The sequence below is a fragment of the Bradyrhizobium sp. NDS-1 genome (assembly GCF_032918005.1).
GTDB classification, from domain to species: domain Bacteria; phylum Pseudomonadota; class Alphaproteobacteria; order Rhizobiales; family Xanthobacteraceae; genus Bradyrhizobium; species Bradyrhizobium tunisiense.
The window spans coordinates 5,280,200-5,510,885 of the sequence record NZ_CP136628.1; the positions used below are offsets into that span (position 1 = coordinate 5,280,200).

Sequence of the window (230,686 nt, forward strand, 5' to 3'; positions counted from 1 at the left end):
CTTCGCGGTCTCGGCGCCTTTGTGCGTCTCTACGCCATGACGATGGACGGCGAAGTGATCGCCGCGGTGCTCGGACTGTGCCACCGGGACAGCTTCCTCGTCATCATGAGCGCCTTCGACATTGCCGGGTACAAGAGCCAGTCCTTGGGCGCGCTGATGTTCGAGCAGGTGGCGCGGGATTGTATCGAGCGCGGGGACCAGATGCTCGATTTCACCATCGGTGACGAGCCATACAAGAAATTGTTCGGCGGACAGCCTTCGCCAATGTGGGCCGTCACGAAGGCCGGCAGCACCGTAGGCGCCGCCGCCCTTTTCGCGCTGAAGCAGGCTCCCTGGCTCAAGCTGGCGGCCAAGCGGCTATCGGATCTGAGGCTGCTGCCCGCCCGCACCCCGACGCCCACGCGCTGACGGGCGGCAGGCAAAGCGACGCAGACGTCAGGCGCGCAGCGCGCCGCGAACACGTCCAAGCCAGCCCGGATGCATCTGATCGACGCGATGGGCGAGGCTGCGCCGCAGGAAGTGCAGCCGCCGCCGGACATCCCAGCCGATATCGTTGCGGGACGTCAGGGCCTCACGAAAGCGTGCCATCTTCAGGGACTGCTGGTCCGCCGCGATCTTGTCGCGATCGGAATAGAACTGGGCAATCTTCTCCCGGCCCATGCCTGGCGTCATGAGCCATCGCGGCGCATGTTCGGTGCAAAGACGATCGACGTCCACCAGCAGGCGCGCGACGCCCGTGCCGGCGGCGGGACAATTGGTCTGGTATGCATCGCCGATGAGCACGATTCCGGGTTGGAGATGTCCCTCGACGACGGTCAGATCCATCACCCAGTTCCGGACCCGGTCGATGACGCGGAAATCGCCGAGATAGGGCCGCAATCCCGGCAGCAGGCGCAACAATGTCGCTTCCGGTTCGCGGCGCAGCTCGCGCATGATCGGATCGGTCGGGTCGCGGAACATAAAGAGATTGGCCCGCATGCCGGCGCGGACGGGAAACAGGCTGAGATAGTCGATGCCGTCAGCCGTGCGCTCGCCATAGCAGGTCAGGGCCTCGAAATCGAACGGGCTACCGTCCTGCCGGGCAATCGTGAAGCCGAACGAAACCGAATGGCGCTCGGCCAGCACGCGCCGCCTGATCCCGAGTTTGTAGCCGAGAGCTCCCGCCATGCCCGTGGCCAGAACGACAAGGCGCGCGGTCACGCGCCGTCCGGAGGCCAGTTCGAGATGCTGGACGTCGTCGCTGCTGCTGATCGCGATGACCTCGTCGACGATCAGGCCGGATGGATCCGGTAGCTGGCTGCGCGCCATGGCAACGAGGTCGGCATAGGGAAATCCATAGGCCTGGCCGACGCTGACATCCACAACCTTGCCTTCCCGGATATTGAGCACCCGATCATATCGACAAGCGATAGTCTCCAGCGCATTGAGGAAGCCCAGCTTGCGGAGCATCGCCAACTGGGGGCCGCCGATCTTTTCGACGCGGAACTCGTCCGGATAGACCGCCCGCTTGTCGATCAGGGCGATGCGATGCCCTACCCGCGCCAGCACGGCCGCCGCAAGCGATCCCGCAAGGCCGCCGCCGACGATCGCGATGTCTGCAGCGATCGGCTCGGTCACAGTTCTGTCCGCCGTCATGATCCAGGCTCCCACGGTCAACCAAAGTCGCACGTGCAATTCTCCGGCCTGATGTCGCATTGCAGGTCCAAACGCGATCACTTCTCGATATCGAGGTTAACGGAGCGGAGAGCCGAACGTCCCGACGATGGCCGGCACGCCTCTTGCTCGGGATTCCCCGCAGAGTCCCGTTCCTTGCAGCTCGACGGCCGGTCCCGGCGAGCCAACCCGCATTCAAACGGCTGATCTCGCCTGTCTCGGCCCTCGATGCGGCGCTACGCCGTCATTCGATCCGGGCCAGACCTTGCTTGATTTGAGACAATGAGGACGACGATGTTCCACAGTGAAGCAACCGGAACGACCGCGATGTCGTCGCCGTCGGCAAGATCCTGCTCGGTGCCCATTAACACTCGCGATTTTTCGGCATGCTAGGTTGTCGGCGATATCGGAACATGTCTCTTCAGGAGAGAGCAGCTCCTTAAACTTCCATGATCGGATCCATCCTCCAGTTCCTGCGGCGTGACGTCACGCGTGGTGTCGTCGGCACCATCCTCCTCAAGGTTGGCAGCGGCGTGCTGGCGTTTGCGTTGTTTTCGCTGGCGGCACGGACGATGTCGCCAGATGGCTTCGGCATCTTCGCGACCTGGCTTTCGGTTGCCCAGATCGCCGCCGTCGTGGGACTGGTCGGCCAGGAATCGCTGCTGGTGCGCTTCCTGAACGAGTATCAGGTCGGCGACAGGCCGGACCTCACCAAAGGTGTCCTGCTGTCGAGCTTCAAGATTGCCTCGGTCGCCATGCTGATCGTGATCGCCGGGATTGCCATCGTGGCGAACATGAGAGGCGACTGGTGGCTGCTCATCCTTGCGGTGTCGGCCTACACCGCCGTGAATGCCGGAGTGATGCTCGGCAGCCAGGTCGCACGTTCGCTGGTCAGCATCCTCATGGGCGAAGGAAATCGCGAGTTCTTCTGGCGGGTCATCGTCGTCCTGTTTCTGCTCGCCGTGCTGCTCGCGCACCGGCAACTCGATCCCGCCGAGTTGTTCGCGGTGATGGCCATTGCCATGTCGATCAGCCTGACTGCGCAGATCATATCGGTCGCCCGCGTGCTGCCGAATCTGCGCGGCACGGCGGCGCGTTCCGAAACGTCGCGCTGGCGGTCGAGCGCCCTTCACTTCTGGCTCGCATCCATCCTGGAGGTCGCAAACCAGTATTTCGACGTCATCCTGGTCTACTGGCTGCTGGATCCGGCGACCGCCGGAATCTACTTTGCCGCCTCCCGCCTCGCCAACATCTTCGCGATGGTGTCCGCGGCGCTTTACACGTTCGGCGCACGCCGGCTCCCCTCGCTCTATTTCAGCAAGAACCATCGGGAGTTCGAGCGAACCCTGCGGTTGATGGCGGAAGTGACCGCGCTTTGCGTGGCCGCCGGGCTCGCCACGGTCTGGATCGGCGGTCCTTATCTCCTCAACCTGTTCGGGCCCCATTTCACCGAGCAGCATTCGGTCTTGATCGTGCTTGCGATCGGAACGGCCATCCAGGCCGCCGGCGGCCCGGCCGCTGCGATCCTGCAGCTGACCGGCCATGAACGAATCTATGTTCCCGTCGTTGCCGCCAACGTCGCGCTGCGCTTCGCGGGATTTCTCATCCTCATTCCCTGGCTCGGCGTGCTCGGCGCGGCGGTTTCGGCCACAGTGTCGCTGGCGCTCGCCACCATTGCCCTGAACGTCCTCTGCCGCCGGCGCACGGGGGTGGATCCTTCGATCCTCGTGCTGTTGCGCTTCAGCGCCATGAAACGCGGCAATTATGCAGTCGGCGGCGCCGACACCCGTGACTAGGCATCAAGCGCAGTCATCGATCGCGCCGTGGCGGTGCGCAGAACCGATTGGTTAACGCGCTTCCCGCGCGCCATGGGGGAACCAGCGAAATGACGCGCGAATGACGTCGATCGTCGAGCCTCGCATTAACTCCGTTTGCTGCTAGTCGGTGTCCGCGCCATGGGTGCATGATAGGTACGGTGAAGATTTCGTTTCTCTAGCGGGTCGGGATCCGTGCTCCACTATCAGCCGAACAAGGAATTGGGCGAGACGACCGCAACGGCACCCGCGCAGCCGGACGGCGGCGGACCAAAGCTGCACGTACTTCTCGCGCAAACCCAGGCCGAGAACGCCGGTGCGCAGGAGATCTCCAGGTTGCTCGGCGCCGGGCTGACCGCGCGCGGCTACCGCGTCACCAATCTGTTCTTCTTCCGCAAATCGGACTCCTTCGACGAGCCGCCGGATACGCTCTATTGCGCCCCGAGCCGGCCCGGCAATCCGGTGGCACTGCTGCGCATGCTGTGGACGCTCGGCCGTCATATCAGCACCGTCAGACCCGACGCCGTCCTGACGTTCCAGCATTTCGGCAACGTCATCGGCGCCAGCGTGACGCGCCTCGTCAGCCGCGCGCCTGTCATCGCCAATCAGGTTTCATCCGCGTTGGCGATGAGCCGACCGGTCCGCACCGCCGACATCGTCATGGGCAGTGTCGGCTTCTTCGACCGCATCACGCTCAATTCGCACGACATGGAGCGCGAATATTCGCGTTACCCCGCGGCCTACCGGTCGCGCATGGTGCATGTGCCGCACGGCTTCGACGACAAGGCCCTCACCCTGTCGAAGGAGACTGCACGAGAGAAATTCAATCTGCCGCCGGATCGCGTCCTGCTCGGCTGCGCGGCACGGCTGCATCCGCACAAGCGGCTCGACATGGCGATACGTCTGCTGCCGGATCAACCGTCATGGCACCTCGCTCTCGCCGGCCAGGGCGCCGACGAGGCCCGGCTGAGGCTGCTGGCGAACGAATTGAAGGTATCGGACAGGCTGCATTTTCTCGGGGAAATTCCCCCCAGCCGAATGGCGGATTTTCTGGCCTGCCTGGACGTGTTTGTATTCCCGACCCAGGCGGAAACCTTCGGCCTGGCCGCAGTCGAGGCTGCAAACGCCGGCGTTCCCTCCGTCGTGACGGATCTTCCCGTCCTGCGCGAAGTGTTGTCCTACGAAGGAAGACCGACTGCACTCTTCGTCGACGCCTCCGATCATGCCAAGCTCGCGGCAGCCGTCTCCAGGCTGCTGACGGACCAGCATCTGAGCGATGAACTGCGACAAAATGCCAAAGGCCTCAGGTTGCGCTATTCGGTAGATGCCATGGTGGAGGAATACGTTCGAATTCTCAGCCGGGTTACTTGACCTGATAGGTTGGAGTAGATGGGCTCGACATGATCATCGAGTTTCGCTGTGAACGTGAGCATGCACGGCGCTGGATGGGCCGCGAGACGCTGTCGATCGACGGCCGTGACGTTCCGGTTCAGATCGCGTGGGTGGCAGCGACCGAGCCACGGCCCGCAGGTCTCGAAATCCTGTTCGAGCTCGAACGCATGGTGCTGCACAAGGGCAAGCACAGCGGCGCCAACAGGCTGAACATCGTTCCGGAACGGACCCAGGTTCGCAACCAGACGGCCGACGTGATCGTCGATTTCACCGGCGGCGCGCGCGATCCGAACAGCTCCGCACCGTTGTATCTCCGTCCGCTGTTCAACGGGGTCGCAGGCGAAAACGCCGCGCTCGCCGCCATTCTGGCCGGCGACCTGCCGGTGATCGACATCGTCAACGAGCTAGACGGTTCAGTCCTCGATCGCGGCCAGCCATCCGGAGAAATTGCCGCAGGCCTCAGCGGCGCACTCGAAACCGTCATGGCGCGAACCCTGACCATGGTGGCGGCGATCCTGTCGGGACGGCCGCGCATCGTGCCGCAACTGGCGCGCCGCGCTGGAAACGGCTCGCACCGCGGCCCCCTGGGCTTCGTCGCGCGCGGCCTCGCCGTCTCGATCGCCAAGGAGATCTATCGCCTCTGCTGCTATGCCCCGCATTGGCATGTCGGATGGCGTTTCAATGACGGCGCGGGCGTCTGGCAGACCGGAGATCTATCGGGTCCGAGCTGGAACGTTCTGGGTGATCCGGGCAACCACTTCTACGCCGATCCTTTCCCCATCACGTGGCAGGGGCGAACATTCGTCTTCTTTGAGGACCTCGATCACCGTGTCGGAAAAGGCATCATCTCGGCGATCGAGTTCAACGACGCAGGCCCGGTGGGAGAAGCCTTGCCGGTGCTGGAGGAGCCCTGGCACCTCTCCTATCCGTTTCTGATCGAGGACGGTGGCGCGTTGTGGATGATCCCGGAGAGTTCGACCAACGGGGACGTCGCCCTCTACAAATGCGTCCGGTTCCCGGACAGATGGGAGCGACACGCGACGCTCCTGTCCGGCCTCGAGCTGGCCGACGTCACGATCACACAGCACAACGGCCTGCACTATCTGTTCGGAGCCTGGCGCGACGGAACAGGCGGCTATTCGGATTCGCTGGCGATCTATTATGCCGATCGCCTGTTGGGCCCCTGGTTGCCGCATGCCAGCAATCCGGTCCTGATCGACCGCGCAAGCACGCGGCCGGCCGGGAATTTCGTCACGCTCAATGACAAATTGTGGCGCCCGATCCAGAACTGCACCGACGGATACGGCGCAGCGCTCGCGCTGGCGGAAGTGGTCGAACTGTCGCCGACCGCCTTCAAGCAGATCGTGCGCCATTCCTTGAGGCCCGGACCGCCATGGCCCGGCAGGAAGCTCCACACACTGAATCGCTACGGCCGGCTCGAGGTGATCGACGGATCGCGTGTCCAGCCCAAGACCCGCGCCTTCGCGAGCAGACTTCCATCGGCCATTCAATCTCCGCGCACCAGTTCATTCACGGCCAGCTGAAGCCGCCGGCGAGGTACAAAGTACGGCCGCGCTGTCGCTCGCATGGCGTCCGAGCGCGCGGGCGAGGACTTGGCCGATTGCTCCCGCCTGCGACGCGGCACCGCGCCAGGCCACGATCTGGTCGGGACGTATCAAGGCGAGATCGGCATCGTAGAGATCGCGCAAGGCCGCCGGCAGCGTGACGAGCTTCAAATCCACCCCGAGGGCGTGAGCGGCGCCAGCGACGCCCGCGTGGGCCGACGCAGCCTCGCCGAACTGGAGCAGCGTCCATTCGAACCCGAACAGGTCATACAAGGACACGCCGTCGTCCAGCCACGCATGCGGCGCGCGGCCGCCGGGACAGGCGCTGGGCACGTAGACGTTCGCGGCATCGGGCGGCGGCCGGCTGCCATCGGAGACGATGATCGGCGAGCCGTCGTAGCGGCCGCCGAAGGTCACACCGGGGATGTTGAACTCCGCACGGGCGTGCTGCTCGAGGTAAATGCCTGCCGTCCGCCGCGCTTCGTTGCCCGCGTCCGTGGCGTCCTCGATGTCGGGCGCCGGCGCGAACAGGCCGAGCGAATCGGCAAAGCGCCGGGCGTAGTCGGTGTTGCGGAGCGCCACCGGACGCCGCTCGATGTCGTAGCTGTCGAGCAGCGCTGCCGGGCTCAGACCCCTGACGACGCTTGCGAGCTTCCAGCCGAGGTTGACCGCGTCCTCGATCGCGGTGTTGTAGCCGAGCCCGCCGGTCGGCGTGAACAGATGCGCCGCGTCGCCACCGAGAAAGACCCTGCCCCGTTGCATGCCGTCCGCGACCAGCGCGTGACCGGCGGTCCAGGTCAGGAAGGACAGCACCTCACAGTCGATCGGCGCACCGCAGGCTCGCTGGAACGCAGCCTTCGCCTCGTTGATCGTGATTGCACGCTCGTCCTCGCCCGGCCGAAGCTGCGTGTGAAACGCGAATTCGTCGCGTCCGTTCACCGATGCCATGAACGCGCGGCGATCACCGTTGAAACAATTGTACATCCACGCCCTGGCGTGCGGGATGCTCGCGTAGAAGTCCGGCGAGCGGAGATAGACCGCCAGCATACGGCCACCCATGAAGTCGCGTTGCGTTCCGGTCTGGCCGCCATAGACGATCCCGAGGGATTGGCGCACCATCGAGCGCGGCCCGTCGGCGCCGACGAGGAAGTCCGCGCGAACCTGAAAACGGCTGCCGTCATCGAGGCATTCGACTTCGCCCACGATGCCGTCAACGGTTTCGGCGAAACTGACGAGTCGGTGGCCATAGTTGAGTTCGATGCCGGGAAGCCGTTCGGCATGGCGGCGCAGGACCGCCTCGACATATTTCTGCGAGACCCGGTGCGGCAACTCCGCCGCGCTCCAGGAACCCGACATGCCCCTGATGAGCTCGCTCGCGCGCGCCGAAGAGGGCAACGCGAAGCGCGCGAGTTCGTAGCCGGCATAGCGGGTAAAGTACGCAACATCGGTGGGATAGTCGGCGGGCAGACCTTCGCGCCTGATCTCGTCGGCAAAACCCAGCCGCCGGTAGTGCTCCATCGAGCGCGCCTGCGTCGCATTGGCTTGCGGATTGAACGCGGTGCCCGGCTTGTCGTCGATCAGGATCGCGGACACGCCGCGCCGGCCGAGCTCATTGGCCAGCATCAGCCCGCAAGGCCCCCCGCCCGCGATCAGCACAGAGGCTGTGAGACCTGTTTCCAAGACGCTTCTCCCTACCAGCATTCTGCATGGTAAGGACGCTTGACGATATCGTCAAGTTACCTGACTAATTGGCATCGTCGAGCGTGTCGAACTTCGCGCCATAGAGCGCCAGCCCCTTCAGGATGGCCTCCATCGTGGCCTTGCCGAGCTCCGCACGCATCTCGCCCTCGGCGATATCGACGGCATCGCGGAACGCATTGAGCCATTTGTGACCGGCCGGCGTGAACATGACGATGCGCGCGCGCCGGTCGGTCGGGTCCGCGATACGATCGACGAGGCCGAGTTCTGCGCATTGATCGACTAGCTCGCCCATCGCCTGCTTGCTCATCGAGGCGCGGCGGGCGAGTTCCGTGAGCCTCGTCCCCTCGACGTCGAGATTGCGGGTCAGGCTGACATGCGCAATGCGCGTCTCGTCGTGACCGCGCTCGCTCATCAGTTCGAGCACGCGGCCCTCGAAGCGCCGCACGGCGTTGTTGAGCAGGCGACCGATATTGGCATGCCGCCACGCCGTGCCGGATGCGGTGCCGGCTGTCTTGGCTTTCACGAGATCTGCTTCCGATTCGATCGATCGAGGTTGCACGAAGCTAACACAAGCGCGGCCTGACGCGTTCGGAGGGGCGATCGGCACGGATGTCGGCGCCGGGCGGCGTGGATCAAGACGCCGCCCGGCATTCACGACTCAGAGCGCTCCCGGCACGGCCAGCGCTTACTGGGAGCGATCCGAGGTCCACCCCTTGTACTGGGCGACGTTGTCCCTGGTCACGAGCTTGGACGGCAGCAGCTCGACGGTCGAGGCCGGCTTCTGGCCGTTGAGAATGCCGACACCGACCTGCACGGCCCGCCGCGCCATGAAGAACGGGTCCTGCGAAGCCGAGGCCTGGATCTGCGGCGATTGCGGATCTTTCAGCGCGGCTTCGATATCGGGGGCGCCGTCGACCGCCGTGATGATGATGCCGCTGCGGTTCTGCTGGCGCGCCGCAAGGTCGGTGCCGATCGCCTGCGGATCGTTGATGGCGAAGATGGCGTCGATCTTGGGAAAGCGGGTCAGATAGCCCTGCGCGACGGTGAGGCCGCCCTCGCGCGAGCCTTTGCCGTCCTGGTCGTTGGACAACACCTTGATGCCGGGATTCTTCGAGAACACGTTCTTGCAGCCGACGACACGATCGATCACGGCGGAGACCTGCGGCCCGTTCTCGATGATGACGTCGCCCTTGCCGCCCAGTTTGTCGACGATGTACTGGCACGAGATCTCGCCGGCCTGCACGTTGTTCGTGGTCACCGTGGCATCGGCGCCTTCGGCCGCGGTATCGACCGCGACGACGACGATGCCCGCCGCTTGCGCCTTCCTGATCGCCGGCCCGATCGCCTTGGGATCGCCGGGGTTCAACAGGATCAGGTCGACACCGGCAGCGATGAAATTGTCGATCTGGGTCACCTGCTTGCCGAGATCGTATTCGAAGCCGACCGTCGTGATCTTCACATTGGGATTGGTCTTCTTGGCCTCGAACTCCGCGCCCTTCGACAGCGCGACGAAGAACGGGTTGCCCATCGACCCCAGCGAGACGCCGATCGACTTGAGCTCCTTGGCGAAGGACGGCGCGGTGCTTAAGACCAGCGCCGTCGCGGCGCCGGCGAGCATGATTGTCTTCAACATAGACTTCCTCCCTGGTCTGTCTTCATCCCCGGCACGGCAGACTAGTTGCCGTAGCGGAATCCCGTATCACGCGCGCCGAACCTCACGTTCTGGCGGAGCCTCTCATGTTCTGGCGGAGCCTTTCATGTTCTGGCGGAGCCTTGCAGCCGGTAGCGATCGAGCGCCACGGCGCCGATGATGACCAGGCCCTTGATCACATATTGCCAGATGTCGGAGACGCCGACGAGGATCAGGCCATTCGACAGCACGGCGATGATCAACGCACCGACCAGCGTGCCCCAGATCGAGCCGATACCGCCGACGAAGGAGGTGCCGCCCAGGATCACGGCGGTGATTGCGTCGAGCTCGTAGGACTGGCCGAGCTGCAGGCCGTTGGCCGCATAGAGCCGCGCCGCCTGCATCGCACCGCCGAGCCCGGCGAAAAGCCCGGAGATACCGTAGACGAAAATAAGCACGGCCCAGACCTTGATGCCGGCAAGCCGCGCCGCGCTTTCATTGCCGCCCACCGCATAGATGTGCACACCGAGTACGGTGCGGCGCAGCACCAGCCACGAGAGGAGGATGACGAGCAAGGCGATCACCGAGAGCCACGGGATCGACGCGACGCCGGGGATGAGCGTGAGCGAGCCGTTGCCGATGAAGGCATAGGGAATGGAGGGATTGAAAACGGTGGTGTCGGCCCCGAGCAGCCGCGCCAGGCCGCGCACGGCGGTGAGAGAGCCGAGCGTGACGATGAAAGGCGGCAGGCGAAGCAGCGCAATCAGCGCGCCGTTGACGACCCCGAAGCCAAGGCCGGTGAGAAGCGAGGCCGGCAGCCACAGCATGCCGAGCTCCGGCATCTTGGAGAGCGTCAAGCCGGCCATCGCGGAGGCCGCCAGGATCGAGCCGACCGAGAGGTCGATGCCGCCGGTGAGGATGACGAAGGTCATGCCTGCGGCGAGCACGGTGTTCACCGCGGCCTGCTGCAACACGATGCCGAGATTCTGTCCGGTGAAGAAGCGCCCCTCCGACAGGAAATGGAAGCCGATGCAGAGAATCAGCAGCACCGGCAGCATGCCGAGTGCGCTGATCAGCATCCTCACGCGCTGGCGCTTTGTCTCGGCGGCTGCGCCGTTGGTCGTCGTGGTCGGAGCTGGCTGCGCCTGCGAGCTATTGTCAGGCATCGAGATGCTCCATCCCCGTGGCAAGCGCCATGATGTCCTCTTGTGTCAGCGGCGAATGAGGGCCGCGCGTCACCTCGCCGGCGATGCGCCCGGAACGCATGACGACGACCCGGTCGCAGATGCCGATGATCTCAGGCAGATCGGACGAGATGACGAGGATCGCGGTGCCGGCCTTGGCCAGATTGTCGATGATCGAATAGATCTCCGACTTGGCGCCGACATCGACGCCACGCGTCGGCTCGTCGAGGATCAACGCTTTTGGCGCGATGGCGAGAAGCCGCGACAGGAGCAGCTTCTGCTGATTGCCGCCGGAGAGCCCGCCTGCGGGCACGCTGACATTGGCGGCGCGGATGCTCAGCCCCGCGAAGGCCCTGTCGGCGCGCTCGCGCGCCTTGTCGCGATCCAGGAACCAGCCGAGCTTCGCATCGCGCGCGAGCACGGCGAGGTTGATGTTATCAAGACATGACATGTCCAGGAACAGGCCGAGCGCCTTGCGGTCCTCGGTCAGATAGGCGATCCCGGACTCGAGCGCCTCGCCGGGGCTGCGGATCTCGACCGGCCGTCCCTCCAGCTCGAGCCGGCCGGAGATCTTGGGCAACGCGCCGATGATGAGATGCGCAAGCTCGGTGCGGCCGGCGCCGATCAGACCGGCAAGACCGACCACCTCGCCCGCATGCACGGTGAGCGAACAACCCTTGACGCGGTGGCCATCGGCCATGTCGATCGCCGCGAGCACGGGATGTCCCCGCCCCGCCTCCGGATCGTGGTCCTTCTTGTAGAACGATGAGACCTCGCGCCCGACCATCAGCCGCACGATGGTGTCGGCGCGGATCTCGGGCTTGTCGAGCGAGCCGACCAGCCGGCCGTCGCGCAGCACGGTGACGCGGTCGCCGAGCGCGTAGACCTCGTCCATGCGATGCGAGATGTAGATGATGGCGAGCCCCTCGGAGCGAAGCTGGCGGATCAGCGCGAACAGCCGCGCGCTCTCGCCCGCCGACAACGCGGTGGTCGGCTCGTCCATGATCAGGATCTTCGATCTCGCGTGCAGCGCACGCGCGATCTCGACCAATTGCCGCTGGCCCATCGACAGATGCGCCGCCAGCGTCGATGGCAGGAAGTCAGCGCCCAGCCGCTTCAGGATGGGGCCGACGCTCTCGCGCATGACACCGCGCGCCAGCATTCCCGAACGAGAGATCTCGCGTCCCAGATAAATGTTCTCGGCGACACTGAGATTGGGGGCGAGCGACAGCTCCTGATAGATGATGGAGATGCCTGCGTTGCGGCCGCCGAGCGGGCCTTCGATCCGCACCAAGTGTCCTTCGATGCGGATCTCGCCGCCGGGATCAGGCCTGTAGGCGCCGGACAGAATCTTCATCAGCGTCGACTTGCCGGCGCCGTTCTCGCCCATCAAGGCATGCACTTCGCCGGCATAGACGGTGAGATCGACGGCGCGCAGTGCCTTGATGCCGAAGAAGGTCTTGGAGACCCCGCGCATCTCGAGGATCGGATCGTTCATCGTGCCTCCCGGCGCACAATGCGTTTCCCACCCGCGTCTCGATCTTTTTGTCAGCGCGGTTCACGCATTAAACAAAAGGCCGAAGGCCAGAGCAATACCGAACACACGACAATGCAACGTCGAGGCGATGCTAGTGGCGCGGCCGATACAGTTCGCGCCACGCGGGAAGCAGCCCGGCATAAGCTTCCGTCAGCCCGGCGTCAGGTTCGAACGTCTCGATGCGCTGCGGCCGTGTGCATACGACATCGATTGCCTCACCGGTGACAGCAAGCCGCCCCAATCTCGCCGCACCGAACGCCGCGCCGGTCTCGCCTCCGGCAAAGCGATGGATTGGAACATTCAGCACATTCGCCAGCACCGAGAGCCAGAACGGGGATCGCGATCCCCCGCCAATGACATCGGCTTCCGCGATCGCAATGCCGGCACTCGCGAGCGCGTCCCGGCAATCGGCAAGCGCGAAAGCAACGCCTTCGAGCACCGCCTGCACGATCGCTGCGCGATCCGTGCCATGGCTCAAACCATCGAGCATGCCGCGCACGACGGGATCGTCGTGCGGCGTCCGCTCACCCGCGAGATAAGGCAGGAAGCTCACCGGCGATGGCGCCTGCGGGCGCGATCCGAGCGGCGCCAGCAGCTCGGCCTCGGTGACGCCGAACAAGCGCGCGGCCCAGGCCAAACAGGAGGCGGCCGAGAGGATCGCGCCAGCCTGAATCCACATGCCGGGAACGGCATGGCAGAACGTGTGGACGAGGCGATCGGGGTTCGCGGCGATCCGGTCGGCCGGTGCGAGCAAGGCACCCGAAGTTCCCAGCGACACGAAGGCGGTTCCCGGCCGGATTGCGCCGATGCCGACGGCACCTGCCGGATTGTCCCCCGCGCCGCCCGCAATGATCGGCTGCCGGGTCATACCCCAACGCCGCGCCAGCTCGCCGCGCAAGGTCGTTGCGGCCGCGCATCCCTCGACCAGACGCGCCATGTGATCGCGCGACAGGCCGGTCGCGGCCAGTGCCGCGTCCGACCAGTCCCGGCGCGCGGCGTCGAGCCAAAGCGATCCCGACGCATCCGAGACATCCTCGATGGCCTCGCCTGATAGCACCAGGCGCAAATAGGCCTTTGGCAACAGAACGAGCTTCGTCGCCGCGAAGATGTCGGGCTCATGCGTCGCGATCCAAAGCAGTTTTGGCGCGGTGAATCCCGGCATGGCCTTGTTGCCTGTTGTCGCACGCAAGGCGGGCCAACGCTGCTCCAGGACACGGCATTCGGCGGCTGCGCGTCCGTCGTTCCAGAGGATGCAGGGCCGCAAGGGTCTCGAGCTCGCATCGAGCAGCGTGGCGCCGTGCATCTGGCCGGACAGCCCAATGCCTTTGACGGCCGACAGCGCGCCGGGATGCGTCGCCTTCAGGGCATCCAGCGTGGCGAAGGTCGCATCGATCCACTGCGCGGGATCCTGCTCATAATATCCCGCCTGCGGCGAGGCGGTCGTCAGCGGCCGGCTCTCGCTTGCGATCACGCGCTGGGCATCATCGACGAGAACGGTCTTGACTGCGGAGGTGCCGAGATCGATGCCGAGATACATGGATGCTCTCCGCTCACTTCGCCGCGTCGATCCAGATCCCCGGCTGCGAATGCTCGCGGATGTGGCTGACCAGGAAGTCGGAAAAGACCCTGATCTTGGCGGGCAGCCTGACGCGGTTTTGATAGGCGATGTTCATGGTGAGTAGCGGCAGTTCCCAGCCCATCAGGACCGGTACCAGCCGGCCGGCGGCGATGTCGGCCTGCACGATATAAAGCGGCTGGATCAGGATGCCGAGCCCTGCGCGCGCTGCACCACAGATGATCTGGCCGTCATTGCTGTCGAGCGTCGGCGCGATCCGCACGGTCTGCGTCGTGCTGCCCTTGCTCAGCCGCAGCGAATAGGGATCGTTGGCGAGATTGTAGATCAGCATGTTGTGGCGGGCGAGATCCGTGGGATGCTCCGGCCGGCCGTGCTTCTCGAGGTAGGCGGGAGCCGCCGCGAGCACACGATGCATCTGGCCGATGCGGCGGACGATGATGTTGGAATCCGGTTCGTGCTCCCGCGTGCGGATCGCGACGTCGATACCGGCTTCGATGAAGTCCAGATAGCGGTTGGCACTGATGATCTGCACGCTGAGATCCGGGTAGAGCGCGCGAAAAGCCGGCAGCATCGGCGCGAGATAGATCATTGCGAAGGACAGTGAGCTCGTCACGCGCAGCATGCCCTTCGGCGACAGCGCGCGGTCGGAGACGGCGTCCTCGGCTTCGGCGAGCTCGTTCAAGAGCGTGCTGCAACGCTGCAGCAGTTCCTGCCCGGCTTCGGTCAGCCATTGCCGCCGCGTGTTGCGCTCGATCAGCCGCACCGCAAGCCGCTCCTCCAGCGCGCTGAGGTGTCGGCTCGCGGCCGCGTTCGACATCCGCAGGATCTCGGCGGCTTTGGAAAGGCTGCCGAGTTCAGCGGTCTTGGAGAAGACTTCGAGTTGGAGCAGCCGGTCCATTTTTGCTGAAACAGGAAAAGAGACTTACAAATTTTGGCCTTTATTTCCGCTTTCCGCAAGGCAAAATGGCGCCAACAAAGCAAGTGGCAGGCGAGGAAATCAGGAAATGTCAGGCCCGATCAGGCACATCGTGATGTGGCGGCTGCGCGGGGAGACCCAAGAGGAGCGTTCCGCCGCCCGGGTCAAGGTCAAGACCCTGTTCGAGGGCCTCAAGGGACGGATCGAGGGCCTCACCCACATCGAAGTCGGGCTGGACGTCAGCGCGGTCGACTACGCCTGCGACGTGGTCCTGTTCTCCGAATTCACTGACCAGGCCGCGCTCAGCGCCTATGCCAACCACCCGGAACATCTGCGCGTGCGCGAGGCGCTGGGTGACTTGCGGATCGGACGCTTCCAGGTCGATTATCCCATCAAAGAGACCGGCGCATGATCGGTTCGTTCACCTTTGAAAACCTGCCCTGCCGCGTCGTGTTCGGCAGCGGAGCGCTTGCGTCGGCCAAGGCCGAGGTGGAGCGGCTGGGCGGCACGCGCGCCCTGGTGCTGACGACGCCGCAGCAGGAAGCACAAGGCAAGAGCCTGGGGACCGCGCTCGGCCCGCTCTATGCCGGACTGTTTTCCGGCGCCACCATGCATACGCCGGTCGACGTCACCAAGCGGGCGCTCGCAGCGATGAAGGCGTGCGAGGCCGACTGCGTCGTCTCGCTCGGCGGCGGCTCCACCACGGGCCTCGGCAAGGCTTTGGCCTTGCGTACCGGAATCAATCAGCTCTGCATCCCCACCACCTATGCCGGCTCGGAGATGACGCCGATCGTCGGCCAGACCGAGAACGGCCTGAAGACCACGGTGCGCGATGCCGCGATCCTGCCCGAGACCGTGATCTACGATGTCGATCTGACCCTGACGCTGCCCGCGAATCTGGCCGCAACATCCGGCATCAACGCCATCGCCCATGCCGTCGAGGCGCTCTATGCGCGCGACGCCAATCCCGTGACGTCCTTGATGGCGGAAGAAGGCATCCGGGCGCTGGCCCGCGCCCTGCCCGCGATCGCCGCCAGAAGCGACGATCGCGAGGCCCGCACCGAAGCGCTCTATGGCGCCTGGCTGTGCGGCGTCTGCCTCGGCACCGTCGGCATGGCGCTGCATCACAAGCTCTGCCACACGCTCGGCGGCAGCTTCGACCTGCCGCATGCCGAGACACACACCATCGTGCTGCCGCATGCGCTGGCCTACAACGCACCGGCGGTGCCCGACGCGATGGCGCGGATCTCGCGCGCGATCGGCGCGGCCGATGCCTCGCAGGGACTCTATGATCTCGCCAAGCGGCTGGGTGCGAAGCTGGCGCTGCGAGACGTCGGCATGCCCGAAAGCGGCATCGACAAAGCCGCTGATCTCGCGGTGACGAACGCCTACTGGAATCCGCGTCCGCTCGAGCGCGACGCCATCCGTGACCTGATCGCACGTGCCTGGGCCGGCGAGCCGCCGGCCGCGATCAAAGCGGCGGCTTGAGGCGATGCGGCGCACGCTCATCAGATCCGCTGTTGTCATCACCATGGATGACACGATCGGCGATCTCGCAACCGGCGACGTCCTGGTCGAGGGCAGCCGCATCGCAGAGGTGCGGCCGTCGATCGACCTCGGCAGCGGTGATGCAGAGATCATTGACGGCGCCGGGCGCATCGTCATCCCGGGCCTGATCAACGCACACATGCACACCTGGCAGACGGGCTTGCGCGGCTACGCCGCCAACTGGACGCTGATGGAATATTTCCGCCGCATGCATGCGGGCCTTGCGACCGTGTTCCGGCCCGAAGACATCTATATCGCCACCCTCGTCGGCGCGCTGAACCAGATCAATTGCGGCACGACCACGCTGGTCGATTGGTGCCACAACAATCCGACCCCTGAACATACTGACGCTGCCGTGCGCGGGCTGATCCAGAGCGGCATCCGGGCCGCGTTCTTCCACGGCTCGCCAAAACCCGAGCCGAAGCCGGGCGAGCCGCATTTCTCGGAGGTGCCGCATCCGCGTCGCGAGGTCGAGCGGCTGCTCGCAGGTCCCCTCGCCGATCGCGACGGCCTCGTCACGCTGGGACTCGCCATCCTCGGCCCGCATTACTCGACGCTCGACGTCGCCATGCACGACTTCCGCATGGCGCGGGAGCTGAAGCTGATCGCCTCCATGCATCAGGGCGGCGGACCGGCCAAGACATCAGGCGGCTGGGAGCAGCTGATTGCGGCCGACCTCGTCGGCACCGACGTCAACATCGTTCATGGCAACGATCTGCCCGATGATCTCCTCGACCGCCTCGTCGGTCTCGGCGTGTCCTTCTCGGTGACGCCGGAGAATGAGATGATCCAGGGCCACGGCTTTCCGATCACCGGGCGGTTGCTGAAGCGCGGCGTTCGCCCGACGATCGGCATCGATCTGGAATCCATCCTGGCCGGCGACCTCCTCTCCGCCGCCCGCATTGCGCTATCGATGCAGCGGTCCCTCGACAACGCGGAGTCGCGCAAGGCGAGCGGCGCCATTCCGGCAACGACCACGATCCCCGTCGGCGAGGCCCTGCGCTGGATCACGACGGAAGGCGCGCGCATGCTCGGCCGCGAACACCAGATCGGCTCGCTGACGCCGGGCAAGCTCGCGGACCTCGTCATCATCAACGCCTCCGACCTGAATCTCTGTCCGGTGCACGATCCCGTCGCAACCGTCGTGATGCAGACGAGCCTCGCAAATATCGAGTCCGTCATGATCGGTGGCGTCTGGAAGAAGCGGAACGGACGACTGCTGGTCGAAGGGCTGGACGCCAAGAAGGACCTGCTGGCGCAATCGGGCCGGCGGCTGGTGCAGGACATCGAACGACAGGGACGCGCCGCCTGAGGCGCCAACGGACGACAACAAATGACAGATGCTTCGAAAAACATCGCTTTCATCGGAATCGGCAAGATGGGCCTGCCGATGTCGATGCTCGTTGCCAAGGCCGGCTACACCGTCACCGCCTTCGATCGGAGCATGGCGCGGCTCGGCGAAGCCCGCGCGCAGGGCATTTCGATAGCGGCATCGCCGGCCGAGGCCGTGAGCGGCAAGGCCGCTGTCGTCACGTCGCTGCCCGATGACGCGGCGTTACGCGGCGCGCTGCTCGGCCCGGCCGGCCTCATCGCGGCGATGTCGCCCGGAGCTGTTCTGGTCGAGACCAGCACCGTGAGCGTCGACGCGTCCAACGAGGTCGCGACCGCCGCGCAGGCGCGCGGCATCGCCTATCTGCGTGCGCCGGTCTCCGGCAATGCCAGCATCGTTCACACCGGCGGGCTGTCCTGCTTCGTCTCGGGACCGAAGGACGCCTTCGAGAACGCGATGCCGCTGCTCGCTGCTTTCACCCGCGCGCAGACCTATCTCGGGCCAGCCGAGGAAGCGCGCTACGCCAAACTCTCGGTCAATCTGATGATTGCCGTGTCGGCGGCGATGATGGCCGAGAGCCTGGCACTGGCGCGCAAGGGCGGCATCGCCTGGCAGGACATCTTGAAGGTGCTCGATGACAGCGCCGTCGCTTCGCCGATGGTGAAGTACAAGACCGCGCCGCTGCGCAGCCGGGATTTCGAGTCCACCTTCTCCTGCAAGCAGATGGCCAAGGATCTCGACCTCATTCTCGGCGCCGGTCACGCCGTCGGCGTACCGCTTCAGCTCGCCGCGCAAGTGCGCGAGACCTACGGCGCGCTGGTCGCGCAAGGCGACGGCGAGGCGGACTTCATCGCGACCGTCAAGCACCTCGAACGACTGTCCGGCCTCGGCGAGCCGAAACTCTGATCGACGGAGATACGCATGCGCAATTTCAACGAGACCACGATTACCGACGCGGTGCTGGAGCGGATCGCGGGCGCAACCGATCCGCGCATCAAAGAGGTTAGCGAGGCGCTGGTTCGTCACCTGCACGCCTTCGTCCGCGAAGTGCGGCCGACCCAGAAGGAGTGGGAATACGGCATCGATTTCCTGACCCGGACGGGACACATGTGCGACGACAAGCGCCAGGAGTTCATCCTGCTGTCGGATACGCTCGGCGTCTCCATGCTGGTCGATGCTATCAACCATCCGGTGCCGGAGGGCGCAACCGAGACCACGGTGCTCGGGCCGTTCTTCGTTCAGGCCGCGCCGGAGAAGGACAGCGGCGCTGACATCTCCGGCCCGATGGAAGGTGATCCGATGCTGGTCACCGGCTCGGTCTCGGCCGTGGACGGAAAGCCGCTGGCGGGGGCCATCGTCGACGTCTGGCATTCCGACGACGACGGCTATTACGACGTGCAGCAGCTCGACGCCATCGGCGATCTCGCGATGCGCGCGCGCTTCCACACCGATGCCAGCGGCAGATTCCATTTCTGGTCGATCAAGCCCGCCGCCTATCCCATTCCGCACGACGGCCCGGTCGGCGACATGCTGGAGGCGCAGGGGCGCCATCCCTGGCGTCCCGCTCATGTGCATTTCATGATCTCGGCGCCCGGTTACGAGCAGCTCGTGACGCACGTGTTCGTTGCCGGCGACCAGTATCTCGACAGCGACGTGGTGTTCGGCGTCAAGGACAGCCTGATCCGGGAGTTTGTCCGTCAGCCCGCCGGCCGTGCGCCGGATGGTCGCATGGTGGACACCGAGTATTTTCATCTCAACTACGATTTCGGCCTGAAGCAGGTCGCGAGCGAGGCGAGAGCCGCTTAAGCTGGACGACGGACCAACAAGAATCCGGCAACAGGGAGCAGACGGAGCTGAGGATGGGACCGCGGGTCAGCACGGCAGCATTGGCCGATCGCCTCACAGGCATGATCGGTTCGCGCGCGAGCGTTGCGCGGGGCGTGCTCGATCAGCACGGGCAGAGCGAGTCGCATTATCGCAATTTGCCGCCCGACATCGTCGTCTTTCCTGACACCACGCAGGAGGTCGCCGAGATCGTCAAGCTGTGCGCCGGCGCGGGCGTGCCGATCGTGCCATTCGGCGCCGGCACTTCGCTCGAAGGCAATGCGGCGGCGATCGCCGGCGGCGTCTGCTTCGACCTTGCGCGCATGAACAAGATGCTGGCCGTGCACGATAGCGACATGGATGTCGTCGTGCAGCCCGGCATCACGCGCAAGCAGCTCAATGCCGAGCTGCGCAACACCGGCCTGTTCTTCCCGATCGACCCCGGCGCCGACGCCTCGATCGGCGGCATGACGTCCACGCGCGCCTCCGGCACCATGGCGGTTCGCTACGGCACCATGAAGGACAACGTCATGGCACTCGAGGTCGTCCTGGCCGACGGCCGTATCATCCGCACTGCCAAGCGCGCGCGAAAATCAGCCGCCGGTTATGACCTGACGCGCATGTTCGTCGGCGCGGAGGGCACGCTCGGAATCATCACCGAGATCACGCTGAAGGTCCACCCGGTGCCGCAGGCGATCTCGGCCGCCGTCTGCAGCTTCGACACGCTTCGCGACGCCGTCGATACCGCGATCTCCGTGATCCAATCCGCGATCCCCGTCGCGCGCATCGAGCTGCTCGATGACGTCATGATGCGCGGCATCAATGCCTACGCCAAGCTCGGCTATCGCGAGGCCCCTACCCTGTTCTTCGAATTCCACGGCTCCGAAAGCTCCGTCGCGGAACAGGCCGAGGCTGCGCAGGCGATCGCGGCCGACCATGGCGGCCATGGCTTTGCCTGGGCCAAGGCGCAGGAAGACCGCAGCCGGCTCTGGCACGCCCGCGACAACACGCTCTATGCCGGCCTCGGCCTGCGGCCCGGCGCACGCGCCGTGATCACCGATGTCTGCGTGCCGATCTCGCGGCTGGCCGAATGCCTGACCGAGACGCGGCGCGATGCGGACGAGCACGGTTTCACCGCGCCGATCGTCGGCCATGTCGGCGACGGCAATTTCCACATGCTGATCCTGATCGACCCGGCAAGACCGGAGGAGACCGAAGGCGCCAAGGCGCTGCAGGCCCGCATGGTCGCCCGCGCCATCGCCATGGACGGCACCTGCACCGGCGAGCATGGCATCGGACTCGGCAAGATCGACTATCTCACCGACGAGCTCGGCGAGGCCGTCGATGTGATGCGCTCCATCAAGACCGCGCTCGATCCGAATGGTTTGATGAACCCCGGAAAGATCTTTGCAGGCGGAGCCAAGACATGAGCGACAAGGCATGAACGACGCGCTCCCCATCGAGGTCACCTCACCGACGCCGCTGCTGGAGCTGCGCGGCATCAGCAAGGAATTTCCCGGCGTCAAGGCGCTGGACGACGTGTCCTTTGCCGTCTACCCCGGCGAGGTCCACATGCTTCTCGGCGAAAACGGCGCCGGCAAATCGAGCCTGATGAAGGTGCTGTGCGGCGCCTACAGCGCCGATGCCGGCGAGTTCTACTACCAAGGCGAGAAGGTCGCGATCTCATCGACCGCGGACGCGCAGAAGCTCGGCATCGCCGTGATCTTCCAGGAATTCTCGCTGGTCCCCTATCTCGACATCGCCCAGAACATCTTCCTCGGCCGCGAGCCCGGCGGACGCATCCCCGGCACCATCGACCGCCGCAAGATCCTCGCCGATGCGAAGCGCGTGCTCGGCACCATCGGCTTCGACATCGATCCTTCCACGACCGTCGACAAACTCGGCGTGGCACAGCAGCAGATGGTCGAGATCGCGAAGGCGATCAGCCAGAACGCGCGCATCCTCGTCATGGACGAGCCGACCGCCGCGTTGTCCGATCGCGAAACCGAGCTGCTGTTCGAACTGATCGCGCGGTTGAAGGCCGACGGCGTTTCCATCGTCTACATCTCCCACCGCATGGCCGAGGTGTTCGCGATCGGCGATCGCATCACCGTGCTTCGCGACGGCCGCCGCATCGACGGTGTCCGGCCCGCCGATGTCACGCCGGACCAGCTCGTGCGCATGATGGTCGGCCGCAACGTCGACATGACCTACCCGCGCAGTTTTGCCGACAAGCCGGGAGAACTGCTGCTCGAGGTCAAGGGCCTGACCACCTCGACCGGCATCTCCGATATCAACATCGAGGTGCGGCGGGGCGAGATCGTCGGCCTGTGCGGCCTGGTCGGCTCCGGCCGCAGCGAAGTCGCGCGCGCCATCTTCGGCGCCGATCCCGTGACATCGGGCGAGATCATCTTCGACGGCAAGAGCATATCCGGCGAGCCGGATCTCGCCGCGCGCCGCGGCATCGCGCTGATCCCGGAGAGCCGCAAGAGCGAGGGCCTCGCGCTGCTGCGCTCGGTGAGCGACAACCTCGTGGTGTCGGCGCTGCGAAAGCTGTTTCCGAGCGGCCTGTTCGACCAGCGCAGCGCACAGCGCACCGCCGACGGCCTGATCCGGCAGCTGCGCATCGCAACGCCGAGTGCGCGCCAGACCGTCGGCCTGCTCTCGGGCGGCAACCAGCAGAAGGTCGTGATCGGCAAGTGGCTGGCGGCCGGCTCGAAGCTCTTCATCTTCGACGAGCCGACCCGCGGCATCGACATCGGCGCCAAATCGGAGATCTTTGCCCTGATCGACCGCCTTGTCGCGGAGGGCGCGGCCGCGCTGATGATCTCGTCCGAGCAGATCGAGATCTGCCACGTCTGCGACCGCGCCTATGTGATGCGCGAAGGGCGCATCGCCGGGCACCTGACCCGCAACGAACTGACCGAGGAGAACATCGTGCGACTGGGGATGCATCATGCGTGAAGCCGTGGTCGTATCACAGCCTAATCCGCTGCAGCGCATTCCCGGCGTTGCCATGGTGCTGGTGCTGCTGATCGCGCTGTTCAGCGTGATCGCACCCGGCTTCCTGTCCGTCGCCAACCTCTCCAATGTGCTGGTGCAGTCGACCATTCTGACCATGCTCGCGTTGCCGATGACGCTGATCATCATGACGGAGGGACTTGACCTGTCGATGGGTGCGGTGCTGACGCTGACCTCGCTGTGCGTCGCAATCGTGTCGCTCGCAACCAATTCGATGCTGCTGGGCCTGGGTGCCGGCCTGCTGGTCGGTACGGCGTTCGGCATCGCCAACGGCTGGCTGGTCGCAATTCTCGGCATTCCGCCTTTCGTCGCAACGCTGGGCACGCTCGGCATGGCGCAGGGTCTGTCACTGATCGTCAGCGACGGCCAGAGCGTTGTCGGCATTCCCCACAGCGTGCGCGACATCTACTCGGCGACGCTTCTCGGCGTGCCCGTCCCGATCGTGATGGCGCTGGTAACGTACGCCGCGTTCCACGGCCTGCTCTACCACACCCGTTTCGGCACCTACATTTTCGCACTCGGCGGCAACCGCGAGGCGCTGCGCTATGCCGGTCTGTCGCCGAACAAGCTGCTGATCGCGGTCTATGCGATCGGTGGCGCCATGGCCGGCATCGCCGGCCTGTTGATGACGGCGCGGATGAACTCCGGCCACCCCACCGCCGGCCTCGGCCTCGAGTTCGATGCCATCGCGGCCGTCGCCGTCGGTGGCACCTCGTTCGAGCGCGGCAATGGCTGGCTGCTCGGCACCCTGCTCGGCGTCCTCTCGGTTGGCGTGCTGCGCAACGGGTTGAACCTGATCTCACTGCCGTCCTCGGTGCAGGTCGCAAGCGTCGGCGTCCTCGTCATCCTCGCTCTGTTCCTCGACGGCCTCAGGAGCCGGGCATGACCGACATCAGCAAGGACACAATCACGCCGCCACACTCCCTCCTCTCGCAAGACGCCATCCAGGTGTTCTATCGCCTGCTGGCGGCACTGCTGATCTGCGCGGTGCTTGCCGTGCTCAGCGACTCTTTCCTGAGCCTTGGCAACATCCTCAACGTGCTCAGGCAGGCGAGCCTGACCTTCTTCATCGCTTCCGGCCTGACGCTGGTGGTGCTGACCGCCGGCCTCGATCTCTCGGTCGGCGCCAATGTCGCGCTGTCCGCCTGCATCGCCGGCACGGTGATCCACAAGACCGGCTCGCCGGCGCTCGGCATCCTCACCGGGCTTGCCTGCGGCGGCATCGTCGGCCTGCTCAACGGCATCATGGTCACCGCGCTGCGCATCCCCTCCTTCATCGCCACCTACGGCATGCTGTGGGTGCTGAACGGTCTCACCTATTGGTACATGGCAGGTGAAACCCTGCACGGCTTCCCCGCGGGCTTCCGCCAGATCGGCAGCGGGTATCTGTTCGGCCTGCCCATCCCGGTCTATCTGCTGCTGGTGTTCCTCGGCATCGGGACATTCTTCGCGCAGCGCACAGTCTGGGGACAGGAGATCTATGCGATCGGCGCCAATCCGGTCGCCGCCCGCCTCTCCGGCATCCCTGTCGCGCGCCGCCTGCTGCTGGTCTATGCGGTCTCGGGCACCATGGCGGGACTGGCCTCGATCATCTTCCTGTCGCGGCTCAATTCGGCCGAGGCCGATATCGGCGAGAGCCTGACCTTGCCGGCGATCGCCGCCGTGCTGATCGGCGGCACCTCGCTCTTCGGCGGCGTCGGCACGGTGTTCGGCACCTTCATCGGCGCGCTGATCCTGACTTTGGTGCTGAACGGCATGAACCTGCTGTCGGTCAGCGCCAACTGGCAGCCGCTGGTGACAGGCATCATCGTCATTCTCGCGGTCTGGCTCGACATGAAGACCCGCCGCCGCGCGCAATGAGTTTCTGAACTACCAACAAGCAAAACGAGGGATGGAGGCAACATGAAACGTAAACTGGGTTACCTGACGCTGCCGCTGCTGATGGCCGCGGCATTCACCACGCAAGCGCGCGCCGACGGCGAGACCATCGCGGTCTTCACCAAGAACCAGACCAATCCGTTCTTCCAGACGGTGCGGGTCGGTGCCGACAACATGGCGAAGGTACTGAACGCCAAGACGCTGCAATACATCCCGACCAAGCCGGACTCGATCCCCGAGCAGCTCAGCCAGATCGAGGACGTCGTGGTGAAGAAGCCGAGCGCGATCGTGTTCACGCCGGTCGACTACAAGGCGATGGTGCCCGGCGTCGAGAAGATCAACGAGGCCAAGATCCCGGTCGTCAACATCACCGACCGTTCGGCGGGCGGCAAGTTTCTGTCCTTCGTCGGCGCCGACGATTACAGCCTTGGCCTCGAGACCGCGCGCTTCCTGCTCAAGGCGCTCGGTGGCAAGGGCAACATCGTCATCATCGAGGGCGTCAAGGGCTCGCTGACCAATGTCGACCGCGTCCGCGGCTTCAACGATGCGCTGAAGGAGGCGCCTGGCGTCAAGCTGCTCGCCTCGCAGCCCGGCAACTACCAGCGGCTGCAGGCGCTCCAGGTCATGGAAAACCTGATGCAGTCGAATTCGCAGATCGACGGCGTGCTGGCTGCCAACGACGCCATGGCGGTCGGCGCGATCGAGGCGCTCGACGGTGCGAACCGGAAGGCGCAGGTTATCGGCATCAACGGCACCAAGGAAGCCATCGACGCGATCAAGTCCGGCAAGCTGCTCGCGAGCGGCGACTACAACGGCTTTGCTCAAGGCTGTCTCGGCACCATGATGGCGATCCGCTCCTTGCGCAACCAGCCTGTCATCAACGAGATCGTGCTGAAGCCGACCGTGATCACCAAGGACAATTACCAGCCGTTCGACGTGCCGCTGGAGCAGCGGACCTGCCCGACCTTCGAAGACGCGAGCAAGCTCAGCGCCAAGTAAATCCACCCATCACGCCCGGACGGCCGCCTCGGCGGCCGTCCCAAGAACCGAGCCAAGACACGGAGACACCATGCTGTTCGCCATTCACGCCGTCGACCGCGCCGGCGCGCTGCCGACCCGGCTCGCCAATTACGATGCCCACAAGGCCTTCCTGAGTGACACTTCGCGCTTCGGCGTCAAGATCGTGATGTCGGGGCCGCTCGTCTCCGACGATGGTCAAACGATGATCGGCAGCCTGTTCCTGATCGAGGCGCCCGGCCGCGGCGAGGTCGAGGCCTTCAACCGCGCCGATCCCTTTGCCGCCGCCGGCATCTGGGAAAAAGTGACGATCACGGGCTTCCTGCGCCGGCAGGGTTGAGGCCGGCCCCATCAAAACTGCGAAAACAACCCCATGCACAGTAGAATGGGGCTTGTTTTCATTGACGAATTTCTGACGCGGATCTCACCCTTCAGCCGCTCATCGCCGCAGCGCCGTCCTCGAGATGACAGGCCACCCACTGCTCGTCTCCGGCCGCGCGGAGCACCGGCTCTTCGACCCGGCAGCGATCGAACACGAGCGGACAGCGGGTATGGAAGCGGCAGCCCTTTGGCGGATTGATCGGGCTCGGAACGTCGCCCTTGAGGATGATGGGATTGCGCTCGGCACCGGGCTCGGGCAGCGGCACCGCGGAGAGCAGCGCCCTGGTGTAGGGATGTTTCGGTGCGGCAAATATCTCGCGGCGCGGGGCGACCTCGACGATCTTGCCGAGATACATCACGGCGACGCGGTGGGTCATGTGCTCGACGATCGCAAGATCGTGGCTGATAAACAGCAGCGCGAGGCCGAACTCGCGCTGGAGATCCTGCAGCAGATTGACGATCTGCGCCTTGACCGAGACGTCGAGCGCCGAAACCGCCTCGTCGCAGACGATCAGCTCGGGCTCGGCCGCGAGCGCCCGCGCAATGCCAATGCGCTGGCGTTGGCCGCCGGAGAATTCGTGCGGCCTGCGGTTCAGCGCCTCGCGCGGCAGACGCACGGTGTCCATCAGTGAGGTGACGCGCAGCTCGAGATCTTCCGCCGATTTGGCGAGGCCGAAATTGCGGATCGGCTCGGCCAGGATGTCGCGCACGCGCATGCGCGGATTGAGGCTCGAGAACGGATCCTGGAACACCACCTGCACACGGCGGCGCATCTGCCGCATCGTGCCTGGTGCGGCGTCGTCGATGCGCTGGCCATCGAGGATCACCTGGCCTGCGGTGATGTCGAACAGTCGCAGAATGGCGCGGCCGACCGTCGACTTGCCGCAGCCGGACTCGCCGACCAGCGACAGCGTCTCGCCGCGTGCGATCTCGAAGGAGACGCCGTCGACCGCATAGACCCATTCGGACTTGCGCTGGAAGAGGCCCTTCTTGACCGGAAAGTGTTTCTTGAGGTCGTTGACCTGGAGCAACGGAATACTCATGCCGCGACGGCCCCCTTGGCCGCATAATGGCAGGCGGCGATGTGACGAGGTCCCTTCTCTTCGAGCCCCGGCGCATATTGCCGGCACAGATCGGTCGCAAGCGCGCAGCGGCCCGCGAAGACGCAGCCGGTGATGGGCTTTCGCAGGTCAGGCACCTGCCCGGGAATCTCGGCAAGCCGTCGTGCCGTGCCTGTTAGCGACGAGCCGAGCCGCGGCACCGCGCCGAGCAAGCCTTGCGTATAGGGGTGCCGCGGCGAGCGGAACAGCTCGGCCACAGGGGCTTCCTCGACCTTGCGGCCGGCATACATCACCATGACACGTTCGGCGATCTCGGCGACGACGCCGAGATCGTGGGTGATGAGAATGATCGCAGCGCCGACCCGGCTCTTCAGGTCCAGCATCAGCTTGAGGATCTGCGCCTGGATGGTCACATCGAGCGCGGTGGTCGGCTCGTCGGCGATCAGAAGCTTGGGATTGCAGGCGAGCGCGATCGCGATCATGACGCGCTGGCGCATGCCGCCGGAGAGCTGATGCGGATATTCGCGCACGCGGCGCTTGGGCTCGGGAATGCCGACCAGCGTCAGCATCTCGATCGCGTGCGCCTCGGCGGCCTGCTTGTCGAGACCCTGATGGATCATCAAGGTCTCGCGGATCTGACGGCCGACGGTGAGCACCGGGTTCAGGCTCGTCATCGGCTCCTGGAAGATCATCGAGATGTCGTTGCCGCGGATGGCGCGCATCTCGCGATCAGACAGTTGCAGCAGATCCCTGCCCGCAAAGCGGATGGTCCCTGCGATCCTGCCCGGCGGCTCCGGGATCAATCGCATCAGCGACATCGAGGTCACGGACTTGCCGCAGCCGGACTCGCCGACGATGGCGAGCGTCTCGCCCTCGTTGACATGGAAGGACACGCCGTCGACCGCGCGGTTGATGCCGCCGGGGGTGCGGAAATGGGTCTGGAGGTTTTCGACTTCGAGCAAAGCCATCGCGATCAGCCTCGGCGCATCAGAGGCGACATCACAGACTCTTCGCCATGCGCGGATCGAGCGCATCGCGAAGGCCGTCGCCAAGCAAATTCACGGCGAGAACCGTGACGGAGAGGAAGGCCGCCGGGAAGAATACGATGTAGGGCTTGACCTGCCACAGCGCGCGGCCCTCGGCCATGATGTTGCCCCAGGACGGAATGGTCGGCGGCGTCCCGGCGCCGATGAACGACAGGATCGCCTCGGTGATCATGGCGCTGGCACAGATGTAGGTCGCCTGCACCAGCATCGGTGCCACCGTGTTGGGCAGGATATGCCGGAGAATGATCATCGGCGTGCGCGTGCCGCAGGCGACGGCTGCGTCCACGTAGGGCTGCTCACGCAGCGACAGCACCACGCTGCGGACGAGGCGCGAGACGCGCGGAATCTCGGCGACGGTGATGGCGAGGATGACGTTGCCGACGCTGCCGCGCGTCAGCGCCATCAGCGCGATCGCGAGCAGGATCGGCGGGATCGACATCAAACCATCCATGAAGCGCATCAGAATGCCGTCGGCCCAGCGGATGAAGCCGGAGACCATGCCGATGGCGAGACCGGCGGCGGACGCGAAGATGGCGACTGACAGGCCGACCGTGAGCGAGACGCGGGCGCCATAGAGCACGCGCGAATAGATGTCGCGGCCGAGCACGTCGGTGCCGAACCAGAAATCGGCCGACGGTGCGCGGGTGCGTTTTGCCGGCGCGAGCGCGGTCGGATCGACCGTCCCGAGATAGGGCGCGAAGATCGCGATCAGGACCAGCGTCAGCAGCAGCGCGCCGCCGATCGCAACGGTGGGGTGGCCGCGCAACAACCCGATCAAGCCTCGCCGGATCGCGACCGGCCGGAGGATCTCGGGCAATTGCGGGGCAAGGACGAGGCCGGCCGGGAGCGATTGCGGATTGACGGTCGTATCGGTCAATAGCGGATCCTCGGGTCAACGAGCGTGTAGATGACGTCGATCATCAGATTGACGAGGACGTAGACGAAGCTGAACAGCAGCACGATGCCCTGGATGACGGGATAGTCCCGGCGCAGGATGGCATCGATCGTGAGCCGGCCGAGGCCGGGGATTGCGAACACGCTTTCGGTGACCACCGCGCCGCCGATCAGGAGCGCGATGCCGATGCCGATCACGGTCACGATCGGCACCGCCGCGTTCTTCAGCGCGTGAATGAACAGGATGCCGCCCTGCCCGAGGCCCTTGGCCTTGGCCGTGCGGATATAGTCCTGTTGCAACACTTCGAGCATGGCGGCACGGGTGATGCGCGCGACCAGCGCGATATAGACGCAGCCGAGCGCGATCGCCGGCAGGATCAGGTTCTCCAGCCACGGCCAGAAACCTTGCGTGAGCGGCGTATAGCCCTGCACCGGCAGCCATTCCAGCTCGAGCGCGAAGACGTAGGCGAGCATGTAGCCGACCACGAAGACCGGCAGCGAGAAGCCGAACACGGCAAAGCCCATGATGACGCGGTCGATCAGGCTGCCGGCCTTCCACGCCGCCACCACGCCGAGCGGCACCGCCACCACGATGGTGAGCAGCAGCGTGACGATCATCAGCGACAGCGTCGGCCCCAAGCGCTGTCCGATCATCGCCGACACCGGCAGGTTGGTGAAGATCGAGGTGCCGAGATCGCCGTGCAGGATGCGCCAGACCCAGCTTCCAAACTGGATCAGGAAGGGTCGGTCGAGGCCGAGACTCTGGCGGATGCGCTCCACATCCTCCGGGCTTGCCTGATCGCCCGCGATCACCACGGCCGGATCACCCGGCGCGATGTAGAGCAGGCTGAACACGAACAGCGCGACGATTGCCATGACCGGCAAGGTCGCGACGATGCGACGGAGGATGTAAGAGAGCATCTGGCCTCAGCGCGCGATCATGCGGACTTCGACACGCCCCAGAAGAACGGCAGCGGCCCCTTGGTGATGCCGGAGACGTTCTTGCGCCAGGCCGTGTAGGTCAGGAAGAAGCCGGTCGGCGCGTAGACGACATCCTCGATCGCCGCCTTGTTGACCCGTCCGATCGCCGCCTTCTCCTCGTCGACACTCTTGGCGTCGAACCAGCCAGCGATCTCCTTCTCGGTGTTCGGGCTGTTCGGCCAGCCGAACCAGGCCTTGTCGCCGTTGGCGCGGATGGCCGTGTAGGCGGCGGGCGTGATGCAATCGGCGCCGGCATGCCAGCTGTGGAACATGTTCCAGCCGCCCTGTCCCGGCGGTGTCTTTGCGGCGCGACGGGAGCCGACCGTGCCCCAATCGGTCGCGACGAAGTCGACATTCATGCCCAGCTTCTTCAGGAGGTCCGCGGTGACGTCGCCTTGCGCCTTCGTGATCGGCTGATCCTGCGCGACCAGACACGTCACCGGCTGGCCGGAATAGCCGCTCTCGGCCAGAAGCTTCTTGGCGGCATCGAGGTCGCGCTTGCCCTTCAGGATATCGCCGCCCATCTCGTTGTAAACAGGCGTGTCCGGCGTGAAGAAGCCGGGCAACGACTTCCACAATGCGTTGTCGTCGCCGACGATGGCGCGCATGTAGTCTTCCTGGCTGAGCGCCATCAGCACCGCACGCCGCGCCCGCACGTCGTTGAACGGCGCGAACAGATGGTTCATGCGGAACGAGCCGATATTGCCGAGGGGATCGCCGATGTCGACGCTGATGTTCTTGTTCTTCTTCAGCACGGGCACGAGATCGGCGATGGGGTTCTCCCACCAGTCGACCTCGCCGTTCTGCAATGCGGCCGCGGCGGTGGCCGGATCCGGCATCACGATCCATTCGATACGATCGACCATGATCTGCTTGCCGCCGGCCAGCCACGACGCCTTCTCCTGCCGCGGCACGTAATCGGTGAACTTCTCGAACACCGACTTGGCGCCGGGGACCCATTCGCTCTTGGCGAACTTCATCGGGCCCGAGCCGATATATTCGGTGATCTGCTTGAAGGGATCGGTCTTGGCGATGCGCTCGGGCATGATGAAGGAGCATGGCGCGTTGTTCTTGGCGAGCGCATAGAGCATTTTCGGGAAGGGCTGCTTCAAGACCCATTTGAAGGTGCGGTCGTCGACGGCGGTCAATTCCTGCTGGATCGCGACGATCATCAGCCCCATCGGATCGCGTGCAGCCCAGCGCGACAGGCTCGCAACGACGTCCTTGGCCAGCACCGGCTCGCCGTCGTGGAACTTGAGGCCCGAGCGCAGCTTGAAGGTCCAGATCTTGCCGTCGTCGGAGGTCTCCTCGGATTCGACCATTTGCCGCTGCGGCTGCAGTTGCGCATCGATGCCGTAAAGCGTGTCCCACACCATCGCCGCGGCATTGCGCACGACATATTGCGTGCCCCAGATCGGATCGAAATTGGCGAGATTGGCCTGCGGCACGAAGCGGAGCGTGCGAGCTGAGGCGCCTTGCGCGATGGCCGGGGCCGAGAGTCCAGTCAATGCCAGACCGCCCGCGCCCGCCAGTCCCTTCAATACGGTCCTGCGATCCATGAAGTCCTCCCAGTAATGCCAGTGATCCGGCCATCGTTGGCCAAGGGCAGGTGAAACCAGAGCCCATTCGCTTGCAAATGGTATGCCACTAACCGGCCCTTCGCCAGCAGGATCTCACCGCTATTTGGACCCTCCCAAGCCTCGAAGAGCCGCCGCGCGTTGCGATCGTCGCTGGTTCGCCTGAGGTCAGCCTGTCAGGGAGAGCCGCAAGCGCCGCAAGCCGATGACGACGCCGGTCATGGAGAACACGAAACCTAGCGCACAGAGGCCGACGATCATGATATCGCGCAAACGCGGATGTGCCATGAAAATCGGAAAATCGAGTGTGTGGAGTGCGCCATACAGCCAACGATAGGCGCGGCGCGAGGCATCCAGCCGTTGCAGCATGCGGCCGTCCGCGCCGTCGATGTCGAACCAGAGCTCGCCGCAGCGCGAGCGAAAGACCGGAGCAGCCGGGAGAGCCGATCGCATGAGGTAGACATCGTCATCGGCGACGACGACCGGCGCCTTGCAGTCCGGGGAGAGGCGCGCCGTCAGTGTCGATACCTCGCGCGCGCTGAGAAAGGCCGTCCGCTGCTGGTTCGGCAGATCCCCTGCCCCGATCAATCTCTGATCATCGAGCGCGACGCGGTCGCGCCGATAGACAGTGCCATTGAAGCCGAACCATTCGACCTCGCGGGCCGAGGAGGATATTGGCTGGCGATCGAGCGATGCGGCCTCCCGCCAATCCGGCGCACCGTTGATCACGCCGGCCTCTGGAGGCGTCAACTGCCCGGGCGAGAACAACCGCCCGTGATCCATCGAGAGCCAGCCGCTGAAGATCCAGGTGAGCACGAACACCATCGCCGCCAGGCCGAGAAGGTGATGCAACGCGTGCCAGCCGCGGTAAGGCGTTGCGAGTTGACCGTCCCTCATCCGCAGCCGGATGATCCCGAGCGCCGCGCCAAGCGCGGCCGCGATCAGGGCCAGCAGCGACAATGTCCAGACGACGCCGTCCCATAGCGCCCAATTTCGCCTCAGCACGGTCGGATAGATCCAGTGCAACACGCTGCCCACGAGGTTCCACCCCCGTTCGCTCCGTATCGTGTCGAGGACCACTTCGCCGGTGCGCGAGGAGACGTATATTTCCGTGCCGTCGCGATCTGCGAGCACGATGCGAAACAGCGGGCGATGTCGATCGAAGCCGTTCGGCACGGTCCATTGATCGTGGTCCGCCTGCGCCTGCACTGTTGCTTGCGCGGGGTCGAGCCCGCGACGGCTGGCATGATCGCGCGCGATCGCGAGAGAGATGTCGGCCGACCTCACCAAGGCGTCGCCACCGTCGGACGCGTGCAACGCGCGCAGCCCCGATGCTCCCGCGACAACGTAAGCGAGTCCATCGCTGCGCCGGATCAACCTGACCCGTGTCGCGTCCCTCATTCCACTCGCGACCACGGCGTCCGCAACCGAGATCCGCGGCTCCGCGCGCTCCAGCGGCGCGAGCCCTGCAAAGCGTTCCGCTTCCGTCAGCGACGGAAACGGAACGAAGTGCATGACGATGCCGGTCGCGAACCACATCGCGAACAGCAGGCAGAACGCGATCCCGAGCCAGCGGTGCAGCAGGACGGTCGCGTGCATCATGCGGTCAGCGTCCTACCATTTGAAGGACGCCGAGAGTTCGTAGGTTCGGGGCGCGCCCAGGAGAATCTGGTCCGGATAGAACGGATCGCCCCAGATCGCGTAGCGCTTGTCCGTGATGTTGCGAACGCGGAAAGTCAGCCTGGCCTTCTCCACCGCGTTGAACACCGTCCTGGGGATGTCGACGAAGGCGTAGACGTCCGCGACGGTATACGCCTTCATTGTCACCGTGTTGGCGTCGGTGTTGTAGCGGTCGCCGACATGGCGGCCGGTGATGCCGAGCTCCACCGGCCAGGGCGCGAAGAACCGGTAGGACGCGCCGGCGTTCGCGACGATGCGCGGCACGTTTGGCGGCGTGTTGCCGGAGAACGAGCCGCCGGTGAAATTGTAATCGGCATAGCGCGCGTCGACATAGGCGATGTTGCCCCATAGCCTCAACGGTTCGATCGGCCGAACGGACGCGGCGAGCTCGACGCCCTTGGATTCCTGTCGTCCCGCGATGTTGAGTTGCATCCCGCCGGCCGCTGCATAGACGTTCTTGCGCTGGATGTCGTATGCCGAAAACGACCATTCGGCCCTGTTGTCCCAGAACAGGTGTTTGACGCCGGTCTCGTAAGTGCGCGCGGTGGTCAGGTCGAGCGGCTGGGTGGGTGCGAGCAGGAAGATGTTATTGGCTGCGACGTCGGCGCCGGTGGCGTATTGGCTGTAGAAGGTCAGGCCGGGAACGGCCTCCCAGGTGTAGCCGATGCGGCCGGTCACCGGCGCCCAGTCTTTGGTGTACGGAAAACCTGCCTTTACGAGGCCGTTGACGTCGGTCGAGTTGCGGTCGAGCCCGATATGTTCGACGCGCAGGCCACCGACCAGCGCGAAGCTGCGCGTCAGCTTCAGCCGGTCTTCGAACGACAGCGCCTCGTTGTCGATGCGCGCGGTCTGTTGCTGCGTCGTGAGCAGGCCGTAAAAGCCACGGTTGGGATCGACCAGCGAAACGGAATCGCCCGGAAAGTTCGCCGCGCCGGGCCTGACGAAATCGAGATAGCTCGACGAGAGCGTCGTGACCAGCCGGTTGTCGAAACCGGCGATATCGGTATCCCAGATCAGGTCGGTGACGTTGCCGACCAGGCGCTGGCTGTGCGCGACGTAGAAGCGCTCGCGATCGACCATGTTCGTGGTGGAATTGAACGCCTCGATCTCATTGTTGAACCATTTACGCTCGGCGCCGTAACCATAGGCCTGGCTTTTCAACGTCAGGTCAGGCGCCAGCTTCAGCTCGAAACCGCCGCGCAGCCATACTTCCTGCGCCACGTTCTTGTTGTCGAGCACGTTGTAATTGGTGTTGAAGGTCCGGTCGTCGATGGTGACGGCACCGAGATTGGTTCCGTTGTAGTTCGAGACGTAATTGCCGGAGACGATGCCGCTCGTCGCGTGCGAGCCGCTGAAGGCGATCGGCACCAGCGGTGCGCCCCAGTAAGCTTTCGAGCGATCCTCGCGGTACTCGATCGCGCCCCAGATCTTGAGACTGTCCGAGATGCGGTAATTGAGCTGGCCGGACGTGCCGAACGTCTTGACGTTGGTGTCGTCGGCAAAGCCGTTGAGCGTGGAACGGCTGATGTCGAAGCGGTAATCGAGGCCTTGCACATTGGTGCTGCCGCCCGAACCGTAATGAGTGCGGAACGAGTTCAGCGAATCCCAGGAGAAATCAGCTTCGTTCCGGATAGCTCCGGTGTGCGGCTGCTTGGTGACGAAGTTGATGGCGCCGCCGGCGGCGCCCTCGCCCGACATCAGCGAGGCCGGACCTTTGAGGAATTCCACCGCCTCCAGATTGGCGGTGTCGGTGATCCGCGAGGTCATGTTCTGCGGACCGATCTTGATGCCGTTGTAGAGCGTGTTGATCTGGCTGTTGGTGAAGCCGCGCACGGAAAAGCCCGCAGGCTCGGCTGGATTGTCGCCGGCGGTGACGCCGACGGCGCCCTGCGCCACCTCGGACACGGTGCGATAGCCCTGCTCGCGCATCGTCTCGGCCGAGATCACCTCGACGGTTGCGGGCGTCTGCCGCACCGTCAGGCCGAGCCGCGAGGCGCTTTCGGCCACGGCATTGGAGTTGAGCGGCGTCGGTGCGGTCGCGGCCGGCAAGGCGGGCTTGGGCGCCGTTACTGCGCTCGCCGGCCTGCGCGCGGCCGCGCGGCGCGGGCTTTGCGCGTCCCGGCCGGCTGGTCTCGCCTGCTTGCGGGCTTCGGCCGGCGATACCTCGACAGGCGGCAGGGGTTCGCGCGGCTGCTGCGCCAGCGCAGCGGGCAGATCGAGAACGGCAAAGAATGTGAGGGCGGTGGAGGCGAGCAGGAATTCTCGCGATCGGACGATGCGGATGGACAACACGGTTTCGGACCTCGGTATGACGTCAGTGGCACGTCACAGCGAACGAGGTCTCACCTTTGGCCTTGCAGCCGTCCGATGAAGCCGAATGCCTGTACTCCCCGACCGACATCTTCGCGTGTGACCACGGCTGACGGCAGGTCTCCTGGCTCGCGGGTCAGTACCTTGCATCGCCTTCCCGGGACCGAGATACCCAGTGGCTCGTGAGGCAAGATTCGCCGCTCACAGTTGCGGGGGCAGCCACGGCATTGGGGACAACGTCCCCGCACCGCATTCCCTTTTCATCCCCTCTCGGGGAAACCGTCGCGAGCATCTAGGATTACCATCAAGACAGAGTCAATGTGCCAGTTGCGGCGTTATGGTCACAACGGCCAACTTCCTTGGAGATGAGCATGGAAGGCGAGACCTTCCTCTGGCTGATACGGCACGCACCCGTCGAGGGCGTGAAGGGGACGATCCACGCGACCGACGCGCCGGCCGATCTCGGCGACCGCGCGCAACTGGAGGCGCTGCGGCGGCGTCTGCCTGGGAACGCCGTCAGCTATGCCAGCCCCTCGCGGCGCACAGTCGAGACTGCGCGCGCACTGGGGCTCGAACCGGAGTTGATCGGTGAATTCCGCGAGCAGGATTTCGGCGACTGGACAGGCCATCGGCACGACGAGCTTTCCGCAACCGGCGGCGAGACTTACGCGCAGTTCTGGAGTGATCCGGCTGGCGGACGTCCGCCGGGCGGCGAGAGCTTTGCGGATCAGGTCGCGCGCGTCCGGCTGGGTCTGTCGCGGATCGGGACCGGATCGGCCACGCTCGTCGTGCATTCCGGCACCATCCGCGCCGCGCTCTGCATCGCGCTGGACCTCACGCCACAAGCCGCCCTGCGCTTCGTGATCGATCCGCTGTCGCTGACGCGGATCGATCGCCTGGCGGCCGGCTGGCGCGTCGTCGCTGTCAATCAGCGGATCAGCTAGGTCTGTCAGGCACGTTGGCCTGTGCGAATGTTGCCATGCCGTTGTGGAGCGCGCAGGCGAGGCGCACCAGCGGCAGCGCGATGGCAGCCCCCGATCCCTCGCCGAGCCTGAGATCGAGGCTGATCAGTGGCTGCGCGTTCAGTGCCCGCAACACCAGACGATGCCCCTGCTCGGCCGATTGATGCGAGGCAAGCAGGAACGGCTGGCACGACGGATTCAGCCGCACTGCTGCGAGCGCTGCCACCGACACGATGAAACCGTCGATCAAGACCGGGATGCGGGCTTGCGCGGCCGCGATGATCGCCCCTGAGATCGCCGCGATCTCGAGGCCGCCGACGGCGCACAGGACTTTGTCGGTCGACTCCTCCGCAACGCCATGCAGCGCGATCGCGGCATCGATCACGCGTGCCTTGTGCGCGCGGCCGGCCGCATCGACACCGGTGCCGCTGCCTGCAATCTCCCCGGCACTCACGCCGAGCAGGCCCGCCGCAATCGCCGCCGACGCCGTGGTGTTGCCGATCCCCATCTCGCCGAAGATCAGCAGATCGGGCTGATTGGTCGCCGCACGCGCAACCGCGCGCCGGCCGGCTTCAAAAGCAAACGCCAGCTCCTCAGGCTGGAGCGCGGCCTCGACGCTGAAATCGCGGGTGCCGCCGCGCGGCTTGTCGGTGATGATGCCGCCCATCTCGCCTGGCGCCAGCGTCCCGCAGTCGACCACCTCCAGGCTCGAAGCAAGCTCCTGCGCCAGCACCGAGATCGCGGCGCCGCCGGCGGCAAAGTTCGCCATCATCGCGATGGTCACTTCTTGCGGATAGGCCGAGACGCCTTGCGCGACGATGCCGTGATCGCCGGCGAAGACGATGATCGGCACGCGCGCCGCGCGCGGCTGCTCCGTGGCCTGCAGACCGGCAAGCTCGATCGCAAGCTGCTCGAGCCGGCCGAGCGCACCGGTGGGTTTTGTGAGTTGCGCCTGACGCGCGATCGCCGCCTCGCGATGGAGCGCGGAGATGTCGGGGCACTGTCGATAGACCCATTCGGGGAGCATGCTGCCTCGCTTAACCCGCGCGCTTGAGGATGTAGCTGTCCATGATCCAGCCGTGCCGCGCGCGCGCGTCCTGCCGCGCCGCGACGATGCGCGGGCCGATCTCGGGCAGCGCGCCGGATAGGATGATCTGGTCGGGCATGCCGAGATAGGCGCCCCAATAGATGTGGAGGCCTGCCGGATCCAGCGACTGAAACGCCGTGTCGCCGTCGAGCATCACCACCACCGTGTCGACACCCCGCGGCCAGCCGCCTTCGCGCAGGCGCCGTCCCGTCGTGACCAGAAAAGGCTCGCCGATATCATTGAGCGGCAACGCATGTGCCGCGCAGAGCGCCTGGATCGAGGTGATGCCGGGCACGACCTCGATGTCAGGCGCCGGATTGAGCCGACGCGCAATGCGCAGCGAGGAATCGTAGAGCGAGGGATCGCCCCAGATCAGCAGCGCAACCTTGCCCTCGCCTGCAAGGTGTCTTGCGATCGTCCGCGACCAGGTCGCGGCCACCGCATCGTGCCAATCGTCCACGCCCTTGCGGTAATCCGTTTCACCGGCGTCGCGCACGGGAAGATCGAACTCGGCGATTTCAGTCTTGTCGCTTGTGAGCACGCCCGCGCAGATCGTCCGACGGAGATCGGCAAGATCGGACTTCGCCGTTCCCTTGCGCGGGATCAGGACGAGATCGGCCGCGTTGATGGCGCGGATCGCGGCGCGCGTGAGCTGGTCGGGATCGCCGCAGCCGATGCCTATCAGGGAGAGCGTGAGCATCGCGAGCGCGAGGGGCGGCGTACCGCCCCTCGCTGATCTCTCAGGCCGCGTTGTGCAGGCGCGGGGTAACGAGGCCGGGCGCGGTGACCCCACGCAGCGACTTCGCCAGCGCCAGCACGGCGAGATCGGCGAGCGGCTCGATCACGATGACGAGCGCGTAGGACGCCGCGAACGTCGCAATGCTCGCGAGGTTGCTCATCGCAAAACCGGAGCCATAGAGAGCCCAGAACGCCACCCAGGCGATCACGCCGGCCTGGTAGGTCGTCGAGAGCGCCAGCGCCTGCCGGTACTTGAGATCGACATAGGCGGTGTTGCGCGGAATGATCCGCGTGGCGATCGCCTGGATCGCGAACAGCGGCACCAGCAGTGTGGTGACGTTCATGCCGTATTGCGGCAGGTCGGGTGGCTCAAAGAAGATGCCCTGGAACAGCAGGCCGAAGGCGAGGCCAAAGGCGGCAGGCGCAGGGCCGAACAGCAAGAACAAGGTCGAGCCGAGAATGAAGTGGACTTCGGAGACGCCGACCGGGAAGTGCGGCAGGATCTCGAAGAAGATGAAGACGAGCGCCGTCGTGGCCAGCGTCCGCACGGCGAACGAGACGACGCCCTGCTCGCGCACGGTCTCGGCCGCGAGCTTCAAGGCAACGCCACCTGCGGCGATGCCGGTTGCGTAACTCAACATGAGCTTGGCGTCGGATACCAGTCCGGGTTCGATATGCATGGCTCAATTCCTTCCTGCCGTCACACCCGACGGCCTTGGCCTCAAAACGTGCAGGGCCGGTCTCCTGGCTCGCGGTTCACTGGGGTTCTTCGGCCTTCCCGAGCCTTGCGGCCCAGTGGCTGATCGAAGTCCCTCACCGCTTACAGTCGCGGGGGCGGCTGGGGTTTTGGGCGCCGCAACTTGGTCCGCCCACCCCCATTCCCGATTATGCTCCGGCGCTTTGCGCCGCGTTGAGCACCATGCCTCTCCTGTGTGCCCCTTTCGGCGAGCCTGCGTCAAGGGGCGAAGGGTGGCCGCTTCCGTCACGACGGTTGATCCCCCGCCAGCGCGCCGAACAGGATTACCGCGGCCGTCGAGGCGGCGCCGCCGCGGGCAAGCTGCTCGGCAAGCTCGGCAATGGTGGTGCGGACCAGCCGCTCGTCGGAGCGGCCGAGGGATTCGGCAAACAGCGCCGGCGTATCCGCGGCGAGACCGTGCGCGATCAATTTTGCGGCAAGCGCCGGAAAGGTGCGCCGGCCCATATAGACAACCGTCGTCGCTTCGGGGTCGGCCAGCGCGGCCCAGTTCAGATTGGGCGGCAGCTCGCCGGTGACGTCGGCTCCGGTTACGAACTGTACGCGCCGCGAGGTGTGGCGACGGGTCAGGGGAATGCCGGCTTGCGCGGCGGCCACACAGGCCGAGGTGACGCCGGGGATGATCTCATAGCCGATGCCCGCCTCGCGCAGCGTCTCCAACTCTTCTTCGAGCCGGCCGAAAATGCCGGCATCGCCCGACTTGAGCCGTGCCACGCGCACGCCTGTTGCGGCATAGTCGACCAGGAGACGGTTGACATGATGCTGCCTGGTCGAGGGTCGCCCGGCCCGCTTCCCGACCGCGACGAGATTGGCGCCGGGCCGGGCGAGATCGAGGATCGCGCCCGAGGCAAGATCGTCGTAGAGCACGACGTCGGCCTCGCGCAGCCGCGCAGCGCCCTTGAGCGTGAGCAGTTCGGGATCGCCGGGGCCGGCGGAGATGAAGGAGACAAAACCGCTCACCGGTCCTCCGCGATCAGATGGAAGAACGTGCCGGTGGCCTGCCCTCGCCGCGAGCCCGTTTCGGCAATGACAGCGCCCGTTGCATCGTGCACGACGGCCAGCGCCGTGTCGGGCTGGGCGATGATGGTCGAGTAGTGAAACTCGTGGCCGCGCAGACGCGCGCCGGCCCGATGGCCCGGCATCGGTGTGGCGAGTTCGGCGAGGCGGTAGCCCAGATGCATGCGGCGTTTCGCAAAGCTCGTCTCGAGGCCAAGCAGGCCTGTCATCTCATGGCGGATACCGTCCGCATCGGTCAATGCGGTTCCCAGCACCATATAGCCCCCGCATTCGCCATGCACCGGCCGCGTTTCGGCGAAGGCGCGCAAGGAACCGTGAAAGCTCGCGTTGGCGGCAATCCTGCCGGCATGAAGCTCCGGATAGCCGCCGGGCAGCCAGCAGACGTCGGCGCTCGCGTCAGGCGCTTCATCGGCCAGCGGCGAGAACGGCAATATCTCGGCGCCCGCCGCGCGCCAGGCTTCCAGCATATGCGGATAGACGAAGGAGAACGCGGCATCGCGCGCGAGCGCAATGCGCTGGCCGGGCGGCGTCACATTCAGGCCGTTCGCGGCAGGCGGCGGCGACCAGGAACCTGCCGACCGCAGCACCGCGTCGAGATCGACATGCTCGGCAACGAAGCGCGCGGCCTCGTCGATTAGCTTGCCGATCTCCGCCTGCTCTTCGGCCTGGACGAGGCCGAGATGCCGCTTCGGCAGGCTGATCTCGGCATGACGCGGCAGTGCGCCGAAGACGGCGATGCCCACATCGTTGAGCGCGCGCCGTACGAGATCTTCGTGACGCGGGCTGGCGACACGATTGAGCACGACGCCCGCGAGTCTCACGCCGGGTCGATAATCGCGAAGGCCCGCGGCGATCGCCGCCGCGGTCTGCGCCTGACCCGAGGGATCGATCACCAGCACCACCGGCCAGCCCAGCATCTCCGCGATATCCGCGGTGGCACCGGTGCCGGAGACACCGCGCGCGGCGACGCCGTCGAAGAGGCCCATCGACCCCTCGGCGAGGACGATATCTGCGTCCGCACCGCGGCGGACGAGATGCGCTATTCCTCCGCGGTCCATCGCCCAACTGTCGACGTTGACGGAAGCGCGCCCCGTGGCGGCGGCGTGGAAGGCGGGATCGATGTAGTCAGGCCCACTCTTGAAGCACTGCACGTTCAGGCCGCGATTGCGCCAGGCGCGCGCGAGCGCCAGCGTCAGCGTGGTCTTGCCGACGCCCGACGCAGGTGCGGAGATGACGAGGCCTGCTGCCATCACGTCGCCTCCGGAAAGCGCGGCTCGGTTCCAACAGGCCGATAACGGCGGTCGTAGTCGGCGGCATAGAGGCGGCTCTCGCCGAAATCCGCAGCGCCAAGCGTCTTGCCGACCAGGATCAGCGCGGTGCGCTCCATCTCCGTGCCGACTGCGGCATCGAGCGTGCCGAGCGTCGCGCGGACGATGCGCTGGTCCGGCCAGCTCGCGCGCCAGACGATGGCGACCGGACAGTCCGCGCCGTAATGCGGCGTGAGCTCGGCGACGACGTTGTCGAGCAGATGGATCGACAGATGAATGGCGAGCACCGCGCCGGTCGCGGCGAATGCGGCCATCTTTTCGCCTTCAGGCATAGCGCTGGCGCGGCCCGGCGTGCGCGTGAGCACTACCGTCTGGGCGAGACCGGGCAGCGTCAGCTCTGCCTCCAGCGCCGCTGCCGCAGCGGAGAAAGATGGCACACCTGGCGTCACCGAATAGGGAATGCCAAGCGCGCGCAGACGGCGGAGCTGCTCGCCCATCGCGGACCAGATCGAGAGATCGCCGGAATGCAGCCGCGCGACGTCCTTGCCGTCCGCATGCGCGGCGACGATCTCCGCGACGATCTCGTCGAGCGACAGCGGCGCGGTGTTGACGATGCGCGCTCCACGCGGGCAATGCGCCAGCACGCCTTCAGGCACCAGCGAGCCGGCATAGAGACAGACCGGACAGGCCGCGATCAGGTCGCGGCCGCGCAAGGTCAACAAGTCAGGCGCGCCCGGTCCTGCGCCGATGAAATGCACCGTCATGCGCCGTCTCCTTCGGCGATGGCCGCGGTCGCGGTGCGATCCTGCGAGATCACGCGCCTCGCAATCAGCCGCGCGCCTGGGCCAACCGCAGCGAGCGCTGCGGCTTCGGCAATCGAACCCGTCCCGAATTTCTCGGCGACGAGCTTCGACTGCGTCGGCGTGTCGATGCCCGCCAGTACATCGGCCGGAACAGCCTTGATCGGCACACCGCACTCACGCGCGAGCTGCTTCAACGATTCTGTGTCGGCCTTGTCGCTGACAGTCGCCATGGCTGCGAGACCTTCGGCACCACCCGCCGCCAGCAGCGCTTCGCGCAACGAGGCCAGCGTGACGTCCTTCCTGAAACCCAGTCCGGCGACCTTCATCGGACCGTACTCCATTGCACCAATGGACGTGCCGCGTCCCAGGACCGATAGCGGCCGAGCGGCGCGGCATGCGCAATCTCCACCCGCATCAGTTCGCCGCCATGGCGCTGATGCAGTTCGCCAAGCAGCGCGTCCGTCTCCAGCGTCACCGCGTGCGCAACCAGCCGCGTCCCCGGCGCAAGCGGCGACCAGATCGCGTCGAACATCGCATGATCGAGACCGCCGCCGACGAAGACGGCATCTGGCGCTTCCAGCCCAGCAAGAGCTTCCGGTGCCCTCCCCGAGACGACCATGATCCGATGCGAAAGTCCGAATGCGGCTGCATTCTTGCGGATGTTCGCGACACGATCCTCACGCGCCTCGATTGCGGTCGCCGTCCCGCCGCACAGTGCCCACTCGACCGAGATCGAGCCCGAGCCGGCGCCGATGTCCCACAGCCGCTCGCCGGGCCGCGGCGCCAGCGCCGAAAGCGCGAGCGCGCGCACCGGCCGCTTTGTGATCTGTCCGTCGTGGACGAACAGATCGTCTGACAGGCCCGAACTCCGCGGCATGCCTTGTCCGCCATTTGCCTCGATGGCGACTGTGACAAGGGCTCCAGCGAGATCACCTGCAAAGCTGTCGGCGCGACATTCTCCGATGCTTTCTTGCGGCCCGCCAAGGGCAGCGAGCGTCCAAAAGGTCGAGGCGCCCCATCCGCGCTCGCTCAACCATCTTGCGAGATCGCTAGCCGCTTTCCCGCCGCGTACGAGGCAGATGATGCGTGCGCCTTGCGCCAGATGCGGAACGAGACGTTCGAACGGTGCGGCGTGGAGTCCGAAGCAGGCGACGATTTCGAGGCGCCAGCCAAGTCGCGCAGCGGCGAGCGAGAAGGTCGACGGCGCGGAATGCGCAATCCACTCGCCAGCCTGAAGCGTCTCGGCGAGAACAGCGCCCGCACCGTGCCAGAACGGATCGCCGGAGGCCAGTACCACCGTCGGCCGGTCGCGACGGTTCAGCACGACATTGGCATCGAACGGCACCGGCCATGAACGGCCACGGCTCCCGACGCCGGCAAGTGCGAGGTGCCGCTCGCCGCCGAAGACGGTTTCGGCATCGTCGAGCGCCTTTCGGCTTGCCTCCGACAGCCCGGCAAGGCCATCCTCGCCGATACCGATAATGGTCAGCCAGGGATCAGCCATGATGCGCGCCCTCATACTGGGCGGAACTGCCGATGCGAGCCTGCTCGCCGGAGAGATGGCGCGCGCGCGCTTCGATGCCATCTATTCGTACGCCGGTCGCACTCACGTGCCGGCCGATCAGCCGCTGCCGACCCGCATCGGCGGTTTCGGCGGTGTGAGCGGGCTTGCGGGTTACATCAGCGACGAGCGCATCACGCATGTGATCGACGCGACGCATCCGTTCGCAGCTGAGATGAGCCGCAACGCTGTCGAAGCGTGCACGGACACTGGAACGCCGCTGATCGCGCTGGAGCGCGCGCCCTGGGGTAGCATGTCCGGAGACAATTGGATCGAGGTTGCAGATATCAGTGCCGCGGCCGCCGCGCTGCCCGAGGCGCCCGCAAAAGTATTCCTCGCCATCGGCCGCCAGCACATCGCGCCGTTCGCGATGAAGCCGCAGCACGCCTATACGCTGCGCTTCGTCGATCCGCCCGAAGCGCCCCTTCCCTTTGCGGCCGACGTCATCGTATCGCGTGGACCATTCTCCCTTGGCGGCGAACTGGAGATGATGCGGGCGCGCGGCATCGCCTGGATCGTCGCCCGCAATTCCGGCGGCGACGGCGCGCGCGCCAAGATCGACGCGGCGCGCATGCTCGGCCTTCCCGTGGTCATGATCTCGCGGCCGGAGCTGCCCGAGCGCCGACGGGTTGAGAGCGTCACCGAGGTGATGCAGTGGCTCGGTCATTCGACCCGCCTCGGTGCATAGACCCAGCGGCCGACGCGGCGCGTCTGCGAATTGCCGACGATGACCAGCGTGCGCATATCGGCCATCTCGGGCGTCGCTTCGTTCAGCGTCACCGTCTCGATCTTCTCGTCAGCCGCACTGACCGCGCGCGCAAAGATCACGAGGCGCTCGCCGCAGCCTGCTTCTCGAAGCACAGAAAGCGTACGGCCAAATCCTTCCGGCCGGCTTGCCGAGCGCGGATTGTACATCGCGATGGCGAAGTCAGCTGCGGCGGCAAGCCTCAAGCGCTTCTCGATCACTGCCCACGGCTTGAGGTTGTCGGAGAGATTGATCGCGCAGAAATCATGGCCGAGCGGCGCACCGGCTCGGGCGGCAGCCGCCAGCATCGCGGTGACGCCCGGCAGCACGCGGATCGGCAGCTCGCGCCATTGCGGCACCTGTTCCAGCGCCTCGAACACGGCGGAAGCCATCGCGAAGACGCCGGGATCGCCGGAGGACACGATGACGACCTGCCCGCCTTCGGCGGCGAGCCGCAAGGCTTCGCGCGCGCGTTGCAGCTCTTCGCGGTTGTCGGAGGGGTGCAGGGTAAGCCCGGCTCGCGGCGGCACCCGCGCGACATAGGGCGCATAACCCAGAATGTCGGTCGCGGCCGCGAGCGCGGCGGAGACTTCCGGCGTCACTAGCGCGTCGCTGCCGGGCCCGAGGCCCGCGATGGTCAAGGTACCAGTCATTCGGCGGCGTCCAGATGCCGGCCCTTGCCGTGCACCAGCACGATCGCGAAATAGGGACAGTCGGCGCCGTCGATCTCGGCGAGCCGCACCACGCGCTCGCCCGGCATGGTGCCACGCTCGACCAGCCAGGCATCGTCCAGCCGGCCGGCGGCGCTGAGCGCGCGGCGCACCTTTGCGAGATTGCGACCGGTCTTCATGACGACGAGCGCATCGGAATCGCGCATGCGCCGCTCGAGTTCGTCTTCAGCAAGCGTGCCCATCAGCACGGTCGTCACGTCATCGCCGAGCGCGATCGGCTGTCCGACGCCATTCCAGCAGCCGACCATGCCGGGAATGCCGGCGATCACCTCGATCTCGGCCCGTCCCTGCAGGCGCGTGTGCAGATGCATGAAGGAGCCGTAGAAGTAGGGATCGCCCTCGCAGAGCACGACGACATCGACCGCGCGCGCAAGCCGCGCCAGGCGCTCGGCCCATTCGTCGTAGAAGCCGGCGAGCAGCTGCACATATTCGGCGCTGTCGAAGGCGATCTCGGTCGTGACAGGATATTCCATGGGATATTCGGCCACATCCGCCGCCAGCATGCCGTCGACGATGCGTCGCGCCTGGCCCGGCCGGCCCATCTTGCGGAAATAGGCGACATGCCTGGCGCCGCGCACGGTGCGGTCGGCGCGCACACTCATCAGATCAGGATCGCCGGGGCCGAGACCGCAGCAGATGATGCGTCCCATCGCTATTCGCTCCGGCTCGCCAATGCATTCACGGCGGCGACCGTGATCGCGGAGCCGCCGAGGCGGCCCTCGACCGTCAGCGCCGGCACAGGCGGATCGGCCATCAGCGCAGCCTTGGATTCGGCCGCACCAACGAATCCCACCGGGCAGCCGATGATCGCCGCAGGCCGCGGACAGTCGCGGTCCTCCAGCATGTTGAGAAGGTGAAACAGCGCGGTCGGTGCATTGCCGATTGCAACGATCGCACCGTCGAGATGCGGCCGCCACAGCTCCAGCGCCGCGGCCGAGCGCGTGTTGCGCATCGATTGCGCCAGTGCGGGAACCGCGGCGTCGCCAAGCGTACAGATCACGGCATTGGCCGCGGGCAATCTCGCGCGCGTAATCCCTTCCGAGACCATGCGCGCGTCGCACAGGATCGGCGCGCCCTTCTGCAAGGCCGCGCGCGCGGCGGTCGCCATCCCAGGCGTGAAGCGGATATGCGCCTCGAGGCCGACCATGCCGGCGGCGTGGATCATCCGCACCACGACCTGCTCTTCGTCGGGCGAAAAGCGCGCGAGGTCCGCCTCGGCGCGGATCGTCGCAAAGGACTGACGGTAGATCGCCGCGCCGTCGGTTTCATAGGTGTGCGGCATCAGTGCCCTCCGACCAGGATGGAGGGATCGCTGACGATGTCGGCGCCGTTGAGCCCGCGCAGAACCGGCTCATCACGCGTCGAGCCGCCGCGGACGAGATCGAAGCCGGCACCTGTCGCAACCAGCGTGACGGCGGCCGTGCCGGAATGCGCGCAACCCTTGCCACAACCGGAAACGTGGAGACGCGTATCCGCGGCGATGCGCGGCGCGAGCGCCGCAGCCAGTGCGCGCGTATCGGCGTGGGCTTCGCGGCAGCGCGGCGCTCCGCTGCAGGCGATGACGCGCAGCGCGGGATCGAACGGCTCGGTAATGAGGCCCGCCGCGCTCGGCATTTCGCGCTTGCCCTCGCTCAGCACCATCCGCCACGGCGTCATGCGCAGCGCATGACCGCAACCGGCGAATTGATGCAGTGTCGTGTGCAGCATCTGCCCGAATGCGACGCCGACCATCGCGCCTTGCGGATAGTGCCCCGGCCGCGACGCCGCCATCACGGGCGCCGGCTCGATCTCGCCGCGCAGCGATTGAGGCAATGCCGCGCCGGAGGCGATGTGGGCCGCCATGCGCCCTCGCCCGCCCCTCGCGCCGCCGGAGACCAGGAACCAGCTTGCGAGCGCGAGCGCCGTGCTGACGGCCTCGCCGCGTGCGACGGAGCGGCCGAGCCTTGCACCATCGGCCCGCACCAGGAGGCGGCCCGACCGATCGCGCTCGATGCGTATGTCGGCGGAATCGCCGGCGAGCACCCGCGATCTTCCGTCATCGACGGCGAAGCCGAACTTGGTGGGAAGCGCGAGGCCGCTGTCGGCCAGCGCCTCCTCCAGCTCGGCGGCGAGCGACTGGGTTTGGTCGGCGCCGCTCCAGAACGGCATCACCAGAATGTTGCGCCGGGCTTCGATATCGGCGTCGGGATCGAGCAGTGCCAGTTGCGCGAGGCCGTCGAGCAGCGGCCGATGGCTCTGCTCGCTGACGCCGCGGATCTGCAGATTGGCGCGGCTCGTCACGTCGATCAGACCATTGCCGTGTTGCCCGGCGAGTTCGGCAAGGCCTGAGATTTGCGGGGCTTCAAGACGCCCACCGAACGGACGGACGCGCACCACGAGCCCGTCGCCTGATTGCATCGGCCGCAGCGCGCCGGGACACCAGCCCTTGACCGCAGACGCGCTCATGATGCCTCCCGCAACGCCGCCGCGATCGAATTGCGGCGCGTTTGCCAGAGCGCGGCATCGTGCAGGCGCGCGAAACAGGTTTCCATCGCGGCGAGCGCTCGCGGATTTTCGCTCGCCATGAAGGCGCGGACGTCATCATTGCCGAGCGTCGCATCGTAGTAGAGATCGAACAGATGCGGCGGCACGGCCCCGGCGAGATGGGCGAACGCGGCCATATGCTCCAGCGTCGCAGTGATCTCGGCGGCCCCGCGAAAACCGTGACGCATCATGCCGGCGATCCAAGCCGGATTGGCGGCGCGCGCCCGGACGACACGGGAGATCTCCTCGGTCAGCGTACGCGCGCGCGGCTGTTCGGGACGCGTGGTGTCGAGGTGATAGAGCGATGGTCCTGCCGCGCCGAGATGCGCCGCAGCCGCCGCAACGCCGGCTTCATGCGCGGCGTAATCGGCGGCGAGAAGCAGATCGGTTTCCGGCAAGTCCTGGACGTGGACGAAGGCATCGGCCGAGCCGAGCCGCGCCTCGATGCCGGCGCGATCGTGCTGCATCTCTCCATCGGACGAGAACGCCCAGGACGATGCCGACAGCCAGGCCTCGCCCGCGGCATCGCGCGTCTCCGGCGTGAAGGCATCAGGGATCGCCGAGAGACCGACGCCGTATTGTCCAGGCCGCGGAGCAAACACGCGGGAGACGCGGTGGCGATACGGATTCTCCTCGCCCTCGTCCTCACGCGCCGCAAGCGTTTCGGAAGCGGCCTCGAACAATTGCGCGAGACCCGCGAAGACATCGCGGAACAGGCCGGAGACCCGCAGCGTGACATCGATGCGGGGGCGGCCGAGCTCGGCCGGCGCGATGATGTCGTAGCCGGTGACGCGGCCGGAGGCGTGATCCCAGCGCGGCGCGAGGCCGGCCAGATGCAGCGCCATGGCGAATTCCTCGCCGGCGGTGCGCATTGTCGCCGAGCCCCAGAGATCGATCACGAGCCCTTTCGGCCAGTCGCCGTGGTCCTGCAAGTGACGGCGCAGCAGCTCTTCGGCGAGCTTGATGCCTTGCGCATGCGCGGACGGCGTCGGCACCGCGCGCGGGTCGACGGCAAAGAGATTGCGCCCGGTCGGCAGCACGTCCTGGCGTCCGCGATAGGGCGAGCCCGACGGCCCTGGCGCGACACGCCGGCCGGCAAGCGCTGCCCGCAGCGCTTCACGCTCCGCTTCGCCGCAGGCGCCGCGGCCGAATACGTGCAGGCCGTCGCCGAACTGGCTTTCCTTGAGGTCACAGACGAAGCGGTCGATTCGCGGGATGGCTTCGGCCGGTGCGGCCGATGCATCGAGGCCGAGATCGTCTTCGAGGCCGGCGGCGCGCGCTTCCTCGCGGATCGCAGCGATGAGCCGCTGACGGCGCGCAGGATCGAGACCGTCGGCGGTCGAATATTCGTCGAGGAGACGTTCGAGCCGGCGCAGCCCTTCCGGTACCGCGGAGGCTTCCAGCGGTGGCGGCAGATGACCGATCGTCACCGCGCCGATGCGACGCTTGGCCTGCGCGGCCTCGCCGGGGTCGTTGACGATGAAAGGATAGATGATGGGAAGATCGCCGATCAGCGCTTCCGGCCAGCAGCGCGATGACAGCGCCACGGATTTGCCGGGCAGCCATTCCAGCGTTCCATGCGCGCCCATGTGCACGACGGCATCGATCCCCTGCTCGCGGAGCCAGAGATGGAACGCGACATAAGCGTGGCGCGGCGTGCGGGCGAGATCGTGATAATCGGCATCGCGCATGGCCGCATCGCCGCGCTCGGGCTGGACCGCGATGATCGAGCGGCCGCATTGGATCGCGGCGAAGTGGAACGCGCCGTTGCGGCAACTCGGATCTTCCTCCGGCGCGCCCCAGGCTTGCGCGAGATCGTCCTGCAAGGACTGCGGCAGACACAAGACTGCCGCGCGATAATCGGCGACGCTCCAGGTCAAACTTTGCTCGAGCAGCGCTTCACCGAGCGCATGGACCGGCGCAACATCGAAACCGACCTCGACGAGATCGGACAGCAAGGCCTCGACAGACGCCAGCGCGTCGAGACCGACGGCATGCGCGATCTGGTGCGGGCGTCCCGGATAGTTCGAGAGCACGAGTGCCAGCCGTTTCTCACCAACGGGCTTTTCCGCAAAGCGCCTCCAGGCTGCGACGCGTGCGGTGACGGCCTTCACGCGCTCCTCATCGGGCCTATGGGCCAGATGCGAGAACTGCAGATCGGAGTCGCGCTCCCCGGCGGATTTGAAGCTCACCACGCCCGCGAACAGGCGGCCGTCGACCTCGGGCAGCACCACGTGCATTGCGAGATCACCGGGCGAGAGGCCGCGTAGCGACTCCGCCCAGTCCTCGCGCCGCGCCGTCGAGAGCGCGACCTGGAACACAGGGCACGATGCGACGTCGAACGGCGTCGTGCCGTCGTCACCCAGGGCCGAGAATGCCGTCGCGTTGACGATCACCGCCGGAGGATTTTGCGCGAGATAGCCGCACAGCCAGTCGGCAACGCCCGCCGCCTTCAGCGAGGTGACGAACACGCCGCAGGCGTCAAACCCCTTCTCGCGCAGCGCCGCGATCAAGGCATCGACCGGGCCGGTGTCCGCGGCGGTGAGATAGGAGCGATAGAACGTCACGAGCGCGCGCGGCTTCCCTCCACCGCCCACGGGGGCCGCAATGACGCCGCGGGCGGGATCGTAGAAGCCCATCTCGGGCACGCTCATCTCGCCGACAACAGGACCGGCATAGAGGCCCGAGGCCAACGCCAGTTGCGCGATCGCAGCTTGCGCGGCGACCGTGCCGCCGGTGTCGCAGAGCACCTTGAGCCGGCGCAGCGTCGAGACTGGCAAGGTCGAGTACGCGTCGAGCCGCGCATCGTCATGGCCATCGGCCGGCAGCACGGCGAGGACGATGTCACGATCCCTGGCCAGTCGTTGAAGGGCCGCCAATCCATACGCCCAATAGGACTCCCCGCCGATCAGGCGCACGAGGATGCCGCGCGCCTGCGACAGCGTGCGGTCGATGTAGGTGTCGACCGATAGCGGATGACGCAGCTCCGCGAGATTGGCGAGCCGCAGCGACGGCAGGCTGTTCCGGCCGCGCCGCCAACCGGCCGCGAAAGCGGCGAGATCGGAATCCGAATACGAGAGCACCACGAGATCGGCCGGGTCCTGGCCGATGTCCCTTGGCGTCGCGGTCTCTTCGAGACCGCGGCTCTCGCGGAAAACGACGTGCATCAGATACCTAGTCCTGACCTGATCGCGGCCTCGTCGATATCGCCGTGCTCACCGATCACGACGAGCCTGGACTGCCTGACACCTGCACCCCAGGGCTTGTCGAACTGGTGACGCACGCGCTCGCCGACCGCCTGCAGCAACAGGCGCATCGGCTTTCCCGCGACCGCGATATAGCCTTTGGCGCGCAGCACGTTCTGCTCGCGCGCCAGGCGCTGGACGGAGGCAACCAGCGCGTCGACGTCGGTGACTTCGGGCAGATCGATCACGACCGAGGCGAAATCATCATGCTCATGCTCCTCCTCGCCATCGTGATGCGAGGGGCGTGCGGCGAGATCGTTCTCGGCGGCGGCACCGAGTCCGAGGATGAGGCGCGCATCGATGGCGCCGTCGGTGACGGCCAGCATCGGCACGCGCCGCGGCATCTCGGCGGTGATCGCCGCCTTGGCAGCTTCGATGCCGGCGGCGCCCGCGAGATCAGCCTTGGTCAGCAGCACGATGTCGGCGCAGGCGATCTGATCCTCGAACACTTCCGACAGCGGCGTCTCGTGATCGAGATTTTCGTCCGCCGCGCGCTGCGCTTCCACCGCAGCCGGATCCGGTGCGAAGCGGCCGGCCGCGACAGCCTCGGCATCGGCGAGAGCGATCACGCCGTCGACCGTGATGCGCGAGCGGATCTGTGGCCAGTCGAACGCTTTGAGCAGCGGCTTCGGCAGCGCGAGGCCCGAGGTCTCGATCAGGATGTGATCGGGCCGCACCGGGCGCGCCAAAAGCTGCTCCATGGTCGGAATGAAATCGTCGGCAACCGTGCAGCAGATGCAGCCATTGGCGAGCTCGACGATGTTCTCTTCCGGGCAATTGGCATCGGCGCAGGACTTCAGGATTTCGCCATCGACGCCCTCGCTGCCGAACTCGTTGACGAGCACCGCGAGCTTCTTGCCGTTTGCATTGGTCAGCAGATGCTGGATCAGCGTGGTCTTGCCGGAGCCGAGAAAACCCGTGACCACCGTCACCGGGACTTTTGCGAGCGAATTCATTCGGCGGCCTCCGGCAACGCGGCAATGGGGGGAATACGGGCAAGCGACTGCTTGCGGAAGATCTCCGGGCGGCTGCGCCAGGGCACCAAGCCGTCGGGCGCCGCGGCATAGGCCGCTGCGCCCGCGACCACGTCCCGCGCGTTGGCATCCGAGAGGCGGCCATAGACATAGGACCAGCGGCCGGGCGCGCTCAGCGCGACCGAGCAGCCCTGGCTGCAGGCCGACAGGCATTCGACGGGAACCACATTGACGCCCTCGGGCACGCCGGCCTCGAGGATCGCGCCATGCAGGCGCTTGCCGGGCGTCGTCTCGCCCTCGCCAGGCGTCTCGCCGGCACGGCAGGTGATGCAGACGTGAAGTGTGACGGTCATCGCCTCTTCCAGATAACAGCGGGAGGCGATGAGGCACACGGACCATTCTTCACAAGGCCCGTTTCCCCGTCGCGGAACACCCCGTCCGCCGGTCCAAAACTCGTCCGCGCTGGCAGGTCTCCCGGCTTGCGGAGCAGGGTTTTGCCCTTCGATCCCCGCCTTCCCGATTCCGCAAGGAATCAGTGGCTTTGGGCATCTCTCCGGTCACGGTCGCGGGGGCGGCTGCAGTTTGGACCCAAATCTTGCCGATTCGGACCCTATCGCATTCCCTCTTCGCCTGTCATAGGACAGGAACCAACGCCGGGCCACCATTTGCCGGTGGCCGCCTCTTGTCAAGCCGAAGGACCGGGACCGATGACGCCTGAACCGGAGACCCCAACGACCGAGGAAACCGACGCCCGGCACGCCCAGAAAATGGCGAAGAAGAAGGCCGCCCGCGACAAGATCATGGCGACCAAGAGCGGCGAAAAGGGACTGATCATCGTCCACACCGGCGCCGGCAAGGGCAAATCCTCCTCGGCCTTCGGCATGATCGTCCGCTGCGTCGCCCATGGCTTCCCCTGCGCAGTCGTGCAGTTCATCAAGGGCGCCTGGGACACCGGCGAAAGACGCCTGCTCACCGGCCATTTCGGCGACCTCTGCCAGTTCCACGCGATGGGCGAAGGTTTCACCTGGGAGACGCAGGACCGCGCCCGCGACATCGCCGCCGCCCGCGCCGGCTGGGAGAAGGCCAAGCAGCTGATCCTCGATGGGAACTTGCGCATGGTCGTGCTCGACGAGATCAACATCGCGCTGCGCTACGATTATCTCGATATCGCCGAAGTCGTTGAATTCCTGACGACGCAAAAGCCCGAGATGACCCATGTCGTCCTCACCGGGCGCAACGCCAAAGACGAGCTGATCGAGATCGCCGATCTCGTCACCGAGATGACGCTGGTCAAGCATCCCTTCCGCTCCGGCATCAAGGCGCAGGCCGGCGTCGAGTTCTGAATTCGATGGCGCGCACATTGATGATCCAGGGGGCCGGCTCTGACGTGGGCAAATCGCTCATCGTCGCCGGCCTCGCGCGCGCCTTCACGCAGCGCGGCCTGCGCGTGCTTCCGTTCAAGCCGCAGAACATGTCGAACAACGCGGCCGTCACCGTCGATGGCGGCGAGATCGGCCGCGCCCAGGCGCTGCAGGCGCTCGCCGCCGGCGTCGAGCCGCACACCGACATGAACCCGGTGCTGCTGAAGCCCGAGACCGATGTCGGCGCGCAGGTCATCGTGCACGGCAAGCGCATTGCGACCGCGCGGGCACGCGACTACGCCGCGATGAAGCCGTCGCTGATGGGCGCTGTGCTGGAGAGTTTTGAGCGGCTGAAGGCGCGCGCCGACCTCGTCCTCGTCGAAGGCGCCGGCAGCCCGGCAGAAGTGAACCTGCGGAAGTCCGACATCGCCAATATGGGCTTTGCCCGCAAGGCCGACGTACCGGTCGTGCTGGTCGGCGACATCGACCGAGGCGGCGTCATTGCCCAGCTCGTCGGCATCAAGACGGTGATCGCCCCCGACGATGCCGCGATGATCCAGGGTTTCGTCATCAACAAGTTCCGCGGCGATCCCACGTTATTCGAGGACGGCTATGGGCTAATCAAAACGAAAACCGGCTGGCGCGGCCTTGGCGTGCTACCCTGGTTCGCGCGTGCCGGCGAGCTGCCGGCCGAGGACGCGCTGGGCCTGACCGACTCGCGAAGACCCGGTCAATGCAAGATCGCGTGCCTCGCGCTGTCGCGGATCGCCAATTTCGACGACCTCGATCCGCTCAAGCTCGAGCCGGGCGTCGATCTCGTGATGGTGCGTCCCGGCGAAGCCATTCCCGGCGACGTCCGCCTCGTCGTCATCCCGGGGTCCAAATCGACTCGTGGCGACCTCGGGTTCCTGCGCGCGCAAGGCTGGGACATCGATCTGCTCGCGCATCACCGCAGGGGCGGCCACGTGCTCGGTCTCTGCGGCGGCTATCAGATGCTGGGCCGAAGCGTCGCCGACCCCGAGGGTATCGAAGGTCCCGCGGGCGACACGCCAGGACTTGGGCTGCTGGATGTGGCGACGGCAATGAGCCCGCAGAAGACGCTGACACGTGTCGCGGCCGTACATGCCGCCACGGGGCAGCCGATCGAAGCGTACGAAATCCACATCGGCCGCACCGACGGGCCGGATCGCGCACGTCCCTTCGCAACGTTGAACGGCGCGCCGGAAGGCGCGATCTCGCGCGACGGACGCGTGCAGGGCAGCTATTTGCACGGCCTGTTCACGTCGGACGATTTTCGCAGGGCATTCCTGGCAAAGCTCGACATTCCCGCGGGCAACGAGCCCTATCACACCAGGGTCGAAAGCGCGCTGGATGCCCTCGCCGACCACATCGAGAAGCATCTCGACGTCGAAGGCCTGCTGGCGCTAGCGCGCTAGGACCTCGGCGAGGCGCAACCAGTCGGATTCGCTGCCGGGAAGGCCGAGGCGCAACCATGTCGGCTTTTGTGCGAACACGCGCGACCAGATATAGCCATGCGCCAGCTTCTCCTGCGCAGCACGTGCGTCGGGCATCTCGTAGAGACGAAACAGCGACGCTCCGCCGACGAACCGCCATCCCTGCGCGCGCGCCATCTCGTCGAGACGAACGCAGTCGCGCGCAAGCCGCGCGATCGTGGCCTCGGCCCAGGCATCGTCGTGCAGCGCGCGACAACCGATCGCGATCGCTGCACCTGAGACCGGCCATGGCCCCGAAGCCGCCGCGAGCTTGGCCACATCAGCCCCACCGCCAAGCGCGAAGCCGAGCCGCAGTCCGGCAAGGCCATAGAACTTACCGAACGAGCGCAGGATCAGCAGCCCCTGCCGATCCGCTTCCGGCGCGAGCGACAGCTGCGGAGTGGCATCGACAAAGCTCTCGTCGATCACGAGACGGCCGACGCGCGGCAGCAGTGTCAGCAAACCCTCCGGCGAATGACACCGGCCATCGGGATTGTTGGGATTGACGACGATGGCGAGATCCGCGCCCGCCAGCGCGTCGAGCTCCCCGACCTCCTGGACGTCCCAGCCTGCAGCCGACAATACGCCTGCATATTCATTATAGGTCGGCGCGAGAATGCGCGCGCGGCCGGGGGCCGCGAGTTGCGGCAGCAACTGGATGGCCGCCTGCGCGCCGCCAAGTGAGACGATCGGCGCGCTCGTGCGGTACGCGTGCCGCGCGGCCTGATGCAAGGCGTCGATCTCGTCGCGCGAGGGCAGCGCACTCCAGGCGCGCGAACCCACCTCTCCCACAGGATAAGGCAACCGGTTGATTCCGGTCGAGAGGTCGATCCAATCCTCCGCGCGTCCGCCAAAACGCTGCTGGGCCTGATCCAGATTTCCACCGTGCTCGCGCATGCCTCGTTGTTTCACGCGAAGGCCAGGATCGCAAGCAGGCCTGCGAGCAGCAGCATGGCGCGGCGGTAGACCGTCAGTGCCTCGCCGATGTCGGCAGCACGCGGATCGCGCGCGCCCTCGTTCAGCCAGGGCTCGTCGGTGACGCTGCCGTGATAGATCCGGGGGCCGCTGAGCCGCACACCGAGCCCGCCTGCCATGGCCGCTTCCGGCCAGCCGGCGTTGGGCGAACGATGACGGCGCGCATCGCGCGTCATGCAGGACAGCGCATCGGATCGCCGCGGTGCCAGCAGCACGAACAGAAATCCGGTCAGCCGCGCCGGAATGAAGTTTGCGACATCGTCGATGCGCGCCGCGGCCCAGCCGAAGGCTTCATGACGTTCGCTGCGATGGCCGATCATGGAGTCCAGCGTGTTGATCGCCTTGTAACCCAGAATCCCGGGCAATCCGAACAGCGCACCCCAGAACACGGGCGCCACGATGCCGTCGGAGGCGTTCTCGGCGAGACTCTCGATCGCCGCACGCGCGATGCCGGCTTCATCGAGCGCCGCGGGATCGCGGCCGACGATGCGCGAGACCGCCTCGCGCGCGGCAGCGATATCGCCAGCCATCAGGGGATGCGCGACGGCGGCGACGTGATCATGGAGCGAGCGCGACGCGACCAGGGGCCAGGCCAGGATGCCGATCACCACGATCTGGATCCAGCCCAAGGGCAGCAAGGATTGAAGCATCCAGCCGAGTGCGACGGAGAGCGCGATCACGAGAAGCGCGCCGGCAACGCCCGCGCCCCGGCGAAGAGCCGGCGGATCGGCCGCGCGATTCCAGCCGGTATCGACAGCGCCGATCAGCCGCCCCAGCCAGGTCACGGGATGCCCGATCCGCGCGAACAGCCACGACGGCCAGCCCAGCAGGGCATCCACCGCCATCGCCACCACCATCGCGCCCGCAAAGTCCACACCCGCCTCCTGTCCCGCCCCTGTTGCGCAAAGCGAGGCGCGAGCGCAAGCCCCCAGCCGCCTGATTTCGGCTTTGTCTTTGGCTGCGTTTGGTGATTAGTCAGGCCCACAGGAGAGTTTGATGGCCGTCATCTTGATCACGGGCGGAGCGCGATCGGGCAAGAGCAAGCGTGCGGAAATGCGCACGCGCGCCTTTCCCGGCCAGCCCGTCTATGTGGCGACGGCTGAGGCGCTCGACACCGAGATGGAGGAGCGTATCGCCAGGCATCGCGCGCGTCGCGGAAGCGACTGGATCGAGCGCGAGGTGCCGCTCGATCTCGTCGATGTCCTGGTCGCAACCGATGGCGGCGGCGCGAGGCTGGTGGATTGCCTGACGCTGTGGCTCTCCAACCTGATGCATGAACAACGTGATTGGGAACATGAGGTGAGCGAGCTCGCCGGCACCCTGCCCCGTCTGAAAAGTCCCGTCGTCTTCGTCACCAACGAAGTCGGCCTCGGGATCGTTCCCGACAACGCGCTGGCCCGCAGCTTCCGTGACGCCGCCGGGATCATGAACCAGATGATAGCGGCCGTTGCCGATGAGGTCGAGTTCGTCGTTGCCGGCCTGCCGATGAAGCTGAAATGACACCGGGTATCGAGTTTCTCAAACACATCATTGCCGATCTCAGGATGGCCGCATCGTTCGTGACAATCCTCCCTGTGGGATCGTCGAAGCCTGCGGGCGACGGCGCCGTTGCGCGGGCCACATGGGCCCTTCCCGTCGCGGGGCTGCTGGTCGGCCTTGCCGGCGCACTGGTCTACACGATCGCCAGCCGTTTCGGACTGACGCCGAACGTTGCCGCCCTGCTCGCGTTGGCCACGACCGCCCTCATCACCGGCGCGCTCCATGAAGATGGGCTTGCCGACACCGCCGATGGGCTCGGCGGCGGGCGGACACGCGAGCGCAAGCTCGAGATCATGCGCGACAGCCGGATCGGCACCTATGGCGTCTGCGCGCTGATCCTGTCGATCGGCCTGCGCTGGAGCGCGCTTGCGACGATCGCCGATCCATTCGCCGTCATGCTGGCGCTGTGCGCCGCGCATGCTGCTGCTCGCGCGGGCGTGCCGGCCTTCATGTCGCTGGTACCTCCGGCGCGGCCGGACGGGCTTTCGGCGAGTGCGGGAGCGCCGCCGGGTCGCAGCGTTGCGCTTGCGCTCGCACTTGGAACGCTCACGCTCGCTCTCGCGTTAGGGCCGAGCAAGGCGCTGGGCAGCCTGATCCTGCTGACGCTTGCAGGCCTGATGCTGGCGTGGCTTGCCATCCGTCAAATCGGCGGACAGACCGGCGACATCCTCGGCGCGTTCGAGCAGCTAGGTGAGATCCTGATCCTGCTGGTGGCGGCCGCCTTCCAGATGGGACGCTAGCTCATGGTCGAGTTCGACGATACCTTCCGCCGGCAGTTGCGCGAGCTGTTCGTGTGGCGGCGCGACGTGCGCCGCTTCCGAGCTGACCCGCTTCCGGCCGGCGCGATCGATCGCCTGATCGAGACCGCGTGCCTGTCGCCCTCGGTCGGCCTGAGCCAGCCCTGGCGCTTCGTCGTCGTCGACGACCCTGCACGGCGCCGCGCCGTGGCCGACGATTTCAGGGCGTGCAACGCCGACGCTCTGGGTTCTTATGCGGGCGAACGCGCCGCGCGCTACGCCACGCTGAAACTGTCGGGCCTCGAGCAAGCGCCCGGCCACCTCGCGGTGTTCGCCGACAAGGCCAGCGACATCGGTCACGGCCTCGGCCGCGCCACCATGCCGGAGACCACGGAGTATTCCGTGGTCGCCGCAATCACCGCGATGTGGCTCGCCGCGCGCGCCGAGAGCATCGGCGTCGGCTGGGTGTCGATCCTCAATCCCGATCGCATCCAGGTCATTCTCGACGTGCCCGATACCTGGAAGTTCGTCGCCTATCTCTGCGTCGGCTATCCGGAAATCGAATGCGACCAGCCCGAGCTGGAGCAGGCGAAATGGGAACACCGGCGCGGGGCGGCGGAGTTCACGTTGAAGCGCTGATTGAGCGGCGCCTCAAGCTCGAACATCAGACGCCAGCGGCACTCCATCCTCCGTCATTGCGAGCGAAGCGAAGCAATCCAGAATCCTTCCGCGGAAAGACTCTGGATTGCTTCGTCGCAAGGGCTCCTCGCAATGACGGCGAGAGAGTTGCGCTCGCAACGCCGACGGCGAGTGCGACGCAGCCTCCCCCTACGACTTGCTCCTGCCGGCCACCGCGGCGACGGGCGCAGGTGGCTCCGGCTTCTGGAACATCAGCAGCGGTCGTAAGATGACGCGGCCATAGGCTTCGTAACGGTTCTGGGTCGACACCGCCATCTTCAGCGGTGTCGCGTAGTTCGCCTCGAACGTCATGAACGGCGCATAGGTCCAGGAGAAGCCGACGCCGACAGAGGCCATTTCGGTGACGCCCGGGAAGGTCGAATACACCGCACCCCAGTCGGTGAAGACGTAGGTGTCGAAACCCCTGAGCCATTGAGACCAATTGTAATGCAGCTCGGCGTTGAAATAATAACCGCTGTCGCCGGACGCCGCGTTGGAGGGATAGCCGCGTACCGTGGTGGGACCGCCGATCGAAAAGATCTGGCTGCCGGGCAGCAGCTTCTCCTGCGTGTACTGCCAGCTCGCCAGTAAATTGGCACTGAAATTGGCCGGGCCCGCGGCGCTGGTCGCGATCAGCGAACCGGTATAGGTGTGGAACGCGCGGTTGTTGCCGAGCACGTAGTCGTGCCATGCGATGTAATTCACCGCCGGCGAGACCGTGATCGAATAGGTATTGCCGGACTTGGTCACCGAGACGCCCGCCGTGGTCTTGTCGTAATGGTCGTCGGTGACGGCAACCGTGGAGAAGCGGCTGACCGTCTTGCCCTCGGTCAAGGCGGCGTTGAGCAGCACCAGCCAGTCCTGCGTCACCCAGACCGGCTGGCTGAAATTGACCGCGGCCTGGCTCGAGCGTCCGGTCACGTCGAGCGCGACGAACGGACCCTGGATGATCTTGATCTTGCCCTCGGTATAGCTGACGCCGGCGCGGCCTCCCCAGGGATTGACCGGGATGCTGTAGGCGACATTGCCGTTGAGATTGCCGTCGGAGCGGACGCCGTAGAAGGTCAGCCGGTCGTCGACGCCGAACAGGCCGTGGCGCTTGTAGAAGGCCCCGCCTTCCCAGCGCCCGGTGTTCTCGGGGCCCTGGTTGTCGGTGAAGAGCTGCAAGGTGTCAGCCGGCGGCTCGATCACCGCGAGCTGGAGGTCGGTGAGGCCGAAGCTCGTGCCGGGCTGCAGCAGCGCCTTGATCTGCACGTCGTTGGTCCGGTTGAACCAGATCACGTCGCGGTTGAGCTTGGGAACGTCGAGGACCTCGCCTTCGGGCTCCTTCACGCGCTGAAGGATGTAGTCGGTGCGGGTCTGCTTGTTGCCCTCGACGGTCGTCTTCTGCAGCCGGCCTTCGGTCAGCTTGACGCGGACGACGCCGCCCTTGGCGTCCTGCTCGGGCAGCGTCGCGATGCCCGTGACGATGCCGCGCGCGGCATAGACCGCATTGATGTCGGCAACGAGCTGCAACAGCGAGGCGATGTCGACGTCCTTGCCGACATACTTCTTCGCGATCTCATCCAGCTCCGCCGGAGTGATGAACTTGGACTCGTCGAACGTAATCTTGCGCAGGCGGAATTTCGGCCCGCCCGGCTTCAGAAGCTGGGATTTTTCCCGCTCACCGCCGACCACCGCCGGCCCTGTGAGCTTGGGCGGCGCGCTCTGCTGCTCGAGCTGCCGGCGCTGCCGGTCAATGTCGTTCTGGATCACGCCGGGATTGATCGACTGGGCGCGCGCAGAGACGATGCAGGACGCTGCCAGCCCGACCGCCAATGCTGCCCCGCGAATCCGCATCCTGAATCCGGTTACCATGCCTCTGCGAGACGGCCCATCGCCGGCCTCGCCGTCTGGATCGCAGCGTCCTTCCAGCCCGTGCGTCCCGCACGCTGACCCTTCTGGAGCAGCTTGCGCATGTCGCTGAGCCCCTCGGTGTTGACGGCGGGACCGGAGCCGATGGCCTCGACCGGCCGCGGCGTCAGCAACGCATCGAGCCGCGCCTGGCCGGAGAGACCGAGCAGGTAGAACGTCCCCCCGTCCCTCTTCGCGAGCCAGGTCTCGATGTTCTCTTTACCCTGGCCGTCGACCGCGATGTTGCGCGCCATGCTGGCGCCGGTGAAGTCGTAGCAGCAGGTATGGGTCGGGCCGTAATTGGTCACTGTCGCCGAGACGTTGCCGGTGTAGAACACCACATAGGCGTTGCTGACATTGGCGTTACCGACCTGGCTCATCGTGAATACGCCGCCCGGCTGGTAGAGCTGAAGCGACGGCCAGTTGGACGGCGCCGGCGTGCGGTTGTTGAGCAGCACTTGCGCGTTGGCCGTAGTGAGCATCAGCTGGCCCGGGACATAGCCGTTCAGGATCGAGACGGCCGGTGCGTCCGTCCAGAAGGTCGCGTCCACCACCCTGAACTGATTGACGATGATGAGATCGGGGTCGATCCAGATGTTGGCGGACTTCGCGACGCCGCCGTTATAGCCGGTGACGTTGAGAACGAGCGGGACCGCCGGGTTCGAGCGAATCTGCTCGCCCTTGACGTCGATCGTATCAGCCGCGAGATCGAGCTCTCGCACGACGCTGACCCAGTTGATGGTCAGGTCGCCCGACGAGGTCATCTTGACGACGTTGCCGCTGACCCGGTCGAGCGAGATCGAGCCGGCCACCTCGAAATGCGTTTCGCCGTTCGCGGAGATCGATCCGCCGCGGAGCGAGCCGGTGTCGGACTTGACGTCGAGGTCGCCGGCATCGCCAGGGATACCCGTCGTGGTGAGCTGGCTGAAGACGATGTCGTTCACGGCATGCAGGGTCTGCGTGCCACCGCTGACGGCGGTTCCGAGGGTCATTCCTCCCGTCGTCGCGGTAACGTCGAGCGTGCCGCCAACGTTGAGATTATCCCAATGAACGACCGTGCCGCTGAGGACTGCGTTGCCGGTCGCGGCCGTGAGGTTGTGACCGGTGTTGGTGCCCGCGGCGATCAGCTTCGCCGAGCCTTGGGCGGAGACCGAGCCGAGTGTCGGGACGCCGCCGGACATCACCGTCTGCGCCAGGATGAAGCCGTTGTCCGCGTTGACGTTGATGCTGCCGGCATCGCCGCTGATGCCGCTCGCCGTCAGCGCGTTGAAGGTGACGTTGTCGCGGGCACGGATGGTTTGTGTGCCGCCGCTCTGCGCGGTCTGAAGGGTGATGCTGCCCTGGCTCGCGGTCACGCCCAGCGTCGTGCCCACGTTGAGGGCGTTCCAGTTGACCGGACCGCCGTTGGCCGTCAGCAGCCCGGAGCCGGTCGTGGCGGCGAGCGCGTTGCCGGTGATGGTCGTGGCGGCCAGCAACGTCGCGGAGCCATGGGCCGAGACCGAGCCCAGCGTGACGACGCCGCCCGACATCACCGCCTGCGCCAGGATGAAGCCGGTGTCGGCGGTGACGTTGATGTTGCCGGCATCGCCGGTGATGCCGCTCGCCGTCAGCGCGCTGAAGGTGACGTTGTCGCGGGCGCGGATGGTCTGCGTGCCACCGCTCTGCGCGGTCTGGAGGGTGATGCTGCCCTGGCTCGCGGTCACGCCCAGCGTCGTGCCGACGTCGAGGGCGTTCCAGTTGACCGGACCGCCGTTGGACGTCAGCAGCCCGGAGCCGGTCGTGGCGGCGAGCGCGTTGCCGGTGATGGTCGTGGCGGCCTGCAGCGTCGCGGAGCCATGGGCCGAGACCGAGCCCAGCGTGACGACGCCGCCCGACATCACCGTCTGCGCCAGGATAAAGCCGGTGTCGGCGGTGACGTTGATGTTGCCGGCGTCGCCGGTGATGCCGCTCGCCGTCAGCGCATTGAAGGTGACGTTGTCGCGGGCGCGGATGGTCTGCGTGCCGCCGCTCTGCGCGGTCTGGAGGGTGATGCTGCCCTGGATCGCGGTCGCGCCCAGCGTCGTGCCGACGTTGAGGGCGTTCCAGTTGACCGAACCGCCGTTGGCCGTCAGCAGCCCGGAGCCGGTCGTGGCGGCGAACGTGTTGCCGCTGATGGTCGTGGCGGCCTGCAGCGTCGCGGAGCCATGGGCCGAGACCGAGCCCAGCGTGACGACGCCGCCCGACATCACCGTCTGCGCCAGGATGAAGCCGGTGTCGGCGGTGACGTTGATGTTGCCGGCGTCGCCGGCATGTCCCGCGGCCGTGAGCGACTTGAACGTCACATTCTCAGTCGCATGGACCGTCTGCGAGCCGCTGCTGTCGGCAGTGCCGATGACGATGCTGCCGTTGTTCGCGATTGCGCTGAAGCTGCCGTTCGCGCCGGTCGCCGTGCCCGCCAGCACCTGGTCGAGCGTCAGCCCACCTGTGCCGACGATGTCCACGCTGCCGTTCACCGCGGACAGCAGGCTGACCTCGGTGTCGGTCAGCGCCTTAAGATAGATGCTGCCGGCGCTCGCGGAGGCCGACAGCCGCGCGGCGTTGGTGGTGAACCGGCTCGCCGCGTTGCCGACGCCGTTCGATGCGCTGAGCGACACTTCGGCGCCTGCGCCGGACGCGATGAACTTGGTCTGGCCGTCGCCATTGTCGATGATCGCGCCGAGCGAGGCGACGCCGCCGGCGGTGACGATGATCGAGGGCGTGCTCGAGGCGGCGGCGTAGGACAGCGACGAATTGAGCTGGCCGATGGTCCCATCGCCCGTGGTCGTCACCGAGATCAAGCCAGCCGCGTTGATGGCCGAATGGGCGCCCATCGACAGCGTCGCGGCCACCAGCGTCACGCCGTCCGTGCTGCTGGTCGCAACCACGGGCGCCGCACTGGTGCCGGCCACGAAGGTCATGCCGCGATTGGCAAGCAGCTGCATCAGGCCGTCGCTGCTGATGCTGGTATTGATGGTGAGCGCGCCGCGCGCAACGTTCAGCGTCAGCGCGCCGCCGGCCGACAGCGTCCCGTAGGAACCGCTCGTGCCGACCCCGAGATCGCCGGTGACGGCAAGGAGGCTGAGATCGCCGACCGCCGAGCCGGTCACCGCACCCGAGATGTTCACCTGCAGCGGCTGGAAGGCCCCGCCGTTGAAGCCGATGTCGCCGCCGGCGCGCAGATCGAGGTCGGTGCCGAGAATATGGATCGCCGTACGATCCGTGAAGCCGGCCTCGGCGTAGATGCTGCCGGCCGCGGCCAGCTGGATCGCGTTGCCGGCGGAGATGTTGCCGAGGATGAGATCGCCGGTGGTCTGCTTCACATAGATGCCCTGCGCCGACGAGACCTGGTCGAGCTGATCGTTGCCCGGGTCGGCAAAGGCGATCTGAAGCGCGTTCGAATTGTTGGCGGGATTGCTTCCGGCCGCACCGGGAGCCCCGACATTGCCGCGCTCGGCGATCAGGGTCAGGTTGGCGATATCGCCCGAGATCACGGCATCGCCCACATTGGCGAAGATGCTGGTGACGGCGTCGAGCTTGACGTCGCCGCGGCCGGTCACCTGGATGCCGTTGGCCTGCGCGGCCGCGATCGGGCCGTAATTGGCGGTGACGCCACCGAGCGCGAGGCTGTTCTTGCTGCCGAGATAGATGTTGGTCAGCGCCTTGGCCGAGATCGCGATCGGGTTGTCGACGACGACGAGGTTCTGCTGCGACAGGCTGACCGTATAGGTCGTGACATGGGTGGCCGGATCCGTCACCGCACCGACGGTGAGCTGGCCGGGACCGGCCGTGGCGAGCAAGCCCCTCTGCTCCGGCGTCAGCGACGAGGAATCGACGCTGGTGAAGGTAAAGGTCTGGGGCGCGGCCGAATTGCCGACCGAGCCGCGCGGCGCGTAGAGCATGATCTGGTTGGCGCTGACATTGGCCACGACGTTGTCGTCGATGGGCGGCGGCGCGGCACCCACGGCCGACGACGACACCGTGTAGGCGAGCTGGCTCTGCGTCCACTGCGAGCCCGCGGTGATGATGCCGTAGACCCGCTCGGTCGACGCGAGCGTGTAACTGTAACTCGCATTGTAGGCATTGAGCGCGGTCTGCAGCGCAGCGTTGCTCGGCAGGCGCTGATTGGCCGTCGAGACGCCATCGAAAAGCTTGGTGAACAGGGTCGACGACAGCGAGCTGCCGAACACCGTCCCCAGCGGATCGGTGGGTGCGCTGCCGAGCAAGGTCGTCAGCGAGGTCTTGAGCTGGTCGGTGGTGATCTGGCCGAGCAGGAACTGATCCCGCAGGAACCGCGTCGTGGCTTCGGTCTTCATCTGCGTCGCGGTGACGTTGGCGGGATCGATGCCGAGCTTGGCCGCGACCTGCGCCCGCAGCACCGTCAGGCCGACCGATGTCGGAGCGTAGGTGCTGCCGTTCGGGAACGCGATGTTCTTGAGCTGGAAGTAGTCGTTATAGGCCGACGTCACCATGGATTGGTAACTGTTGACGGCGTTGGTGGCGGCGTTGCCGCTCAGCAGGTCGAGGCTCGCCCAGACATCCTGGAGATGCTGGCTCTGCGCTGGCGTGAGACCGACCGCCGCCCGGCCGTTGAGGATGCTGGCCGGGTTGCCGTCGGATCCGGCGGCTTCCAGGAAGACCGGGCCGCCGGTGGACTGGATCGTGCCGAGACGCAAATCGCCCTTGGACTGAACGATGTAGGTGCCGTTGGCGGAAGCGCTGTCGAGAACGCCGCCGTCGACGGTGCCGTTGGTCTGCGTGGTGCCCGTCGCCTGGATCACCAGAGGATTGATGTTGGTGAGCGTGGACGCGCCGTTGACCACGGCGCTCGTCGCGCCGATCGCGCCGGCAGAGGAGTTGATCTCGACATTCTTGCCAATCACGACGGGCGTGGCGACGTTGTAAGGGGCCGCCGAGTTGATGTCGCCGGTCGCCGAGATGAAGACGCTGCCCTGCGGCGCGCGGCCGGAGACACCCGAATTGACGGCGACCTGATTGATCGAGAGCGAGCCGACGGCCGCGATCGCGATGTCGCGATCGATCGAGGTGGCGGTCAGACTGCCACCGTAGACCTGCACCTGGACCGGAGCACCGTTCGTGCCCAGTGTGCCGATGCCACCATTGGCCGACAGGGTCACGTTCCTGCCCGAGATCATCGGATTGTTGGCGCTCGCACCGGACGTGATGGCCGAATTGGCGCCGGTGGCGATGACCGTCGTATCACCCGAGAGGTTGTTGATCGGCCCGTTGATAACGATTCCGGAATTCGAACTGACATTGACCGTGCTCGCGCCGCCGCCGCTGAACTGGATGTTGATCGGGTTCGACGCCTTGACCGTGTTGGTCAGCGTGAGCGTCAGGTGATCGTAGATCTGCTGGTACCAATTGAACTGGGCGTCCGCACCGCAACATTTGTCGGCGGTCGTGTTGTAGCCACCGTTATGATAGCTGCCGGTCGCCGTGATCACTTCCTGGAAGTTGGCGGTCTGCAATTGGCCGGTGTTGCCGCCCCCGCCCGTGGCCTGCATCACGTTCTCAACCAGGCTGATGCTGCGGGTCCAGTTCTCTCCGGTCGCCGCATTCGGCGTGTAATGCCAGCCATAATCGAATTGCGGGCTCGTCACCGGGCGATCGAGCGTCGCCGTGTCGACCCACTGGTAGTACATGTTGGGCTTCACGGCGTACTGGATGCCCGCCGTTCCGCTCATGCCGGTCAACATCGCACCGGTGTACGCGCTCGCATTGACGCCGGCGGTCCTGTACGTCGACACCTGCTGTCCGCCCGACGCGGACGGATTGTAGACGTACCACGTCGTCTGCTGCTGAAGCTGATCGACGATCTGGATGACGCTGGGCGCGCTGACGCCGGAGTTGATGGTGTTGGTGACGAGCTGGAGCCCGGTCGAGTTGTTGACCGTGATCGTGCCCGCACCACCCTTGACCGCGATCGTGCCCTGTGAGGTGCCGTCGGTGGACGTCGAGATGATCTTGCCGTTCAGATAGACGTAGCCGCCGGAGCCCTGCACCACGCCGTTCACGAGGATCTGGTCGGTGAGCGCGTTGTACCGCACTCCGATCTTGATATCGCTGCCGACCAGCGGCGCGGCAGCGGCCGTGATGTCGTAATAGCTGCCGTTCCGCGCGTTGGCCTGGGCCTGGGCGAAGGCCGCGCTGTTGCTCTTGAGGTCGTTGATGGCGGACAACGCGTCGCTGCCGATGTCGACCGAGTAATTGCTGCTCGTGCCGCTCTGGATCAGGCCGTTGACGTTGATGACGCCCGCCGAAATGATGATCGCCTGGCCGAGGATGAAGGGCGCGTTCGCGGGATTCTGGTGGCCAGAGGGCGTGGTCGAACTCCAGTTCGACTGCGCGTTCGTGTTCGCAGTCCTCGGCGTGATCACGTCGTTCTGGACATTGACAACCTGGAAATAGGCCCCGCAGCCCGAGCAATTGAACGGCGAGTAATACGTGTAGGTGCGGGTCGAGGTCGAGCCGTCGGGATTTGTGATCGTCTCATCGCGAGTCGTGTTGCTGAAGACGCCCTGGCCGGCATAGGTGTTGCGTTCCCACGGCGCGGTGACGATCGGCTGTACCGTCGGTCCTTCCATCGCCGCGAGCGTCGCGGGGCTACCCACGCTGCCGCCGCCCCCGTTGGGTGTGCCGTTGCCCATCGGCAGGAAGATCGCCGAATAGAGCGACAGGCCATCGTAATAGGTCATCAGCATGCGCGCGGTGAAGACCGTGCTGTTGGCGGCCGTTTGCTGAACGCCGGTATTCCCGTCGACGCAGCAGTAATAGAAATACGGGTGATTACCGCCGGCGCCGATATGCGGACTGTACTCGTACGCGCCATAGGCGCCGAGGAAGGTTGCCGCCGCCATCACCGCCGTCAGCGTGTCGTTGTCGGCCGGCTTGTACTGGACACCGGCCCATTGCGCGGTGACATCGTGGTTGGAGTTGTAGAAGCTGCCGATGCCGCCGAGGAAGATGAACGAACCGTTGGGCGCCACCATCTGGATGGTCGCGGCATTGAGCGACTGCGACGCCACGACGCTGCCGAGCTGGCTGGTGATCTTGAGCAGACCGTTCTCGTTGGTGACGATGCCGTCGAAGTAGATGTCCGGCTTGCGGGTCAGCTGGTTGCCATTGTCGTCGACGCCGAGCCCGGTGCTGGGATCGACGCGGTTGTAGGTCGCCGAGATATCGATGATCGGCGTCGCGCTCGGCATGGCGGTGAAGGTCACGTTGGAATGCGAATCCGGGTCGACATGGTCGATCTGGCGGTAGGTGATGTTGCCGCCGGTCACATTGGTGACGGTGAGGTTCGCGAAATCCATGAAGTCGAGGCCGCGGTTCTCGACCTTGATCATGGGCGAGCCGCGCGCGATGACCGCCGGCGCCGAATGACCGGCAAGGCTGTTTCCGGTCAGCCTCTGCGCCAGGATCGAGACATTGCCTGCGGACACCAGCATGTCGCCGAAGGCGAAGGCGTTGCCGCCGGCATCGGAGGTATAAGGCGCCTGCTGGATCAACGCGTTGATCTGGCGCTGGATGTCGCCGGTCGGATCTGCCCCCGACGGCGTCATCGCGGCGGGATGTGTGGACGTCGAGGCCGCCAGCGCGCTTCGGATTTGCGCATCGGTCAGGCCGGTCAGCGTGCCGAGCTGGTTCACGATGTTCTGGTAGGGATTGAAGCCGCCGACGATCGTGTACTGGACCGTCTGGTGGTTCCAGCTCTTCACCGGGCTGAAGTGGTCGACGTCGGCGACGTATTCGAGCGTGGAGGACAGCGACGAGTACGGGCTCGTCGTGCTCAGGGTGGGCGCGGCTGCACCGAGATCGATTGTGATGAGCACGTCGTTGTTGATGCCCGCCACCACCAGGCCGTTGAGCGCGACATCGCCGGTTCCGCTGGTGTGGCTGTGGTTGTCGCTGTTCTTGGCGCTGAAGATGTCGAGGTACGGATTGTAATTGCTGCCGTTGCCGGTCGCGGTCACCTGCCCCTGCGTCGCGCCCAGATAGATGTCGCGGACGCCGAGCACGCGGGAGCCGTCGACCAGCGTCAAGCTGCTGTCGCCACCCGCATTGGCCGTGCCGCGGTACAGGGTGGAGATCGGAATCGCGGTATTGTTGTAAACGACCGTCGTCGCCGTCGCCTGGATGCTGCTGAAGGTGATGGTGTCGCCAGACATGCCGGCAAAGATGTTGATGTCGCGCCAGGCCTGGATGGTCGTGCCGCTGTCGACGGTGACGTCCTGGTTGGCGTGGACCCAGGTGTTTGTGCTGGCACCGACGCCGGCGATCGCGCCGTAGAGACTGGCATTGGCGTTGTTGGATGCTGCCATCTTCGCAGCCGTGCCGATGAAGATCTTGCCGACGCTGAACAGCTCACGGGCATTGATGTTGACCGCGAGCGTGGCGTTCGCCGTCATGTTGGATTCGGCGCCGCCGCCGGCGAAGAAGCTGGCCGTAGCGAGGCTCGCCGTGTCCCTGGTGTTCAGCGTGTTGTAGGCCTCGATATCGATCACGCCTGCCGAGGTTCGCGGATCACCGTTGAGACTCAGGATCGTCCCGGCGCCGATATTGGTGGTGACGATCTGGGTGACCGTGGAGTCGCTCAGCGCAGCGGCACCCGAGAACGAGCCGCCGGAGCCCGAACGCGCCCCGCCACCGGCCTGGTTCACGTTATCTTTGGAGGTGACGATCATGTCGCCGCCATCGGAGTTGATGATCAGATGGGTTCCGATCTCGGCCGTGGTGGTCGAGGTGACGTCGTTCTGCGCCTTGCCGGCAGAGACGCCGGCCGTGGACGCCTGGTAGGCGTCGCCGCTCGCGGCATAGTTGGTGGTGTGCTCTGCCGCTACTTTGATGCCGCCGAAATAGAGCGTGTCATCCGTCGTGCCGCCGTCGAACCGCGCGTTGGTCACGGCGGTGGAGCTGGTCGTGGCGACCGCCGCTGCGCCGGCATAGGTGCCGCCCGCGCCGACCGTCGCATTGGAGACATTGGCATCCGTGCCCGTCGCCGTGATCTCGAGGATGCCCGTGTAGTTGGCACGATTGAGGGTATCCATGTCCGCGGGCGCACCCAGATAGGCGTAGGTGTGCGCGCTCGACGAAGTCTGGGCGACGGTCGCGCCCAAGGCCAGAAAACCGGTCGAGAGGCCGGTCGCCTCGGCATATTGAGCGCTGTCGTTCTGAGCCGCGATGAGCACATCGGCGTTCGGAAGCTCGATCCCCGTTCCGCCATACGCGCTGACGGTCGCGTTCTGGGAAGCTTTGGCGTAGCTGCCCTGCGCGCCGATCAGCGAACCGCCGCCGCCCGCAAGCGATTTGGCGTAGGTCGTCGTGCCGTAGATGGTCGTCGTGCTTCCGTCAGTATTGGTCTGCATCCCGATGATCGGGACGAGCGCCATCGCGGTCACGGCGAGCGCGCCGCCCGAGAAGATGGCGTCGTCGCCGACATCGGCCGTAACAGTGGCTCCGACCGTCGATTGGGCAATGGCGACACCGACCGCACCACCACCCACCGAGACGCCGATCGCCTCGCTCGACAGATTGGGCGTGATCGATGCCGTCACCAGCGTGCCGACACCGGTCGCGGACGTGGTGATCGAGGAACCGGCGCCGATCTCGGCGACCACGCTCGAATTTTCGTGCGCCTCCGCATCCGCGCCGACGCCGGCGAGGATGCCGCCGCCCAGCGCCGTTGCGGTCGTCGACAGCTTGCCGGCTCCAGCCGCGCCCACCGCCAGCGTCGAGGTATTGACGGTGGCGTCGTCCAGGACCTTCGCCGCGGCCGAGCTCGACCGTCCGGCTGTCGCGACCGACGCGCCGACCGCCGCGGCACCGGCGGTGACGCCGCCCGTGAAGACGACTTGGGTCGAGGTGTCCTGCGCCATGACGGCGACACCCGTGCCGCCCGTGCCGGTGACCTGGCCGCCGAGCTGGGCCGTCACGGTGTTGGTGACATTGCCGAACGCCACGGCTGCCTGCGCGCCGAAGTAAAGCGCCGCCCCGCCCGCGATCGCCTCGGTGTCGATAGTCTTGCCGGCATAAGGCCCGGTGCTGGCGTCCTTCACGATCGCTGCAACCGTCACGGACGGCGCGGACACGATCGCGCTCAGATTGGCCAGCACGCTGCTGTTGACGCTGGTGTAACCGATGCCGGCGCCGATGCCGACGTTCTTCGCAAAGCCGGCACCGAGCAGGTACATCTTGGCCGCATTGGCGCTGGTGGCACCGACATTGACCTGCGTACCCGTGACGTTGCCGCCCGCGATCTGCGCGGTCACGCCGTCATCGCCGCCCGTGAGCACGCTGCTGACGTTGTAGGTCGAGGTCACGTTGGCATTGTTGGGATTGCCGGCCGTCCCGCTCGCGACCGCATTGCCGCCCTGCGCGGTGCTGGTCCTCGCGTTCACCGCCGCGATCGTTCCGTTGCCATTCTGGTTGAGCTGACCGGTCTGCTGCCCCTGCGTATCCGGATCGGCGGTGTTGGTGCCGATGATGATGACGCCGACCGTCGCACCGATGCCGACGCTGCCGCCGATGCCCGCCGTTACCGCATAGGACAGCACCTCCTTGGTGCTGAGCGCGCCCACGTTGATCGCGCCGGACGAATTCAGGTTGCTGTTGCGGCTTTCCGCGATGGTCTGGCTCTTGAAGACAATGACGTTGGCCGCAGCTCCGACGCCGACACCGGCCCCGCTGGCGCCGACCGCGAGCGCACCGGCGATCTCCTTGATCGCCACGTCCTCGTTGGCGTTGATGGTGACCGCGCCGGCCGCACCGCCCGTCACCCCTTGCAGCGTGGTGTCGTAGACGCCTGCGATGGTGGTGTTGTTGGCGATCTCAATGTTCGCCATGCCCGCGATCGCCGCTGTCCCGGTCGAGAGCGCGCCGCCGATCGCATAGGCTTCGAAGCGGTTCTTGGTCTTGGCCTGGACGTCGAGCGCGCCGCTCAGATTGAGCGCGGTCGTGTGTGGCGTCGTGCCGCCATGATAGGCGAATTCGTCGCCGACATAGGCCTCGGTTCGGTTCGAGGAGACCTGGACCAGGAAGGCCGCGCCGATCGCGGCCTGGCTGCCATAGGCCCCCGAGCCGTTCGCGGAGAAGATGCCAGTGTTGTTGTTGGCGTTGACCGTCAGCGACGTCGCCGTCAGCGCGCCGCCGTCGACATAGGCCTCCGTGGTTGCCTGGAACACGTTCAACCCGACCGAGCCGGTGTTGAACCCGACGGCGATCGAGGACGCATCCTGCTCGGCATTGGCCTTGACGGTGACGGCACCGACCGTCGGGCTCGACGACTGCACCCCGCCGACCGTGGCGTTGGTAATGGTGGCGAAAGTGCTGCGCGACATCGTCGTGCTGATGACGGTGGCGCCGCCGCCACCTGTGCCGGTGGGCGGAACGATGCCGGCGCCGAACGCGCCGGAATAGGAGAAGCTCGACGCGGCGACCACGATCTGCGGCGCCAGCGTGGACGAGGTCAGGCGCGTGGCGACGGCGGCGCCGTCGATATACGCTCTCGTCGCCCCGCTCATCACATTGGTGATCGGGTTGATCATGATGGCGATCCCGCTGCTCGCCGCGAGCGAGGCAACGTTGGTCACGACCGCCTGGTGCGAGCTTGCGACGACCGCAAGGCCGCGCACGGTGTCCTGGTTCTCGGTGAGATCGGGTGTCGTGTCGGTCGGTGCATGGGCCGTGCCGAGATCGAAGGCATGGACGAGCGTGCCGTTGTTGACCGACAGCGTATCGGTCGAGCTGGTGCCGAGCGCATCGACCTTGGTGTTCGCCCCGCTGATATAGGCCGCCGTAGTTCCGGTGATCTGATTGGTCACCAGCGAACCCGCGCCGCCGGCCGCGCCCTTGCTGATCGCCACGGCGCCGGCGAATACGCCCGCCTTGTCGTTGTTGCCCGCGATCACGCCGACATTGTTGGTGGCGGTGACGTCGGCGCCGTTGATGCCGTTGGTATCGGCGGCGGTGATGCTGGCGGTGACGTTGGTTCCCATCAGATTGGTGGCGACCGAGCCCGCAAGGCCCACCTGAGAGGACATCGCGATACCAACGGCGACGGTCGAGATACTGGCGTTGGAGTTCGCGCCGACCGCGACGTTGCCCGAGGCGGTCAGCTTGGAGCCGGTCACGCCGGCGCTGACATTGTTGGCGATGCTGCTGTTGACCAGGGCCAGGCCCGCGGCGCTGCCCTGCGTCGAGGCACCCGCGACCGCAGCGGTTCCGGTGATGCTGGAATTGTCGGTCGCGGTGACCGAGATGTTGCGGCCCGTGACGGACGATTGCGTCGTGCTGGACTGGCTGTTGCCGATAGAAGCCGAAACAGTATTGGAGATGCTGCTGATCGTGGTGCCGCCGACGCCCGCGAATTGTCCGGTCGCAAGTCCGAAGCCGATCGTGACCGCCTGGATCTTCGCCGAGTCGACCGCGCTCACGCTGACATTGCCGCTGCTGCCGGCCGACATGAGGACGTTGGCGATATAGGCCGAATGCGTGGTCGCGACGGTGTTGTAGACGATCGAGGCGCCGACATTGTTCTTGCCGGCCTGGATCAGGCCCGCAACGGAGACGATGCTGGCGCCCGGCCCGTTGCCCGTCCCGTCGTTGAGCGCGGCCGCGCTGAAGTCGATGCAGTTCTGCCCGCCCGTGCCGCCGGCGACGGTGCAGGTATCCGAGGCGAGAAGATTGTTGTTCGACTTCTTGACGAGGTTTTCCAGCGCGGTATCCAGCGCCGACACGGCGCCGCTGTCCGCCAGCACGGTCACGCGGCCGACATTGATGTTCACCGTCGCGCCGCTGTTGATGTAGGCGGTCGTGGTGGGCGTGATCTCGCTGACGACGATCGCGCCGGCAAGTCCGTTGGATCCGGCGCCGCCCGAGGCCGCACCGGCCGCGATCACGCTGGCGCTGTCGGCCATCACCAGCAGGGTGTCGTAGTTGGAGATCGACGTGCCGCGGATATGCGCATCGGTAGCGTTGCCGCCGGTGGGATCGGCGATCGAGGCATAGGTCAGCCCGATGCCGACGCCGGCCTGCCCGCCCGAGATGTAGAGCGAGCCGCCGCCGATCGCGACGTTCGTGGTCTGGTAGGCATCGACCTCCAGCGCGCGATTGACGCCTGAGGACTGACCCGTGATCGTCGAGCTCTCGATATAGGCGTTGGCACTGTCCGTGATGATGCCGACGGAAGCCGACAGCGCCGCCGCGTTGGATTTCGATCCCGCCACGCCGATGGCGACGACGGTTTCCGAGCCGCCGTTGAGCGCCTGCACTGTCAGCGAACTCTGGTTGTTCACTGTGGTGCCGTAGACATAGGCGAGCGTCACGTTATTGGACATCGCCGCCGCGATGGCGCCGCCGATCGCAGCGCCCTGGGCGGATGCGCCGGCCAGATTGAGCGCCGCAGAACCGGAACCATTGTTGAGCATGGTGTCGTTGAGCGCCTGGACGATCGTGTTCGTCACCACGGTTCCGGTCGTGGTGTACTTGTTGACCGTCGTATTCCTGATGTAGGCGCTGGTGCCGAGTGAGACGTCGCTCACTGAGGAGCTTCCGGCCAGATCGATGCTGAAGCCGTCGGTGCTCGATCCCGAACTTGAGCCGATCTTGCTCACGGCCGTCGTAATGCCCGCGGTTCCCCCGGTCGCGCCGGCTCCGGCAGCGCCCGCCTTGTCGGAGAAGCTCGATGCGGCCGGCTCGGAGATCGACGCCGCGACGGCGGCCGCGGTGATGCGGCCCGACGTGGTCGCGCTGATCGTGAGATTGTCGACATTGACCGCGCCGCTCCCGCCGCTCGTGCCAGCAAACGGATCGTTGGCGCTGAACGGGCTCGGGCGGATGTCGGAATGGTTGTCGCCAATATAGGCGGAGGTGTCGGCATTTGCACCGAGATAGGCGACCGCCAAGCCAACCGCCGAACCTCCGCTCGTGTTGCGGCTCATCGCGCCGGCAAGCGTCACGACCGACAGATCCTGCTGCGCCAGGATGCCAACGGTCGGAGCATAGACGGTGGCCTGGCTCGAGATCGACGCATGCGTCGTGTTGTTCAGGAAGCCGAGCGAGGTGATGCCGTTCAGCGCCAGCGCGCCCGCGGCCTTGCCGGACGACGGCGCGACGGCGACGAACTGGTCCGACGTGATCGCGTTGACGGCGATGTCGTCCGCCGCCCGGAGCGTCGCGCGGTCCGAAACGCCGGCAATGGTGTTGGTGTTGAACTGGACGAGATTGAGCGCGCCGCCGACCGAAGAGCCGCCCGACGTATTGCCGGTCAGGAAACCGAGCGTGCCGACATTGCCGGCGGCGTCGATCGACGCGGTGGTCGTGGTCGCCGCGATCAGAATGGTGGCGTCGTAGGTGTGGACGTCGCCATTGTCCATTCCGGCCGCCCAGCTGCTGCCGCAAGCCGCGGTCGTGCATGTCGCCGTCAGGCTCGCGCTACCCGCGACCCACGCCGTCGTGTTGTTGTTCACGACGAAATGGTTGAGCGAACCGGAGATGCCGATCGTGTCGCCGGCGTCGGCCGTGGCATTGGCATAGCTGGTCAGGATGTTGCCGCCGACGCCGAAACTGCCGTTGAGATGGCTCAGCGTCGCACCCAACCCGTCCCATTTCAGCCAGGTGTTGGTGATCGGCAATTCCGTGGTGGCATCGACGGCGATGTTTGCCGCGTTGATCAGCGTGCCGCTGCCGACATAGGCGTTCGAATTGTGGGTGAAATTGCCCCAGGCGACGGCCGCGCTGATCGCCGTGCTCTCGCCGGATACCACGTCCTTGGTAATCGCACTGGCCGTCGCATTGCTGCGAACGCCGCGATCGATGACGTTGCTGGCGACGGCGACGTTGCCGCTGGCATAGATGCTCGGCGCGCCGCCGCTCGGATTCTGGGCGATCGCGGCGGTCGCACTCTGAGTGCTGCTGGCCAGGGCAAGCGCGCCCGCGGCCTTGAAATTGAAGTTCAGCGGCACCAGCGAGGACATGTGGTCCTGGATGATCGACGTCGGCGCGGTGACGGCGCGCAGTCCTCTCTCGATCGCCGCAATCAGCGCCGGCAAGCCGGCGATGGACGAGGCCATCGTGGAATTGCTCGTGGTGTCGGAGGTGGCCTCGACCAGAACGGAGCCGTTCATCCGGTTGGCGGCATCGGTTCCGAGCGATGCGCCGAGCGTTGCGGTCACGGACGTCGTGATGTCGCTGATGGCGAGCGCACCTCCGACGGCGCCGCTCGCCCCTAGTCCGGGTGCCGCAACCGACGTCGCGCTGGTCGAGAACGAATTGTTATTGATCGCGCGTACCTTCAGCGTGCTCCCACTCGTGTTCACGGTCCCCGCCGCAATATGCGCGCCGCTCTCGACGTTGGCGATCGTGGTCACCGACCCCTTGGAATAGGCCACCGTCGGGACGATCTGCGCGCTCGTCGATGCCGCGAGGGCGGAGACGGCAATGGTCGCATCGTTGAGCGCCTTGATCTCGAGGTTGCCCCCGGCATTGATCGTCGCCCCCGAGGCCACGTTGGTCGTGGCGATGCCGTCGATCTTGCCGACAACGACGCCGGCGGCGACCGGCGTGAGGCTGCCGAGCAAGGTGGACGCGATGGCCGGATCCGAGGCGGTTTCCGATGCATGGGCGGAAATGGTGACATCGCCGCGGCCGTTGATGTCGGCATGGCTGTTGATGTTGATGGTCGCCGTGGCGCTGGCCGCAACATAGCCGCCATTGAGGCCCAGCAGCGAGCCGGCGAGCGTCGAGCCGACGAGCGCCAACGCCCCGACCGGCGAACCGTCGAGGAAACTGGATACAGCCGTCGAGGTCGCGGTGATCGATACGGTGCCGCCCGCGATCCTGCCGTCAACGGTGATCGCCGTCGCTGCGGTGGCCTGGCCGGACAGCTTGATGTCGCTTGCCGTAGCTCTCAGCGTGACGTTGCCGTCGGCGTAGTTGGTTCCGCCGAAATTGACCGTCTGCGCCAGGATCTGCGCGCCATTCTTGATATCGATGTTCGGCGCGTCGATGATGACGTTGTTGGCGTTGCCGGTCGAATGGCCGGCGCCATCGAGACGGCGGGCATCGATCATCGCATGCGCGGCGAGCGTGATGGAGTTGTCCGCCTGAACGAGGTAATCGGCACCGGCGCTGAGCCCCGCGAGCGCATTCGCGATCGAGCTGTTCGACAAGGTCACGCCGGTGTCGCCCTGGGTGGCGTCGCCGATCACCAGATCGATCGGATCGAACAGCAACGTGCCCGCCTTGCCGTTGGGCGCGGCAACATTGACAGAGACGCCGCGGCCGACGTCGATGACCCCGTTCGCGCTGAAATCGACCAGGCCGGCATTGCCGGCCTTCGAGCTGGCGTTGAACTTGGCTCCGCCCGCCACGGTGAGGTTCTGCGTCGCCTTCAGGCGGATCTCGCCGCTATTGCCGGTCGTGCTCGCGATATTCAGCCCGGCATTCTGGCCGATCTCGATATTGTTGCCGGCCTGAACGGTGATGCTGCTCGGCGCCGTGGTCTTGCTGCGCGCCGTCAGCCGTCCGTTGACCCTGGCGTTGTTGACGGCGCCGATATGGATCGAGCCGTTGCTCACGGTGATCGCGCTGGCGCTGCGCAGGCCCTTCGAATTGACCGAGGCTGCGAACTTGGCGGCATGGTCGAGATTGGCGATGTCGCGCTGGCTGGCACCGCCGACGTAGACGTTCTGCCCGGTCAGCCGCACCCCGTCCTGGGCGTTGACGCGGCCATAGATGCGGATGTTGCCGTCCGGCGAGACCGGGAACGAGCCCGCCATCAGATTGCCGACCGCCGACTGGTTGATCTGCCCGCCCGCGCCGATCAGGCTGTCGGTGAATTCGCGCGTCGGCGTCGAGACGTTGAGGCTGCCGACATTGACCACGCCGCTGCGGCCGACCACGAAACCCTTGGGATCGGCGAAATAGACGTTACCGCCGATCGCGCCGTTCATGTAGGAGTTCAAGGTGCCGTTGACGTAGACCGGCGCGTCGCGCACGATGTTGACGAGATTTTGCGTCCCGGTCGGCAGTTGCAGGTTGACGGTGTTGCCCTGCCCGACGCTGAACTGCGAGAACGAGTTGAAGGCGTTGTTGCCCGAGACCGTCGACGTCGTGACGTTGGTCACGCTGCCGGAGGTCTGCAAGGACGTCCCGGTGCGGCCGTCGGGAATGATGACGTTCGGCGTCTGCGCCTGAACGCGGACGCTGTACACCGGCAGGAAGACCATCTGCATCGCACAGAGCAGCGACATCGAACGGAAGCGCGCAAGTCCGCGCAAGCCCGGTTCGTCCTCGTCTCGCCTCGCAGATGGCCCGCGCATGTCGAATCCCTGCTCAGAACTGGCCGGGCGGCAGCTTGAAGATGTCGGGACTCTTGGCGTCGGCCACGTAGAACAGCAGCAGGCTGGTCGGCGTCAGCACCCGCTGGCTGTTCTCCTTGTTTTCGAACGTGCCCTGGAGCAGCAGGATCACCGAACGATCCTTGGCGTCGCTGCCACGGAACATGACGATGCCGCCGGCGACGGGCATGTTGATCGCGATGGAGTCGGGCTTGAAGCCTTCGCCCATGAAATGGGCGCGCAGGATGTTGGCGTTGGAGAACAGCTTCTCCGGCGTCATCGCCGTATCGGTTCCCTTCGACCAGACCGCGCCGACCTGAATCAACGACTTCGACTTGTAGCCGAACACGTAGGAGAGCTCCGCGGTCCCGCCGTTTGGCAGCAGATCGGGGGCCGAATACAGCAGGCTGTGCGTCAGCTCGGCGGCGTTGTCCTGCGACTTGATGGCGTCGGGCCTGACATTGAAATCCTTCGCCATCGCCGCGCGCACATCGGCCTCGTTCATGCCGAACTTGGCGGAGCGGAAGCCGTCGATCGCCTTGGACTTGTCCTCCGCTCCTGGTGCCTCGGCCGACGGGGCCCCGGCGGCGACGGGCGTGCCGGCTGCAGCGGGAGCGCCGGCGGCCGCCGCTCTGGGTGCCGGTGCAGCCTTCTGCTTCGGCACGGCGCCCTGCACGGTCCCTTGGGCCGCGAGCGGCCCGGCTGCAACGGAAGTGAACAGGCCGACGACGGCCGGAATGAGATGGATTTTGCGCATCTAAAACCTTCGAAACAACTTGAAACAACGCTTCAAAATCGGCAGCTACGACGTCGTCTTCCCGAACCGTCATCGCCAACCGAGACGGAAAATGCTGCAACACCACAAGGCGTTACAAAGCGCCACGGAGGAGACAAGGCTCGAAACAGCGACTCTCTGACAGCGTAGGAATACGGTATCGGGCTGCCAAACGCTGCGAATGAGCGTTCATAAGCGCATTTTTTCATCAATTGTGGATGCGGCCCGTTCGCGGTAAGCATCCGAACCGGGGCAAGCCATCATGCAAAGAATTCCATGATCGAACGGCGTTCCGCATTCGCGGTCGATCGCCGCGGCTTCATTCGTCTTGCCGGAGCAGCCGCTGCGGGATGGACCGCGCTCGGCGCAACGCCGGATCGCATGCGCATCGTCGCCTCGCTGACCGCATTGCCGTTCGATGATGAGCTGACCAGACGCAGCATGACCGACACCCCGACCTCCCGCCTTGGCGGTCTCGTCATCGGCTTGAGGCAGCGCGGCTGGGTCGAAGGCGTCAACTTCCGCCTCGAGCTCCGTTCGACCTTCGGCGCGCCGGACAGGCTCAAGGCGGCGATTCAGGAGTTGCTCGATCTGAAGCCGGACGTGATCCTGACGGGTTCGACGATCGAAACCGCGGCCGTCCTGGCCGCCACCAAGACCATCCCGATCGTTTTCGCCACAGCCAACGATCCCGTCGGCAACGGCTTCGTCGCAAGCCTCGCCCATCCCGGCGGCAACGTCACCGGCTTCACCAACAGCACCGCCGAGATGGGCGGCAAATGGCTTCAGCTGATCCGCGAGGCCGTGCCTGACGTCGCGCGTGTCGGCATCCTGTTCAACCCCGCGACGACGCCGCGCGGCGGACGTTTCTTTCTCGACTCGATCGAGCAGGAGGCCGCAGCATGCGGCGTATCCGCGATCCCCGCCCCCGTAAACGCGCCGGCGGACATCGACGAGGTGGTCAGGCGCTTCTCCGAACCGTCCAAGGCAGCGATGGTCGCATTGGTCGACAGCTTCCTCGTGGTCAACCGCAAGGCGGTCGTCGCGGCAGCCGACAAATTTCGCGTGCCCACGATCTATCCGTTCCACTACTTCATGGATGCGGGCGGGTTGATGAGCTACGGGCCGACGCTGGAGGTGCGCTCGGCCGATTACGTCGATCTCATCCTGCGCGGCACCAAGGCCGGTGATCTTCCGGTGCAATCGCCGCGGAAATACGAGCTGCTCATCAACCGCACCGTCGCCCGCTCGCTGGGACTGACCCTGCCATTCACCCTGCTCGCACGCGCCGACGAGATCCGCGAGTGAACGAGACGGCCGACCAGGAGCCTTTGCGGACGCCTCCCGGCCGGCTGTTCCGCAAATATCTCTACTCGATCGTCGCCCTCGCCTTTGCCGCGCTTGCCGTCAACACCGGCTTCGACGTCTGGTTCTCCTATCGCGAGCAGAAGCAGCTTCTGGCGGCAACCCAGCGCGAGCAGGCGGCGTCCGCGGCCATTCAGATCGGCCAGTTCATCGGGCAGATCGAAAACCAGATCCGATGGCTCTCGCGCCTGCCGCCGGAGCTGTCGACGAATGACGACGAGCGTCTGAACGCGATCCGCCTCCTGCGCCTCTCGCCGGCGATTGCGGAAGTCGCCGAGCTGGACTCGCGGGGGCTCGAGCAGGTGCGCGTGTCCCGCCGTGTCGCCGACAGGGTCGGCAGCAAAGCCGACCGCTCCGCCTCGCCCGCCTTTCGCGGCGCCAATGAAAGCCGGGCCTATTACGGGCCGGTCTACTTCTTCGGCGACACCGAGCCGTACATGACGCTTGCCACGCGCGGTACCGGCCGCAATCCCAATGTGATCGTCGCCGAAGTCAATTTGCGTTTCATATGGGACCTCGTCACCGGGATCAGGGTCGGCAACACCGGCAAGGCCTACGTCGTCGATCGCATGGGGGTCCTGATCGCGCATCCCGATCTGTGGCGGGCATTGCAGCGCAGCGATCTCACCGGCGATGCGGACGTCCGCGCCGCGCTCGATGGCGTGGGGCCCCCTTCAGGAGGATTGGTCAAGGAGGGTCTGACCGGGCAACGCGTGCTCTCGACCTATGCGACGGTCCCCTCGCTCGGCTGGCTGGTGTTCGTCGAGCTGCCGCTCAGCGAGGCCTATGCGCCGATCTACGCATCGATCGGCCGCTCGACCTTCCTCCTCGTCGGCCTGCTGGCCGGTGCAGTGCTGGTGTCTCTCTTCCTCAGCCGGCGCATGACGGGGCCGATCCAGCTCCTGACGCAGGGCGCGCGGCGGATCGGGAGCGGCGATCTCGGCCTGCGGCTCGCGATCAAGACCGGCGACGAGCTGGAAGCGCTCGGCGACCAGTTCAACCGCATGGCCGCGCACTTGCGCGAATCCTATGCGACGCTCGAGCGCAAGGTGATCGAGCGGACCTCCGAGCTCGAGAAGGCGCGCGATCAGGCCCTTGCCGAGCACGACGCCGCCGAGAACGCGCGCAGCGCGGCGGTGGCGGCCAATGAGACCAAATCGCGCTTTCTTGCCGTCGTCAGCCACGAGCTGCGCACGCCGCTGAACGGCGTGATGGGTGTACTGCAATTGCTCGATGACGGCAGCCTGAGCGAAGCGCAGCGGCGCCACCTCGCGACCGCCGCGGCGTCGGGCGAAACGCTGATCGCGCTGGTCGATGCCGTGCTGGAATATGCCCGTCTGGAGGCCAGCACCGAAACCCTGGAGCCGCGCAATTTCCGCCTCGACCAGCTCATCGACGCGGCCGCCGAGCTGATGCGCCCCCAGGCCCTCGGCAAGGGACTGGCCTTCGACCTCGCCTGCGATGCGTCGGTCCATACATCGGTGCACGGCGATCCCGTCAGGCTCAATCGCATCCTGCTCAATCTGATCGGCAACGCCATCAAGTTCACGCCATCGGGCGGGATCGCCGTGAACGCGGCCGCCGAGCGGCACGACGATCATGTCCTGCTGCGCATCACCGTTCGCGACACCGGCATCGGCATCGCCCCCGACATGCACGAGCGGATCTTCGCGGATTTCGTGCAGGCCGACGACAGCATCGCACGGCGGTTTGGCGGCACCGGCCTTGGTCTTGCGATCGCACGGCGCCTGGCCCGCCTGATGCGCGGCGAGTTGACGGTTGCGAGCACGCCGGGCGCAGGCAGTACGTTCACGCTTCAATTGCCGCTCGGCCTCGCCGCGAGCGGCATCGCGCACGGCGAGCTGCCGCCGCCGCCGCGACAGCTCCGCGTGCTCCTGGTCGACGACGATCCCGTCAATTGCGAAGTCGGCGAGGCGATCCTGAAACGGCTCGGCCACCAAGCTACGATCACCACGAACGGCGCATCCGCCATCGCGCTCGCCCGCGATCAGGCGTTCGACGTCATCCTGATGGATCTGCACATGCCCGACATGGACGGCGTGGAGGCGGCCTCGCGGATCGGCGCGCTCGGTCTTGCCGAGATGCCGCGCATCATCGCCGTGACCGCCGACGTGTCCACCAGCGCGCGCAAGCGCCTCGCCAGCGCAGGGATCGCCAAGGTCGTCAGCAAGCCGATCCTGGTCAACGCGCTACGCGAGGCGATCGAGGAAGATCCGGAAGTCAAGCCAACGGCGCCACCGCTCGCCGCCGGCGCATTGATCGACCTGCACTTCCTCGATGACCAGAGAGAACTGCTGGGCGCGGCGCAAATCGCAAAGCTCCACATTTTGCTTCAGGAGACCGGCGACAGACTGATCGCGGACATCGGCAAGGCCGCAGCGAGCGGCGATCACAAGCAGCTCGCCCGATCCGCGCACCAGCTCGGCAGCGCGGCGAGCGCGCTCGGCCTCGTCCGCCTGTTCGACCGCTGCCGTGATGTCAAGCTGGCAGCGACCGCGATGTCGGAGCATGAGCGCCAAAATGCTGCGCGTGAACTCGCCGATCTTCAACGGGCGTCGATGCGAGCGCTGGACGATCTGCTTCAGCCTGCCGAACAGCGTTCGGTCAGCTAGCCCCGGCCAGCCGACGCACGTCCGCTTCCGCCTCCCGCCCGAACCTCTCCACCAGAAAATCGATGAACAGCCGCACCTTCAGCGACAGATGCCGCGTCGGCGGATACACCGCATAGAGCGCGAGCGGCGGCGCGGAATAATTGTCCAGCACCGTCCGCAGCTCGCCCTTCCTTAGAGCGTCAGCGGCGATGAACTCCGGCAGCAGCGCCAGCCCCTTGCCCTTGATCGCGACGTCGCGCAGCACCTCGGCATTGTTGACGCAGAGCGACCAGGCGGGCTGGATCCAGTGATCGCCGTCCGCGCCGGTGAGCTTCCATTGGTTGCCGGTGAGCAGGAAGCCGTAAGTCAGCGAGGCGTGCTCGCGCAGATCCTGCGGATGTTTTGGCGTGCCGTGACGCGCCAGATAATCCGGCGAAGCGCAGATCATGCGCGCGATCGGCATGATCTTTCGCGCGATCAAGCTCGAGGACTCGAGCTCCGCGATCCGCAGCGTCACGTCAAAGCCGTCCTGCACGGGATCGAGCAGGTCGTCGCTGAGCACGATCTGGAGCTGAAGCTCGCCATAGCGCGCCATGAAATCGGCGAGCACGGGCCCGAGCCGCATCGTTCCGAACGACATCGGCGCGTTGACGCGAAGCAGCCCGCGCGGCGCCGACTGGGCCTGCGCCACCGCCTGGTCGGCCGCCTCGACCTCCGAGAGGATGACGAGCGCACGTTCGAAATAGCGCTGGCCGTTCTCGGTCGGGCTCGCATGCCGCGTGGTCCGGTTCAAAAGCTGGACGCCGAGACTCTCCTCGAGGTCGGCGATGTATTTGCTGATCGCCGAGCGCGACAGCCGCAGCTGCCGGCCGGCTTCGGCAAAGCTGCCGCTTTCCACCACTTTCACGAAAGCCCGGAGGCTGCCGAGCTTATCCAAGGGCCTGCACCGGCGATTGTTTCCAAATCGTAGACATAGTCGTCATATTTGCATGGATTGTCTCCAAACCAAAGCGGAACAATATTTCCGTCCAGAGCAAGACGGCTCCCCGAAGTTTGGAGGACGACAATGTCTGGACTGCACCATGTGACCGCGATTGCCGGCGACCCCATCCGCAATTTCGGCTTCTACACGAGGGATCTCGGCCTGCGCTTCGTCAAGAAGACGGTCAATTTCGACGATCCCGGCACCTATCACTTCTATTACGGCGACGAGACCGGCCGGCCCGGCACCATCCTGACCTTCTTTCCCTGGGCCGGCGTGTCGCCCGGACGCCGCGGCGTCGGCGAAACCCATCAGACCGCCTTCCGCGTGCCGCAGCGCTCGCTCGGCTACTGGACCCAACGCTTTACCGAGAAGGGGATTGCTTACGAGGCGCTCGAGAAGCGCTTCGGCGAATCCGTGCTGCCGTTCACCGATCCTGACGGCATGGCGCTCGCGCTGGTGGGCATCCCCGGCGCCGAGAACGAGCCCGGCTGGAGCAATGGCGACGTGCCGGCCGAGCATGCGATCCGCGGCTTCCACGGCGTGACCTTGCTGCTCGACAGCGCGGCAAAGACGGCCGCCGTTCTCACCGACGTGTTCGGCTTCAAGGAAGCCGGCCGCGAAGGCTCGGTGATCCGCTTCAAGGCGCCTGGCGACGTCGAGGGCAGCGTCGTCGATATCTACGAGGCCAAGGGCTTTCTGCGCGGCCATCAGGGCGGCGGCTCGGTGCATCACATCGCCTTTCGCGCGGCTGACGATGCCGAGCAAGGGCGGATGGCGCAAAAGCTCGTGAGCAATCACGGCCTGCACCCGACCGAGCAGCGGGACCGCAACTACTTCCGCTCGATCTACTTCCGCGAGCCCGGCGGCGTGCTGTTCGAGATCGCGACCGACATCCCCGGCTTCGCCGTCGACGAGCCCGTCGCGACGCTGGGACGTGACCTGAAGCTGCCTGCGTTCCTCGAGCAGCACCGCAAGCAGATCGAGGACGTGCTGCCGAATCTGGAAGAGACCGCGTCATGACCGACACTGCATTCATCCATCGCTTCGAGCCCGCGACCCGCGCGGGCTCCCCTCCGCTCCTGCTGCTGCACGGCACCGGCGGCGACGAGACCGACCTGCTCGGGCTCGGCAAGATGATCTCGCCCGGCTCCGCCCTGCTGTCGCCGCGCGGCCGCGTGCTCGAGCACGGCATGCCGCGCTTCTTCCGCCGGCTCGCCGAAGGCGTGTTCGACGAAGAGGATTTGCGCCGGCGCGCGCATGAGCTCGGCAACTTCATCGCGGATGCGCGAGAGCAATACGGCATCGCCGCACCGGTTGCGGTCGGCTTCTCCAACGGGGCCAACATCGCGGCCGCGCTGTTGTTACTGAAGCCGGACGTGCTTGCCGGCGCGATCCTGCTGCGCGCCATGGTGCCGCTATCGGATCCGCCACCCGCCGATCTTGCGGGCAAGCCCGTGCTGCTGTTGTCCGGGCAAAGCGATCCGATCGTGCCGGCCGGCAATTCGGCTCGGCTCGCGGCGACGCTGTCACAGGCTGGCGCGCGCGTGAGCCACAGGATCCTGCCGGCGGGCCATCAATTGTCGCAAGCCGATGTCACGCTGGCCCGCGACTGGATCGGCAATGTCCAGGCCGAGGCAGCATGATCGAGCAGCGGCGCATCGTTTCCGAACGGTGCGCCGCCTCAATCGAACCAGCCGCGCCGCTTGAACCAGACCAGCGGCAGCAGCCCGCTGGCAATGACGGCAAGCCAGGCCAGCGGATAACCGAACGTCCAGTCCAGCTCGGGCATGTGCTTGAAATTCATGCCCCAGATGCCAACCAGGATCGTTGGCGGTACACCAACGACCGAGACGATCGTCAGTATCTTGAACAGCTCGTTCTGCTGGATGTTGATGAAGCCGAGCACGGCGTCGAGCAGAAGCTGGATCTTGTCGGACAGTCGCGTCTCGTAGTCGCCGAGCGAAGCGACGTCCTTCGACACGGCCTCGAGCCGCTTCTTCGACGCGGCCGTGATCCATTCACTGCCGACATCGCCGGCGAATGAGGCGACGCGCCCGACCCCGAGCAGAACGTCGCGCGCCTTCGCGAGCCGATCGGCAAGCTCGCCGATGTTCTCCAGCGCCTCGCGCATCCTGCGGCTGGAGCGCACCGGCCGCTGGCTGCGTACGAGCCCGCCCCTGAAAACTCCCCGCGACAGCTTGTCGACCTTGCCGCCGAGATGCTCCAGAACATCGGCGCCGCGGTCGATCATGGCTTCGAGCAGGCTGGTGAACACGCACATGCCGTTCTCCAGGCTGTCGTCCGAGCCGATGCGTTTACCGATGTCATCGAAGATCGGCAGCTCGGCAAAACGCACCGTGACCAGCACGCGAGGGCCGATGACGAAGCCCACCGGCGTGATCTCGGCCTCGTTCTCCTCGTCGAGCCGCACCGCCGGAGAGCTGAGATACAGGGTGCCCTGGTCAGAAATCAGACGGCTCGACGCCTCGATCTCGCTGAGCGATTCCTCGGATGGGATACGTATCCTGAGCAACCGCTCGACGAATCGCTTCTCCTCGTCGGTCGCATTCAGCAGATCGGCCCAGATGATCTCTGAGGGGATTTCCGCGCCGATGCTCCGCCAGTCGTCGGACGGCCACCTGTAAAGCTTGAGCAAGAACCGAACTCCGCGGCCGCATCGTCATGCCGGATGGTGCATCCAGCGGTCATCCGCCGATTAACGCACGAGGGTTCCAAACGTTCAATGTCCTTTCCCGCGGCTGCTTTCAGCTTCGGGGGAAGCCTGCATCAGGACCAAAGCGGATGTCGACAGTGTATCAGCGAATGTCCGCAAAGGGCCCAACAGCAGATATCAATACGTTCAATCCGTAGGCTGCGGACCGTCGTAGCCTTCGACTATAGCCAGATCCATAAGCGATTTGCCCTGTCTGAGCGCCATGGCCTTCGCATACTCCGGCGAGCGGTAGCATTCGACTGCGGCAGCATAATCGGGAAATTCAATCACGACTGTCCGCGAACGCGTTTGGCCCTCCGGCGTTTCCGATTTGCCTCCTCGTGTGAGAAAGCGGCCGCCGTACTTGCGGAATGCCCATGCGTTCTCGGCAATGTAGGCTTTGTAACCCTCCGGATCAGACACGTCCGCAAATGCGACCCAATAACCCTTGGCCATCAAGCTCCTCCATAGCGACGTTGACTTTTTAAGTTGCGCGACACGCATCGCCCCATAGGGGCGCAGCCAATTGGTCTTGTAGCAAGCGACTGGCTATTTGATCACCCGATGACACGCACGGAGCGTTGCCGCCTACTTGTTTGCTACAATTCGGACGCCGCCGAGCTTGCGCTGTTGAATGAGGTCGACGAATCGAATGTAAGATTCGTGAAATGCGTCGTGTCCCTCTGGAGTTCCGGACTGCTTCGCTTCCTCGCGCAGCCGTTGGTACATCGCGAGCCGCTCTTTGAGGATCGGTTGCCATTCCTCAGTCAAGTCAGTGACAGAGAGCACCTTCAAGCCAACGTCCTCGACCAAGCGCTGATAGTCCGGAATCGAACGGAGCGGCTGAATTGCCATGCCGTCCCACATCAGCTGCGCGTCCGCGGCTGCAAGCGGCTGATTGGCGACCCAATCTGTAAAAGCCAATCGGCCGCCTGCGTTTAGAATGCGCCTGGCTTCCGCCAGTGCCCTTCCTACATTCGGGACGTGACAGAATGATTCCTGGCTGAAAACCGCATCGGCACTCGCATCGGCCAGTTGGACGTCCATCACGTTGCCCTCAATGATCCGCGCCGTCCCCTGAAGGCCGACCAGCCTGGTTAGTTCTTGCGCGCCTGCAGCGCGAACGGGCGTCAACTCAACGCCGGTGACGTCAGCTCCGTATTTGTGAGCGAGATAGCGTACCGTCCCGCCAAGACCGGCGCAAAAGTCGACGACGGTCGTTCCGGGACCGATCTGCGCCTGTCGCGCCAGTTCGTCCGTGGCGCTGAGGCCGCCATAATGGTCCTGGTCGTACGCATACAGGTCCTCCGGGCGCAAATTGTCGAGATGCCCGCGGCTTGTTCGCAGTTTGGCGACGATAATATCGTGCGAGATGGGATGACGATTGTAGAAATAGAATAATTGCGAGGAGGTGTCGTTCATGAATCCTGCTCCGCAGTTTAATTGTCCGTCGGAAAGACTCCGCCTTCGAATGGCCAAGGGTCAAGGGTCAAATGGACCGCTCCGTAACCCCTCCGGCCAAAGCGGACTTTGGAAGCTGCAGCCGCGCAGATCCCAATTGCATAAAAAGCATTTTGACTGCGGCTTCCTAGAAGATTTTTCCGGGATTCATAATGCCGTTGGGATCCAACGCAAAGGGCCAGTTGCGGAAACCTAAGGCAGCGACTGTGGCTACGCCGATGATCCCAGGAAGCTTTTTATAGGTCGCAGGGCGTCAATGGCGGGAATGGTGCGATAGGCTTGCTGATTTGAACACCAAGGATATGGCAACGCCCCAAGCCAACGCATGATCGGCTCCGAGGTCTCGGCAGGAAGTACGCACATAACTTCGATGTCGATCGCGAGCTTGCTCACGCGCCTATCGTCGCCCGAACTAAAATGCCAATTGTATCGTCCGCATCCCACGCGAATGGCACCTCCCTGCCTTGCAGACATTCCAACGAGCCAATCGCATTGGAAGTGCGGAAGGTAGTCTGCACTTGGTCGCGAGAGACAAAACGTACGCACATTCTGGTATTGGTCTCCGAAGCTTGTCACCAGAACTTGAGTGACTTCATCTAATCCCTTCGCTGAGCTTGGAAACGATATGGCATCCGTCTTTACAGTCATTTTCAATTCGCAGTCCGATGCGAATGCATCTTTCATCAATTGCGGACGGTTAGTATCCTTCGCCAAAATATAGGTGCTGAGCGCATCGGTAGCGTTGATAGCCGACGGTCGGTTCATGACTTGACCTCCACGGTCCGGGCCCGCTCCAGCGGTGCACCTAATTAAGCCGAAGGAACCCTGGGGGACAAGTCGTCGATGTCTGCTGTGGGTCAACGGCGCCGATTGAGTGGCGCCGTGTCGTGCTCTAACGATTAAAGCCGCCTCGCGGGCCAAACACAGGTTGGGTTTCCATCTTCTTTATTGTCGGCAAGGTACTCAGCCACTTTTGCGCTGAGCGAAACCAAAACTGATCGGCCGGAATCAATTGGTCGCGCTGTTTGATGGCGCCGACGCGCAAGCTTAGGACTTTTGCGCCTTCGCCGATCGGCGCCGAATAGATTGGTGTACCGCAATCAGGACAGAACGTCTGCTCTCGCTTGTTTCCGCTCTCCCCGGTCTTGACGTAAACTTTCAACGCGCCCGACAGCAATTTGAAGCTTCCTTCTTTCGTCGCCACGACCGTACGGAAGGCCGCGCCAGACAACGTCTGGCAATCGGTACAGTGACAGATCAGCACCTTGGCAGGATCAACCTCCGCTTCAAAAGCTATGTAGCCACAGTGGCACGCGCCGCTGACTTTCATGAAGCGCTCCCTTTTTGCTAATCCTGCTGTTTCGAGATGCACGTGCGCATCGCGGTTCTTGAGCGCATCGCTTTGTCTTCTGCCGGCAGGAAACATACCCAAGACGGGCCGAACGATTGAGAACCACTATCCCCGAAGGGCAACACTCATCGCAATGGAGTCGAAATCGATCGCTCAATTCTGGCGACGTCGAACTTTCGTTGACCGGGCCACCGTGCCCTCCGTTCTTCGTCATGAGGGGACTGTATTCCACGCTCAAACAATGATAATCCTGATATCGGGAAATAGATTGATGAATTTTTGGATCGAATATGAGTAGCCCCGACGAGATGCGGGCGTTCGTCCAAGTTGTCGAGCGCCAAAGCTTTGGAAACGCTGCTACAGCGCTCGGGCTGACCCCTTCAGCCGTTTCCAAGCTTGTCACGCGGTTGGAGGATCGGCTTGGCGTGCGCCTCCTTCATCGAACGACCCGGCGGCTGGCGCTCACGCCTGAAGGTGACATTTATTTCGCTCGCGCGCGCCAGATTCTTGCCGATATCCAAGAAGCCGAAGCGCAAGTCGCGACGTTGCGCGCCGCGCCGCGGGGGCATCTGCGTATCAACACCAGCATTGGGTTCGGAATTCATCAGTTGGCACCGGCAATGCCCGACTTCCTGACGCGCTACCCGGAGATCGACGTCGAGCTTGCATTGACTGATCGCGTCGTCGATCTGGTCTCAGAGCACGCGGACATGACGATCCGGGCTGGTCCGGTGGCGGAGACGGCTTTGACGGCGCGAAAGCTCGCGGATGTTACGCGACTATTGTGCGCATCGCCAGCATACCTCGCCCGCTACGGCGTGCCGCAAACTCCAGCCGATCTCGCCAAACATAGTTGCATAGTGATGGCGTTTCAAACTCCCTACCGATGGGCATTCCGGAACCATGGAAAGATAGAGGAGATCGAAATTAAACCACGAGTGGTGACCGATAACGCCGAGGCTGCGCTCAGATTGGCGCTTGATGGTGCCGGGATCGTTCGGCTTAGCGATCTGGTCGTCGGCGACTCGATCCGCGGTGGCTTGCTCGTACCGTTACTTACGGAAACTCATCACGCCGAAGCCGTACCGCTGTCGGCTCTTTACCTGGCTGGACGTCACCGTTTGCCTAAGGTTCGGGTGTTTCTCGACTTCCTTATTGAACGATTTAGCTCCGCGACTTTGCAGGTCGCCGTCGCGCCTGGACGCTCTAATGCATCATCCGTGGTCTAAACTTGGTAGCAACGCGACGGAACGTCCGCTTCAGGTCCAACAGCAGGCGCGCATGTCCGCTTTCCCTTTGCTCGTACATGTCCTTTGGCGCAGCCCGGCGAGTACGGTCTAAACGCCCGCCAGATCCGGGGGCGGTTGGCGCATGTTGGAAGCCTGCTCATAGGCGTAGGCCAGACGCAGCAGCTTGTGTTCGCTCCAGGCCCGGCCTGCGAAGGTGATCCCGAGCGGGTAGTCGGGCGTGTCCTTGTCGTCCGCTCCCGAGATGAAACCGGCCGGCACCATGACGCTGGGGTAGCCTGCCTTTGCGGCGATCCCGCATCCTTCACTGCCGGGGAACAGCACGGCGTCAAGCTTGTGCCGGTTCATGTAGGCGTCCATGCCGCGGGTCCTGGCGGAGAGCAAATCCATGGCACGCGCCGACTTGTATTCGCGCTCGCTCAAATCGCCCCTGGTCATGTTCGCGGCCAGGAAGTGGTCCTGGCCAAAGCGTAGCGCCTTCTCCGCATGCGCCGCGTTGAAGGCGACGATGTCGGCAATGCTCCTGATGTCGGTGTCGGTCGCCCAATCCCTGAGGTAGAGGTCGAGATCGCGCTTCAGCTCGTAGAGGAAGATCACCGGCGGCCTCGCGACAGTGCCCTTGTGGCGGCTCAGCGGATTGCGGTTCAGCACGGCCATGGTCGTACCCGGCCCGCCGATCCAGCCAGCCGGCGGCATGCCGGCGCGCACGATGACGGCTCCCAGGTCTTCCAGCACCGTGATCGCGTCAGCGATCACCTTGGCCGACCTCGGCGACAGCTTGCCGTAGAAGGGATCGTTCAGCGGGTCGGCCGGGTCGCTCGGCACACCGATGCGTGCACCCTTCATCGCATCGCGCGTGAGATCGGCGGTGTAATCGGCCGGCCGCCGCTGCAACTCCGTCGCTGGGTCGAGCGGGTCATCGGCCGCCAGCACGTTCAGCAGCATGGCCGCGTCACGCACCGTGCGCGTCATCGGCCCCGCGGTGTCCTGGCTGTGCGCGATCGGCACGATGCCGGCGCGGCTGACGAGTCCGACCGTCGGCTTGACAGTGACGAGGCCATTCTGGCTGGCAGGGTACAGCAGCGAGCCCGAGGTCTCGGTGCCGATCGAAGCCGCGCACAGCCCGGCCGCCACGGCGACCGCCGACCCCGCACTCGAGCCACCCGGCAGCACGAGCGGGAAGCCGCGATCGTCCATCAACGCCGGCGCGTAGGGATTTTTCACCTGACCGCCCAACGAGGAGTAGCCCGCGGGCATGTCGATCGCGAGCATGTTGGAGAATTCCGTCAGGTTCGCCTTGCCCAGGATCACCGCGCCGGCATCGCGCAGCAGCTTGACGATCGTCGCGTCGTCCCTCGCGTGCGCGCCCTCCAGCGCCAGCGAGCCCGCCGTGGTCGGCTGCTCGTCGCCGGTGGCGATGTTGTCCTTCACCAGGATCGGGATTCCGGCCAGCGGCTGCCTGGCCGATGGTTTTACGCCGTCGAGCTTGCCCGCGATCCCGAGCGCCTCGGGATTGAGCGCGCGCACGGCGTTCAGTGCGGGCCCACCGCGATCATAGGCCTCGATGCGCGCGAGATAAGCTTTGGTCAGCGCCGTCGCGTCGGCCTGTCCGTGGGACAGGGCCTGAGCGATATCGCTCATCGCGGCATTGGCGAGTTTCAGGGGGGCCGGCGGCTCGGCCTTAACGGTCGCCGCGGCGATATCGGCATCGCGGCGCGATGGCTTCTTCACGGCGGCCTCGCCTGACGGAGCGTCCCGAACTATCAGGCCGCCAGTTGCCATGTTGCCAGTGTTTTGCCCGACGGGTCAACGTCGCGGCGCACCGCGCCAGCCCCGCAGCAGGCATCACGCAAGTCATTGAAATGACTACGCCCGGTTACTGTGCATGGGGTTGTTTTTCAGATTTTTGTTTTCGAGGGGCGCGTGCTGGCCCTGCCCTACTCCCAATACCACGTCGAGAAATCGTTCTCGTATTGCGGCACGTCCTTCCAGACGCCCTTCAGCTTCTTGTTGGTGATGGTGATGAGCTGCGGCTGGTACAGGTAGGCGGAGACGGCGTCGGTCGCGAGCATGCGCTGGGCGTCACCGAGCAGCTTTGCGCGGCCCGCCTCGTCAGGCGTCGACACGATCTGCTTGTAGAGCGCGTTGTACGCCGCGTTGTTGTAGCCGAGATAGTAGTCCGCCTCGGTGATCTTGACGAGGTCGAACGGCTCGACATGGCTGATGATGGTGAGATCGAAATTGTGCGGGCCGTTGCCGGCGAAGACCTGCGACAGCCATTGCGCCCATTCGACGTTCTCGATCTTGGCGATGATGCCTACCTTTGCGAGCTGGGCTGCGGCGATTTCGCCGCCCTGCCGCGCATAGGACGGCGGCGGCAGCTTCAGTGACAATTCGAGCGGCGTGGTGACGCCGGCCTCGGCGAGCAGCTTCTTGGCCTTCTCGGGGTCGTAGGGGTTGATGCCGGTGGTGTCGACATAGCCGAGCGCGCCCGGCACGTAGAAACTGCCGATCGGCGTGCCGAAACCGTCGACGGCGCCGTCGATCATCGCCTTGCGGTCGATCGCGGCGAGAATGGCACGGCGGACGCGGACGTCGTCGAGCGGCTTCTTGCGGTGATTGATCGCGACGATGGTCTTGGCCCTGGAGCCGCCGACCAGCACCGTGAAGCGCGGATCGGCCTTGAACTGCGCCATGGCACGCTGTGCGGCGACGCGCGGAAACGCATCGACGTCGCCCGAGAGCAGCGCTGCGGTCTGCGCCGCCGGCTCCGAGATGAAGCGGATCGTCACCTTGGACAGCTTGACCGCGGCGGCGTTGCGGTAGTCGGCCCATTTGGTCAGCGTGATCGAGGAGCCCTTGGCCCAGGTCCCGAGCTGATAGGGCCCGGTGCCGACCGGCTGCGTAATGTTGGTCGCGGCGCTCTTCGGCTCGACGATCGAGCCGCCCGCCTGCCCCAGCAGGAACGGCAGGTTCGGCTCGCCATATTTCAGGGTGATCACGACCGTCTCGGGGTCCGGAGCCTCGACCTTCTCGAAAGCCTGGTACAGGCTCTTGTCCTTGTTGGTGCTGTTCGGCGCGGCGTTGCGCTCGAACGAGAACTTCACCGCGGCGGAATCGAATGGCTCGCCGTTGTGGAATTTGACGCCCTTGCGCAGCTTGAACGTATAGGACCTCAGGTCGGGCGATGCGGTCCAGCTCTCGGCCAGCAGCGGCGCGACGGAGCCGTCCTCGTTGATCTTGGTCAGGGTCTCGTAGATGTTGTAGAGCGTGACCTCGGCAATCGCGGCAGCGGCCGCGTTGGTCGGATCGAGCCCCGGAGGCTCCAGCGCCATCGCCATGACGACGCTGTCCTTCTTGCTCTGCGCCAGCACGGGCAAAGGCGCCGCGATGAGCGCGGCGGCAAACGCGACGATCGACAATTTCCTCAACATGCCTAACTCCCCGGCCCTGTTCCGTTCTAAGCCTACGCCAATCCTGATCCGGACACTAACTTTCCATGGCCATCTGCGGCAACGCCATCACGGCCTCGGCCCTGTGGCAGGCGGCAAGGTGCCCCTCGCCGACCTTGCGTAACTCAGGCGGAACCTCGCGGCAATGCTGGTCGGCGAGCGGACAGCGCGAGACATAGGCGCAGCCGGTCGCCGCCGCCGCTTGCGAGGCGATGGCCTGGGCCCCGCGCCGCCGCCGGCCGCCGCCGGCGCGCGCCCGCGGCACGGCGTCCAGCAGCGCCCGCGTGTAGGGATGCGCGCAATGCTCGAACAGATCTTCGGGGCGGCCCTGCTCGACGATGCGGCCGAGATACATCACCGCGACCTCGTCACAGAGATAGTCGACGACGGCGAGGTCGTGGCTGATCAGGATAAAGCTCAGGCCGAATTGCTCCTGGAGGTCCTGCATCAGGTTCAGCACCTGCGCCTGCACGGAGACGTCGAGCGCGGAGACCGGCTCGTCGGCGACGATCAGCTTGGGCTGGGTGATCAGCGCGCGCGCGATCGCGATGCGCTGGCGTTGGCCGCCGGAGAATTCGTGCGGATATTTGTCCATGTCGGCATCGCGCAAACCGACCTGGCGCAGCGCCGCGGCGACGCGTTCACGGAACGTGGCCCGATCGGCTCCCTCCAGCACCGTCAGCGGCTCCGCGACGATGCGGGCGATGGTCTGGCGCGGATCGAGCGAGCCGTAAGGGTCCTGGAACACCATCTGGAAATCGCGGCGGGCGCGACGCAGCTCGTCGGCGGAGATGCGATTGAGATCGCGGCCGAGCAGCGCGACCTGGCCCGACGTCGGCCGCTCCAGCGCCATCACCAACCGCGCGAACGTCGACTTGCCCGAACCGGATTCGCCGACGACGCCGAGGCTCTTGCCCGCGGCAACCTGCACGCTCACGCCATTGAGCGCACGCACCTGCCCCGGCGGGCGAAACAGGCTTTCCCGCGGCAGAGCGTAGCGCTGTTCGAGATCCTTCACGTCGAGAAGCGGCGTGGTGCTCATGCGGTCAGCGCTCCGACGCGTTCTGCCATCGAGACATCCGTCCTGATGCAACGTACGAAGTGTCCGGGCCCAACGTCGGCCATGGGTGGCAGCGCGGCGCGGCACTGATCGATCACGAGCGGGCATCGGTCGGAGAAGGTGCAGCCGGAGGGTAGATCGGCGAGCTCCGGCACCGTGCCCGAGATCGTCTTCAGCCGCGTCCCCTTGCGCGCGCCGAGCTTCGGCCGGGCGCGGAACAGGCCTTGCGTGTAGGGATGTCCCATCCGCCGGAACACCTCGTCGGTCGGCCCGCTCTCGACGACGGTGCCGCCATACATCACCATCATGCGTTGCACGTTCTCGGCGATGACGCCGAGATCGTGCGAGATCAGGATCATCGACATGCCGCGCTCCTCGACGAGGTCGGCAATGAGATCGAGGATCTGGCCCTGAATGGTGACGTCGAGCGCGGTGGTCGGCTCGTCCGCGATCAGCAAATCAGGCTCGCAGGCGAGCGCCATGGCGATGGTGATGCGCTGGCGCTGGCCGCCGGAAAACTGGTGCGGATAGGCATCGACGCGGCGCGCCGGGTCGGGCAGCCCGACGCGATCGAGCAAGGCGATCGCCTCGTTGCGCGCCTGCGCCGCCGAATATCTCTTGTGACGCCGCAGCGGCTCGGCAACCTGATCCCCGATCGTGTGCATCGGGTTGAGCGCGGTCATCGGCTCCTGGAAGATCATGCTGATGCGGTTGCCTCGCAGGCGGCAATATTCCGCGTCCGGCAATCGCACGATCTCGTTGCCGTCGAGCTTGATGCTGCCCGAGACCACGGCGCTATCAGGCAGCAGCCCCATCAGGGACATCGCGGTGACCGACTTGCCGCAGCCGGACTCACCGACGAGGCCGAGCGTCTCGCCACGCTTCAGGGCGAAGCTGACGCCGCGCACGGCTTGTGCCGGGCCACGGCTGGTATTGAGGCGCACGCCGAGATTGGCGACCTCGATCAGCGGCATGTTGGAGCGCTCGCCCATCGTCATCGCTCCCGTGCCAATCGTGGATCGAGCAGGTCGCGCAAGCCATCGCCGAGGAGATTGAGACCGAGCACGGCGATGGCAATCGCAGCGCCCGGATAGACCGCGAGCATCGGCGACTGGAACAGCAACGTTTGCGCATCGTTCAACATCCGCCCCCAGGACGGCTGCGGCGGCTGCGTGCCGAGGCCGAGATAGGACAAGGCCGCTTCGGCAAGGATCGCAAGCGCGAACTGGATGGTGACCTGCACGATCAGGATCGACAGGATGTTGGGCAAGACGTGCTCGATGGTGATGCGGAAGGCGCCCTTGCCCGCCGCCCGTGCGGCCAGCACGAATTCTCGCGCCCAGATCGCGTTGGCCGAACCGCGCGTCAGCCGGGTCAGCGTGGGGATCTGGAAGATGCCGATCGCGACGATCGAGGTCACCATGCCCGGTCCCGCCACCGCGGCCAGCATGATCGCGGACAGCACGGCCGGAAAGGCGAAGGTGAAGTCGGAGAAGCGCATGATGATCTCTTCGGTCCAGCCGCGCCGGGCCGACGCGATCAGGCCGAGCGTGACGCCAAAGGTGAGACCGATGCTGACAGCGATGATACCGACCATGATGGTGGAGCGGGCGCCGGCGAGCAGCAGCGAGACGATATCGCGACCGAAGGAATCGGTGCCGAGCCAGTGCGCTGCCGAAGGCGGCCGAAGTTTTGAAGCGATGTCGATCTCGTACGGCGACCACGGCGTCCACAGCAGCGAGAGCAGCGCGGATGCGAGCACCAACAGGCTCAGCGAACCGCCGATCACGAAGCTGCGGTGGCGCAGCGCGCGGCTCCAGAACGTACGGGCCGGCACCCGGCGCGCTGCCATCGGCGCGTCAATGGTCATGGGCGCGCTCACAGGTCGTGAACCTTGATGCGGGGATCGATGAAGGCATAGAGAACGTCGACGACGAAATTGACGATGACGACCATGGTCGCGAGCAGCATCACGCAATTGCGCACGACAATGAGGTCGCGGTTGGCGATTGACTGGAAGATCAGGCGGCCAAGACCCGGAAGGTAGAACACGTTCTCGATCACGATGGTGCCGGCCAGCAGATTGGCGAACTGCAGCCCCATCACCGTCATGACGGGGATCATGGCGTTACGCAGCACGTGGCCCCACAGCACTTCGCGCTTGCCGAGCCCCTTCGCACGCGCGGTGCGGACGAAGTCCTCGCGCAGCACTTCCAGGACGGCCGAGCGCGTGACGCGCGCGAGGATCGCGGCCTGCACCACCGCGAGCGAGATCGCCGGCAGCAGCAGCGACTTCAGGCCGAGCCAGATGCCGTCCTCCCAACCGGCAAAGCCGCCCGCCGAGAGCCATTGCAGCCGCACGGAGAACAGGAGCACCAGCAGGATCGCGAACCAGAAGTTCGGCAGCGCGATGCCGACCTGGGTCAGCGACATCACACCGACGTCGCCAAGCTTGTTGTGGTTGGCGGCGGTGTAGATGCCGGCAGAGAGCGCCAGCGTCACCGTGATCGTCATGGCCATGATGGCGAGCGGAAACGTCAGCACCAGCCGCTCCGCGATCAGGCTGGCGACCGGCGTGCCGTAGACATAGGAATTGCCAAGATCGCCGGAGAGAAGTCCTTTGATCCAGTGCAGATAACGAACCGCCAGCGGCTGGTCGAGCCCGAGCTTGACGGTGAGCGCGCGGACCGCGTCCGGCGAGGCGTCGGCGCCCATCAGCATCTGCGCCGCGTTGCCCGGAAGCGCGTCGAGCACCAGAAAAATGATCAGCGAGGCGCCGACCAGCGTCGCCAGCAAGGTCAACAGACGTCGGAGGACAAAGACGCTCATGCGCGCTCGGCTTCAGGGCTCGGCTGCAGCACGATCAACATGTCCGGTCCCCCGAGGCAAGCTCTTTGCTGCATGCCCATCTCCTCAAGCCGGCCAGCGGGACAGAAGGTCGGTCGAAGCCTCGAACAGTGCGCTGACGCGCAGCAATTCGGCGTCGGCGCGGAAGCGGCCGACGAGCTGAAGCCCGATCGGCAGGCCGTCGCGGCCGAAGCCCGCGGGTAGGCTCACCGCGGGATGGCCGGTCATGTTGAACGGCATGGTCCAGGGGAACCAGTTCGGGCGGACGCTGTCGAAATGCTTGCCGTCGATCTCGATGCTGCCGAATAGATCCTGCTCGATCGGCAGCGCGGTCCGCGTGAGTGTCGGCATCGCCAGGACGTGCCCGCGCGCAAGCAGCGATTGCACCCGGCGGAACAGCGCGGTGCGCGCGAACATCGCCTCCTGGTAGTCGGCGCCGCTGACCTCGGCGGCGAGCGCGAGCTGCTTGAGGAAAGCCTCGCTCAGTTCGTCCTTGTGCTCGGTCGCGAGTTTGGCAAAGCGCGTGCGCCAGACGGTGTGGTTGATGGCGCGCCAGATCGGCTCGATATCGAAACCTTCGCCGGAAAATTCCTCGAGCTCGGCCCCTAACCCTGCCAACCGGTCGAGGCTCGCCTTGAAACTGATGGCGACCTCTGCGGACACCGGACGGCCCGGCGGCGTCAGGCAGTACAGGATCCGCTGTCCGCGCAGATTGCCGCGCGCGGCAACCGTGCCGACGAAATCCGGCACAGGAACGCCGATCGACCAGGGATCGCTGGGATCCTCGCCTGAGATCGCCTGCATCATCAGCGCAGTGTCGGCAACGGTGCGGGTGGTCGGCGTGACATAGGTCTGGTTGCCGAACACGTCCAGCGCCTGGCTGTGCGGGATCACGCCGTTGCTCTGCTTCAAGCCCACCACGCCGTTGCAGGCGGAGGGAATCCGCGTCGAACCGCCGCCGTCGGTGGCGATCGCGAGCGGTGCGATGCCGCTGGCAACTGCAACAGCCGCGCCGCCGCTGGAGCCACCCGAGGAGCGCTCTGCGCTCCACGCATTGCGGGTACGGCCGAACAAGGGCGAGTCCGTCAGGCATTTGCTGCCGAATTCCGGCGTCGTGGTCTTGCCGATCAGGATCGCGCCTTCGCTGCGCAGCCGCGCCACCGCAACGGCATCCTCATTCGGCACGTTGTCCTTGTAGGGAACGGCGCCGAAGGTGGTCTTGACGCCCTTGGTGTTGACGATGTCCTTGACGGTGACGGGGATGCCGTGGAGCAGGCCGAGCGGCTCGCCGGCCATCACCTTGCGCTCCGCCGCGCGCGCCTGCACCATCGCCTCGTCGCCGCACAGCGTGATGAAGCAGTTCAGTTCGGGCTGGAGGGCCTCGGCGCGCGCGAGCACGGCACGGGTGATCTCGACGGGGGAAATCTTCCTTGTGGCGATAAGCCCACGCAGTTCAGTTGCGGACAGCAGGCAGGGATCGCCGTTCATCGTCACTTCACGCTCCGGAGCGGGCCGCCGTTGGCCCAGCCATTGACAGCGAGAATGACAGTTTTGTTAACTTGCCGTCCAATACCATTTTGATCGCCAACCCATACGTTTTCGGTATGCCAATGGATCTTCGCCGGCTCCGCTATTTCGTCGCCGTCGCCGAGGCGCGCAGCGTCGGCAAGGCCGCCGAGGTGCTGCGGATGGCGCAGCCGCCCCTTTCCGTCCAGATCCGCAAGCTGGAAGCCGAGATCGGCGCGCCCCTGTTCCGCCGCGGCACGCGCGGCATGGACCTGACCGAGGCCGGCCAGGCCCTGCTGGCGCGCGCCAGCGAGGCGCTGGCGCTCGCGGCCGACGGCGCCGAAGCCGCGCGCGCGGTTGCATCCGGGCGACGCGGCCGGCTGTCGGTCGGCTACATGTTCGTGCTGGCCAATGCGGTGCTGCCGCGCCTGATCCCCGAGCTGCGCCGCTCGATTCCCGGCGTCGACCTCGACTTCGCCGAGCTCAGTGCCTCGACGCGCGAGGCGCGGCTGCTCGACCGCAGCGTCACGATCGCGCTGTGCATGCCGGCGATTCATCACCCTGAAATCCAGGTGGCGCGGGTCGGCGCCCAACCGTTCATGCTGGCGATGCCGATCCGCTCGCCACTCGCCCGCCTCGGCGCGGTGCCGATGGCGAAGTTGCAGGGCCGTCCCCTGATCGCGCTGCCATGGCCGGACCACGACCCCGCCTCCTCCGCGGTCGCGGCCTTGCTGCGGCGACATCAAATCGTGATGCCGATCGCGAGCCGGGTGGAGACGGTGCATTCGGCGATGAGCCTGGTCCTGGCCGGTGAAGGCCTCGCCATCCTGCCGGCCTGCGCGCAGCTCGGCGCACCACGCGGCATCGTGTTCAGGCCGCTGCGCGACGCCACCGATTCCATCGATATCGCGGTTTGCTGGCGGCGGGATTCTCAGAGCCCGCTGATCCGAACTTTCCTCAAATGCGCCGAGAAAGTCGTCGCGCCGCTGTGACGGGCTACAAGGGCGAGGTGATCTCACGGCTCCGGGGCGGGTCGGCGCCCGGGCGGGTGCAGGTCAGGCCGGCGCAATTGGCGGCAAAGGACAGTGCGCGGCGGAGCTCGTCCGCTCCGATGTTCTTCAATCGCGGCCGGGCAATGCGTCCCAGCTTGTGCAGAGCGAACAGCAGCGCCGCCTGAAAGCTGTCGCCGGCGCCGATGGTGTCGGCGACCTTGACCTGCGGCGAGGTGACCTCGATCGCTCCTGCCCCGACGTGCCATGCGATCGCGCCGTTGTCGCCGCGGGTGATGACAACGAGGCTCGCGCCTTGCCGCAGTAGCGCACTCGCTCGCTGCTCGTAACGCTCCTCGCCGAAGAGGTAGGCGAAGTCCACGTCCGACATCTTGACGAGATCGGCGCTGCCCGCGAACTCGGCCATCTGCGCCAGATAGGCCTGCTTGTCCTTGACCAGATTGGGCCGACAGTTCGGATCGAAGGAGATCGTCGAGGATGCGCGCGCATCCGCGATCAGGGCTTTGGTCTCGGCGGCTCCCTGCTCGTTGACGAGCGTGGTCGAGCCGACATGAACGGCCTCGACCGTATCGAAGGGAATAGACCCGCGCCGGTAGGCCCAGTTTCGCGTCGCGGTCCCGGCGTCGTAGAAGGCATAGTGCGACTCGCCCGCGACGATGCGGACGAAGGCGAGCGTGGTCTGAAGGTCGCTGCGGGTGGCGAGGCTGAGGTCGACGTTAGAGGCGGCGGCGTGATCGGCGATCATTCCTCCGAACAGGTCGGTCGAGATGCCGCCGACAAAGCCGGTCGGCGCGCCGAGCCGCGCCATGCCGATCGCGACGTTCAGGCATGAGCCGCCGACCGCAGGCATCACCGCCTCGCGCCCCTCGGCATTTCGCGTCGGGACGAAATCGATCAGCGCATCGCCGCAGGCAATCAGCATGTCTTTCAACCTCTCGCGATGTCGCGCATCGCCGCGCGGCTGCCGCGATCGACTTCGCGCAGCAGCTTGTAGACCTCGCGCTTGCGCGTATGAAACGCCGCCATGTCAAGCGCGGTCGGTTCGCTCTTCCCTCCCAGCGCCGACATCTTGGCCATGGTCTCGCCGATCGAAGCATACGCGCCGCCGGCCACCGCCCCCAGCATCGCCGCCCCCAGCAGCACCGGCTCCCTGGTCTGCGGCAGCGCGACGGAGAGACCCGTCGTGTCCGCCATGATCTGTCGCACCAGCGGGCTTCGACTGGCACCGCCACCCATGATCATGATGCTGGAGCGCACGCCATGCGCGGCAAAGGCTTCGATCACCTCGGCGAGCCCATAGGCGAGCCCGCACAGGCCGGCGACGAACAGCCGCTCCATCGAGGCGATGTCGGTGTCGAGATCGAGCCCCGTGATCACCGCGCGCGTATCAGGGTCGGCGTAGGGCGAGCGGTTGCCGATGAATTCAGGAAGCACATGAACGTCGCGGGCGAGCAGAGCGGCGCGGCTGACGCTGCCCGCACGCGCGATGATGCGACGCTCGAGGAAGTCGATGAGGTCGAGGCCCTCGCCGCGCGCCGCCGCGCTCGCCTCAGCATGAGCCGGATGCGACTTGAGGAGATGGTCGATCGCCGCACCTGCCGCCGATTGGCCGCCCTCGTTGAGCCAGAAGTCCGGGACCATGCCGGAGTAATAAGGCCCCCACACGCCGGGCACGAAGCACGGCTCGCGGGTCGTCGCCATGATGCAGGCCGAAGTTCCCATGATGTAGGCGAGCCGGTCGCAGACATCGCTCGCCCCGCCCACACCGTCGCGTCCGCCGATCGCGCCAATGCCGCCGGCATGGGCGTCGATCAACGAGGCACCGACCGGTATGCCCGGCGGCAGGCCAAGCTCGGCCGCCGCCGCGCGGGTGAGACCGGTGCCGAGCCGCGTGCCGGGGGCGACGATCTCGGTGCCGATGCGGGCGTATTTCTCGTTGACGAAGTCCGACAGGCCGATGCGCTTGAAAAATTGCGCGCTCCAGCCGCCGCCGTCATGGGCGAGATAGTTCCATTTGCAGGTGACGGTGCAGGTCGAGCGCTGCAGCGAACCCGTCGCGCGCCAGCTCAAATAATCGGAGAGATCGAAGAAATGGCCAGCGGCGTCAAAGCTCCCGCGAAGGTGCCGCTTCAGCCATAGCAGTTTCGGCATCTGCATCTCGGGCGAGATCGAGCCGCCGACATAGCGCAACACGTCATCCTCGGTCTCATTGATCAGCCGCGCCTCGGCGATGGCACGATGATCCATCCAGACGATGACATTGCGTTGCCTGTCGCCGGATGCGCTGACGGTGAGCGGCGCGCCCTGCCTGTCGAGGACGACCAGAGAGCAGGTGGCATCAAAGCCGATGCCGCCGACGCTATCAGATGCGATGGCGGCTTCCGCCATCGCCGCTCGCACCGAAGTTACGCAGGCCTCCCAGATGTCCTGGGACGACTGCTCGACGATGTCGCCGGGCTCGTGCCAGATCCGGATCGGATGCCGCGCGGTCGCAAGCAGCGTCCCGGCCTCGTCAAACACCCCTGCCCGCGTGCTCGTGGTCCCCACGTCGACGCCGATATACGCTCGCGGCATTGTCGCTCCAGCTTCGTCGGTTTTGACGCAAGCCTACCAGCAAGTGTAGCCGCCATCCACCAGCACGATGCTGCCGGTCATCAGGCTCGCGGCTTCGGAGGACAGGAACAAGACGACGGAGGCGATCTCCTCGACCTGCCCCATCCGCGCCATCGGGGTTCCACCAATCCAGGCGTCGTACATCTTGGCGTTGCTCTTCACGAAAGCGTTGAGCGGCGTCTCGATATAGGTCGGCGCCACCGCATTGACGCGAATGCCGCGCGCGCCCCATTCGGCGGCCAGCGATTTGGTCAGATGATGAACGCCCGCCTTGGAGGCGTTGTAGAAGCACTGCTCCTGCGGCTTGTTGACGATGAAGCCGGACATCGAGCCGACATTGACGATGGCGCCGCTCCTGGCCTTCAGCATGTGCCTGCCGAACTCGCGGCAGCACCAGAACGTGCCATTGAGGTTGACGTCGATGACGTTGAGCCAGTGCTCGTCGGTGACGGTCTCGGCCGGGGTTTCGCTGCGGGCGATGCCGGCATTGTTGACGAGGATGTCGACCTTGCCATGGCGGGCGACGAGGTCGTTCGCGACCTCCGCCACACGCCTGGTATCGGTCACGTCCATGATCGCGGTCTCGATGTCAAAGCCCTTCGCCTTCAGGCTGGCCTTGGCGCTGTCGGCGACCTTGCCGTCGCGGTCGCCGATGATGACCCTGGCGCCGGCCTCGGCCAGTGCTTCCGCGCAGCCGAGGCCAATGCCCTGCCCGCCGCCGGTGATGAACGCGGTCTTGCCGCTCAGCTTGAATTTTTCCAGGTACATGATGGTCTTTCCGTTTCTCGCCGTTCTCTTGCCGTTTCTTGTCAGCCTCGCAGCGCGTTGCCGCCCTGATCGAAGCGATGGATGCGTGCGGGCTCTGGCAGCAGCGACACGCGGTCGCCGGCATGCAGGCTCAACTCGCCGACATAGCGCGCTGTCAGCATGCCGAGCGGACCGGCATCGACGTAAAGGAAAGTGTCGCTGCCGAGATGCTCGGCGACGGCAATGGTTCCGAGCCAACCGCCTTCGCCCTCGCGCTCGATCCTGAGATGCTCCGGCCGCACGCCGATGGTGGCGGCGCCGCGCTGCAGGGCGAGCTCTCCGGTGACGAAGTTCATCTTGGGCGAGCCGATGAAGCCGGCGACGAAGAGATTGGCGGGCCGCTCATAGAGCTCCAGCGGCGAGCCATATTGCTCGATCTTGCCGCCATTGAGCACGACGATCTTGTCGGCCATGGTCATGGCCTCGACCTGGTCGTGGGTGACATAGATCGCGGTGGTGCCGAGCTGCTTCTGGAGCCGCGTCACCTCGATGCGCATCTGCACGCGTAGCGCGGCATCGAGGTTGGACAGCGGCTCGTCGAACAGGAATGCCTTGGGCTCGCGCACGATCGCGCGGCCGATCGCGACACGCTGGCGCTGGCCGCCGGAAAGCTCGCGCGGCTTGCGATCGAGATAGGGCGTGAGATTCAGCGTCGCGGCGGCAGCCTCGACCTTGCGATTGATCTCGTCTCTGGCAAGGCCCGCCATCTTCAGGCCGAAGCCGATATTGCCGCGCACGCTCATATGCGGATAGAGCGCGTAGGACTGGAACACCATCGACAGCCCACGCTTGGCGGGCGGCGTATCGACGACGTTCTTGCCGTCGATCAGGATCTTGCCGCCGGAGACGTCTTCGAGCCCGGCGATCAGCCGCAAGAGCGTGGTCTTGCCGCAGCCGGACGGACCGACAAACACGACGAAGGAGCCGTCGGCGATGTCCAGGTCGGCGCCCTTGATGATGTGCACCGGGCCGAAGGATTTTTGCACGCCCTGAAGTGTGATCTGACCCATGATCCGGCAGCCCCTCTACTTCACCGCACCGAAGGTTAGCCCGCGCACGAGCTGCTTCTGGCTGAACCAACCGAGGACGAGAATGGGCGCGATCGCCAGCGTCGAGGCTGCCGACAATTTTGCCCAGAACAGCCCTTCCGGGCTGGAATAGGACGCGATGAACGTGGTGAGCGGCGCAGCGTTCGAGGTCGACAGATTGAGCGTCCAGAACGCTTCGTTCCAGGCGAGGATCAAATTGAGCAGCATCGTCGAGGCCAGCCCCGGGATCGCCATCGGTGTCAAGACGTAGACCAGCTCGCGGCCGATGGTGGCGCCGTCCATGCGCGCCGCTTCGAGGATGTCGCGCGGGATCTCCTTGAAGTAGGTGAAGAGCATCCAGATCACGATCGGCAGATTGCCGAGGCACAGGATGAAGACGAGACCGGCACGGGAATCGAGCAGGCCGAAGCTCTTGTAGATCAGGTAGATCGGCACCAGCACGCCGACCGGCGGCATCATCTTGGTCGAGAGCATCCAGAGCAGGATGTCCTTAGTACGCTTGGTCGGCGAGAACGCCATCGACCAGGCCGCGGGAACGGCTATCAAGAGAGCGATGAGCGTCGAGCCGCCGGCGATGATGATCGAGTTCATCGCGTGGTGGAGATAGTCGCTGCGCTCTTGCACCGTCGCGTAATTCTCGGTGGTCCAATGAAAGAACAGGAAGGACGGCGGCACGGAGAAAGCCTCGAGCTCGGTCTTGAAGCTCGCCAGCACCATCCAGAGGATCGGGAAGAAGATCAGGAAGCCGAAGAACCAGGCCCCGATCGTCGAAACCACCACCTGCTGCGTCGTCGCCCTCCGTGCCATGGTGTCACGCCTCCAGATTGCGGCCGACGATGCGGACCAGGAAGAAGGCGACGACGTTCGCGATCACGACAGCAACCAGGCCGCCTGCCGAGGCCGTGCCGACGTCGTACTGAATCAAGGCCTGCGAATAGATCAGGAAAGCGATGTTGGTGGTGGATAGGCCGGGGCCGCCGCCCGTGGTGACGTAGATCTCCGCAAAAACCGTCAGCAGGAAGATGGTCTCGATCAGGATCACCACCGTGATGGGGCGCGCGAGATGCGGCAGGGTGATGTAGATGAAGGTCGAGACGGCGCTGGCGCCGTCCATCTCGGCGGCCTCCTTCTGCTCCTCGTCGAGCGATTGCAGCGCGGTGAGCAGGATCAGCGTCGCGAACGGGAGCCATTGCCAGGTCACGATCAGGATCACCGCAAACAGCGGCACGTCGTTGAACCAGTCGATCGGCGTCAGGCCGAACAGAGTGGCCAGCCAGGCGAACAGGCCGGACACCGGGTGCATCAGCAGGTTCTTCCAGACCAGCGCGCTTACCGTCGGCATCACGAAGAACGGCGCGATCACCATCAGCCGCACGAAATTGCGTCCGACCACCGGCTGATCCATCAGCAGCGCCAGTGGAATGCCGAGCATGATCGTCAGCGCCAGTACCGAGCCGACCAGCACCAGCGTGTTCTGAAGCGAGGCCAGGAAGGCGGGATCGGTGAGGAAGTAGCGGAAGTTCTCCAGCCCGACAAACGACTCGGAGCCGGGATCGAGCAGGCTGTAATGCAGCGTCGAGAAATAGATCGTCAGCCCCAGCGGGACGATCATCCAGATGAAGAGCAGCCCGACCGCCGGCGTCAGGAGCGAGCGCGCAAGGAACTGCGTCTGCCGTGTCGCCATCGTTGGCTTCTCCTTAGAGCGTTTTCGAGCGAAGTGGGGACCGGTTCGCGGGAAGAAAACGCGTCAAAATGAAACCTCGGGAAGAAGGCGGCCATCCATGAATTTGGATGGCCGCAAGTCGGAGCTCAGGAGGAAGAGCTCGGGTTCACTTGATGTAGCCGGCGCGCTTCATCTCGCGCTCGGTCACAGACTGCGCCGCGGTCAGCGCGGCATCGACCGTCATCGACCCGGCCAGCGCGGCCGAGAATTGCTGGCCCACCTGGGTGCCGATGCCCTGGAATTCCGGGATCGCGGCGTATTGCACGCCCACGTAAGGAACCGGCTTCACCGTCGGCTTGTTCGGATCGGCCGCGTCGATCGAGGCCAGCGTCAGCTTCGCGAACGGGGCGACCTTCAGATAGTCGGGGTTCTGGTAGAGCGAGGTGCGCGTGCCCGGCGGCACGTTGGCCCAACCCTCCTTTGACGCGACGAGCTTGGTGTAGTCCTTGCTCGTCGCCCAGGAGATGAACTTCTCGGCCGCTTCCGTCTTCTTGGAGCCGGCGGGGATCGCGAGATTCCAGGCCCACAGCCAGTTGGCGTTCTTGCCAAGCCCGGTGTTGGGCGCGAGCGCAAAGCCGACCTTGTCGGCGACCTTAGACTCCTTCGGATTGGTGACGAAGGATGCCGCGACCGTGGCGTCGATCCACATGCCGCACTTGCCGGCGTTGAACAGCGCCAGATTCTCGTTGAACCCGTTGGAGCTCGCGCCGGGAGGCCCCGCTTCCTTCATCAGATTGACGTAGTTCGTCAACGTCGCCTTCCATTCCGACGTGTTGAATTGCGGCGCCCACTTCTCGTCGAACCAGCGCGCGCCGTAGGAATTGGCCATGGCCGAGAGGAACGCCATGTTCTCGCCCCAGCCGGCCTTGCCGCGGAGGCAAATGCCGTAGGTGCCAACGCCCTTGTCGGTCAGCTTCTTGGCCGCGTCGATCACGAAATCCCAGGTCGGCTTCTCCGGCATCTTCAGGCCGGCCTTCTCGAACAGGTCGGTGCGATACATCACCATCGAGCTCTCGCCATAGAACGGCGCGGCGTAGAGCTTGCCATCGACGGAGACCGCATCCTTGATCTTGGGCAGGAGGTCGGCGACGTCGTAATCGCCGCCGAGATTGGCGAGCGGTACCAGCCAGCCCTTCTTGGCCCAGATCGGCACCTCATAGGTGCCGATGGTGAGCACGTCGAACTGGCCACCCTTGGTGGCGATGTCGGTGGTGACGCGCTGGCGCAGCACGTTCTCCTCCAGCGTCACCCATTTCACTGAAATGTCGGGGTTCTTCTTGGTGAACTCAGCCGTCAGCCCCTGCATGCGGATCATGTCGCCATTGTTGACAGTGGCGATCGTCAGGATCGTTTCGGCCACCGCGGGGACGGCCAGCAAAAGTGCAGACGCGCCGCAGACGGCGCCCAGGACATGTTTCACGGTGACCTCCCTCAAACTCGCGTTTTGGGCATCTGCCCACGCGTTGGGCGTATGTTCAACGCAAGGAAGGACTGTTGTCAAGAAGGCGAAGGGCCGTTCTCGCAACTTATGAGTGCTGCGGTGCGGGAGTGATGGCCGGGCGGCCCCCACACACGCTGTCATGCTCCGCGAAAGCGGGGCATCCAGTACTCCGTGCAGTGAGTGATTTGCTCCAAGAGAGGCCGCGGCGTACCGGATCATCCGCTTTCGCGGATGATGACAGCGGCGCAAGTGGCGGGACCGGCCGCCCCTACCGCTCCAGGATGGCCTTTGCGGTCGTCTCGTCTGTGATCAACCCGTTGATCAGGCCCCCGTTCAGCGCCGCCGCGATCGCCACTACCTTGGCTGCACCGATCGCCGCGGCGATCGTGGTGGTCTTCGCCGGCACTTCCGGCGGGATGCTGGTTAGGCGCTTGTTGGTGCCGGATTTGAGCAGGCGGCCCTTTGAATCATAGGCCCAGCCGGTGATCTCGCCGATCGCACCCAGCCGCATCATCTCGAACAATTCGTCGCGGGTCACGAAGCCGTCGACATGGACCTGTGCCTTCTGGTCCATCTGGCCGATGCCGACAAGGCGCAAATCCGCTTTGGCGGCCACCGCCTTCACTTTGGCGATCGGCTCGATGCGGACCATCTTGTTGCGCTCGTCCTCGGACGACATCAGGAACGGCAGCGGCATCGGATAGTGCCGCGCACCCGTGCGATCGGCGAGCCGGCCGACGGTGTCGTAGAAGCTCGCCGAGCCGTCGGCGGAGATGTTGCCGACCAGCGAGACGATCTGGTGATTGGGCCGGTCGATCGGCGTGACGCGCTCGACCGCAGCGCGCACCGCCCGGCCCGTGCCGAGCGCGACGATCACGGGCGTCTCCGAACGCAGCGTGGAATCGAGCAAATTAGCGCAACGCTCGGCGATACCCGCGGTGGCTTGCGGCGCCGCTGGATCGGCCGGGACCACCTCGCAATGAACGAGATCGAAGCGCTCCTTCAGGCGCGCCGCCAATTCCATGCAGGCGGCGATGGGATGCTCGAGCCGGAAGGTGATGAGACGCTCGGCGAGGCACAGCGAAACCAGCCGTTGCGCCGAGGCGCGCGAGACCTGCAGCATCTTTGCGATCTCGTCCTGGGTGTGACCCGCGATGAAATAGAGCCAGCCGGCGCGCGCGGCGTCGTCGAGTCGCGATCTGTCGTTCTCGGCGGCCATGCGGGCCTCACGTCTCCCAGAATTCGATCATGCGCGAGAACACCCGGTCGGCCCCCGCGCCGGACAATATAGCCTGTCCGTCGCGTCCGCGATAATGGCCGCCGCCGACAAATCCCCAGACGGTCATGCCGGCCGCCTTGCCCGCCTGAACGCCGCTGACGCTGTCCTCGATCACCAGGGTGCGCGCAGGTTGCACCCCCATCTTCTCCGCCGCGAGGAGAAAGAGATCGGGCGCCGGCTTGCCGTGCCTGACCATTTGCGCGGTGTAGATCCGATTCCCGAAATGCGCCCGCAGCCCGGTGACGTCGAGGGAGAGCGCCACGCGATCGATGTCGCTGGATGAAGCCACGCAACACGGCACGGACAAGTCGGACATCACGCCGGCAATGCCGGGGGTCGGCTGAAGCGAAGCTGCGAAGGTCGTCAGCACTTGCGACTTCAAGCGCGGCAGAAAACTGTCCGGCACGATCTGCCCGAGATCACGATAATGCTGCTCGATCGCCTTGGTGCTGCGCCCCAGGAAGAGCTCGAGCGCCTGCTCTACGCTGAGCGCGATGCCGAACTCCGCCAGCACCTCGGACAGGCACCGGCAGCTCAACAGCTCGCTGTCGACGAGCACGCCATCGCAATCGAAGATGATCAGATCGGAACTTGACCGGCGGAGGACCATTCGACCATTCGATCATATACCCAAATGATGAGCAATAGCTCGTGAAGAGAGCTGCCCCTCTGGATTTTTCCGCCGTCAGTGCGCGACCTGCCGGTAGATCGCCGGCAGTGCCGCAGGCAACCGCTTGATGTTGCCGACGATGGCGTAGCCGCCGCGACCGAACAGGGTCGGGAAGTAGGATTGCGCAGTTGTGTCCACCGTGACGCCGAAGGCGGCGATGCCGAGGCGGCGCGCCTCGTGGACCGACTTGCGGGTGTCCTCGACAGCGAAGCGGCCCTCGTAATGATCGACGTCGTTCGGCTTGCCGTCAGTTAGGACGATCAGCAGCTTCTTGCGCTGCGGCTGGCGGGCGAGTTCGGCGGCGGCGTAGCGCACCGCCGTGCCGATCCGCGTGTAATAGCCGGGCTTCAGCGCGCCGATCCGGCGCTCCACCGCCCCGCTCATCGGCTCCCCGAAGGCCTTGACCGTTTCGAGCCGCACCCAGGAACGGCGGCGCGAGGTGAAGGTCAGGATGCTGTGGTGATCGCCGCAGGCTGAGAGCCCGTGGGCGAGCACCAGCAGGGCCTCCTTCTCGACGTCGAGGACGCGGTGGCCGTCGACCCAGGCGTCAGTGGACAGCGAGACGTCGACCAGCAGCGTGACCGCGAGATCGTGCCCTTGCGGTCGCATGGCGACATGGATGCGGTCGAGACCACTGCCGCCGCTGCCGGCGCGAAGATCGCACCGCGCACGCACGAGCGCGTCGAGATCGAGATCGTGTCCGTCAGCCTGGGCGCGCATCAGCTCATGGCGCGGCCGCAACATCTCGAAGCGGCGGCGCACCTGGCGGATGTGCCGGCGCGTTGCATCGTCAGGTATCCAGCTCTCCCCTTGCTCGGAGGCCGCAGCGGCAAGCACGCGGCAATGATCCGGCAGATAGGAGCCGCTGCGATAGTCCCATTCGGGATAGGTGAGGTCCGCATCGAGCTTCGAGGCATCGAGCGCTTCCGGCGGCAGGTCGAGGTCGAACTTGAACCGGCTCGCCGGCTTGCCGCTACGGCGGCTGAGGGTGATCTCCTCGAGATCGTCGGCCGCTTTCTGCGCATCCTCGTCCTCGCTGTCGTCGGCCGGACGGTCGACATTGACCATCTCGGCCATCGCGAGGATCTTCTCGAAGCGGTTGAGCACGAAAGGATCGCGGCGATTGGCATTGTCCTCGCGCTCGCGAACGGCAAAGCGCTTGCGATCGTCCTCCGGGGCAGCCTCTGCACCCGGTGCGCACTCGTCCTCGCCGGCATGTACGGGCGAGAGCTCGCGCGTCCAGCAATCTCCCCAGAGCGGGCACGGCAGGATCGAATGATAGCCCGGCGGCGCCTTGTCCGGCAGCGGCCCCGTCCCCATCATCGCCGGCCACAGCCTGCCCGCAGGCGCCTTGCCGGCTCCGAGCAAGGCCAGCACGATCTGCTCGACCTCCTGCTCGATGCGCGGCAAGGGGCGACGAGGCCGCGCCTCGGCCGTCGCTGCGGCGAGCTGGGCGTAATCAGTGACGAGCCCGGGGAATTGCGTGAGCACCCAGACTGCTGTCTCGCTCGCCCGGCGCAACACCAGAAGATCCCGTCGCAGCGGATCGGCTTCCGTGATCGTCTCGATCGGCGCGGCGGCGAACCACGCCGCAAGCCAGCGATAGAGCGCCGCATTGAGCGCACGGTCGGGAAAGATCGAGATGCGATCGGGGAGAAAGATGGTCGCGGCGTCGCGGCCGGGCTGCTCCAATCGCTCGTCTCCGAGGCCGATGCGCTGGCGCCAGCCGAGACGGTGCCCCGATTTCCGGGCACCAGCGCTTGCAATCTGCACCCCGGTCTCACCGCCGAGCGCGCGGAACATCACCGCGAGCCGACCCTTCATCTCGGCGAGTGCGACGGCCTGATCGTCGTGAACCGGATAGCTCGCGGTGCCGCCGACCATCCTGTGCCAGGCGCGGCCGACCGTCTCCTCCAGTTCGAGGAAGTCGAGCATGGGCGCGGCCTCACCCGATGACGGCGCGTGCGACGTCCAGCAGCGCCGCCTTCACGTCGGAATCGTCAGTGAGGGGCTCGATCATGCCGGCCAGCACGGCATCGGCGGTCGGCGTGCCCGCCGCAATCAAGGTCGCGCAATAGACCACGAGCCGGGTCGAGACGCCCTCCTCCAAATCGTGGCCCTTGAGCGCGCGCAGCCGGCCAGCCAGCCCGACCAGCGGCCGCACGCGCTCCGGCGTCAGCCCGCTTTCGGCGGACACGACGCCGATCTCCCGGTCCGGCGGCAGGAAGTCGAATTCGATGGCGACGAAGCGCTGCCGCGTCGACGGCTTCAGCGCCTTCAGCAGCGTCTGGTAGCCGGGATTGTAGGAGACGACGAGCATGAAGCTGCTCGGTGCCACCAGTTCCTCGCCGGTGCGCTCCAGCGGCAGGATGCGGCGATCGTCGGTGAGAGGATGCAGCACGACGGTGACGTCCTTGCGCGCTTCGACGACCTCGTCGAGATAGCAGATGCCGCCTTCGCGCACCGCACGCGTCAGCGGACCATCGGTCCACACCGTATCGCCTCCCCTGAGCAGATAGCGGCCGGTGAGATCGGCGGCGGTGAGATCGTCATGACAGGCAATGGTGTGAAGCGGCAGTCCCAGCCGCGCCGCCATATGCGCGACGAAGCGCGTCTTGCCGCAACCGGTCGGTCCCTTGAGCAGCACCGGCAGACGCCGCCGCCAGGCATGCTCGAACAGCTCGCATTCGTTTCCGGATGGAACATAGGCCGGCAGCTCGGGCGTCGAGGTCACCGTGTGAAGGGCAGCTTTCATGATGTTTCTCCGGAATTTCTTTGGAAAGCTGGCGAGCGCGGCGAACCGCGGCCGCCATTTCTCGTTTACTCGGCCGGCTGCAGCGCGGCGGGGATGACCGCCTGCTTCTCGCGGCCCGGCACCAGCACGGCCCAGATGAACATCAGCGCGGAGATCGCCACGAACGCGCCGGAGCCGAGACGGACCCAGTAGAACATCGCGAGCTGGTCCTGCACATCCATGTAGCCTTGGCCGAGCACGCGCTGGAGATGAACCTGGACCACGCCGGCGAAGGTCAGCGCGAAGGTCATCACCATCATGGCCGTGCACATGATCCAGAAGCTGGTCATGGAGAGCCACTGGTTATAGGGCGCACGTCCCTTGATCTGCGGGATCGCATAGGCCATTACCGACAGGTTCAGCATCACATAGGCGCCGAAGAAGGCGAGATGGCCGTGCGCAGCGGTGACCTGGGTGCCGTGGGTGTAGTAGTTCACCGAGGACAGCGTATGCAGGAAGCCCCAGACGCCGGCCCCCAGGAACGCCATCACCGAGCAGCCCACCGACCACAACAGCGCAGCGCGGTTCGGATGCTTGCGGCCGGCCTTCCAGGTCATCTGCACCGTGAAGATCACCATGGTGAAGAACGGCGCCACCTCGAGCGTTGAGAACAGCGAGCCGATCCACTGCCAATAGCCGGGCGCGCCGATCCAGTAGAAATGGTGGCCCGTGCCGAGAATGCCCGAGAACAGCGCAAGGCCGATGATGACGTAGAGCCACTTCTCCACGACCTCGCGGTCGATTCCATTGAGCTTGATCATGAGATAGGCGAGCACGGAGGCCATGATCAGCTCCCAGACGCCCTCGACCCAGAGATGGACGACGTACCACCAGTACATCTTGTCGACCGCCAGATTGATCGGATTGTAGAACGCGAACAGGAAGAAGATCGCAACGCCCCACAGGCCAAACAGCAGGATGTTCGTGACCGTGGTCTTGCGGCCCTTGAGAGCCGTCATCGTCACGTTGAACAGGAACATCAGGCAGACGACGACGATGCCGACCTTGATGATGAAGGGCTGTTCGAGGAATTCGCGGCCCTCGTGGTAGTGAAAGAGATAGCCGACCACGGCCGCACCTGCCGCGCCGAAGAACATCCAGAACTGGATTTTTGCGAGCAGCGGGCTGTACAGCTCGGTCTCGGTCTCCTCAGGCAGGAGGAAGTAGGTCGCGCCCATGAAGCCGATCAGCGACCATACGATCAGCGCGTTGGTGTGGATCATCCTGACGATGTTGAACGGCAGGAGGGTCGACAGCGTGTTGGGGAGGACGTAGATCATTCCGGCGAGCAGGCCGAACAGGACCTGTGCGAGGAACAGCGTCAGCGCGCCGTAAAAATACAGCATCGCGACTTTCTGGGTCTGATATTTCATCTCAGGCTCTCTGTCTTGAGTGATTCACGAGGCAATGCGCTCAGCCGGCCTTGTTCGGCGGCCATTGCTGGGTCTTGATCTTGCTGGTCCATTGCAGGAAGTCGGCGAGATCGTCGAGCTCCTGGTCCGTGAGGTTGAACTGCGGCATCTGCCGGCGGCCCGGCGCGCCCGAGGGCTGCGATTGCATCCAGGCCTTCAGCGTCTCACGCGCCGCGGCCGGATCCTCGTTCCCGCCCCAGCGATCCCAGACATTGCCGACTTCAGGCGCGAAATAGGCGCCCTCGCCGAGCAGGGTGTGGCAGTTGATGCAGGCGTTCTTCTCCCAGACATGCTTGCCGCGGGCGACCGACGAGGTCAGCGTCGCCGCGTCGGTCGAGGTCGTGGCCATGTAGTAGTGGCTATGCGCCGTCAGCCCTATGAAGATGGCGAAGAAAAAGGCCGAGCCGCCGTAGAAGACGTTTCGAGCGGCCGACTTGGTCAGGCGTTCAGCCATTGCCAATCCTTTCCGGTTTGAGTCGTCGAGAGAAAATCGGTGCTGCTATTTATTGCCGATCCGCGAGGGTCGCTCTTTGTCGAGGCGCAAGGAGCGCGTCAGATCAGGGCGACGATGGCGGATGCAAGCCAGGCGAACAGCACAACGATGACAACCCAGGCGGTGACAAGGCTCCGCCAGAGCGCCGGCGCAGAGCGAAGATCGAGGAAATCGAGCACGATGCGGCGGCCCTTGAGCGCGGCAAACGTCAGCAGCAACGCATTGGCGAACAACGGGCGCGACACCAGTGGCGGAACCAGAATGGTCGCAAGTGCAAGGCCGATCAACGCGATCCAGGCAATGTCGAGACGATCCGGAATCACGAGTGCACCAGATAGATGATGGGAAACATGACGATCCAGAGCAGATCGACCATGTGCCAGAAGGCGGTGCCGGTCTCGACGCCCGCGGCCCCGGCACTCCGGGAAACCACGGCCAGGATCACGATGCCGAGGCCGACATGCAGGAGATGGAATCCGGTGAGAAGGAAGTACAAAGTGAAGAACGGGCTCGTTTCCAGGCCGTTGCCTTGCGCGATCTCGCCGGCATATTCGAACAGTTTGATCGCGATGAAGAGAGCGCCAAGAGCCATGGCGCCAAAGAGCCAGCCGCGCGCTCGCACCCTTTCGCCCGCCCGTGCGGCAGCAGCCCCGCGCGCGGCGGCCCAGCCACTGGTCACCAGCACGATGGTGTTGATCCCGGCCAGATGCGTATCAAGAGTAGCCTGGCCGGCCGCGAAGATCGCAGGATGAATCACGCGGGCAATGACGAAAGCACCGAGGAAGAGGCCGAAAGCGGCGAGCTCGCTGAAGATCAGCACCCAGATCATGGGGTCGCCGGGAAGATCTTCCAGGATGCCCCAGCCGGTTTCTTGTTGTTCGCAACCCGTCGCCGACATCTGATTTCCAAACCAGGACGCCGAACGGATATCTCACCGGAGCGGTTCCGACTTTGTCGCCGCACAAAGAGTGCAAACGGCCGAACGAACGTTTGCGCTATCGCAACGTCCCTTCCGCTCGGCCGTCATAGGATCAATGTATCCGGCGGTCCCGCAAAACAGCGAGCGATGCGATGAGCGATGCACAAATCGGGCTGATGACCGCGACCCCCATCATCATCGCGTTCGCCATCGCGCTCCGGCGCATGGGCGTGCTGTCGACCGTGGCAACGGTCTCGGCGGTGAGCCTCTCCGTCGCGATCGCGGCGGTGCTGTTCACGACGCAGTAGTTTCGCAAGATCGGCAAGCCAAGGCCGGAACAGTCTCAAAAATTGCGGCAAGTACCATTTCTTGCGGTGAAAGGAGGTCAAGCCGTTGACTTCCATCGCGGGAACCCAAAAACCTGAATCCAGGAGCGCACGGGGCGGCGAAGTCTAGTTAAGGCAACGCCTTCCTTGTCAGGAGAGCAGTTGTCGGACACCGTCTACATTGTCGATGACGACGCTCCCTTCCGCACCACGCTCCAACGGCAATTGGAGCAGTCCGGATACCGCGTGGTCGCCTACGCGTCGGCCGAGCAAGCGCTGGAGCAGCCGTTCATCGAAAACGAGCCCGGCTGCATCCTCCTAGATGTCCGGATGCCTGGCTTGAGTGGCCTGGCGCTGCAAAGCAGTTTGCTGGAGCTCGGCTCGAGCCTTCCGATTCTGTTTCTCACCGGCTATTGCGACGTCAGTACGACGGTAAAGGCTATCAAAGCAGGTGCGGAAGACTTCCTGATCAAGCCTGTCGGGCTGGATGAACTCCTTCACGCGATCGCGCGAGCTCTGACGCGTCACCGGTCATTGCTCGTTCTCAAACGCGAATTCGATGATCTGCGAAATCGCCTTGCAACCTTAACCCCACGCGAACGGCAGGTATTCATGTTCCTTGTCGGAGGGAAGATCAGCAAGCAGGTGGCTCACGAACTGGGCACGTCGCTGCGGACCATCAAGGCACACCGCAAGAAGGTGATGGAGAAGATGAGAGCTGGTGGTCTGGCTGAGCTTGTGTTGATCGGCCAACGCCTGGGCGTCGGCCCGCGTGATCACTAATTGGGACGGGTGCAACTTTATGGAAAACGAGAGCCGCTTTCACGCCGGAAAACGGTCGGTGTAACACCAACGAACTTCCGAAATACTCGATTTAGCTGCGATGTATCGCTAAACCCTGCCGCTCGTGCCACGTCTTCGAGCGAGAGATCGGGCGTCGACAGCAGCAGCCCTTTCGCATGGCGGGTTCTCTCCGACAGGACGTATTGGTAGGGCGAGTGTCCAGCAGCCTCCTTGAACGTCCTGATGAAGTGGTAATGGCTCAGCCCTGCCACACTTGCCAGGTCGGATATCGAGATTTCGGTCGAGATCTGAGCGTCGACGAACTCCTGAACGCGCCTCAACTGACGCAAAGTCAGACCTCCCCGGATCTGGCTACGAGGTGAACGCTTCGGGTCAACTGCGTGCCGTAGTTCCCACAAGAGCAACAGCCCAAGTGTCTCCGCATAGGCATGGTCGTTGATGCCGGCTCCATTCACGACACTCTGGAGCGTCGCCTTGAGATTGTCGCTCTCGAAATAAAGCGATGGAGGAATTTCCGAGATATCGTCTGCCCTGCGAACCGATTTGGCCGGAACGAGATGCACCGCAAAGACGGACGAGACGCCGCCCTTGAAACGGTTCCAGCCCTGGACCGAAGATCCGGCCGGCACGAACGTCAACCTGCCTCGAAGATCGGTTCGCGTCGAAGGGCTCCCTCCGTCGATCGTCGTCTCACCCGCAGCGCGGAGAGAATCATGCAACGCCAGGAAGGCTGCATCTCCCTTGACGCGAAATTCCAGCTCCGTTTGCCAAAATTGCAGAAGCTCCGCGGAGAACCAGGACCACGACATCCGCTTGACTGAGGGACGACACCGCATCTCGGGGTCCCGCTGATGCCATTCGAGCTTCCCGTACGGCTCCAAACTCTTCTCCAAGGATTCCTTCTGCTTCGGAGACACTGCAAACTTCCGCAGAAATCCGCAACCCTTTTCGGGTCGCTTCGATCCGCTACCGCCGCTGATTGTACACGTCGATGCACACCGCTCCCAGCAGCACCAGGCCCTTGATGACCTGCTGATAGTCGATGCCGATGCCGAGGATGGACATGCCGTTGTTCATCACGCCCATGATCATGGCGCCGACCACGGCGCCGCCGACGCGCCCCACTCCGCCATAGGCCGAGGCACCGCCGATGAAGCAGGCGGCGATGACGTCGAGCTCGAAGCCGAGCCCGGCCTTCGGGGTCGCGGTGTTGAGGCGCGCAGCGAAGACGAGGCCGGCGAGCGCGGCAAGCACGCCCATGTTGACGAAGGTGAGGAAGGTCAGCCGCTCCGTCTTGATGCCCGACAGTTTTGCCGCTTTCGCATTGCCGCCCACCGCATAGACCTGCCGGCCGATCACGGTACGCCGGGTGACGAAGCCGTACAGCGCGATCAAAGCCGTCATGATGACCAGCACGTTCGGCATGCCGCGATGCGAGGCGATCAGATAGGTGAAATAGAGCACGGCGCAGGCGAGCAGAACGCTCTTTCCCAGGAAGAACGCATAAGGCTCGACCTCGATGCCATGCGATTGCTCGCGCGACCTTCCTTTGGCGCTGGCATAGACGAGGCCGAGCGCAAGCACAGCACCGATCAGCATGGAGGTCGGATGCAGTGTGCCGGCCTCCGGCAGAAGCTCCGGAATGAAGCCGGAGGACAGCTTCTGGAACGTCGCGGGGAACGGGCCGAGCGACTGCCCCTGCAGCACCGCGAGCGCGAGCCCCTTGAACACCAGCATGCCCGCCAGCGTCACGATAAAGGACGGAATGCCGAAATAGGCCACCCAATAACCCTGCGCCGCACCAATCGCCGCGCCCAGCAACAGGCAGGCGATGAAGGCGAGCGTGTAGTCGACCTTGTACGTCACCATCAGCACCGCGGCCACCGCTCCGACGAAGCCGGCAACCGAGCCGACCGACAGGTCGATATGGCCGGTGACGATCACCAGCAGCATGCCGAGCGCCATGATGACGATGTAGCTGTTCTGGAGCACCAAATTCGTCAGGTTCAGCGGCTGCAGCAGCGTGCCGCCGGTCATGACCTGGAAGAACAGCATGATCGCGATCAACGACATCAGCATGCCGTAGTTGCGCAAATTGTTCTTGATGAAGCTGCCGTGCCGGCGCTCCTCGGGCAGCGATACCGTCTTGTCGGTCATGGCTGCGATCCTCCCATCTCGACGGCCGCGGGCGCGGCGTTCCCAATGTTGCGTTCGTTGCGCATGATGGCGCGCATGATCTTTTCCTGTGTCGCATCAGAGCCCTTGAACTCGCCGACGAAGGCGCCGTCGTTCATGACACAGATGCGGTCGCAGATGCCGAGCAGCTCGGGCATCTCCGAGGAGATCACCACAACGCCGCGGCCGGCTTCCGCCAGTTCGTTGATGATACAGTAGATCTCGTATTTGGCACCGACGTCGATGCCCCGCGTCGGCTCGTCCAGGATCAGGACCTTGGGGTCGGTCATCAGCCATTTCGACAGCACCACCTTCTGCTGGTTGCCGCCGGAGAGCTGGCCAGTCTCCTGGTAGACGTCGGAGCAGCGGATGCGCATGCGGGTGCGATAATCGCTGGCGATCTTCAGCTCGGCGATGTCGTCGATGACGCGCTTGGGTGCGACCTGGTCGAGACTGGCGAGCGTGATGTTCTTGCGGACGTCGTCGGCGAGGATCAGGCCGAGCTGCTTGCGATCCTCGGTGACATAGGCAAGGCCGGCGTCGATCGCGGCTGCGACGCTCGGCAGCGCCATCTCCCGGCCTTCGAGCCGGAGAGAGCCGCTGATCGCAGTGCCCCAGGAGCGGCCGAACAGGCTCATGGCGAATTCGGTGCGGCCGGCGCCCATCAGGCCGGCAATACCGACGACCTCGCCACGCCTGACGCTGAAATCGACATTCTTGATCACCTGCCGCTCGGGATGAATCGGATGGTAAACCGACCAGTTCTCGACGGTGAGCACGGGCTCACCGATCTTCGCGTTGCGCTCCGGGAAGCGGTGGGCGAGATCGCGATTGACCATGCTGCGGATGATGCGGTCTTCCTGGATCGGCTCGCTGCGGCAGTCGATGCTGTCGACGGTGCGACCGTCGCGCAGCACCGTGATGTGGTCGGCGACCTTGGCGACCTCGTTGAGCTTGTGGGAGATCAGGATTGATCCGATGCCCTGCTCGCGGAACGCCATCAGGCGTTCGAGCAGCGCGGCGCTGTCGGCCTCGTTGAGGCTGGCGGTCGGCTCATCCAGAATCAGCATCCGCACCCGCTTGGACAGCGCCTTGGCGATCTCGACCAGTTGCTGCTTGCCGACGCCGAGATCGGTGATCAGAGTGTCAGGGGATTCCTTGAGGCCGACCTGCGTCAGCAGCTCACGCGTGCGCCGGTAGACCTCGTCGCGGTCGATGACGCCGAGCTTCGAGGGCGGATGCGACAGGAAGATGTTTTCCGCGATCGACATCAGCGGGATCAGCGCCAGCTCCTGGTGGATGATGATGATGCCGAGCGCCTCGGAATCGTTGATGTCGCGGAAGCGCCGCTCCTCGCCATCAAAGACGATGGTGCCCTCGTAGCTGCCGTGCGGATAGACGCCGCTCAGCACCTTCATCAGGGTCGACTTGCCCGCGCCGTTCTCACCGACGAGCGCGTGGATCTGCCCGGCGTGAACCGAGAAGTTGACGTCGCGCAGCGCCTGCACACCGGCAAAGCTCTTGCTGACGTTGCGCATCTCCAACATGGCGGTCATTGTCGTTTCCCTAAATCGCCATCGTTCCGGGGCGCCCGAAGGGCGACCCGGAACCTCGAGATTCTCAGGTGCGCTATTTCGCATCATCGTTCGATGCTGCGCATCGCCCCGGAATGACGGAAGTAACGTCCTACTGGAACTGCGCCTTCTTGTAGTAGCCGCTGTCGACCAGCACCTTCTCCCAATTGTCCTTGTAAACCACGACCGGCTTGAGCAGGTAGGACGGCACGGTCTTGACGCCGTTCTCGTAGGTCTTGGTGTCGTTGACCGTGACCTGCTTGCCGGCAAGTGCGGCATCGACCATGTCGGCGGTCACCTTGGCGAGGTCGCGGGTATCCTTGAAGATGGTCGAATACTGATCGCCGCGCAGCATCGCCTTGATCGAGGGCACCTCGGCATCCTGGCCGCTGATAACAGGCATCGGCTGGCCGGCGCTGCCATAACCGACGCCCTTCAGCGAGGAGATGATGCCGATCGAGATGCCGTCATAGGGCGACAGGACGGCATTGATCTTCTTGTTGCCGTAGTAGGCGCTGAGCAGATTGTCCATGCGGGCCTGGGCGGTGGCACCGTCCCAGCGCAGCGTTGCGACCTTGTCCATGCCCATCTGGCCCGAGCCAACGACGAGCTTGCCACTGTCGATGTAGGGCTTCAGCACGCTCATCGCGCCGTTGTAGAAGAAGTAGGCGTTGTTGTCGTCGGGCGAGCCGCCGAACAGCTCGATGTTGAACGGCCCCTTGCCTTCCTTCAGGCCGAGGCCCTGCTCGATCGATTGCGCCTGGAGCACACCGACCTGGAAATTGTCGAATGTCGCGTAATAGTCGACGTTCGGCGTGCCGCGGATCAGGCGGTCATAGGCGATCACGGTGATGCCCTTGGCCTTGGCTTGCTTGAGCACGTCGGACAGCGTGGTACCGTCGATCGCGGCGATCACCAGGGCTTTCGCTCCCTTGGTCACCATGTTCTCGACCTGCGAGAGCTGGTTCGGGATGTCGTCTTCGGCATATTGCAGGTCAGTGTTGTAGCCGCGCTCCTTCAACACCTTGACCATGTTGTTGCCGTCGTCGATCCACCGCGCCGAGGATTTGGTCGGCATCGCGATGCCGACGGTCGCCTTGTCCTGGGCAGACGCGGTGACGCCTGCGGCCATGGACGCAGCGCCGGCCAGCGCCAGTGCAAGGAATGTCGTCTTCAGTTTCAGCATGGTTTACTCCCTTGGTGTCAGACTGTTTCTTTGTTTCGTCGAGAACGTCGTCGTGGGCTGTTTTCGGGTCTCCTATGCGAGCTTGACGTCGGGCTCCGCGCGACCGCGCGCGGATGCCTCCAGCAGAAAAGTGCAGCCGGCTTGCGGATCGGCGGCGCGTGCGGCCGTGTCCATATCCTGCCAGGCTGACGTGACGAGAACGCGCGACAGATCGGAGCCGACGAAAGCGGGGCAGCTCGCCTGTCTGGCCGGCACGCTCAGTGAGCGCAGACGCTCGCCTTGTGGAGAATAGACATCGACGCGACCCGCGCCCCAGCAGGCATTCCAGATGTTTCCGTCGGCATCGCACACCGAGCCGTCGAGACCGCCAATGCCGGTGTGGCGTAGCAACACCTCGGGCTCGCCGCGCGGCAGGCCGGTCGCGGGGTTGAGCGGCACGGCGTAGAGCACGGCATGCGGCGTGTCGGTGAAATAGCCGGTGGCGCCGTCAGGCGAGAAGCAGATCGAATTGGGGATGCTGATGCCGGGAAACAGCGTCGAGATCTTGCCGCGATGGAACGCGTAGATCGCCCCGGCCTTCGGCTCGGCCTTCTTGCCCATGGTGCCGATCCAGAACGTGCCGGACTGGTGCACGCGGCAATCGTTGGAGCGCGTGGCTGGATTGTCGGCTTCGAGCGGAAGCAACAAGGTCATCGCGCCGTCGGCAAGCTTGCGGACATAAAGCCCGTCCTCGGCAACGATCAACTGCCGTTCGGCATCGATGCGCCCGATCGCGCTCGCCATCCGGCCGAGCGCATGGACGCGGAGGCTGCCGCTGCCGAGCCGCGCCTCGAACAGCCGTCCCTCGCGGATGTCGAACCACCACGCGGTATCGGTGCTTACGTCATAGGTCGGGCCCTCGCCGAGATGGCAGGGATCGCTCGAGATAACCGAGGTCGGCACCTGTTCCATCATGGCGTCTGCACTCCGAAGCGATAGACGGTGTGATGACGGTAGAGTTCGCCGGGATCGAGGCGCGGGCTCGGAAAATCCGGCCGGTTCGGCGCGTCAGGCCAGATGTGCGGCTCCAGGCACATGGCGTCCGACTGCCGGATGAGCTTGCCGCCCTTCCCCGAAATCGTGCCGTCGAGATAGTTGCCGGAATAGACCTGAAGTCCCGGCTGATCGGTGAACAGCTCCATGATCCGCCCCGCGCCCGGCGCCTCCAGCCGCGCTGCGAGTGCCAGCTTGCCGTCGCGGGGGAGGCAGTAGGTGTGGTCGTAGCCCCTGCCGTTCTGCAATTGCTGGTCGCTCTCGCGGATGCGCTCGCCTACGGGCCGGGGCCCGCGGAAGTCGAACGGCGTGCCAGCAACGTTACGCGGCGGTTCGGGCAAGGGAATGGCGGTGGGATCGATGGCGAGGAAATGATCGGCGGCGACCATCAGCTTGTGGTCGAGAATGGGCGTGCCTGACGTCGCCCCCTCGAGGTTGAAGAAGCTGTGGTTGGTCAGGTTGACGATGGTCGGCCGGTCGGTCCGCGCCTCCATGCTCAGCGACAGTTCGGTCGGCCCGGTGATGCGATAGGTCAGGCGGATATCGAGCCTGCCGGGGTAGTTCTCTTCCCCATGCGGGCTGACATAGGTCAGCGTCACCGCGGGGTGGGCGCCATCGTCGATTGCTGCGATGTCCCAGAGCTTGCGGTCAAAGCCATCGAGGCCACCATGCAGCGCATTCGGCCCGTTGTTGACGGCAAGCTGCACCGTCTCGCCATCGAGCGAAAACTGGCCTTTGGCGATTCGGTTGGCGTAGCGGCCGACGGTGGCGCCGAAGAACTTTCGTTCCGCGAGATAGCCGGCGAACGCGTCATGGCCGAGCACGACGTCGTCGTGGCCGCCCTTGGCATCCGGCGCGATCAGCGCCTGAAGCACCGCACCATGGGTGATGACGCGCGCCTCGAACCCGCCCTCATCGCGCAGCACGATGCGCTCGACGTTGCGGCCGTCCGGCAGCGTTCCGAAGACATCTCTTTCGATTCTTGAGCCAGCCATGTCTAGTCCACAAATGGTTCGACGACGGTGCGCCGGCCGAGCAGGAAGGCGTCGGCAACGAGACGAAGCGGCGTCAGGTCGACGTCGCTTGTACCCGTCGTGGTAAGCTCGACGAAGCGCCGGTAGAGTCCGCGATATTCCTCATCGGGCGCCTCGGCAAGCACCTTGCCATCGACAGCCATGCGCGCGCCACCGCTGGACAAGGTCATCCGGCCCTGATCGGTTTCGACGACAATATCCCAGCTTTGCGGCCCGGTCTGGCGAAAGTCGAACTCGGCGGTCACAGGCAGGCCGCCAATGTCGGTCAGCGTCAGGCTCGCAGCGATCGGCGCCTGGCAGTTGGCCGGAAAGGCCAGTTCAGCCGCGGTGACGAACACCTGAGACGGCAGGATCCTGGTCAGGATCGACAGCGCGTTGATGCCGGGGTCGAACACGCCAAGGCCGCCCGGCTCCCAGATCCAGCCCTGACCCGGATGCCAAATGCGAACGTCTTCCTTCCAGTCGATGTGCACCGACGTGATGCGTCGGCCAGCGAGCCATTGCCGCGCGGGCTCCACCGTTGGCGCGTAGCGCGAATGCCAGGTCGCAAACAACGTCCGCTTTGCCTCCGCCGCCATCGCGATCAGCGGATCGAGCTCGGCAACGCCGATCCCCGGCGGCTTCTCCAGCATGACATGCTTGCCGGCTTTGAGCGCCGCGGCGGCCTGCGCGCGCCTCACCTGCGGCGGCGTGCAGAGCGACACCGCATCGACGTCCGGCCCCTTCTCGAGCAGCTCCTCGATGGTGGCGAAATGCGGCAGTCCAGGCAGCGAGGCGTTGCGGCTGGCGACAGCCGCGAGCGTCGCGCCCGACGTCGCGGCGATCGCACCGACGTGCTGGTCGCGCGCGATCTTGCCGAAGCCGACGATGGCGATACGAAGTTCCGTCACGATCTCTCTCCAGATTCCACGGATGGCAACGCCTCGGCCGGCGCGGTCTCGATCACGGCGCCCTCGTGGCGATGCATGCCGTTGTGAATGACGAAGACCATCGCCTCCGAGGCCGCCTCGGCATCGCCCGCTGCGATCGCATCGACGATATTCTGGTGCCAGAGCAGCACGGTGTCGCGGTCCTCCGGCTCGACCGGTGCGCTGAGCAGGAACGAGGCGCGCAGCGCCGCCTCGATGACGTGGCCGATCGAGCGCATGAACAGATTGCCGGAGGCGCGTGCCACCGCGACGTGGAGCGCGAGGTCGGCGTCGGCAAAGCCGACCGAATCGGATGCTTCCAGCCGCATGCGATCCATGCAGCGCCGCAGTTCGGCGAGGTCCTCCTCCGACCGCTGCGTCGCCGCAAGCATCGCGGCGCGCGGCTCGACCGCGAGACGGATCTCGGCGAGGTCGTTGAGGAAACGCTTGTCGATGCCGGCATCCAGGTGCCAGGCCAGCACGTCGGCGTCGAACATGTTCCAGGCCGCGCGTTCGCGCACGACGGTGCCGACGCGCGCCTTGGTGGTGAGCAGGCCTTTGGCGACCAGGGTCTTCACGCTCTCACGCAGCACCGGCCGCGACACGCCGAACATGGCGATCATCTCGGCATCTCCCGGCAACCGCGTCCCCTCCGCGTAGCGGCCGGCGATGATGTCGACGCCGATCGAGCGGGCGACCTCCGCATGGTTGGAGTGAGCCCGCCGCGTCGGAATGACGACGATACGCGAGGTCATGTCGCGGCTCCCAGGCTTTTCCTCGCCGGCCGGCGCGCGAGTGCGACCAACCCCTGCTGCAAGGCGATGAAGGCAAACAGCAGGATACCGGTTGCGATCTTGGTCCACCAGCTCGACAATGTGCCGTCGAAATTGATGTAGGTCTGGATCAGGCCCTGGATCAGCACGCCGAGAAAGGTGCCGATCACCGAGCCCTGCCCGCCCGTGAGCAGCGTGCCGCCGATCACGACGGCCGCGATGCTGTCGAGCTCGACGCCGACGGCGGAGAGCGAATAGCCGGCGCTGGTGTAGAAGGAGAAGACGATGCCCGCGATGCCCGCCAGCAGGCTCGACAGCATGTAGATCTTTATCGTCATCTTGCCAACAGCAACGCCCATCATGCTCGCGGCCGCCCGGCTGCCGCCGAGCGCATAGACATTGGCGCCGAACCGGGTGAGCTGCAATAGCAAGGCTCCGCCGATGACGATCACGAGCATGATGATCGCTATCGCGGTCAATCGCCCGCCGCCGGGCATGCGAAGCGCGAAGTCGGAGACCGTCGAATAGACCGGCGCCGTGATCGGCACCGATTCCGTCGACAGCAGGAAGCTTGCACCCCGTGCCAGGAACATGCCGGCGAGCGTCACGATGAACGGCGGTAGATCGAAGACATGGATCACCGCGCCCATCGTCGCGCCAAAGGCCGCCGAGAGCGCGAGGACGGCAACGAAGGCGACCAGCGGCGGCATGCCCCAGCGCTCGATCGCCAGCGCGACGAAGACCGTCGTAAATCCGATCACCGAGCCGACCGAAAGATCGATGCCGCCGGAGATGATGACGAAGGTCATGCCGACAGCGACGATGCCGAGGAAAGCGTTGTCGGTGAGGAGATTGCCGACCACGCGGGTCGAGGCAATATTGGGGAATTGCACCGCGCAGAGCGCAAAACCCGCGACGAGCACGATGGCCGTGATCAGGACGGGCGGCAGGCCTTTCATGCTTTCGTTCTCCGCAGCCGCGCGACGATTCCAGCAAAGCCGGTCAGCTTCGGCGATTGCAACAGCAGCACAGCGAGCACCACCACGGCCTTGACCAGCAAGTTGAATTCCGGCGGATAGCCGGACAGCAAAATTCCAGTGTTCATGGTCTGGATGATCAGAGCGCCAAGCACGGCGAGCCCGAGGCTGAAGCGGCCGCCGAACAGCGAGGTGCCGCCGATCACCACGGCCAGAATCGCATCGAGCTCGAGCCAGAGGCCGGCATTGTTGGCATCCGCGCCCATGATGTCGGCCGCCGCGATCACGCCGGCGAGCGCGGCGCAGACGCCGCACCAGACATAGACCGAAAGGATCATCGCGCGCGTACCGACGCCGGCAAGCTCGCTCGCCCGCGCATTGCCGCCGGTCGCCTCGATCATCAGACCGAGCGCCGAACCCCGAACCACGAGGCCGGTCAGGATCAGCATGCAAAGGGTAATCGCGACTGGAACCGGAAGGCCAAGCACCGCACCGTTGCCGAGCCAGACCAGATCCGGCGAGGAGAACGTGACGATGCGCCCTTCGGTGATGAGCTGAGCGATGCCGCGCCCCGCCACCATGAGGATCAGCGTCGCCACGATCGGCTGCATCCCAAGCACGGCGACGAGAAATCCGTTCCACAGTCCGCAGACAAGGCCCGCTCCAAGAGCGGCCGCCAGCACCACCGGGAGGCTGTGGCTATCGGCAAGACTCGCCGCAATCGCGCCTGAGATCGCCATGACGGCGCCAACCGACAGGTCGATGCCGCGCGTTGCAATCACCAACACCATGCCGAGCGAAAGCAACGCCACCGGCGTGCCGCGATTGAGCACGTCGATCAAGCTGCCGAACAGCCGGCCGTCCTGGAGGCGCAAATCGAAGAATTGCGGCGACACCATGCGATCCACCGCGAGGATGACGATCAACGCGAGGATCTGCGCCAGACCGCGGCGCGGCAACAGCGCTGTCATGTGTGAGCCTCGAGCGCAACCGCGGCACCGTCGGCGGCAATGGCCGCGAGGATGTTGCCGACATCGATCGCCTCGCCCGCGAGCTCCTCGACATGGGCGCGGTCGCGCAGCACCACGACGCGGTCGGAATAGGTCACGATCTCGTCGAGCTCGGAGGAGATCACCAGCAGCGCCAGACCATTCTCGCAGAGCTCGCGGATGAGGCGGATGATCTCGGCATGCGCGCCGACATCGATGCCGCGGGTCGGCTCGTCCAGCACGAGCAGCCGCGGCGAGGTCGCGAGCCAGCGCGCCAGCAGCACCTTCTGCTGATTGCCGCCGGACAACAGGCCGACGGGGCGTTCGGGATCGGCAGGACGAATGTCGAGCATCTTGACGTAGCGGCGTGCGATCTCGTCCTGCTCGCGGCGCGACAGCGGGCGATGCAGGCCGCGCTTGGCCTGGAGCGCGAGCACGATGTTCTCGCGCACGGTGAGCTCGGCGACGATGCCGTCGGTCTTGCGTTCCTCCGGGCAATAGCCAAAGCCGTGGCGCACGCCGTCGCGGGGCGACTGGAGCCGCACCGGCGCGCCTTCCACCCTCGCCTGCCCGCCATCGGCGCGCTCTGCGCCGAACACCAGCCGCGCCGTCTCGGTGCGGCCCGAGCCGAGCAGTCCGGCGAGACCGACAACCTCGCCATGACGCAGCTCCAGATTGAACGGCGCGACATACCCAGCCTTGCCGTAATTCTCGAAGCTCGCGCAGACCTCGCGTGCCCGGTGCTCACCTGCCGAGGCCCGCGCGCTGGTGGTCTCGGCCAGCTCACGGCCGAGCATCATCCGGATCAACTCCAGCCGCGGCAGCGAGGCGGTCTCGCGCTCGCCGACCAGGCGGCCGTTGCGCAGCACCGTGATGCGGTCGGATATCTCGTAGACCTGATCGAGGAAGTGGCTGACGAAGACGATGCCGATACCGCGCTTTGCGAGCTGGCGCACGATGCCGAAGAGAATCTCGACCTCGTGGCGGTCGAGGCTGGCGGTTGGCTCATCGAGGATCAGCACGCGAGCGGAGAGATCGACGGCCCGCGCGATCGCAGTGACGTGCTGGATGGCGACGGAATAGCTGCCGAGCGGCGCGGCGACGTCGATCTCGAGGCCGAAATCCGCCAGCAGCCCTTTGGCGCGGCGGCGCATTTCAGCTTCGCGCACGATGCCGAAGCGCATCGGCTGGCGGTCGAGGAACAGGTTTTGCGCCACCGAAAGATTCGGCAGCAGGTTGACCTCCTGGTAGACGGTGGCAATGCCCGCTGCCACCGCCGCCTTGGCCGAGCGTGGCGCGATCTCGTCGCCGCCGAGCCTGACGATGCCGGCATCGCGCGGAAACACGCCCGTGATCACCTTGATCAGCGTCGACTTGCCGGCGCCGTTCTCGCCGAGCAACGCATGGATCTCGCCGGTGCGCAGCGTGAAGTCGACCTCCTGCAACGCGCGTACAGCGCCGAAGCTCTTGCTGATCCCGCGCACCTCCAACAGAGGCGGAGCAGAATCGGGACTGTTCTCCATGGCGACGTCACTCCCGCGGGCGCCCGCTAACGTTGCGAACACCCGGCCTTTTCCTTCGCTGCGGCTTCGAAGGTACGCCGGACCGCGGGGGGCGGCCCGGCGCGATGTCTCGCCTCAGTAACCGAGACCCTTCTTGCTGTCGTAGATCTTCTGCGGATCGTCGGCAGCGGTATAGAGCTTGGATTCGGTCTGGATCCATTTCGGCGGAACCGTGCCCTTCTCCTTGAAGGCCGCGACGGCATCGAGCGCGGGGCCGGCCATGTTCGGCGTCAGCTCGACCGTCGCATTGGCTTCGCCGGCGGCCATCGCCTTGAAGATATCAGGAACCGCGTCGATCGAGACGGTGAGGACGTCCTTGCCGGGCTTGAGGCCGGCTTCCTTCATCGCTTGGATCGCGCCGACCATCATGTCGTCGTTGTGGGCATAGACCGCGCAGATGTTCTTGCCGCCGCCCTCGGCCTTGATGAAGCTCTCCATCACCTCCTTGCCCTTGGCACGGGTGAAGTCGCCGGTCTGGCTGCGCACCACCTTCAGATTGGCGTGCTTGGCGATGGCGGTGTCGAACCCCTTCTTGCGGTTGGTGGCAACGCTGGCGCCGACCGTGCCTTGCAGTTCGACGATATTGCAGGGCTTGCTACCGACGGTCTTGGCCAGCCAGTCGCCGGCGACCGCGCCTTCATGCACGCTGTCGGAGGTGACGGCGGTGAGATAGAGGTCCTTGCCGGAGGGATCGATGTCGCGGTCGAGCAGCACGACCGGGATCTTGGCCTCCTTGGCCTCCTTCAGCACCGAGTCCCAGCCTGTCGAGACGACGGGCGCGAGGAAGATCGCATCGACGTTCTGCGCGATGAAGGAACGGATCGCCTTGATCTGGTTCTCCTGCTTCTGCTGCGCGTCGGCGATCTTGAGATTGACCTTTCGCTTGGTAGCCTCCTGCTTGGAGACCGAAGTCTCGGCCGCGCGCCAACCGGATTCCGATCCGATCTGCGAAAAGCCGATGGTGAGCTCGGCAGCACTGGCCGGCAGCGCGAGCAGCAACGCGGCCGTGGCGCTGGCCGCAAAGAGGGCTTTGAGGGTCATCAGGCGTGTCTCCCAAGAGATGATCTTCTGTTATCTCGGGCGCCGATCGGTAGCATGGCACCCATAGGCCGGCCTTTGAGGCGGCAGAAGGCACTATTCCACGGAAGATGGGTTCCGACTAGTCATATTATTTGACTATTGGGTGACAATTTAGACGGAGAGGGCTCGCTGCGCATATGACACGCCAAGCGCGATTTTGTTCCGCGGATGCAACGAGGAGATGAAGAAACTTGTGCGGGGTGGGCGGAGAATGCGGTGTCGCAGCGACGGTGATAGACGGTCGCGCGAACTCTCCTCCCGTCATTGCGAGCGCAGAGTTCTGCGTCTATCCACCTGATGGACGCGCGGAGAGTCCCCTCACCCGCGCCGCTTCGCATGTCGGCCTCTCCCCCGCAAGCGGGAGAGGCGAAGAGCTAGATCAGCTTCCGCTGCGCCAGGTTCTTCATCAGCGCGCCGATGCCGAAGGTCCAGGGCTCGCACTCGTCGCTGGTGCGCATGCGGTTGACGAGCTTGCCGAGCTGCGGCGCTGAGATCGTGACGATGTCGTCGCGCTTGTGGGTGAAGCCCTGCCCTGGCGCGTCGCGATCCTTCACGGGGGCGAACATGGTGCCGAGGAAAAGAACGAACCCGTCGGGATATTGGTGGATCTTGCCAATGGTCTGCGCCACGAGATCGGTCGGATCGCGGCTGATCTTGCTGATGGAGGAATGGCCGTCGAGGACGAACCCATCTGTGCCCTGCACGTTCAGGCCGATGTCCAGCTTGCGCGCGTCGTCGAGCGTGAAGGTGTCGTCGAACAGGCGCAGCAGCGGGCCGATCGAGCAGGACGCGTTGTTGTCCTTGGCCTTCGACAGCAGCAGCGCCGAGCGGCCCTCGAAGTCGCGCAAATTGACATCATTGCCGAGCGCGCCGCCGACGATCTTGCCGCGGCTCGACACGAACAACACGAGCTCCGGTTCGGGGTTGTTCCAGGTCGATTTCGGATGCAGGCCGGCATCCATGCCGGTGCCCACCGAAGATAAGGTCGGCGCCTTGGTGAAGACCTCGGCATCCGGGCCGATGCCGACCTCGAGATATTGACTCCAGGCGTTCTGGTCGATCAGCACCTGCTTCAGATGCATCGCCTGGTCCGAGCCCGGCTTGAGTTTTGACAGATCGTCGCCGATCAGCCGCGTCACTTCTTTGCGGATCGCCTCGGCCGAAGCAGGGTTGCCTTTTGCCCGCTCCTCGATCACGCGCTCCAGCATGGAAATGGCGAAGGTGACACCCGCGGCCTTCAGCGTCTGGAGATCGACGGGCGCCAGCAGCCACGGCTTTTTCGGATCGCGCCCATCGGGCGCCGTGTTGGCGACGATCGCTTCGAGATCGCCGATGCGCTCGCCAATGGTCCCGGCAAGCGCCTTGGCCGGATTGTCCTCTTCGCAGAGGGCGCTGATGGTCGGAAATCTTGCGGTGACGTCGAAGACCCCATCCTTGCGCACGGCGACGACGGCGGGCCCACTTACCTGCGGCAGCCAGACGCGGCCGACCAGCGTTCCCCTCGTGCCATCCTCAGGGAGAAGATCCTGAACAGTCAATGTGGTCATGGCCGGCGTCCTCGCTGCTTTTCGGACCGGACGCGTCAACGGCGGCCGATCACTTTGGCGAAGACCAATAAACGTCTGGCTCCGGATGTCCAGAGCACGGTCAAGGGCGGCGGCTACGCCCCTGCCCGCGCCTTCCGCGCCGCAATCTGCTGCAGCGCCCACCGAGCGTTCTTGCGGACCTCAGGGTCTGGGTCGTCGGCGATCACGGCCAGAAATGCCTCGCCGTCGGCATGTGCGATCTCGCCGAGCGCGGCGGCGGCCTCTTTGCGCAAGTTTGCTTGGTCGTGGGTGACGCACGCGCCGATCGGCCGCACCGCACGTTCGATCTTCATCTTGCCGAGGCTGCGGATCGACTTCAGCCGCACCTGCCAGAACTCGTCCGCGAGGCAGGCGACGAGCTGATCCGCCGCGATGGCTCCGTTCACGTTGAGGCCCAGCGTCTCCGCGGCCATCTCGCGGACCATCCAATCCGAATCCTTCAGCGCGCGCGTGATCGTCTCCGCAGCAGACTTCAACTGCGAGAACGCAAGCGCGCTCACGGCGGCGCGGCGCACATGAGCGTCAGGATCGTTGATCAGCGCCGTCAGCGCGGGGATCGATTCTTCCAGCTTCAGGAAGCCGATCACGCCGATCGCCTGCGCGCGCACGGCCGCATCGGAATCCTGCAGCGCCTCCAGCGCGGGCTTCAGCGTGTCCTTGCGGCGCAGCTCCTTGAGTGCCCGCAACGCGCCCATGCGAACGAAGGCGTGGCCATGCTTGACCAGCGGCAGGATGACATCGGCGCAAGCCGGGTCCTTGAACTCGGCCATGCTGTCGGCCGCGGCCGTCGCAACGATTCTTTCGGGATCGACCAGCAGCTTCACGAGCGCGCCCGCAGCTTCCGGCCCGTCGAACTCACCGAGCGCCATTGCGACCTGCTGGCGCACGCCCGCATCGGGGTCGGCCACCATGTTGGCGAGATGCGCAACCGCAGCAGGATCGCCGGAATGGCCGAGCGCGATGATGGCGACGCGGCGCTCGGCGGGATCGGCAGCCTGAAGCCGCTCGTCGGCGTCTTCGAGATCGTCGTAGGATTCGAACGGACTGGACATGGTCACCTCAACAGGTATGGAATGTTGACGGTGACGGCGCCGGTCGGGCAATCGGCTTCGCAGGGCATGCAGTACCAGCACTCGTCATAAGCCATGTAAGCCTTGTTGGTCATGTCGCTGATGCGCAGAACGTCGAGCGGGCAGACGTCGACACAGACGGTGCAGCCCTTGTCCGCAATGCACTTGGCGTCGTCGACGACCACCGGAACCGATGTCTGAAAGGACGCGAGGGGCATCGTTGTCTCCTGTTGTTCGCGATGGGGTCAGGCGGTGGCGCGGATGCGCTGCTTGTCGTAGAGGTCCTTCTCGTCGTCGGCGATCGGGACGACATAAGGCTCGACCGCACGCTTTTCGCTGGTCATCTTGCCGTCCCGCTTGCTCAGCAGCGTGTGACAGAACCAGTTCTCGTTGTCCTTCTCGGGGAAATCCGTGCGCCAATGGTAGAGGCCCCAGCGGCTCTCCTCCCGATATAGCGAGGCATGCGCCGCCATGTCGGCGCAGTCCATGATCGACTGCACCTCGAGCGCGCGGAGCAGCTCATGCGCGTTGCGCGCAATCATGCGCTCCTGCATGTCCTCCCGCGCCTCGGCCAGGCGGCGCATGCCGAGCTCGTACTTGCGCGTGACCTTCGGCGGCTGGAGATAGTCGTTGACCAGGCGGCGGGTCTTGTACTCGATCTGGTTCGGCGGAATGCCGTCCTCGCGCTTCGTCGGCGCCATCACGCGGTCGCGCTCCATCGCGACGTCGGCTGCATCGAACTCCGCGAAGTCGTGGCTGTCGGCGAATTCCATCGCGTCGATGCCTGCGACCGAGCCGTTGGTGAAGGCGCCGAGCATGTAGTTGTGGGGCACGCTCGCCATGTCACCGGCGGCATAGAGGCCCGGCACGGTGGTGCGCGCATTGTCGTCGACGAACACGCCCGAGGCGCTGTGGCCAGAGCAGAAGCCGATTTCGGAGATGTGCATCTCGATCGATTCGCTGCGATAGTCGACGCCCCGCCCCTGCTGGAACAGCCCGCGCGTCGGCCGCTCCACCTTGTGCAAGGTGGATTCGATCTCCGAAATGGTCTCGGGATGGAGGTGCTTGAGCTGGAGGAATACCGGCCCCTTGCCGGACAGGAGCTCGTTGTAGAATTCGAGCATCATCTGACCCGACCAGTAGTCGCATTCGATGAAGCGCGAACCTTCGTTGTTGGCTGTGAAGGCGCCGAACGGACCGGCGACATAGGCGCAGGCCGGGCCGTTATAGTCCTTGATCAGCGGATTGATCTGAAAGCATTCGAGGTTCGCGAGCGCGGCGCCGGCGTGATACGCCATCGCATAGCCATCCCCGGAATTGGCGGCGTTCTCGTAGGTGCCGAACATGTAGCCGGAGGTCGGCAGACCCAGGCGGCCGGCGGCGCCCATGCACAGGATCACGGCCTTGGCCTTGATCACCAGCATCTCGGCGGTGCGGGTATTGACGCTCACCGCGCCGGCGATGCGATCGTCGGCGGATTTGAGCAGCCGCGTCGCCATGTAGCGGTTGGAGATCAGGATGCGGGCGCGGCGGAGCTGGCGATACAGCGCCTTCTTCACGGTCTCGCCGTTCGGCATCGGCAGCACGTAGGTGCCGATGTGGTGCACCTTCTTGACGGCGTAATCGCCGTTCTCGTTCTTCAGGAAGCGGATGCCGAAACTGTCGAGCTCCTCGATAATGCTGTAGCAGTTCTGTGCGTATTTATAGACTGCCTTCTGGTCGACGATGCCGTCGTTGGCGATGGTGATTTCCTTGGTGTACTGCTCCGGCGTGGCATAACCGGGGATGACGGCGTTGTTGAGCCCGTCCATCCCCATCGAGATCGCGCCGGAGCGCTTGACGTTGGCCTTTTCGAGCAGAACGACATTGGCTTTCGGATTCTTCAGCTTCGCCTTCAGCGCCGCCATCGGCCCGGCCGTGCCGCCGCCGATCACCAGCACATCGCAGGAAACCTCCGAAAGTCCGTCGACGATCTGATCTAGTGCCATCGCTTGCTCCTGGTTCGCCGGACGTCCGGCGCCTTTGCATCAGATTTGTTCAGAGGGACCTCCCGGCGATAGCAATTAGTTGTCGCCGGGGTGCGATTTGCGCCTCAGCGCTCGACGAAGGCCTTTTCGACCACGAAATGACCAGGCTGGCTGTGGTTGCCCTCGATAAAGCCGCGTGCGGAGAACATCGCGGGCAGTTCCTCCAGCATCGCCGGGCTGCCGCAGAGCATGATACGATCGGTCTCGATATCGAGGCCGGACAGGCCGATATCGTCGAACATCTGATTGGAAGCGATCAGATCCGTGATGCGGCCGCGATTCCTGAACGGCTCGCGGGTGACGGTCGGGTAGTAGACGAGCTTGTCGCGGATCAGCGGTCCGAAGAATTCGTGGTTGCGCAGGCCATCGACGACGTGTTCGCCATAGGCCAGTTCCGAAACGTGGCGGCAGCCATGGGCGAGCACGATGGTCTCGTAATTCTCGTAGACATCGGGATCCTTGATCAAGCTGGCGAAGGGCGCAAGGCCGGTGCCGGTCGAAAGCAGCAACAGGCGTTTACCCGGAATGAGATTGCCGGTGATCAGCGTCCCCGTCGCCTTGCGGCCGACCAGGATGATGTCGCCTTCCTTGATCTTCTGCAGGCGCGAGGTCAGCGGCCCGTCCTGCACCTTGATCGAGAAGAACTCGAGTGCCTCCTCGTGATTGGCGCTGGCCATGCTGTAGGCCCGCATCAAGGGCTTGCCTTCGACCTCGAGTCCGATCATCGCGAACTGGCCATTCTGGAAACGAAAGCCGGGATCACGGGTGGCAGTGAAGCTGAACAGGGATTCGGTCCAGTGCCGGACCGACAGAACCGTCTCCTTCTGAAATGCGTTCATGGTCTCTCCTTCTCGATGACACCAAGGTCGCGGCAAGAGGAGCGTCCGGCAATTCGGAAGTGAGATTCGCGGTCGATTAGTTTCACATTTTGCCGCGGTGATCGAAGAGAGGGCAATTGACCGCCATCCCCACGCATCCATGCCGGCAATTAGTTGCTATCCATGCTGTCCCGCGCCGACGTAGAAATCAGCCGGAGGTTCGTCATGACCATGAGACTGGTGGCACCCACCGTGGCCGATTATGAAGCAAGCGCCGATCTCGCTTCGCTCCTCGTCCGCACGACGCAGGACGATGCACTGAGCGTCCCCGCAGAAACGCTTCGCCTTTCCTGCAAATGCGCCCATTGCACCCGTGCGCGCTTCGACGGCCGCTTCCCGGAAGCATTTCCAGGCATCGCCATCACCGAAATCGGCGATCTCGGCTACGGGCTGAACATCGCGTTCTCGGACGGGCATAACCGAGGGATTTATCCGAAGCCGTATTTGCTGAGCCTGGCAGGGCATTGACCCATAACCGGTCTCGTCATTCCGGGGCGCCCGAAGGGCGAGCCCGGCATCCATAACTCCCACTCGTAATTATGGATTCCGGGCCTGTGCGCCTTGCGAATCCCGGAATGACGCCGGAAGTTGGCGCCCCATCTGGCACGGACATTGCTCCCCTTTAGAACGATTTGAACGTTCCGGAGGCAGATGATGTTGCAGGCCGCCAATGTGGTTCGCGGGCCCATTCCCCCGGCAGTCCGGCCTACCGGCAGTTCCTCGCTGCTCCTCACCGAGAACCAGCAATGGATCGGCGGACCGCCGCCGTTGATGGACAAGCTTTCGCCGCGGGAACGAGAGCTGGTGCTGAAACAGGGGCGGCGCAAGGTGCTCAACCGCGGCCAGACCCTGTTCAGCCAGGGCGGCAAGCATGACGGCATCTGGCTGGTCGAGAGCGGCCGGATCCGGGTGTTCTACACCTCCCCGCTCGGGCGCGAGATCACGCTGGCCTATTGGCATGTCGGCAATTTCGTCGGCGGGCCCGAGGTATTCGAGGGCACCGTGCATCAATGGTCCGGCGTCGCATCCAGCAATTGCAGCGTGGTGCATCTGCCCGGAAAGGAGCTGCGGTCCCTTGCCACCGAGATCCCCAATCTTGCGATCGGCCTGATCGAAGGCCTCACGTTCAAGGGCAAATGCTATTCGGCGCTGGCCCAGATGCTGGGAACGCGCTCGATCACGCAGCGCCTTGCGCACCTCTTGCTGCATCTCGTCGAGCTCTATGGCGTCGAGGACGCGGACGGCCGCGTGATCGCCGCAGCCTTCACCCATGCGGACATCGCCCACATGGTCGGGGCGACGCGCCAATGGGTCACGATCAGCCTGAAGCGCATGCAGGAGAAGGGAATCGTGCTGACCAAGCGCTCGCAGATCGTGGTCTGCCGGACCGACGTGCTGGAGGAGATGCGTGGACACGCATCTGACTGAAGGATTTTGCGACCAGGCCCGGTGCACAGGCAAGCGGCTTTATAATGCAGGACTGCCCAAGGAGTATGCAATCAGCTTTTCCCGGCAACTAATCGACTGCGGTCATCATTCCGGATTTGCCCTGTCTGAGCCCTCACCCAATCATGGCAACCACAGCACATCCAACCGAATGAGGATGAGAATGGTCCGCCATCTTTCCACGCTCTCGATCGCGATGTCGGTGACGTCGCTGACGCTTCTGATTGCGCAGTCGGCCTCGGCGGAAACCGTGACGCTCGGCATCGGAACGCAGGACACCACGACCAACACGGTGACCGCCGGCGTTGTGATCCGCCAGCTGAACCTTCTCGAAAAGTACCTGCCCAAAGACGGCAAATACGCCAACATCAAGTTTCAGCTTGAGTGGCAGAACTTCACCTCGGGTCCGCCTGTCACCAATGCGATGATGGCGAACAAGCTCCAGATCGGCATGATGGGCGATTATCCGCTGATCGTGAACGGGTTCACCTTCGAGAGCAATCCGGAAAGCAAGAGCCGGCTGATGGGCATCGCCGCCTACAGCCTCGAAGGCTCCGGCAATGGCCTCGTCGTTCACAAGGACTCGCCCTACTACGATCTCGGCGACCTCAAAGGCAAGCTGGTCAGCGTGCCCTTCGGCTCCGCCGCGCACGGCATGGTCCTGAAGGCGATGCAGGACCGTGGCTATCCCGCGGACTTCTTCCAGCTCGTCAGCCAGAGCCCTGAAGTCGGCTCGACCAATCTCCAGGAAAAGAAGATCGACGCGCATGCCGACTTCGTTCCCTTCGCCGAGCTGCTGCCCTTCCGCGGCTTCGCACGAAAGATCTTCGACGGCGTCGAGACCAACTTGCCGACATTCCACGGCATCGTGGTCCGCACCGATTTTGCCGAGAAATACCCGGAAGTCGTCGTCGCCTATTTCAAGGCGGTGATTGCCGCCAACCAATGGCTGCGCGACGATCCCAAGCTCGCCGCCGAAAAGATCCAGGAATGGACCGGCATCAACAAGGAAGTGGTCTATATCTTCCTGGGGCCCAGCGGCAACATGACCACCGATCCGACGATCAAGCCAGCTCTGATCGATGCCGCCGCAGTCGACGTCAAGGTGCTGCAGAACCTCGGTCGCATGAAGGAATTTGATCCGAAGAAGTGGGTCGACGATAGTTTCATCCGCAAGGCCTACGCCGAAATGAAGCTCGACTATGACACACGGCTCGCCAGCACGAAGAACTACGAGATCGCCGGTGAAGACAGCTTCTGCAAGAAGCCGATTGCTGATCCGCGCAAGGCTGGCGAAGTCTGGGTGGATGATGCCGGCATCATGCCCTTCGCGTCAGCCAACTGCACGCTTGGCGCCTATGCCGACTACAAGGCCAAGGGCAAGAAGATCAACGTCGCTTACGTTTTCGATACGACACGCGGCATCAAGCTGTTCGCCGACCAGGCCTTCTACGCAGTGGGCAATGGCGACGTGGCACCCTTCCTGCTGAAGAAGGATGCCGAAGCCCATGCCGCCAAGATCAGCGGCAAGGTGCTTGGCTTCGAGGACGCCGTGAAGGTGGCGGTGGGCGGAGGCAAGACGTGAGCAGTCCCGCCCTCCTCAGACATCCCAAGGACAGCATGCCGGCAACGACCTTTATCGAGGCGGGCTCCGCGCCCGCCGTCCCGCCGCCTGCGGCATCGCGCACCTTCGGCACGCTCGCCCTGCGATGGTACAGGCTCAACCGGTCCGGACTGCGCGCGACCGCGATCGGCATCATCTCGCTGCTCGCGTTTCTCCTGGTCTGGCACCTCCTCACGACCTACCGCGTCGTGTTCTTCGTGCGCTTCACCAACGTGCCCTCGCCGCTCGCGGTCTATGCGAGCTTCACCAAGGCGATCCACGATCCCAAGTTCATGCTGCACATCGCACTGAGCTGCCGGCGCATCTTCATCGGATTCTCGCTCGCTGCGATCGTCGCCGTGCCGCTCGGCCTGATCATGGGGCGCTTCAAGCTGGTGCATGAGGTGATCTTCCCCGTGGCCGAAGTGCTGCGGCCGATTCCGGCGATCGCCTGGGTGCCGATGGCGATCATGCTGTGGCCGACCAACGAGCAGAGCATCGTCTACATCACCTTCCTCGGTTCGTTCTTCCCGATCCTCGTCAACACGCTGCACGGCATGTCGCTGGTCGATCCCGTGCTGGTGCGCGCCGCGCAATGTCTCGGCGCGCGGGAACGCTCGATCTTCCGCGAGGTGTATTTTCCGGCGTCGCTGCCGCACATCTTCACCGGTCTCACCGTCGGGATGGGGGTCGCCTGGGTGTCGCTGATCGCCGCCGAAATGATCTCCGGGCAGTACGGCATCGGCTATTTCACCTGGGAGGCCTATTCGCTGGTCCAGTATGCCGACATCGCGCTCGGCATGATCGCGATCGGCGTGCTCGGCCTCGGATCGAGCCTGCTGATCAGAGGCGCGGGACAATTGGTGATGCCGTGGAGATCGACATGAGCGAGATGATTGCGAGCAGCCCGAAAGGCCATATCGAGGTCAAGAACTTCTCCCTCGCCTACGAGACCATCGAGGGAGCGGTGCAGGCCGTGACCGACACGCAGATCCACGTGAAGCCCGGCGAATTCGTCTCGATCGTCGGCCCCTCCGGCTGTGGAAAGTCGACGCTGCTCAATGCGGTCGCCGGCTTCCTCAAGCCGACCACGGGAATCGTCACTGTCGACGGCGAGCGCGTGAACGGCCCCAGCGCCGAACGCGGCATGGTGTTCCAGCAATATTCGCTGTTCCCCTGGAAGACGGTGCGGGAGAATGTCGAGTTTGGTCTGAAGATGCGCGGCATGCCCCGTTCTCAGCGTGAACGGGCGGCACGCACCCTGCTGGGGCTTGCAGGGCTCGAAGCGTTCGAGAAGCATTATCCGGAAAGGCTCTCCGGCGGCATGAAGCAGCGCGTCGGCATCGTCCGGGCGCTGGCGACAGGGCCCAAGGTGCTGCTGCTGGACGAACCCTTCGGCGCACTCGATGCGCAGACGCGCGTCATCATGCAGCAGATCCTCACCAACATGTGGCAGCGGCTGAAGATCTCGGTGCTGTTCGTCACCCACGATATCGACGAGGCGATCTTCCTGTCCGACCGGGTCTACTGCATGACCGCTCGTCCCGGCTCGATCAAGGCGGAGATCCCGATTCCCCTTGAACGGCCGAGGCAGCAATCGATGATGATGTCGTCGGAATTCCTGGCGCTCCGCCGCGGGCTGATGTCCCTGATCCGCGAGGAAAGCCTGAAGGCCATGGGCGGCGAGATCACCGACATGGGCATGCAGGGGCTGAGCATCGAGCTGAACGGCCATTCACTGGCGGATGTCATCTAGCGATCGGCCGGCGCACGCGCCTTCGTTCCGACCTCGTGGTAGAAATCGCGTGCCGGTTTAACCTTGTGCCGGCTCATAACGGTATCCTTCGCCGTTACGTACCACGCGACCGATGCCTGGCCGGCCGAGATGCGCGCCGGCGATCCATGTCCCCGCCCGGGCTGCGTCATGGAGAACCTTCAGGCGGGTTGCGCGTGCGGTCGGCTGATCGTCGTCATAGCCCCAGCTGAAGGCGGGATTGCCAAACTGCAAGGCGGGCACATGAACGACGTCACCGAAGAACAGGACACGGCCCTCGTCCGTGTCGAGCGCGTAGCCGATGTGACCGGGAGCATGACCGGAAAGGGAAACCGCCCGTAATCGCACGGCCACTTGCTCGCCATTCCGAACAGGCTTCAGCAAGGGCCGGAAACGCGCCAGGTGCGTTTCGGCGAGAAAGCTCTCCACAGCGCCCTCGGCAATCATGATCGCCTTCAGATTCGGAAAGAGCACTCTGCCGTCGGGCGTCAAAAGCCCGTGCACATGATCCTGATGGGCGTGGGTGAGGGCCAAACGCGTGATCGAACCCGGGTCGATCCCGGCCTCGACCAAGGTCTGCTCGAGGCGCCCCACCGTCGGTGCCCAGCCCCCTCCTCCGCTGTCGATGAGAATGCCCTCAGCGCCAGGACCTGCGAGAGCGAAGCAATTGACCGACAGACGAAGCGCTCCTGCCTGCATAGCTTGCGATACGGGGCCATTCTGCGGGTCTCGCAAAAGGTCTGCCGGCATCTCGATATAGCCGTCCGAAAGCGACCAGATTCGCCATTCTCCCGAAGTGACGCAGAGGACATTATCGCTGTGGGATGTCACGATCATAGGGCCACCGTCGCGTCTCGTTGCGTGCCAAATCTAGGATAAGACGGCTTATGAGACTATACGGATTGTGCTGGATGAGCTCATGAGTGATATTCATCAATCATGAGAAACGAACTGAACGAACTCGCTACGTTTGCGCTGGTCGCCCGTGAACGGAGCTTTACGCGGGCTGCGGCAAAGCTGGGTGTGTCTCAGTCTGCCCTGAGCCACACGATCCGGGGACTTGAAGAACGGCTCGCGCTGCAGCTTCTCGCTCGGACGACGAAGAGCGTCGCACCAACCGCTGCTGGGGCAGCTCTCTTGGACGACTTGTCTCCTGCGCTCGAGCAAATCGCTCACGCTCTCGATAGAGCCCGAAGCCTTCGACACCGGCCTGCCGGGTGCCTTCGAATTGTGACGTCCCGCTCTGCCGCCGTGATGGTCTTGTTGCCGCGGCTCGCGGAATTCGCCGAGAATTACCCTGACATCGTTCTCGACGTCGTCACCGTCACCGGCCCTGTAGACCTCGTTGCAGACGAATTCGATGCCGGTATTCAGCTCGGCGAGTACATCCAGAAGGATATGATCGCCGTGCGTGTCAGCCCGGAATTGCGATTGACGGTCGTGGGATCGCCCCGCTATTTCGCCTCACGATCCATCCCGCAAAAGCCAAAAGATCTGACCGATCATCGATGCATAACCCTTCGTCTTCCGGGCGGTCCATATCGATGGGAGTTCGAACGCGGACGACAGGCGGTCACGATCGGCGTGAACGGCCCGCTCGTCGTGGACGATACTCACCTGGTGGTTCAGGCGGCGCTCGATGGAGTTGGCCTCGGTCTCGCCTATGAAGAGCAGGTCGCGGGATACATTGCGAAGCGGCAGCTCATCCGTGTCCTGGATGACTGGTTGCCGCCAATGCCCGGCTTCTTCATGTACTATCCAAGTCGCCGGAATCAGCCTGCTGCGCTGTCTGCGTTAGTGAACGCGCTGCGACTCTCTCGAGAATAATCCACAGACCCCGTGCGAGACGCTCCGACAATCAACGCCGGAGCAAAGCCTCGTCATCTGCCCCCACAAGCCAGGAGGCAAGCACCGCCTCCGCCTCACTTGAACCACTGCACCAGCGCGATGCTGATCCCCAGCAGCAGCAGCAGTGACAGCGTGACTGCCGCCGTCACCCTGCCCCCGACATTGGCGAGCACGCGCACGTCGACGCCGAGGCCGAGCGCGGCCATCGACACCACCGTGAGAAAACCCGTGATCTTCGTCACCGGGCCGACCACCGTGGCCGGCACGATCTCCAGCGACCGCAGAGTCGCAAGCGCAAGGAAGCCGAGGATGAACCAGGGCACCAGGCGGAAGAATCCGACATTGGTCTTCTTGGCGTCGTTCTGCCAGCGCGAGGCGACGAGAGACAGGCCGACGACCACCGGCCCGAGCATCAGGACGCGCATCAACTTGACCAGCGTTCCGATCTGAGTCGAGACGAGGCCGGCCGGGACCGTCGCAGCCAACACCTGCGGCACCGCGTAGACGGTCAGGCCTGCGAGGATGCCGTATTGCGTGGCGGACAATTGCAATAGCGGAATCAGCAGCGGCAGGCCGAGTACCATCATCACGCCGAGGATTGCGGTGAACGAGATCGAGGATGCAATCTCGTCGTTGTTGGCGCCGATGATCGGCGCCACGGCGGCGATTGCGGAATTGCCGCAGATCGAGTTGCCGCAGGCGATCAGGATCGACAGCCGCGTCGACAGGCCCAGCACACGGCTGAGGCCGAAAGTGACGCAGAGCGTGATCATGACGACGGCGGCGATCGAGGCCAGCAGCGCGATGCCCGACGCCGCGATGGCGGCGAAGCTGATCGAGGCCCCCAGCAGCATGACGGCGACTTCGAGGAGCTGCTTTGCGCTGAAGGCGATTCCCGCCTGCCAGCGTGGCGCCGGTTTCCAGAAGCTGCGGAGCACCATGCCGAGCAGGATCGCCATCACCAGCGCCTCGACATAGGGATGCTCGAAAGCGCTCAGTTCCGCCCGCTCCAGCAGGGCCGAGACACCGGCCACGGCAATGCAGAGGAGAATTCCGGGAATCAGCGCGACGACGCGGCTAACGGCGGTCGGCTTGGAATCGGCCGGGCTCGATGCTTGATTCTGCGACACAAATCTCTCCCCGAGGAGAAGGATTTATACGCAGCGACGTGTGATTGGGGAATAAGTTTTCGGCATATCAGGGCCGAGGGAAGTCGTCTCCTCAGCCCGGAATAAATCCCGGGTGAACCTTAGAAGATCAGGCTCTTGGCCAGCGAGGCCACGCGGCTGAAGCCGTCATAAATGCCCGGCTCGAAGAAGGCCGCACGTGCGAGCACGATGCCCGCGACCAGTGACCAGAACAGCGTGGCGCCGGCCCGCAGCAGGAGCTTCGACCCGCGCGATTTCGGCTGGACGTCCGTTGCGGACACCAGCTGCTCGCCGAAGGGCTCAAATCCAGTGCGTTCCATGACTGCAGCCAATCCATCAAATTCTGATGGGAATGTCGTCGTTTCCCACCCAAACGGCAATGGAAGCGATTGGCGTTTTTGTCCCCCTGAGGGGAAAGTCCTTCCGGCGGGTCCCTCCGAGACAATAGTTTTCTTCTTTCGGGCTATTTGGGACGCCGGCGGCGGCTACAGGGCCAGATAGCGCCGCCGGATCGCCTCGTTGGCCTTCAGCTCGTCTATACCGGCGGCATAGACGATCTGCCCCTTGTCGATGACCGTGGCGTGGCTCGCCAGCCCCAGGCAGAAATGCATGTTCTGCTCGGCGATCAGCACGGTCGATCCGATGCTTCGGAGCTGCCGCAACAGCTCGCCGATCCGCTGCACGATGATCGGCGCGAGTCCCTCGCTCGGCTCGTCCAGCAGCAGCAGCGCCGGGTTTCCCATCAGCGTGCGCGCGATCGCCAACATCTGCTGCTCGCCGCCGGAGAGGCGTCCTGCGATCCGATCGCGCAATGGCTCGAGAAGCGGAAAGACCTCATAGATGCGCTTGATCGGCCATTCGTCCTGGCCTTCCGGTCCCTTCTTCTTTCCGATGACGAGATTGTCTTCGACACTGTGCTCCGGAAAGATCTGGCGATCCTCCGGCACGAAGCCGAGGCCGGCGCGCGCGATGGCATGCGGCTTCTGGCCGGAGATCACCGCCCCGCGCAGGCTCACTCTGCCCCGGCGCGGCGGCGCCAGCCCCATGATCGCCTTCATCGTCGTCGACTTGCCCGCACCGTTGCGGCCGAGCAGCGCCATGGTCTCGCCCTGCCGCACCGAGAGGCCGACGCCGAACAGGATCTGGCTGGTTCCGTAGTAGACGTCGAGATCGGCAACCTCGATGACAGCGGCGGTCATGCGGCCGCTCCCGCATGTTCGGTGCCGAGATAGGCGTCGACCACGGCGCTATTGTTGCGGATCTCGTCGGGCGTACCGGTGGCCAGGATGCGGCCGTAGCACAGCACGACGATTTTGGGCGCGATCTTGAACACGATGTCCATGTCGTGCTCGATGAAGACGACGGTGATCTTTTGGGTCTCCCAGAGTTCGCGCACCTTGTCGATCATGCGCCATCGCTCCTCAGGGCCCATGCCGGCCGTCGGCTCGTCCAGCAGCAGGACCTTTGGCTCGATCACCAGCGCCAGCGCGATGTCGAGCAGCTTCTGGTCGCCATGCGACAGCGTCGCCGCGGTACGATGGCGCTTGCTCGCAAGGCCCAGGAGCTCCATCACATGCTCGGCGCGGTCGCGCGTCTCCGGCAATGGAAAGCGCTTGTGCAAGACCGCCGAGGTGCGCTGGTCGGCGCTGACGGCGGCGAGCATAGTCTCCTGCACCGTCAGCGATTTGAAGATGCTGGCGACCTGGAAGGCGCGGCCGATGCCGTGGCGCACGATCTCAGGCGGCGAGCGGCCGGCGAGATCAACGCCGTCGAGCAGCACCTGTCCGGAATCCGGCTTCAAGGCGCCCGTGATCAGGTTGAATAACGTGCTCTTGCCCGCGCCGTTCGGGCCGATGACCGCGGTCAGCGTGCCGTCGGGGAAGTCGAGCGAGACGTCGTTGGCCGCCTTCACGCCGCCAAAGGACTTTGCGAGGTTGCGGATTTCCAGCATCGCTAACGCCCCTCGCCCGCATCGCGACGGCGCGAAAACCATTCGGCGACGAAATCGAGCAGGCCCTTGCGCAGACCCAGCGCGAAGAACAGGATGACCACACCGAGAACGATGCCGTGATACTCGGTGAACCGCGTCACGGTGTCGTTGAGCAGCAAGAGCAGAACGGTGCCGACCATCGGGCCGAGGAAGGTCGAGACGCCGCCGAGCATGTTGATGAAAATGCCCTCACCCGAGATCGTCCAGTAGGCGAATTCAGGATAGGCGCCGGATACGAACAGCGCCATTACCATGCCGCCCATGGACGCGAACAGCGCCGCCAGCACGAACACGGTGAGCTTGGCGCGCCAGACATCGATGCCGAGGAAGCTCGCCCGCGCCGCATTGTCGCGGATCATGCGTAAGGTGTAGCCGAACGGGGATTGCGCGATCTGCCGCATCGCGAGCAGGCCGAGGATCAGAAGCGCGCAGCTCGTGACATAGAGATGGACGTGGTTGGAGAGATCGATGCCGTAGAAGGCGGGCCGCGGAATGCCGCCGCGCAGACCCTGATCGCCGCCGGTGAAGGACGCCCATGACAGGATGGTCGAATGGATCAGCATCTGGAAGGCGAGCGTGACGAAGGCGAAATAGATCTCCTTCAGCCGCACGCAGATCGCGCCGATGATCGCGGCGATCACCGCCGTGATCGCCAGCGTCGCGACGAAGGCGACCGGAATGGGCACGGCGAGCTTCTGCATGATCAGGCCGAAGCTGTAGGCGCCAAGGCCGAAGAACATGCCATGGCCGAACGAGGTCAGACCGGTGTAGCCGACCAGCAGATTCAGCGAGGTCGCGAACAGGCCGTAGGCCGAGCAGCGGATGACGAAATCGAGCAACGCCTTGCTGCCCGTGAACAGCGGCAGGCTCGCCAGCACCGCGAAGGCGATCAGCGCGATCAGCACGTCGCGATAACGTTGCAGCGCGACGCTGCCGCGCAACGGCGCCAACCGCTCGGCCCGCCCCGCCTCCAGTTCGGTCATGCCGCCTCCTTGCCGAACAGGCCGGTAGGCTTGGAGACCAGCACGATTACCATGAACAGATACATCAGCCCTTCAACGAACAGAGGAAAGCCCTGTGAGCCAAATGACCTGATCAGACCAAGCAGCAGCGCGCCGATCAAGGCGCCCAGGATCGATCCCATGCCCCCGATCACGGTGACGATGAAGGACTCGATCAGCACCGAGAATCCCATGCCCGGCGTCAACGACCGCACCGGGGCTGCCAGCGCGCCGGCGAGGCCTGCCAGCATGCCGCCGAGCGCAAACACGCCGCCATAGATCAGGCCGGTATTGATGCCGAGCGCCGAGACCATGCCGGGATTGTGCGCGGCTGCGCGGATCACCTTGCCGATCCGGCTCCGCGACAGCCCGATGCCGAGCACCATCGCCGTGACGAGCGCAACGCCGATCAGCAGCAGATAATAAGGCGGCACCACACCGCCGGCGATGAACAGCGGCATCACCTGGAACGCCGACGGCATGCCCATCGACTTGAATTCCGGCCCCCAGATCATGCGCACGACATCGTCGAAGATCAGCACGAAGGCGTAGCAGACGAGGACCTGCATCAAGACGTCAGCGCCATAGACGCGGCTCATGAAGACGCGTTCGAAGATCAGGCCGAGAACGGCGGTGCCGGCCGCGCCCGCCAGCATCGCGAGCAAGAAGCTCCCGGTGAACTGATAGGCCGTCATGGCGAAATAGGCGCCGAACATGTAGAAGGCGCCGTGGCTGAAATTGACCACCTTGAGCACGCCGAAGATCAGCGTCAGCCCAACCGCGACCAGGAACAGAAGCATGCCGATGATGAGGCCGCTGGTGGTCTGCGTCACCAGACAGGCGGAGCTGGAGAGGCAACCGGCGAGCGCGTCGAGATCCACGGGAGAACTTTCATTGCAGCGCCCGATGCGGCGCGAGAAGCCAGACGAAGCCGGCGGAGACGGTCGTCCGCCTCCGCCATCCACGCGGTCAGGTGTAACCCTTGCTCTTCTTCCACTCGGCCTCGAGCTCGAAGATGGTCTTCCAGTCGCCGGCCTTGATCTCTGGAACATAGGGCTCTTGCGGGATCGTCGTGCCCCAGCCGATGGCGTAGCCGACCAGCGTGTGATCGTCGCCGCGCATCGTCACGGTGCCGTCGGCGCCGAACGGGCACTTGATGGTGAGGCCCTTCAGCACCTCCGCGATCTTCTTGCCGTCGGCCGAGTTTGCCTTCTTGGCGGCTTCCGCGATCAGCATGATCGCGGTGGCGTTCTCCCACGACCAGTTGGTCGGATACTCGTTATACTTCGCCTTGTAGGCATCGCCCCAGGCGGCATTCTCCGGCGTTGCCGGGAAGGTCTTGATGTAGCGGTTGCCGGAGTGGATGCCCTTGGGAAGGTTCTTCACCACGGTGAGAGCGGTGTAGTCGGCCATATTGACCGCGAATACCTCCATCTGGCCAAACATCGCATAGATGTTGGCCTGATCGATATAGGAGGTGAGATCGCCGCCCCACAGGCAGGAGTACAGGGCTTGCGGCTTGGCCTGCAAGATCTTCGTCACCACCTCGGTGTAATCCGGCTGGAATAGCTTGGGCCAGGACTCGCTGATGATTTCCACGTCGGGTGCAAAGCGCTTCAGGTACAGCGTGAACTCGCCGGTGGTGTCGCGGCCATAGGCGTAGTCGGGCGAACAGGTCGCCCATTTCTTCAAACCCTTCGCCTTTGCGATCGCGGCGGCATAGCTGCCGCCGACGATGGAGTCGTGCACGCCCTGCCGCGCGGTACGGAACGCGTTGGGGATGCGCTGCTTGGGATCGGCGGTCAGCGCCGAGGTCTCCGAATTGGTGTGGATGCAGAACACGCCGAGATCGCGTGCGACCTCATGTACAGCGAAAGCACCGGAGGAGGCTTCGGCGTCGATCAGCAGCTCGCAGCCGTCGGCGTTGACGAGTTCGCGCGCGACGCGGGCGGCTTCCTGCGGCTGGCCCTTGGAGTCGCGGATCACCATCTCGATCTGCCGGCCGGCGAGACCGCCCGCGGCGTTGACCTTCTCGACTTCGAGCATCACCGCATTGCGCGAGGACGTACCGAGCTGCGCGACCCGGCCGGACAGAATCGTCGGCATGCCGATCTTGATGGTCTTGGCTTGCGCACGCGCCACCCACGGCGCGGCGAACGTCATCGCACCGGCGCCCATCAGCGCCAGTGTTGAACGGCGGCTAATGCCCGGCGTGCGGGTTCTCGTCATTTTTCCCTCCCTCTTTCGGGTCGGCGTTTCCTGATCCCTGCCGGAGATCGTCCGTCTCCGTGTTCCCAAGAATTTCAGAGCATAGGGGGTGACGTCAAGCCAAAGATGAATTACGAGTCAGAATTCATCGAAGGTGGAATGAAGCCGCCAAACGGCTCAAAACACGCGCAATGATCAACCTGTCGAGCTTCATCGCCTTTCATGCCCGGCGCACGCCGGAGCGGCCTGCGCTGAAATATCGCGGCGAAGAGATTTCCTACGCGGTCTTCGATGCGCGCGTCCGCCAGGCCGCCGGCTGGCTCGCCGCGCAGGGCATCCGCGACGGCGACGTCGTCGCGGTGCTGATGAAGAACAGCGCGGCGTTCCTCGAGCTCGTCTTCGCGACCAGCCATCTCGGCGCGGTGTTCCTGCCGATCAACTTTCGCTTGTCCCGCGACGAGGTCGGCTACATCGCCGGCAATGCCGGCGCGCGGCTGTTGATCGCCGATGAAGAACTCGCCGCGAACGCGGTGGGCGCAAGGATTGTCGTGCTCGACGAGACTGCGCAGCAGAGCGTCACGCATCTGGCGGGCGACACGCCGGCCGCGCCCATGCATGTCCGCGCGCCATCCGACCTGATGCGGCTGATGTACACCTCGGGCACGACGGACCGCCCCAAGGGCGTGATGCTCACCTACGACAATTTCTACTGGAAGTCCGCGGATCAAACGATCGCGCTCGGCCTCGGTGCCGACACGCGGCTGCTCGTGGTCGGTCCGCTCTATCACGTCGGCGCGCTCGATCTGCCCGGCATCGCCGTGCTCTGGCATGGCGGGTTCATTCGCATCGAGCGCAATTTCGAACCGGAGACGGCGCTTTCTGCCATCGCCGAGGACAAGCTCAACGCAGCCTGGTTTGCCCCTGTGATGACCACGGCGATGCTGACCTGCCCGACGCGCGACCGCTACGACGTCTCCAGCCTGCAATGGGCGGTCGGCGGCGGCGAGAAGACGCCGGAGATGCGCATCCGCGCCTTCTCCGACTATTTCCGAAACGCGCGCTATATCGATGCCTATGGCCTCACCGAAACCGTGGGCGGTGACACCTTCATGGACGCGGGCCGCGAGATCGAGAAGATCGGCTCGACCGGGCGCGCCATCGCCCACGTCGAGATCCAGATCCGCGACGAGGACGGCAAGACGCTGCCGCCCAACGTCAACGGCGAGATCTGCCTACGCGGACCGAAGATCACGCGCGGCTACTGGAACGACCCGCAGAAGACGGCATCGACCTTCTTCGGCGACTGGTTTCGCAGCGGTGATATCGGCTATCTCGACGAGGAAGGGTTCCTGTACCTGACCGACCGCAAGAAGGACATGATCATCTCCGGCGGCGAGAACATCGCCTCCTCCGAGGTCGAGCGCGTCATCTATGAATTGCCCGAGGTGCGCGAAGTCGCGGTGATCGGCCTGCGCGACGCACGCTGGGGCGAGCGGCCGGTTGCCATCATTGTCTTGGCGGAAGGCGCCGCGCTGGAGCTCCCTGCTCTCACCGAGCATTGCCGGGCGCGCCTCGCAAGCTTCAAGGTGCCGAAAGAGCTGATCCTTCGCGACAGCCTCCCGCGTAACCCATCCGGAAAAATTCTCAAGCGCGTGCTGCGCGCCGAACTGGAGACCGTGGCATGAATCAAGGACCAGCCACCGCGAAGGTCACAAAGCTCAACCGTATCGAGCGCAACGCCTGGACCAAGCAGAAGATCTTCGAGGCTGCCACCAAGGTGGTCGGCAAGCATGGATATGCCGAAGCCTCGGTCGCGCGCATCACGGAGCAGGCCGGCGTGGCGCAAGGCACTTTCTACAATCATTTCGAGAACCGGCAGGAGTTGCTCGACCAGCTGCTACCCAAAATCGGCCTCGACATGGTCGAGTTCATCCGCGCCCGCACCGGCACCGCGCACGCGGCTCGGCAGGAGATCGAGCGCTTCGCCGCCTTCTTCGACTTCATCCGCGAGGTCCCGGAATTCCTCCGCATCCTCAACGAAGCCGAGTTCTTTGCGCCGATCGGCTACCAGAAACATCTCGACAACATCGCGACTGCTTATGTCCGCATCCTGCGTCGGGCTCGCCTTGCCGGCGCGATCGAGGATTACGACGACGAAGAATTCGAGGCGATCGTCCACATGCTGATGGGCTCGCGCGGCTATCTCAGCCGGCGCTACTCCTATTCGGAAGGCGTCGTCACCGCCGTGCCCGACCACGTCATCTCCGCCTATCGCAAGCTGATGACGCGCGGCCTCTTCACTGCCTCCGGAGATCAGGACACGCCATGAATATCGCATCTCCACAACAGCCGCTCGACCTCACCTCAGCTATCGCCGAAGGCGACATCCGCTGTCTCCTGATGGTGCTGGTGCACATGACCGGCGACGAGAAATGGCTCGCGCCGCCCTACTTGCCCAAGCGCGACATCCGCCTCATCCCAGATCCTGAGGCCGGCGTGCCCCGGGACATTCAGGACGAGATCCGCGCCGCGGTCGTCAAGCTATTTGCCAATGGTACGCCGAAGCCTGTCATCGCCGATCCCGGCGAAGAGCTGCTGCTGAAGATGATGCGCGCCTGCCTCGGCGAGAACGTCGCGCCTGAATACGCCCCGCTGATGCGCGAGGAGATGGGCTTTGTGGCGCGGCAGGCGCGCTGGACCAAGCGTCCGTCGGACGAAAAGCTCGCGGACCAGCATGTGCTCATCGTCGGCGCCGGCGTCTGCGCCATCGCGCTCGGCGTCGCGCTCGGCCATCTCGGCATTCCCTATACTATCGTCGAGAAGAATGACGAACTCGGCGGCACCTGGTGGATCAACCGCTATCCCGGCTGCGGTGTCGACACGCCGAACCATTCCTATTCCTACTCGTTCGGCTCCGGCAACGCATGGACACGCTACTTCTGCCAGCGCGAGGAGTTGCTCGGCTATCTCAAGAAGGTCGCCGACCAATACGGCATCCGCAAGCATCTGCGCGTCAACACCGAGCTAACCTCATCGCGCTGGGACGAAGGCAAGCGGCGCTGGATCTCGACGCTGAAAACGAAGGACGGCGAAGAGATTTTCGAGTCCACCGCGCTGGTGTCGGCCATCGGCCAGCTCAACGATCCCTCCCGCGCACAGTTCAAGGGCGAGGACAGTTTCAAGGGAACGATGCTGCATTCGGCGCTGTGGTCGGACGACATCGAGCTTGACGGCAAGCATGTCGCGGTGATCGGCACCGGCGCGACCTCGATGCAGCTGGTGCCGTCGATCGCCGGCCGTGTCGCCTCCGTCACGGTCTATCAGCGCAGCGCGCAATGGGCGCGGCCGGTGAAGGGCTATTCCGATCCGATCAGCGAGGGCGCGCGCTGGCTGCTGGCGCACCTGCCGTTCTATGTGCAGTGGTATCGCTTCAATATGTTCTGGCGCTACGGCGACGGCCTGTTGCCTTTCCTGCGCAAGGACCCCGCCTGGCCGCATCCCGAGCGCGCCGTCAACAAGGGCAATGACCGGCACCGCCAGGAACTCACCGATTTCATCCTCTCCGAGTTGATGGACCGGCCCGATCTGATCGAAAAATGCGTGCCGACCTATCCGCCCTACGGCAAGCGCATACTGCTCGACAACAACTGGTACAGGACGTTGACCCGGCCAAATGTCGAACTGGTCACCGATGCGATCGATCGTTTCGACGAGAGCGGCGTCGTCACCGCCGATGGCAAGCACCGGCCCGCCGACATCATCGTGGTTGCCACCGGCTTCAAGGTCACGGAAATGGCCGCGCGCCTCAACATCAGCGGCCGCGACGGCAGGAACTTGCGCGAAGCCTGGGCAAACGACAATCCGACCGCGTATCTCGGCCTCACCGTGCCGGGCTTTCCGAACTTCTTCTGCATGCTTGGGCCGAACTCCGGTCCCGCGCATGGCGGCAGCGTCATCTTCCAGTCGGAATGCCAGAGCCGCTACATCTCGGCCTGCCTCGCCGATATGATCGAGCACGACGTCGCCGCCGTCGACGTCCGTCCGGACGTGCTCGACGACTACGTCCGCAAGGTCGACGCCGAGCACGAGGCGATGATCTGGACCCACAAGGGCATGAGCACCTACTACCGCAATTCCAGCGGTCGCGTGTTCTCGGCGATGCCATGGCGCTTCGTGGATTACTGGCGCATGACGCATGATCCGGATCTGCGGCAGTACAGGCTGACGAAGGCGTAGAATGCTGGCGCCGCAGCGGTAGTGCACCCTCTCCCTTGTGGGAGAGGGTGGCTTCGCGACAGCAAAGCCGCGTGAGAGGTCCTTGCGAACGGTGTTGGACGCGGAGCAAACCCCTCATCCGGCGCTTCGCGCCACCTTCTCCCACAAGGGGGAGAAGGGAAGAAAAACTACGCCGCCAGACCGCTCTCGACCGGAGCGAACTCCAGGCCCAGGCTTTCCGCCACCGCCTTGTTCGTGATCCGGCCGCGATGCACGTTGAGTCCGTTGCGCAGATGCGGATTTTCCAGCGCCGCGGCAAAGCCTTTGCCCGCGAGCATCAGGCCGAACGGCAGCGTGGCGTTGTTCAGCGCCTGGCTCGACGTCACCGGCACCGCGCCCGGCATGTTGGCGACGCAATAATGCACGATGCCGTCGACTTCGTAGGTCGGATCGCTATGCGTGGTCGGATGCGAGGTCTCGAAACAGCCGCCCTGGTCGATAGCGACGTCGACCAGCACGGCGCCCGGACGCATCGATGACAACATCGCGCGGGTGACCAGCTTCGGCGCACTTGCGCCCGGCACCAGCACCGCGCCGATCACGACGTCGGCGGCGAACACCTCCTCCTCGACCGACTCGATCGTCGAGAAGCGGGTGCGCACGCGCCCGGCAAATAGATCGTCCAGCTGGCGCAGGCGAGGAATGGAGCGGTCGATCACCGTGACCTCGGCGCCGAGCCCTGCTGCCATGCGCGCCGCCTGCGTTCCGACCACCCCGCCGCCCAGCACGACCACCCGCGCCGGTTGTACGCCCGGCACCCCGCCGAGCAGCAGCCCGCGCCCGCCCGCCGATCGCCTGAGCGCGGCGCCGGCAGCCTCGATGGCGATGCGGCCGGCGACTTCGCTCATCGGCGCGAGCAGCGGGAGGTGGCCACTCGCATCCGTGACGGTCTCATAGGCGATCGCAGTGCAGCCGGAGGCGAGCAGGCCCTTGGCTTGCTCCGGGTCCGGCGCGAGATGGAGATAGGTGAACAGGATCTGGCCTTCCCGGAGCTGCGCCCATTCGCTTTTCTGAGGCTCCTTCACCTTCACGATCATGTCGGACTTGACGAAGATATCGCGGGCGCTTTCGGCGATCGCGGCCCCTGCCCGCCGATAGACCTCATCCGATGCGCCGATGCCGCTGCCGGCGCCGGTTTCTACCGTGACCTGGTGCCCGGCGGCGACATATTCACGGACCGCGCCGGGAGTGAGTCCGACGCGATATTCCTGCACCTTAATTTCCCTGGGAACACCGACGCGCATCTTCTGCTCCTCCAAAGCATTGATTCCACTCATCATCGTAGCGATGGCGGCGGTTTGGTTTCATGCAAATATCCGCTAGGTTCAAAGGCTGCGCGCCGGTTTCCGGCGCGGAAACCTCCTTTCACGCTGGAATCGAAACCTTGGCCCTCGACCGGAAAGACCTCGCCATCCTCGCGGAACTCACCACCAATGCGCGGGCCAGCCACACCGAGCTTGCCAGCAAGGTCGGGCTATCGAGCACCGCAATGGCTCGGCGGCAGAAGGCACTGGAGGACGACGGCTACATTCAGGCCTATCAGGCTGCGCTCGACCTCGCGAAGTTCGGCCTCACCACGACGGTGCTGGTGCGGATCGCGCTGGAAAGCCAGAGCGACGACGCACTGAAGGCATTCGAGGCCGAGGTGGTGAAATGCCCCTCCGTCGTGCGCTGCTTCCTGATGTCGGGCACTGACGACTACATCCTGATCGTGCTCGCCCGCGACATCCAGGATTTCGAGCGCATCCATCGCACCGAACTGTCGCGGCTGCCCCGCGTCGCCCGCGTGCAATCCAGTTTCGCGCTGCGCGAGGTCGTGAGCCGCGCTGTGCCGACCGTGGTGTTCGCCGACACCAAGCGCTGATCTCGTCCGGGCGATCCGAGCACCGGTGGGAACCAAGCATCCCGTCATCCGTTGGGCGCTATTGGCCAGCGGCGGCAACGCATCCTCTTGTCTGCATGCAAACTCGCGCAGCTCGGCCCCTCCGCAGGGAAACGAATATGGCCGATATGACCGATCAGCCCCTCGAACGCATTCCAATCAGCCTCCTCGTCAATGGGACCAAGCGCACACTCGAAGTCGCGCCGTGGACCACGCTTCTGGATGCCCTGCGTGACCGGCTGGCGTTGACCGGCACCAAGAAGGGCTGCGATCACGGCCAATGCGGCGCCTGCACCGTGCTGGTCGACGGAAGACGGGTCAATTCCTGCCTGACGCTCGCCGTCATGAAGGATGGCGCCGAGATCACGACGATCGAAGGCCTGGGTAAGGACGGCACGCTGCATCCCCTGCAGCAGGCCTTCATCGATCATGATGCGTTTCAGTGCGGCTATTGCACGCCGGGACAGATTTGTTCTGCTGCGGGCCTGTTGGCCGAAGGCCGGGCACGCGACGCCGACGAGATCCGGGAATTGATGAGCGGAAATCTCTGCCGCTGCGGTGCTTACCCCAACATCGTCGCTGCGATCGAGCAGGCCATGAGCCGATCATGAACAACTTCCAATACTCCCGCGCAAGCGACGTCGCTGATGCCATTCGCCTGCTCTCCACCGATCCGAGCGCAAAGCTCATTGCCGGCGGCACCAACCTGATCGACCTGATGAAGGAGAACGTCGAACGGCCTTCTCGCCTGATCGACATTTCCCGCCTGCCGCTTCGCGGCATCGAGGAGGCCGCCGATGGCGGCCTGCGTATCGGCGCCTTGGTGACGAATTCGGACCTCGCCTACCACCCGCTGATCGAGCAGCGCTACCCCCTGCTCGCCAGCGCCATCCTCGCCGGCGCCTCCGCGCAGCTGCGTAACATGGCTTCGGTCGGTGGAAACCTGATGCAGCGAACGCGCTGCGCCTACTTCTATGACACCACGACGCCCTGCAACAAGCGAAGCCCCGGCACGGGCTGCTCGGCACTCGACGGGCTCAACCGCAACCACGCTATCCTCGGTGCCAGCAAGTCCTGCATCGCGACCAATCCATCCGATATGAGCGTGGCGCTGGCCGCGCTCGGCGCGCTCGTGCACATCGCCGGTCCCGTGGACGCGCGCACCGTTGCGCTGACGGATTTCCATCGGCTTCCGGACGACAAGCCTCATCTCGATACGATTCTGGGCAGAGGTGAGATCATCACTGCCATCGAACTGCCGCCGCACAGCTTTACCCAGAACTACAGCTATCTGAAGATCCGCGACCGGCTGTCCTACGCTTTCGCCCTGGTCTCGGTTGCAGTGGCGCTCGAACTGGAGGGCAACGCGATCAGCGAAGCGCGCCTTGCCCTCGGCGGCGTCGCTCACAAGCCTTGGCGAAGTCTCGAGGCCGAAGCGGCGTTGCGCGGCCAGGCCGCGACACCGGATCATTTCGGGCACGCCGCCGATCTGTTGCTGCAGGGAGCAACCGCCGGTTCACACAATGGATTCAAGATCGAGCTGGCGCGCCGAGCCGTCGTGCGGGCTCTGATGCAGGCCACGAACGCCACGCCGCAATCCCAAGCTCACAAGAAGATCGCGTGAGGCACCGATGAACGCCTATGTCGGAACACCAACGTCGCGCGTCGACGGCCGTGCCAAGGTCACCGGAGCCGCGAAGTATGCCGGAGAATTCGAGGCAGACCGTCTGCTTCATGGGTTTGTAGTCGAGGCAACCATTCCGCGCGGGCGCATCGCCCACCTCGACACGAGCGAGGCGCTGAAGGTCAAGGGTGTGGTCAACGTGCTGACCCATGCGAATCGCCCGCCCCTCGCCGATAAGGACGAAGCCTGGAAAGACGAGGTGGCGCCGGAGAAGGGCTCGCCTTTCCGTCCGCTCTACGACGACAGGATCAAGTTCAACGGCCAGCCGATCGCGCTCGTCGTCGCCGAGGATTGGGAGACCGCCAAATTCGCGGCAACGCGCGTTCGCGTCGAGTACGAGCAGGAGGCGTTTGCGACCGATCTCGAATCCGAACGCGGCAGGGCTTCCGAAGTCGAGCAGCCGCACAAGCCGCGCGGTGATGCCGAAGCGGCAATGACGCAGGCGGCCGTCCGTCATGAAGCGGACTATTTGCTTCCGACCGAGCATCACAATCCGATGGAGCTATTCGCAACGACGGCCGTCTGGGACGACAGCGGCCGGCTCACCGTCTACGACAAGACGCAAGGCGTCCAGAACGTGCAGAAGTTCCTCTGCGGCGTTCTGGGAAAGAAGCCGGACGACATCCGCGTGATCTCGCCCTATGTCGGCGGCGCCTTCGGCTCCGCTCTTCGGCCACAGCACCAGGTGGTGCTGGCAACACTTGCCGCGCTCGCATTGAAGCGGCCTGTGCGTGTCGTGCTGACCCGGCAGCAGATGTACGGCCTTGGCTATCGTCCCATGACGATCGAGCGCGTTGCGCTCGGTGCAAGGCCGGACGGCACGCTCGATGCGGTCACGCACGAAGCGATTGCGGTAACCTCGCGCTACGAGGATTTCTCGCGCAACGATACCGGCTGGGCGGAGCAGCTCTACAAAAGCCCCAACAGCCGCTCCTCCCACAAGCTCGTTCCCCTCGACGTCGTCACGCCCAGCGACATGCGTGCACCGGGCGCGGCAACGGGCGTCTGCGCACTCGAATGCGCGATGGACGAATTGGCTGTCGCACTCAAGCTCGACCCGGTTGATCTGCGTCTGAAGTGCTATTCTGACCGCGACCAGACCGGGGACCTGCCCTACACCAGCAAGCAATTGCGCGAGTGCTACGCCCGCGGCGCTGAAGCCTTCGGCTGGGCCCGGCGGAATTCCGCGCCGCGCTCGATGCGAGACGGCAAGGAACTGGTCGGTTGGGGTATGGCGACGGGAGTATGGGAGGCGTTGCAGATGCCGGTCGCAGTCCGCATTGTGCTGACGGCCAACGGCCATGCAGAGGTCTCCTGCGCCGCGTCCGACATCGGCACCGGCACGTACACCATCGTGGCGCAGGTCGCGGCCGACGCCCTCGGCCTGCCGATCGAGAACATCAGCGTCAGGCTCGCCGACTCGACCTTGCCACAAGCTCCTGTCCAGGGTGGATCCTGGATGGCGGCGTCCAGCGCGCACGCCGTGTTGGGAGCAGCCGAGGAGATCCGCCAGGAACTCGTTCGGCACGCCAAGGCGATGCCGGGTTCGCCAATTGCCGACGTCGATCCCGCCAGCATTACCTTTGCCGACGGCATGCTCGCCGGCAGCGGCAAGGACGGGACCGCCGTCTCCATCTCGGACATCATGCGCCACAGCAAGCTCGAGCGGATCGAAAAGGAGATGCTCAACCAGTTCACCGAGGACAAGTCGCACGCGCGCAACACGCATTCCGCCGTCTTCGCCGAGGTCAAGGTGGATGAAGAGCTCGGCGTGATCCGTGTGACGCGGGTCGTGAGCGCGATCGCAGCCGGGCGCATCCTGAATACCAAGACCGGCCGCAGCCAGATCATGGGTGGCGTGGTCTGGGGCATCGGAATGGCGCTTCACGAGGAGACGGTGATGGACCACCGCTTCGGCCGCATCATGAACGCGAACATCGCCGAGTACCACATTCCCGTGAATGCCGACATTCACGACATCGACGTCATCTTCGTCGACGAGCCGGATGACCGGATCAACAAGCTCGGCGTCAAGGGTCTCGGCGAAATCGGAATCGTCGGGGTGCCTGCGGCGATCGCAAACGCCGTCTATCATGCCACCGGCAAGCGCATCCGGCGCTTCCCGATCACACTGGACAAGCTGCTGGACTGAGGGCGTAGACACTCGAACAATCCCGCGGCACTCGGGTTGTCATCCAACTGTCATCGAATGTGCCGAGAGCTGTGTCTCCTCCACATTCGGGACCTGACATGGACTATTTCAAGCGTTTCAACTTCCTGTTCGCCGCGCCTGTTTTCGATGCCGACGATCTCGAAGGCATCCGCTTCAACCAGATCATCGAGGAGATCCAGCGCTCCGGCTTCGAGGTGGTCCGGGCCCGCAAGCTGGAGGACGCCGAGGTGGCGGTGCAGACCGACGCCGCGATCGGCTGCATGGTGGTGGACTGGGGCAAGAAGGGACTGGAAGGCAAGACCTCGGCGCTGATCAACTTGATGCGGCGCCGCGGCCTCGACTTCCCGATCATCCTCCTGATCCGCCGCAAGCGGTTCGAGGATTTGCCGGTCGAGGTGCTCGATTTCATCGACGGCTACGTCTTCCTGTCCGAGGAGACGCCGACCTTCATCGCCAAGAATCTGATCAGCCGCCTGAAGCAATACGCCGAGACGCTGAAAACGCCGTTCTTCGGCGCGCTGGTCGACTATGCCGAGGAAGGCAACCAGCTCTGGACCTGCCCGGGCCACAATGGCGGCGTGTTCTACAACCGAAGCCCGATCGGGCGCGTGTTCGTCGAGCATCTCGGCGAGTCCGTGTTCCGCGACGACCTCGACAATTCCGTGCTCGATCTCGGCGATCTCCTCACCCATGAGGGGCCGGCGCTGAGGGCGCAGAAGGAAGCCGCACAGATTTTCGGCGCGGAGAAGACCTATTTCGTGCTCAACGGCACCTCGACCTCGAACAAGGTCGCGCTCGGCGCGCTCGTCACCGACGGCGATCTCGTGCTGTTCGACCGCAACAACCACAAGGCCGCCCATCACGGCGCGCTGATGATCAACGGCGGCGTCCCGGTCTACGTCCCGACCGTCCGCAACGCCTGGGGCCTGATCGGCCCGATGCGCTGGGACATGCTCGACGAGAAGGCCTTGCGCGAGGCGATCCGCAGCCACCCGCTGATCACGGACAAGGAGGCCTGGCGCAAGGAACGGCCGTTCCGCGTCGCCGTGGTCGAGCAATCCACCTATGACGGCACGATCCACAGCGCCGAGATGATCCTGAAACGCATCGGCCATCTGTGCGAATACATCCTCTTCGACGAGGCCTGGGCCGGCTTCATGAAGTTCCATCCGCTCTATGCCGGCCGCTTTGCCATGGGCCTCTCCAACCTTCCCCCGGAAGCGCCCGGCATCATCGCCACGCAGTCGACCCACAAGCAGCTCGCCAGCTTCTCGCAGGCTTCGCAGATCCACATCAAGGACCGCCACATCCGCGGCCAGAAGCGGCGCGTCGAACACCGCCGCTTCAACGAGAGTTTCATGCAGCACGCTTCGACCTCGCCCTTCTATCCACTCTTTGCGTCACTGGACGTCGGCGCGCAGATGATGAAGGGCCGCTCCGGCGAAGTGCTGTGGGACGACACGATCCGGCTCGGCATTGAGCTGCGCAAGAAGATGCGGGCGATGCGCCGGGAGTTCGAGGAGAAGGAGCAGAATCCGGAGCGGCGCTGGTTCTTCGAACCGTTTGTTCCGGATCGCGTCGCCATTCCCGATGTCAGCCGCCCCGGCGCTGCGCACAACGTCGCCTGGGAGACTCTCTCCACCGACGAGCTCGCCACCAATCCCGCGTTGTGGCAGCTCTCTCCCGACAGCGCCTGGCATGGCTTCCCCGGCCTCACCGAGGGCTTTGCCATGACCGACCCGAACAAGCTGACGCTGCTGACGCCCGGCTTCGATCGCACCACCGGCGCCTATGCTGAGCACGGCATCCCCGCACCGGTCGTCGCGCAATATCTCCGTGAGAACCGCATCGTTCCCGAGAAGAACGACCTCAACTCCCTGCTCTTCCTGCTCACGCCCGGCGTCGAAGCCAGCAAGGCCGGCACGCTGATCTCGGGCCTCGTGGCGTTCAAGAAGCTGCACGACGACAACGCGCTGCTCGCCGACGTCATCCCCGAGTTTTGCCAGCGGCGACAGGCGCGCTATGCCGGCGCGCGCCTGCGCGACCTCTGCGGCGAGATGCACCGCTTCTTCCGCGCCGCGGATGTCAGCGCACTCCAGGCGCGGCAATTCATGCCGGAACACATGCCCGAGATCGCGATGTCGCCCCGCGACGCCGCGCGTTACCTGTTCCGCAATGACGTCGACTATCTGCCGATCGAGGCGATCGCGGGCCGTATCGCCACCACGCCCTTCGTGGTCTATCCACCGGGCATAGCCACCATCGTGCCGGGCGAAAGGCTCAACGAGCGCGCCAGGCCCATGATTGATTATCTCAAGATGTTCGAGACCTGCTTCAACACCTTTCCGGGCTTCGATGTGGAAATCCAGGGCGTCTACAAGGAGCTCGATGCGAACGGCCGCATCGGGCTCTATACTTACGTCGTTGCCGAGTAGGTGCCGATGAACGAAACAGCTGCGCGCGCGAGTGACGAACAGGTTCTGGTCCGCCCCTCACGTCACACCGATGTCGAGGCGATGCTGGCGATCTACCGCTATCATGTCCGCAATGGCGTGCCCCGCGACGTCGAAGGAACCGGCGCGCCCGAGCCGGACGACCTGCGTGACCGGCGTAAGAACCTGAAGCAGACCCGGCTGCCGCACCTGGTTGCCACCTATCGTGGCGCGGTCGTGGGCTATGCCTATGCCGTGCTATTCCGCAAGCGGCCGGCTTATCGCTACACGGCCAAGCATTCGATCTACGTCCATCACGAGCACCTTGGCCGCGGGATCGGACGGCTGCTGCTCCAGGAGCTCGTCGACGCGTGCGCGGCGGCCGGCTTCCGCCAGATGATCGGCTATATCGACGCCGACAATGCGCCCTCGCTGGCGCTGCACGAAAAATTCGGCTTCGCGCGCGCAGGCTTGCTTTGCGGCGTCGCCTATCGCCACGGCCGCTGGTCCGACACCGTCATGGTGCAGCGCTCGCTCGGCGCCGGGACAACGGCGCCTCCGCCCGTCATGGCGGCGGGCCGCTAGAGCTCAGGACGGAAAGTCAGCCGGTCTGACCTGGATGCGGTCGGCATGCAGCGACCAGTGATGCAACGCCTGGTCCTTGCAGAACCTTGCCTTCGCCCGCTCCGTGGCCTCGTCCTCGTCGGCGGCGTCGACCTCGAGCGTGCCCTGACAGACCTCGCACTGCCGACCGTACTCGCCGAGCACGTTCTTCATGAACCTGACGACATAAGTAGCCATGGCACCTCCTGCTGCCCCGGCAGCACTCTAGTCCCATTTAAGCCGTTCGGGGAAAGGAGATTTTGACGCGGATCAAAGCCGAAGGGCGATTTCTCGCCCCGCGTCGCTTCGGTTGTCCTTACCCCGGCATCACCCCGAACGCCTGCTTGAACCGCGCCGCGTAAGCCGGCCAGACCTCGGGATTGATGATACGCGGCGGGCGCTTGCCGTCGAGCGTGTCCAGCACCTGCTCGGCAGCAATGCGGCCCATGTTCTGGCGCGCCTCGATGGTCACGCCCGCGGTGTGCGGGCTCGCCAGCACGTTGTCGAACTGGAGCAGCGGATGATCCGGCGGCGGCGGCTCCTTGGACCAGACGTCGAGGCCGGCACCCGCGATGCGCTTGTCACGCAGGGCCTGGAGCAGCGCATCTTCGTCGTGGATGAAGCCGCGCGCCGTAGTGATGAAATACGCATGCGGCTGCATCAGCGCGAACTCGCGCGTGCTGATCATGTTGCGGCTACCCTTGTCGAGCGGGCAGGAGATCGAGACGAAATCGGCACGGCGCAACAGCTCGTCGAGCTCGACCTTCTCGCCGCCTCGCTCGGCCATCACCTCGGCGGTGAGATACGGATCATAGGCCAGCACCTTCATGCCGAGCAGGCCCTTGCACAGCGCGGCGATGCGGCGGCCGACATTGCCGAGGCCGATGATGCCGACGGTCTTGTGCTCGACCTCGTTGCCGACGAGATCGTTGCGGTTGACGTCGCGCTCGCGGCGCAGGCGGCGATCGGACTGGATGATGCGCTTGGACAGCGTCAGCATCATCGCCAGCGCGTGCTCGGCGACCGAATGAGCATTGCCGCCGGACTGGTTGACGACCAGCACGCCCGCATCGGTGCAGGCCTCGACATCGACTGGATCGAAGCCCGCGCCGTTGCTTGAGACCAGCAGCAGGTTCGGCGTACGCTTCAGCAGGGCGGCATCGACATGGAAATGGGGGGCGAGCTCGTCCCGGGCGGCGCCGATCTGATAGACATGCGCCGCGCTCAGGATCGGCGCGTAGAAGTCCTCCGGACTCTCGTTCTCGATGCGATCGAGCCGGACGTCAGGCCGCGCCTTCAGGATGTCGATATAGATCGGATTGGCCAGATATTTGACGTAGAAGACGCGCTTGCTGTTGACGGACATCAGGACCCTTCCGGCTATCGAGGGAGATCCGCAAGGGTCAGCGCAATGCGCGCCCGTCCGTGCCCCCTCCCGTTTTTCGTTGTCGCCGCTTATGACATGGCGGCGCCGGCCACGACAGGCTGTTCCGCGCAGATCACGGTGCGGCCCGGACATGTTGACAATCCCGCCCGCTCCGTCAAGTTCGGCCGATCGCCGCGACGGCCAGACCCAAGAAGCATGCGCGGCTGCAGGGAGGACGCGATGGCGATTGCGGAACGGCAGGCGACGCCGGCGGCGGGCGATAACAGCTGGCACGACATCGTCCTGCAGACCCTGAAACGGAACGAGATCAGCCTCATCCCCTACGTGCCCGATCGCGTGCTGACCCCTCTGATCAAGAACCTGCATGCCGATCCCTTCTTCACCGCTTTCGCCACCGCCCGCGAAGAGGAGGCGGTCGGCATCGTTTCGGGCGCCTGGATGGGCGGACGGCGCGGCGCGGTGCTGATGCAGACCTCCGGCTTTGCCACGCTCGCCAACGTCCTTGCCTCGCTGGCGGTGCCCTATCAGATCCCGCTGATCATGTTCGTCTCCGAGCGCGGCACGCTCGGCGAGTTCAACTACGGGCAGTCGCTGGTCTGCCGCACCATGCGGCCCGTCCTGGACTCGCTGGCTCTGGAACACCACACCATCACCCGGCTCGACGAGCTCGAATTCATTGCCGACCGCTCGATCAAGCAGGCCGTCACCACGCAGGCGCCCGTGGCGCTGATCCTCAACCCGCTGCTCACCGGCGGCAAGACCTTCGACAAGTGAGGTCGGCCAAAATGAATACCGACATGAACACTGGCAACACCAAGGTGATGAACCGCTTCGACGTGACCTCACGCCTGATTGGAAAGCTGAAGCACGAGGAAGCCGTGATCGGCGGCATCGGCAACACCAATTTCGACCTCTGGGCCGCCGGCCACCGCCCGCAGAATTTCTACATGCTGGGCAGCATGGGGCTCGCCTTTCCGATCGCGCTCGGGGTCGCGCTGGCGCAGCCCGACCGCCGCGTCTTCGCGCTCGAAGGCGATGGCTCGCTGTTGATGCAGCTCGGCGCGCTCTCGACGATTGCGAGCCTGAAGCCGAGGAACCTCATCATGGTCGTGATGGACAATGGCATCTACCAAATCACCGGCGCACAGCCGACACCTGCGGCAAGTGTCGCCGACATCGTTGCCATTGCCGTCGGCTCCGGCCTTTCCAGCAGCGCCTGGGCGGCGGACGAGGAGGATTTCGAACGCCTGGTCGAAGCGGCGATGTCGGCCACCGAGCCGAGCCTGATCGCGGTCCGTATCGACGACAAGCCCGGCGTTGGCGCCACGAGGCGCGATCCCGTGCAGATCCGGGAACGCTTCATGCACGGGCTCGGCGTGCGCGAGCCACTTTAATTTTCCGACATTAACTACACGGCGATCTGATGGAAGGACGGTACCGGTCCACTGCCGATCCGTGCTAAGCGCAATGCATGTCTATTTTAGTTCGATTCATTGCCTGGTTGCTCGCCGCCGCAGTGACCTTCGCGACCCTTGGCCCCCCCGGTTTGCGACCCTATTCCGGCCTCGGCCAGGACGGCGAACATGCGCTTGCCTTCATCCTGGTGGGATTGGCCTTTGGCCTCGCCTATCCGCGCCGGCGCGTGCTGAGCGCAGCGGCTGCGGTCGCCCTGATCGGCGTGCTGGAGCTGATGCAGTTTTGGGCACCCGGACGCCACGCCCGGCTGGAGGATTTTCTGGTCGACGCGCTCACCGCCTGCATGGGCTTTGCGCTCGCGGCCGGGGTCGATTGGCTGCTCACGCGCCTTCGCACGGGCACCGCCGCGACAAGCGAAGGCCCCGCGGAGTGACATTCCGCAGGGCCCCTATTCTCAACTCTTAACGTTTGCTGCCGATCAGTCGATGATCTTCACGACGCGGCGGGTGCGCGGCTCGACGATCACGCGGCGGTCGTTCACGACCGCATAGCGATACTCGGTGTAGTTAGGCACCGGGCGCAGCACGACGGTCGGAGGCAGCGGCTCGCCGACCACGACGCGCTCCTCCACGACAACCGAGTCACTTCGCGGGATTCCGCCGAGAATCGCATTCGGAATTTCGAGACCCGCGCCGACGGCCGCACCAACGGTGCCGCCGACCATCGCGCCGACCGGGCCACCGATGTCGCCGCCCGCACGCGCGCCATCCCTGGCGCCCTGTTCGGTCGTCGACTGAGCAAAGGCTGCGCTCGACGCCAGCAGCGACGCGGCAGCCAACGTAATCGCAAAACGGGTTTTCATGACTTGAGACTCCAATAATTGATATGCGCCTTCAACCGCGGGGCGAGACCATTGTTCCAGTTCCCCTGCGGCGAAAGACACACAGGATCCGGAGACTGTTACCGCGTAACAGTTCAGGCTGCGGTGATCTGGTGACCCGCCATCAGTTCCAGCGCGCGCACCATCGCCGAATGATCCCATGCCTTGCCGCCATGGGCGGTGCAGGACGAGAACAATTGCTGCGCCACCGCCGTGCTCGGCAGCGAGAGGCCGAGCGCACGCGCGCCTTCCAGCGCGAGGTTGAGATCCTTCTGGTGCAGCTCGATGCGGAAGCCGGGATCGAAATTGCGCTTCACCATGCGCTCGCCGTGGACCTCGAGAATCCGCGAGGAGGCAAAACCGCCCATCAGCGCCTGCCGCACCAGCGCCGGATCGGCTCCGGCCTTCGATGCAAACAGGAGCGCCTCGCTCACTGCTTCGATCGTCAGCGCGACGATGATCTGGTTGGCAACCTTCGTCGTCTGGCCGTCGCCATTGGCGCCGACGCGGGTGACGTTCTTGCCCATCTTGTCGAAGGCCGGTTTCATGGTGTTGTAGGCCCGCTCCGGGCCGCCGACCATGATGGTGAGGCTCGCCGCCTTGGCGCCAACCTCTCCACCCGACACCGGCGCGTCGAGATAGTCAGCCCCCAGCGCCTCGATCTTCTTTGCGAACTCCTTCGTCGCCAGCGGCGAGATCGAGCTCATGTCGACGACGATCTTGCCCTTGGAGATGCCGCTCGCGACACCGTCCTTGCCGAACAGCACCGCCTCCACATGCGGGGTATCAGGCACCATGATGATGACCGCGTCCGCCTCCTCCGCAACCGCTTTGCCGGATTTGCAGGCAATGCCGCCGGCCGCGATCAGCTCCGGCGCAACGGGCGCGACGTCGTGCAGGAAAACACGATGGCCCGCGCCAAGAAGATGGCCGGCCATCGGCCGTCCCATGGTGCCAAGTCCGATGAAGCCGATGTCGATCATGTCTGGTTTCTCTCAGTTGTCTTCGCAAAATTCCATCCACGCGCTCGGTGCACCTCTCCCGCGCGCGGGAGAGGGAGCGCACCGCGAGCGTGACATGTCCTCTACGTCTCGAATGTCCGCGCTGCGTGCCACGAGAGCCCTTCCAGCGTCGTGGTGCGCGGCTTGTATTCGCAGCCGACCCAGCCACGATAGCCGATCGCGTCGAGATGCCGGAACAGGAAGGGATAGTTGATCTCGCCGGTGCCGGGCTCGTGGCGGCCGGGATTGTCGGCGAGCTGGATATGAGCAATCTGCGGCAGATATTCCTGCATGGTGCGGGCCAGATCGCCCTCCATGATCTGCATGTGGTAGATGTCGTACTGGATGAAGAGGTTGTTCGACCGCACGTCCGAGGTCAGCTGCACCGCCTGCTCGGTGCCGTTGAGGAAGAAGCCGGGAATGTCGAGCGTGTTGATCGGCTCGACCAGAAGCTTGATGTTCTCCCGCGCCAGCGTCGAAGCCGCAAAGCGCAGATTGCCGACCAGGGTCTCCTGAAGCTCGCGCGGATCGGCGTCAGCAGGCGCGATGCCGACGAGACAGTTGAGCTGCTCGCAATCGAGCGCCTTGGCATAGTCGATGGCGCGGAATACGCCGTCGCGAAATTCGGCGGTGCGATCGGGCAGGATCGCGATGCCACGCTCGCCTGCCGCCCAGTTGCCTGCGGGGAGATTGTGCAGAACCTGCTTCAGCCCATAGGCCTCGAGCTGCTCGCGCAGCTGCGCCTTGTCGAAGTCGTAGGGAAAGAGATACTCGACCCCGGCAAAGCCCGCGGCCTTCGCCGCCGTGAAGCGCTCGAGGAACGGCATCTCGTTGAAGAGCATGGTGAGGTTGGCGGCAAATTTCGGCATGATACGGTCCCCTATTCCGCCGGCTGCAACACGCGTGTGGTTGCGACCTCGTCGAGCGGAAGGTCCAGCACCTCCTCGAACTCGACGATGTTGTCGATCTCGGTGCCCATCGCGATATTGGTGACGCGTTCGAGGATGAACTCGACCACCACGGGCACGCGGTGCCTGGCCATCAATTCGCGCGCGGTGGCGAACGCCGCCTGCGTATCCTTGGGGTCGGTGACGCGGATGGCCTTGCAGCCGAGGCCTTCGGCGACTGCGACGTGGTCGACGCCGTATCCATTGAGCTCGGGCGCATTGACGTTCTCGAACGAGAGCTGGACGTGATAGTCCATGTCGAAGCCGCGCTGTGCCTGGCGGATCAGGCCGAGATAGGAGTTGTTCACGACGACGTGGATGTAGGGCAGATTGAATTGCGCCCCGACCGCGAGCTCCTCGATCAGGAACTGGAAGTCGTAATCGCCTGAGAGCGCGACGATCTCACGATCCGGGCACGCGGCACGCACGCCGAGCGCGGCGGGCAGCGTCCAGCCGAGCGGCCCTGCCTGCCCGGCATTGATCCAGTTGCGCGGCTTGTAAACACCGAGAAACTGCGCGCCGGCGATCTGCGACAGGCCGATCACGGTGACATAAGTGGTGTCGCGACCGAACGCCTTGTTCATCTCCTCGTAGACACGCTGCGGCTTGATCGGGACGTTCTCGAAATGGCTCTTGCGCAGCATCGTCTTCTTGCGATCTCGGCAGGCAGCGGGCCACGCCTGGCGCTCGCGGAGCTTGCCCGAGCGCCGCCACTCCCTGGCGACGGTGACGAACAGCTCGAGCGCGGCTTTCGCATCCGAGACGATGCCGAGATCGGGATTGAACACGCGCCCGATCTGGGTCGGCTCGATGTCGACATGCACGAAGATGCGACCCTTGGTGTAGGTCTCGACCGAGCCGGTATGACGGTTGGCCCAGCGATTGCCGATACCGAGCACGAAGTCGGATTCGAGCATGGTGGCGTTGCCGTAGCGGTGGCTGGTCTGGAGACCCACCATGCCGGCCATCAGCACGTGATCGTCGGGGATCGCGCCCCACCCCATCAGGGTCGGCACGACAGGCACATTGGCGATCTCGGCGAATTCCACCAGCAGGTCCGAAGCGTCGGCATTGATGATGCCGCCACCCGCGACGATCAGCGGACGCTCGGCAGCATTGAGCATCTCCAGCGCCTTCTCGACCTGCTTGCGCGTCGCGGCCGGCTTGTAGACCGGCAACGGCTCATAGGTCTCGTCGTCGAACTCGATTTCGGCGAGCTGCACGTCGAGCGGCATGTCGATCAGCACCGGCCCCGGTCGGCCCGAGCGCATCACGTGAAAAGCCTGGCTGAACACACGCGGCACCAGCGCCGGCTCGCGCACCGTCACCGCCCATTTGGTCACAGGCTTTGCAATCGACTCGATGTCGACCGCCTGGAAATCCTCCTTGTAGAGCCGTGCGCGCGGCGCCTGCCCGGTGATGCAGAGGATCGGAATGGAATCGGCGATCGCCGAATAGAGGCCGGTGATCATGTCGGTGCCGGCCGGCCCCGAGGTTCCAATGCAGACGCCGATATTGCCGGCCTTGGCGCGGGTGTAGCCCTCCGCCATGTGCGAAGCGCCCTCCACGTGGCGTGCCAAAATGTGGCGGATCGAGCCGCGCTTCTTCAGCGCCGAGTAAAGCGGATTGATCGCGGCCCCGGGAACCCCGAAGGCAGTGGAGATGCCCTCTCTCTCAAGAATTCGCACGGCAGCATCGATAGCTCGCATCTTCGCCATATCGGACCTCGCTCAAGTTGCGTCAGCGAGCGAGATCATCGGGCGCGCGGCATGCGATCTCAACGAGATCGATTTTATTTTCCACGATGCGGCAGCCGCAGGAAAAACGCGGCGGCCTCAATCGGTTAGATCGAGATACACGTGAAAGATGATTACTCGAACAGAGGCGCCAGCTCCATCTGTGGCACCAGCACGAGGCCCTTGTCGGTGATGCGGATTTCCGGAATGACCGATAGCGGAATCAAATTGAAACCCATGTAGGGGATGGTGCAGCCGGCCTCGGCCCATTCCTTCTTCAGCGCCTTGACCTCTTGGGCCACTTCGGTGACGCGCTTGTCGGACAGGAGCCCCGCGATCGGCAGCGGGACCAGCGCCCTCACCTTGCCGTCGGCGACGACGCAGACACCACCCTGTTGCGCTTTGATGGCTGATATTGCCGCATGCATATCGCCCTCGTTGGTGCCCGCGACGATGATGTTATGGCTGTCGTGCCCGACGCTGGAGGCGACTGCGCCGCGCTTGAGGCCAAAATCCTTCAGCAGGCCGTGGGCAACGTTGCCCGCGGATTTGCCGTGACGCTCGACCACCGTGACGAAGCAGAGGCCGTACCGCGCGAACAGCGACGGCCAGTCCTTTGCCGGCTCGATCGCGACCTTCTCGTGGATCAGCGTAATGCCCGGCAGCGCGGTCTTGATCGCATTGACGGTGCAGGCCGTCGCCGGCAGCTCCGGCGTCAGCTTCATCGTCTCCGGCAGTTTGACGGTGGCGTAAGCAGCCTTCGGATATTGATAGCGCTGCGACAGCGCCTGATCGAGAAGCGGCGTGATCTTGCCATGCTCGACCACGAGCTCGCCGCCATACCAGGTACATTGGGGCCTGAGCTGATCGTCCATCAGCACGAGATCGGCCCGGCGTCCGCCGCCGAGCCCGCCGATATCGCCATCCATGCCGAAGCGGGTTGCGCCATGCAGCGAGCCCATCGACCAGGCCTGTTCCGGCGACATGCCGGCTTTCACGGCTTCGCGCACCACCCAATCCAGACCGAACAGCAGGAGATCGTCGGCATCGCGGTCGTCGGTGCACACGGCGGTGCGCTTGTGAGAGGCCCCGAGCTCGGTGACCGTGCGGATCGCCTGCGGCAGCGAGTGCCATGGCGTCGTCGGCGGCCCGCCGCGCAGGAACACCCAGACGCCAGCGTCGAGCAGATCGTCGGCGATGTCGCGATCAATCGCCTCATGGGTGTCGGTCACGCCGCTCGCCGCATAGGCCGCAACAAATTCGCGGCCGTAGACGTGACCAGAGACGGGACGGCCCCGCTTCAAGGCGGCCGCGAGGATGGCGTGACTACGCTCGTCGCCCATCGTCACCGGCACAAAGTCCATCTTCTCGCCGAGCGCGACAGCCTCCGGCCAACGATCGAACAGGCCGGCGATCTTGTCCGGTGTGAGGTCTCCGCCGGCGGTCTCCAGTTCCGCCGAGGTCGCCGGCACCGTGCTCGGCACCGTCAGGAAGATCGAGAGCGGCGCCTCGCGCGCGTCCTCCAGCATCGCCTCGACGCCGGCGACGTCCATGACGTTGCCGATCTCGTGGCTGTCGCAAAAGATCGTGGTGGTGCCGTTCAGCAGCGCCGCCTCCGCATAAGCGCAGGCCGTCACCATCGAGGATTCGATGTGGATGTGCGGATCGACCAGGCCCGGCGCGATGATGCCGCCGGCCGCGTCGTAAGTCGCGACACCGCTCCAGGCCTTCTTCGCCGTACCCGCTGGCTTCACCGCGGCGATGCGCCCGCCGGTGATCCAGATCTCCCGACCGGGTTGGATGCGCTCCGAATAGGTCGAGAGCACCCGGGCGCCGGTCACAACGAGGTCGGGCGCGAGACGTGCGGAGGCCACATCGGCCAGACGCCGGGTCATCGCATGCAGCGGTTCGACGGCAAAGCGGGCAAGTTTGGTCATCGGGACCCCTCGCGTGGCGGTACGGCCCTGCGATGGTTACGCCGTGCGCCAGACCGGGCAAGCTCAAATATGGCGGCACGCCTTGCTTACGCTTTAGGCGCCGAACTGCCTGCCGTTGCGGCCCTTCGGCGCGAGTTCCGCGGTCTCGAAATCGGTGCGGCAGCGGGTTTGACCCGAATCCGCATCGACCGCCCTTTTTGCTCGTCAATCTCGAAGGAATTTGTCTTCCGTACGAGGTCGCTCAGCTTTCGGAAGCCGAACGTCCTCGGATCGAAATCGGATGCGAGGTTGGCAAGCTGCCGGCCGACCTCGCCGAGAGGGACCCAGCCGTCCTCGCTCTCCATCTGGGTGATGACCTTCTTGATGATGGGTGTGGCCGCATCGGGCGGCTGAAGCGGCGCCGCCCGCGAGGTGGCGTCCTGCGTATTCGCTGATCCAGCGAGGAGGTTCTCGGTGTAAACGAATCTGCGGCAAGCCTGGCGGAAGCTTTCCGGCGTCTTCTGCTCGCCGAACCCGAAGACGTCGATGCCCTGCTCCCGGATGCGGGCAGCCAAGCGGGTAAAGTCGCTGTCGGACGAAACCAGGCAAAACCCGTCGAACCGGCCGCTGTGAAGCAGGTCCATCGCATCGATAACCAGGGTGATGTCAGAGGCGTTCTTTCCCGTCGTATAAGCGAACTGCTGCTGCGGGATGATGGCGTGCTTCGACAGGATGTCGGCCCAGCCCCTGGATCGTGCGTTGGAGAAGTCGCCGTAGATGCGGCGGACGCTGGCCTCCCCGATCTTGGCAATCTCCTCGAACAGGCCGTCCGCGATCTTCGCCGAGGCATTGTCGGCGTCGATCAGAACCGCGAGACGGGGCGAACGGAGCTCAGAAGGCATGACAGTTCCCCACGAATGGACGCGACACGAGAAGACAAATGCGTCGGGACGGCTAGTCCTCGTTCGCCTTGAAGCGTCCCATCCCCTTCAGCACAAAGGGGGCCAACAGCGCAACCAGCGCGATGCCGAGCAGTGTCGCCGAGATCGGGCTTTGCAGCAGCGTCATGGGATCGCCAAGGCTGATCGCCAGCGCTCTGCGCAACTGGCTCTCGGCGATCGGGCCCAGGATCAGGCCGACGACGACAGGCGCGATCGGAAAATCGAACCGGCGCATCAGGAATCCGAGCACGCCGAAGCCGGCCAGCATCGACAGCTCGATGACCGACGGCTTTGCCGCGATGGTGCCCATGGTCGCGAACACGAGGATGCCGGCGTAGAGCCAGGGCTGTGGGATCGCGAGCAGCCGCACCCACAGGCCGACCAGCGGCAAATTGAGCACCAGCAGCATCATGTTGGCGATGAACAGGCTGGCGATCAGGCCCCACACGAGGTCAGGCCGCTCGGCGAACAGCAGCGGCCCCGGGTTGAGGCCATATTGCTGGAATCCCGCCAGCATCATCGCGGCCGTCGCCGAGGTCGGCAGCCCCAGCGTCAGCAGCGGCACCAAGGTGCCGGCGGCAGAGGCGTTGTTGGCGGCTTCCGGTCCGGCCACGCCCTCGATCGCGCCTTTGCCGAATTCTTCGGGATGTTTCGTCAGCCGCTTCTCGGTCGAATAGGACAGGAAGGTCGGGATCTCTGCACCGCCCGCGGGTAGCGCGCCGATCGGGAAGCCGAACATGGTGCCGCGCAACCACGGCTTCCACGAGCGCTTCCAGTCTTCCTTCGTCATCCACAGCGAGCCGCGCACCGGCTCGAGCTTCTCCTCGCTGTGGTGGCGGCGCGATGCGACGTAGAGCGCCTCGCCGACCGCGAACAGGCCCACCGCAAGCGTCGTCACCTCGACGCCGTCAAGCAGCTCGGGGACGCCAAACGCAAGCCGGGCCTGGCCGGTCAACTTGTCGATGCCGACGAGGCCGAGCGTCAGGCCGATGAACAGGCTGGTCAGGCCGCGGATCGGAGAATCTCCGAATGTCGCCGACACCGTGACGAAGGCGACGCACATCAAAGCAAAATAATCCTCGGGGCCAAAGCGCACGGCGAAATCGACCAGCCAAGGCGCCAGGAACGCCAGACCGATGGTGGCGATGGTGCCGGCGACAAAGGAGCCGATCGCCGAGGTCGCAAGCGCCGGCCCGCCGCGGCCCGCCTTGGCCATCTTGTTGCCTTCGAGCGCGGTCGCCATCGAGGCGCTTTCGCCGGGCGTATTGATCAGGATCGCCGTGGTCGATCCGCCGTACATGCCGCCGTAATAGATGCCGGCGAACATGATCAGCGATCCGCCGGGATCGAGCTTGTAGGTGACCGGCAGCAGCAGTGCGACCGTCAAGGCCGGACCGATGCCGGGCAGCACGCCCACGGCGGTGCCGAGAAACACGCCGATCAGCGCGTAAAGCAAATTCATCGGCTGGACGGCGACGGCCATGCCGTGGGCAAGCGCCGCAAAAGTATCCATCACAGCAGTCGCTCCAGAGGTCCGGCCGGAAGGCTCAGCGTCAGCAGGCGGTCAAACGCGAGATAAATGAGCGTCGACATCACGAGGGCGATGATAGAATCCACCAGGATGGCGCGGCGCCCGAACGCCGCCGACGTCGTCACGAACAGCGCCGAGGTCGCCAGGTTGAAGCCGCCGCCGAAGCCGATGATGGCGATCAGCAGCGCCAGGCCGATGAGGATCAAGATCACCGGCACGGGATCGGCGCTCTCTCGCGCCGGCAGATTGCCGCGCAGCGCGTCGATAAGATTGCCGATCGCGAGCAGCGCGAGGCCGATGGCGATCACGACAGGCATCGCCTCCGGCCCCATGCCGTACATCGCGGTGGATTGCAGGTGGCGCGCGTCAAGGACCAGCACCGCGGCAAGACCTGCGAGAAGCGCGGCGATGACGATGCCGGCGCGATCGACGCGCCGCGGCGGCTGGGCCGGATCGCCTGAGGTCATGATTTGACGAGGCCGACCGACTTCAGCACGTCGGTGACGCGCACGGTTTCCTTCTTCAGGAAATCGGCGAAGGCGTCGCCGCCGAGATAGGCATCCTCCCAGCCCTTCTGCTTGAGGATTTCCTTCCAGGCATCCGACTTCACCATCTTCTCGACCGCCTCCGTCAGCGTCTTCTTCTGCTCAGGCGTAATACCGGGAGGCGCGACCACCGAGCGCCAGTTGGCAATCACGAGGTCGATGCCCTGCTCCTTGAAGGTCGGGATGTCGTTGCCCGGGAGGCGCTTCTCCGAGGTGACGCCGATCGCGCGCAGCTTGCCGGACTTGATCTGCCCTTCATATTCGCTGAGGCCCGAAATGCCCGCGGTGACCTTGCCGCCGAGGATCGCGGCGAGCGACTCACCGCCGCCGGAGAACGGGATGTAGTTGATCTTCTTGGCGTCGGCACCGACCGCGCCGGCGAACAGGGCCGCCATCACATGGTCGACGCCGCCGGCCGAACCCCCGGCAAACGTGACCTTGGCGATGTCGGCCTTCACCGCGGCGGCGAGATCCTGCGCAGTCTTGATCGGCGAATTCGCGGGAACCACGATCACCTGGATTTCCTCGGTCAGGCGCGCGATCGGCGTCACCTGCTCCAGCGTCACCGGCGACTTGTTCATGGCCAGCGCGCCTACCATGACGAAGCCGTTGACCATCATCTGGTTGCCGTCGCCCTTGGCACCGTTGACGAACTGCGCAATGCCCACACTGCCGCCGGCGCCGGGAACGTTGGTGACCTGCACGCTGCGCGCAACACCGGAAGCCACCAGAGCCTGCTGCATCGATCGCGCGGTCTGGTCCCAGCCGCCGCCGGGCGCGGCCGGCGCCATCAGCTTGAGCTCGAGCGGTTGGGCCAGGGAAGGCGTCGCTGCCGCAAGGGTCAGCGCAACGGCCGCGCCGGCAAGGCGCGGGGAAAAGCGAAACATGGGGGCATCTCCAGGCTCATGCGGACGTTTGCCGCATTGTGTCGTTTGGTCGCATATCAGCCAAAACGGCCGATGCTGTCCAGCGACAGCGCCCAGATTCCTCCGCTTTAGCGGGGCGTCGGCATCACCCCGCCCAGGGCGAGGGTCAGTTCGCCGGCGACATTGCGCACGATTTGGCCCACGTCCGGCAATCTGTCGTCGGTCAGGCGGCTGGTCATGCCGGAGACGGAAATCGCCGCGAGCGGCTCGGCGCAGTCGTTGTATACCACCGCGGCAATGCAGCGAAGGCCCATGCAGGCCTCTTCATCGTCGAGCGCAAAACCCTGCTGGCGGATCTTTTCGAGTTCCTTGAACAGATCGCTCGGCCGCACGATCGACTTCCCGGTCAGGCGCGGCATGCCGTGATGGCGGATGACGGCGCCGACGTCCTCGTCCGAATAGGTCGCGAGCACCGCCTTGCCGACGCCTGACGTCACCATAGGGACCCGGCCGCCGACCTGGGTCAGCGAACGCATGATCTCGCGGCTCTCCATGCGGGTGAGAACGATGATGAATTCGTCGTCGACGACGGCGAGATTGGCGGTCTCGCGGGTGAGATCGCGCAGCTTGCGCAAGTAAGGAATCGCCTGCGTCGAGAAGTTGCGCCGCCACGCAAAGCTCGCGCCGACCGTGAAGGCGCGCGAGCCGACGTGCCATTTGGATTCGGCGCGGTCGAACTGCACGAAGCGACGGCTTTCCAGCGTCGCCAGCAGACGGTGCACAGTCGAGGCCGACAGACCGGTGCGCACGGCCAGATCGCTGAGCCGATAGCCCTCGTCGTCCTCGGCCAGCGTTTCGAGAATCGACAGCGCGCGGTCGACGGACTGCACACCGCCGTCACGCGCCTCGTGCTCGACCTCTGACGAAGACCGGGCCTCAAGCGACTTGCGCCGGATCACGTTCTTGCTCATCGCGACCTTGGCTAATGTCATTTCCGGGACGCGCGGAAGCACGAACCCGGAAATGACAGGAGAGACAGCGTCAGAGCAGCCCTGCCCCGCGCGCCCATTTGTACTTGGCGCCGAGCACCTCGACCGGAAGCTCGGTCGAATAGGCATAGGCCGGGATGCCGTTCTGGTAGAGATATTCGGCGGCTTCCTCGACCTCGACGTCGCCGGCCAGTGAGGCCACGATCGGCTTCACGAAGCCCTTGGCCTCCATCTCCTTCTTCACCTCGACCATGTTGCGGGCGAACACCATCGGCGGGGTGACGATGGTGTGCCAGTAGCCGAGGATCAGCGAATGGATGCGCTCGTCCGACAGGCCGAGCTTCACCGTGTTGACATAGGTGATCGGCGGCTCGCCGCCGGTGATATCCACGGGATTTCCGGCAGCGCCAAACGGCGGGATGAACTTGCGGAACGCCGCATCGAGATCCGGCGGCATCGACATCAGCGACAGACCGTTGTCGACGCAGGAATCCGACAGCAGCACGCCCGAGCCGCCGGCACCGGTGATGATCAGCACGTTCTCGCCCTTCGGCGTCGGCAGCACCGGCACGCCGCGGGCGAATTCGAGCAGTTGCCGCAAGCTGCGGGCCCGGATCACGCCGGACTGCGCCAGGACGTCCTCGTAGATCTTGTCGTTACCGGCGAGCGCGCCGGTGTGCGAGGACGCCGCCTTCGCGCCGGCGGAGGTGCGGCCGGCCTTGAGCACGACGACCGGCTTCTTCTTGGAGACGCGCTTTGCGGCTTCCGCAAAGGCGCGGCCGTCCTTGAGGTCTTCGCAATGCTGGGCAATGATCGAGGTGTTCGGGTCCTGCTCGAAGAAGGCGAGCAGATCGTCCTCGTCGATGTCGGACTTGTTGCCGAGGCCGACGATGGCCGAGACGCCCATTTTGGCCGAGCGCGAGAACCCGATGATTGCCATGCCGATGCCGCCCGACTGCGACGACAGCGCCGCGTGGCCCTTGACGTCGTAAGCCGTGCAGAAGGTCGCGCAGAGATTGGCGGGCGTATAATAGAAGCCGTAGATGTTCGGCCCCATCAGGCGGATGTCGTATTTCTTGCCGACCTCGACGATCTCGGCCTGCAGCTCGGGCGCGCCGGCCTCGGCAAAGCCCGACGGAATCAGCACCGCACCCGGGATTTTCTTCTCGCCGCATTCGGTCAGCGCCGCCGCCACGAACTTCGCGGGGATCGCGAACACCGCGGTGTCGATCACGCCCGGCACGTCCTTGACGCTCTTGTAGGCCTTGTAGCCGAGGATCTCGGCGGCCTTGGGATGGATCGGATAGATATCGCCCTTGTAGCCGCCGTTGATGAGGTTCTTCATCACGGAGTTGCCGATCTTGCCGTCCTCCGCAGAGGCGCCGACCACGGCGACCGCCTTCGGCTGCATGATACGGTTCATCGCCGCGACGATCTCTTCGGTCGGACGCGGCTTCGGCTTCGGCACATAGGCGAAGTCGACGACGATGCGGACGTCGGCGGCGGTCGCGCCCTTCGGCGTCGCGAAAACAGGGTTGAGATCGAGCTCGACGATTTCAGGGAAATCGGTGACGAGCTGCGAGACCTTGACGATGACATCCGCAAGCGCCGTGCGGTTCACTGGCTCGCCGCCGCGCACGCCCTTCAGGATCTCATGCGCCTGGATGCCGTCGAGCATCGAGAGCGCGTCTTCCTTGGTCGCGGGCGCCAGGCGGAAGGTGATGTCCTTGAGGACTTCGACCAGCACGCCGCCGAGGCCGAAGGCGACCAGCTTGCCGAACGAGCCGTCGGTGATCGAACCGACGATCACTTCGGTGCCGCCGGCCAGCATCTGCTGCACCTGGACGCCCTCGATCTTGGCGTCGGCCTTGTACTTCCTGGCATTGCCGAGGATGGTCTCGTAGGCCTTCTCGGCCTCCTCGGCCGTCTTGAGGCCGACGATGACGCCGCCCGCTTCGGTCTTGTGAAGGATATCAGGCGAGACGATCTTCATCACGACCGGGAAGCCCATGGACGAAGCCATCTTGCCGGCCTCGCCGGCCGACTTCGCCACGCCCTCCTTCGGCACCGGAATGCCGTAGGCGTCGCAGACCAGCTTGCCTTCCGGCGCCGTCAGGCTGGTGCGGTTGTCCGCCTTGACCTGGTCAAGCACCTTGCGGACGGCATCTTTGGAATTGGACATGTGGCTTCTCCCTTGACTCAGTTCGTTCTTTTCAAAGCGCGCGCGTAGCGGCTGCCGTGATGCTTGCCATTCGCCGCGCTTCGTTCCATGCCGCGGACCGGAGTGGCGTAAAGCCAGGATACTCCGCCGGCTTGGATCAAAAATGGCTGGCGATGGCATTTGGTATGCCAGAAGCCAACTTGTCAAGCCAGAGCGCACCTTAGAAGCCCGCAAAAAATAGCCAGCTTGACATTCTGGCATGTGGTATGCCAAAAACTTTCCCGTTAATATTCCTGTAAAAGACGACTCCCCACTGGAGGAGATTCGTCGTGTCACTACGGAAACCAACCAAGGCGTTGCCGAACATGGCCGAGGCAGACATCGCAATCGTTCGTATTGCCCCGGAGAGCAGCTTCAAGAACAAGGCGTATGACGCCTTGAAGGAAGCCATCCTCAAGATGGACATCTATTCGACGCCCGAGCCGGTGATGCTCGACGAGCGCGCGCTGTCCGAGCGCCTCGGCGTCAGCCGCACCCCGATCCGCGAAGCCATCGCGATGCTCGAGCAGGATGGTTTCGTGAAAACCGTGCCGCGTCGCGGCATCATGGTGGTGCGCAGGACCAAGAGCGAGATCGTCGACATGATCCGCGCCTGGGCAGCGCTGGAGAGCATGGCCGCTCGCCTCATCACCACCACCGCGCGCAAGAAGGACATTACGGCGCTGCGCGACTTCTTCAAGGATTTCGGCAAGGACCGCCTGCCCGAGGATCACGTCGAGGAATATTCGCGGGCCAACATCGCCTTCCACCAGGCGCTGATCTCGCTGTCGGAATCGCCGGTGCTGGTCGATCTCACCAACGACCTCCTGCTGCACGTGCGCGGCTATCGCCAATTGACCATCGGCCGCAAGGACCGCACCGCGACCTCGCTGCCCGAGCATCTCGGCATGATCGAAGCACTGGAGGCCCGCGACACCGAGCTCGCCGAGAAACGCGCCCGCGACCACACCCTCGGCCTTGCCGCATACGTCGAAGCGCATGGTCAGGAACTCTTCACTTAGCAACGTTCACCAGAAGGGCGAAAAACTCGCCCCACTACTTGAGACCAGGGAGACAAGGCCCATGCTGAATACCGCGACCAAGTCCGAAGCACCGGGCACCGAGCAGAAGCTGACGGATGGCTTTCATCTCGTCATCGACGCGCTCAAGCTGAACGGCATCAACACCATCTATAATGTGCCGGGCATCCCGATCACGGACTTGGGCCGCATGGCGCAGGCCGCCGGTATTCGCGTGATCTCCTTCCGTCACGAGCAGAACGCCGGCTACGCCGCGGGTATCGCCGGCTATCTCACCAAGAAACCCGGCGTCTGCCTCACGGTGTCGGCGCCCGGCTTCCTCAACGGCCTCACCGCGCTCGCGCACGCCACAACCAACTGCTACCCGATGATCCTCGTCTCCGGCTCCTCCGAGCGCGAGATCGTCGACCTGCAGCAGGGCGACTATGAGGAGATGGACCAGCTCGCGATTGCAAAGCCGCTGTGCAAGGCGGCCTTCCGTGTGCTCCACGCCCAGGACATCGGCATCGGTTTCGCCCGCGCCATCCGCGCAGCCGTTTCCGGCCGTCCGGGCGGCGTCTATCTCGACCTGCCGGCAAAGCTGTTCGGCCAGGTGATGAACGCCGAGGCCGGCCAGAAGTCGCTGATCAAGGTGATCGATGCGGCGCCCGCGCAGATCCCCTCGCCCGCTTCGGTGAAGCGCGCGCTTGATGTCTTGAAGAGCGCCAAGCGTCCGCTCATCATCCTCGGCAAGGGCGCGGCCTACGCGCAGGCGGATGAGGAGATCAAGAGCTTCGTCGAGAAGAGCGGCGTGCCGTTCCTCCCGATGAGCATGGCCAAGGGCCTTCTTCCCGATACCCATCCGCAATGCGCCGGCGCGGCCCGCTCGACGGTGCTGAAAGAATCCGACGTCGTCATGCTGATTGGCGCGCGGCTGAACTGGCTGCTCTCGCACGGCAAGGGCAAGAGCTGGGGCGAGGCGCCCAAGAAGTTCATCCAGGTCGACATCGAGCCCCGCGAGATGGACTCCAACGTCGAGATCGTCGCCCCCGTGGTCGGCGACATCGGCTCGGTCGTCTCCGCCTTCAACCAGGCGATGGCGACGGGTTGGACCGCCCCGCCCGCCGACTGGACCAAGGCGATTTCGTCCAAGCGCGAAGAGAACGTCGCCAAGATGGCGCCGAAGCTCATGAACAACAAGTCGCCGATGGACTATCACGGCGCACTCGGCGTGCTGAAGAACGTGATCAAGGAGTATCCCGAGGCGATCCTCGTCAACGAGGGCGCCAACACGCTCGACCTCGCCCGCGGCGTCATCGACATGTACCGGCCGCGCAAGCGTCTCGACGTCGGCACCTGGGGCGTGATGGGCATCGGCATGGGCCAGGCGATCGCCGCCGCGCTCGAGACCGGTCACCCCGTGCTCGCGGTGGAAGGCGACAGCGCGTTCGGCTTCTCCGGCATGGAGGTCGAGACGATCTGCCGCTATAACCTGCCGATCTGCGTCGTCATCTTCAACAATGACGGCATCTATCGCGGCACCGACGTCAACGGCGCCAATGCCGATCCGGCGACGACGGTGTTCGTCAAGGGCGCGCGTTACGACAAGATGATGGAAGCCTTCGGCGGCGTCGGCGTCAATGCGACCTCGCCCGACGAGCTCAAGCGCGCGGTCAACGAGGCGATGGCCTCCGGCAAGCCGACGCTGATCAACGCGGTGATCGACCCGGCCGCGGGCTCGGAGAGCGGCCGCATCGGCAACCTCAATCCGCAGAGCGTCCTGCAAAAGAAGAAGTAAGTCCACCCCTAACCCTTATTTCCCTGCCGGGCGCAGGGGCAGACAGAGTACGGAGCAACACGATGACCAAAGCGCTCACGGGCGTTCGCATTCTCGACTTCACCCACGTCCAGTCCGGCCCGACCTGCACGCAGTTGCTGGCATGGTTCGGCGCGGACGTGATCAAGGTGGAGCGTCCGGGCGTGGGTGACATCACCCGCGGCCAGCTGCAGGACATCCCGAACGTGGACAGCCTGTATTTCACCATGCTCAACCACAACAAGCGCTCGATCACGCTCGACACCAAGAACCCCAAGGGGAAGGAAGTGCTCACCGAGCTGATCAAGAAGTGCGACGTGCTGGTCGAGAATTTCGGCCCCGGCGTGCTCGACCGCATGGGCTTCCCCTGGGAGAAGATCCAACAGATCAACCCGAAGATGATCGTCGCCTCGATCAAGGGCTTTGGCCCGGGGCCCTACGAAGACTGCAAGGTCTATGAGAACGTCGCGCAGTGCACCGGCGGCGCCGCCTCCACCACCGGCTTCCGCGACGGCCTTCCGCTCGTCACCGGCGCGCAGATCGGCGATTCCGGCACCGGCCTGCACCTCGCGCTCGGCATCGTCACCGCGCTCTATCAGCGCACGCATTCGGGCAAGGGCCAGCGCGTCACCGCCGCGATGCAGGACGGCGTGCTCAACCTCGCCCGCGTCAAGCTGCGCGACCAGCAGCGCCTCGCCCACGGTCCGCTCAAGGAATACAGCCAGTTCGGCGAAGGCATTCCGTTCGGCGATGCCGTGCCGCGCGCCGGCAACGATTCCGGCGGCGGCCAGCCCGGCCGCATCCTGAAGTGCAAGGGCTGGGAGACCGATCCGAACGCCTACATCTACTTCATCACCCAGGCTCCGGTCTGGGAGAAGATCTGCGACGTGATCGGCGAGCCCACCTGGAAGACCGATCCGAACTACGCCAAGCCGGCCGCCCGCCTGCCGCGGCTGAACGAGATCTTCGCCCGCATCGAGCAGTGGACGATGACCAAGACCAAGTTCGAGGCGATGGAAATCCTCAACAAGGACGACATCCCCTGCGGCCCGATTCTGTCGATGAAGGAAATCGCGGAAGACCAGTCGCTGCGCGCGACCGGCACCGTGGTCGAGGTCGACCACCCCACCCGCGGCAAGTACATCTCGGTCGGCAACCCGATCAAGCTGTCGGATAGCCCGAGCGACGTCGAGCGGTCCCCGCTGCTCGGAGAGCACACCGACGAGATCCTGCGCTCGGTGCTCGGCTTCTCGGATCACCAGGTGGCCGAGATCCACAAGTCCGGCGCCCTCGACCCGCCGCAGAAGCAGGCCGCGGAGTAGGACATCGCATCAAGACGACGAAAGGCCGCCGATATCGGCGGCCTTTTTCGTGCGCACCGAGGGAACCGAACCGCGGGCCAGCCGTTACTCCTTCGACCAGCATGCTCTCAGAAGTGCGAGCGGACCGCCTCCACGGCGAGTGACCAGGCGTCACGCCAAAGACCCGTCCAACACTGAAGGATTATCACCCTCCCCGTGGAGGGTGACTAGTCAGTCCGTGTCGGCTTGCGAGCGGGAGACGTCGCGTCCGGCGCTCGCGGGACACGCCTATTGATCGAAGTGAGGCTGAAATGTTGAGAGATCAATCCTCTGATCGCGCCAAGCGCGAAGCCAACAAGGCGTTCAAGCCTGCCAAGACGCAGAAGCCGATGAACGACTATGCGAAGGACCAGCACTCCCTCAACGAGAATCGCGAGCGACTCAAGGCGGAGCGATTGGCCCGCGAGGCAAAGTCGAAAGACCTGCCCGGAAAAGAATTGCCCGAATAAACGTCCTGTCGCTCAATAAATCACACTGGTGAGCTCAAGCCAGCATCGATGCCACGCTTTGAGCGGTCACCGTGCTCTGTCGGCAAGTTGTTCGCGAAAGAACTTCACCACAGCCGCATCGAACTCGCACGGATACCAGAGCGTGCCTGATGGCGCAGGATCGGGGCTGATCCGCCGTCGATAGCGTTCTCCAATTCAGAACGCATGAATCACAACAATGCATTTTTATAAAGCGGAAGGGTCATCTAGCTTGACCGATGCCAAGCCGTATGTCGCGCAATGAAGCGCGACGACGTAGGGACGACACCGATGCGGCTATTTTTTAATCAGACGTCACCATACGCCCGCAAGGTAAGGGGCGCCATTCACGAGCTCGGATTGGAGGACGCAATTCGGCTTGTTGACTTTCGCGCAGCGCACCTGTCATGGCGCTCCGAAAGACCGAGGCTTACCGACTGGTTTGAACGTGCCCGCGTCCGGTCATCCATGATCGCGACACGGCCATGCTGAGTTTCGAGCCCGGAACGGTCTTCGGTAGCCGCCACCTCGCCGATATTTTTAGCACCGCGCCGATGCGCACTATTTTCGGTGAGCGCAATTCGCTGGCGTCCATGCTTCTGGTCGAGGTCGCGCTGGCCAGGGTTCAAGCGCAGCTCGGCGTCATTCCGACCGAGGCTGCTGCTGCGATCGCCTCCGCTGCACGTCCTGAATTGCTCGACCTCGACGAATTGGCGGCGGGCACTTTGCGCGCCGGTTTGCCGATCGTGAATCTGGTCGAGCAGTTGATCCGGCTCACCGGTAAACCCCATGGCGAATTCGTCCATTGGGGTGCCACGAGTCAGGACATCATGGACACTGCGCTCGTGCTGCAGATGCGCGATGCGCTCGAGCTCGTCCACCGCGACCTGGAGCGCCTGATAGCGGCGATTGCGGATCTGGCGCGTATCCATCGCGATACCCCGATGGTCGGCAGGACCAAGCTTCAACACGCGATCCCGATCACCTTCGGCTTCAAGGTTTCCGTCTGGCTGTCGAGCCTGCTGCGTCACAGGCAACGTCTCGCCGAGCTCAAACCAAGGGTCCTGCAGGTTCAATTCGGCGGCGCGGTCGGCACTTTCGCGTCGCTCGGCGACGACGGCGACCGCATCCGCGCGGCGTTGGCCCGCGAACTCGGACTCGGCGAGCCGCTGGTGGCATGGCATGCGGCGCGCGACGCGTTGGCCGAGACGGTATGCCTGCTTGGGCTGATCTCCGCGAGCCTGAGCAAAATCGCAACCGACATCGCGTCAATGGCACAGACCGAGATCAGCGAAGTGCTGGAGCCGGGCGGCCAGGGCCATGGCGCTTCCAGCACCATGCCGCACAAGCGAAATCCAATCGTCTGCGAGCAGATTCTCAGCACCGGACTGTCGTTGCGTCGGCTCGCAAGCGCCATGCTCGACGCTTCGGTCCACGACCATGAACGGGCGACGGGACCGTGGCAAGCCGAATGGTCGCTGTTGCCGGAAGCGTTCCTGCTGATCTCCCGGGCCATGGATAACGCCGTTCGGCTCTGCACCGGACTGGTCGTCAGACCCGATGCGATGCAGGCCAATCTCGGGCGGACAAAGGGGCTCATCGCCGCGGAGGCCGTCATGATGGCGCTGGCTCCGTACGTCGGGCGCCATCATGCGCACGAAATGGTAAGTGCCGCGTGCACGCACGCCATCGCTTCGGGCCTGACATTAGCCGAGAGCGTTTCGCGCGATCCGGCGGTGACGGCCCACGTCGCGCCGCATGAGATCGAGAAAGCCGCCGACCCGGCGCGATACATTGGCCTGTCCGGCCGTGAGGTCGATCGTGTCCTCGCCGCTTGTGCCGATCGGCCAGCCAGCGCCGTGCCAAAGGCGTCACCGCTGACACGGAGCCTGTCCACATGATTCTGAAATGCGCGCGCACGGTCCTCGTCGCAGCGGCGGTGCTGACAACGGTGAATGTGGCACAAGCCGAGCCGCCGTTTCCTTCCCGGCCGATCATCCTGGTCGTCCCATTCGCGGCTGGCGGCCCGAACGACGTGATGAGCCGGATCGTGACAGAACACATGTCGCGAAAGCTCGGGCAGCCAATCATTGTCGAGAACGTCGCCGGGGCGGGCGGCACGACCGGCTCAACGCGCGTCGCGAAAAGCGCTCCCGACGGTTATACGCTGGTCAGCGGTCACGTCGGGACGCATGCGGCGTCGGTCGCGCTGTATCCGAACCTTCGTTACGATCCGCTGGTTGATTTCACACCGATTGGCTTGGTCGCGGAAACGCCGATCCTCGTGGTCGCCCGCCGCGATCTCGGAGCAGATAGCATCTCGGCATTCATCGCGATCGCCAAGGCGCGCGGCCCGGACCTTACCCTGGCCCATGCGGGTGTCGGTTCGATCAGCCACATCAGCTGTCTGTTGTTCACGACGGTGACCGGGATCAAGCCCGTCGAGGTGCCATATCGCGGATCGGCGCTGGCGATGACCGACCTGACCGCAGGTCGCAGCGACTTCAGCTGCGGACTGCTGGGAGACGTTCTTCCCTTCCTGGGTGACAACAACTTACGTTTTCTGACCGTTTCGGCCCCCGCACGGGTTCCGCAATTGCCGGACACGCCGACGGCCCGGGAAGCAGGGCTTCCACAGTTTGTCGCGTCAAGCTGGTTCGCGTTCTACCTGCCGAAAGGCGTGCCAGACGCCATTCGCGACCGGTTTGCCGATGCACTTCGCGCAGCGCTTGACGACGACCGCGTACGGAAACGGCTTGAACTGGTAGGCTTGATCCTGCCGCCGCCGGATCAGCGAGGTCCCGAACCGCTCAAGCGGCGGATGGCCGAAGAGATCGCGCGCTGGCAGGACATTGTCAAAACCGCGCAGATTCGACTCGATCAATAAGTGCGACCGGCCGCTACAGGATGGCGTTCGCAATGACGCCGCTGGATGTGGCAGCCATCTAGCAACCCGGCCAGACAAACATCCAACAAAAAAACCGACACGCATGTCGGATCGGCGCCACGCCGGTCGTCCTCGTGACATGAATGGTCCCTAGATGCCGATCTCGGGCCCATCAAACACTGAGGATAACAACCATGCCCAGCACTATCCGCCTGCACCGCGTTCTCGCCACCAGCCCGGAGAAAGTCTATCGCGCCTTCCTGGAGGCCGATGCGATGGCGAAATGGCTGCCGCCGAACGGCTTCACCTGTACCGTGCATCATTTCGAGCCCACGGTGGGTGGCACGTTCAAGATGTCGTTCCGCAATTTCACCACGGGCCACAGCCATTCGTTCGGCGGCGAATATCTCGAGCTCGTGCCGAACGAGCGCCTCCGCTACACCGACAAGTTCGACGATCCCAATCTACCGGGTCTGATCGAGGTCACCGTGATCCTGAAGAAGGTCTCGGTCGGCACCGAGATCGACATTACGCAGGCCGGCATCCCCGACGTCATCCCGCCCGAGGCCTGCTATCTCGGTTGGCAGGAATCGCTGCGCAATCTGGCGAAGCTGGTCGAACCCGAGATCAATCAATAGGCTGGACGCGAGGCTTCGAGCTGAATCGATGTGAGCCGCGGGCACGTTCAGCGTGCTCGTTGCGCTTCGGCTGGGCGGCTTGATGTGCGTCAAGCCGTCAAAAGGGCAAAACGGCTAGAGTAAGGATCATCCTGGCCGGCCTTGGAGGCGATACGATGAGATCTATCGGATGGTTGCTCATTGCCGGCCTTGCCGCTGGTTTCGCTGCCGCCGCCAAGGCCGAAGAGGTCGACATCGGGAAGGCCGAATTTCAGTCGTCATGCGCGAGTTGTCATGGCGCCGACGCAAAGGGCAAAGGACCGGTCAGCAGCCAGCTCAAGACATCGCCTTCGGACTTGACCATGCTGGCCAGGAACAACAACGGGGTGTTTCCGACCAACGCCGTTTACGAAACCCTGTATGGGTCGAAAACAGTCCCGGCTCACGGCACGCGTGAAATGCCGGTCTGGGGCGAGCGGTTCAACCCCATCATCAACCTGCCTCATGCCGTTGATTCCTATTATTGGCAGAAGGCAGGGCCGCAGCAGAACCCGGAGGTCGTCGTGCGGACTCGCATCCTCTCCGTGATCGATTACCTGAACCGAATTCAGCAGAAATAGCGGCCAAACAGCGTCGCTCGCCGCCTGCTACCCGACCACGGCCTCGCCTGCCGCCCACCGATCGGGGTCCGGACTGTGTCCGATCAGTGCCAAGCCATAGGCGATCGACTCGAACTGATCGCCCGACATCAGACGGTCGTTGCCGAACCGCTCGGAGAACAGCTTTCGCACTGCCGGCACAAAGGAGGTGCCGCCGGTCAAGAACACCTTCTCCACCTCGCGCGCGGTGATGCCGGCCTTGGCCAGCACCTTGTCGACGGTGGCCCCCAGCCGGGCGATGTCGTCGGCAATCCAGGATTCGAATTTCTTTCGCGTGATCGCCGCGCCGATGTCGACCCCGCCGCCCTTGAAACGGAAGTCGACCTCGTCCTGTGCAGACAATGCCACCTTGGCATCGGACACCGCACGGTATAGCGAAAAGCCGAGGTCGAGATCGACGATGGTGATGAAATCCTCGAGCAGTTCCGGCTTCAACGCGGTGCGCGCAAGCTCCCTGAGCTCGCGCAGATCGCCGTTGCTCTTCATCATCGCCAGTTGATGCCAGCGCGCGAGGTTGGTGTAATGGCCGCTAGGGATCGGCAGCACCTTGTCGAAGGAGCGGAAGCTCGAGCCTTTGCCGAGCCGCGGCGAGACGACGCGGTCGACGATGCGGTAGTCGAACGTGTCGCCGGCGATGCCGATGCCTGCATGGCCGAGCGGCTCGGCGCGCAGATGGCCGCCCGCGCGCGAAAAGCGCATCACGGAGAAATCGCTGGTGCCGCCGCCGAAATCCGCAACCAGCACGGTGGCATCGCGCTCCAGCCTTCGCGCAAAGGAGAACGCCGCACCCACGGGCTCATAGACATAGCGGGCGTGGCCGGCACCCAAGCGCTCGAACGCGGCGCGGTAGCGCTGCATTGCCAGTGCCTCGTCGGGATTGCCGCCGGCGAAGCGCACGGGGCGGCCGACCGTGATGGTCGACGTCTCGAAGCCGAACTTGTCGCCGCCATGGCGCGCCAGCGTCCGCAGGAATGCCGCCAGGATGTCCTCGAACTTGAAGCGCTGCCGGAAAACCTGCGTGGTGTTGAAGCTGCTGCTCGCAGCGAACGTCTTGAACGACTGCAGGAAGCGGTAGATGTGGCGGCCTTCGAGGAATTGCTCGATCGCCCACGGGCCGCCCTCGGCCTGGGCGCCGGCGCCCGGCCGGTCCTCCCAGAAGCACAGCGCCGACACGTAGACGCTGTGGCGCTGTCCGCCATGGTCGAAGCGGATGGCCTCGACCCGGCGGTCATCCGCCGCGATGGCTACGACCGTATTGCTGGTCCCAAAATCGATGCCGATCGAGACGGCGGCCGAGGCGCTCGACATGAACCACTCTGACAGTTGATTGGATAGGGGGCGGACCACTAGCGGCTTTGACTTGTCCTGCCAAGGCCCGCCCGTTGCAGTGCGGCCGTAACTTGGCGAGCATCTCTGCGACATCGCTTCGAACCGGATACTTCAGCCTGCCTTTCGCGGCTTTCGGCACTGGAAAGCCTCGGCAGTCCGCAGGCTCCGGCAATTTTATGTCCGAAACGGCCCCGTTAACCCGGCATTATGCTGCAATGCGAGAGTCCTCATGCTGCTATGCAAACAAGAGTATGGACATTGGCATCTGGTATACATAGCTTGCCTCTCGAAATGAGACAGCAAGGCTGACTGTCTTCTAGAAAGGGAATTCCGATGTCCAAGACCGCTTCCGTTGCTCTCGCCCCCTCCTCCTCGCTGTTCGCCCGCCTGATGGCCTCGATCGACAGTTTTCTGATGGCAAGCGCCGAGATTTCCAACCGCAACGGCGATCTGCCGCGTTTCGGCCTGTAAGAAGACCCTTCAAGAAGGGCCTTGCCCGCCCGGCTGGCAGTCCAGCAGACGCACGGTTTGATCAAATGGCCCCTCAAGTCGGGGCCATTTTCTTTTGCGCCCGATCCGGGCCCGCCACCACAACTGCGACAATTCGTCCGCCGCCTGCCCCGCCGATCTGATTGTTTGTCTACTGGCATTTCGCATACCATTGGACAAATTTGAACGATTGCACGATCTCAGGTGCAAGACGGGGAAACGTAACGCAGGACGGGAACAGCCGAGGGGCACACCTGCCGCAACCTTGGCGACGCCCTTAGCCGAAAGAAGCGGATGCCGCGCGTTATCCCTGCTCATAGAGTTTCTATCGGGACTGCCTTTGGAGACGGCCCATTGGGGTTGACGCCGGGCATGTGAATCGAGATGGGCTGACGCAAGCCGACAGAGAGCGGCTGCGTTCGAGGTTCGACAGGGAGAGAAACAAGATGAAGCCATTCGTTCTGAATGTCGCTCTGGCGGCAATCGCAATGTCGTGCGCCAGCAACACCGCAAGCCACGCTGGCTGGGAACCGGTCCGTCCCGTCGAATTCGTGGTGCCGGCGGGCACCGGGGGCGGCGCCGACCAGATGGCACGCACCATCCAGGGCATCGTCACCAAGCACAATCTGATGAAGCAGCCGCTGGTCGTCATCAACAAGGCCGGCGGCGCGGGCGGCGAAGGCTTCCTGGATCTGAAGACGTCCTCGGGCAATCCTCACAAGATCATCATCACGCTGTCGAACCTGTTCACGACGCCGCTGGCGACGGGAATTCCGTTCAACTGGAAGGATCTGACCCCGGTTGCGATGCTGGCGCTCGACGAGTTCGTGCTCTGGGTGAATGCCGAAAAGCCGTACACCACGGTCAAGGACTACGTCGACGCGGCGAAGAAGGCACCGGCCGGCTCATTCAAGATGGGCGGCACAGGCTCCAAGCAGGAAGACCAGATCATCACGGTCGGCATCGAGAAGGCGATCGAGGCGAAGTTCACCTACATTCCCTACAAGGGCGGTGGCGAAGTCGCCGTTCAGCTCGTCGGCAATCACGTCGATTCGACCGTCAACAATCCAATCGAGGCGGTCGCGCAATGGCGCGGCGGCAAGCTCCGCCCGCTCTGCGTGTTCGACGCCCAACCGATGGCCTATGACGAGCCGGTCGCCGAGGGCAAGGCCTGGAAGGATATTCCGACCTGCAAGTCGCAGGGCCTTGCAATGGAATATCTCATGCTGCGCGGCATCTTCATGTCGCCCAAGGCCACCAAGGATCAGATCGAATATTACGTCGAGCTGTTCAAGAAGGTCCGCGCCACGCCGGAATGGCAGGATTTCATGAAGAGCGGCGCCTTCAACACGACCTTCCTGACCGGCGCCGACTACGCCAAGTGGATCGAGGCGGAGGAGAAGCGCCACGAGGGCTTGATGAAGGACGCCGGTTTCCTCGCATCGGCAAACTGACGGGGATTTCGACGACGGCTGAGGACGCTGGCCGTCCTCCCGTCTGCCGCGATCGCGAAAGACTGAAATTCCGCCTGGAGGTCCCATGACTGAACGATCCGGATCCGCATCTGGCCCGGCGCACAAGACGCTGGAGATCGGCATGGCGCTGCTGATCGGCGCCTTCGGCCTGGTCGTGATCTTCGGCAGCCTGAAGGCCGGCATCAACTGGGGCGCCGAGGGCCCGCGTGCCGGCTTCTTCCCCTTCTATATCGGCGCCGCCATCGTCGCCTCGAGCGCCATCAACCTGTGGCACGCGCAGCGCGACGACGACGGCCGGCTGTTCGCAGAATGGGGACAGCTGCGCCAGGTCATGAGCGTCGTCGTGCCCACCGCGATCTATGTCGGCTCGATGCCGTTCATCGGCCTCTACGTCGGCTCCATGGTCTTCATCGCCTGGTTCATGCGCTGGCTCGGCGCCTATCGCTGGCTGACGGTTGCCGCGATCGCCATCGGCATGCCGGTCGTGACCTATCTGGTTTTCGAGCGCTGGTTCCTGGTCCCGCTTCCCAAGGGACCGCTCGAGGAATGGCTCGGTCTGTAAGAAGCTGCGCCGTCATCCCCGTTATTGCTTATTGCTGCAGGACGTATCGACATGGAAGAGTTGGCCAATCTGTTTCACGGCTTCGCGGTCGCCCTGCAGCCCTACAACATCATGCTGATGATCATCGGCATCACGCTCGGGGTCATCATCGGCGTGCTGCCGGGGCTCGGGGGCGCCAACGGCGTCGCCATCCTCCTGCCGCTGACCTTCAGCATGCCGCCGACATCGGCGATCATCATGCTCTCCTGCATCTATTGGGGCGCGCTGTTCGGCGGCGCCATCACCTCGATCCTGTTCAACATACCCGGCGAGCCTTGGTCGGTGGCGACCACCTTCGACGGCTATCCGATGGCGCAACAGGGCAAGCCCGGCGAAGCCCTGACCGCCGCCTTCACCTCCTCCTTCGTCGGCGCGCTGTTTGCCGTCATCATGATCACGCTGGTTGCGCCCCTCGTCGCGGGCTTCGCGCTGAGATTTGGTCCAGCGGAGAAGTTCGCGGTCTATTTCCTCGCCTTCTGCAGCTTCGTCGGGCTGAGCAAGGAGCCGCCGTTCAAGACCATCGCCGCGATGATGATTGGCTTCGCGCTCGCCGCGGTCGGTCTCGATTCGATCACCGGGCAGTTACGGCTGACCTTCGGCATCACCGAGCTGCTCAACGGATTCGACTTCCTGATCGCCGTGATCGGCCTGTTCGGCATCGGCGAGATCCTGCTGACCATGGAGGAAGGGCTGGCGTTCCGCGGCGGCAAGGCCAGCATCAACCTGCGCGTCGTGCTCCAGACCTGGCGGGAACTGCCCGCCTATTGGATGACTTCGCTGCGTTCCTGCCTGATCGGCTGCTGGATGGGGGTCACGCCGGCCGGCGCGACGCCGGCGTCTTTCATGAGCTACGGCATCGCCAAGCGCCTGGCGCGGCGCGGCAACAATTTCGGCAAGGGCGAGATCGAGGGCGTGATCGCGCCGGAGACGGCCGCGCATGCCGCGGGCACCGCGGCGCTGCTGCCGATGCTCTCGCTCGGCGTGCCCGGCTCGCCGACCGCGGCCGTGCTGCTCGGCGGCTTGCTGATCTGGGGCCTGCAGCCCGGCCCGATGCTGTTCGTCGAGCAGAAGGAGTTCGTCTGGGGCCTGATCGCCTCGATGTATCTCGGCAATATCGTGGGCCTGATCGTCGTGCTGACCTGCGTGCCGATCTTCGCCGCGATCCTGCGCGTGCCCTTCGGCATCATCGCGCCTCTGATCCTGGTGCTCTGCGCGATCGGCGCCTATTCGGTGCACAACAGCACCTTCGACGTGATGCTGATGCTGGTGTTCGGCGTGATCGGCTATCTCCTGAAGAAGTGCAACTACCCGCTCGCGCCGCTGGTGCTCGCCATCGTGCTCGGCGACAAGGCGGAGGAAGCCTTCCGCCAGTCGCTGCTGGGATCGCAGGGCTCGCTGGGCATCTTCTTCTCCAACGGCCTCGTCAGCACGATCATGGCGCTCGGCCTGGTCGCCCTGTTCTGGTCCGCGATCCAGGAAGGCTACAGCCGCCTGCGCATGTCGATGGCGTGAGGCGAGATTCGCCCCGCCGCCACTGCCAAACCGTCGCAGGCTGAACTGCTGGGATAACGAATTCCAGCAAGAGCGCCCTCGTCCAACGCTCCCAGCCGGCAGCGCGCGAGCAGCGTATGAGCGGAAAATTCTCCGCTCGCACCAACTTTTCCCGCACCCTCCGAGCGACACCGCCTTGGTGAAAATATCCATTAAATCAACTAGTTGCATGACTTACTGGCCATTCCAATCAGCACGCGGGTCTTTACAATCCGGCGCTGATGGCGCATGTGAACAGGCCCGCGTTATTTCGCCGCACCTCACCGTCCTCAGCTTGAATCTTGGCATAATGCATACCAGGATGCGGGCCAGCGCATGCATAAGAATGATCGGCGCATTCGGGAGGGTTTTTAATGACGGACATGGTGCATTCGGCAGCGGCCCCTGGTGTCGCGCGCGTAAGCGACGCCTATCGGTGGACGCAGCTGGCGGTTGGCGTCGCGGCGATGGTGATGATCGCCAATTACCAATACGGCTGGACGTTCTTCGTCCCTGACATCCAGAAGACGTTCGGCTGGGATCGCGCCTCGATCCAATGGGCCTTTACGCTATTCGTGCTGTTCGAGACCTGGCTGGTGCCGATCGAAGGATGGTTCGTCGACAAATACGGTCCGCGAATCGTCGTGCTGGTCGGCGGCGTGCTCTGCGCCATCGGTTGGGCGATCAACGCGCAGGCCACCACGCTCAACGGCTACTATCTCGGCATGATCATCGCGGGCATCGGCGCCGGCGGCGTCTACGGCACCTGCGTCGGCAACGCGCTGAAGTGGTTTCCGGACAAGCGCGGTCTTGCCGCGGGCATCACGGCCGCGGGCTTCGGCGCAGGCTCCGCGCTGACCGTCGCGCCGATCCAGGCCATGATCAAGGACAGTGGCTTCCAGACCACCTTCCTCTATTTCGGCCTCGGCCAAGGCCTCATCATCTGCATCCTCGCCTTCTTCCTGCTCGCGCCGAAAGCCGGCCAGGTGCCCAACGTGGTGGCGAACGCCAATCTGCTGCAGACCCGCCGTAACTACCAGCCGACCGAAGTTCTGCGTCAGCCGATCTTCTGGCTGATGTACTTCATGTTCGTGATCGTCGGCGCCGGCGGCTTGATGGTGACGGCAAACCTGAAGCCGATCGCGGCCGACTGGAAGGTCGACAACGTGCCGGTCACGCTGATGGCGGTGACGATGACGGCGGTGACCTTCGCGGCGACGATCGACCGCGTGCTCAACGGCCTGACGCGTCCGTTCTTCGGCTGGATCTCCGACATGATCGGCCGCGAGAACACGATGTTCATCGCCTTCGGCATGGAAGGTTTCGGCATCTGGATGCTCTACCTCTGGGGCCACGATCCGATCTGGTTCGTGCTGCTCTCGGGCTTCGTGTTCTTCGCCTGGGGTGAGATCTACTCGCTGTTCCCGTCGACCTGCACCGACACGTTCGGCGCCAAGTTCGCGACCACCAATGCCGGCCTGCTCTACACCGCGAAGGGCACCGCCGCGCTGCTGGTGCCGATCGCGAACTACATGCAGCAATCGTCGGGCACCTGGGACGCCGTGTTCATCATCGCGGCCGGCGCCAACATCCTGGCTTCGCTGCTGGCGATCGCGGTGCTCAAACCCTGGCGTAAGATCGTCGTCGCGAAATCGACCGTCTGACGCTCCACCATTCACCAAGCAAGACGCCCGGCCGAACGGCCGGGCGTTGTCGTTTGCGGAAGAGTCCGCGCCCCCCGAGATGGAACCGGCGGCGTTCTGCAAGGAGACGCCAAGTTAGGGCTTGCAATCTGGAATATCGTATACCAATCTCCGGCTCGCGCCTGCGACGATAAGCCACAATATTTGCGACATCAGGTCATCTTGCGATCCTGTGTTGCAGCCAATCAGGCGCGTTGGGAGGTTCTCGATGATTTCCAGCCCGGATGGCGCCCTCACCGCCGCGCCGCTTCGCACAGGTTTCCGCTGGCTCCAGCTCGGCATGGGCATCGTCTGCATGGCGATGATCGCCAATCTGCAATATGGCTGGACCCTATTCGTCGATCCGATCGACGCCGCCCACCATTGGGGGCGCGCCGCGATCCAGCTCGCTTTCACCATCTTCGTCGTCACCGAGACGTGGCTGGTACCGGTCGAGGCCTGGTTCGTCGACAAATACGGCCCGCGCATCGTCATCATGTTCGGCGGCGTGATGATCGCGCTCTCCTGGATTCTCAACTCCTATGCCGACTCGCTCACGCTGCTCTACGCAGCCGCGATCATCGGCGGCATGGGCGCGGGCGCGGTGTACGGCACCTGCGTCGGCAACGCGCTGAAATGGTTTCCGGATCGCCGCGGCCTTGCCGCCGGCGCGACCGCCGCTGGCTTCGGCGCCGGCGCCGCGCTCACCATCGTGCCGATCGCGAGCATGATCGCATCGAGCGGCTATCAGCACGCCTTCCTCACCTTCGGCATCGGCCAGGGCGTGATCGTCTTCGCACTCGCCTTCTTCATCCAGCCGCCGCGACTCGCGATCCCGCCGAAGAAGAAGCAGCTCAATCTGCCGCAAACCAGGATCGACTTCACCCCGCCGCAGGTGCTGCGCACCTCCATTTTTTGGGTCATGTACCTCGTCTTCGTCATGGTCGCCTCGGGAGGCCTGATGACGGCGGCGCAGATCGGCCCGATCGCGCACGACTTCAAGATCGCCGACACGCCGGTCACGCTCGCCGGCTTCCAGATGGCGGCGCTGACCTTCGCGATCTCGCTCGACCGCATCCTCGATGGTTTCGGCCGTCCGTTCTTCGGCTTCGTCTCCGACACGATCGGCCGCGAGCACACCATGTTCATCGCGTTCGGCACCGCCGCCTTGATGCTCCTGACACTGTCAGCCTACGGCCACATCCCGCAGGTCTTCGTGCTGGCGACCGCGGTTTACTTCGGCGTGTTCGGCGAGATCTACTCGCTGTTTCCCGCCACCTGCGGCGACACTTTCGGCTCGAAGTTCGCAACCACCAACAACGGCATGCTCTACACCGCGAAGGGCACCGCCTCCCTGCTCGTTCCGCTCGCAAGCGTCATCTCGGCTGCCTATGGCTGGAAAGCCGTGTTCGTGGTCGCGGTGGCCTTGAACGCGACGGCGGCGCTGATGGCGCTGTTCGTGATCAAGCCGCTGCGCCGCTCCTTCATCCTCGGCAAGGAAGCCGAGAGCACCGAGGCCGCGACCGGTCGCGCCAAGACAACCGCAAAGACCGAGACGGTCTGACCGCCGCACGCTTTCGCGCAAGGGGAAAGGGGCGCAGCGATGCGCCTCTTCCTCCTCTCCTTGCGTCAAATGTCAGTATTGCTGTCGCAAGATTTTTCGGATCACCCAAATGCAGCGCTTGACGATTGGCATTATGTATACCACACTTCTCCCAACATTCACCCAGGGAGGTTGCAATGCTGGTCGGAGACATTCTGCGCAAGAAGACGCCGCGCGTTGTCACGGTGCGAATGAACGAAACGGTGGGTATCGCCGCCAAGCTGATGCGCGCCAACAACATCAGCGCTCTCGTGGTCAAGGACGTGGTCCGCTCCGAGGGTAACACTGCGGTCGGCATGTTCACCGAGCGCGACGTGGTGCGCGCCGTCGCCGAGCACGGCGCGAACGCCGTCAACGTCAAGGTCTCGCAGCTCGTCTCGGTGCAGCAGCTTGTGTCCTGCGCCTCGAGCGACACGATCGAGCAGGTCCGGCATCTGATGAACATTCATCACATCCGCCATTTGCCTGTGATCGACGATTACAGCCTCGTCTCCGTCATCAGCATGCGCGACATCGCAGCCGCCATGGACGAGGCCATCAACGGCAAGCCGCAAGCGGCAGCCTAAAAGCGGCAAAACTTCCCCTGTGACTACCGGCCCCGGCTCGGATCCTTCCGAGCCGGACCGGATCTTTCGTCCCAAATTCCGGCTTCCGCTGCTTCGCGAGGACTTCATGAAGATCTGCATCTACGGCGCCGGCGCGATCGGCGGATATCTCGGAGTTCAGCTCGCGCGCGCGGGCGCCGATGTCAGCCTCATCGCACGCGGCGCCCACCTTGCCGCCATGCGCGAGCGCGGCCTGACGCTGCTCGCGGGCGAGGACAAGCACACCGTTCATCCGCGCTGCACCGACGACCCCGCCGAACTCGGCGTGCAGGACTACATCATCATCACGCTGAAGGCGCATTCGATCACCGGCGTGATCGAGAGGATGCAGCCGCTGCTCGGGCAGCACACCCGCATCGTCACCGCCGTCAACGGCATCCCCTATTGGTACTTCTACAAGCACGGCGGCCAATACGAGAACGCGACGCTGGAGAGCATCGATCCCGGCGGGCGGCAGTGGCGCGAAATAGGCGCCGAGCGCGCCATCGGCTGCATCGTCTATCCCGCAACCGAGATCGAAGCGCCCGGCGTGATCCGGCACGTCTACGGCAACAATTTCCCGCTCGGCGAGCCCTCGGGCGAGATCACCTCGGACGTCACGCGCCTCGCCGATCTCTTCGTCGCCGCCGGGCTGAAGGCCCCGGTGCTCGACCGCATCCGCGACGAGATCTGGCTGAAGCTCTGGGGCAATGTCTGCTTCAACCCGATCAGCGCGCTCACGCACGCCACGCTCGACGTGATCTGCACCGATCCGGCAACGCGCTCGCTGTCGCGCGCGATCATGGTGGAGACGCAGGCGATTGCCGAGACGTTCGGGGTCAAATTCCGCGTCGATGTCGAGCGCCGCATCGAGGGTGCCCGCAAGGTCGGCGCCCACAAGACCTCGATGCTCCAGGATCTCGAGCGCGGCCGCCCCATGGAGATCGACCCGCTCGTCACCGTCGTACAGGAGATGGGCCGCCTTACCGGCATCCCGACGCCCGCGCTCGACTCGGTGCTGGCGATGGTGACCCAGCGCGCCCGCATCGCCGGCCTCTATGACGGCGTCTCGGCGCCGGCAGATCCCCGCGCATTGGCGGTGGCGTGATGACGACCGCGGTGAAGAAGTGGCTGCGCTTCCGTCATGCCGGCGCGACCGGTTTCGGCATGCTGACGCCATCGGGCATCAGCGTACATGAAGGCGAGATGTTCGGCCGCAACGCCGCGACCGGCAAGAGCCTGGCGCTCACGGAGGTCGAGCTGCTCGCGCCGTGTGCGCCCAGCAAGATCGTCGCGCTCTGGAACAATTTTCACGCGCTCGCGGCCAAGCTCAACCAGCCCGAGCCGCCGGAGCCGCTCTATCTGCTCAAGGCCACCACCACCATCACGTCGCCGGGCGCCGTGATCCGCCGCCCGTCCTACTACGACGGCAAGACCACCTATGAGGGCGAGCTCGGCATCGTCATCGGCAAGACATGCGCGCGTGTCTCCCCGGGCGAGGCCGACGGCTTCATCTTCGGCTACACCTGCGTCAACGACATCACCGCAAACGACATCCTGACCAGCGACCCCACCTTCCCGCAATGGGCCCGCGCCAAAGGCATCGACGATTACGGCCCGTTCGGCCCCGTGATCGCAACCGGTCTCGATCCCGCAAGACTCACGGTCCGCACCATCCTCAACGGCGCAGAGCGGCAGAACTACCCGATCTCCGACATGATCTTTTCGGCGCAGGAGCTGGTCAGCAGGATCTCCCATGACATGACCCTGCTCCCCGGCGACCTCATCGCCGTCGGCACCTCGGTCGGCGTCGGCGTGATGAAGGAGCCGGTGAACATCGTGACCGTCGCGATCGACGGCATCGGCGAGCTCACCAACGAGTTTCGGCTGTAGCGGCGAACACGGCGCAGTAGCCCGGATGAGCGAAGCGACATCCGGAGAGGTCTGTCGTGTCGCGCTTCGCTGTCGCGGGACTCATGCGGGCTACGACCTTACCTCTCTCTCCGTCATTCCGGGGCGTGCAAAGCGCGAACCCGGAATCCATCGAGCGGCAGTGACGGTCGATAAATGGATTCCGGGCTCGGCGCCCGCCCCGGAATGACGGCGGGAGAGGCAGCCCCGCTCGTCGGGAAAAATCTACCGTAGCCCGGATGAGCGAAGCGACATCCGGGACGATCGATCGGCAAGAACATCCGTAAACATCACATATTCGCGCGCCAATGCCGCCGACATGCCCCGCGCACGCCGCAACTTGGACGCATTCGGCCGCCCTTCTGTGAGGCGTGTCTGGGGGCACGGCATGGCCGTGTTTGGGCCAAACCTTCTAGGGGTATCACTGTGAAGAAGATTGTATTTGCTCTGGGTGCCACGCTTGCTCTGGTGACGGCCGCGAACGCTGCGGATCTGCCGCGTCGTCAGCCCGTGCCGGTCTACCCGGCCGAGCAGGCGCCGATCGGCAAGATGCCGATTGGCAAGAGCCCGGTTGGAAAGGCTCCGATCGGCAAGGCGCCGGGCCCGGTCGCAGCGCGCTACTGACGCGCCGCGCAAACCAGCGTAGGCGGCCGACAGTCGAGGGGCACAGCGTGACGAACAAACCTGATCGATCGGGATCCTGCATCCTTGCGGGGCTCGCGCTCGCGGCGATGATCGCGTGCCTGATGCCCTCGGCTTCGGCGCATGAGGCGAACAAGCGCGTTGCCGACGCCAATGCGCTTGCCACGACCGGCTCCACGCCGCGGCCGGCGCCGCAATCGACGCGGCGCTCCGTCGCGCGCGCGGAGAAAGGTCCGTATTACGTCGATTTCCGCGCCCGCACGGCCGCAAGCTGGGGCCATGCTTTCGTCTGGTACGGCAAGACCAGCGAGAAGGCGGTCGAAGTCGCAGGCCTCACGCCTGCCGGCGACACGCTCGCTTACGTGCTCGGTCACATCACCTTCGTGCCGTCCGAGACCGGCGCGAGCTACGGCGATCTCGATCCGGACTATCTGACCGCGAGCTATCGCGTCTATCTGAACGAGGCCGACGCCAAGCGCGTGTTCGCCTATATCAAGAAATTGCAAGCCAGCTCGCCGGTGTGGAACGCCGAGACCGTCAACTGCACCGGCTTCATCGGCGACATCGCCGAGTTCATGGGCCTCGAGGTCCCCAACCGCTGGCAGCGCCCGGAAAACTTCGTCAACCGCCTCAAGGAAATGAACGGCGGCCGCCAGATGGTGCGGCTGTCGGCGGAGTAGCCGCCCGTTCCAAACTCGGTGTCATTGCCCGCGAAAGCGGGCAATCCAGCATTCCAGAGACAGCAAGGCTGAAACCGGCAAGCCGCGGCGTACTGTCATGCCCCGGTCAAGCCGGGGCATGACAGTGTTTGGTGTGGCAACATTTTGCTCGCCCGTCGGGCAAAACACCCCGCCAATCCCTCCCCCTCGCCTGTCAAGCCCCGCTTGCGCAAACATTCTCCTTTACCGAATTTCTGATTTATCGTACAAGCGAAACACCCTGGCCCGAGACGAGGGGCGGATCGCGATCGTCACGAACCGCGGGCTGGGCAGCGATGGACGCGACGACGTCGGGCGCGAAGCGCATTGCAGGGCGGGTAACCGTGAGCAAGGGGCTTTCCGCGCATACGACCCGGCGCCGACAGCGTCTTCGCATGGCTTCGGGCGTGAGCACGCGCCAGCGTTCGAAGCGACATGCGAGGACGTGCGCGGACGGCCAAGTCGTGTGGTCCTGACGCCCGGGGTCTGTGCGTCAAGTCCTGCGGTGATGCCGCGACCAACCGGTACGCGCATCGATCATCCGCAAGGCGACGGGGGCAATAGTGCAACGCTCCCCGGGGAGAGCACGAAGTACGCCGTAAACCATTGCGCAGGGAAGGCCGGGCGTTCGGCTCACCTGTGGTCCACCCCGTGTGCATCTTTTCGCGCACGGATCGCGGGTGCCAGCCGGCGCCCGGCCTTCCCTGCCCCTTGTCTCGATAGGGGCGATGCGATCAAGCAAGACTCGGGCGGAACATGCCGCGAGAAGGCGAAGGTGTGTCTGCGATGGAAACGCGGGTTGATGATCTCCGAAGGCTCCTCATGCTCCGTCATTGCGAGCGCAGCGAAGCAATCCAGAGTCCTTGCGCGGAAAGATCCTGGATTCGCTACGCTCGCAATGACGCCGAGACAGCCGCGAGCACAAACCATGCCCGTCACCCTGAGGCGCCGGAGCGGAGCGGAGGCCTCGAAGGGCGATAGCCCGGCTCTCGACAGATTCCAATTATCCGCCCCACGGAATCCCCCATCCCGTGCATGATCACCCCGCAGTCACCGCACGGCCCCGCAATAGACATTTCCCGACCCCGGCGGCATCCTGCGCCATCAACCGATAACAGAGCGCCATGAGCGGCAGGGGGAAACAGACAATGTTGCAGACACGGTTCACCAAACTCGTCGGCGTCGAGCACCCGATCGTCCAGGGCGGCATGCAATGGGTCGGCCGCGCCGAGCTGGTCGCCGCCGTCGCCAATGCCGGTGCGCTCGGCTTCATCACGGCATTGACCCAGCCGACGCCGGAGGATCTCAGGAAGGAAATCGCGCGCTGCCGCGACCTCACCGACAAGCCGTTCGGCGTCAACCTCACCATCCTGCCCGCGATCAAGCCGCCACCCTATGCCGAATACCGCGCCGCCATCATCGAGAGCGGCATCAAGGTGGTCGAGACCGCCGGCAACAAGCCGCAGGAGCATGTCGACGAGTTCAGGAAGCACGGCGTCAAGGTCGTGCACAAATGCACCAGCGTGCGCCACGCGCTGTCGGCCGAGCGGATGGGTGTCGATGCCATCTCGATCGACGGCTTCGAATGCGCCGGCCATCCCGGCGAGGACGACACGCCCGGCCTGATCCTGATCCCGGCCGCCGCCAACAAGGTCAAGATCCCCATGATCGCCTCGGGGGGCTTCGCCGACGCGCGCGGCCTGGTCGCGGCGTTGGCCCTGGGTGCCGAAGGCATCAACATGGGCACCCGCTTCATGGCGACCAAGGAGAGCCCGATCCACCAGCTCATCAAGGAGAAGATCGTCGCCAATGACGAGCGCGAGACCGAGCTGATCTTCCGCACCATGCGCAACACCTCGCGCGTCGCCAGGAACGAGATCTCGACGAAGGTCGTCGCCATGGAGAAGGAAGGCGCCAGGTTCGAGGACATCCGCGAGCTCGTAGCGGGCGCCCGCGGCAAGATGGTCTACGCGACCGGCAATTCCGACGAGGGCATCTGGTCGGCCGGCCAGGTGCAGGGCCTGATCCAGGACATCCCGAGCTGCGCCGAGTTGATCTCCCGCATCGTGCGAGAGGCGGAAGCGATCATCCGCAGCCGGCTGGAGGGCATGATGGTTCAGCCGCAACGCGAAGCCGCGGAACAACAACTGCAAGAAGCGAGAGCATCATGAAAGCCTATGTCTATGGCGCCAACGGCGCGACGATCTCCGACGTCGCCCAACCAAAGCCCAAAGGCACGCAAGTGCTGGTCCGCGTCCGCGCCTGCGGGCTGAACCGCGCCGACACCGGCATGCGCAAGGGCCACGCCCATGGCGCGGCCGGGGGCGCCGGCACCGTGCTGGGCATGGAATGGGCCGGCGAAGTCGCCGAGATCGGGCCGGATGCCAAGGGCGTCAAGATCGGCGACCGCATCATGGGCTCGGGCGCCGCCGCGTTTGCCGAATACGCGCTGGCCGATCACGGCCGGCTATTCCATGCGCCCTCGAACATGAATTTCGAGGAGGCGGCCACCCTGCCCGTCGCGCTCGCGACCATGCACAACGCCGTCGTCACCGTCGGCGGCGTGCAGCCGGGCCAGAGCGTGCTGATCCAGGGCGCGAGCTCCGGCGTCGGACTGATGGCGATGCAGATCGCAAGGCTCAAGGGTGCAAAGCTCGTGATCGGCTCGTCGACCGATGCCACCCGCCGCGGTCGGCTGAAGGAGTATGGCGCCGATCTCGCGGTCGACAGCTCCGATCCGACATGGGTCGACGAGGTGCTGAAGGTGACCAACGGCGAAGGCGTCGACCTCATCGTCGACCAGGTCTCGGGCAAGGTCGCCAATCAGAACCTCGCGGCTACCAAGGTGAAGGGCCGTATCGTCAACGTCGGCCGGCTCGGCGGCACCCATGCCGATTTCAATTTCGACCTGCATGCGGCCCGCCGCATCGACTATGTCGGCGTCACCTTCCGCAGCCGCACCATCGAAGAAGTCCGCGAGATCTTCGAGCAGGTCCGCAAGGACATCTGGGGCGCGGTGGAGTCGCGAAAACTGCAGCTGCCGATCGACAAAGTGTTCGCGTTCGACGACATCGATAGGGCATTCGAGCACATGGAGGCGAACAGGCATCTGGGGAAGATCGTGGTGACGTTATAGGGGCGGCGGGTGGAGCGATGAGACCATCATTCCGGGTTCGCCTTCGGCACCCCGGAATGACGGCCCGTCAAGCTCCCCGCTCCTGCAACTCACTAGCGACTACTTCTGTGGATCACCGCTTGATGTTCACCCACGCCCTGCTAAATCCCCGCCATGACCTCCCAGCACGACAAAACCTCGGTCGCCGCGATCTCGATCGTCGCCAGCGGCGCCATGGCGGCGGCCAAATTCGCGGTCGGGATCGCGATCGGCTCGCTTGCGCTGATATCCGAGGCTCTGCACTCCTCGATCGATCTGGTCGCGACCATCATCACCTGGGCAGTGGTGCGGGTGTCCGACAAGCCGGCGGACGAGGAGCACCATTACGGCCACGGCAAGCTGGAGAGCGTTTCGGCGCTGGGCGTCACCGCCCTGCTCTACGTGCTCGCCGGCGGCATCCTGGTCGAGGCCTATAGCCGGCTGAGCGAAGGGACCCCGCCGCCGACCATTTCGGCCGTGCCGTTCGTGGTGTTGGTGATCGACATCGTCGTCAATCTCTGGCGCGCCCGCGCCCTGCACCGCGCTGCGCGGGAGACCCGGAGCCAGGCGCTGGCGGCGGATGCGCTGCATTTCGCCTCCGACGTGATGGGCTCGTTCGCCGTGATCGCGGGCCTGATCCTCGCCGGCCTCGGCTTCTGGTGGGGCGATGCGGCCGCAGCCGCCGCAGTCGCCGTGATGATCGCCCTGCTTGGGCTGCGCATGGCGGGCTCGACCGTACAGACGCTGGTCGACCGCGCCCCCGAGGGCGCGCACGAGAAAGCCACGGCCGCGATCCGGAGCGTGGCCGGCGTGATCGATATCGAGCGGCTGCGGGTGCGCATGGTCGGGGCGACCACCTTCATCGACACCATCGCCAAGGTGCCGCGGACCTATCCGATCGACCGTGTCGAGGACATCAAGCGCAACGCGCAAGCCGCCGTCAGCAAGGCGTTCGGGGACGCCGACCTCACCTTCGCCGCGGTGCCTGTCGCCCGCGACAACGAGACCGTGCGCGACCGCATCATGGTGATCGCGCGCAATTCCGGGCTCGCCATCCACCACGTCACGGTGCACGATCTCGGCGCCAAGCTGATCGTCAGCATCGATCTCGAGGTCGACGGCGGAATGCAGCTCGACGCCGCCCATGACGTCGCCAACACCCTGGAGCGCAACATCCAGGAGGAGTTCGGCGACGACGTCGAGGTCGACGTCCATATCGAGCCGCTGGAACCGGAACTGCCGTTCGGGGTCGATGCCACGCCGGAACGGGTGCGGACGATCGCGGCCGCGCTGACGGAATATGCCGCTAGCGGCGAGATCCACGACATCCACAATGTCCGTGTCCGCAACACCGATGCCGGGGAGATCGTCAACTTCCACTGCCGCGCCACGCCGTCGATGAGCGTGATCAAGGTGCACGAGCATGTCGACGCGATCGAGCGTGCGCTGCGGCGCGCGTTCCCGAGCGTGAAGCGCGTGATCAGCCACGCCGAGCCGCCGCGCGCCTGACGCGCGCACGAGACGAAGAACGTGCAGGGAATTCCACGTTCTCGTTTCGGACTCCTCGCGCCCGTGAGTTTGCGGACGCACGACGCGGAAACTGCACATTGGATAAGAATAATTTCGCGTTAACGATTCGTTGACTCTCGACAGCCCGCGAAAACTGGATTCAAATCGCTGTGATTCGGAAGCGATGTGGGGCTGCTTCCGGACTTCAGTTGCAAGCTGGTTTTCAGGGGGCCGAAGGCATGTCGCGTGCAGACGCCGCGAACGCGTGCGTCCAATCCGATTCGATCAAGGGATTGGCGCAATCGATCGCGAAACCTGCCTATCATCGGCTCTTGATCGCAGAGCCGGCGCTTCGTCGCGCCGTGCCGACGCTGATCATCGCTTTCCTGATTACGATCTGTCTCGGCGCATTCGTTCAGGTGGTCGACCAGACCCGCCAGAAGCGACTGGTGATCCGCCACGACATCTCGGCGCTCGCCGATCTGCTCGCCGAACGCATCGACCGTCTCACCTCCGTGCGGCAAGAGCGGATCAAGAACATCGAGAGCCTGCCGGCTCTGCTGCCCGATCTGATCCCGACTTGGGGCACGGCCTCGGGCCGCCACGTCATCGTCACCTCGGCCGGCATCGACCGCCGCGTCCTCGCCCGCGTTCCGATCGACAACGATCCGTCAGGCAACGACCGCCTGCTCGATGCGATCACCACGGCACAACTGCTCGCGGCGCCGACGCGCGACGGCAACATTGCCGACATGACGCTGCCGAGCGGCAACGCCGCGATGGCGACCTCGCGGCAGATCAAGTCGATGCCCGGCTTCGTCACCGTGATCCAGGAGCGCAACGAGCCGATCTGGGGATCGGACGCAGCGCTCTCGGTGACGCTGTCGGCGACGACGGGCTTCGTCGTCCTGATCCTCGGCTTCGCCTTCCACTGGCAGTCCACCCGCGCCCGCGAGGGCGACCTCATCAACGACGCCGTGCGCGGCCGGATCGACACCGCGCTCAACCGCGGCCGTTGCGGCCTGTGGGACTGGGACCTGTCGCGCGGCCGAATCTTCTGGTCGCAGTCGATGTTCTCGATGCTGGGCCTCGACGGCCGCCACGAGCTCCTCACCTTCGGCGAGGTCAACGCGCTGGTGAAGTCGGACGACATCGACCTGTTCGCCATCGCCGATCAGCTCATCTCCGAGAAGATCGACCACATCGACCAGACCTTCCGCATGCAGCACGTCGACGGCCACTGGATCTGGCTCCGCGTCCGCTGCGAGAAGACGCGCGGGGCGACCGATTCCAGCGTGCACCTGATCGGGATCGCCGTCGACATTACCGAGCAGAAGAGCCTCGCCGAGAGGACGGTGGAAGCCGACCTCCGCCTGCGCGACGCCATCGAGACCATTCCGGAAGCCTTCGTGCTCTGGGATGCAAGCGACCGCCTCGTGCTCTGCAACTCGCACTTCCAGCGCCTGCACAAGCTGCCCGACACCGCCGTCATTCCCGGCACCTCCTACGAGACCGTGCTCGAGGTCGGCCGCATGCCGGAGGTACGCACCCGCCACAACGAGACCGCTGCCCAAGGCCCTGGCGCGCGGACCTTCGAGGCCCAGCTCGACGACGGCAGCTGGCTGCACATCAGCGAGCGCCGCACCAAGGACGGCGGCTACGTCTCGGTCGGCACCGACATCACCCGCATCAAGGAGCACGAGCAGAAGCTGGTCGACAACGATCTGCGCCTGCGGGCCACCGTCATCGACCTCAAGCGTTCGCAGGCAGCGCTGGAACGCCAGGCGGTCGAGCTCGCTGATCTCGCCGAGAAGTACCAGCGCGAGAAGACCCGCGCCGAGGAAGCCAACCAGACCAAGTCGAAATTCCTGGCCAATATGAGCCACGAGCTGCGCACGCCGCTCAACGCCATCATCGGCTTCTCCGAGATCATGGGCTCCGGCATGTTCGGCGAGCTCGGCAGCGAGAAGTACCAGGAGTACTGCCAGGACATCCTCACAAGCGGCCACTATCTGCTCGAGGTCATCAACGACATCCTCGACATGTCCAAGATCGAGGCAGGCCGCATGAAGCTCGACATGGAAGAGCTGGACCTCGCGCAGACGCTGGCGGAGTCGCTGCGGGTCGTCAGCGGCCGGGCCCAGGACAAGCACCTGACACTCGACGCCGATATCGCAAAATCCATCTCCGTCGTCGCCGACCGCCGCGCCACCAAGCAGATCATCGTCAATCTGCTCTCCAACGCCGTGAAGTTCACGCCCGACGGCGGACGCATCGTGGTGCGCAGCCGGCAGCTCGACGACAGGATCGTGCTGATGATCGCCGACACCGGCATCGGCATCGCGCCGCATTCGCTGACACGGCTCGGCCGCCCGTTCGAGCAGGTGGAGAGCCAGCTCACCAAGAGCTATCACGGCTCGGGCCTCGGCCTCGCGATCGCGCGTTCGCTCGCGCAGCTCCACGGCGGCTCGATGCGGCTGCGCTCCAAGCTGGAGGTCGGCACCGTCGTGCGCGTGACCCTGCCGCGCGACGCCGTCAAGGCGGCGTCCGGAATATCGGCCGCGGCTTGATCCCTACAATTGCAGCTTCGGCGCCACCTCGCGCGCGACATTGACCAGGGCCGCGATCAGCGGCGTCATCGGATCGCGCTGCGGGATCACCATGCCGATGCTGTAATTGACGTCGGGATCGACGATCGGGATCGAGCGCACCGTGTCGGAGAGACCGAGCGTCTCGGCGAGCTTGGCCGGCATCACGCTCGCCCAGCGCCCCGTCTTGACATGCGTGAACAGCACCAGCAGCGAGTTCGAGGTCAGCGTCGGCGTCGCCTCGGCGCCGACCGAGCGCAGCGCCCGGTCGATGATGCGGCGGTTCTGCATGTCGGGTGTCAGCAGGCAGAGCGGCACCTGCCCGACCTCCGTCCATGTCACCGTCTCGCGGTCACCGAACATCGCATCCGGCGCGGTCAGGAGACGATAGCTCTCATTGTAGAGCGGAATGGTACGCACCTTGCCGATCGGCTCGTTCTCGATATAGGTCAGCCCCGCGTCGACCTCGAGATTCTCGAGCAGCCCCAGCACCTCGGACGAGGTGGTGGACTGGATGCGGAAGCGCACCTCAGGATGCCGGGCGCGGAACGGCGTCGTCAGCGCGGCGACCATGCCGAGCACGGTCGGGATCGCCGCGATGCGGATCTCGCCGGAGAGCTGGTGCTTCAGCCCGTTGATCTCGTCGCGCATGGCGCGGGCATCGCCGACGATCCGCCGCGCCCAGTCCAGCGCCCGCTCGCCTTCCGGGGTAAAACCCTGGAAGCGGGACCCGCGCTGGACCAGCATCACGCCGAGGATCTCCTCGAGCTGCTTGAGCCCGGTCGACATCGTCGGCTGCGTCACGCCGCAGACCTCCGCCGCGCGTCCGAAATGACGCTCCTTCGCCAGCGCCAGCAGCAGTTCAAGCTTGTCGAGCAACCGAACGTCCCCTCGAATTCTGTCGTGGCATGCAAGCTAGCACGCCTGCCCTCTCCCAAACACGCAAAAACGCGCTGCGGAACGCCCAAATTGCAATTTCGCATCGTGTGATCGCATTCGCCAATCGATTGAAATCCGCAATCGCCGCACGGAACAGCTTTATTGATCCTCGAATGATTCCAACTAGTTTGCGGCCAGGGAACGCTCAGGTCGAGACGAATAATGACAGCGGTTTACGAGCCTTGGAACGAGACGCGCGGCGCCGAAATCATCGCCGAACATGCGAGCCAGGAGGGCGCGACGCTGGTCATCCTGCACGCGCTGCAGGAGGCATTCGGCTACGTACCGGAGGCCGCCGTTCCCATGGTGGCGCAAGCGCTCAATCTGTCGCGTGCCGAAATCCATGGCGTATTCACGTTCTACCATGATTTCCGCCACAAGCCCGCCGGCCGTCATGTGCTCAAGCTCTGCCGTGCGGAGGCCTGCCAGGCCGCGGGCGGCGATGCGTTGGCTGCGCGCGCGGAAGTAAGGCTCGGCGTGGCGCTCGGCAACACCACGGCCGATGATCGCGTCACGCTGGAGCCGATCTACTGCCTCGGCCTGTGCGCGACCGCGCCGTCCGCGATGCTCGACGGTCGCCTCATTGGCCGGCTCGATCAGAAGCGCCTCGATGCGCTGGTCGCGGAGGCGCAAGGATGAGCATCCGTCTCTACGTCTCACGTGATGCCGGCGCGCTCGCCGTCGGCGCCGACGAGGTTGCGCTGGCATTGGAGCAAGCCGCCGCGAAACGCGGTGTGGCCATCGATATCGTCAGGACCGGCTCGCGCGGCCTGTACTGGCTGGAGCCGTTGGTCGAGGTCGCAACGCCGCAGGGCCGGATTGCCTTCGGCCCCGTCACCGAGACCGACGTAGCGTCCCTGCTCGACGCGCTCGCCGGCAACACGCCGCACCTGTTGCGGCTCGGCGCAACCGACGAGATCCCCTGGCTGAAGCGTCAGACCCGCCTCACCTTCGCCCGCTGCGGCGTGATCGATCCGCGCTCGCTCGACGACTACCTCGCCCATGGCGGCTACAAGGGCTTGCAGCAGGCACTGTCGCTCGGCACGGATGCGATCCTCACCGAAGTCACGGCATCGGGCTTGCGCGGCCGCGGCGGCGCCGGCTTTCCGACCGGCATCAAGTGGAAGACCGTTGCGCAGGCCAAGGCCGACCGCAAGTTCATCGTCTGCAACGCCGACGAAGGCGACAGCGGCACCTTCGCCGACCGCATGATCATGGAGGGCGATCCCTTCCTGGTGATCGAAGGCATGACCATCGCCGGCATTACGGTCGGCGCGACCAAGGGCTATATCTACATCCGCAGCGAATATCCGCACGCGGTCGAGGCGATGAACGCTGCCATCGTGGTCGCCAGGCGCGGCGGCTATCTCGGCGACAAGATCGGCGGTTCAACGTACAGCTTCGATCTCGAAGTCCGCGTCGGTGCCGGCGCCTATGTCTGCGGCGAGGAAACCTCGCTGCTGGAAAGTCTCGAAGGCCGCCGCGGCATCGTGCGCGCCAAGCCGCCGCTCCCCGCGCATCACGGCCTGTTCGGCAAGCCGACCGTCATCAACAACGTGCTGTCGTTCGCCGCCGTCCCCTTCATCCTCGCCGAAGGCGCCAAGGCTTACGCGGATTTCGGCATGGGCCGCTCCCGCGGCACGATGCCGATCCAGCTCGCCGGCAACATTCGCCATGGCGGTCTGTTCGAGACCGCCTTCGGCGTGACGCTCGGCGAGCTCGTCGACGACATCGGCGGCGGCACGCTCACAGGCCGCCCGGTTCGCGCCGTGCAGGTCGGCGGGCCCTTAGGGGCCTACTTCCCCCGGACGCTGTTCGACACGCCGTTCGATTACGAGGCCTTCGCCGCGCGCGACGGCTTGATCGGCCACGGCGGCATCGTCGTGTTCGACGACAGCGTCGACATGCGCAAGCAGGCGCGCTTCGCGATGGAGTTCTGCGCGGTCGAATCCTGCGGCAAGTGCACGCCGTGCCGGATCGGCTCGACCCGTGGCGTCGAGACCATCGAAAAGATCATCAGCGGCGAACGCGTGAGCGAAAATCTCGCGCTGGTCGAAGACCTCTGCAACACCATGAAATTCGGCTCACTCTGTGCGCTCGGCGGCTTCACGCCTTACCCCGTGCTCAGTGCGTTGAAGCACTTCCGGGAGGATTTCGTCCCGGCACCGACCACGCTTCAGGCCGCGGAATAGGAGAACGACGATGTCTCTGATCGAGGAAATCGACTACGGCACGCCGGCTTCCAAATCGAAAACGATGGTGACGCTGACCATCGACGGCAATGAGGTCACGGTGCCCGAGGGCACCTCGATCATGCGCGCCGCGATGGACGCCGGCCACCAGATCCCAAAACTCTGCGCGACCGACATGGTCGACGCGTACGGCTCTTGCCGTCTCTGCCTCGTCGAGGTCGAGGGCCGCGCCGGCACGCCCGCGTCCTGCACCACGCCGGTGATGTCCGGCCTCGTCGTGCACACCCAGACCGAGCGGCTCAAGAAGCTGCGCAAGGGCGTGATGGAGCTCTACATCTCCGACCATCCGCTCGACTGCCTCACCTGCGGCGCGAATGGCGACTGCGAATTGCAGGACATGGCCGGTGCAGTCGGCCTGCGCGACGTACGCTACGGCTATGAAGGCGAGAACCACGTCTTCGCGAAGACACCCGGCAAGTCGGACGGTCGCGCCAACGACCACTGGATGCCGAAGGACGAGTCCAACCCCTACTTCACCTACGATCCTTCCAAGTGCATCGTCTGCTCGCGCTGCGTCCGCGCCTGTGAGGAGGTACAAGGCACCTTCGCGCTGACGATCTCCGGCCGCGGCTTCGACAGCCGCGTCTCGCCGGGCATGAGCGAGAGCTTCCTCGGCTCCGAATGCGTCTCCTGCGGCGCCTGTGTGCAGGCCTGCCCGACCGCGACGCTGACCGAAAAATCCGTGATCGAGATCGGCCAGCCCGAGCACTCCGTGGTCACCACCTGCGCCTATTGCGGCGTCGGCTGCGCCTTCAAGGCCGAGATGCGCGGCGAGGAAGTGGTGCGCATGGTGCCCTACAAGGACGGCAAGGCCAATCGCGGGCATTCCTGTGTCAAGGGCCGCTTCGCCTGGGGCTACACCAACCACAAGGAACGCATCCTCAACCCGATGATCCGGGATCGGATCGAGGATCCCTGGCGCGAAGTGTCCTGGGATGAGGCGTTCTCATTTGCTGCAACCAGGATGCGCGGCATCCAGAAAACATACGGCCGCGACGCCATCGGCGGCATCACCTCATCCCGCTGCACCAACGAAGAAACCTATCTGGTGCAGAAGCTGATCCGTGCCGGGTTCGGCAACAACAATGTCGACACCTGCGCCCGCGTCTGCCACTCGCCGACAGGCTATGGCCTCTCCACCACCTTCGGCACGTCCGCCGGCACGCAGGATTTCGACTCGGTCGAAGATACCGATGTCGTCGTGATCATCGGCGCCAATCCGGCCTCCGCTCACCCGGTGTTCGCCTCGCGGCTGAAGAAGCGGCTGCGCCAGGGCGCCAAACTGATCGTGATCGATCCGCGCCGCACAGAGATGGTGGAATCGCCGCATGTGAAGGCGCTGCACCTGCCCCTGATGCCCGGCACCAACGTCGCGGTGATGACCGCGCTGGCGCATGTCATCGTCACCGAAGGCCTCGTCAACGAGACATTCGTGCGTGAACGCTGCGACTGGAGCGAGTTCGAGGAATGGGCGGCGTTTGTCGCCCAGCCCAAGAACAGCCCGGAAGCCACGGCCATCCTCACCGGCGTCAACCCGAAGGACCTGCGCGAAGCAGCTCGCACCTACGCGACCGGCGGTAACGGTGCGATCTATTACGGCCTGGGCGTCACCGAACACAGCCAAGGCTCGACTACCGTGATTGCGATCGCGAACCTCGCGATGGTCACGGGCAATATCGGCCGCCCCGGCGTCGGCGTGAACCCGCTGCGCGGCCAGAACAACGTGCAGGGCTCCTGCGACATGGGATCGTTCCCGCACGAGCTGCCCGGCTACCGTCACATCTCCGGCGATGCTGTGCGCGACCAGTTCGAGGCACTGTGGAACGTCAAGCTTAACCCCGAGCCGGGCCTGCGCATTCCCAACATGTTCGATGCCGCGGTCGAAGGCACCTTCATGGGGATCTACGTGCAGGGCGAAGACATCCTCCAGTCCGATCCGAACACCTCGCACGTCGTCGCGGCGCTGTCGGCGATGGAATGCGTCATCGTCCACGACCTCTTCTTGAACGAGACCGCGAACTACGCCCATGTCTTCCTGCCCGGCTCGAGCTTTCTCGAGAAGGATGGCACCTTCACCAACGCCGAGCGCCGCATCCAGCGCGTTCGCAAGGTGATGACGCCGAAGAACGGCATGGCCGACTGGGAGGTCACGATCGGCCTCGCCAAGGCGATCGGTTTCGAGATGAACTATAGCCACCCCTCGGAGATCATGGACGAGATCGCGGCGCTGACGCCGACCTTCGCCGGCGTCTCCTACGCCAAGCTCGACGAGCTCGGCTCGGTGCAGTGGCCCTGCAACGACGGGGCGCCCGAGGGTACGCCGGTGATGCATATCGACGGCTTCGTTCGCGGCAAGGGCAAGTTCGTCGTCACCGAGTATGTCGCGACCGACGAGCGTACCGGCCCACGTTATCCACTGCTGCTCACGACGGGCCGCATCCTCAGCCAGTACAATGTCGGCGCGCAGACGCGGCGTACCGAGAACGTGGTCTGGCACGCCGAGGATCGCCTCGAGATCCATCCCCACGATGCCGAGCAGCGCGGCGTGCGCGAGGGCGACTGGGTGCGGCTGAAGAGCCGCGCCGGCGAGACCACGCTGCGCGCCGAGATCACCGATCGTGTCGCGCCCGGCGTCGTCTACACCACCTTCCACCATCCGGATACGCAGGCCAACGTCATCACGACGGATTACTCGGACTGGGCGACCAACTGCCCCGAGTACAAGGTCACGGCGGTGCAGGTGTCGCCCTCGAACGGCCCGTCCGACTGGCAGAAGGCCTACGACGCGCAGGCGCGGCAATCGCGCCGCATCGCGCCGGCCGAGGCCGCGGAGTAGAGGCATGCACGTCCCGGTCCAGGCAATCGATCGCGAAATCTGGCGCAACGGCGTGGCGTCCGAAGGAACGCGATTGATTCCGGAAGAGACGCCGCTGGCACTGACCTATAATGGCGGCACCTATGCCGTCATGATGGGAACGCCGCAGAACCTGGAAGATTTTGCCGTCGGCTTCAGTCTGAACGAAGGCATCATCAAGTCGGTCGACGACATCAAGTCACTCGAGATTGTTCGCCTCGACGACGGCATCGAACTCAGAATGTGGCTGGCGGCGGAGGATGCGGCGCTCATCAGCGAGCGCCGCCGCCATGTCGCGGGCCCCACCGGCTGCGGCATTTGCGGCATCGAATCCATCGCCGAAGCCGTGCGCCCCGCGGCGGTCGTGCCGCACGGTCAGACCTTCACGCCCGAGCAGATCATGGCGGCGATGCAGGCCATCGCGCCGCTGCAATCGATCAATTTGCAAACCCGCGCCGTGCACGCAGCCGCATTCTGGTCCCCTGCCGGCAGCATCGTCGCGCTGCGTGAGGATGTCGGCCGCCACAATGCGCTGGACAAGCTCGCCGGCGCGCTGGCACGCAGCCGCACGGATGCTCACGGCGGCATGGTGCTGCTGACCAGCCGCGTCTCGGTCGAGATGGTGCAGAAGGCGGCCGCAATCGGCGCCCCCATGATGATCGCGGTCTCCGCGCCCACTGCGCTCGCAGTCCGCACTGCGGAAGCCGCCGGCATCACGCTCATCGCGATCGCCCGGCAGGACGGATTCGAGATATTTACGCACGGCAGCCGCATCGTGTCTCGCCATGCCACGGAGGTTGCCGATGTCGCCTGACCGTCTGATCTACATGGCCAACCAGATCGGCAGGTTCTTCCGGAGCCAGGGCCACGACAAGGCCGTGCCGGGCATTGCCGAGCACATCAGGAAATTCTGGGATCCCCGCATGAAGCGCGCGATCTTCGCCCATCTCGATGCCGGCGGCGCGGGCCTCGAGCCTGATGTGCGCGAGGCGATCGCCTCGCTGAAGCAGGCTACGCCCCTTCCAGCAGCGCCCTGAACACGCGCCGCACCTCGCTTTGGGTCTCCTTCACGCGCGCCTCCAGCGACGAGAAGTCCGGCGCGTCGCCGGCCCGTGCCATCACGCGCTGCAGATCGGTGCCGGCGGTTTCCGGCTTGAAACCGTCGCTGACGCACAGCCGCAGGATCTGCGTGAGGTCATGATAGAGCCGGGCTGCAGCTCGCAATATCTCGGTCTCCGACTGCGAGAGCACGCCCAGCCTGCATGCGTTCTCCAGCACCTGCATGGTGCCGACGTCGAGAATCTCAGGCTTGTCGTGCGCGTGCACGAGCTGGAGATATTGCGCGATGAAGTCGATATCGACCATGCCGCCGGCGGCATGTTTGAGATCCCAGCAATCGCCCTCGCCCTTCTCCTGGGCGATCGCGCGCCGCATGTCGGCGACGTCGTTGGCGGTGATTCCGGGATCGCGTCGGCGGGTCAGGACGTCGCGGATGACGCGCTCGATCCGTTCCCGAAATTCGGGCGAGGCCGACACCACGCGGGCGCGCGTCAGCGCCATGTGCTCCCAGGTCCAGGCCTCGTTGGCCTGGTAGTCCGCGAACGAAACGAGGCTCGAGGCCACGGGACCCGCGCGTCCCGACGGACGCAGCCGCATGTCGATCTCGTAGAGCACGCCGTAATTGGTGCGCGTCGTGAACGCGCTGATCAGGCGCTGGGTCAGCCGCGCGAAATAATGCGCGCCCTGCAGCGATTTCGCGCCGTCGGAGTCCGGATTGTCGCTGTCGAAATCGTAGAGCAGGATCAGGTCGAGATCCGACGAGGCCGTCATCTCGCGGCTGCCGAGCCGGCCCATCGCGATGATCGCAGTCTCCTGCCCCTCGATCCGGCCGTGCTGGGCGGCGAAGCGCTCCGCGACGAGGCCGTGCACGGTGTGGACGATGCCTTCGGCGACATCGGCAAAGGCCGTGCTCGCCTGCTGCGCCGAAACGGTGCCGGAGAGAATCCGCGTGCCGATCAGGAACAGGCTCTCCTGCCCGAACAGGCGCAGGCGATCGAGGAATTCTTCGTACGAGCCGGCATCCTGCACGGTCGCAGCCAGCCGCCCCGACAATTCCTGCCGGTCCGGCATGGCGCCGAAGAAGCGCGGATCGATCAGGCCGTCCATCAGTTGCGGCTGCCGTGCCAGCATCTCGCCCAGTCGCGGCGCCGCGCCCAGCACCAGCGCGACCAGCGCAACGAGGTCGCGGTTCTGGCCGAGCAGCGTGAACAGTCGGCCGCCGCGCTGAAGTGCGCCGAGGAAATGGTCGAACGCCACGACGGCGCGATCCGGCTCCTCGGCGCGGGCGAGCCCGTCGATCAGGGCCGGCACGAATTCGATGAAGGCGTTCCGCGTCGCCTCATTGCGGAACACGCGATAGTCGCCAGTGATCCAGTCGCGCACGGTCTGCGCGACGGCGGCGGGCTTCTTGAAGCCGAGCATTGCGAGGTGCTGGAGCAGCCTCGGATCGTCGGCACCCGCACCGTAGTCGAGTGCAGGAAGCTTGGCGGTCCCGGTCGGATCGTCGCCCTCGAAGAGCTTTTCGTAGTGCCCCTGCACGATCTTGAGATGCCGCAGCAGATCGCTCGCGAAGGCCTCGCGATCCGGATAGCCGAAGAAGCGCGCGAAACGCTCGACCGCGTCCTTGTCCTCGGGCAACGTATGGGTCTGCTCGTCGGCGATCATCTGAATGCGATGCTCGACCCGGCGCAGGAATTCGTACGCAATGGTCAGCTCGTCGCGCGCGGCAACGGTAATCCAGTTGCTGGAGGCGAGAATGTCGAGCGCCTTCAGCGTCGGCCGCACGCGTAATTCCGGATGGCGGCCACCTGCGATCAATTGCTGGGTCTGGGCGAAGAACTCGATCTCGCGGATACCGCCGCGGCCGACCTTGACGTTGTGTCCCTCCACCGCGACCTCGCTCTGGCCGCGATAGATCTGCATCTGCCGCTTCATGTCGTGGACGTCGGCGAGCGCGGCGAAGTCGAGATGCTTGCGCCAGACGAAGGGCGCGATCTCGGCGAGCATCGCCTCGCCCGCCCGGGGATCGCCGGCGCAGGCGCGCGCCTTGATCATCGCGGCGCGCTCCCAGGTGCGCCCTTCCCGCTCATAATAGTTCAGCGCGGCGTCCCGCGAGATCGCCACTTGCGTCGAGGACGGATCGGGCCGCAGGCGCAGATCGACGCGGAAGACGTAGCCGTCGTAAGTGCGCTGCTGCAGGATGCGGGCCATTCCTTGCGTCACCCGGACGAAGAACGGCTGCGGTTCGATGTCGGGCGCAAGCGTCGTCGCCTCGGGGTCGAAGAACACGATGAGGTCGATGTCGCTGGAATAGTTCAGCTCGCCCGCGCCCATCTTGCCCATCGCGAGCACGATGAGCCCGCAGCCCACTTCGGGCGCCTCGGGATTGGGTGGCGAGAGCTTTCCGCGTGCGGCTTCCTGCCGCAGCAGATATCGCAGCGCCGCCTGCACCGAGGACACCGCGACATCGGTCAGCGCCGCCGTCACCCGCATCACCGGCCAGACGCCGCCGATGTCGCACAAGGCCGTCAGCAGCGCGGCCTCCGCTTTCATGCGGCGAAGCAGCCGCATCACCTCGACCTCATCCGCCGCCGCGAGCACCGCATCCCTCGCCTCAGCGATCAGCGCCGTCAGATGCGCATCCGGATCGCATTCGAGCAGCCGGATCAGGCGCAAGGCATCGGCGCGCACCAGATCGAACAGATAGGGTGAGAACTCCGCGATTCCGGCGAGGATAGCCCTCGCGAAGGGATGAGCCAGCAGCGCGTCGAGACGGGCTGCTTGGGCCGGCTCGAGCTCGCTCAGCCAGCCTTCAAGACGTCGTTCGTCGGTTGTGGAAGCGGCAATATGGGGAGCTTCCGCAAACCGCGCGGCCAGCTTCTCGCCATGCTTGTCCGCGTTTCCCGGCGCGGAGTGGTTCATGCCACCTTCTGTGGCACATCCGGTATTGGCGGAGCAACCCTGTCGCCGGCACTGAGGCGCGCAGGCAACACCAGTGTGGCGACGAGGCCGGGCTGGGCATCGCCCAGGCGCAATTCGCCGCCGTGCAACGTCGCGACCGCCGAAGCGAGGCTGAGACCGAGACCGGAGCCCGGCAGCGTGCGGCTGGCTTCCAGCCGGACGAATCGCTCGACGGCATGCTTGCGATCGCCCTCGGGGATCCCGGGACCGCGATCGGTGACGCTGAGCAGCACTTGGTCGCCATCGCGCCTGGCCTCGATCAGAATTGGCCGCGCGTCCATGCTGACCACGGTTCCGCCGGTCTGCGCGACCGGTTTGCCGTATTTGATCGCATTCTCGACCAGATTGGCGAGCGCCTGGCTGACCAATTCGCGGTTGGCGTGAACCGGTGCCGGCTCGGCCCTCACGTTCAAGGTCATGCCGTCGTCCTCGGCGAGCGGCTCGTAGAGCTCATGGATTCCGTTCGCCACCTCGGCCGCGTCGAAATCGTCCATGTTGCCGCGCGCCTGGCCCGACTCGGCGCGCGCGATCATCAGCAGCGCGTTGAAGGTGCGGATCAGGCCGTCGGATTCCTCGATGGTGCGCTCCAGCGCCGCGCGGTAATCGGCTTCGCCGCCCGATCGCGCCAGCGCCTCCTCGGCGCGGTTGCGCAGGCGCGTCAGCGGCGTCTTGAGATCATGCGCGATGTTGTCGGAGACTTCCTTGAGCCCCGCCATCAGCGCCTCGATGCGCTCCAGCATGGCATTGAGATTCTCGGCGAGGCGATCGAGCTCGTCGCCGCTGCGCCCCACCGGCAGGCGCTCGCTGAGATCGCCGGACATGATGCGCTGAGTCGTTCCCGTCATGGCATCGATGCGCCGGAGCACGCGGCGGGCGACGAAGACGCCGCCGGCGAGGCCGAGCACGACGACGATCAGAACCGACCATTGCGCGGCCTTGGCGACGATTCCGAACAGCCGCCGCCGTTCGGCAAGGTCGCGGCCGATCAGCAGGCGAAAGCCGTTCTCCAATTCGGTGACGCGCACCAGCGCGCGGTGGTCGCGGTCATCGGCGTCCTCGAGGCGCCGGTAGGCGGTCTCCGACCAGCCGCGCGTCGCCATCACCCCGGGCGCAAGCGAGCCGACATTGCCGGCAATCGCCTGCCCGGTCGGCGTGGTCACGAGATAGAGGTTGGCGCCCGGCCGCAGCGCGCGATACTCGATCGCGAGCACGAGGCCCCGCAAACCGCGTCGGCCGTAGATCTCGGAGATCTCCGAGGTCTCGGCATTGACCGTCTGCGTGATCTCCTCGGTGATGAGCCGCCGCGTATTCCAAGCGAAATAGGCCAGCAGCGAGGCCGCGAACATCGCGAACAGCAACAGATAGACCAGCGTCAGCCGGAACGCCGTGGTGCGGACGAGTTTACCGAATGCCGTCACGGATCATGTATCCCGCGCCGCGGATGGTGTGCAGCAGCGGCCGCTCGAAGCCCTTGTCGATCTTGGAGCGCAGCCGTGAAATGTGCACGTCGATCACGTTGGTCTGCGGATCGAAATGATAATCCCAGACGTTCTCCAAGAGCATGGTGCGCGTCACCACCTGGCCGGCATGCTTCATCAAATATTCGAGCAGGCGGAATTCGCGCGGCTGCAGCGTCAGCTCGTCCTTGCCGCGGGCGACGCGATGGGAGAGCCGGTCGAGCTCGAGATCGCCGACGCGGTAGAGCGTGTCCTCGGCGGGACCGCCGCGGCGGCGCGACAGCACCTCGACCCGAGCCAGCAGCTCGGCAAAGGAATAGGGTTTGGGCAGATAGTCGTCGCCGCCGGCGCGCAGGCCCTTGATGCGGTCGTCGACCTGTCCGAGCGCGGAGAGAATCAGCACCGGCGCCGTGTTGCCCTTGTCGCGCAGCGCACCGATCAGCGACAGGCCGTCGCGCTTGGGCAGCATGCGATCGACCACCAGCACGTCGTAATCGCCGTTCTCGGCCATGGCGAGGCCTTCCTCGCCGTCGGCGGCGTGATCGGCAATGTGTCCGACTTCGCGAAACGCCTTCACGAGGTAATCGGCGGATTCACGGTCGTCTTCAATGATCAGGAGTCGCATCGTGCGTTCGGCGGCGGTCAAGGAGGTCAACCTTCTCTAAACATGGCGCGAGCGGCAATCGCATGCAAGCCGAGGGGGAGACTCTGGCATCGAGAAAAAGGCGGGCGGTGAAGCTGGGGGGACTTCACCGCCCTAGGCCTTCCGACGGAGGGGGGCGTAATTCCACCGGAAGGTAGACAGGGGAAGCGAAAATTACGCTGCTTCCCCGAAGGGCGCCGACGGCGGGGGCGACTGATGCCGGCGACACCCTTCATCTCGAGAGCATCCTTAAGGCTTACCCCTTGGCGATGGGCACGGCGACGAAGCGCGACTGGCCGCCGCTCTTCACGCGCATCAGGACGCTGTTCTTGTTGTCGGTCCGCGCCGTAGTGATGGCATCGCGGACTTCGCCGGCGGTGGCGACGCTCTTGCCGCCGACTTCCAGAATCACGTCGCCTTCCTTGAAGCCGCGTTCGGCCGCGGCGCTCTTCGGATCGACCTGGGTGACCACGACGCCTTCCTTGCCGGCACCGGCCACGGAATTGGCGGGCGCGACGGTCATGCCGAGCTTGGGCACGTCGGTCCCCTTGTTGGCGCCCTTGCCGCTGTCGCTGTCAATGTCGGCCTTGGCTTCCACCGTGTTCGGCAGCTGGCCGAGGGTAAGGTTGACGACCTTGTCCTGGCCCTTGTGCAGCACGTTGAGCTTCACGGTCGCGCCGGGCGCCATGCCGCCGATGGTGCGGGCGAGTTCGCGCGCGTCCTTCACGGCCTCGCCGTTGACGGAGGTGATCACGTCGCCGGACTCGATGCCCGCCTTCGCGGCCGGACCGTTGGCCTGCGGCTCCGCCACCAGCGCGCCCTCGGCCTTCTTCATACCGAGGCTGTCGGCGATGTCGGACGTCACGGGCTGAATCTGCACGCCGATCCAGCCACGGCTGACCGAGCCCTTGTCCTTGAGCTGGGCGACCACGCTCTTCACGGTGCTCGCCGGGATCGAGAAGGCAATGCCGACGCTGCCGCCGGAAGGCGAGTAGATCGCGGTGTTGACGCCCATCACCTCGCCGTTGGTGTCGAAGGCCGGACCGCCGGAATTGCCCTTGTTCACGGGCGCGTCGATCTGGATGAAATCGTCATAGGGGCCGTTGCCGATGTCGCGGCCGCTGGCCGAGACGATGCCCGCGGTCACGGTGCCGCCGAGGCCGAAGGGATTGCCGACGGCGAGCACCCAGTCGCCGATCCGCGGCTTGGCGTCGGCGAGCTTGGCGAACGGGAAGTTCGAGCTGCCCTCGACCTTGATCAGAGCAAGGTCGGTGCGCTGGTCGGTGCCGATCACCTTGGCGGTGTAGGTCTTGCCGTCGTCGGTGGTGACCTCGACCTTGTCGGCGCCGTCGACCACGTGGTTGTTGGTCACGGCATAACCGTCGGCCGAGATGAAGAAGCCGGAGCCCTGGCCCTGCACCACGCGACCACGGCCGCCACCCTTCAGACCGGGGATGCCGTCCGGACCGCCGAAGCGGCGGAAGAAGCGCTCCATCGGCGAGCCCGGCTGGAACGGCGAAGAGGAATCGTCGCCGTCATCGTTGCTCGCGGTCTTCTCCTTCATGTTGACCTTCACCGAGATCACCGACGGCTTCACGCGTTCGACGACGTCGGCGAATCCGACCGGACGCTCGACCTTGCGGACCTCGTTGTTGACCTGCGCATGCGCCGGGCTCGAGAACAGATCGGCCGGCGAGGTCGAGGGGCTGAAGCCGTACACGGCGGCGCCGAGACCGGCGACGACCGAGGCCATCAGCGCGATCTTGCGCGCGGAGAACACCGACGGGCGCGGCTGCCGGTAGGAGGGAAGGTTCGAGAGGTCGGGACGGTCGGTCATGCGGAGATCTCCAGGGCCTTGAAATTCATTTGGCGCCCGATGGCGGCACCTTACGGACCTGAACATGGGGGCTCCCGCCTTACCGCGCGCTGGCGGCGGGGTTAAACTTTTGTAATGAAGCGGTGAGGCGGATGCGGCAGTTCAGCGCAGGCCGAAAATCGTGATCTTACAGGAACTTAATCGAGTTCCCGCAATGCCTCAAAACGCGATTCTTTGGCGCCGCCTAGCTCGCCTTGACGCTGACGATGAACTCGTCGACTTCGCGCTTCAAGGTTTCGGCCTGCTGCGACAGGTCGACCGCGGAATCCCTGGCCTCAGCGGCCATGCGGCCGGTCTCCGCGGAGGTCGAGGTGATCTGGACGATATGGTTGGAGACGTCGAGGGTGCCGCGCGCGGCGTCCTGGGCGCTGCGCGTGATCTCCTGCGTGGCATTGCGCTGCTGGGCCGTATCGACCTCGATGCCGGACATGATGGACGAGATCTCCGACAGCGTCTTGGAAATGCCGTCGATCGCGCCGCGCGTTTGTGCGGTGATGCCTTGAATGCTGGCGACATGGGAGGTGATCTCCTCGGTCGCCTTGCTGGTCTGATGCGCCAGATTCTTGACCTCGGAGGCAACCACCGCGAACCCTCTGCCGGCCTCCCCTGCCCGTGCCGCCTCGATGGTGGCGTTCAGCGCCAGGAGATTGGTCTGCGATGCGATCGCCTGCACGAGTTGCACGACCTCGCCGATCTTGTCGGCGGCATCCGACAGCGTGTGGATGGTGTCGCGGCTCTTCTCCGCCTGGGACGCTGCGCCCTCGGCACGTTGGGTCGCGTCCGTGACGCGGCGGCTGATGGTGCCGATCGAATTCGTCATCTCCCCGGCGGAACCTGCGACTGTCTGCACGCTGGTGCTGGCCTGGTTCGCGGCGCTCGCGACCGCGTTGGCTTTGGTGCTGGTGTCGTTGGCCGTCCGCGACAGCGTCTCGGCGTTGCTCTTCAGATGCACGGCCGATGACGCCACGCTGTCGACGACGCTGGCGACGAGATCATTGAAGCGCTTGATCCGGTCGTCCAGGAATTTCGATCGCTCGGCCTGGTGCTGCGCTTCTTGCATCTGCCGTTCGGTGAGGTGGCGGCGCTCGAGGCCGTTGGTCTTGAAAACCTCCAGCGCACCGGCGAGCAGGCCGATCTCGTTGGTGCGGCCGAGCCCGGGCACGGGCGTCTCGAATTTCTGGTCGGCGACCTCGCGCATGGCATGCACGATCGCCGCGAGCGGACTGAGGATGCCGTTGCGCACGGCGAACCAGGTGGTGAAACAGATCGCGACGGCAACGACGGCGATCACGCCGCAGGCAACCAGAAAGTAGGAGAACGCGGTCTGCGCCTGCTGATAGATCTGCATGGCATGGTCGCGTGCAGGACCGCTCAGCGCGGCGAAGTCCGAGGACAGGCTGGTGATCTCGTTGTTGAGATAGAGCACCGCGATGAAGCCGGTGCCTCCGCCGATTCCCAGCAGGAACAATAATGCGGCGACGACGGCGCCGACCAGGAAGCGGATCGTCAGATTGCTGTTCGCGAACATCGGGGACTCGGAGTCTGGAATCACATCTCGCGACAAGCTTCCAGACAAAGGTCAACATAGCATGAAGCAAGCGCGAAGCGGCCGGCGGCCTGCTTCACGACGTCGCCAGGACGATCTCAAAGCTCGGGAAATCTAGGAAGATTTCGCATCGTCCGACATCAACGCAGCGAGCCGCGCCTTCTCGTCGGGCGAGAGTGGCGGGGCCGGTACGTCTGCACCGCTGCGCGCACGACGCCGGATTTGCAGCCATAGCGCCACGCCGCCCCCGATCAGCAGCACCGGCCCGAGCAGCCACAACAACAGGGTCTGCCGCTCGAAGCGTGGCTTCAGCAGCACGAACTCGCCATAGCGGGCGACCAGGAAGTCGAGCACCTGCGAGTTGCTGTCGCCGGCACCGATGCGCTCGCGCACCAGCAGCCGCAGGTCGCGCGCCAGCGGCGCATCGGAATCGTCGATCGACTGGTTCTGGCAAACCATGCAGCGCAACTCGCGCGACAGCTCGCGTGCGCGGGCTTCCTTGGCGGGATCCGACATGATCTCGTCGGGCTGCACCGCGTGCGCCGCAGGCAAGGCCAGCAGCATCAGCAGGGTGAACGCGGCCATCATCCGGCGCATCGGATCACTCCGCAGGCTGAAGGCGCTGCTTGGCCCGCGCCGGCTTCGGTGCGCCGACCCGCAGGCGCCGGTCGGACAGCGAGAGCACGCCGCCGAACGCCATCAACACCGGCCCCCACCAGATCAGGAGCACCAGCGGCTTGTGATAGATGCGCACGGCGATGGCGCCCTCGGCCGTGGCGTCGCCAAGCGAGATGTAGAGCTGGCTCGCGCCGCGCGTCAGCAGCGCGGCCTCGGTGGTCGACGAGCCGCGAGTGGTGAAGCTGCGCTTGGAGGGCGTCATGACGCTGAGGGTCCCGCCATCACGGCTGACGTTGAACTCGGCGATCATCTCGCGGTAGTTCGGGCCCTGACGCTGAAGCACCCCGTCGAGCTTCACGTCGAAGCCGGCGATGTGGACGACGTCGTTCTGCTTCATGGTTGCGATATGTTCGCTGTTCCAGGTCGTTTCGCAGACGATCCCGATGAGCGCCACGCCGAGGCCGGCATGCGCGAACGCCGTGCCCCAGACCGAGCGCGGCAGGCCGCGCGCCCGGTGCAGCACCGTTGCGAACGGCAGCCGCACGAGGCCGGTGCGCTCGACGATGTCGGTGACCGCGCCGGCGATGACGAAGATGCCGAGGCCGATCGCCAGCGGCGCCAGCGCACTGCCGCCGCGCGCCCAGCCCCAGGCAATGGCGACGGCAACGAGCCCGGCAACGCCCGCGGCTAACAGACGCTGCATCACGCCGAGCAGATCGCCGCGCTTCCACGCCATCATCGGCCCGAACGGCACGGCCAGCAGCAACAGGGTGAACAGCGGCGCGAAGGTGAGATTGTAGAAGGGCGCACCGACCGACATCTTGAAGTCGGCGAGCATCTCCATCGCCAGCGGATAGAGCGTGCCGAACAGCACAACCGCGCAGGCGACCGTGAGCAGCAGGTTGTTCAGGACAAGCGCGCCCTCGCGCGAGATCGGCGCGAACAGGCCGCCCTGCTTCAACGATGTGGCGCGCCCCGCGAACAGCGCCAGGCTGCCGCCGATGAACAGGCAGAGGATCAACAGAATGAACACGCCGCGGGTTGGATCGGTGGCAAAGGCGTGCACCGAGGTAATGACGCCCGAGCGCACCAGGAAAGTGCCGAGCAGCGACAGCGAGAAGGTCAGGATCGACAACAGGACGGTCCAGACCTTCAGCGCGTTGCGCTTCTCCATCACCAGGGCGGAATGCAACAGCGCGGTGCCGGAGAGCCACGGCATCAGCGAGGCGTTCTCGACCGGATCCCAGAACCACCAGCCGCCCCAGCCGAGCTCGTAATAGGCCCAGTACGACCCCATGGCGATGCCGAGCGTCAGGAAGATCCAGGCGACCAGCGTCCACGGCCGCACCCAGCGCGCCCAAGCGGCGTCGATCCGTCCCTCCATCAGCGCCGCGATCGCGAAGGAGAACGAGATCGAGAAGCCGACATAACCGAGATAGAGCATCGGCGGATGCACGGCGAGCCCGATGTCCTGGAGCACGGGATTGAGATCGCGTCCCTCGATCGGCGGGCTCGCGATGCGCAGGAACGGATTCGATGTCACGAGGATGAAGAGGTAGAAGGCACTGGCGACCCAGGCCTGCACCGCCAGCACGTGCGCGCGCAGCGACAGCGGCAGATTGTTGCCGAAAGCCGCGACCAGCCCGCCGAACAATGCGAGGATCAACACCCACAGCAGCATCGAGCCTTCATGGTTTCCCCACACGCCGGTTAGCTTGTAGAGCAGCGGCTTCATCGAGTGGGAGTTCTCGTAAACGTTGGCGACGGAGAAATCCGAGTTCACGTGCAACATCACCAGCGCCGTGAACGAGGCGCCGACGAACAGCAGCTGCGCCAGCGCGGTGGAGCGCGCCACATTCATCAGCGCGGCATCGCGCAGGCGCGCACCGATCAACGGCACGACGGACTGGATCAGCGCGAGGGCGAGCGCCAGCACCAGGGCGTAATGTCCTGACTCCGCGATCACCGCACCGCTCCTTGTGGATTGCCCTGCGCCGTCGTGGCAGCGGGCTTGCCGCCGCCAGACGGCTTGGCGTCAGAAGTCTTGCCGTCGTAATCGTCCTTCCAGTGCCCCTGCTTCTTCAGCGCATCGGCGACGTCCTTGGGCATGTAGGTCTCGTCGTGCTTGGCAAGGACGGTATCGGCCTTGAACACGCCATTGGCGTCGAGCGCGCCTTCGGCGACAACGCCCTGTCCCTCACGGAACAGGTCGGGAAGAATGCCCTTGTAGGCCACCGGCAGCTTGGCGCCACCGTCGGCGACCTCGAAGGTCACCATGAGATTGTCGCCACGATGGAGCGAACCGGGCTGCACCAGCCCACCGAGGCGAAACCGCTTGCCGGGCTCGACCTGCTTCTCGGCGACCATGGTGGGGGTCGAGAAGAACACGATGGAGTCGCGAAGCGCGTTGAGCACCAGCGCGGCCGCGAGGGCGAGCACGGCGAGCGAGCCTCCGATGATGGTCATACGTCGCTGCTTGCGCGTCATGGCGTATCAATTCTCCGCTCGTCTCGTCCCGACATCGTCATCCGCCGAGTCCGAGAGTTCTGAGGCCTTCGTTGAGCTGGCGAAGCCGTTCGGCGTCGCTGGCGACCGCCTGCCGGGCATCGGCCGATGCCCCCACGGCCTTGTCCCGTTCGCCCATCACGAGATAGGCGCGCACCAGGCGCAGCCAACTCTCGACGTCGTCGCCCTTCTCCTTCAACCGGGTGGCCAGACGTTCGACCATGCCGCGCACCATCGCGTTGCGATCGCCTTCTGCCATCTCCTTGGAAGCAGCAATCGTTTCATCGGACAGCGCCGGCATCGTGCCGCCGCCACCGACTCGCGCCAGCGAGGACTGCACCAGGGCACGCCATGGCGCATCCGCGGGCGCTTTCGCAAGCAGCGCGCGCCAGATCGTGGCGGCATCGTCCTTGCGGCCATCCTGCTCGGCGGCAAGGCCGAGGAAGTAGTTCGCCTTGGGATCATCGGCATTCAGGGCGTGTGCACGCTCGAATTCAGTCTTGGCCTCGGCGGTCACCACGCCACCGGCAGCGGCCGCGAGTGCTTCGCCGAGATCGGACCGGCGCTCGGCGCTCTCGCCATTGTAGGTGAGCGAGTTGCGATAGGCGCGCACCGCGTCGTCGAAACGGCCAAGCCGCTCCAGCACCGGCGCGAGCACGTTCCAGCCGCGCCCGTCGGTCGGGTTCTTCTCGAGATGGTCCTGGACCTGCGCCACGAGATTCTCGAGCGACTGCGCCATGCCGGACCCGGATCCGCGCTCCCGCTCCGCCAGGGGAAAGTCCTGAAGCCGGGGCGAGCCGAGCGGCATGTAGACGCCGACCGCAATGAGCGGCAGGCCGGCGAGCGCCAGCACCGCCGCCACGCGGCGCCATTTGAGATTCGACGTCGGCGCCACAGCGGGTTCGCTGGCCGCGGCGGCGAGCAGCCTGCGGCTGACCTCGACGCGCGCCGCCTCGGCGTCCGGTGCGGGGATCAAGCCCGCGGCGAGATCACGCTCGATCTCGGCCAACTGGTCCTTGTAAACCGCGACCTCGCTGCCCTGGTCTTGCGCGCGCGCGCTGCGGCCAAGCGGCAGGAGCACGGCGAAAATCGCCGCGACCGTCATCAGCGCGAACACGAACCATAGCGTCATCAGGTAAACTTCCGGCAGCGCACGAACCGCGCCCATAGGTGGCTTTACACCACGGCCAGACGATGCGGCAATTGACAATTGTCAATTCGGCGCGACCCGTGCGCGTCCCGAAACGGTGAAACTCCAACGGCTTAGCCGATCTCGAAGTCCGTGCTTTGCGCGGCATCCTCACCGTGGCCGTTGAGAGCCTTGAGGAAGTACGTTCCGGGCCTGATTGTCGCGGGCAGTCGGATGCGCAACGCCCCGACCGGAACCGGCGAGGCGACCCTGGTGACTGTCTCAGGCAGTTGCCGACCGCTTGCCTTTTCGACCAGCACCACCTGCGCGCCGACCATCAATCGTTGATATTTGGCAGTAATGACGCGGTTCTCGATTTCGATGGAGCTGATAACGGGTTTCATGCGCCCACAAATAGAAGTACCCCGGACTTGCACGGGGACCGTAGGGCGCGCAACCGGCACGGTCAACTACAAATTGTGATCACGAAATTATGCGCTTGGATCAGCTTGCGCGCGACGATTTGCGCTCGCCCGTGGCTGCGTTTTCCGCTGCCCGGCTCATCAGCGAGGCGTAATCATCGCCGAACAGCACCTGACAGAAGCGAATCGCGGCCTGCACCTGCTGTTGCCTGTAGGTGCGGACCTTGTGATCGGCGGCACGCAGCGACTGCACCAGTTGCTCGGTCGAGCGTTCGACATATTGCTGGAGATCGGAATAGGTGCGCAGCGTCACCTCGTTGATCGCAAGCTCGCTCGCATAGTTGCGACAGGTCGCGACGAAGTCGATTAACGCCACCGCTTCCTCGACCTCCGTGCTGTCGATCCGCGCGCCCGGCGGAATGTCTTTCTCCGGGCGCTGGCGCAGGATACGTCGAACGCGGCCGGGAACGCTGTCGATCTCGGATTGCAGCGCATTGGAGATGTCGGCCCGGATCGAGGTCAATTGCTTGCCCCAGGCGGAATCGTTGCGCAGGTCGAGTTCGGTGCGCAGGCCGCGCACGCCGTCGTGCAATGTCTTGAGATTGCCCGCAACGTTGTCGAAATGGCCGCGCTTGATGTCCATGCGCAGGGTGGCGGCAACACAGGACAGATCGTGCAGCGCGATCGTGACGGCGATGCCATAGGGCGTCGCGGCGACGCGGATCTCGTCGTCGGACGCAGCAATCTTGATGGCGAGGCGAATGATCTGCCAAGGGGCGGTCATCCGCTGCACCACGATCGACAGCGCAAAGGGCAGCATCTGCGGCGTCTGGAGCACCGGAATGTTGAGCGCCGACGTCACCGAGGCGATCTGGGAATCGCCGAAAGCGCGCAAGGTGCGTGGCAGCTTCTCGTTCAGGCTGGCGATCGCCTCCCGGACCTGAAGCACCGCTCCGATCGAATAAAGGTCCTCGATCACGTTGGGCGGGCCCACCCGGGCCAGCGCGCGCGACTTGTCTCCGCCACCGGGACCCGTCAGCTCGAAAATGGCGTCTGCGGCCACCGCTTGGAGCTTCTGCGCCAAGGCCTCGACCTGTCCCGCACTGTCCGCCGGCATGCGCGCCAGCGCCGCCTCGAATTCGCTTACCTTGTCCGGGGCGCCGTCGCGGCCGAGCCATTGCCAGATCGGATGCAGCGAGGAGCGGCGGATCTGCCCGGCCCTGACAGGGGCGCCCGCCTCGACCAGGAACGGTTCCAACACCTGGAACAGCAGCCGCGACAGATCGTCCGTACGTGGAGGCACGGCCTCCTCGGCTTCGGTCTTGCGGACGATCTTGCGCAATTGCTCGAGCACGAGGGTTGCGACGGCCGTGTCCTGGCCGCGCTCCAGGGCGCGCTCGAACTCCCGCATCAGCAGGGCCTGCGCCTGCGGCGGGAGCTGCGCGAGATAGTCCCTCAGCCGCTCGATCGATGTCTGGCTCATGCGCCCGGGTAATGCACGGTAAAATGGCGGACCTGGGATGCGTCCGGGCGCGATCATAGGAGGGCCCACTTAAGAAGCCGTTTAGGAAGTCGGACGGAATCCTTCCGGTCGGCTTCGGCCGAGCCTTGGCGAAGACGAAAGCCACGTTGGAACAACGGATTACACTCCCGGAAGGACCAGGTCGGCCCGTAGGCCGCCGGTCGGCGCCCCGCCGAGCGAGAGGCTGCCGCCATAAAGCGCGGCAAGGTCGGTCACGATCGACAACCCCAGTCCCGAGCCGGGCTTGGATTCGTCGAGCCGCTGGCCGCGGCGGGAGACCTGGGCGCGCTCGGCCTCCGACAGACCACGGCCGTCGTCATCGACGATGATCCGCAGGCGCGGACCCGCCCCCGCCTTGTGCGGCGTCTCCACGGTGACCTCGATGAAGACGCGCGAGGCTGCCCATTTGCAGGCATTGTCGACGAGATTGCCGACCATCTCCTCCAGATCCTGGCGCTCACCGCGAAATCTTGCCGACGGATCGGCCTTGGCTTCGAGCACGATGCCGCGGTCGCGATGGATCTTCTCCATGGTCCGCCGCAGCGCCTCGATGGCGGGCGCCACCTCCGTCACGGTCGCGACCACCGAGACCCGCGCTGCGATGCGCGCACGCTCCAGATGGTGGGCGACCTGGTCGCGCATCACGTCCGCCTGCTCCATCACCTTGGCGGCGAAGGGATCGGCGACATGGGCGCCGGCCTCGTTGACGATGACCGAGAGCGGCGTCTTGATCGCATGGGCGAGGTTGCCGACATGGGTGCGCGCGCGCTCGACGATCTCGCGATTGGCCTCGATGAGGGCGTTGGTCTCGCGCGCCAATGGCGCGATCTCGACCGGGAACTCGCCCTCGAGCCGCTCCGCCCGCCCTGAGCGGATGTCGGCGATGGATTCGGAGATGCGCTTGAGCGGCGCCAGGCCGAAACGGACCTGGAATACGGTCGTCAGCAGCAGCACGATGCCGAGCGCGGTGAAGGTGCCGCCGAGATAGTAGTCGAAGCTGCGCGTCTCGTCGAAAATCTCGGTGTCGTCGCCGGCGACGCTGACCAGGTACTTGCCGTCGGCGCCGAGATCGACCGGACGTTCGACCATGCGCAGGTTCTGCCCCTCGGGTCCGTCGACATAGGCGAGGCGAATGCCGGCGGCGGTGAGCTCGGCGCCCTGCTCTTCGAGCTTCGGCAGCTTCTTGTCCCAGAGCGAGCGCGAGGAGCGGACTTCGGGCTTTTCAGTGTCGGTGCGCGTGATCTGCCAGTACCAGCCGGACAGCGGCAACTCGAACAGGGGCTCGCCAAGCGACTGGAACTGACGGTCCGGCGGCTCGTCGGGGGTCGCGACCTCGGCGATGAGGGTCCGGAGATAGAGATTGAGCCGGCGGTCGAAGGCGCGCTCGGTGGCGCTCTTGTAGACCGACGACAGCACCACGCCGGTGACGGCCAGGATCACCACGAGCCAAGCGGTCGCCGACAGGAACAGGCGGTTCGCAAGCGAACTAGCGCGCATCGGAATGATCCCGGGAGGCGCAGGATGGCAGGGCGTCAGAGCTCATGTCCGGACCAAGGCCCCTGTCGGGCTGCCCGTCAAGCCCGAACGCCTCAGGCCGCCGGCGGGGTCAGGAGATAGCCGAGGCCGCGGACGGTCTGGATGATGTCGACGTCGAGCTTCTTGCGGATGCGGCCGACGAAGACTTCGATGGTGTTGGAGTCGCGGTCGAAATCCTGGTCGTAGAGGTGTTCGACCAGCTCGGTGCGCGAGACCACCCGCCCGGAATGGTGCATCAGATAGGCCAGAAGCCGATATTCGTGCGAGGTCATCTTGACCGGATTGCCGGAGACGCTGACCCGGCCGGTCCTTGTGTCGAGGGTCACAGGGCCGCAGCTGAGTTCGCTCTGGGCGTGGCCGGTCGAGCGGCGCAGCAGCGCGCGGATGCGGGCCAGCACTTCCTCGAGGTGGAAGGGTTTGGGGACATAGTCGTCGGCGCCGGCGTCGAAGCCCTGCACCTTGTCGCTCCAGCGGTCGCGGGCGGTGAGGATCAGGACCGGCATGGTGCGGCCGTTGCGGCGCCAGGCCTCCAGCACCGAGATGCCGTCCTTCTTCGGCAGGCCGATGTCGAGCACGACGGCATCATACGGCTCGTTGTCGCCGAGATAATGCCCCTCCTCCCCGTCGAAGGCCCGATCGACGACATAGCCGGCGTCGGTCAGCGCCTTGGTGAGCTGGCGATTGAGATCGGGGTCGTCCTCAACAACGAGCAGGCGCACGCTTCTCTCCAGACATTGGCCACATCAACACCGCACCAGATGAGCAATTCCGGCGTGAACCGAAT

At 65.0% G+C, this 230,686-nt stretch carries 194 protein-coding genes and 3 riboswitches (1 of these 197 only partly in view); of the genes, 76 read left to right on the forward strand and 118 right to left on the reverse strand.

Annotated elements, in window-relative coordinates; genetic code table 11:
* On the forward strand, positions 1–408 hold the 3' portion of the coding sequence (locus RX330_RS24780) for a GNAT family N-acetyltransferase (protein WP_317240188.1). The gene continues 729 nt to the left of window position 1, outside the view; 408 of the gene's 1,137 nt are visible here — the last part of the coding sequence; its start codon lies beyond the left edge, outside the window; it ends in the stop codon at positions 406–408.
* Between the two features lie 27 nt (positions 409–435).
* Here RX330_RS24780 and RX330_RS24785 read toward each other — a convergent pair whose 3' ends face one another.
* The gene (locus tag RX330_RS24785; protein ID WP_317240189.1) at positions 436–1,635 is read right to left on the reverse strand and encodes an FAD-dependent oxidoreductase; all 1,200 of its coding nucleotides are present in this window, start codon (positions 1,633–1,635) and stop codon (positions 436–438) included.
* Positions 1,636–1,889: 254 nt separating this feature from the next.
* Positions 1,890–2,018, reverse strand: coding sequence for a hypothetical protein (locus RX330_RS24790; RefSeq protein ID WP_317240190.1), 129 nt, complete (start codon positions 2,016–2,018; stop codon positions 1,890–1,892).
* Positions 2,019–2,102: 84 nt separating this feature from the next.
* Between RX330_RS24790 and RX330_RS24795 the strand changes: the two genes are divergently transcribed.
* From RX330_RS24795 to RX330_RS24805, 3 genes are all read left to right on the forward strand, one after another.
* Positions 2,103–3,449 (forward strand): lipopolysaccharide biosynthesis protein, encoded by a 1,347-nt coding sequence (locus tag RX330_RS24795; protein ID WP_317240191.1) that lies wholly within the window; start codon positions 2,103–2,105, stop codon positions 3,447–3,449.
* Between the two features lie 213 nt (positions 3,450–3,662).
* Positions 3,663–4,838, forward strand: a complete 1,176-nt coding sequence (locus RX330_RS24800; RefSeq protein WP_317240192.1) for a glycosyltransferase family 4 protein — start codon at positions 3,663–3,665, stop codon at positions 4,836–4,838.
* 29 nt (positions 4,839–4,867) lie between these two features.
* Positions 4,868–6,403 carry a hypothetical protein gene (locus tag RX330_RS24805; protein WP_317240193.1) on the forward strand — a complete coding sequence of 512 codons (1,536 nt, stop codon included), beginning with the start codon at positions 4,868–4,870 and terminating at the stop codon, positions 6,401–6,403.
* Here the strand turns inward: RX330_RS24805 and RX330_RS24810 are convergent.
* From RX330_RS24810 to RX330_RS24840, 7 genes are all read right to left on the reverse strand, one after another.
* Positions 6,386–8,125 carry an FAD-dependent oxidoreductase gene (locus tag RX330_RS24810; protein ID WP_317240194.1) on the reverse strand — a complete coding sequence of 580 codons (1,740 nt, stop codon included), beginning with the start codon at positions 8,123–8,125 and terminating at the stop codon, positions 6,386–6,388. The two genes, RX330_RS24805 and RX330_RS24810, sit on opposite strands and share 18 nt — an antisense overlap.
* Positions 8,126–8,168: 43 nt before the next feature.
* Entirely contained in the window at positions 8,169–8,648 is a 480-nt protein-coding gene (locus RX330_RS24815) for a MarR family winged helix-turn-helix transcriptional regulator (protein ID WP_317240195.1), read from the reverse strand.
* Positions 8,649–8,810: 162 nt separating this feature from the next.
* A complete protein-coding gene (locus RX330_RS24820; protein WP_317240196.1) occupies positions 8,811–9,758 on the reverse strand; it encodes an ABC transporter substrate-binding protein in 948 nt (315 codons plus the stop codon).
* A 122-nt stretch (positions 9,759–9,880) separates the two neighbouring features.
* Positions 9,881–10,921, reverse strand: coding sequence for an ABC transporter permease subunit (locus RX330_RS24825; RefSeq protein WP_317240197.1), 1,041 nt, complete (start codon positions 10,919–10,921; stop codon positions 9,881–9,883).
* Entirely contained in the window at positions 10,914–12,437 is a 1,524-nt protein-coding gene (locus RX330_RS24830) for a sugar ABC transporter ATP-binding protein (protein WP_317240198.1), read from the reverse strand. Before RX330_RS24830 ends, RX330_RS24825 begins: the two co-directional genes overlap by 8 nt.
* Before the next feature lie 130 nt (positions 12,438–12,567).
* Positions 12,568–14,013 (reverse strand): xylulokinase, encoded by a 1,446-nt coding sequence (gene xylB, locus RX330_RS24835; RefSeq protein ID WP_317240199.1) that lies wholly within the window; start codon positions 14,011–14,013, stop codon positions 12,568–12,570.
* Positions 14,014–14,026: 13 nt separating this feature from the next.
* On the reverse strand, positions 14,027–14,950 hold the full coding sequence (locus RX330_RS24840) for a LysR family transcriptional regulator (RefSeq protein ID WP_317240200.1): 924 nt from the start codon (positions 14,948–14,950) through the stop codon (positions 14,027–14,029).
* 106 nt (positions 14,951–15,056) lie between these two features.
* Between RX330_RS24840 and RX330_RS24845 the strand changes: the two genes are divergently transcribed.
* The 11 genes from RX330_RS24845 to RX330_RS24895 all read left to right on the forward strand — a co-directional run bounded on the left by RX330_RS24845 (position 15,057) and on the right by RX330_RS24895 (position 25,926).
* Entirely contained in the window at positions 15,057–15,380 is a 324-nt protein-coding gene (locus tag RX330_RS24845; RefSeq protein WP_317240201.1) for a Dabb family protein, read from the forward strand.
* The gene (locus RX330_RS24850; RefSeq protein WP_317240202.1) at positions 15,377–16,456 is read left to right on the forward strand and encodes a maleylacetate reductase; all 1,080 of its coding nucleotides are present in this window, start codon (positions 15,377–15,379) and stop codon (positions 16,454–16,456) included. Before RX330_RS24845 ends, RX330_RS24850 begins: the two co-directional genes overlap by 4 nt.
* A gap of 4 nt (positions 16,457–16,460) precedes the next feature.
* Positions 16,461–17,828: an amidohydrolase family protein gene (locus RX330_RS24855; RefSeq protein WP_317240203.1), complete on the forward strand. Its 1,368-nt coding sequence runs from the start codon at positions 16,461–16,463 to the stop codon at positions 17,826–17,828.
* A gap of 21 nt (positions 17,829–17,849) precedes the next feature.
* Positions 17,850–18,752: an NAD(P)-dependent oxidoreductase gene (locus RX330_RS24860; protein ID WP_317240204.1), complete on the forward strand. Its 903-nt coding sequence runs from the start codon at positions 17,850–17,852 to the stop codon at positions 18,750–18,752.
* Positions 18,753–18,767: 15 nt separating this feature from the next.
* The gene (locus RX330_RS24865; protein ID WP_212092474.1) at positions 18,768–19,652 is read left to right on the forward strand and encodes an intradiol ring-cleavage dioxygenase; all 885 of its coding nucleotides are present in this window, start codon (positions 18,768–18,770) and stop codon (positions 19,650–19,652) included.
* A 53-nt stretch (positions 19,653–19,705) separates the two neighbouring features.
* Positions 19,706–21,100 (forward strand): FAD-linked oxidase C-terminal domain-containing protein, encoded by a 1,395-nt coding sequence (locus RX330_RS24870; RefSeq protein WP_317240205.1) that lies wholly within the window; start codon positions 19,706–19,708, stop codon positions 21,098–21,100.
* A gap of 10 nt (positions 21,101–21,110) precedes the next feature.
* A complete protein-coding gene (locus RX330_RS24875) occupies positions 21,111–22,634 on the forward strand; it encodes a sugar ABC transporter ATP-binding protein (RefSeq protein ID WP_317240206.1) in 1,524 nt (507 codons plus the stop codon).
* Positions 22,627–23,577: an ABC transporter permease gene (locus tag RX330_RS24880; protein ID WP_317240207.1), complete on the forward strand. Its 951-nt coding sequence runs from the start codon at positions 22,627–22,629 to the stop codon at positions 23,575–23,577. Before RX330_RS24875 ends, RX330_RS24880 begins: the two co-directional genes overlap by 8 nt.
* On the forward strand, positions 23,574–24,551 hold the full coding sequence (locus RX330_RS24885; RefSeq protein ID WP_212092470.1) for an ABC transporter permease: 978 nt from the start codon (positions 23,574–23,576) through the stop codon (positions 24,549–24,551). Before RX330_RS24880 ends, RX330_RS24885 begins: the two co-directional genes overlap by 4 nt.
* Positions 24,552–24,593: 42 nt before the next feature.
* On the forward strand, positions 24,594–25,568 hold the full coding sequence (locus RX330_RS24890; RefSeq protein ID WP_317240208.1) for a sugar ABC transporter substrate-binding protein: 975 nt from the start codon (positions 24,594–24,596) through the stop codon (positions 25,566–25,568).
* Positions 25,569–25,638: 70 nt separating this feature from the next.
* Positions 25,639–25,926, forward strand: coding sequence for a YciI family protein (locus RX330_RS24895; protein WP_028142479.1), 288 nt, complete (start codon positions 25,639–25,641; stop codon positions 25,924–25,926).
* Between the two features lie 91 nt (positions 25,927–26,017).
* Here RX330_RS24895 and RX330_RS24900 read toward each other — a convergent pair whose 3' ends face one another.
* The 7 genes from RX330_RS24900 to RX330_RS24930 form a co-directional block, all read right to left on the reverse strand.
* Positions 26,018–27,010, reverse strand: coding sequence for an ABC transporter ATP-binding protein (locus RX330_RS24900; protein ID WP_317240210.1), 993 nt, complete (start codon positions 27,008–27,010; stop codon positions 26,018–26,020).
* Complete coding sequence (locus RX330_RS24905; RefSeq protein ID WP_317240211.1) at positions 27,007–27,996, reverse strand: ABC transporter ATP-binding protein; 990 nt, start codon at positions 27,994–27,996, stop codon at positions 27,007–27,009. The genes RX330_RS24900 and RX330_RS24905 overlap by 4 nt, the downstream gene beginning before the upstream one ends.
* Positions 27,997–28,027: 31 nt before the next feature.
* Entirely contained in the window at positions 28,028–28,951 is a 924-nt protein-coding gene (locus RX330_RS24910; protein WP_317240212.1) for an ABC transporter permease, read from the reverse strand.
* Positions 28,948–29,889: an ABC transporter permease gene (locus tag RX330_RS24915; RefSeq protein ID WP_212092465.1), complete on the reverse strand. Its 942-nt coding sequence runs from the start codon at positions 29,887–29,889 to the stop codon at positions 28,948–28,950. The genes RX330_RS24910 and RX330_RS24915 overlap by 4 nt, the downstream gene beginning before the upstream one ends.
* A gap of 17 nt (positions 29,890–29,906) precedes the next feature.
* Positions 29,907–31,508, reverse strand: coding sequence for an ABC transporter substrate-binding protein (locus RX330_RS24920; protein ID WP_317240213.1), 1,602 nt, complete (start codon positions 31,506–31,508; stop codon positions 29,907–29,909).
* A 186-nt stretch (positions 31,509–31,694) separates the two neighbouring features.
* Positions 31,695–33,128, reverse strand: a complete 1,434-nt coding sequence (locus RX330_RS24925; RefSeq protein ID WP_317240214.1) for a PepSY domain-containing protein — start codon at positions 33,126–33,128, stop codon at positions 31,695–31,697.
* A gap of 12 nt (positions 33,129–33,140) precedes the next feature.
* Positions 33,141–35,498 (reverse strand): TonB-dependent receptor, encoded by a 2,358-nt coding sequence (locus RX330_RS24930; protein ID WP_317240215.1) that lies wholly within the window; start codon positions 35,496–35,498, stop codon positions 33,141–33,143.
* A gap of 114 nt (positions 35,499–35,612) precedes the next feature.
* Positions 35,613–35,815: riboswitch (cobalamin riboswitch) on the reverse strand.
* 72 nt (positions 35,816–35,887) lie between these two features.
* Here RX330_RS24930 and RX330_RS24935 point away from each other — a divergent pair.
* A complete protein-coding gene (locus RX330_RS24935; RefSeq protein WP_317240216.1) occupies positions 35,888–36,460 on the forward strand; it encodes a histidine phosphatase family protein in 573 nt (190 codons plus the stop codon).
* Here the strand turns inward: RX330_RS24935 and cobT are convergent.
* The 8 genes from cobT to cbiT all read right to left on the reverse strand — a co-directional run bounded on the left by cobT (position 36,453) and on the right by cbiT (position 43,649).
* Positions 36,453–37,505 (reverse strand): nicotinate-nucleotide--dimethylbenzimidazole phosphoribosyltransferase, encoded by a 1,053-nt coding sequence (gene cobT / locus RX330_RS24940; protein WP_317240217.1) that lies wholly within the window; start codon positions 37,503–37,505, stop codon positions 36,453–36,455. The genes RX330_RS24935 and cobT overlap by 8 nt on opposite strands.
* A 10-nt stretch (positions 37,506–37,515) precedes the next feature.
* A complete protein-coding gene (cobF, locus tag RX330_RS24945; RefSeq protein WP_317240218.1) occupies positions 37,516–38,265 on the reverse strand; it encodes a precorrin-6A synthase (deacetylating) in 750 nt (249 codons plus the stop codon).
* 40 nt (positions 38,266–38,305) lie between these two features.
* On the reverse strand, positions 38,306–38,983 hold the full coding sequence (locus RX330_RS24950) for an energy-coupling factor ABC transporter permease (protein ID WP_317240219.1): 678 nt from the start codon (positions 38,981–38,983) through the stop codon (positions 38,306–38,308).
* A 36-nt stretch (positions 38,984–39,019) separates the two neighbouring features.
* Positions 39,020–39,240: riboswitch (cobalamin riboswitch) on the reverse strand.
* 45 nt (positions 39,241–39,285) lie between these two features.
* Positions 39,286–40,017: a uroporphyrinogen-III C-methyltransferase gene (gene cobA / locus RX330_RS24955; RefSeq protein ID WP_317240220.1), complete on the reverse strand. Its 732-nt coding sequence runs from the start codon at positions 40,015–40,017 to the stop codon at positions 39,286–39,288.
* Positions 40,014–41,324 carry a cobyrinate a,c-diamide synthase gene (locus RX330_RS24960; RefSeq protein ID WP_317240221.1) on the reverse strand — a complete coding sequence of 437 codons (1,311 nt, stop codon included), beginning with the start codon at positions 41,322–41,324 and terminating at the stop codon, positions 40,014–40,016. Before RX330_RS24960 ends, cobA begins: the two co-directional genes overlap by 4 nt.
* Entirely contained in the window at positions 41,324–42,106 is a 783-nt protein-coding gene (cobM, locus tag RX330_RS24965) for a precorrin-4 C(11)-methyltransferase (RefSeq protein WP_317240222.1), read from the reverse strand. The genes RX330_RS24960 and cobM overlap by 1 nt, the downstream gene beginning before the upstream one ends.
* Positions 42,103–42,471, reverse strand: a complete 369-nt coding sequence (locus tag RX330_RS24970; RefSeq protein ID WP_317240223.1) for a cobalamin biosynthesis protein — start codon at positions 42,469–42,471, stop codon at positions 42,103–42,105. The genes cobM and RX330_RS24970 overlap by 4 nt, the downstream gene beginning before the upstream one ends.
* Positions 42,468–43,649, reverse strand: a complete 1,182-nt coding sequence (gene cbiT / locus RX330_RS24975) for a precorrin-6Y C5,15-methyltransferase (decarboxylating) subunit CbiT (protein ID WP_317240224.1) — start codon at positions 43,647–43,649, stop codon at positions 42,468–42,470. The genes RX330_RS24970 and cbiT overlap by 4 nt, the downstream gene beginning before the upstream one ends.
* Here cbiT and RX330_RS24980 point away from each other — a divergent pair.
* Positions 43,648–44,394 carry a cobalt-precorrin-6A reductase gene (locus tag RX330_RS24980; protein WP_317240225.1) on the forward strand — a complete coding sequence of 249 codons (747 nt, stop codon included), beginning with the start codon at positions 43,648–43,650 and terminating at the stop codon, positions 44,392–44,394. The genes cbiT and RX330_RS24980 overlap by 2 nt on opposite strands.
* Here the strand turns inward: RX330_RS24980 and cobJ are convergent.
* Genes cobJ through RX330_RS25015 form a run of 7 tightly spaced genes read right to left on the reverse strand, consistent with a single transcriptional unit; the run spans position 44,370 to position 52,277 of the window.
* A complete protein-coding gene (gene cobJ / locus RX330_RS24985; protein WP_317240226.1) occupies positions 44,370–45,104 on the reverse strand; it encodes a precorrin-3B C(17)-methyltransferase in 735 nt (244 codons plus the stop codon). The genes RX330_RS24980 and cobJ overlap by 25 nt on opposite strands.
* On the reverse strand, positions 45,101–45,832 hold the full coding sequence (locus tag RX330_RS24990; RefSeq protein ID WP_317240227.1) for a precorrin-2 C(20)-methyltransferase: 732 nt from the start codon (positions 45,830–45,832) through the stop codon (positions 45,101–45,103). Before RX330_RS24990 ends, cobJ begins: the two co-directional genes overlap by 4 nt.
* Positions 45,833–45,834: 2 nt before the next feature.
* The gene (locus RX330_RS24995) at positions 45,835–46,464 is read right to left on the reverse strand and encodes a precorrin-8X methylmutase (protein ID WP_317240228.1); all 630 of its coding nucleotides are present in this window, start codon (positions 46,462–46,464) and stop codon (positions 45,835–45,837) included.
* Positions 46,464–47,627: a precorrin-3B synthase gene (gene cobG, locus RX330_RS25000; RefSeq protein WP_317240229.1), complete on the reverse strand. Its 1,164-nt coding sequence runs from the start codon at positions 47,625–47,627 to the stop codon at positions 46,464–46,466. The genes RX330_RS24995 and cobG overlap by 1 nt, the downstream gene beginning before the upstream one ends.
* Positions 47,624–50,872 (reverse strand): cobaltochelatase subunit CobN, encoded by a 3,249-nt coding sequence (gene cobN, locus RX330_RS25005; protein WP_317240230.1) that lies wholly within the window; start codon positions 50,870–50,872, stop codon positions 47,624–47,626. Before cobN ends, cobG begins: the two co-directional genes overlap by 4 nt.
* The gene (gene cobW, locus RX330_RS25010) at positions 50,872–51,906 is read right to left on the reverse strand and encodes a cobalamin biosynthesis protein CobW (protein WP_317240231.1); all 1,035 of its coding nucleotides are present in this window, start codon (positions 51,904–51,906) and stop codon (positions 50,872–50,874) included. The genes cobN and cobW overlap by 1 nt, the downstream gene beginning before the upstream one ends.
* Positions 51,903–52,277: a DUF1636 domain-containing protein gene (locus tag RX330_RS25015; RefSeq protein ID WP_317240232.1), complete on the reverse strand. Its 375-nt coding sequence runs from the start codon at positions 52,275–52,277 to the stop codon at positions 51,903–51,905. The genes cobW and RX330_RS25015 overlap by 4 nt, the downstream gene beginning before the upstream one ends.
* 93 nt (positions 52,278–52,370) lie before the next feature.
* A riboswitch (cobalamin riboswitch) is annotated at positions 52,371–52,591 on the reverse strand.
* Positions 52,592–52,631: 40 nt separating this feature from the next.
* Between RX330_RS25015 and cobO the strand changes: the two genes are divergently transcribed.
* Positions 52,632–53,267 carry a cob(I)yrinic acid a,c-diamide adenosyltransferase gene (cobO, locus tag RX330_RS25020; protein WP_317240233.1) on the forward strand — a complete coding sequence of 212 codons (636 nt, stop codon included), beginning with the start codon at positions 52,632–52,634 and terminating at the stop codon, positions 53,265–53,267.
* A 5-nt stretch (positions 53,268–53,272) separates the two neighbouring features.
* Positions 53,273–54,721, forward strand: coding sequence for a cobyric acid synthase (locus RX330_RS25025; RefSeq protein WP_317240234.1), 1,449 nt, complete (start codon positions 53,273–53,275; stop codon positions 54,719–54,721).
* On the opposite strand, the gene cobD is transcribed toward RX330_RS25025, so the two are convergent.
* Both cobD and cbiB read right to left on the reverse strand, forming a co-directional pair.
* Positions 54,710–55,675 (reverse strand): threonine-phosphate decarboxylase CobD, encoded by a 966-nt coding sequence (cobD, locus tag RX330_RS25030; RefSeq protein ID WP_317240235.1) that lies wholly within the window; start codon positions 55,673–55,675, stop codon positions 54,710–54,712. The genes RX330_RS25025 and cobD overlap by 12 nt on opposite strands.
* 11 nt (positions 55,676–55,686) lie before the next feature.
* Positions 55,687–56,628, reverse strand: a complete 942-nt coding sequence (gene cbiB / locus RX330_RS25035; protein WP_317240236.1) for an adenosylcobinamide-phosphate synthase CbiB — start codon at positions 56,626–56,628, stop codon at positions 55,687–55,689.
* A gap of 121 nt (positions 56,629–56,749) precedes the next feature.
* Between cbiB and cobU the strand changes: the two genes are divergently transcribed.
* The 3 genes from cobU to bluB are packed head-to-tail and all read left to right on the forward strand — an operon-like array spanning position 56,750 to position 58,668.
* Entirely contained in the window at positions 56,750–57,253 is a 504-nt protein-coding gene (gene cobU / locus RX330_RS25040; protein ID WP_317240237.1) for a bifunctional adenosylcobinamide kinase/adenosylcobinamide-phosphate guanylyltransferase, read from the forward strand.
* Positions 57,250–58,032 (forward strand): adenosylcobinamide-GDP ribazoletransferase, encoded by a 783-nt coding sequence (gene cobS / locus RX330_RS25045; RefSeq protein ID WP_317240238.1) that lies wholly within the window; start codon positions 57,250–57,252, stop codon positions 58,030–58,032. The genes cobU and cobS overlap by 4 nt, the downstream gene beginning before the upstream one ends.
* 3 nt (positions 58,033–58,035) lie before the next feature.
* Entirely contained in the window at positions 58,036–58,668 is a 633-nt protein-coding gene (gene bluB / locus RX330_RS25050; RefSeq protein ID WP_317240239.1) for a 5,6-dimethylbenzimidazole synthase, read from the forward strand.
* A 189-nt stretch (positions 58,669–58,857) separates the two neighbouring features.
* Here bluB and RX330_RS25055 read toward each other — a convergent pair whose 3' ends face one another.
* The 3 genes from RX330_RS25055 to RX330_RS25065 are packed head-to-tail and all read right to left on the reverse strand — an operon-like array spanning position 58,858 to position 78,732.
* Positions 58,858–60,546: a ShlB/FhaC/HecB family hemolysin secretion/activation protein gene (locus RX330_RS25055; protein WP_317240240.1), complete on the reverse strand. Its 1,689-nt coding sequence runs from the start codon at positions 60,544–60,546 to the stop codon at positions 58,858–58,860.
* A gap of 11 nt (positions 60,547–60,557) precedes the next feature.
* Positions 60,558–77,957 (reverse strand): leukotoxin LktA family filamentous adhesin, encoded by a 17,400-nt coding sequence (locus RX330_RS25060; protein WP_317240241.1) that lies wholly within the window; start codon positions 77,955–77,957, stop codon positions 60,558–60,560.
* Between the two features lie 13 nt (positions 77,958–77,970).
* Positions 77,971–78,732: a hypothetical protein gene (locus RX330_RS25065; RefSeq protein WP_317240242.1), complete on the reverse strand. Its 762-nt coding sequence runs from the start codon at positions 78,730–78,732 to the stop codon at positions 77,971–77,973.
* 294 nt (positions 78,733–79,026) lie between these two features.
* Here RX330_RS25065 and RX330_RS25070 point away from each other — a divergent pair, with 294 nt between their 5' ends.
* Both RX330_RS25070 and RX330_RS25075 read left to right on the forward strand, forming a co-directional pair.
* Positions 79,027–80,058 (forward strand): ABC transporter substrate-binding protein, encoded by a 1,032-nt coding sequence (locus RX330_RS25070; RefSeq protein ID WP_317240243.1) that lies wholly within the window; start codon positions 79,027–79,029, stop codon positions 80,056–80,058.
* Entirely contained in the window at positions 80,055–82,748 is a 2,694-nt protein-coding gene (locus RX330_RS25075) for a hybrid sensor histidine kinase/response regulator (protein WP_317240244.1), read from the forward strand. The genes RX330_RS25070 and RX330_RS25075 overlap by 4 nt, the downstream gene beginning before the upstream one ends.
* On the opposite strand, the gene RX330_RS25080 is transcribed toward RX330_RS25075, so the two are convergent.
* Positions 82,741–83,664, reverse strand: coding sequence for a LysR family transcriptional regulator (locus RX330_RS25080; protein WP_317240245.1), 924 nt, complete (start codon positions 83,662–83,664; stop codon positions 82,741–82,743). The genes RX330_RS25075 and RX330_RS25080 overlap by 8 nt on opposite strands.
* 129 nt (positions 83,665–83,793) lie before the next feature.
* Between RX330_RS25080 and RX330_RS25085 the strand changes: the two genes are divergently transcribed.
* On the forward strand, positions 83,794–84,732 hold the full coding sequence (locus tag RX330_RS25085; RefSeq protein ID WP_317240246.1) for a ring-cleaving dioxygenase: 939 nt from the start codon (positions 83,794–83,796) through the stop codon (positions 84,730–84,732).
* The gene (locus RX330_RS25090) at positions 84,729–85,355 is read left to right on the forward strand and encodes an alpha/beta hydrolase (protein ID WP_212092432.1); all 627 of its coding nucleotides are present in this window, start codon (positions 84,729–84,731) and stop codon (positions 85,353–85,355) included. The genes RX330_RS25085 and RX330_RS25090 overlap by 4 nt, the downstream gene beginning before the upstream one ends.
* Positions 85,356–85,393: 38 nt before the next feature.
* Here the strand turns inward: RX330_RS25090 and RX330_RS25095 are convergent, their stop codons facing one another.
* The 5 genes from RX330_RS25095 to RX330_RS25115 all read right to left on the reverse strand — a co-directional run bounded on the left by RX330_RS25095 (position 85,394) and on the right by RX330_RS25115 (position 89,216).
* Positions 85,394–86,368 carry a magnesium transporter CorA family protein gene (locus RX330_RS25095; protein ID WP_317240247.1) on the reverse strand — a complete coding sequence of 325 codons (975 nt, stop codon included), beginning with the start codon at positions 86,366–86,368 and terminating at the stop codon, positions 85,394–85,396.
* 204 nt (positions 86,369–86,572) lie between these two features.
* Positions 86,573–86,881 (reverse strand): DUF1330 domain-containing protein, encoded by a 309-nt coding sequence (locus tag RX330_RS25100; RefSeq protein WP_317240248.1) that lies wholly within the window; start codon positions 86,879–86,881, stop codon positions 86,573–86,575.
* Positions 86,882–87,013: 132 nt separating this feature from the next.
* Entirely contained in the window at positions 87,014–87,847 is an 834-nt protein-coding gene (locus RX330_RS25105; RefSeq protein WP_317240249.1) for an SAM-dependent methyltransferase, read from the reverse strand.
* Positions 87,848–88,096: 249 nt separating this feature from the next.
* Positions 88,097–88,651: a hypothetical protein gene (locus RX330_RS25110; protein ID WP_317240250.1), complete on the reverse strand. Its 555-nt coding sequence runs from the start codon at positions 88,649–88,651 to the stop codon at positions 88,097–88,099.
* Between the two features lie 127 nt (positions 88,652–88,778).
* Entirely contained in the window at positions 88,779–89,216 is a 438-nt protein-coding gene (locus tag RX330_RS25115; RefSeq protein ID WP_317240251.1) for a GFA family protein, read from the reverse strand.
* 311 nt (positions 89,217–89,527) lie between these two features.
* On the opposite strand from RX330_RS25115, the gene RX330_RS25120 reads away from it, so the two are divergent.
* Complete coding sequence (locus tag RX330_RS25120; protein ID WP_317240252.1) at positions 89,528–90,466, forward strand: LysR family transcriptional regulator; 939 nt, start codon at positions 89,528–89,530, stop codon at positions 90,464–90,466.
* A 108-nt stretch (positions 90,467–90,574) separates the two neighbouring features.
* Here the strand turns inward: RX330_RS25120 and RX330_RS25125 are convergent, their stop codons facing one another.
* The 7 genes from RX330_RS25125 to RX330_RS25155 form a co-directional block, all read right to left on the reverse strand.
* Entirely contained in the window at positions 90,575–92,215 is a 1,641-nt protein-coding gene (locus RX330_RS25125; RefSeq protein ID WP_317240253.1) for an amidase family protein, read from the reverse strand.
* Between the two features lie 206 nt (positions 92,216–92,421).
* A complete protein-coding gene (locus RX330_RS25130; protein ID WP_317240254.1) occupies positions 92,422–93,918 on the reverse strand; it encodes an ABC transporter substrate-binding protein in 1,497 nt (498 codons plus the stop codon).
* A gap of 55 nt (positions 93,919–93,973) precedes the next feature.
* On the reverse strand, positions 93,974–94,978 hold the full coding sequence (locus tag RX330_RS25135; protein ID WP_317240255.1) for an ABC transporter ATP-binding protein: 1,005 nt from the start codon (positions 94,976–94,978) through the stop codon (positions 93,974–93,976).
* Positions 94,975–95,988 carry an ABC transporter ATP-binding protein gene (locus RX330_RS25140; RefSeq protein ID WP_317240256.1) on the reverse strand — a complete coding sequence of 338 codons (1,014 nt, stop codon included), beginning with the start codon at positions 95,986–95,988 and terminating at the stop codon, positions 94,975–94,977. The genes RX330_RS25135 and RX330_RS25140 overlap by 4 nt, the downstream gene beginning before the upstream one ends.
* A 2-nt stretch (positions 95,989–95,990) precedes the next feature.
* Positions 95,991–96,878 (reverse strand): ABC transporter permease, encoded by an 888-nt coding sequence (locus RX330_RS25145; RefSeq protein ID WP_317240257.1) that lies wholly within the window; start codon positions 96,876–96,878, stop codon positions 95,991–95,993.
* A complete protein-coding gene (locus tag RX330_RS25150; RefSeq protein WP_317240258.1) occupies positions 96,875–97,825 on the reverse strand; it encodes an ABC transporter permease in 951 nt (316 codons plus the stop codon). Before RX330_RS25150 ends, RX330_RS25145 begins: the two co-directional genes overlap by 4 nt.
* Before the next feature lie 84 nt (positions 97,826–97,909).
* Entirely contained in the window at positions 97,910–99,331 is a 1,422-nt protein-coding gene (locus RX330_RS25155) for an amidase (protein WP_212092499.1), read from the reverse strand.
* Positions 99,332–99,453: 122 nt separating this feature from the next.
* Here RX330_RS25155 and RX330_RS25160 point away from each other — a divergent pair, with 122 nt between their 5' ends.
* Positions 99,454–100,341 carry a LysR family transcriptional regulator gene (locus tag RX330_RS25160; protein WP_212092420.1) on the forward strand — a complete coding sequence of 296 codons (888 nt, stop codon included), beginning with the start codon at positions 99,454–99,456 and terminating at the stop codon, positions 100,339–100,341.
* A gap of 4 nt (positions 100,342–100,345) precedes the next feature.
* Here the strand turns inward: RX330_RS25160 and RX330_RS25165 are convergent, their stop codons facing one another.
* The 15 genes from RX330_RS25165 to RX330_RS25235 all read right to left on the reverse strand — a co-directional run bounded on the left by RX330_RS25165 (position 100,346) and on the right by RX330_RS25235 (position 115,538).
* Complete coding sequence (locus RX330_RS25165) at positions 100,346–101,281, reverse strand: carbohydrate kinase family protein (protein WP_317240259.1); 936 nt, start codon at positions 101,279–101,281, stop codon at positions 100,346–100,348.
* A gap of 5 nt (positions 101,282–101,286) precedes the next feature.
* Positions 101,287–102,933: an FGGY-family carbohydrate kinase gene (locus RX330_RS25170; RefSeq protein WP_317240260.1), complete on the reverse strand. Its 1,647-nt coding sequence runs from the start codon at positions 102,931–102,933 to the stop codon at positions 101,287–101,289.
* A 33-nt stretch (positions 102,934–102,966) separates the two neighbouring features.
* Positions 102,967–103,740: an SDR family NAD(P)-dependent oxidoreductase gene (locus tag RX330_RS25175; protein ID WP_317240261.1), complete on the reverse strand. Its 774-nt coding sequence runs from the start codon at positions 103,738–103,740 to the stop codon at positions 102,967–102,969.
* Positions 103,741–103,781: 41 nt separating this feature from the next.
* Positions 103,782–104,789, reverse strand: a complete 1,008-nt coding sequence (locus RX330_RS25180) for an ABC transporter ATP-binding protein (protein ID WP_317240262.1) — start codon at positions 104,787–104,789, stop codon at positions 103,782–103,784.
* A 15-nt stretch (positions 104,790–104,804) separates the two neighbouring features.
* On the reverse strand, positions 104,805–105,635 hold the full coding sequence (locus RX330_RS25185; RefSeq protein ID WP_317240263.1) for a carbohydrate ABC transporter permease: 831 nt from the start codon (positions 105,633–105,635) through the stop codon (positions 104,805–104,807).
* Positions 105,636–105,639: 4 nt separating this feature from the next.
* A complete protein-coding gene (locus RX330_RS25190; RefSeq protein WP_317240264.1) occupies positions 105,640–106,512 on the reverse strand; it encodes a carbohydrate ABC transporter permease in 873 nt (290 codons plus the stop codon).
* A gap of 145 nt (positions 106,513–106,657) precedes the next feature.
* Entirely contained in the window at positions 106,658–107,971 is a 1,314-nt protein-coding gene (locus RX330_RS25195; protein WP_317240265.1) for an ABC transporter substrate-binding protein, read from the reverse strand.
* A gap of 289 nt (positions 107,972–108,260) precedes the next feature.
* Complete coding sequence (locus RX330_RS25200; protein WP_212092412.1) at positions 108,261–109,211, reverse strand: sugar-binding transcriptional regulator; 951 nt, start codon at positions 109,209–109,211, stop codon at positions 108,261–108,263.
* 7 nt (positions 109,212–109,218) lie between these two features.
* Positions 109,219–109,881, reverse strand: a complete 663-nt coding sequence (locus RX330_RS25205) for an HAD family hydrolase (protein ID WP_317240266.1) — start codon at positions 109,879–109,881, stop codon at positions 109,219–109,221.
* A 75-nt stretch (positions 109,882–109,956) separates the two neighbouring features.
* Positions 109,957–111,876, reverse strand: coding sequence for a nitric oxide reductase activation protein NorD (locus tag RX330_RS25210; RefSeq protein WP_317240267.1), 1,920 nt, complete (start codon positions 111,874–111,876; stop codon positions 109,957–109,959).
* 10 nt (positions 111,877–111,886) lie between these two features.
* Positions 111,887–112,696: a CbbQ/NirQ/NorQ/GpvN family protein gene (locus tag RX330_RS25215; RefSeq protein ID WP_317240268.1), complete on the reverse strand. Its 810-nt coding sequence runs from the start codon at positions 112,694–112,696 to the stop codon at positions 111,887–111,889.
* 65 nt (positions 112,697–112,761) lie between these two features.
* Positions 112,762–114,108 (reverse strand): cbb3-type cytochrome c oxidase subunit I, encoded by a 1,347-nt coding sequence (locus tag RX330_RS25220; RefSeq protein ID WP_212092408.1) that lies wholly within the window; start codon positions 114,106–114,108, stop codon positions 112,762–112,764.
* A 40-nt stretch (positions 114,109–114,148) separates the two neighbouring features.
* Positions 114,149–114,601, reverse strand: coding sequence for a c-type cytochrome (locus tag RX330_RS25225; RefSeq protein ID WP_212092407.1), 453 nt, complete (start codon positions 114,599–114,601; stop codon positions 114,149–114,151).
* A 98-nt stretch (positions 114,602–114,699) separates the two neighbouring features.
* Positions 114,700–114,960, reverse strand: coding sequence for a cytochrome C oxidase subunit IV family protein (locus RX330_RS25230; protein ID WP_375847654.1), 261 nt, complete (start codon positions 114,958–114,960; stop codon positions 114,700–114,702).
* Positions 114,960–115,538, reverse strand: coding sequence for a cytochrome c oxidase subunit 3 family protein (locus RX330_RS25235; protein WP_317240269.1), 579 nt, complete (start codon positions 115,536–115,538; stop codon positions 114,960–114,962). Before RX330_RS25235 ends, RX330_RS25230 begins: the two co-directional genes overlap by 1 nt.
* A gap of 173 nt (positions 115,539–115,711) precedes the next feature.
* Between RX330_RS25235 and RX330_RS25240 the strand changes: the two genes are divergently transcribed.
* Both RX330_RS25240 and RX330_RS25245 read left to right on the forward strand, forming a co-directional pair.
* Entirely contained in the window at positions 115,712–115,867 is a 156-nt protein-coding gene (locus tag RX330_RS25240) for a hypothetical protein (protein WP_091892367.1), read from the forward strand.
* 180 nt (positions 115,868–116,047) lie between these two features.
* Entirely contained in the window at positions 116,048–116,668 is a 621-nt protein-coding gene (locus RX330_RS25245) for a response regulator transcription factor (RefSeq protein WP_317240270.1), read from the forward strand.
* Between the two features lie 17 nt (positions 116,669–116,685).
* Here RX330_RS25245 and RX330_RS25250 read toward each other — a convergent pair whose 3' ends face one another.
* The 17 genes from RX330_RS25250 to RX330_RS25330 all read right to left on the reverse strand — a co-directional run bounded on the left by RX330_RS25250 (position 116,686) and on the right by RX330_RS25330 (position 135,501).
* Positions 116,686–117,582: an AraC family transcriptional regulator gene (locus tag RX330_RS25250; RefSeq protein WP_317240271.1), complete on the reverse strand. Its 897-nt coding sequence runs from the start codon at positions 117,580–117,582 to the stop codon at positions 116,686–116,688.
* A gap of 73 nt (positions 117,583–117,655) precedes the next feature.
* Entirely contained in the window at positions 117,656–118,846 is a 1,191-nt protein-coding gene (gene mmsB / locus RX330_RS25255) for a multiple monosaccharide ABC transporter permease (RefSeq protein ID WP_317240272.1), read from the reverse strand.
* Positions 118,843–120,420, reverse strand: a complete 1,578-nt coding sequence (mmsA, locus tag RX330_RS25260) for a multiple monosaccharide ABC transporter ATP-binding protein (RefSeq protein ID WP_317240273.1) — start codon at positions 120,418–120,420, stop codon at positions 118,843–118,845. Before mmsA ends, mmsB begins: the two co-directional genes overlap by 4 nt.
* 130 nt (positions 120,421–120,550) lie before the next feature.
* The gene (chvE, locus tag RX330_RS25265; protein WP_212092400.1) at positions 120,551–121,624 is read right to left on the reverse strand and encodes a multiple monosaccharide ABC transporter substrate-binding protein; all 1,074 of its coding nucleotides are present in this window, start codon (positions 121,622–121,624) and stop codon (positions 120,551–120,553) included.
* A gap of 72 nt (positions 121,625–121,696) precedes the next feature.
* Entirely contained in the window at positions 121,697–122,575 is an 879-nt protein-coding gene (locus RX330_RS25270; protein WP_212092497.1) for an SMP-30/gluconolactonase/LRE family protein, read from the reverse strand.
* Positions 122,575–123,651 (reverse strand): aldose epimerase family protein, encoded by a 1,077-nt coding sequence (locus RX330_RS25275; RefSeq protein ID WP_317240274.1) that lies wholly within the window; start codon positions 123,649–123,651, stop codon positions 122,575–122,577. The genes RX330_RS25270 and RX330_RS25275 overlap by 1 nt, the downstream gene beginning before the upstream one ends.
* A 2-nt stretch (positions 123,652–123,653) precedes the next feature.
* On the reverse strand, positions 123,654–124,580 hold the full coding sequence (locus RX330_RS25280) for a Gfo/Idh/MocA family protein (RefSeq protein WP_317240275.1): 927 nt from the start codon (positions 124,578–124,580) through the stop codon (positions 123,654–123,656).
* Positions 124,577–125,353 carry a FadR/GntR family transcriptional regulator gene (locus RX330_RS25285; protein ID WP_212092397.1) on the reverse strand — a complete coding sequence of 259 codons (777 nt, stop codon included), beginning with the start codon at positions 125,351–125,353 and terminating at the stop codon, positions 124,577–124,579. The genes RX330_RS25280 and RX330_RS25285 overlap by 4 nt, the downstream gene beginning before the upstream one ends.
* Entirely contained in the window at positions 125,350–126,330 is a 981-nt protein-coding gene (gene yjfF, locus RX330_RS25290) for a galactofuranose ABC transporter, permease protein YjfF (RefSeq protein WP_317240276.1), read from the reverse strand. The genes RX330_RS25285 and yjfF overlap by 4 nt, the downstream gene beginning before the upstream one ends.
* Positions 126,327–127,319: an ABC transporter permease gene (locus RX330_RS25295; protein ID WP_212092395.1), complete on the reverse strand. Its 993-nt coding sequence runs from the start codon at positions 127,317–127,319 to the stop codon at positions 126,327–126,329. Before RX330_RS25295 ends, yjfF begins: the two co-directional genes overlap by 4 nt.
* Entirely contained in the window at positions 127,316–128,860 is a 1,545-nt protein-coding gene (locus tag RX330_RS25300) for a sugar ABC transporter ATP-binding protein (protein ID WP_317240277.1), read from the reverse strand. Before RX330_RS25300 ends, RX330_RS25295 begins: the two co-directional genes overlap by 4 nt.
* Positions 128,861–128,974: 114 nt before the next feature.
* Positions 128,975–129,940: a galactofuranose ABC transporter, galactofuranose-binding protein YtfQ gene (gene ytfQ / locus RX330_RS25305; RefSeq protein WP_317240278.1), complete on the reverse strand. Its 966-nt coding sequence runs from the start codon at positions 129,938–129,940 to the stop codon at positions 128,975–128,977.
* 413 nt (positions 129,941–130,353) lie between these two features.
* Positions 130,354–131,526 (reverse strand): fumarylacetoacetate hydrolase family protein, encoded by a 1,173-nt coding sequence (locus tag RX330_RS25310; protein WP_317240279.1) that lies wholly within the window; start codon positions 131,524–131,526, stop codon positions 130,354–130,356.
* 113 nt (positions 131,527–131,639) lie between these two features.
* Complete coding sequence (locus RX330_RS25315; protein WP_317240280.1) at positions 131,640–132,617, reverse strand: HEAT repeat domain-containing protein; 978 nt, start codon at positions 132,615–132,617, stop codon at positions 131,640–131,642.
* A gap of 2 nt (positions 132,618–132,619) precedes the next feature.
* A complete protein-coding gene (locus RX330_RS25320; protein WP_212092390.1) occupies positions 132,620–132,853 on the reverse strand; it encodes a ferredoxin family protein in 234 nt (77 codons plus the stop codon).
* A gap of 27 nt (positions 132,854–132,880) precedes the next feature.
* Positions 132,881–134,623: a fumarate reductase/succinate dehydrogenase flavoprotein subunit gene (locus RX330_RS25325; protein WP_317240281.1), complete on the reverse strand. Its 1,743-nt coding sequence runs from the start codon at positions 134,621–134,623 to the stop codon at positions 132,881–132,883.
* 104 nt (positions 134,624–134,727) lie between these two features.
* Entirely contained in the window at positions 134,728–135,501 is a 774-nt protein-coding gene (locus tag RX330_RS25330; RefSeq protein ID WP_317240282.1) for a ferredoxin--NADP reductase, read from the reverse strand.
* 210 nt (positions 135,502–135,711) lie between these two features.
* Between RX330_RS25330 and RX330_RS25335 the strand changes: the two genes are divergently transcribed.
* The 5 genes from RX330_RS25335 (at position 135,712) to RX330_RS25355 (ending at position 140,345) form a co-directional block, all read left to right on the forward strand.
* Positions 135,712–136,008 carry a gamma-butyrobetaine hydroxylase-like domain-containing protein gene (locus RX330_RS25335; protein ID WP_212092496.1) on the forward strand — a complete coding sequence of 99 codons (297 nt, stop codon included), beginning with the start codon at positions 135,712–135,714 and terminating at the stop codon, positions 136,006–136,008.
* 183 nt (positions 136,009–136,191) lie between these two features.
* Complete coding sequence (locus RX330_RS25340) at positions 136,192–136,968, forward strand: Crp/Fnr family transcriptional regulator (protein WP_212092387.1); 777 nt, start codon at positions 136,192–136,194, stop codon at positions 136,966–136,968.
* A 181-nt stretch (positions 136,969–137,149) separates the two neighbouring features.
* On the forward strand, positions 137,150–138,571 hold the full coding sequence (locus tag RX330_RS25345) for an ABC transporter substrate-binding protein (RefSeq protein ID WP_317240283.1): 1,422 nt from the start codon (positions 137,150–137,152) through the stop codon (positions 138,569–138,571).
* Complete coding sequence (locus tag RX330_RS25350; protein WP_317240284.1) at positions 138,568–139,476, forward strand: ABC transporter permease; 909 nt, start codon at positions 138,568–138,570, stop codon at positions 139,474–139,476. Before RX330_RS25345 ends, RX330_RS25350 begins: the two co-directional genes overlap by 4 nt.
* Positions 139,473–140,345 carry an ABC transporter ATP-binding protein gene (locus RX330_RS25355; protein WP_212092384.1) on the forward strand — a complete coding sequence of 291 codons (873 nt, stop codon included), beginning with the start codon at positions 139,473–139,475 and terminating at the stop codon, positions 140,343–140,345. The genes RX330_RS25350 and RX330_RS25355 overlap by 4 nt, the downstream gene beginning before the upstream one ends.
* Positions 140,346–140,402: 57 nt before the next feature.
* On the opposite strand, the gene RX330_RS25360 is transcribed toward RX330_RS25355, so the two are convergent.
* Positions 140,403–141,200 carry an MBL fold metallo-hydrolase gene (locus RX330_RS25360; protein WP_317240285.1) on the reverse strand — a complete coding sequence of 266 codons (798 nt, stop codon included), beginning with the start codon at positions 141,198–141,200 and terminating at the stop codon, positions 140,403–140,405.
* Between the two features lie 102 nt (positions 141,201–141,302).
* Here RX330_RS25360 and RX330_RS25365 point away from each other — a divergent pair, with 102 nt between their 5' ends.
* A complete protein-coding gene (locus RX330_RS25365; RefSeq protein ID WP_375847613.1) occupies positions 141,303–142,190 on the forward strand; it encodes a LysR family transcriptional regulator in 888 nt (295 codons plus the stop codon).
* A gap of 95 nt (positions 142,191–142,285) precedes the next feature.
* Here RX330_RS25365 and RX330_RS25370 read toward each other — a convergent pair whose 3' ends face one another.
* The 7 genes from RX330_RS25370 to RX330_RS25400 form a co-directional block, all read right to left on the reverse strand.
* Positions 142,286–143,341, reverse strand: a complete 1,056-nt coding sequence (locus tag RX330_RS25370) for a YeiH family protein (RefSeq protein ID WP_317240286.1) — start codon at positions 143,339–143,341, stop codon at positions 142,286–142,288.
* 119 nt (positions 143,342–143,460) lie between these two features.
* The gene (locus RX330_RS25375) at positions 143,461–143,679 is read right to left on the reverse strand and encodes a hypothetical protein (RefSeq protein WP_212092381.1); all 219 of its coding nucleotides are present in this window, start codon (positions 143,677–143,679) and stop codon (positions 143,461–143,463) included.
* Between the two features lie 165 nt (positions 143,680–143,844).
* Positions 143,845–144,558, reverse strand: a complete 714-nt coding sequence (locus RX330_RS25380) for an ABC transporter ATP-binding protein (protein ID WP_212092380.1) — start codon at positions 144,556–144,558, stop codon at positions 143,845–143,847.
* Positions 144,555–145,310, reverse strand: a complete 756-nt coding sequence (locus RX330_RS25385) for an ABC transporter ATP-binding protein (protein WP_317240287.1) — start codon at positions 145,308–145,310, stop codon at positions 144,555–144,557. Before RX330_RS25385 ends, RX330_RS25380 begins: the two co-directional genes overlap by 4 nt.
* A gap of 2 nt (positions 145,311–145,312) precedes the next feature.
* Positions 145,313–146,332, reverse strand: coding sequence for a branched-chain amino acid ABC transporter permease (locus tag RX330_RS25390; protein WP_317240288.1), 1,020 nt, complete (start codon positions 146,330–146,332; stop codon positions 145,313–145,315).
* Entirely contained in the window at positions 146,329–147,231 is a 903-nt protein-coding gene (locus RX330_RS25395) for a branched-chain amino acid ABC transporter permease (RefSeq protein WP_317240289.1), read from the reverse strand. Before RX330_RS25395 ends, RX330_RS25390 begins: the two co-directional genes overlap by 4 nt.
* Positions 147,232–147,319: 88 nt before the next feature.
* On the reverse strand, positions 147,320–148,579 hold the full coding sequence (locus RX330_RS25400) for an ABC transporter substrate-binding protein (RefSeq protein WP_212092376.1): 1,260 nt from the start codon (positions 148,577–148,579) through the stop codon (positions 147,320–147,322).
* Positions 148,580–148,749: 170 nt separating this feature from the next.
* Between RX330_RS25400 and RX330_RS25405 the strand changes: the two genes are divergently transcribed.
* From RX330_RS25405 to RX330_RS25415, 3 genes are read left to right on the forward strand one after another with little or no spacing between them, the layout of a single operon-like run.
* Complete coding sequence (locus tag RX330_RS25405; RefSeq protein ID WP_317240290.1) at positions 148,750–150,243, forward strand: AMP-binding protein; 1,494 nt, start codon at positions 148,750–148,752, stop codon at positions 150,241–150,243.
* Positions 150,240–150,887: a TetR/AcrR family transcriptional regulator gene (locus RX330_RS25410; protein WP_317240291.1), complete on the forward strand. Its 648-nt coding sequence runs from the start codon at positions 150,240–150,242 to the stop codon at positions 150,885–150,887. The genes RX330_RS25405 and RX330_RS25410 overlap by 4 nt, the downstream gene beginning before the upstream one ends.
* Positions 150,884–152,794: a flavin-containing monooxygenase gene (locus RX330_RS25415; protein ID WP_317240292.1), complete on the forward strand. Its 1,911-nt coding sequence runs from the start codon at positions 150,884–150,886 to the stop codon at positions 152,792–152,794. The genes RX330_RS25410 and RX330_RS25415 overlap by 4 nt, the downstream gene beginning before the upstream one ends.
* A gap of 167 nt (positions 152,795–152,961) precedes the next feature.
* On the opposite strand, the gene ald is transcribed toward RX330_RS25415, so the two are convergent.
* A complete protein-coding gene (ald, locus tag RX330_RS25420) occupies positions 152,962–154,077 on the reverse strand; it encodes an alanine dehydrogenase (protein ID WP_317240293.1) in 1,116 nt (371 codons plus the stop codon).
* A gap of 140 nt (positions 154,078–154,217) precedes the next feature.
* On the opposite strand from ald, the gene RX330_RS25425 reads away from it, so the two are divergent.
* From RX330_RS25425 to RX330_RS25450, 6 genes are all read left to right on the forward strand, one after another.
* The gene (locus tag RX330_RS25425) at positions 154,218–154,697 is read left to right on the forward strand and encodes an Lrp/AsnC family transcriptional regulator (protein WP_212092371.1); all 480 of its coding nucleotides are present in this window, start codon (positions 154,218–154,220) and stop codon (positions 154,695–154,697) included.
* 137 nt (positions 154,698–154,834) lie between these two features.
* Positions 154,835–155,326 (forward strand): (2Fe-2S)-binding protein, encoded by a 492-nt coding sequence (locus RX330_RS25430; protein WP_212092370.1) that lies wholly within the window; start codon positions 154,835–154,837, stop codon positions 155,324–155,326.
* Positions 155,323–156,339 carry an FAD binding domain-containing protein gene (locus tag RX330_RS25435; protein ID WP_317240294.1) on the forward strand — a complete coding sequence of 339 codons (1,017 nt, stop codon included), beginning with the start codon at positions 155,323–155,325 and terminating at the stop codon, positions 156,337–156,339. Before RX330_RS25430 ends, RX330_RS25435 begins: the two co-directional genes overlap by 4 nt.
* A 7-nt stretch (positions 156,340–156,346) precedes the next feature.
* The gene (locus tag RX330_RS25440) at positions 156,347–158,551 is read left to right on the forward strand and encodes a xanthine dehydrogenase family protein molybdopterin-binding subunit (protein ID WP_317240295.1); all 2,205 of its coding nucleotides are present in this window, start codon (positions 156,347–156,349) and stop codon (positions 158,549–158,551) included.
* A gap of 98 nt (positions 158,552–158,649) precedes the next feature.
* Positions 158,650–161,007 (forward strand): Orn/Lys/Arg decarboxylase N-terminal domain-containing protein, encoded by a 2,358-nt coding sequence (locus RX330_RS25445; protein ID WP_317240296.1) that lies wholly within the window; start codon positions 158,650–158,652, stop codon positions 161,005–161,007.
* Positions 161,008–161,013: 6 nt separating this feature from the next.
* Positions 161,014–161,589 carry a GNAT family N-acetyltransferase gene (locus tag RX330_RS25450; RefSeq protein ID WP_317240297.1) on the forward strand — a complete coding sequence of 192 codons (576 nt, stop codon included), beginning with the start codon at positions 161,014–161,016 and terminating at the stop codon, positions 161,587–161,589.
* A 3-nt stretch (positions 161,590–161,592) separates the two neighbouring features.
* Here the strand turns inward: RX330_RS25450 and RX330_RS25455 are convergent, their stop codons facing one another.
* Positions 161,593–161,805, reverse strand: a complete 213-nt coding sequence (locus RX330_RS25455; protein WP_212092365.1) for a hypothetical protein — start codon at positions 161,803–161,805, stop codon at positions 161,593–161,595.
* Between the two features lie 118 nt (positions 161,806–161,923).
* A complete protein-coding gene (locus RX330_RS25460) occupies positions 161,924–162,973 on the reverse strand; it encodes a hydroxyacid dehydrogenase (RefSeq protein WP_317240298.1) in 1,050 nt (349 codons plus the stop codon).
* Between the two features lie 240 nt (positions 162,974–163,213).
* On the opposite strand from RX330_RS25460, the gene RX330_RS25465 reads away from it, so the two are divergent.
* From RX330_RS25465 to RX330_RS25475, 3 genes are all read left to right on the forward strand, one after another.
* Positions 163,214–163,768: a thiamine pyrophosphate-binding protein gene (locus RX330_RS25465; protein WP_212092363.1), complete on the forward strand. Its 555-nt coding sequence runs from the start codon at positions 163,214–163,216 to the stop codon at positions 163,766–163,768.
* Positions 163,769–163,779: 11 nt separating this feature from the next.
* Positions 163,780–164,388: a thiamine pyrophosphate-dependent enzyme gene (locus tag RX330_RS25470; RefSeq protein ID WP_212092362.1), complete on the forward strand. Its 609-nt coding sequence runs from the start codon at positions 163,780–163,782 to the stop codon at positions 164,386–164,388.
* A 77-nt stretch (positions 164,389–164,465) separates the two neighbouring features.
* Positions 164,466–164,843 (forward strand): VanZ family protein, encoded by a 378-nt coding sequence (locus tag RX330_RS25475; protein WP_317240299.1) that lies wholly within the window; start codon positions 164,466–164,468, stop codon positions 164,841–164,843.
* 45 nt (positions 164,844–164,888) lie between these two features.
* Here the strand turns inward: RX330_RS25475 and RX330_RS25480 are convergent, their stop codons facing one another.
* From RX330_RS25480 to RX330_RS25530, 11 genes are all read right to left on the reverse strand, one after another.
* Positions 164,889–165,272: a DUF1236 domain-containing protein gene (locus RX330_RS25480; RefSeq protein WP_212092360.1), complete on the reverse strand. Its 384-nt coding sequence runs from the start codon at positions 165,270–165,272 to the stop codon at positions 164,889–164,891.
* 113 nt (positions 165,273–165,385) lie between these two features.
* Entirely contained in the window at positions 165,386–166,273 is an 888-nt protein-coding gene (locus tag RX330_RS25485; protein ID WP_317240300.1) for a 2-hydroxy-3-oxopropionate reductase, read from the reverse strand.
* Between the two features lie 101 nt (positions 166,274–166,374).
* Positions 166,375–167,160, reverse strand: coding sequence for a hydroxypyruvate isomerase (gene hyi / locus RX330_RS25490; RefSeq protein WP_317240301.1), 786 nt, complete (start codon positions 167,158–167,160; stop codon positions 166,375–166,377).
* Positions 167,161–167,171: 11 nt separating this feature from the next.
* Positions 167,172–168,956 (reverse strand): glyoxylate carboligase, encoded by a 1,785-nt coding sequence (gcl, locus tag RX330_RS25495; RefSeq protein WP_317240302.1) that lies wholly within the window; start codon positions 168,954–168,956, stop codon positions 167,172–167,174.
* A 152-nt stretch (positions 168,957–169,108) separates the two neighbouring features.
* Positions 169,109–170,911, reverse strand: coding sequence for an adenine deaminase C-terminal domain-containing protein (locus RX330_RS25500; RefSeq protein ID WP_317240303.1), 1,803 nt, complete (start codon positions 170,909–170,911; stop codon positions 169,109–169,111).
* 86 nt (positions 170,912–170,997) lie between these two features.
* Entirely contained in the window at positions 170,998–171,792 is a 795-nt protein-coding gene (locus tag RX330_RS25505; RefSeq protein WP_317240304.1) for an NYN domain-containing protein, read from the reverse strand.
* 52 nt (positions 171,793–171,844) lie between these two features.
* Positions 171,845–173,344, reverse strand: a complete 1,500-nt coding sequence (locus RX330_RS25510) for a tripartite tricarboxylate transporter permease (RefSeq protein WP_317240305.1) — start codon at positions 173,342–173,344, stop codon at positions 171,845–171,847.
* Positions 173,344–173,829 (reverse strand): tripartite tricarboxylate transporter TctB family protein, encoded by a 486-nt coding sequence (locus RX330_RS25515; RefSeq protein ID WP_317240306.1) that lies wholly within the window; start codon positions 173,827–173,829, stop codon positions 173,344–173,346. Before RX330_RS25515 ends, RX330_RS25510 begins: the two co-directional genes overlap by 1 nt.
* Positions 173,826–174,794: a Bug family tripartite tricarboxylate transporter substrate binding protein gene (locus RX330_RS25520; protein ID WP_317240307.1), complete on the reverse strand. Its 969-nt coding sequence runs from the start codon at positions 174,792–174,794 to the stop codon at positions 173,826–173,828. The genes RX330_RS25515 and RX330_RS25520 overlap by 4 nt, the downstream gene beginning before the upstream one ends.
* A 107-nt stretch (positions 174,795–174,901) precedes the next feature.
* Positions 174,902–175,744, reverse strand: coding sequence for an IclR family transcriptional regulator (locus RX330_RS25525; protein ID WP_317243968.1), 843 nt, complete (start codon positions 175,742–175,744; stop codon positions 174,902–174,904).
* Positions 175,745–175,814: 70 nt separating this feature from the next.
* A complete protein-coding gene (locus tag RX330_RS25530; RefSeq protein ID WP_317240308.1) occupies positions 175,815–177,944 on the reverse strand; it encodes an acetate--CoA ligase family protein in 2,130 nt (709 codons plus the stop codon).
* A 344-nt stretch (positions 177,945–178,288) separates the two neighbouring features.
* On the opposite strand from RX330_RS25530, the gene RX330_RS25535 reads away from it, so the two are divergent.
* The 8 genes from RX330_RS25535 (at position 178,289) to RX330_RS25570 (ending at position 186,749) form a co-directional block, all read left to right on the forward strand.
* Positions 178,289–178,984, forward strand: a complete 696-nt coding sequence (locus RX330_RS25535; RefSeq protein ID WP_161537124.1) for a GntR family transcriptional regulator — start codon at positions 178,289–178,291, stop codon at positions 178,982–178,984.
* Positions 178,985–179,045: 61 nt separating this feature from the next.
* A complete protein-coding gene (gene oxc, locus RX330_RS25540) occupies positions 179,046–180,779 on the forward strand; it encodes an oxalyl-CoA decarboxylase (protein ID WP_317240309.1) in 1,734 nt (577 codons plus the stop codon).
* 62 nt (positions 180,780–180,841) lie between these two features.
* Positions 180,842–182,119, forward strand: a complete 1,278-nt coding sequence (gene frc / locus RX330_RS25545; protein ID WP_212092349.1) for a formyl-CoA transferase — start codon at positions 180,842–180,844, stop codon at positions 182,117–182,119.
* A 290-nt stretch (positions 182,120–182,409) separates the two neighbouring features.
* Positions 182,410–182,607, forward strand: a complete 198-nt coding sequence (locus RX330_RS25550; protein WP_317240310.1) for a hypothetical protein — start codon at positions 182,410–182,412, stop codon at positions 182,605–182,607.
* A gap of 503 nt (positions 182,608–183,110) precedes the next feature.
* Entirely contained in the window at positions 183,111–184,526 is a 1,416-nt protein-coding gene (pcaB, locus tag RX330_RS25555) for a 3-carboxy-cis,cis-muconate cycloisomerase (protein WP_317240311.1), read from the forward strand.
* The gene (locus RX330_RS25560; protein ID WP_317240312.1) at positions 184,523–185,512 is read left to right on the forward strand and encodes a Bug family tripartite tricarboxylate transporter substrate binding protein; all 990 of its coding nucleotides are present in this window, start codon (positions 184,523–184,525) and stop codon (positions 185,510–185,512) included. Before pcaB ends, RX330_RS25560 begins: the two co-directional genes overlap by 4 nt.
* 194 nt (positions 185,513–185,706) lie before the next feature.
* A complete protein-coding gene (locus RX330_RS25565; RefSeq protein ID WP_317240313.1) occupies positions 185,707–186,150 on the forward strand; it encodes an SRPBCC family protein in 444 nt (147 codons plus the stop codon).
* A 173-nt stretch (positions 186,151–186,323) separates the two neighbouring features.
* Positions 186,324–186,749, forward strand: a complete 426-nt coding sequence (locus tag RX330_RS25570; protein WP_249153839.1) for a c-type cytochrome — start codon at positions 186,324–186,326, stop codon at positions 186,747–186,749.
* A gap of 27 nt (positions 186,750–186,776) precedes the next feature.
* Here the strand turns inward: RX330_RS25570 and RX330_RS25575 are convergent, their stop codons facing one another.
* The gene (locus RX330_RS25575) at positions 186,777–188,096 is read right to left on the reverse strand and encodes an Hsp70 family protein (RefSeq protein WP_317240314.1); all 1,320 of its coding nucleotides are present in this window, start codon (positions 188,094–188,096) and stop codon (positions 186,777–186,779) included.
* A gap of 354 nt (positions 188,097–188,450) precedes the next feature.
* Here RX330_RS25575 and RX330_RS25580 point away from each other — a divergent pair, with 354 nt between their 5' ends.
* The 15 genes from RX330_RS25580 (at position 188,451) to RX330_RS25650 (ending at position 206,565) form a co-directional block, all read left to right on the forward strand.
* Positions 188,451–188,588: a hypothetical protein gene (locus tag RX330_RS25580; RefSeq protein WP_212092342.1), complete on the forward strand. Its 138-nt coding sequence runs from the start codon at positions 188,451–188,453 to the stop codon at positions 188,586–188,588.
* Between the two features lie 506 nt (positions 188,589–189,094).
* On the forward strand, positions 189,095–190,060 hold the full coding sequence (locus tag RX330_RS25585) for a Bug family tripartite tricarboxylate transporter substrate binding protein (RefSeq protein WP_317243969.1): 966 nt from the start codon (positions 189,095–189,097) through the stop codon (positions 190,058–190,060).
* Positions 190,061–190,145: 85 nt separating this feature from the next.
* Positions 190,146–190,643, forward strand: coding sequence for a tripartite tricarboxylate transporter TctB family protein (locus RX330_RS25590; protein WP_212092340.1), 498 nt, complete (start codon positions 190,146–190,148; stop codon positions 190,641–190,643).
* A 51-nt stretch (positions 190,644–190,694) separates the two neighbouring features.
* Positions 190,695–192,194, forward strand: coding sequence for a tripartite tricarboxylate transporter permease (locus RX330_RS25595; RefSeq protein WP_212092339.1), 1,500 nt, complete (start codon positions 190,695–190,697; stop codon positions 192,192–192,194).
* Positions 192,195–192,586: 392 nt separating this feature from the next.
* A complete protein-coding gene (oxlT, locus tag RX330_RS25600; protein ID WP_317240315.1) occupies positions 192,587–193,876 on the forward strand; it encodes an oxalate/formate MFS antiporter in 1,290 nt (429 codons plus the stop codon).
* Between the two features lie 247 nt (positions 193,877–194,123).
* A complete protein-coding gene (oxlT, locus tag RX330_RS25605; RefSeq protein ID WP_317240316.1) occupies positions 194,124–195,458 on the forward strand; it encodes an oxalate/formate MFS antiporter in 1,335 nt (444 codons plus the stop codon).
* Positions 195,459–195,634: 176 nt separating this feature from the next.
* Positions 195,635–196,063: a CBS domain-containing protein gene (locus RX330_RS25610; RefSeq protein ID WP_212092336.1), complete on the forward strand. Its 429-nt coding sequence runs from the start codon at positions 195,635–195,637 to the stop codon at positions 196,061–196,063.
* A 106-nt stretch (positions 196,064–196,169) separates the two neighbouring features.
* Positions 196,170–197,189, forward strand: coding sequence for a 2-dehydropantoate 2-reductase (locus RX330_RS25615; protein WP_317240317.1), 1,020 nt, complete (start codon positions 196,170–196,172; stop codon positions 197,187–197,189).
* A complete protein-coding gene (locus tag RX330_RS25620) occupies positions 197,189–197,974 on the forward strand; it encodes a fumarylacetoacetate hydrolase family protein (RefSeq protein ID WP_317240318.1) in 786 nt (261 codons plus the stop codon). Before RX330_RS25615 ends, RX330_RS25620 begins: the two co-directional genes overlap by 1 nt.
* Positions 197,975–198,412: 438 nt before the next feature.
* Positions 198,413–198,616 (forward strand): hypothetical protein, encoded by a 204-nt coding sequence (locus RX330_RS25625; RefSeq protein WP_209965301.1) that lies wholly within the window; start codon positions 198,413–198,415, stop codon positions 198,614–198,616.
* Positions 198,617–198,663: 47 nt separating this feature from the next.
* Positions 198,664–199,314 carry a hypothetical protein gene (locus RX330_RS25630; RefSeq protein ID WP_317240319.1) on the forward strand — a complete coding sequence of 217 codons (651 nt, stop codon included), beginning with the start codon at positions 198,664–198,666 and terminating at the stop codon, positions 199,312–199,314.
* Between the two features lie 1,166 nt (positions 199,315–200,480).
* Positions 200,481–201,503 (forward strand): NAD(P)H-dependent flavin oxidoreductase, encoded by a 1,023-nt coding sequence (locus RX330_RS25635; protein ID WP_317240320.1) that lies wholly within the window; start codon positions 200,481–200,483, stop codon positions 201,501–201,503.
* Positions 201,500–202,468 carry a zinc-binding alcohol dehydrogenase family protein gene (locus RX330_RS25640; RefSeq protein ID WP_317240321.1) on the forward strand — a complete coding sequence of 323 codons (969 nt, stop codon included), beginning with the start codon at positions 201,500–201,502 and terminating at the stop codon, positions 202,466–202,468. The genes RX330_RS25635 and RX330_RS25640 overlap by 4 nt, the downstream gene beginning before the upstream one ends.
* Positions 202,469–202,621: 153 nt before the next feature.
* The gene (locus tag RX330_RS25645; RefSeq protein WP_317240322.1) at positions 202,622–203,995 is read left to right on the forward strand and encodes a cation-efflux pump; all 1,374 of its coding nucleotides are present in this window, start codon (positions 202,622–202,624) and stop codon (positions 203,993–203,995) included.
* Between the two features lie 239 nt (positions 203,996–204,234).
* Positions 204,235–206,565, forward strand: a complete 2,331-nt coding sequence (locus RX330_RS25650) for a PAS domain-containing sensor histidine kinase (RefSeq protein ID WP_317240323.1) — start codon at positions 204,235–204,237, stop codon at positions 206,563–206,565.
* Between the two features lie 3 nt (positions 206,566–206,568).
* Here RX330_RS25650 and RX330_RS25655 read toward each other — a convergent pair whose 3' ends face one another.
* Positions 206,569–207,462: a LysR family transcriptional regulator gene (locus RX330_RS25655; RefSeq protein ID WP_212081369.1), complete on the reverse strand. Its 894-nt coding sequence runs from the start codon at positions 207,460–207,462 to the stop codon at positions 206,569–206,571.
* Positions 207,463–207,684: 222 nt separating this feature from the next.
* Between RX330_RS25655 and RX330_RS25660 the strand changes: the two genes are divergently transcribed.
* The 5 genes from RX330_RS25660 to RX330_RS25680 are packed head-to-tail and all read left to right on the forward strand — an operon-like array spanning position 207,685 to position 213,665.
* Complete coding sequence (locus tag RX330_RS25660; protein ID WP_317240324.1) at positions 207,685–208,161, forward strand: formate dehydrogenase subunit gamma; 477 nt, start codon at positions 207,685–207,687, stop codon at positions 208,159–208,161.
* Positions 208,158–209,714 (forward strand): formate dehydrogenase beta subunit, encoded by a 1,557-nt coding sequence (locus tag RX330_RS25665; protein WP_317240325.1) that lies wholly within the window; start codon positions 208,158–208,160, stop codon positions 209,712–209,714. Before RX330_RS25660 ends, RX330_RS25665 begins: the two co-directional genes overlap by 4 nt.
* Before the next feature lie 10 nt (positions 209,715–209,724).
* A complete protein-coding gene (gene fdhF, locus RX330_RS25670; protein WP_317240326.1) occupies positions 209,725–212,610 on the forward strand; it encodes a formate dehydrogenase subunit alpha in 2,886 nt (961 codons plus the stop codon).
* 4 nt (positions 212,611–212,614) lie between these two features.
* The gene (gene fdhD, locus RX330_RS25675; protein ID WP_317240327.1) at positions 212,615–213,442 is read left to right on the forward strand and encodes a formate dehydrogenase accessory sulfurtransferase FdhD; all 828 of its coding nucleotides are present in this window, start codon (positions 212,615–212,617) and stop codon (positions 213,440–213,442) included.
* Complete coding sequence (locus tag RX330_RS25680) at positions 213,432–213,665, forward strand: formate dehydrogenase subunit delta (protein ID WP_317240328.1); 234 nt, start codon at positions 213,432–213,434, stop codon at positions 213,663–213,665. Before fdhD ends, RX330_RS25680 begins: the two co-directional genes overlap by 11 nt.
* Here RX330_RS25680 and RX330_RS25685 read toward each other — a convergent pair.
* The 13 genes from RX330_RS25685 to RX330_RS25745 all read right to left on the reverse strand — a co-directional run bounded on the left by RX330_RS25685 (position 213,640) and on the right by RX330_RS25745 (position 230,621).
* Entirely contained in the window at positions 213,640–216,609 is a 2,970-nt protein-coding gene (locus RX330_RS25685; protein ID WP_317240329.1) for a bifunctional [glutamine synthetase] adenylyltransferase/[glutamine synthetase]-adenylyl-L-tyrosine phosphorylase, read from the reverse strand. The genes RX330_RS25680 and RX330_RS25685 overlap by 26 nt on opposite strands.
* On the reverse strand, positions 216,606–218,066 hold the full coding sequence (locus tag RX330_RS25690; protein ID WP_317240330.1) for an ATP-binding protein: 1,461 nt from the start codon (positions 218,064–218,066) through the stop codon (positions 216,606–216,608). The genes RX330_RS25685 and RX330_RS25690 overlap by 4 nt, the downstream gene beginning before the upstream one ends.
* Complete coding sequence (locus tag RX330_RS25695) at positions 218,050–218,730, reverse strand: response regulator transcription factor (RefSeq protein WP_039185038.1); 681 nt, start codon at positions 218,728–218,730, stop codon at positions 218,050–218,052. The genes RX330_RS25690 and RX330_RS25695 overlap by 17 nt, the downstream gene beginning before the upstream one ends.
* A 274-nt stretch (positions 218,731–219,004) precedes the next feature.
* Positions 219,005–220,585, reverse strand: a complete 1,581-nt coding sequence (locus RX330_RS25700) for a Do family serine endopeptidase (RefSeq protein ID WP_212081361.1) — start codon at positions 220,583–220,585, stop codon at positions 219,005–219,007.
* 223 nt (positions 220,586–220,808) lie between these two features.
* Positions 220,809–222,152: a methyl-accepting chemotaxis protein gene (locus RX330_RS25705; protein WP_317240331.1), complete on the reverse strand. Its 1,344-nt coding sequence runs from the start codon at positions 222,150–222,152 to the stop codon at positions 220,809–220,811.
* A gap of 132 nt (positions 222,153–222,284) precedes the next feature.
* Complete coding sequence (locus RX330_RS25710; RefSeq protein WP_317240332.1) at positions 222,285–222,767, reverse strand: cytochrome c-type biogenesis protein; 483 nt, start codon at positions 222,765–222,767, stop codon at positions 222,285–222,287.
* 4 nt (positions 222,768–222,771) lie between these two features.
* Positions 222,772–224,754 carry a heme lyase CcmF/NrfE family subunit gene (locus RX330_RS25715; RefSeq protein ID WP_212081358.1) on the reverse strand — a complete coding sequence of 661 codons (1,983 nt, stop codon included), beginning with the start codon at positions 224,752–224,754 and terminating at the stop codon, positions 222,772–222,774.
* A complete protein-coding gene (gene ccmE / locus RX330_RS25720) occupies positions 224,751–225,275 on the reverse strand; it encodes a cytochrome c maturation protein CcmE (protein WP_212081357.1) in 525 nt (174 codons plus the stop codon). The genes RX330_RS25715 and ccmE overlap by 4 nt, the downstream gene beginning before the upstream one ends.
* 37 nt (positions 225,276–225,312) lie before the next feature.
* Complete coding sequence (gene ccmI, locus RX330_RS25725) at positions 225,313–226,425, reverse strand: c-type cytochrome biogenesis protein CcmI (protein ID WP_212081356.1); 1,113 nt, start codon at positions 226,423–226,425, stop codon at positions 225,313–225,315.
* A gap of 131 nt (positions 226,426–226,556) precedes the next feature.
* Positions 226,557–226,826 carry a hypothetical protein gene (locus tag RX330_RS25730; RefSeq protein ID WP_212081355.1) on the reverse strand — a complete coding sequence of 90 codons (270 nt, stop codon included), beginning with the start codon at positions 226,824–226,826 and terminating at the stop codon, positions 226,557–226,559.
* 100 nt (positions 226,827–226,926) lie between these two features.
* Entirely contained in the window at positions 226,927–228,327 is a 1,401-nt protein-coding gene (locus RX330_RS25735; protein ID WP_212081354.1) for a hypothetical protein, read from the reverse strand.
* A gap of 159 nt (positions 228,328–228,486) precedes the next feature.
* Complete coding sequence (locus RX330_RS25740) at positions 228,487–229,863, reverse strand: sensor histidine kinase (protein WP_317240333.1); 1,377 nt, start codon at positions 229,861–229,863, stop codon at positions 228,487–228,489.
* Between the two features lie 92 nt (positions 229,864–229,955).
* Positions 229,956–230,621, reverse strand: a complete 666-nt coding sequence (locus RX330_RS25745) for a response regulator transcription factor (RefSeq protein WP_063195961.1) — start codon at positions 230,619–230,621, stop codon at positions 229,956–229,958.
* Positions 230,622–230,686 lie beyond the last annotated feature (65 nt).

Excerpts from the sequence above, each read along its gene's own strand:
- ytfQ (WP_317240278.1), bottom strand. The coding sequence starts at position 129,940 with ATGACCCTCAAAGCCCTCTTTGCGGCCAGCGCCACGGCCGCGTTGCTG.
- cobF (WP_317240218.1), bottom strand. The coding sequence starts at position 38,265 with ATGCTCACGCTCTCCCTGATAGGCATCGGCTGCGGCGATCCCGACCAG.
- RX330_RS25100 (WP_317240248.1), bottom strand. The coding sequence starts at position 86,881 with ATGGCCAAGGGTTATTGGGTCGCATTTGCGGACGTGTCTGATCCGGAG.
- RX330_RS25275 (WP_317240274.1), bottom strand. The coding sequence starts at position 123,651 with ATGGCTGGCTCAAGAATCGAAAGAGATGTCTTCGGAACGCTGCCGGAC.
- RX330_RS25665 (WP_317240325.1), top strand. The coding sequence starts at position 208,158 with ATGAGCATCCGTCTCTACGTCTCACGTGATGCCGGCGCGCTCGCCGTC.
- cobD (WP_317240235.1), bottom strand. The coding sequence starts at position 55,675 with ATGCGCGAGCACGGTGGAAATCTGGATCAGGCCCAGCAGCGTTTTGGC.
- RX330_RS25205 (WP_317240266.1), bottom strand. The coding sequence starts at position 109,881 with ATGGTCCTCCGCCGGTCAAGTTCCGATCTGATCATCTTCGATTGCGAT.
- RX330_RS25335 (WP_212092496.1), top strand. The coding sequence starts at position 135,712 with ATGAGACTGGTGGCACCCACCGTGGCCGATTATGAAGCAAGCGCCGAT.
- hyi (WP_317240301.1), bottom strand. The coding sequence starts at position 167,160 with ATGCCGAAATTTGCCGCCAACCTCACCATGCTCTTCAACGAGATGCCG.
- RX330_RS25210 (WP_317240267.1), bottom strand. The coding sequence starts at position 111,876 with ATGCTCGACTTCCTCGAACTGGAGGAGACGGTCGGCCGCGCCTGGCAC.
- RX330_RS24790 (WP_317240190.1), bottom strand. The coding sequence starts at position 2,018 with ATGGGCACCGAGCAGGATCTTGCCGACGGCGACGACATCGCGGTCGTT.
- RX330_RS25190 (WP_317240264.1), bottom strand. The coding sequence starts at position 106,512 with ATGGCGACACGGCAGACGCAGTTCCTTGCGCGCTCGCTCCTGACGCCG.
- RX330_RS25410 (WP_317240291.1), top strand. The coding sequence starts at position 150,240 with ATGAATCAAGGACCAGCCACCGCGAAGGTCACAAAGCTCAACCGTATC.
- RX330_RS25130 (WP_317240254.1), bottom strand. The coding sequence starts at position 93,918 with ATGTTGAGGAAATTGTCGATCGTCGCGTTTGCCGCCGCGCTCATCGCG.
- RX330_RS25295 (WP_212092395.1), bottom strand. The coding sequence starts at position 127,319 with ATGACAGCGCTGTTGCCGCGCCGCGGTCTGGCGCAGATCCTCGCGTTG.
- RX330_RS25450 (WP_317240297.1), top strand. The coding sequence starts at position 161,014 with ATGAACGAAACAGCTGCGCGCGCGAGTGACGAACAGGTTCTGGTCCGC.
- RX330_RS24785 (WP_317240189.1), bottom strand. The coding sequence starts at position 1,635 with ATGACGGCGGACAGAACTGTGACCGAGCCGATCGCTGCAGACATCGCG.
- RX330_RS25160 (WP_212092420.1), top strand. The coding sequence starts at position 99,454 with ATGGATCTTCGCCGGCTCCGCTATTTCGTCGCCGTCGCCGAGGCGCGC.
- ccmE (WP_212081357.1), bottom strand. The coding sequence starts at position 225,275 with ATGACGCGCAAGCAGCGACGTATGACCATCATCGGAGGCTCGCTCGCC.
- RX330_RS25065 (WP_317240242.1), bottom strand. The coding sequence starts at position 78,732 with ATGCGCAAAATCCATCTCATTCCGGCCGTCGTCGGCCTGTTCACTTCC.
- RX330_RS24960 (WP_317240221.1), bottom strand. The coding sequence starts at position 41,324 with ATGGCAGCAGGCCTCGTCATCTCCGCACCTGCGTCGGGCGTCGGCAAG.
- RX330_RS24820 (WP_317240196.1), bottom strand. The coding sequence starts at position 9,758 with ATGTTGAAGACAATCATGCTCGCCGGCGCCGCGACGGCGCTGGTCTTA.
- RX330_RS25700 (WP_212081361.1), bottom strand. The coding sequence starts at position 220,585 with ATGACCGACCGTCCCGACCTCTCGAACCTTCCCTCCTACCGGCAGCCG.
- RX330_RS25465 (WP_212092363.1), top strand. The coding sequence starts at position 163,214 with ATGGCGATTGCGGAACGGCAGGCGACGCCGGCGGCGGGCGATAACAGC.
- cobJ (WP_317240226.1), bottom strand. The coding sequence starts at position 45,104 with ATGACTGGTACCTTGACCATCGCGGGCCTCGGGCCCGGCAGCGACGCG.
- RX330_RS24890 (WP_317240208.1), top strand. The coding sequence starts at position 24,594 with ATGAAACGTAAACTGGGTTACCTGACGCTGCCGCTGCTGATGGCCGCG.
- RX330_RS25560 (WP_317240312.1), top strand. The coding sequence starts at position 184,523 with ATGATTCTGAAATGCGCGCGCACGGTCCTCGTCGCAGCGGCGGTGCTG.
- RX330_RS25735 (WP_212081354.1), bottom strand. The coding sequence starts at position 228,327 with ATGAGCCAGACATCGATCGAGCGGCTGAGGGACTATCTCGCGCAGCTC.
- RX330_RS24895 (WP_028142479.1), top strand. The coding sequence starts at position 25,639 with ATGCTGTTCGCCATTCACGCCGTCGACCGCGCCGGCGCGCTGCCGACC.
- RX330_RS25340 (WP_212092387.1), top strand. The coding sequence starts at position 136,192 with ATGATGTTGCAGGCCGCCAATGTGGTTCGCGGGCCCATTCCCCCGGCA.
- RX330_RS25705 (WP_317240331.1), bottom strand. The coding sequence starts at position 222,152 with ATGTTCGCGAACAGCAATCTGACGATCCGCTTCCTGGTCGGCGCCGTC.
- cobO (WP_317240233.1), top strand. The coding sequence starts at position 52,632 with ATGACGCCTGAACCGGAGACCCCAACGACCGAGGAAACCGACGCCCGG.
- RX330_RS24925 (WP_317240214.1), bottom strand. The coding sequence starts at position 33,128 with ATGATGCACGCGACCGTCCTGCTGCACCGCTGGCTCGGGATCGCGTTC.
- bluB (WP_317240239.1), top strand. The coding sequence starts at position 58,036 with ATGGTCGAGTTCGACGATACCTTCCGCCGGCAGTTGCGCGAGCTGTTC.
- ald (WP_317240293.1), bottom strand. The coding sequence starts at position 154,077 with ATGCGCGTCGGTGTTCCCAGGGAAATTAAGGTGCAGGAATATCGCGTC.
- RX330_RS25635 (WP_317240320.1), top strand. The coding sequence starts at position 200,481 with ATGTTGCAGACACGGTTCACCAAACTCGTCGGCGTCGAGCACCCGATC.
- RX330_RS25355 (WP_212092384.1), top strand. The coding sequence starts at position 139,473 with ATGAGCGAGATGATTGCGAGCAGCCCGAAAGGCCATATCGAGGTCAAG.
- xylB (WP_317240199.1), bottom strand. The coding sequence starts at position 14,013 with ATGTATCTCGGCATCGATCTCGGCACCTCCGCAGTCAAGACCGTTCTC.
- RX330_RS25240 (WP_091892367.1), top strand. The coding sequence starts at position 115,712 with ATGAGCGATGCACAAATCGGGCTGATGACCGCGACCCCCATCATCATC.
- RX330_RS25390 (WP_317240288.1), bottom strand. The coding sequence starts at position 146,332 with ATGACCGAACTGGAGGCGGGGCGGGCCGAGCGGTTGGCGCCGTTGCGC.
- RX330_RS25070 (WP_317240243.1), top strand. The coding sequence starts at position 79,027 with ATGATCGAACGGCGTTCCGCATTCGCGGTCGATCGCCGCGGCTTCATT.
- RX330_RS25505 (WP_317240304.1), bottom strand. The coding sequence starts at position 171,792 with ATGCCTTCTGAGCTCCGTTCGCCCCGTCTCGCGGTTCTGATCGACGCC.
- RX330_RS24855 (WP_317240203.1), top strand. The coding sequence starts at position 16,461 with ATGCGGCGCACGCTCATCAGATCCGCTGTTGTCATCACCATGGATGAC.
- mmsA (WP_317240273.1), bottom strand. The coding sequence starts at position 120,420 with ATGACCGCCATGTTGGAGATGCGCAACGTCAGCAAGAGCTTTGCCGGT.
- RX330_RS25025 (WP_317240234.1), top strand. The coding sequence starts at position 53,273 with ATGGCGCGCACATTGATGATCCAGGGGGCCGGCTCTGACGTGGGCAAA.
- RX330_RS25480 (WP_212092360.1), bottom strand. The coding sequence starts at position 165,272 with ATGAAAACCCGTTTTGCGATTACGTTGGCTGCCGCGTCGCTGCTGGCG.
- RX330_RS24905 (WP_317240211.1), bottom strand. The coding sequence starts at position 27,996 with ATGGCTTTGCTCGAAGTCGAAAACCTCCAGACCCATTTCCGCACCCCC.
- RX330_RS25105 (WP_317240249.1), bottom strand. The coding sequence starts at position 87,847 with ATGAACGACACCTCCTCGCAATTATTCTATTTCTACAATCGTCATCCC.
- RX330_RS25360 (WP_317240285.1), bottom strand. The coding sequence starts at position 141,200 with ATGATCGTGACATCCCACAGCGATAATGTCCTCTGCGTCACTTCGGGA.
- RX330_RS25535 (WP_161537124.1), top strand. The coding sequence starts at position 178,289 with ATGGCCGAGGCAGACATCGCAATCGTTCGTATTGCCCCGGAGAGCAGC.
- RX330_RS25375 (WP_212092381.1), bottom strand. The coding sequence starts at position 143,679 with ATGGAACGCACTGGATTTGAGCCCTTCGGCGAGCAGCTGGTGTCCGCA.
- oxc (WP_317240309.1), top strand. The coding sequence starts at position 179,046 with ATGCTGAATACCGCGACCAAGTCCGAAGCACCGGGCACCGAGCAGAAG.
- RX330_RS25595 (WP_212092339.1), top strand. The coding sequence starts at position 190,695 with ATGGAAGAGTTGGCCAATCTGTTTCACGGCTTCGCGGTCGCCCTGCAG.
- RX330_RS24885 (WP_212092470.1), top strand. The coding sequence starts at position 23,574 with ATGACCGACATCAGCAAGGACACAATCACGCCGCCACACTCCCTCCTC.
- fdhD (WP_317240327.1), top strand. The coding sequence starts at position 212,615 with ATGCACGTCCCGGTCCAGGCAATCGATCGCGAAATCTGGCGCAACGGC.
- RX330_RS25440 (WP_317240295.1), top strand. The coding sequence starts at position 156,347 with ATGAACGCCTATGTCGGAACACCAACGTCGCGCGTCGACGGCCGTGCC.
- RX330_RS25175 (WP_317240261.1), bottom strand. The coding sequence starts at position 103,740 with ATGTACCTGGAAAAATTCAAGCTGAGCGGCAAGACCGCGTTCATCACC.
- RX330_RS25120 (WP_317240252.1), top strand. The coding sequence starts at position 89,528 with ATGAGTAGCCCCGACGAGATGCGGGCGTTCGTCCAAGTTGTCGAGCGC.
- RX330_RS25270 (WP_212092497.1), bottom strand. The coding sequence starts at position 122,575 with ATGGAACAGGTGCCGACCTCGGTTATCTCGAGCGATCCCTGCCATCTC.
- RX330_RS25565 (WP_317240313.1), top strand. The coding sequence starts at position 185,707 with ATGCCCAGCACTATCCGCCTGCACCGCGTTCTCGCCACCAGCCCGGAG.
- RX330_RS25320 (WP_212092390.1), bottom strand. The coding sequence starts at position 132,853 with ATGCCCCTCGCGTCCTTTCAGACATCGGTTCCGGTGGTCGTCGACGAC.
- mmsB (WP_317240272.1), bottom strand. The coding sequence starts at position 118,846 with ATGACCGACAAGACGGTATCGCTGCCCGAGGAGCGCCGGCACGGCAGC.
- RX330_RS24970 (WP_317240223.1), bottom strand. The coding sequence starts at position 42,471 with ATGAAGGTCGCCGGACTGGGTTTCAGGAAGGACGTCACGCTGGCCTCG.
- ccmI (WP_212081356.1), bottom strand. The coding sequence starts at position 226,425 with ATGACGCTATGGTTCGTGTTCGCGCTGATGACGGTCGCGGCGATTTTC.
- RX330_RS25530 (WP_317240308.1), bottom strand. The coding sequence starts at position 177,944 with ATGTCCAATTCCAAAGATGCCGTCCGCAAGGTGCTTGACCAGGTCAAG.
- cobT (WP_317240217.1), bottom strand. The coding sequence starts at position 37,505 with ATGCTCCCCGAATGGGTCTATCGACAGTGCCCCGACATCTCCGCGCTC.
- RX330_RS25430 (WP_212092370.1), top strand. The coding sequence starts at position 154,835 with ATGGCCGATATGACCGATCAGCCCCTCGAACGCATTCCAATCAGCCTC.
- RX330_RS25385 (WP_317240287.1), bottom strand. The coding sequence starts at position 145,310 with ATGCTGGAAATCCGCAACCTCGCAAAGTCCTTTGGCGGCGTGAAGGCG.
- RX330_RS24830 (WP_317240198.1), bottom strand. The coding sequence starts at position 12,437 with ATGAACGATCCGATCCTCGAGATGCGCGGGGTCTCCAAGACCTTCTTC.
- RX330_RS25185 (WP_317240263.1), bottom strand. The coding sequence starts at position 105,635 with ATGGCACGGAGGGCGACGACGCAGCAGGTGGTGGTTTCGACGATCGGG.
- cbiT (WP_317240224.1), bottom strand. The coding sequence starts at position 43,649 with ATGGCTGATCCCTGGCTGACCATTATCGGTATCGGCGAGGATGGCCTT.
- frc (WP_212092349.1), top strand. The coding sequence starts at position 180,842 with ATGACCAAAGCGCTCACGGGCGTTCGCATTCTCGACTTCACCCACGTC.
- RX330_RS25475 (WP_317240299.1), top strand. The coding sequence starts at position 164,466 with ATGTCTATTTTAGTTCGATTCATTGCCTGGTTGCTCGCCGCCGCAGTG.
- RX330_RS24995 (WP_317240228.1), bottom strand. The coding sequence starts at position 46,464 with ATGCCGCACACCTATGAAACCGACGGCGCGGCGATCTACCGTCAGTCC.
- RX330_RS25085 (WP_317240246.1), top strand. The coding sequence starts at position 83,794 with ATGTCTGGACTGCACCATGTGACCGCGATTGCCGGCGACCCCATCCGC.
- RX330_RS25170 (WP_317240260.1), bottom strand. The coding sequence starts at position 102,933 with ATGCCGCGAGCGTATATCGGCGTCGACGTGGGGACCACGAGCACGCGG.
- fdhF (WP_317240326.1), top strand. The coding sequence starts at position 209,725 with ATGTCTCTGATCGAGGAAATCGACTACGGCACGCCGGCTTCCAAATCG.
- RX330_RS25435 (WP_317240294.1), top strand. The coding sequence starts at position 155,323 with ATGAACAACTTCCAATACTCCCGCGCAAGCGACGTCGCTGATGCCATT.
- RX330_RS24870 (WP_317240205.1), top strand. The coding sequence starts at position 19,706 with ATGGGACCGCGGGTCAGCACGGCAGCATTGGCCGATCGCCTCACAGGC.
- RX330_RS25550 (WP_317240310.1), top strand. The coding sequence starts at position 182,410 with ATGTTGAGAGATCAATCCTCTGATCGCGCCAAGCGCGAAGCCAACAAG.
- RX330_RS25575 (WP_317240314.1), bottom strand. The coding sequence starts at position 188,096 with ATGTCGAGCGCCTCGGCCGCCGTCTCGATCGGCATCGATTTTGGGACC.
- RX330_RS25165 (WP_317240259.1), bottom strand. The coding sequence starts at position 101,281 with ATGCTGATTGCCTGCGGCGATGCGCTGATCGATTTCGTCCCGACGCGA.
- RX330_RS25055 (WP_317240240.1), bottom strand. The coding sequence starts at position 60,546 with ATGCGGATTCGCGGGGCAGCATTGGCGGTCGGGCTGGCAGCGTCCTGC.
- RX330_RS25325 (WP_317240281.1), bottom strand. The coding sequence starts at position 134,623 with ATGGCACTAGATCAGATCGTCGACGGACTTTCGGAGGTTTCCTGCGAT.
- RX330_RS25110 (WP_317240250.1), bottom strand. The coding sequence starts at position 88,651 with ATGAACCGACCGTCGGCTATCAACGCTACCGATGCGCTCAGCACCTAT.
- RX330_RS25330 (WP_317240282.1), bottom strand. The coding sequence starts at position 135,501 with ATGAACGCATTTCAGAAGGAGACGGTTCTGTCGGTCCGGCACTGGACC.
- RX330_RS25510 (WP_317240305.1), bottom strand. The coding sequence starts at position 173,344 with ATGGATACTTTTGCGGCGCTTGCCCACGGCATGGCCGTCGCCGTCCAG.
- RX330_RS24900 (WP_317240210.1), bottom strand. The coding sequence starts at position 27,010 with ATGAGTATTCCGTTGCTCCAGGTCAACGACCTCAAGAAACACTTTCCG.
- RX330_RS25515 (WP_317240306.1), bottom strand. The coding sequence starts at position 173,829 with ATGACCTCAGGCGATCCGGCCCAGCCGCCGCGGCGCGTCGATCGCGCC.
- RX330_RS25740 (WP_317240333.1), bottom strand. The coding sequence starts at position 229,863 with ATGCGCGCTAGTTCGCTTGCGAACCGCCTGTTCCTGTCGGCGACCGCT.
- pcaB (WP_317240311.1), top strand. The coding sequence starts at position 183,111 with ATGCTGAGTTTCGAGCCCGGAACGGTCTTCGGTAGCCGCCACCTCGCC.
- RX330_RS25345 (WP_317240283.1), top strand. The coding sequence starts at position 137,150 with ATGGTCCGCCATCTTTCCACGCTCTCGATCGCGATGTCGGTGACGTCG.
- RX330_RS25680 (WP_317240328.1), top strand. The coding sequence starts at position 213,432 with ATGTCGCCTGACCGTCTGATCTACATGGCCAACCAGATCGGCAGGTTC.
- RX330_RS25235 (WP_317240269.1), bottom strand. The coding sequence starts at position 115,538 with ATGTCGGCGACGGGTTGCGAACAACAAGAAACCGGCTGGGGCATCCTG.
- RX330_RS24915 (WP_212092465.1), bottom strand. The coding sequence starts at position 29,889 with ATGCTCTCTTACATCCTCCGTCGCATCGTCGCGACCTTGCCGGTCATG.
- RX330_RS25140 (WP_317240256.1), bottom strand. The coding sequence starts at position 95,988 with ATGGGCGAGCGCTCCAACATGCCGCTGATCGAGGTCGCCAATCTCGGC.
- RX330_RS24860 (WP_317240204.1), top strand. The coding sequence starts at position 17,850 with ATGACAGATGCTTCGAAAAACATCGCTTTCATCGGAATCGGCAAGATG.
- RX330_RS24865 (WP_212092474.1), top strand. The coding sequence starts at position 18,768 with ATGCGCAATTTCAACGAGACCACGATTACCGACGCGGTGCTGGAGCGG.
- RX330_RS24990 (WP_317240227.1), bottom strand. The coding sequence starts at position 45,832 with ATGGGACGCATCATCTGCTGCGGTCTCGGCCCCGGCGATCCTGATCTG.
- RX330_RS24920 (WP_317240213.1), bottom strand. The coding sequence starts at position 31,508 with ATGGATCGCAGGACCGTATTGAAGGGACTGGCGGGCGCGGGCGGTCTG.
- cobM (WP_317240222.1), bottom strand. The coding sequence starts at position 42,106 with ATGACGGTGCATTTCATCGGCGCAGGACCGGGCGCGCCTGACTTGTTG.
- RX330_RS25645 (WP_317240322.1), top strand. The coding sequence starts at position 202,622 with ATGACCTCCCAGCACGACAAAACCTCGGTCGCCGCGATCTCGATCGTC.
- oxlT (WP_317240316.1), top strand. The coding sequence starts at position 194,124 with ATGATTTCCAGCCCGGATGGCGCCCTCACCGCCGCGCCGCTTCGCACA.
- yjfF (WP_317240276.1), bottom strand. The coding sequence starts at position 126,330 with ATGAAAGGCCTGCCGCCCGTCCTGATCACGGCCATCGTGCTCGTCGCG.
- RX330_RS25315 (WP_317240280.1), bottom strand. The coding sequence starts at position 132,617 with ATGTCCAGTCCGTTCGAATCCTACGACGATCTCGAAGACGCCGACGAG.
- RX330_RS25415 (WP_317240292.1), top strand. The coding sequence starts at position 150,884 with ATGAATATCGCATCTCCACAACAGCCGCTCGACCTCACCTCAGCTATC.
- RX330_RS25640 (WP_317240321.1), top strand. The coding sequence starts at position 201,500 with ATGAAAGCCTATGTCTATGGCGCCAACGGCGCGACGATCTCCGACGTC.
- RX330_RS25445 (WP_317240296.1), top strand. The coding sequence starts at position 158,650 with ATGGACTATTTCAAGCGTTTCAACTTCCTGTTCGCCGCGCCTGTTTTC.
- RX330_RS25615 (WP_317240317.1), top strand. The coding sequence starts at position 196,170 with ATGAAGATCTGCATCTACGGCGCCGGCGCGATCGGCGGATATCTCGGA.
- RX330_RS24845 (WP_317240201.1), top strand. The coding sequence starts at position 15,057 with ATGTCAGGCCCGATCAGGCACATCGTGATGTGGCGGCTGCGCGGGGAG.
- RX330_RS25525 (WP_317243968.1), bottom strand. The coding sequence starts at position 175,744 with ATGAGCAAGAACGTGATCCGGCGCAAGTCGCTTGAGGCCCGGTCTTCG.
- RX330_RS25650 (WP_317240323.1), top strand. The coding sequence starts at position 204,235 with ATGTCGCGTGCAGACGCCGCGAACGCGTGCGTCCAATCCGATTCGATC.
- RX330_RS24825 (WP_317240197.1), bottom strand. The coding sequence starts at position 10,921 with ATGCCTGACAATAGCTCGCAGGCGCAGCCAGCTCCGACCACGACGACC.
- RX330_RS25135 (WP_317240255.1), bottom strand. The coding sequence starts at position 94,978 with ATGAGCACCACGCCGCTTCTCGACGTGAAGGATCTCGAACAGCGCTAC.
- RX330_RS25660 (WP_317240324.1), top strand. The coding sequence starts at position 207,685 with ATGACAGCGGTTTACGAGCCTTGGAACGAGACGCGCGGCGCCGAAATC.
- RX330_RS24840 (WP_317240200.1), bottom strand. The coding sequence starts at position 14,950 with ATGGACCGGCTGCTCCAACTCGAAGTCTTCTCCAAGACCGCTGAACTC.
- oxlT (WP_317240315.1), top strand. The coding sequence starts at position 192,587 with ATGACGGACATGGTGCATTCGGCAGCGGCCCCTGGTGTCGCGCGCGTA.
- cobW (WP_317240231.1), bottom strand. The coding sequence starts at position 51,906 with ATGAATTCGCTCGCAAAAGTCCCGGTGACGGTGGTCACGGGTTTTCTC.
- chvE (WP_212092400.1), bottom strand. The coding sequence starts at position 121,624 with ATGCTGAAACTGAAGACGACATTCCTTGCACTGGCGCTGGCCGGCGCT.
- RX330_RS25115 (WP_317240251.1), bottom strand. The coding sequence starts at position 89,216 with ATGAAAGTCAGCGGCGCGTGCCACTGTGGCTACATAGCTTTTGAAGCG.
- RX330_RS24850 (WP_317240202.1), top strand. The coding sequence starts at position 15,377 with ATGATCGGTTCGTTCACCTTTGAAAACCTGCCCTGCCGCGTCGTGTTC.
- RX330_RS25015 (WP_317240232.1), bottom strand. The coding sequence starts at position 52,277 with ATGACCGTCACACTTCACGTCTGCATCACCTGCCGTGCCGGCGAGACG.
- cobG (WP_317240229.1), bottom strand. The coding sequence starts at position 47,627 with ATGAGCGCGTCTGCGGTCAAGGGCTGGTGTCCCGGCGCGCTGCGGCCG.
- RX330_RS25485 (WP_317240300.1), bottom strand. The coding sequence starts at position 166,273 with ATGATCGACATCGGCTTCATCGGACTTGGCACCATGGGACGGCCGATG.
- RX330_RS25685 (WP_317240329.1), bottom strand. The coding sequence starts at position 216,609 with ATGAACCACTCCGCGCCGGGAAACGCGGACAAGCATGGCGAGAAGCTG.
- RX330_RS25200 (WP_212092412.1), bottom strand. The coding sequence starts at position 109,211 with ATGGCCGCCGAGAACGACAGATCGCGACTCGACGACGCCGCGCGCGCC.
- RX330_RS25620 (WP_317240318.1), top strand. The coding sequence starts at position 197,189 with ATGACGACCGCGGTGAAGAAGTGGCTGCGCTTCCGTCATGCCGGCGCG.
- RX330_RS25695 (WP_039185038.1), bottom strand. The coding sequence starts at position 218,730 with ATGCGACTCCTGATCATTGAAGACGACCGTGAATCCGCCGATTACCTC.
- RX330_RS24810 (WP_317240194.1), bottom strand. The coding sequence starts at position 8,125 with ATGCTGGTAGGGAGAAGCGTCTTGGAAACAGGTCTCACAGCCTCTGTG.
- RX330_RS25220 (WP_212092408.1), bottom strand. The coding sequence starts at position 114,108 with ATGAAATATCAGACCCAGAAAGTCGCGATGCTGTATTTTTACGGCGCG.
- cobS (WP_317240238.1), top strand. The coding sequence starts at position 57,250 with ATGACACCGGGTATCGAGTTTCTCAAACACATCATTGCCGATCTCAGG.
- RX330_RS25090 (WP_212092432.1), top strand. The coding sequence starts at position 84,729 with ATGACCGACACTGCATTCATCCATCGCTTCGAGCCCGCGACCCGCGCG.
- RX330_RS25500 (WP_317240303.1), bottom strand. The coding sequence starts at position 170,911 with ATGACCAAACTTGCCCGCTTTGCCGTCGAACCGCTGCATGCGATGACC.
- RX330_RS25610 (WP_212092336.1), top strand. The coding sequence starts at position 195,635 with ATGCTGGTCGGAGACATTCTGCGCAAGAAGACGCCGCGCGTTGTCACG.
- RX330_RS25520 (WP_317240307.1), bottom strand. The coding sequence starts at position 174,794 with ATGTTTCGCTTTTCCCCGCGCCTTGCCGGCGCGGCCGTTGCGCTGACC.
- RX330_RS25380 (WP_212092380.1), bottom strand. The coding sequence starts at position 144,558 with ATGACCGCCGCTGTCATCGAGGTTGCCGATCTCGACGTCTACTACGGA.
- RX330_RS25155 (WP_212092499.1), bottom strand. The coding sequence starts at position 99,331 with ATGAACGGCGATCCCTGCCTGCTGTCCGCAACTGAACTGCGTGGGCTT.
- RX330_RS25405 (WP_317240290.1), top strand. The coding sequence starts at position 148,750 with ATGATCAACCTGTCGAGCTTCATCGCCTTTCATGCCCGGCGCACGCCG.
- RX330_RS25590 (WP_212092340.1), top strand. The coding sequence starts at position 190,146 with ATGACTGAACGATCCGGATCCGCATCTGGCCCGGCGCACAAGACGCTG.
- RX330_RS24875 (WP_317240206.1), top strand. The coding sequence starts at position 21,111 with ATGAACGACGCGCTCCCCATCGAGGTCACCTCACCGACGCCGCTGCTG.
- RX330_RS25365 (WP_375847613.1), top strand. The coding sequence starts at position 141,303 with ATGAGAAACGAACTGAACGAACTCGCTACGTTTGCGCTGGTCGCCCGT.
- RX330_RS24980 (WP_317240225.1), top strand. The coding sequence starts at position 43,648 with ATGATGCGCGCCCTCATACTGGGCGGAACTGCCGATGCGAGCCTGCTC.
- RX330_RS25730 (WP_212081355.1), bottom strand. The coding sequence starts at position 226,826 with ATGAAACCCGTTATCAGCTCCATCGAAATCGAGAACCGCGTCATTACT.
- RX330_RS25470 (WP_212092362.1), top strand. The coding sequence starts at position 163,780 with ATGAATACCGACATGAACACTGGCAACACCAAGGTGATGAACCGCTTC.
- RX330_RS24805 (WP_317240193.1), top strand. The coding sequence starts at position 4,868 with ATGATCATCGAGTTTCGCTGTGAACGTGAGCATGCACGGCGCTGGATG.
- RX330_RS25580 (WP_212092342.1), top strand. The coding sequence starts at position 188,451 with ATGTCCAAGACCGCTTCCGTTGCTCTCGCCCCCTCCTCCTCGCTGTTC.
- RX330_RS24935 (WP_317240216.1), top strand. The coding sequence starts at position 35,888 with ATGGAAGGCGAGACCTTCCTCTGGCTGATACGGCACGCACCCGTCGAG.
- RX330_RS25180 (WP_317240262.1), bottom strand. The coding sequence starts at position 104,789 with ATGGGTCAGATCACACTTCAGGGCGTGCAAAAATCCTTCGGCCCGGTG.
- RX330_RS25460 (WP_317240298.1), bottom strand. The coding sequence starts at position 162,973 with ATGTCCGTCAACAGCAAGCGCGTCTTCTACGTCAAATATCTGGCCAAT.
- RX330_RS25585 (WP_317243969.1), top strand. The coding sequence starts at position 189,095 with ATGTCGTGCGCCAGCAACACCGCAAGCCACGCTGGCTGGGAACCGGTC.
- RX330_RS25060 (WP_317240241.1), bottom strand. The coding sequence starts at position 77,957 with ATGCGCGGGCCATCTGCGAGGCGAGACGAGGACGAACCGGGCTTGCGC.
- RX330_RS25285 (WP_212092397.1), bottom strand. The coding sequence starts at position 125,353 with ATGACCTCGCGTATCGTCGTCATTCCGACGCGGCGGGCTCACTCCAAC.
- RX330_RS25215 (WP_317240268.1), bottom strand. The coding sequence starts at position 112,696 with ATGAAAGCTGCCCTTCACACGGTGACCTCGACGCCCGAGCTGCCGGCC.
- RX330_RS25300 (WP_317240277.1), bottom strand. The coding sequence starts at position 128,860 with ATGGAGAACAGTCCCGATTCTGCTCCGCCTCTGTTGGAGGTGCGCGGG.
- cobN (WP_317240230.1), bottom strand. The coding sequence starts at position 50,872 with ATGCACGTCGTTTTCCGCGAGAGCCGCGGTCTCGAAGAGACCGCGACG.
- RX330_RS24795 (WP_317240191.1), top strand. The coding sequence starts at position 2,103 with ATGATCGGATCCATCCTCCAGTTCCTGCGGCGTGACGTCACGCGTGGT.
- RX330_RS25710 (WP_317240332.1), bottom strand. The coding sequence starts at position 222,767 with ATGCGCCGGATGATGGCCGCGTTCACCCTGCTGATGCTGCTGGCCTTG.
- RX330_RS25455 (WP_212092365.1), bottom strand. The coding sequence starts at position 161,805 with ATGGCTACTTATGTCGTCAGGTTCATGAAGAACGTGCTCGGCGAGTAC.
- RX330_RS25150 (WP_317240258.1), bottom strand. The coding sequence starts at position 97,825 with ATGAGCGTCTTTGTCCTCCGACGTCTGTTGACCTTGCTGGCGACGCTG.
- RX330_RS25225 (WP_212092407.1), bottom strand. The coding sequence starts at position 114,601 with ATGGCTGAACGCCTGACCAAGTCGGCCGCTCGAAACGTCTTCTACGGC.
- RX330_RS25310 (WP_317240279.1), bottom strand. The coding sequence starts at position 131,526 with ATGACCACATTGACTGTTCAGGATCTTCTCCCTGAGGATGGCACGAGG.
- RX330_RS25400 (WP_212092376.1), bottom strand. The coding sequence starts at position 148,579 with ATGACGAGAACCCGCACGCCGGGCATTAGCCGCCGTTCAACACTGGCG.
- cobU (WP_317240237.1), top strand. The coding sequence starts at position 56,750 with ATGGCCGTCATCTTGATCACGGGCGGAGCGCGATCGGGCAAGAGCAAG.
- gcl (WP_317240302.1), bottom strand. The coding sequence starts at position 168,956 with ATGGCGAAGATGCGAGCTATCGATGCTGCCGTGCGAATTCTTGAGAGA.
- RX330_RS24880 (WP_317240207.1), top strand. The coding sequence starts at position 22,627 with ATGCGTGAAGCCGTGGTCGTATCACAGCCTAATCCGCTGCAGCGCATT.
- RX330_RS24950 (WP_317240219.1), bottom strand. The coding sequence starts at position 38,983 with ATGCATATCGAACCCGGACTGGTATCCGACGCCAAGCTCATGTTGAGT.